The organism is Psychromonas arctica DSM 14288, from assembly GCF_000482725.1.
Classification (GTDB): domain Bacteria; phylum Pseudomonadota; class Gammaproteobacteria; order Enterobacterales; family Psychromonadaceae; genus Psychromonas; species Psychromonas arctica.
In genome coordinates, this window is sequence record NZ_AXWP01000008.1 from 87,273 (window position 1) to 317,958 (window position 230,686).

The following is a 230,686-nucleotide window of genomic DNA, read 5'->3' on the forward strand; positions in this document are numbered from 1 at the left end:
TGCAAATAATATTGTTAATCGCGCAAAAGAACTGTTTAGGTGTTTTTTGAGTGAGATTGTTTAGTAGTAACGGGTTGATTATTAATAATTCGTCGTTTAAATTCAAACCCTAATTTGATCGGCGTCATTGGTGTGGTTTGTTTTTTCGCAACCATGAAATAAACGCTATAGAAAAAAGGTAAATAACGACGTCCAAAGTTTCCTAAATGACTCATGATAGGACCTTTGGGCTGTGCTAATAAACAATCAAAGTACTGTTTTTCTTTTATTTCAAACCCTAAAACATGTAACCAATCGATAACTCGATTAGGTGAAAAGAGGCGCGCGGTATGTTGATCATTAGGAGTTAATAATGTTCGACACCCAAAAAAGCTGTAGGGGTTATAACCACTGATTATCAAGGTACCATCAAGTGTTAAGATACGATCGATTTCTCTTAATAATTGATGAGGATCGCTCGAAAAATCTAATTCGTGCACTAAAATGCACAGGTCGATGGTGGCGTTTTGAAAAGGTAAATGTTGTAAATCGCTTTGTAAACCAATATCTTCTCCATCCTCTGCGCAATTTATTTGATGGCGAATAGGGCAATTATCGGTTTTTAATTGCGTACTTAGATGCCCTAGTTTTAATAAGTGATAACCAAAGCAATGTGAGATGGCATCCTTAACAAGGTCTTGAGTTTGTGCCTGAAGACGTTGCCCGTTACTTAACTGTAACCAGTCCGTAATTGGAGTTAAGATACGTGATGTTTTTGCTGTTTTCATGTGCCTCCACTCCTAAACTTTAAAGTTGAGAAAAATTATGTTTAGTGTTTTAACTATTGCTGCATTTAATGATAACTATATTTGGCTTATTAAAGATAGTCAAAGCCAGCGCTGTGTTGTGGTCGATCCCGGAGACGCAGCGCCTGTTCTTGAAATTTTAGCGGCACAAGAGTTAGTCATTGAAGCAATTATTATTACTCATCATCACCATGACCATATTGGCGGTGTGAAAGATTTATTATCAGACAACCCTAATATTAAAGTGTTTGCTAAGCAACCTCTGTTTGATCAAGTTAATTTAGTAGATGAAGATGCTGAGGTGAGTTTTTTTGATGACAGGTTAACCTTTAAAGTATGGCAAGTGGCTGGACACACCTTGGATCATATCGTTTATTTTAATGATCAAATGCTGTTTTGTGGTGATACTTTATTTTCAGCTGGCTGTGGCCGAGTATTTGAAGGCTCACATCAACAAATGTACAGCGCATTATCGCGTTTAAGCACGTTGAATGATGAGACTAAAGTATATTGTGCTCATGAATATACGCAGAATAATCTTATTTTTGCTCTGCAGGTTGACCCAACCAACAATGATTTGCTCGCTTATATTAAACAAGTAAGTAAATTACGTCAGCAGGGACTGCCTTCTATTCCAACTACGATCAAGTGTGAGAAAGCGATTAATCCTTTTTTACGTACTTCCGATACTGCATTAGTTAATAATCTACAAAACTTACTTGCAAAACCTATTGAGGCTGGATTGCCATGCTTTGCAGCATTACGTATTTACAAAGATAACTTTTGATCGTTTATTAGATTCTAATATTGGCTCAATTTAAAAGTAGGTACGCCTGCATTTGTACCTATCTGGTTTACTTTTTATCAATGGCTCGACTATGAAACTATTTTTTCCTTTATTTTTTATTTTATTATTGAGCGCTTGTCAAAGTACTTCCTTTCAAACCGCCAATTTCCCAGAAGAAACCATCTTCAATCAAGAACGAAATGAATTGGAAGAGCAAGATGATGAAGAAGGATTAACTAATCTTGTTGAAATTGAAAGCAGCCAAGCAATAGAGGGGCTATCAAAAAAGCATTATGATAATTTGTGGCTTAAATTAGCGGAAGGTTTTGATTTTGAAGTGCCTGATAACTCTCGAATAGCAATACAGCGTGATTATTATCTTCGCCACCCTAAATATTTACAACAAGTTTCAAAGCGTGCTGAGCCATTTTTATGGTTGATCGTCGAACAAATTGAAGCCAATAATTTACCATTCGAATTGGCTTTGTTGCCGGTTGTTGAAAGTACTTTTGACCCCTATGCATACTCCTATGCTGGCGCTTCTGGTTTGTGGCAATTTATGCCAATTTCCGGGGCGCGTTTTGGTTTACGTCAGGATTGGTGGTATGACGGACGCCGTGATGTATATGCTTCGACGCGTGGTGCTTTGCGATATATGCAAATTTTACATCGTTATTTAGGTAATGATTGGTTGTATGCTTTTGCGGCTTATAATTCTGGTGAAGGCAGAGTGGAGCGTGCTATTGCCAAAAACAGAAAAGCAGGCATGCCGGTTGATTATTGGAATTTAGATTTACCTAAGGAAACAGAAAAATATGTGCCTAAATTTTTGGCCTTAGTAGATATTCTCAGAAACCATGAAAAATACGATATCGATCTACCTTTTATTCCTAATAAACAGGCATTAACTTATGTTGATATTGGATCACAAATCGACCTTTCCTATGCTGCTGAATTAGCCGAATTAAGTCTTGCAGAGGTTCAACTGTTAAATCCTGCATTCAATCACTGGGCGACCTCACCTGATGGGCCTCATAAATTACTATTGCCAAGTGTTGTGGCAAAAGAGTTTTCTAATAAACTGGCCAAAGTTGATAAAAATAAGCGTATTCGGTGGGATCGTTACCGCGTTAAATCCGGTGATAGCCTGAGTATGATTGCGCAAAGGAATCAAACAACAACGAGTGTATTAAAACAAATCAATGATTTAAACAGCTCTTTTATCAAAATTGGGCAACCTCTTTTAATCCCTATCGCTAGTGCTTCGCAACAACAATATTTATCTTTACAGGCTAAACGTTTACAAGATCAAGAATCGAGTCAACAGCTCACTAAGAAAAAAGTGACTCATAAAGTCATTGAAGGAGATACGCTTTGGGATATCAGCCGTCGATATAAAGTAACCTCTCAGCAAATAGCTAAGTGGAATGGTTTAAAAGTGAAACAAACACTCCGTTTGGGGCAAACGTTAAAGATTTGGAAAGCATCTTCTGTTAATACTTTTGCTAATACTAAAAAAATTACGCGCCATGTTACCTATCATGTACGAACAGGTGATTCTCTAGGCGGGATTGCTAATAAATTCAATGTTAAAACTGCTGATTTGGTACGTTGGAATAATATTAAAAATAGCAGAATGATTAAGCCTGGGCAGAAAATAAAAGTGTATGTTGATGTGAAAAAGTCGGATACCTAATTATTTACAGGGTAATTATCAAGCCTACAATCGCTTGTCATCTCCAGTGCCCGTATTACATTTTAATCGTTGCTGTTTGATATCTTATGGGTAACTACATAGCTACTTAAGTAATTAGTACCTAACATTTAACAAATAAGAACCTGCAAGCCATAAGACGAGCAGGTTTTAGGTATGAGTAGAAGATTAAAAGGGGAGGTTGTAAAACAAACAATTAAACTTTGCTCAACCCGTCAACCGCTTTAGATACCTTTTGCGCTCCGGATTGAACATCATGCATTATTGCTTCCATTGCACTTATTTGAGCTCGATTTTTTTCAACAAACTCTGAAACCGAATGAATACCATCTTGGACATTTTTAGTGACGTCTTGATTATTCGCCACAACATCTGATATTTCTTTCGTTGACTCTGTTGTTCTAGACGCAAGCTGCCTGACCTCATCGGCAACCACTGCAAAACCACGGCCTTGTTCTCCTGCTCGTGCTGCTTCAATAGCCGCATTTAATGCTAATAAATTAGTTTGATCTGCAATACTTTTGATTGTTGATACAATTGCTTGAATGTTATCCGATTGCTCACTGAGTAGGTTAATCTGCTGAGTGGCTTTATCGGTGAGTTCGGAAATATCTGCTGAGGTTTTGACTGATGATATTAACATCGTTGATGCTTTCTCAATCATTTCCATTGTCGCTAAAGAGGTATCATGGGCGATGGTTGACGCTTCTCTTACCGATGCTTCACGCTCAATGTTATGTGTTATATCACTCGCAAATTTGATGACCTTAATTACGTGATTATTATCATCGAGAATAGGATTGTAAGTTGCTTCTAACCATAGGTCATTACCGTACGCATCTTTTCTTAAAAACTGCCCACTTTTAAAGTTATTTTGTTGTAAATCTTCCCAAAAAGTAGGGTTTTCTTTGTAAAATGAGTCTTCACAAAATAGGCGGTGATGTTTGCCTTGAATACTTTTTAGGTCATAACGAACTGCAGATAAAAAATTGTTATTAGCAGTAATAATATGCCCTTCAAGTGTAAATTCTATAATCGCTTGTGATTTATCAAGTGCATTAAATACCGCTTCTTTAGCTAATGAAGCTATTTTCTTTTCAGTAACATCTGCTGCAATTTTCATGACTTTAGTGACTTTTCCATCTTCTGTAATAGGAAAGTAAGTCGCTTCTAACCAGATTATATTGCCACTTTTATGCTTACGCATGAAAGTGCCTTTATTAGAGTGACCTTGTCGAAGTGACTGCCAAAATGAGGCATATTGTTCAGATTTGATATATTCAGGAAGGCACATAACAGAGTGATGCTCGCCAACAATTTCTTCTTTTTGGTATCCAGTTACATTTAAAAATAAAGGGTTAGCATCAATAATTTGGCCATCAGGAGTGAATTCGATGGTTGCTACGCTGTGCTTTATTGAATCTACAATAGAGTTAGCTGTTTTAAGCATCAATTTATGATCGCTTAACTCATTTTTTATATGCTTATTAAACATTTATTTCCATCCTATGGCTTTATCTGAGTATGATTAAACTATTGATGCACTATTGATGCACTATTGATATTAGAGACATTATTGATTATTAAGTGTTATCTGAAGAACTGTAAAAGTAGTCTAAAAAATGAATTAAACAAGATGTTATGTTTAGTATTAGATATGTTTGATATTTTAAAAAATTATATCTGTATTTCAATAGCATAAGAAACTTTGTATTAGTAAATAGCTAGCACTCTTAACGAAGAAGTAAGCAAAAGTCTGCTATGTTCCATTTATTTTAAAACTAGCTTGAGTATATTTAAAAAATAATTAGGTGATTGATAATTAGGGTTACTTCAGGTTGTAATAGGATCTTAATCGCCTGAAATGCTCGTTAGGATATTATATCTTTAGACAGTAGATTATGGATGTCTTTGATATACGTATAAGCAAGGTTTGCTTTCCATTTACCATAAAAGCTATAATTGATTTATTTCAACAATTTAAGACCTATTTTTGATTTAATAGATTTTATTTTACGCATATTTATCAGGGCCAGAGAAGATATAGATGGAACTAAATCTTGTTGTAAGCGATATACATTGGTTGAATAGTAGCGTTGAAATTGCGCTGGCAGTCATTATTTTATTTAAAGTCAAATTGTTAAGAGTGAAACTCAGTCTCTTCGCTTGCGCTGTTGTTTCTGTGATTTGGCATGGCGCAGTTCCTGATACTATTTCTGCAGGTTCCCTATCTTGGGGGTTTTTCTTAATTGAGTCTTTACGATACCTTGCTTGGGTGATTGTATTACTTTATTTATTGATGTTAGCGAGGGGAACAAAACTCCCTAATATATGGGCATATGGCTTGTATGGCACATTGTTAATCACCTTAACGCTGTTCATTTATAACATTAATAATACTGCGCTCTTTCCTTCACCTATTTTAGCGCTTTACTTTAAAATAATGCTGAGTTTATTCGGCTTTGTGGTTTGTGAGCAATTGATTAGAAGCGATCATTCTAGTCGAATGACAAAATTAGTTGCGTTAGTTGCATTTATTATTTTTTCCTACGATATAGTAGTGTTTTCACTGCTGTTACTCGATAGCGACCTTGATCAGTCTTTATGGCAAGCAAGGGCTGTGATTAGCTCTGTCACTTCTTTATTATTAGCCCTCAGTATTATATTTTATGCGGATCAATTAAAGGAAAGTAGTCGTTTCCAGTTGTCAAATAGTGTCATTCTTTTTAATACGAGTTTGACCTTGGTAGGTGTATTTTTAATCTCGATTGCTTTATTTTCTTCGGCACTAGACTACTTTAATATTAGTTGGTTAAGCGCCTCTAAAGTCATGTTATACGTTTTATCTGTCTTTTCTATTGCTGCGCTTTCACTTTCAGAGAAAATACGTGAGGGATTTGTTGTTTGGACAAGTAAACATTTCTTTGCCCATAAATATGATTATAAAAAACAATGGATAAAACTAGACCTTCTGCTTTCTCAGCAACATAAAAGTCAGAATTGTTACGATGTGTCATTACATGCATTAAATCAGTTATTTAATTGTGATGCAGGTGGAATTTGGGTTAAAGGGCAACAATTTTATACTTGTGTTGCTACTGCTAAATTACAATTTAGTGGACGTTTGCCGATAGAGTCTATACATAGCAATTTTATTCAAAAATTAGAGCAAGAAGAATGGGTTTACCAGGCTAACAAATTTGCTAATAAGTACGATGCACAATACAACAATGATTTACCTGACTGGATAGCAACGGTACAAAATACTTGGATAGTGCTACCACTCAATGCAGCATCGGGTTTAGTTGGTTTTGCGGTGCTTTGCAAAACAAAATTAAATGAAAATGAGAAACTAACCTGGGAAGATCTAGATTTATTAAAGCTAACGGGGCGACAAGTTGCCACCTATATTAATCAAGAGCAAGCGGCAGAAAAGTTAGTTCAAAACCAACAATTTGACATGTTTAATAAAGTCTCGGCCTTTGCCATTCATGACATTAAAAACTTAATCGCGCAGCAAGGTCTGGTGGTTAAAAATGCAGAAAAATATAAACATCACCCTGAATTTGTGGATGATGTTATTGCTACAATTGCTAATTCTGTGAAAAAAATGGATCAGTTATTAAAGAAATTAAAAGGCAGTGACGAGTTAAAAACGATTAATTTACATGAGTTATTAGCTCAAGCTGTAGCAATGAATATGAATGACTTCCCACAACCTAAACTAACCAAAACTTGCTTAGATGCAGAGGTTAAAGGGGATAGAGACAAGTTATTGATGGCTATTAACCACCTTATCAAAAACGCTCAGGACGCAACTGAAAATGAGGGGAGTGTAGAATTATTATTAAACTGTAAAGATGATCAAATCTGGTTAGATATTATAGATACTGGTACAGGTATGGACCAAAATTTTATTAAGAATGATTTATTTCAACCTTTTAATAGTACCAAGCAGGATCAAGGGATGGGCATAGGCGCTTATCAAATACGTGAAATCATACATTCATTAAAAGGAGAGTTAATTGTCGAAAGTACACCACAGGTCGGTAGCAAGTTTTCTATCTATTTGCCTATGGCAAGTTAACGGCATTAACATTTTTATAAGATAAATATGATTTGTTTTAAGTAATTAGGGTAATCTCCTAATAACGTAATTGGGTTTAAACTAGCATTTACACTTAAATTAAAAAAGAGAGAAAAATATGAATAAATATCTACTAGCGCTTCTCTGTACTGTGATGATAAGCGGATGTGCAAAAACAGTTGTTTTACATGAAGAACCTTATTCGGATAAAGTTAAATTTTCAGAATATAAAATAGGTAATAATGATCAGTTATTAATCAGTGTTTGGAAAAACCAAGATCTTTCTGTCACTGTTCCTGTTCGCCCTGATGGCAAAATTTCAATGCCTTTAGTGGGTGATGCTCAAGCACAAGGGTTAACACCTGAAGTGTTAGCGTCAGAGCTTGCTGATAAATTAAGTAAATTTATCCGTGCCCCTAACGTAACTGTTATTGTACTCGGTGCTAATAGTGCTTCTTATTCAAGTCGTGTACGTATTACAGGTGCAGTTAACGGCCCATTATCGATTCCTTATTACACGGATTTAAATGTTTTAGATTTAGTGCTGGAAGCTGGTGGTTTAACAGAGTTTGCAAATGCAGATGAAGCAATTTTGTACAGAAACACACCTGATGGCATCAAACCTTACCATGTTAATGTTGATGATATTTTAAACAGAGGCATTTTAGATACTAATTATCTGCTTCGTCCATCTGACATTTTAATAATTCCTGAGAGTGTATTTTAAAGATGGATATTACGGAAATTTTTAAATATGTCGCCGTAACATGGCGAGAGATATGTCAGCGTAAGTTTAAAGTGGCATTTTTAATGACCATTATTAGCTTTGCTATCATGTTTGTAGGCATGTTACGACCGCCGAGTTATTCTAGTTCGATTACTATCTATGCTGATAGCCAAAATATTATCAAACCTTTATTAGGCTCGAAAGCCTCTGTCACAGAGTTAAAACAAAACAGAAGTAACCAGGTACGAGATACTATTTATTCACCGCGTATTTTATCGGAAGTGATCGATAGCGTTTATGGTGAAGATGCGTTCCCAGCTGGCTTAGCAAAAGATATTAAAATAAGTCAAATTAGAGGTAATTTGACTGTAGCAGGTAAGTCAGGTAACTACATTCAAGTTTCCTATAAAGACGATACAGCAAGTAGAACTTTTGAAGTGCTGAATAAAGTGGTATCCGTTTTTATTGAAGATAGTGCAGATACAAAGCGTCAAGAAAGTCGAAGCGCTTATAACTTTATTGACCAACAAACCGCGTCTTATAAGGCTTTACTGTTAAAAGCAGAGGAAAAGCTCAAAAGTTTCCAATCATCTAACTTTGATGGCACAGAGGAAGAAGTCAATTCTCGTATTGCTTCATTGCGCGCTTCAATTGAAGAGATGAACATACAAGTTCAAGAGAGCAACACACGAGTCTGGAACTTGCAAAAACAACTTTCTAGAGAGAATAAGTTAGTTGGTAATAATTATGAATCGTCAGTCTATCAATCTCAATTAAGAGAACTGAAAAAAGAAAAAGCAGCTTTGCTGATCAATTATGAAGATAGTTATCCTGCAATTGTTGATATTAATTATAAAATCAATGATTTAGAGAATACTCTCGCTGACTTGGCGAATGGCGGTCAAGCTAACAAGCCTATTAATTCTGATCTTAACCCATTATATGGCGAGTTACGGAGTTTATTATCTGCTGCAAGAATTGAGCATCAAACCCTGTTAAATCGACTTAAGGCATTTAATGAATTATTAGATGAATCCTATGAGCGACGTAAGCGCATTGCAAATAACAAAGCTGAATTGTCTGAATTAACGCGTGATTACAGTGTATTTCAACAGCAGTATGAAGAAATGCTGACTAAAAAAGAAAAAGCACGTATTTCCATGGTGTTAGATATTCAAGGTCAAGGGGTGAACTATAAACTACAAGAAGCGGCGACTTACCCAAATACGCCTATTGGCGCTCGCTTTATACACTTTTTTGCTGCGGGGCCTATTGTTGCTTTACTTATTATGATTGCTATTTTTGTTATTAAAATCATGCTTGATTCAAAAATTCGATTTACCTCTGAAATAAAAGATTTTGAAGGTGTTAGTTTATTAGCAGGTATTCCACACGCCCTTTGTAATACTGAGAAAAGACGTAATCGAGTCCATAATACTTTTCTCTTACTTTATTATATTGCTTGTTTATCTTGTTATGTCGCTATAGCTGTTGCCTACAAGTACGGTGCATCATTAACAAATATCATTGATTTTGGAGCATTTTAATATGTCTGATTCTTCTTCAAATAATTCTTCAGCTCTGCAAAGCCGTGATACCTTCACGCCTGAGTCGCTGCAACTGAGTAAGATAACGGAGATGGCTGAAACAGCCTTGCTTTCGTCAAAGGAATTGGATGAACGTAAAATTATTTATCCTGGTCTTGATGATTATAAAACGCTAAATGCTTACCGCGAATTGCGTACTAATCTATTAAATAAAATGGACAACAATAACTTTGTGTGCATGGTAACCGGGATCTCTCAAGAATCAGGTACTAGTCATGTAAGCATGAATTTAGCGACGAGTATTGCATTGGATCAAGGTAAAACTGCCTTAGTGATTGATTGTAATATTTATAAACCTCGAATTGCTTCCTATTTGAAAAACGAGCCAACGCTCGGGTTAACTAATTTGTTAGCAAGAGACACTGATGCTATTACAGATATTATTTATCCATCTGGTATTCCTAGAGTTAGGGTGATACCTGTTGGTACGAATATTATTCATGCTGCAGAGCTCTTTTCTTCACTTAATATGCAAAATTTTATTAACTCAGTTAAAAACCGCTATCCAGATCGTTTTATCATTATTGATACACCCCCCATTGGCTTATACGCGGAAACTCAGATATTAGCTTCAATTTGTGATACCGCCATTTTAGTTGTTGGGTATGGTCAATCGAACTCTTCTCAAGTGGAAGCTGGCGTCGATGCAATCGGTAAAGATAAGCTAGCTGGATTGGTTCTTAATAATCAATAGTCGATAGTGTGAATATGAAATTAAAAAAATGTAGTTTTAAATTTATAGAAACGAGCTTAATGGCATTATTGTCAAGCACCGCTATTGCAAGTGATTTGCCTGCCTCTGTGAGTGATCGTTATATCTCATTGGGTATTGAGCATGCACAGAGTGATAACATTAATAAATCGAGTGTTAATAAAGAGTCAGGCTACGAGCAGAGTATCGACCTTGGTTTGGGTTATTTCAATCAAACCGCGACCAATTTGACCGCACTCGATTACACCATTTCTTATTCAACTTATAGCGATGATGAAACTGATGATGAAAGCGATATCTCGGGTAGCTTAAATTTATCGCAGGAGATTTTTAGTAAGAATCTGATGCTTAATTTAAGCCATTTTAGGCGTTCATATTTACTCGACCAATCAAGCAGTGATGTACCTGAAAATAGTGGGGACAGGGATGTATTCACTGTCAATCCTGTCTGGATTATTCCTTATTCAAAACGCGCCGGATTTCAACTTAGTTATAATTATATAGCAACGCGTCTTAGCGATAATGATGACGATGATACAGATCGTAATATTTTTGGATTGGCTTGGTACCATAAATTAAATACTAAAACTCGCTTCGAACTTTCTAGTGATATGAGTGATGTTGAATATCGCAATACAGGGGCCGACTATCAAGAAATTAGTGTTAATGCCTCTATCGAAGGGCAATTGGTTGCTGGTACTTATTTAGTACAATTGGGTTATAGCAAATTAAGCGATGATAACAGTGATGAAACTGGTGCTATTTTCAAATTAGCTTACCAATATCAATTCGCCAAACATAACCTTTCATTGAGCGCAGAAAGAGAGCTAAGCGACTCATCTTTAGGGTTAGGTCTTGATGTGGCAGATAATGAAAGCGAAGACTTTTCCGATAGCCAATTATTATGGATAGACCGGATCCAATTAGATCATAAATTTATTATTACAAGCCGCTTAAACAACAATAACAATATTTTTTATCAACAAGAAAAAGATATAAATACCGATGAAAAAGATCCTCGCTGGGGTTTAAGTACAGGCTTCGACTTCAAAAACACTGAAAAATTAAATTCTTTTGTGTCGTTACAATATAGTGAGTCAACATTGGTTTCAGATTTCGATAAACAAATCACTAATGCCATCATAGGTGCAAAATACTTATTCCGTCCAAGGTTAAGTTTCTCATTGCAAGCTGAGTATGAAAAACAGTCTACAGCTAGTATCTCAAGTTATGATGAAATGCGTTACACAGCTAGAATTGAATTTAGGAATTAAGGAAAGATATTGAAAAATAAAAAAGCTGATACGTTACTGATAGTAGAAGATGATCTTGGCTTACAGACCCAATTGAAATGGCATTTTTCTGATTATAATGTTGTCATTGCCGCCAATCAAAAAGAAGCTATCTCTGCTATTCGTTTGCATGAGCCTAAAGTCATGATCCAAGATTTGGGGCTGCCTCCCGATGAGGATGGTGTGACCGAAGGGTTTGAATTATTGCAGCAGGCGCTTCATTTACATCCTTATATGAAAATTATTGTGATGACCGGCAATGAGGGTAATGAACATGCAATGCAGGCTGTTAAATTAGGCTCCTATGACTTTTATGCCAAACCAGTAGATGCAGATACATTAGATCTTATCGTGCAACGTGCTTTTCATATCTATCATCTAGAAGAGAAAAATCGTCAGCTTAGCAGTCGCAGTCAAAAAGAATCAATGTTAAATGGGTTGATTGCTAGCGATACTAAGATGTTAAAAATATGCTCGATGATAGAAAAAATTGCTCCCACTGATGCGTCTTGTTTATTGATTGGTGAAAGTGGAACGGGTAAAGAAGTTATCGCTAATTCTCTGCATCAACTTAGTTTGCGAAAAGATCATAAGATGATAGCGATAAATTGTGCAGCTATCCCTGAAAACTTGATTGAAAGTGAACTCTTTGGTTATGAAAAAGGTGCATTTACCGGTGCAGTTAAAAGTACTGTCGGTAAAATTGAAATGGCGCATAAAGGGACCTTATTTCTTGATGAAATTGGTGATATGCCATTACACCTGCAAGCTAAATTATTGCGTTTTTTACAAGAGCGAGTAATAGAGCGAGTAGGTGGTCGAACGCAAATTAATATCGATACTCGTATTATATGTGCAACCCATAAAGATTTAGAAAAATTGGTCGCTACAGGTGAGTTTCGTGAAGATCTCTTTTATCGTATTGCAGAAATTCAAATAGATATACCGCCCTTAAGAGATCGTGGTTCAGATAAAATTTTATTGGCTAAATATTTACTTAACAAGTATGTAAAAAAACAGAAATTACAAATTATCGGTTTTTCGGAAGATGCGATAAATGGCATAGAAAATCATACTTGGCCAGGTAATGTGCGAGAGATGGAAAACAAAATAAAACGTGCAGCTATCATGTGCGATTTAAAATACATCAGTGCTTTAGATTTAGGATTAGTGAATGCCGATACGACACCGCTTAACCTAAAAGAAATTAGACGAAATGCAGAAGTAAGTGCGTTGAAGCAAGCATTAATTGCATCTGACCATAATGTAAGCGCGGCCGCAAAATCTTTAGGTATCACGCGACCTACGCTCTATGACCTAATGAAAAAATACGATATGCAATAATTAAAATGAATTTCAACTACCTTTTATAAAAGGGAATACCATGAAAAAACATACGACAGGCATTTTGAGTTCATTTGTATTAGCAAGCTCTTTGCTTATGGTTGGCTGTGATGGAGATACTGAATCAGCTAATGTTGCGGATTTGACTCAATATACTCAGCAAGGCAAAACTTATCTGGATCAGAGCCAATTTAAAGCCGCGATCAACTCTGCCAATAACGCAATTGCAGCGTATCCCAATCATATTGATGGTTATGTTATTTTAGCAAAAACCTATAATAAACTAGGGCAATCTAATCAATCGATTGAGGTTTTAAACGCTTATAAAGGCGATAAAAATGCAGACTATTACTTACTACTGTTAGAGTCTTATCAACGTAGTGGCAAGGTTATTTCTGCAAATAAATTAATTGAGCAGCATGCTGATTTGTTATCTCAAAATCCTAGTCAATTTAAATTGTTAAAAGCAAAAATACTGTTACTTGAAGATAATAGTAAACAAGCATTATTATTATTCAAAGAATTGCAGACGACATCAGGCTTCAAAAGTGAAGGTTTAATTGGTGAAGCACGCATTGCTGCAGCACAGAATAATAAGCAGAATGCTCTTTCATTACTTGATAGTGCATTACAAGTTGATGAAAAAAATATCGAAGGCTTAATGCTTAAAGGCTTTCTATTAATGGGTAAAGGAGAAATAGAAAACGCTGAGAAGACATTGTCTTATGCACTTACTGTGATCCCGTCATCTGATATTTTCACGCCTGAGCGTATTGGTATTCTAAGAGCACTAACAAGTATTCTAACTTCACAAGGGCGTAGCTCTGAAGCTTTATTATACTCACGTATACTAAGTGATGAATTTCCAACAGCAACCACTATTAACGAGCACTATGCCTCTGCACAGGAATATTACAAAAGAAAAGAGATCGCAAAAGCCAAAAAAGAGCTCTATGAAATCTTAAAAATTGATGCAAAAAATAATAAAGCGTCGACCATGTTAGGTGTTATTTTATACACAGAGGGCGATATCAACGGTGCTGAAAAATACCTATCAGGTATGATCGACCCTGAAGTGAATACGCCACAATTAACTCAAATCTATGCAATGACTCAGCTTAAGCTAAATCAGAGTAACGATGTATTAGCGATATTAGATGATGTGATTGGCTATGAAAATCGACTTGATACGTTAACTCTTTATACCATTGCTGCTATTTCAGAAGGTGAGTTTGATAAAGCTGACATTGCGCTTGCTCGAATCGCAAAACTATTTCCAGATTCATCTCAACTACCTTTATTAACAAGTAGTTATATTACTGCTAAAACGCCAGAACAATCACAACAAGTACTAGATGTATTAGCAAAAGGTCTGCAAAAAAATGCTTCGGATTTCCCTTTGCAAACAGCTTATTTAAAAAAATTAGTTGAATTAAAGGAATTAGACAAAGCAGATCAATTTATTACTGAGCTGGCTAAGAGTGAAGGTAGTTCTACACAAACACGCTTATTAGTTGCAAATTATTATCTATACCGTAATCAATTCTTGCTTGCAGAGGATCATTTTAATCGCATTATTGAAGAATCTGATAATGATGTGCAGGCTTATTACGGCTTAGCACAAAGCAAGCAGATTCAACAAGATTGGAAAGCTGCTTTTGAGCAATACGATAAAATAATTACGCTATATCCAGACCAATTAAGAGCTTATTATGGTGCGGTTGTTAGCCTTAAGCAGCAGCAAAAAGATCCTCTAACGGTTGGTACCTATTTATCCAATAAACATAAGGCTAATATTTTAGCGTTAGTGTTGGCTGATTATCAGTATCAAAGTAATAATTTAACCGAAGCAGATCAGCTGGTTAAAACTGCATCGAATTTACCCGTTGAGTTAAAAGATAAAGCCGATCAATTACAACAACAAATAAGTAATGTAAGAATTATTATGGCAATGCAAGAGGGGAATTACCCTGTTGCGAGGGAGTTAACATTAGCGCAATTGCAATTAACGCCTGAACAACCATTGTTCTTAATTAGGCTGGCTACAATTGAGACGCGTTCAGGGCAATATACGGAAGCTGATAAAGTATTGAAGCAAATAGAATCTATGTTGCCGGACAACCCTCAAGTCGTACTTTTACAGGCTCAATTAGCATTAGCACAGAAAGATAAAGTCAAAGCTGAGCAGTTATTAAAAGCTGAATGGAATAAAAGTTCAACAGAGGAAATTGCTCTTGAGTTATATAACTTTTATAAAGTTGAAGATAATGTAAAAGCGCGTGATTTATTAGCTAAATGGAAAGAAAAATCACCTAACAGTGTTTATGCAAATTTAAATGATGGCATGGTATTGCAAGGTGAAGGTAATAATACAGCAGCGATAGCGGCTTATGAGAAAGTTCTATCGGTTGCTCCTAATCAAGTAGCTAGCTTGAATAATGCAGCTTGGTTATATTCATTAAGTGGGGATCCTAAAGCCGAGGTAATGGCTGAAAGGGCTTATAAAGTCGCACCGAATAATGGTGCTGTTTTAGATACTTACGGTTGGATCTTATATCAGGCGGGTAAATATGAACAAGCAAAACCAATACTCAAAAAAGCGTTAGAATTAATGCCAAATGATGCTGAAATTAAAAAGCATTGGTCTTTAGTTTCTGAAAAATAATAAATTAGTTTAAAAAGTAATATTGTAAAAAGCCCCTCAATCGTTATAAACAATGATTGAGGGGCTTTATTTTTACATGAACATGAACATGAATATTTACTTCGTTTGCTTTATTTTTTTAAATGAACCAAGTCTTGAAAGGTCTTGCAGTGCAATTGTTTATTCTTACTCAAAAACAGATCTAGTTTATGTAAAGAGTAAGGAGCAAGGCTTTTGGGATGCCCCATGATATTAAATATCCCCTTAGCATCCCCTTGCTTAAGGTGCCTATGAAAGGCTCTTTGTAGTTGTCCAGATTTCGCGCCATCGATCATAACGGGGCCATAAGTACTCTGTGTTAGCCTTTGAAAGTAATAGTGATTATTCGCTACCATTGCTTGGCCATCACCAAAGGGTTTGAATTGCTTACTTGAGAATTTTTTGTGAAAAGCAAGTTTCCAGAAAAATAAAGGAGAAGTTTTAAAGGCACTGATCGGTAATTCAACAAACTCTCCATATTGCTCTGGTAGCAATGGATCGTTAGAGAAAGTCCAAGAGGGTTGTTGTGGCATATCTTTAAAGTCAAAGTGTCGTGTTGGATCCGATGAATAACCCTGATTAAAGACGGTACTATCTAACCAAATTCCATTATTTAGCAAAGCCTGTTTAATTTTGATAAATGGCTGTAAGCACCAACCTCCAGCTCGATAAGCAAAGATAGGACGATGGCTACAAAGTTGTAATTCAGCTTTGTAAGTACTTACTATCTCTTCTATTTCTTGTTCTGAAAAGTCATGTAAACGATAACGGCTTGTATTAATCTGCCAACCTGCTTGATCATAAATACTATCAAACCAATGTGGGTGAATATGCAGTTGTATATCGTGGCCTGCTTCGGATAGTGATAATAATTGTTTTTGAATCTCGTTATATTGTTCTTTAAGTTCAGAGAACTGATTGGAATACTCTTTTAATTTAACAAGAAAACCCGCATCGACAAATAAGCAAACTTTACTATTGTGTTTATCTAAAATAGTGATTAATTGCTTCGTAGGTTTCAGCATACAATTTTCAACTGAGCCTGGATTTTTACCAAAAAATAATTCGTAATCTAAGCTTATTAAATAGTCTACTGCCTGCATTGTTAGATTCCCTGTTATTTGTAGTGACTTAACGTAATAAAATGAGTATTTTATCTTTATATGCGGAAAAGATGGTATTAAATTGTGTTAATATTTACATCTTAATTTTGACTCCGTTCGATGGAAGTGAAAGCTGTCATTATATCAATAAGTTAAGTTTAAAATATTACCCTGTAGTTAATTTGTGCAGTTCAATAATAACTATTGAACTTATTACTGAATTCAAGAACCAATAACGGGTTATTGGAAAGTAGTTTAAAGCAGATAACTATAGAAGTAGCTATGCTAATTTGCTTATTCAGAGTTGAAGTAATATAAACAATCATTATATTAAAATAATAGTAAAATAATAAAATATAACTGCTAAGGACAGGCTAATGACGGATGATAATTGCGTATTAAATGAACCTTTAAAACGATATAAGGTACAAGCGCCCACTATTAAAATGTTTGGTATCGATATCCATCCATTAGGCATGTCCCAATCCCTAGATGTTATTAACGAATGTATCACTTCTAAACAATCTCTACATATCGGTATGTTAAATGCGGCTAAAGTAGTCAATATGAAGCGTAACCCTGCTCTTGGGGAGGATGTTACTTCATCAAATTTGATTCTTGCTGATGGAAGTGCAGTGGTATTAGCCAGCAAAATCCTCAATAAAAAATTACCAGAGCGAGTCGCTGGCATCGATCTTATGCATGGCATATTAGAACGTGGTAATAAATTAGGTTACCGTGTCTTTTGTTTAGGTGCGACGGAAGAAATATCAGAAGAAATTGAACGTCAAATTCATAAACATTATCCTGGTGTGGTCATTGCTGGTCGCCAAAATGGGTACTTCTCTGATGATCAACAAAGCGAAGTCGCTGAAAATATTGCAGCCGCAAAAGCAGATGTATTATTTGTTGCTATTACCTCACCTAAAAAAGAGCAATTTATGGCTAAATGGGGGGACGTAATGCAAGTGCCTGTAGTGCATGGTGTAGGCGGATCATTTGATGTATTTGCAGGTAAAGTTAAACGCGCACCATTAATCTGGCAGAAACTGGGCATGGAATGGTTATACCGAGTTCTTCAAGAACCAGGTCGTTTATGGAAGCGCTACTTAGTAACTAATACCTTGTTTATCGGTATGTTATTAAAAGAAATAATCACACCTCAAAAATCCTAATGAAGAAAACACATGACGCATAAAAAACAAAAATTAGTTTATCTAGCAGCCGCAAGTCATTCAGGGTCAACCATGACCGCCATGTTATTAGGTGCTCATCCGGATCTTTGTAGTGTTGGAGAACTAAAAGCCATTAATTTGGGTGATAAAAATAGTTATTTATGTTCTTGTAAAAAATTAGTTGGCGATTGTGAGTTTTGGCAAGGTGTCACCACTAAAATGGCGGCAAAAGGTCAAGATTTCTGTATTTCCGATGCAGGAACTGACATTCGCACTGGTGCAACGCCTTATATGCAGAGGTTGCTTAGACCTTTAGTGCGTAACCCATTTATGGAGTTTGTACGTGATTCATTGTTAACACTATCTCCTGTATGGCGAAAGCAACTTCCTCTTCTTCAAAAACGTAATGCTGATTATGCTCGTTCAATAGCTGAGCAAGCTGGTGTAGAGACGGTTATTGACTCTTCAAAAATAGGCATTCGTTTAAAATACTTACTTAAAAACCCTGAATTAGACGTTAAAGTTATTTGGATGGTGCGTGATGGTCGAGGCGTTTCTCTAGCCTATAAAAATCCATCAGAGTTTGCTGATGCCAAGGATCCAAAGCTTCGTGGCGGAGGTGCTGGAGCGACCCAAGAACATAATCGAGGTGTCGAAGTTGGCGCTGAAGAGTGGGTTCGTTGCAATCAAGAAACAGAAGCTGTATTAGCAACCATGCCTAAAGAAAGTTGGATGCAAGTGCACTATGAAGATATATGCAATGATACGGAAAAGACATTAGATAAATTGTTTGAATTTATAGGGGTTGACCCTTCTCTGAAACGGTTAGATTTTAAAACTGTCGAGCATCATGTCGTTGGTAATGGCATGCGTTTAGATGACTCTGAAGTGATTAAGTTGGATGATCGCTGGAAAGCACTACTCAGTAAAAACGAGCTTGCAACATACCATCAAATCACCGGTGAATATCATAAATCGCTCGGTTATACGGAATAAATATCAGTGACTAAAAATATCGATAAAAACAAAAAAGTTGATTTAAGCGGACAAGATCGCTTTACATGGAATTTAATGGTGAGCTGGGCAAGCCAGCTTGTTCTTGTTTTTTCAGGTTTTATAATGCCTCGTTTAGTTGATGAAAAAGTAGGCCAAGTGGCGTTAGGTATTTGGGATTTTGGTTGGTCTTTTGTTAGTTATTTGGCGCTACTTGGATTTGGAATGGGGGCTTGTTTTAACCGTTATATTGCAAAATATCGCTCAGCGGGTGATTTTGTCAAATTGAATGAGGTAGCAAATTCTGCAGTCTTTGTGCAGTTAGTTGTGTCTTCAGCAGTTACACTATGTACTATTTTATTTTACTTTTTACTGCCGGTTTTTTTTAGTGAGTCATTAAAAGAAAATACTGAAATGGCACAATGGGTTGTGCTTTTTTTAGGGTTCAGTTTGTCAGTTGGAATGGCAGCAGGCTCTGCCAAGGGATTATTGACAGGTTATCACCGTTGGGATATTCATAATTCATTGCATGCTGGTGATAGTCTTTTCTCATTGGCACTGATGGTTACGCTACTTTTTTTTACCGATCTTGGCGTGATAGGAATGGCGATAGGTTACTTAATTTCAACAATCGTTTTTGAAACAATTCGGTTTGTTTTTGTGGCTAGACTCTGCAAAGAGTTTCAATTTAATCTAAAAATGGCAAACTGGTCAACCAGCCTAGAAATGTTGATTTTTAGTATAAAAAGCATGTTATCAAACCTTCCTCCGATTCTTTTATTGCAAAGCATTAATATTATATTAGTCAGTGCGATTGGACCAGCTGCCTTAGCTGTCTTTGCAAGGCCGATGGCACTGACTCGGCAAATAAAAACGTTTATGACTAAATTCACATTAATGTTAACCCCGACAACAGGTTCCATGCAGGGGGCGGGTGATGATAAAGCTATTCAGGCTCTTTTTGTTAATACCACCAAACTTAGCTTTGCATTTGCCTTACCGAGTTTAGGTTTCTTATTTATTTATGGTGATGTAGTTTTACGATATTGGATGGGTAATGACTATGCACTATGGCCTTTAATGATGATACTTGCACTAGGGCAATTATTACCCATGGCGCAAGACACTTCTATCCGTATATTAATGGGGCTGAATCAACATGGAAAAATCTCTATATTTGCTTTCATTGCTGTATTCGTTATTTTTGTAATAAGTATTTTGTTTTTAGGTGTTGATAATTGGGAGCTAACTACGGCTGCTTTATTATTTGTCGTCCCTATGAATATTGTTTATGGGTTTATTGTCCCAATTTATACTTGCCGGCAACTGAAGCTGTCATGGCTTGGTTATGTTCAAAGTAGCTTTATTAAGCCATTACTCTATATCATGCCATTTTTAGGCCTACTTGCGTGGTCTCGTCATGCCTATGAATTAAATGATTCCGTTACTGCAATAGCTACTTTGGTTAGTGCTGGCATCGTCACTATTATTATCTATTTTGTCTATTTAGTACCCGTAAAAACACAACAAAAATTGTTTTGTCGATTGAAAATTTCTTCATGATATTTTTTAAATATATTCACCTACCAAGGGGCTATTAAGCATGAGCGTTAGTTTACGAAAATACCCTTACCCATATCATGCGATGCTGGCTATTTGTAGCGATTTAGATGAAACACCTAATAAAGAAATTTATTTTGAAACTGCACGTTACTTAAATACCACGGAAGAAACATCTTTAGGTAAAGGTGTGGGCTTAGAAGTGGGTAATACTATCTATTTTGATATGCCTGAACATAATTTTTCCTATACGAATACAGATGATGACGGACGGCAAAAAATTCATCAACTGATTGACTCCGGTCATATCGATTGTCTGCATTCATTTGGTGATTTTGTTAACGATAGAGCGTTAATTGAAAAACACTGGAATGCTATTCAAGCGGGTAAGAAAAAGATAGAAGTCTGGGTGGATCATGCTCAAGCGACAACTAATCTAGACAATGATATTATGCAAGGGCAAGGGGCAGAAATCGGTAAGCCCGCTTACCATAGTGACTTAACGGTACAATCTGGTATGTTGCCTTTTATTTGGAAAGGGCGCGTAACCAGCTGTGTTGCACAAAATGCTAAAAGAAGTTATCAAGCACTGTTTAATAAAAAGCAAATTAAAGCTTCTCTTAAAACGATTGCGTTAGAGTTCGCTAAAGGTTGGTTTGCAAGATTAGGAAATACAAAGTATGCAATGCATAAAGATAATAAAGTGTTACGCAAATCTAAATTAGTTGATGGCACTGAAGTTAATGAGTTTATGCGTTGTAATCCTGCATGGGGAGGGATTTCCTGCTTTGATCAAGCACGAGGAATACATCATGTCTTAACCAAAGAAGTCTTAGACACTTTAGTCAACAAACAAGGTTGCAGCATCCTTTATAGTCATTTAGGTAAGGTTTATTCAACTTCAGAACCTTTTCATCAATGTACGAGAGAAGCCTTTGAATTATTAGCAAGTTATCATAATAACCATAAGATATTAACCGCCACTACACGACGTTTATTAGGCTACAACCGAACAATTGATGATCTGAGTTTTATAACTAAAGTTGTTGGAGAGGAAATTCACCTCTATCTTTCTACATCATACAGTGGAGAAGACCTTCAAGGTTTAACTTTTTATGTAGAAGAGCCAATGCAGGTAAAGCTATATATCAATAAACTACTATTTGATGAGATAACATACAACCCACCTGATATGACAGGAAACGCAAGTATTTCTATAAAGTGGCGTGCTTTAACTTTCCCTAATATTAAAAATTAAACTAATTCGAGCTTAAGTATGTATAAAATAAAAATATTTTTTGGTAGAACTGTTCTTTTTTCTTTGTATAGTTTAATTCGATTATTCAGCTTATTACCGACAAAAAAATCAAAAGAAACGGGGAATGTTGTTGTATTAACGGGGATTTTTTATTCAAAAAATTGGATTGATGCTCATTTAATTCCTTTGGTTACATGCGCGAGTGTTAAACATGTTTATATTGTATCTAACATTGTTGATTACGAATTAGAAGGTTTGACTATCATTAACCCACCTCCTATTTTAGCTAGTGTAGTAGGTGCAACTTTGGCTAGGTTAAGTACATTTTTTATTTGTACATTAAAAAATCAACCTGATTACATTGGAGGTTTCCATATTCTTTTTAATGCTACATTAGCCATTCTTTTTGCAAAAATTTTTCGCTGTAGGTCAATATATTTTAGTGGTGGTGGAATAACAGAAACACTTGAAAATGGGAAAACAGAGAATGATTTTTTTAAATTTTTAAAGGGAAAAGATGAATTTATAACTGACTATATCTGCAAAATAATTGCTTGCGCATCTCGAGTTATAACAATGGGAAAAGGCGCTAAATTATTTTTTAGTGAAAATGGCACACATAACAATAAAATTCATATTATTTCAGGGTCTATTGATAGAAATCAGTTTTACTTCGATGATTCCATTTGTAAAGAATTTGATATTGTTTTAACTGCTAGATTATCTCAAGTCAAACAAGTCGATTTATATTTGGACATAATAAAAGAAATTAAAGAACGTCAAATTATTTGTAGAGCTTTGGTTATTGGTGATGGTCCTTTGCTCTCTGAGTTAAAAGAATATGCTAAGCAATTATGTATTGAAGATCGAGTCTATTTTGCTGGGCATCAATCTGACGTATTGCCTTGGTTACAAAAGTCGAAATTATACCTGTTAACATCCCAATCAGAAGGACTCTCATTATCTATGTTAGAGGGGCTTAAAGTAGGTTTGCCAGCAATTGTTCCTAATGTTGGCGACCTCTCGGATGTGTTAGTGAATAATTATAATGGTTATTTAATAGAAAACCATGATGTCGAAGAGTTTTCTAAGTCAATTATAAAGTTAATACAGAACCCTGATTTATTATCTGAATATTCAGCTAATGCAATTGAATCCACTCGTCGATTTGATTTAGCTTGCGTGCAGCAACAATGGAATAAACTTTTTACAGCGGAAAGTAATTAAAATGAAAAAAGCATTTTCTAAAAAAAATCTATGGGCTGTAATGCCTACCCCTCTGAAAAAACTAGCTGGTTTATTACTTTCGTTTGTTCCATTGCCTTATTTAATAGGTAAAAAATTTCGAGATACAAGCCGCTTAATTAATTCTGCTGATACCTGGTCAAAAGCTGAAATTGAACAATATCAGCTTAAAAAATTAAAAGAGCAGGTTCTGGTCGCTTATAATAAATGTGCGGCTTACAAAAAATTATACGACGATGTCGGTATTGATATTTCATCGTTACAAACATTGGAAGACTTTAAAATATTACCTTTCATTGATAAGCACTTTATTAATGAAAATATTGAAGAGCTATTGTTAGTGGATAAAAATAGCTCCGAGGTTGATTATATTACGACAGGGGGCACAAGCGGTGTTCCTTTAACATTCTATATTAATGCGGGTCGTTCACAAATAGAATATGCCTATTTAGTCGATGGATGGAAAAAATCAGGTTTTAAATTAGGGGATGTTAAAGCTGTTTTCCGTGGAAGGGTTACAGGAACCAAGGGCGGAGTTAATAGGAGTTATGATCCTATTTTTAGAGAGTATTATTATAGTAGCTTTCATACGAGCGATAATGATATGGCTGAATACGTTAAACACCTCAAATCTTTAAAAAACTGTTTTTTGCATGTTTACCCTTCTTCTGTTTATCAATTAGCAAGATATATTAAAAAAAATAATATATCGATTACAAATGTGCAAGCGATCTTAGCGGAATCAGAAAATGTATATCCAGAACAACGTGATTTCGTTGAATCTGTTTTTGATTGTCGTTATTTTTCATCATATGGACATACTGAAAAACTCATAGCAGCTGGTGAGTGCGAACATTCCTCAAATTATCACGTATGGCCTACTTATGGTTATTTTGAATTAGTTAATGATCAAGGCAATGTAATTACAAAGCAAGGTGAAGTAGGTGAAATAGTCGGAACTGGCTTTATCAACACTGTAATGCCATTTATACGTTATAAGACTGGAGATTATGCTGAATACGTAGCGGATTCTTGCGATAAATGTAACCGTAACCATCTAATTATTAAGAATATTCGAGGCCATAGAATTCAGGAATACTTAGTTACATTAAGTAAAGATTTGATTCCTTGGACTGCTATTAATATGCATGATGATACTTTTGATGATGTACTTAAATATCAGTTTTATCAAGATACGCCAGGTAAAGCGATTATAAAAGTAGTCGTTAATACAGGTTTTTCCGATATTCAAAAGAACAGAATAGAAAAGAATATAGGCCAAAAACTTGATGGAAGAGTGATTGTGAAAGTAGAAATTGTTGAGAATATTGAGCTCACTGAACGCGGTAAATCAGTATTTGTTGATCAAAGAATAAAACTATGAAAATAAATTTAATTTTTATTCGTAATCAAACTTATTACATCATACATGGAGTTTTATCTTGATTAGAATAACGCTGCTAACACTTTTAATTGCTTATTTAAGTGTCTATGCGTGGAAGGATTGGTTTCGTGCAGCTTGTTGGTTGGTTCTTCTGATGGCTATTTTCCAACATCCCGATATGCCAAAAGCAATCGGAGGGGTTCCTGGTTTAAACCACTGGAATTTCTTGTTTGCAAATACAGTCTTATCTTGGTTATCTAATAGGAAAAAAGAGAAATTAATTTGGGAGATGCCGAAATTCATTAACACTTTACTATTTATGTATGCATTTTTCATTACCCTTAGTGTTGTTAGATATTTATATGATCATAGTGGCTTATTAGCATTGTTTGAAGTTACTGGATCACCAGCGCCCCGTATGGTGAGCGATATTAATGAATATTTAATAAATTGCTTTAAATGGGTATTGCCAAGCATGATTATATTTGATGGATGTCGTACCCGTAAGCAATATAATTTTGCTTTAGGAGCATTAGCGTTAATGTATATTTTATTAGCGTTACAAGTGATAAAAGCAATGAAGTTGGGTTCATTAACATTAGGCGGAGATGCGTTACAACATAAAGCACTTAAAATAATATCAAAAAGTGTTGGTTTTCACCGTGTGAATGTATCGATGATGATGAGCGGTGCTTTCTGGCTAGTTTTTTGTTTAAAGGAGTTAGTGAGTACTAAGCATTACTGGTACTTTATTCTGCCTAGTTGCTTTATTATTTTTCTGGCAATGGCATTAACGGGGGGGCGAACTGGGTATGGTACCTGGGCTGTTCTCGGGGGAGTTTATTGTTTATTTAGATGGCGAAAATATATTCTATTAATACCGCTTGTTTATATCACTGTAATTGCTTTCGCGCCTTCTGCTGTTGAGCGTCTTAGCTTTGGTTTTTCATCTGAAGAATCAGCGGAATCACAGCCGATGAACGGAGATCAAGATATTGAGTTTGAAGGAGAAGAGGTTGATCTTTATGAAGTAACTTCTGGTCGAAATTTAGCTTGGCCATTAGTTTGGGAGTCAATTACAGAGGCTCCTTTTTTTGGTTATGGTCGAGAGGCGATGGCTAATATAGGGATAACATTAAGAATGAGAGAGATGTATGGGAAGTTTGATAGCTTTCCTCACCCTCATAATGCTTATTTACAGTGGATTCAAGATAATGGGTTCGTAGGCGCGATTCCTGTCTTTTTATTGTATTTTATTTTTTTAAAGTATTCTTGGAGCCTTTTTCGTGATAGTTCAGAGAAAATTTATATCGTGACAGGAGGAGTTTCATTTGCGTTATTAATGTCATTCTTTATTGCTTCTATTGGTAGTCAAACCTTTTATCCTAGAGAGGGAGCAGTTGGAATATGGGTGGCAATAGGGTTGTTATTAAGAGTCTATATTGAACGGGAAAAAATCTGTAATGGTGTTAAAAGTACCTTACTGAGCGAATAAATTTACCCTATTATATTAAGTTAAATGTAATTTAAAGGAGAAATTGTGGAAAAGCAGGAATATACGGTTCAAAAGTCACGTTTAATTGAGTCCCAAAAGAAAACATTTTTTAGGCAACTTGTATCAAATTTTTTAGTCTATCTGATTATAAGAATATCAAGTCTTATTGCTTTGATTTTTTCAGGTAAGAGCATGAGAAATAGTAATTGTACGAATAAAAAAAAATTTGTTTTTATAGGTCGTTTTGAGTCTAATAATTGGATTGCCGCACATATTAAACCGTTAGCTGAATCGAATGTTTGCCAGCATATTTGGATTGTTGCAGATGAAAAAATGTTAGAAATAGAAAATGTAACTTATGTTACGCCTTCTCCGATTTTTCAAAAAATATTTGGTAGTATTTTTGCACGAACCTATACCGCTTACAAAATTGCAAGAGGCAACAATGTTGATTACGTTGGTGGTTTTCATTTGCTACTAAACGGCATTTTTGCAAACGTTATTGCGAGAATGAATGCAGCTAAATCTATCTATTTCTGTGTTGGTGGTTGGTCTGAAATTATCGGTGGTGGCGTATATAGTGGTACACCTATTTTCAAAGATATTGGTAAGCATGATTACACTTTAGAAGAGCGGTTAATTAATTATATTAAAACAATAGATTTAGTCGTGACAATGGGTAATAAAGCCAAATCATATTTAGAAAACAACGAGGTTGAAAATGTAGTTGTAAACCCAGGAGGAATAGACAAGTCAGTCTTCGAAAACTTGTTGGGGGACAAAAATAATGATCTGATTCTTGTTGCTCGATTAGATCCTGTAAAGAGAGTTGATCGTTTTTTAAAAATAGTGCAACAATTAAAATTAAAATTGCCCGATATTTCAGTCTTGATTGTTGGTGGTGGCAATCGACTTAAAGAATATGAGTTATTATCTCAACAATTGGGACTTAATAACAATGTCAAATTTACCGGGGCAACAGAAGATGTTAAATCATATTTAGTAGCTTCACGCGTTTTTGTGCTTACATCAGACTCTGAAGGTTTACCATTATCATGTATGGAGGCCGCAACGCTAGGTTTACCAATCGTAGCATCAGACATAGGTGATTTATCTGATCTTGTTGAACCAGAGAAAACAGGCTATTTAATCAATAAAGAAGATATATCAGAATTTGTTGATAAACTATATTTGTTATTAACAAATAAAAAACTAGCGAAACGAGTTTCATTAGCTACATTGCATAAATCAGAGAAGTTTACACTTCAGGCCGCCTCAATGATTTGGGAAAAAGTCATAAACTAATCAAGGTTAAATTCATAATGAGTATCCTAAGTAGTAATTGGACGATAAAGTTAGCGGACTATGCTTCAAAATCACCTAAATCGAGCATGTTATTTTTAGGGGATATCGCTCTAGCGAGGGGAGTAGCAAGAACAATAGAGCGGCATGGAAACGATTATAATTTTATGCTTGTAAGGGAGATTTTTGACGAAAAATCAACTGTCATCTTTAATTTGGAATGTTGCTTAACAGAAAGAGGCGAGCCTTGGGAACCCAAGCCTGTTCTTATGAATGGAGTCGAGAGGTATTTGAATGTTTTTCCTCAGAATGTTAATTATGTCGTAAATGTAGCAAATAATCACTTCTTAGACTTAGGAGTTGTCGGAGCTCAAGATACCATTGATGCTGTATACAAAAAAGGAATGGGTTGTTTTGGGGCTATGGGTAGCTACTCTGAAAGTTTTGAACATCAAGTTAATTTGCCAAGCGCAAATGTTTCATTAATTGCTTACTCACCAGCGGCGCATCCATTTCCAACTGATACCGAGATAAATGTTTCTTACAAATCTGTGCGCGAAATGGTAACTGATGTTAAAAAGTTGAAAATGACTGCAGATTTATTGCTTGTGTCTTTGCATCAAGGTGTTGAATTTTGCCGTTATACTGATAAGATTTCAAGAAAAAGAGCGCAGGCATTAATTGATGCAGGAGCCGATTGTGTTATTTGTCACCATACTCATGTTATACAAGGTATTGAAAAATATAAAGGTAAGATTATATTTTATGGGATTGGTAATTTTTTAATTGATATTGATACTAAAGCAATGCCGAGTACCAAATATAGCTTAAGTCTTGAGTTTGTTATTCAAGACAAGGAAATAAAAGAAATTAAAGTTGTACCTTTTTTTATCAATAGCGAGCTACAAGTAGAGTATTTACAAGGTGAGGATAAGTATAGGCTCGAACAGGAAATTAATTGGTTGTCTTCATTTTTTTCCAGTGTTTTTTTTGCTCAAATGAATTATGTATTAGCACGTGCCCTGTGGGTAAAGTTGCACCTAAAATCAGTAGCTAATATGTGCCAAAGAGAAGGGTTAGCAGCAGCGAGCCGCTATTATTTTTCTCGATTTTTTATAAAGTTGTCTAATAAATGATTATAGTTTTGAATTTGTTATCGACACATCAACCACTTGAAAAGTATTCGTTTAATGCTAGTTCGTCATCTAAACCCTTTGATCTTGAGTGTGTACTAAAACAATGGGATAACGTTTTTATTTCGGAAAATAATTAATATGAAGAAAGCATTTTCAAAGAAAAATATATGGGAGGCAATGCCTCCTGTTTTTAAGAAATTGGCTGGCCTTGCGCTTTCAGTTGTTCCTTTAGAGTACCTAATTGGTAGGCAATTTAGAGAAACAACAAAACTTATTTTATCTGCGGCGGATTCAACTCTGAAGTGCATAACGACTAAGCAGCTATAGCTGCCATATGTTCAGCCATTAATTTGGCTGGCGTATTGTAATCTAATTTCTTTCTTGGTCTGTCATTGAGTTTCAATATTACCTCTTTTACTAATGAATTCGATACTTTTTTAAAGTCGGTAGATTTGGGCCAATATTGTCTTAACAAAGCATTTGTATTTTCATTCAAACCCCGTTGCCATGAACAGTATGGGTCTGCAAAATAGACTGCACACTTTAATTTTTTGGTTAACTCTTCGTGATAAGCGAACTCTTTACCGTTATCAGCGGTGATGGTTAAAACTGCATTTTTAAATGGTTTTAATAATGCAAGTGTGGCCGCAGTGACAGTCTTTGCTGATTTATCATCAATACGTGTCGATACTGTAAAACGCGTTTTACGCTCAACAATAGTCACTAATGCGCCGCTGTGCCCTTTACCAATGACTAAATCTATTTCCCAATCACCAACTCGGCTACGTGTATCAACGATATTAGGTCGCTCATCAATACTGACGCGGTTCTTGATAAAACCTCGACCAGCTTGTTTATCTTTATTGCGCGCTTGGTAAGCCTTGCCTTTTCGACGCAGATATTGGAATAATTGACCACCACTCCGCTTATCGGACCAAATATGTTGGTAAATAGTTTCATCGCTAATACTGGTACCATGCTCTTTCTTAAGCCATCCTGAGATTTGGTCAGGACTCCATTTTTCACCTAGTTTTACATTTATTAATGCAATCAGAGTAGATGTCATTTTAATCGCTTTACGCGCTTCAATACGCCTTTTAACTGCAGCTTGTTGGGCCTGGTTAATTCGATAACCTCGCTTACCTGTATTGCGAGAAAGCTCCCTACTAAGCGTTGATTGATTCACATTCAGTTGTTTAGCTATTTTATTTTGACTCATGCCTATTTTCTTTAGCGCATAAATCTGGCATCGTTGTTCGTAGGTCAGTTGTTTATATGTTTTCATTGTTGCATCTCTTGCCGGAGAAAAAGCGATAAGCATATATTCAGCTGACCGTCTTTTCTACCAATTCAAGTTATGCACTTATGATCTGAATCCAAGATAAAAATAACTCCGATGTAGATTATGTAACAACAGGCGGAACAAGTGGTATTCCCCTTGCTTTTTACATTAATGCAAGTCGTTCACAGGTTGAATATGCTTACTTAGTTGATGGTTGGCGTAAAGCAGGGTTTAAACTTGGAGATATAAAAGCCGTGTTAAGAGGGCGCGTTACGGGTTCAAAAGAGGGGGGACCGAAGTTACGATCCTATTTTTAAAGAACATTATTATAGTAATTTTCACATGAACGACAAAGGCATGAGTCATTATATTTCTCATATTAAAACGCTGAAAGATTGCTTCCTGCATGTTTATCCTTCATCAATATATCAATTAGCCAGATTCGCGAAAAAAGAAAATATAACATTTAATAATATTAAAGCTGTTTTAGCTGAATCAGAAAATGTCTATCCAGAGCAACGTACTTTTGTTGAATCAGTATTTAACTGTCGATATTACTCCTCTTATGGGCACAGTGAAAAACTTGTTGCTGCCGGTGAATGTGAACATACAGCCGATTACCATGTTTGGCCGACTTATGGTTATTTGGAGTTATTGGATGAAAATGACAATGTAATTACAGAAAAAGGTCAGGTTGGTGAAATAGTCGGAACTGGCTTTATCAATACTGTAATGCCATTTATTCGTTATAAAACAGGTGATTTTGCTGAGTATGTTGGTGATTATTGTGAGGCTTGTCAGCGCCACCATTTAATCATTAAAAATATCAGAGGACATCGCATTCAAGAAAATTTAGTCGCACGTGATAATAGTTTAATTTCATGGACTGCCGTTAATATGCATGACGATACCTTTGATGATGTATTACAGTATCAATTTTATCAAGACACTCCCGGTGTAGCAGTAATTAAAATCAGAGCGAGTAAAGTCTTTTCGGAGGAAAGCAAACAACGAATTATTAATAATATCAGTAATAAATTGCAGCACCGAATAGAAGTTTCTGTAGCACAAGTTGATGACATTCCATTAACGGAACGCGGTAAGTCAATCTTTGTTGATCAGAAAACCAATATTTCAAGTTAGTTGGAAACTATATTTAATGACTTAAAATATTTTAGGTAATTGTCAGAATATAAAAAGCTAACCAATTAAATTCATTTGCTTGGTTAGCTTTTAGTGGGGTACGTCACTTTATTAATAAAGCTCTGTAATGTTAGTTAATATATTAATGCTAATTTTAGCACTGCCTTATTCCAGTTGAAATAATGTTAACTCTCCTGGTTTTACAGGAATAGTAAAGACTTGTTTAACTCCATATTGTTCAAATGGCCCTATATCAATCGAGTTCCCAAGGTTGCGTTGCTTCTTAAAAATATCTGAATTTATTCCGCTAGTGCTAGGGAATAGGGATTTAAACCGAGTTATTAAAATATCATTGACATTGGTGCCTGCATCTTTAAGTTGTTTAAAGTCCATATCATCAATACTCGTCGCATCCATTATTGAGCTAATATTATTTTGTGTAATAATATTAGTGCCTTGAGCATTACCGCTAGCACCTGCTCTAGCATTTAGGGCTGTTACTGAATAATCCTGTAATTTAAGGCCCGATGCTTTAGTGTACACATACATACCTGCACCAAAATAATTATTTTCAATAATGGCTTTTTCATTCAGCGTTAAATACTCTAACATGATGTGATAGCCCGCAGGTTCGTTTTCATGACCTCCAGTAACATCTAACAAGATATTATTTTTTATCCACATTGATATATTTTGTGTAGATGCTGTTATCCCATTAGGAGCATCAAATATTAAATTATTATAAGCGTAGAATTCATCACCACTCGCTACGTGTATTGCTGCTGATTGCCAAGAAGATGTTGAATCAATAGGCCCAATAGTATCAGCTCCGCCTCGTAAAGGTCTAACATTGTGAATGACATTACCAATAGCATAGATTTTCTTATCCCATGTAGTAGTATCAGTAGAAGCAATGCGTATGCCGTATTCAACACCGCTAATATGGTTATTAATTATCCAATAATTATCGGGTGCATACTGAGCGCCAATCCCTTTGGCTGGAGACCACGTTGGCCCAATAATATCACGCACTCGATTACTAGAAAAAACTACGTTAGAGCCATACTTAACCCATAAGCCACTTTGTTTAACCTTGTAAACTTCGTTGTTACCTGCATATATATTGCTTGTAGTTGCTCTTGCTTTATCCCCAAGAACTTGAAGCCCTGTGCCGTTAGCGTTGTAAAGTTTATTTTCTAGCACCCATACATTTGAAACACCTGCGGTTATCTGAATTAGGGTTTGGTCATCATCAGTTAAAGAATCTATATCACCTAAATCGTGTATTTCACTATTGAATATTACAACATTTTCAGCTCTTGTTGTATTTCCTTTATAACCGCTTATTGCGATATTCCCACCTGTAATATCAAGATTTCGCATTACTACGTTTTCAACGGCTCTACCTTCAGTTGGTGAACCAACTTGCAATTTGGCACCATTAATAAAGTCTAAGTCGGAGATGAATACGTTTGCACCCATCATTATAAACCCTACTTTACTAATTACCCCACCAGTATCTTTTGCTTCAGTAACCCATACTGGACCTGATATACCTGCACTCCAATCCGCATCGGTACCATTAAGCGCATATACCCGATCACCATGGGTTTTAAAACCTTGAGTATATTCCCCTGAAATTTCAATATATGAACCAGCAGATGCAGGATTAGGGAACGATTTACGTGGTGCGTCAGGTGTCCCATAAGTTTGTTTATCGCTACCTATTTGATAATTTATGTAATAGTAACCTGGTTGTTCGATACTCCAGTCACTAGGTCTTGAGGGCATTTCTTGTTGAAAATCTAAAGTGGTATTAGGTATTCCTACAGGCATTGTATATGCTGAAACATTAGTAACTATGGAAAATAACAATACAATAAATGAATATTTCATATACCTTATTGTTTTCATTGACTTGATCATTTTTAGCTCCTTTTTTAAAATTTCTTTTCTATAAAACTTGGATTGGAGTATAGTTTCTTTTAGTTTGTATGCCATTAATCTCTTCGAAAAATTAATTAAAGCACCGTTCCATACCAACCTAAGCTTAAATAGAAAAACAGATCAGTAATAATTAACTATTTTGAATCCTATTCTTTAGGGGGATCTTTAAAAGCTAACTTTACTTTGATTTTTAACAGATGCTAATTTATTGACTTGGCTCTTTTACCTTATCTTTGTATCTCCAAAAAATTCAATTTTCTCATTATTCAAGTACTTTGAATTTGAAAGGGTTATTTGTTGATATACGATGTCAATATTTAGAGAATTATATGTATAATCAACATATGTGAAGAATCTGTTTTCTTTATTTAAATACTATTAAAGGTGATTGGAATTGCAAAAGAAAGTAAACATTGTCCATTATTGGGGAGGAAGCCCCGTCTTCATGACATCAAAATGGCTTAGTTACTTGATGCTAATAAAAAAATGCCATGAAAATGGTTGGACTAATTGGTTGGTTTTATCAAAAAAACCAGATGATGCATCGTTGGTTCAGCCATTTATAGAAGCTGGTTGCAAAATAGTCTATCAACCCAGGTCTAAAGGTAATTTTGATCTCGCTAGTATTTATCGTAATTACAAGTTACTAAAAAAAGTAAAGTGTGATGTTTTTCATTGCTACAATGATCATACTAGTCCATTGATCGCTGCGAAACTTGCCAATGTTAAGATCAGAATTTGGTCTAAACTTGCGATGTCTTCTTATTATGAAAAAGGGACAATTCCTCGTGGGCTACAAAGGTTGATGTTGAGTACATGGATTACATGTTTAATCTCAAACCGAATTTTAGCAATTGCTGACATCGCTGGTAAAGAACTGAGTGAGCAAGTTGGCTTTAAAAATAAAATTGTAACCGTTTATACTCCAGTTTCTTTGGCTAGATTTATTTATGCAGATAGAACAGGTGTTCGTAATCGACTAGAACTTGAAGCATCAGATATTGTCATCACAACAGTTGGTCATTGTGTACCAGTAAAGGGCTGGGATATTGCTATTGAGGCTTTTGCAAAGGTTTGTAAAAAAATCCCACAAGCAAAACTTTTATTTGTAGGGGCAAAAAAATCATCTCTCTATTCTCAAGAGTTATTTACGAAAATCACTGAATATAACTTAGGCAATAAGGTCATTTTTACAGGTATTCGACATGATATCCCTGAAATATTAAGTGCTAGTGATTTGTTTATACTTCCTTCTAGATCAGAAGGAATGCCAGCTGCATTAATCGAAGCGATGGCAACGGGTTTGCCATGTGTTGCTACTCGTTCTGGTGGAATATCTGAGGTAATAGAACATGGTCAAAATGGTCTGTTATTTGATAGAGAAAACGCTGACGATTTAGCAGAAAAAATTATTAGTATCATGTTAAACCCAGATTTAAATTCACAATTTTCACAAATGGCAAAACAAGATTTACAAAAGTATGAAATAAGTACTTACGTAAATATTGTGATTAACCATTATGAAGATTTGCTAGGTAATACTCCTAAAAAATAATTTAATATTATTTCTTTGATTGTTGTAGTTCATTTATTGATTGTCCATATGAAACATTGTTGAGGTTAATTCACGTTTGAAATAGCTTTTTCTTTATGTCCGCAAAAAGGCTTAATTTATGGCTAAAGTTACAATTTTATAAGTCATCGATTTAAATAGTTTATTTTATATACAAGCAACAAGTTTATTTTAATTTTTATCTTGATGGAGTGCCTTTAGTATAATGAGAGTTTTTTTAAAGCAGTCAATCTTAAGTCTTTTATCTAGGCTAGGTATTTTAGATTATATACATAACAAAAACCGGCATAAAATAACTGTATTAACTTTGCATGGGGTTATGGAAAAGCATGGGCAATCCCTTTGGGAACCTCTTCGTCCTCAGTTACAGCAATCAGAACTTGAAAGTACACTGAAAGTCATGTCTAAACATTACAATTTTATAACCACAGAGCAATGTATTGGTATGTTAGAGGGAAAAGTTCCGGTAATTGAACATGCTTTACTACTCACTTTTGATGATGGTTATAGAAATACTATTGATTATGCGTTGCCTATTTGTGAAAAATTTGGCATTAAGCCATTGTTATTTATTGCTACGGGTCACATAGACTCTGGTAAGCCTTTTTGGTTTGATCGTTTAGATTATGCGCTACAACAAAATATGGGGAGTATTATTTCTATTGAGCATGAGGGCGTGGATTATACTTTTGATGCAACCACTCGTGAAACTTTAAAAGTTTGTTATCAACAGTTTCGAGATGATTGTAAAAAATCCTTTAATGATGATATTAAAATGAATCATTTATTTAATGGGCTTTCCCGTAAGCTTGAAATACGTTCCGGTAAAGCTCTGTCTGATATTAGTCACGATGATGATTGGTCTTCCACTGCACCGTGGTTTTTATTAAGGGAAGTTGTTAAAAAAAATCGTATCGATGTAGCAAGCCATACGGTAGATCATTGGCGTTTAAATAGCTTAACTGAAGAACAAATATTATTTCAACTACAGCAATCCAAGATACGTATAGAAAAAGAGTTAGGCATTAAATGTGACTATTTTTGTTATCCGAATGGAAACTATAATACTTTGGCAATAAATCTAGTAAAAAAGAGCGGCTATATTGCAGCTTTTTCAACTGATGCAGGCCTCTGTGATAAGCATGATGATTTAATGACTCTAAAACGCCTTCACTTTCCGTTAAATAAAACTGTAAAAGAAATTTTTTATCAGTTTAACCGTTAAGTTTTAAAAATAGTGCAATCTAATAATTTAAACGAGACTCATTGTATGCATATAATGTAGTGATCTATTAAATACAAATATTTTAGTTAATGAATTAAAGGTTGAATATAATGGTTAATGTTTGTCTTGTTGCTCATTTTGCATATGGAGCTATGAAAGGTGGAAGCGATGGCTCAATTGGCGGTGTTGAAAGACAAACTAGTTTAATGGCTAAATGGCTAGTTGCTAAAGGGCACAAAGTTTCGATATTAACTTGGTCTGAAGGCTCTGATGAAGATGAAATCATAAATGGCGTTAATATCATAAAAATCTGCAGAAAAGATGCAGGTTTACCTGGTCTGCGTTTTTTTACGCCTCGTTGGACTGGGTTAATTAGCGCAATGAAAAGGGCTGATGCAGATGTTTATTATCAAAACTGTGGTGAATATGTTACTGGCCAAGTTGCAATGTGGTGTAAAGCTAATCATAAAAAGTTTTTATATTCATTAGCAAGTGATGCCGATGCCGATGTCTCTCTGCCTGTCATGAAAAAATGGCGAGAGCGTGTTCTTTATCGATATGGTTTAAACAATGCAGATCAAATTATAGCTCAAACTGAGCAGCAAAGAATATTACTGAAAAACGGTTTTTCATTAGACTCCGCTGTTATGCCTATGCCTTGCCCTGATAAAAGTGAAAGCAAATCAGCTCAATTTTCAAATGAGAAGTTTACTGTTTTATGGGCAGCCCGTATTCACGTATGTAAACGCCTCGAATTGTTATTAGAAGTTGCCGCTGAACTTCCTGAAGTAAATTTTGTTGTTGGTGGTAGTCCTGTTATGGAAAATGAGTATTATCAAATGCTCTTTGATAAAATGTCACAATTAACAAATGTTAGCTATTTAGGCATGGTCGCACGTGAAGAAATGCCTGCCTTGTATCGTGCTAGCTCTCTTTTTTGCTGCACATCAGAGTATGAAGGTTACCCAAATACCTTTTTAGAAGCTTGGAGCCATAGCCTACCTATCGTATCTACTTTTGATCCTGATAATTTAATTAAGAATAAAAACCTTGGGATAAGTGCACATTCTAAAAGTGAATTAGTTGACGCAATTAAAGTTTTTCATGACGATCCTGAACTATGGAAAGAACGTTCTGTTAATGCTAGACATTACTATGTTAACAATCATACTGTTGATGAAGTGATGAAACGTTTTGAGATATTATTTACCCAACTATCTACCCAACTATCTACCCAACTATCAGAAACGGGTTAGGCCTTTAATGAAAAAAATAAAACTCGCATTTATTACACAGTTTCCAATTGATATCAGTAGGCCCCATGGTGGGGTCGAAGCGGTCAGCGTGAACCTTATTCCGTCTTTATCTAAATATTCAGAGTTTGATATTCATGTCGTTACTTTATGTGCAAGCACTCAAAAAGCGACTATAACCAATGTTGGCAATGTAACTATTCATCGTTTACCTAAGCCAGCGGGTAGTGAACTTAAAAATGCGCTAGGCGAAGGTAAAAGATTAATTGAAAACAAGGTAACAAACCTTTCTCCTGACTTGATTCATGTACATGATACCTACGGTATTATGGTTAATGAGCTTTTGATACCTAAGGTATTTACCGTGCACGGTTTTATCTATGCTGATACCTTATTAGCGAAAGGGAAATTTAAATTTTTACGCTCTAAAATATGGGAGTTCATTGAGAAAAGAAGTTGGTCAAAGCAACCTAATATTATCTCAATAAGTCCTTATGTTCGGGAAAGATTAAGTGGTGTTACCAAAGCAAATATATTTGATATCGATAATCCTATTTCAGATTCATTTTTTAAATTAAATAGGAAAGAAGTGTCAGGTACTATTTTTACCTCTTCAGTGCTTACTCCTCGCAAAAACCCTATTCAATTAGTTAAAGCCGTTGCCTTGCTAGTTAAAAAGGGTATTAATGTACAGCTTAGGATTGCTGGAAGTGTCGTTGATGAAGAATATGCCAGATTACTTGATACAACCATTAAAGATAATAACTTGCAGGACCAGGTTGTTTTATTAGGCCGAATTAATATCACGCAAATTCAAGACGAATTATGCAAAGCCTCGATATATGCATTAGCCTCTTTAGAAGAAAATTCTCCGATGGGTATTGAAGAAGCGATGGCGGTGGGAGTGCCAGTGGTAACATCAAATCGCTGTGGTATGCCATATATGGTTAAAAATGGAGAAACAGGTTTTTTAATTAATCCATTTGATGAGAAGGATATTGCAGCAAAATGTGAGCGTATTCTGACCAATCCTGAATTAGCGAAAAAAATGCAGGAGAAATCACGACAATTAGCATTAGATTTGTATCACTCAGACCAAGTTGCAGCGAGAACTGTTGCTGTTTATCATGAAATATTAATACATGAATAAAATTTTAAGTCCCTTTGGAGCAACTTCTTTTGTTTAAAAAAAACTCGATTCATACTTTCTTTGTTGTTCCTTTAGCTATTCTTTTATTAGCTAATCTTCCTGCCTTATCTGCTATCTTTGAAGAGTGGAATAGTGATGGCCCTTATAGTCACGGTTTTTTGGGGATATTTGTTGTCATATATGCTTTTTGGACCAAGCGTAAATCGATTAGATTAAGTCAAAATACAACTACCTCCTTTATTATTTGCACTCTTGGGTTGTTAGGTAGTTTATTAGTCAATTTTGTTGCTATGCTCGCTAGTATTCAGCAATTACAATTACTGGCTTTATTTTTTATTATTCTATTTCTATTTAGTGCTCTATATGGCCTTAAGACACTTCAAGCCTGTGCATTACCTTTTATCATGTTGTTTCTTATATTTCCTGTCTGGAATATTTTACAATTTCCACTGCGTGAATTATCTACTGCTGCAGGCCAATGGGGGCCAGAGTTAATTGGTATTCCGGTCGGTCGAGACGGTTACCGCTTATCAACAGCTGGTGGTTTGTTTGATGTTGAGCCTGCTTGTTCTGGTTTGGGCTTTTTCATGGTATCGGCATTATTAGCATTTTTTGTTAGTTTTATTAATAAATTATCGCAGAAAAAAACACTTACTTTTTTAATTATTTGCTTGGTTATTGCCGTGTTAGCCAATTGGTTACGTATCATTATTATTATCGTTGTTGGTACTTACACTGAGATGAATCACTTTATAGTGCATGACCACTTAACCTTTGGTTGGATTGTGTTTGCGCTTTGTTTATTGCCACTTATTTACATTGCACGTACTTACTTCGATGATAGTGCCGTTGTTAATAACAAGGCAGTGGACTCGTTACCTGTAAAACAAGTAGATGTTATTAACAAAACACATGCCCTCACTGCCATTACTTTACTTATTGTATTTATTGCGGCGACTTACTGGATCCCTTCTCGATTTAATGAGAATTACGCATTCACTGTGCCCACTTTAAGCAATTATGAAATGGCCGGTGAAAGCAAAAGCTATAGCCCGAATTGGAAGCCTTATTCGCAGGGCGCAAGTAAAGAGCGTTTCTTTTATTATGTAAAAAAGGATGTGGGCTTTCAGGTCTATCTGGCTGATTATGTTAAGCAAGAACAAGCTAGTGAGATGATCTTTGTGGAGAATTATCTTTACGATGATCAATTTTGGCATGATGTTGAAGATAAAAAATTACCTTTACTCGATAATCAATATTTGCAACAAGCAAACTTGGTTGTGGTTCAGCGTTCACTGGCGCGATACCGTATGATTGCATCTTGGTATGTTATTAACGGTGTGATCACTAGTGACAAAAAGAGAGCTAAACTCGCTGAAGTACAAGCGGCTTTGGTGGGTGAGCCTGGCGCAACACTGGTTGCCGTTGCATTAGATTTCGATGGTCAGGACAGTGTGTTAGCTGAACAACAATTGAGTGAATTTATTCATTCATATCTTAATCCTTAGTATTCATACCTTAACCCTTAGTATTAATAATTAAAGAGTTTAACCATATAAATGCAGCCTATTACTTGGTATATCAAACGAATTAAAATGATGTCAGTTGACGAAGTCACTTGGCGAATAAGTTCTTTAAGTGATGCTTGGATTGAGCGATTACGCGTTCAGTTTAATTGGGTACCTAAAGTTCAATATACTGAGCAATATGACCCTCAGGCTACCTTTAAGCCTGGCTTTAGTGTGTTTGAAGGGCAAGTCGCTGAATATGACGATGCTTGGAAAGCACCTTTATTAGCTAAAGCTGAATCAATTATCGCGCATAAATTAAGTTATTTTGATTTACAAGAACATCACCTTGAATCACCTATTAATTGGCATAAAGATCATAGTGCAGGTATTTACTCAAACCTTGGTCATATTCTTTCCGTTAACTACCGTGATTTTAAAAATAATGGCGATTGTAAGTTAGTTTGGGAGCCTAATCGTCATCATCAAATGGTAGTGTTAGCGCGTGCTTATAAAGTCACTGGTGAACTTAAATATGCACAGGCGGCTGTGCAGCAAATAACCCATTGGTTAGATCAAAATCCTTACGGCAAGGGGATGAACTGGCGTAGTCCGTTAGAGCTATCTATTCGCTTGATTAGTTGGGTATGGACAATTGATTTAATTAAAGACTCTGGATTATTTGTTGGTGATTTTAAAGATCGATTATTAGAAAGTGTTTTTTTACATTGTCGAGATGTAAGTGGTAAGTTTTCTCAAGGTACTTCTGCCAATAATCATTTAGTTGGCGAAGCGGCGGGTGTTTATATTGCTGCACGCTATTTCACTATGCTAAAAGATGCACCGCAATGGCAACAAAAAAGCAAAGCGGTATTAGAAAATGAAATTCAGGCACAAACCTTCAATGACGGCTGTACCAAAGAGCATGCTTTTAGTTATCAATTCTTTGTGTTTCAATTTTATCTGTTTACGGCATTAGCAGGTAAATGGAGTGAAGATGATTTTTCACCTACGTATTGGCAAACGCTTAAGAAATTAAGCCAGTTCATCGCAATTATTGCAGAAGGTGGTGAGCATTATCCAATGTTGGGCGATCAAGATGATGGTTATGTTATTGATTTAGGAGATCATGTTCATAATATTAATGCATTATCTGATATTGTTAGCCATTTTTATGATGATGAAATCTTTGCTCAAGGTAAAAAACAACCGAGTGAATCTGCATTTTGGCTATTTAATAACAGACAACAGTCAACGGCTGAAGAGTTGACTAAAGAACAGGAACTCAGTTCATTTGCGTTTACTGACTCAGGCTATTATTTACTGCAAGCTGGTAAAGTGAGTGAAGGTAATCAAGCAAGTATATTAGTCGATGCTGCCGAGTTAGGTTATACGGCAATTGCCGCTCATGGCCATGCCGATGCACTGAGCTGTGTAGTGCGTATTAATCGAAATGATTTGTTTGTTGATACAGGCACCTATGATTATTTCAGTTTTCCACAATGGCGTAATCATTTCCGTAAAACCCAGGCGCATAATACTGTCGAAATTGACGGCTTAGATCAGTCTGTTATGACCGGGCCTTTTATGTGGGAATCTCATGCCCAAGCTTCTTGTTGTAAGTGGTTGCCTAGCGAATTGGGTGGAGAACTGGTCGCTGAACACAATGGTTATCAACGTTTAGGCTCTCCGGTAACGCATCAACGTAGTATTAAACTGAATGTGTTGGAAAAGCAGATAAATATTACCGACGAGCTTAAAACGCAAGGCCAACACGATGTTGTTATTTATTTTCATTTTTCTGAAGATTGTCAGAATATTGAGATTAATAATGGCGTTTGTCATTTGTTGTTGGGTAATGATCAAATCACCATTAAACTGCCAGAAAGAAGCTCTGTAGAGCTAATTACTGGTGTGGAGAGTGAAGATAAACAGACGCCATCATTGGGCTGGTTAAGTCGTGGTTATCATCAGAAAGTGGCTATTACTACGTTAGCTATATCTGCTCACATTAGTGAAGATAGAGCATTTACAACAAGCATCTCATGGGGTGCTTAACTGTTTTCTATTAATTACTTAATGATTAATTTCATAAGTAGAAACGTTTTTTTAGTTCTCTTGAATTCAAGTGGTAAGTGCTTAAATCCTCATTAATGCCTATTTATAAGGGGTTAAAGTACCTGCCTGTTGGCCAGATAGTCATGACATTAAATATGATGTTTTTGATTGAATTTGGCCAAATCATCAAGTTATGCCCATTGCGTTTTTCAGCGAGCCAGCGTCTTTTATGATCTGTATATTGACCTAGAAAGTCGTAATCTGTAAGCCCTTCTTTTAAACACTGCTGAAAAACATGATAGCGTAAGACTTGTCCTACTCCATTTTGAAACTCAGCGTTAAAACCTTCTTGTAATGCAAAAAACTGTTCTTGATATACATAACCAATCTGCATTGCTTGGGTAATACCTTCACACTCTAATTTAGCTAAACGTAGCCAGCCCTGTTGTAATGCTCTAGGCACAAAATGAGAATAAAAGGCTGCCATTTCAGGCCTTCTTGCAAAGGAACCTTGTAAACCCGCTTTTTGCCAACGTAAATTGTGTAATGTAAATAACTCTTGTAGTTCTTCTTCGAGTTGCGCTGGGTTATCGCAGAAACTCACTTGCCATTGACCTTGTCGGCTTAAATAACCTTGCGTTTGTTTGATATTAGTGCGCAAACTTTTAGATAGAGAAGGGAGGATTTGCTCTGAGATTTTTTCTAGGTCGGTATTTGCAAATTCGACTTCACGTGATTGTTGTTTTAGTTTTTTTGTTTTATTCAAGGCTGCAATTAATGTTTCTCCACCTCTCGTCCAACTCGCAACGTTGCTATACCAAATAATATCCCAATGTGATTTTTTATGGCTTGCCACTAATGCGGACCATAGCTGTTCTTTTAAGGCGATACTATGTTCTTGTTTAACGATGAAATTGGAATACTCCGAGCCTATACCTTGGTCTCCGGCGAAACGTAGTACGTTATAATTGATACATTTGAATAGTCGATACGGTTGAATGTAGAAAGGGGCGATAGCGACAATTTGCTCTGCTTGTTTTAATATTACAAAAAATGGCTTTGTATTGGCTGAACAGGTTTTTTTCCAGCTATCAATCCATTGCCAGGTTAAGAAAATATTATCAGCATCAGATTGATGCAATAAAGTATTCCAACTTTTTTTAAGTTGATCGACTTCTGACCATGAGGTAATAATGTGGGAAGTTATTATTTGCATATCCGTATCAACACCTTAAATCTCATGAGATCAATTAAAAAAACAAAATCCTGTCCTACAGTGTAAAACAAAGCCTGATAATTTATGTATTATTTTTGACTAAATCTGCATTTATCTGGCCTCTATCGCTTAATCACATGATCTATTATTTCGCTATGCTATGATGCTTTTATTATTAATAATGAATGAGAGCAAAATGACTACGCGACAAAATGAAAATATCCACATCCAATCAGAAACAGTTTTAATTACACCAACAGAGCTTAAAGCCTCTTTACCGGCTTCTGATAGTGTTTATCAATTCATTCATGAATCTCGTCAAACTATTTCTAATATTGTGCATAAAAAAGATCCACGCTTCTTAGTGATTTGTGGTCCTTGTTCTATTCACGATGTTGAAGCTGCAAAAGACTATGCAACCCGTTTGAAAGAGTTACATGAACAATATAAAGATACTTTATATATTGTTATGCGTGTTTATTTTGAAAAACCACGTACTACAGTGGGTTGGAAAGGGTTAATTAACGACCCTCATATGGATGATTCATTTGATATTGAAGCCGGCCTGAAAAAAGCGCGTGAATTATTGTTATGGATTTCAGAGTTAGGTTTACCTATCGCGACTGAAGCATTGGATCCAATTAGCCCACAATACATCGGTGATTTATTTAGCTGGTCAGCAATTGGTGCGCGTACTACGGAGTCTCAAACTCACCGTGAAATGGCGAGTGGTCTATCAATGCCAGTTGGCTTTAAAAATGGCACCGATGGTAGTCTTTCTACTGCCGTTAATGCAATGCAATCAGCTTCTGCACCACATCGTTTCATGGGTATTAATCAGTCTGGACAAAGTGCATTATTGCAAACTGCTGGTAATAAAGATGGCCATGTTATTTTACGTGGTGGCGGTGGTAAACCAAATTATGATTCAATCAATGTTGCATTAGCTGAGCAAGCATTAACTAAAGCTAAAATGGAAAATATTTTAATTGTTGATTGTAGCCATGAAAACTCTAGTAAAAATCATGAATTACAGCCATTAGTTGCAAAAAATGTTTTCCAGCAAGTAGTTGGTGGCAATAAATCTATTATAGGTATTATGTTAGAAAGTAATATTAATGCCGGTAATCAACCAGCATCGTTACCTGCTGAGCAGTTACAATACGGTGTATCAGTTACAGATGCGTGTATTGATTGGCAAACTACCTGTGAATTATTAGATGAAGCGGCAGTATTATTGAAAGATACAGTCCAGAACAAATAAGAAGTAAATTATGCCTTTAACTAAATTAAGAGATCAGATTGATGCTGTTGATCAGCAAATCATTGATTTATTAGCAGAGCGTTTACGCCTTGTAGGAGAAGTTGGCGAAGTTAAGACTAAGCATGGCTTGCCTATTTATGTGCCAGAGCGCGAAGCCGCGATGTTAGCTAAACGTCGTGAAGAAGCTGAGCAAAAAGGTGTGCCAGCCAACCTTATTGAAGATATTTTACGCCGTACCATGCGTGAGTCTTATGCTAGTGAAAATGATACTGGCTTTAAAACTGTTAATCCTGATATGAAGCGTATTGTGATCATTGGTGGTAATGGTTTGCTAGGTCAGCGTTTTGTCGAGATGTTTAAACTATCTGGCTATGACGTTGATATTCTAGGCCGTAGTAACTGGGATCAAGCTGAAGCTATTTGTAGCAAAGCGGGACTCGTTATTGTGGGTTCGCCAATTGATGTCACTGTTGATGTGATCAAGCAACTTACTTTCTTGCCTGAAGATTGTATTTTAACCGATATCACCAGTATTAAGGACTCCCCTTTAACTGAGATGTTAGCTGTTCATAAAGGTCCTGTGGTTGGTTTACATCCAATGTTCGGTCCAGATATATCAAGCTTTGCAAAGCAAGTGATTGTGTACTGTGATGGTCGTGACCCAGAGAAGTATCAATGGCTGATTGACCAAATGAAAATTTGGGGCGCGCACTTGTATCCTGTTGCTGCACCAACACACGATCAGTCTATGACTTTGATCCAAGCACTACGTCATTTTACGAGTTTTGTGTACGGTGTACATTTGCAAGAAGTTGATGCTGATTTAGAGCAATTGTTAGACTTAAGCTCGCCTATTTATCGCTTAGAGCTAGCGATGGTCGGACGTTTATTTGCACAAGAGCCTGCTTTATATGCAGATATTATTTTGTCGCAAAAAAGTAACTTAACCATGATCAAGCAATACCATAAACATTTCGCGGATGCGATTGAGTTATTGGAAGCAAACAATCGTGAAGAGTTTATTGACCGCTTTAAATCTGTGACCAATTGGATGGGTGACTATTCTAAGCTGTTCCTTGATGAAAGCAGAGTGATGCTTCAGCAAGTACACGATAATCGTCATTACGAAACTAAGTCATAGTATAAATTAATGTACTAGTTTATTAGGCTTGTTTATTAAGCTTGGTTGTTGGGACAGGCTTTATACTTAGTCATTAGACTTAGCTATTAGATTCAGCTATTAGACCTAGCTTCTTGCTTTAGATGCTAGGTTTAACTTGATGATTGGGCTTAATGTCTAGATTTACGATGGAGCTGGTTATTAGCTTTAGCAGTTAGGTTTAGGACTTAAGTTAGTTTATTCATTGCCAAGATCGAAAAAGGAGGTGTTTAACCTCCTTTTATTTGCTTTTTTAATTATTTTTTAAACTGTTTAAGATTGTTTAAAGCTAGCTACTTTAATCCATCTTGTTGATAACAATTATGCAGCAAACTCTTTATTTAATTTGATTTCAGCATCTGATTCAATTTCAACTTCTGGCTCTTCAATAGGCTCTCCTGAAATTTCTCCGTTACGACATAAGTCTTTACCATTATTCTTGGCACGGTTTGCTTCATCTTTATGGTTATGTTTATTTAGTTGACGTTCAATTTTTTGGAATAATTGATTGATGGCAACATATAAATCATCATGCTCTGCGTGAGCAAAAACTTTACCGTTTGGTACACCAATAGTACCTTCAATTTTCATGCCTTTAGGCTCTTTAGTGATAATAAAATGGGGATTGATAAGAGAAGTTTGTAGTTTTTCTAATTTTTCAAAACGTTCCTCTACTTTTGCGCGCATTGTGTCTGTGATAGTCATTTGTTTGCTAGTAATTTCAATTCTCATATAGGACACCTTTTTGTTGTAACACTTGTTGTGTTCATAAATAGATTAGGCTTTTCACTGTAAATTAAAAGCGACTTAGATCACACTTTATAGCCCTTTTAGATAAACAAAGTAATTCTTTGACCTAACCATATTTTCTTAAAAAAACTTCAACTTTTACTTGTTGAAACCTAAAAGTTAGTCCACTTTGGAGTGAATAAGTTCCGCGATTTACTTCACTGTTTTTTATATCTTCTTTTTTCATTTAAAAACCTTTTATTAAACTAAGTATTTGTTATCTTTACTACTCCTATATTTTTCAACCAGTGTTGGTTTTTCTATTATGATTAATAAGCTTATACGTATCTGCCTATTTTATATGCTATTTAGTGTGAGCATTGGCGCTCAAAGTGCATCATGGAATAATGCGATTAGCATGTATGGCGATCTTAAGTATGACGCTGATTTTGAACACTTTGATTATGCCAACCCGAATGCACCAAAAGGTGGAGTATTCAAGCAAGCTAGTATTGGCAGTTTTGACTCACTAAACCCTTTTATTGTTAAAGGAAATGCTGCCAGCGGCATAACACGTATTTATGATACGTTATTGCAACAATCAACCGATGAACCCTTTAGCTTATACGCTCTAATTGCTTCACAAGTTAAAGTCGCAGATGACTTTAGTTCTGTTAGTTTTTTAATTAACCCTAAAGCTACTTTTCAAGATGGTGAAGCGATCACCGCTAGCGATGTGAAGTTTAGTTTTGACTTATTAGTGAATGAAGGTGCACCGCATTTTAGTTCCTACTATGCAGGTGTTGAAAAAGTAACCGTTGATGCTTTATTACAGGTAACCTTTCACTTTAAAGAGGTGGGTAACCGAGAATTACCGTTAATTATTGGGCAGATCCCAATTCTTCCAGAGCATTTCTGGAAAGATATCGACTTTTCTAAGAGTGGACTGATTGTGCCTGTCGGTTCGGGGCCTTATCAAATAGAAAGTTTTGATGCCGGTAAGCAGGTTGTTTTTCAACGTGTTAAAAATTATTGGGGAAAAGACCTCGCCGTTAATAAAGGGCGTCATAATTTTGACCATATTATCGTTGATTATTATCGTGACGATTCAGTTGCTTTTGAAGCCTTTAAATCTGGCGCCTTTGATTATCGCTTAGAAACCTCTTCAAAACGTTGGTCTACAGGTTATGTGGGCGAGCAATTTAATAAACAGCACATTTTATTAGAAACGATTGCAGATAAAACGCCACAGGGTATGCAAGGTTTTTGGTTTAACTTACGAAGAGATAAGTTTAAAGACCCAAAGGTAAGGGAAGCTATTTCGCTATTATTTGATTTTGAATGGGCGAATAAAACATTATTTTATGATGCGTACACACGTATTGATAGCTTCTACTCTGGTTCAGAGTTGGCAACCCAAAGTGAGATTTCACCTGCAGAGCAAGCTATTTTATTACCTTATAAAGAACAGCTTCCAGCGTCTGTATTTGAGCCAATAAAAGCCAATAAAACATCGGGTAATGGCAATGTTCGACAGCAAATGCGTGAAGCGGTAGCATTATTGGCCGAGGCAGGTTACCAGTTAAAAGATAGCAAAATGCAAAATCAACAAGGCGAACAATTAAGCTTTGAGTTTTTACTATATAGCAAAGACTTTGAACGCATTATTCATCCTTTTCGTCGTAATTTGCAACGTATTGGCATCAAAGCAGATATTCGTTTAGTTGATGTTTCTCAGTTTATTAATCGTTTAAATAGTTTTGAGTTTGATATGTTGTCTTTACGTAAAGGACAATCTATTTCACCTGGCAATGAACAAGCTAGCTTTTGGGGGTGTGATACAGCTAATGATGCGGGAACTTCTAATTGGGCGGGTATTTGTTCTCCCGTGATTGATGCATTAACACAGCAGCTTATTATGGCCACCACGCGCGAACAATTGGTGAATACAACTAAAGCTCTAGACCGTGTTTTATTATTGCAACATATGGTTATTCCGCAATGGTATTTACCGGCTTACAGAATCGCTTATTGGGATAAATTCTCTCGTCCTAAGGTCTCACCCTATTATGACCTCGGACTGGATACGTGGTGGCTAAAAGCTTCCTCTGGTGTGACTACTAGCGAAGGAAGCCAATAATGCATCAATATATATTAAAAAGATTACTACTGATTATTCCAACTTTGATTGGCATTATGACTTTAAACTTTTTTATTGTACAAGTCGCTCCAGGTGGACCCGTTGAACAAGCGATTGCTAAATACCAAGGCATTGATTCCGACGCAACTTCTCGAGTGACTTCCGGCATTAATAGTGAAATAAAACAAGGCTCAAGTGACAGTAAATATCGCGGCGCACAGGGGGTTGATCCTGAATATATTGAAGCGTTAGAAAAGTTATATGGATTTGATAAACCATTGCATGAACGTTATTTTTCAATGCTTTGGCGTTACATTAACTTTGATTTTGGTGATAGTTTTTATCGAGATAAAAGCGTCATTGATTTAATTTATGAGAAAATGCCGGTATCCATCTCTTTAGGTTTATGGACGACATTACTCGCTTATCTTATTTCAATTCCATTAGGCATTAAAAAAGCCACTGCACATGGTAGTCGTTTTGATGTGTGGACAAGTACGATAGTAACCGTCGGTTATGCCATTCCAGCGTTTATATTTGCCATTATGCTGGTGGTTTTATTTGCGGGCGGTTCTTATTATAGCTGGTTCCCTTTACGTGGATTAACGTCCGATAACTTTGAGCAGCTTTCATGGTTTGGGCAAATAAAAGATTATTTCTGGCATTTAACTTTACCTATTTTTGCCAGCGTATTAGCCAGTTTTGCTACGTTAACGATGCTTACCAAAAACTCCTTCCTTGATGAAATTAATAAACAATACGTGATCACAGCGCGCGCTAAAGGCTGTTCTAAAAATCGTGTTCTGTATGGGCACATTTTTCGTAATGCGATGCTGTTAGTATTAGCGGGATTACCGGCTGCTTTAATCGGCATTTTCTTTACTGGTTCAATGCTCATTGAAGTTATTTTTTCTTTAGATGGGTTAGGGTTATTAAGTTTTGAAGCGGTCATTTCACGTGATTACCCAGTTATATTTGGCTCTCTGTATATTTTCACTTTAGTAGGATTAGTGCTTAAGTTAGTCAGCGACGTGACTTATACCTTGATTGATCCACGTATTACATTTGAGGGGCAATAATGTCTTTATTACTCGCTTGGCAACGTATTAAAAAGAATCCGAGTAACCATCAAAGGTGGGCACAATTCAAAGCTAATAAACGCGGTTATTACTCACTGTGGATTTTTAGTTTTTTATTTTTATTAAGTTTAGTCGCAGAAGTGTGGGTGAATGATAAGCCGATCATGGTTTCCTATCAGTCGAATTGGTATTTCCCAATCGTCCAAGATATTCCAGAGCAAGATTTAGGTGGTGATTTTGATATCACTACTGATTATCGCGACCCTTATATGGTGCAACAAATTAATAAAGAAGGGTGGATGATCTGGCCGTTAATTCCTTTCTACTATGATTCAATTAATTATGAGCTAACGAGTGCCGCACCCTCAAAGCCGGATGCTTTAAATTGGTTAGGCACCGATGACCAGGGGCGAGATGTCGTTGCGCGATTGGTTTATGGTTTTCGTATCTCGGTGATCTTTGCTTTATCTTTAACGCTGGTAAGTTCAGTGATCGGCGTTATCGTTGGCGCTATTCAAGGTTATTATGGCGGTAAAATTGATTTAATAGGGCAGCGTTTATTAGAAATTTGGGAAGGTTTGCCAATGTTATTTATGCTGATTATTTTAGCCAGTTTTGTTGAGCCAACCTTTACTTGGTTATTAGGCTTGATGATTTTATTTAGTTGGCCAAGTCTTGTCAGTGTAGTGCGTGCTGAATTTCTACGTGGACGCCATTTAGATTACGTTAAAGCGGCCAAAGCCCTGGGCGTAAAAGACAGTAAAATTATGTTTAAGCATATTCTGCCGAATGCCATGATAGCGACGTTAACGTTTATGCCCTATTTATTTACTGGTGCATTAACCACATTAACATCCTTGGACTTTTTAGGCTTTGGTCTGCCTTTAGGCTCTGCCTCATTGGGTGAAATGATTTCTCAAGGTAAAGAAAACTTACATGCTCCTTGGTTGGCCATTACTGCTTTTATCTCATTATCAAGCATTTTGGTGTTATTAGTCTTTATTGGTGAAGCTGCTCGTGATGCTTTTGACCCGAGGAAAACACTATGAGTAAAGTCGATTATTTATTACAAATTAATGACCTGTCGGTGAGTTTTGCACAGGAGCAGATAGTATCTGGCGTCAGTTTTTGTCTTGAACAAGGTAAAACATTAGCGATTGTTGGCGAAAGTGGCTCCGGTAAGTCATTAACGGCATTATCGGTTTTACAGTTGCTACCTTACCCACATGCACATCATCCAACGGGCGATATTATCTTTCAAGGTCAGTCATTGATGGGTAAATCAGAAAAAGTGCTAGAGGTGGTGCGAGGCAATAAAATTAGCATGATTTTTCAAGAGCCGATGACTTCCTTGAATCCTTTGCACAATATTGAAAAGCAGATTGCAGAAACTTTATTGCTTCATAAGGGACTAACGGGCAAAGCAGCACAATTACGTATTATCGAGTTGTTAGAATTAGTGGGGATCAAAAACCCACAATCACGTTTAAATGCTTACCCACACGAGTTATCAGGTGGGCAGCGACAACGTGTGATGATTGCGATGGCATTAGCTAATGAACCAGACTTATTAATTGCCGATGAGCCTACTACTGCGTTAGATGCAACGATTCAAAAACAAATTTTGAGGTTATTAAAATCACTACAACAACGTTTAAATATGGGGATTTTATTAATTACGCATGATTTGAATATAGTGCGTCAATTCTCTGACCATGTGCTGGTTATGTGTAAAGGCAAGCAAGTAGAGTATCAACAAACAGACAGGTTATTTAAATCACCCGCTGATGCCTATACTAAAAAGCTGTTAAATGCGGTACCTACAGGTCAAATGCCTGAATTAATCGATGCAAAGGTGATTCTTGAAGCGCATGATATTAATGTTAGTTTTGCAATGAAAAAGAATTTTTGGGGCAAAACGGTACAGTCATTGCAGGTGGTTAAAAATGTATCCTTAAAAATACATGAGGGTGAAACACTTGCTTTAGTCGGTGAAAGCGGTTCGGGGAAAAGCACCTTGGCACAGGCGCTATTGCAATTGAATAAAAGTACAGGGCAAGTTGTTTACTTGGGAAAAGATGTTCAGTCTTTAGCTAAAAATGATTTACAGGCTTTGCGTCAGCAATTACAAATCGTATTTCAAGATCCCTATGCGAGTTTAAGCCCAAGGATGTCGGTACAGGATATTATTGCTGAAGGCGTACATGTATTTAATCATCAACAAAAGTTAAGTGATCAAGAAATAAGTCAGCAAGTATCCCAAGTATTAACTAAAGTTGGGTTAGAACAAAGTGCTGCAAGCCGTTATCCACATCAATTTTCAGGTGGACAACGTCAACGTATTGCTATTGCAAGAGCACTGATTCTAAAGCCAAAACTGATTGTGTTAGACGAGCCGACATCGGCATTAGATAGAAGTATTCAAAAACAAATTATTGAGTTATTGAAAGTGCTGCAGCATGAGTTTTCATTAAGCTATCTATTTATTAGTCATGACTTATCGGTGGTGAAAGCCGTTAGTCATCGTGTATTAGTGATGAAAGCAGGTGAAATCGTTGAAGAGGGGCTAACTTCACAGTTATTTGCGCAAGCAAAGCACCCTTATACACAAGAGTTGATATCTTCGACTATTCTATGAAAAGATAGTTAACATTGTGAAAGTAGAGTTAAATTTGTAAAAAGCTTGCTAAGTTCATATACAGCTGACTATGTGTAGATAAAATGTACACATAGTCAGCTCATTTATTGTTTCCATTGAGGTGTTATGAAAAAATTAATTTTAGGTTGTTTGTTGTTTTCTGCATCAAACTTCGCCAGCGCCCTAAGTTTAGATGTTCAGCGTAATATTTTTACTGATACCTTAGACTTACAAGAAAAAAAACAGTGGCAAAAAGCCAATCTGAATATTAATGATATTGCTGATTATCCGCTTGCTTATGTCGCCCAATACAATTATTTGAATGCGAATATGTCGACGGTCAGTGATGCCGATATTATAAACTTTATTAAAACGCATAAAGGTAAAGTGGTCAGTGATGATTTACAGCGCTCATATCTCTTTTATTTAGCGAAACAAAAAAATTGGAAACAGTTTTTAACCGCTTACCCTAAAATGCCGAATAATCGCGTTTTAAAGTGTTATTACCTGCAAGCTTCTATTGCCACCGGACAAAGCGAAAAAGCATGGCCCGATGCACAAAAGTATTGGTTATCTAGTACTTCATTACCGAATGCCTGTGATGATGTTTATGTTTATTATCAAGCGCACAAAAACTTGACACAAGAGGATATCTGGCAGCGATTTAACTTAGCTTTTGTTAAAAATAAACAAGGCTTGATGCGTTTTTTAACTGCAAGAATGGATAAAGACAAAGCTGCCTTAGCGACTCAATTATATGAACTACATAAAGATCCTAAAAGTTTATTAGACAGTGATCTTTTTGCTTCTCGAAAAGTCCAAAGTTATCGTTTTTTAGTGCCGAGTATTAAACGCCTAGCACGAAAAGACTTAGCTAAAGCGATGCTAGCTTATCAGCAGTTTGATAAAAAAATTGCATTTACCGCTACTGAAACCAATGCAATCAAAAAGCAATTTGCGACACTTATTGTACAGCGTGATAAAACTAACTATTTTTCTTGGTTAGACAAAGAGTTGCCGTCATTAAACAACGCGTCTTTAGTTGAGCAGCGTATCCGTTATGCGATTAAACGTAGTGACTGGAAAAATATAGGTTACTGGTTAAGTAAGTTACCAGATGAGCAACGTTATTCATCTGCATGGTTATATTGGCAAGCAAAAGTATTAGAGCAAGCCGGTGAAGCAGATAAAGCAAAGTCTATTTATGAAAAGGTGGCAAAAAATCGTAATTTTCATGGTTTTATGGCATCTCAAAAATTAGGTTTGAATTTTTCTCTTAATGCACAAACTATTGTCGAAGAGAAGGATAGTTTGAACTCTTTAGGTGGCGAACTGGCGGTGATTGATGAGTTATTGTTTCATCAATTGAGGATACAGGCTAAAAGGCAATGGCAACGCCTTTTAAATACACAAAATAAGAAGATTCAACAGAAGCTAGGATTATACGCCTATGATCAAGGCTGGGCACATTTATCCGTACTAGCGAGTATTAACTCTAAAAGTTGGAATGCACTAAATATTCGTTTCCCAACGGCAAAACCAGAAATATTTATAAAAGCGGCTAACAAATATGATTTAGAAGATACTTATATTTATGCCATTACACGTCGTGAAAGTAGTTTTGATGAATATGCAAAATCACCTGTTGGTGCAAGTGGTTATATGCAATTAATGCCTAAAACAGCAAAAGAAACGGCGCGTAAGATTGATCTGACTGAATATAATGAAGTTTCACAACTTAACCAAGGCGCGCTCAACGTACAATTAGGCACCGCTTACTTTAATGGCCTATTAACACGTTATGACGGTAATCGAGTGTTAGCAACAGCTGCCTATAATGCAGGCCCACACCGAGTTGATAGATGGGTAACGCCGAACAAGAAAAATGGCAATATTGGGATTGAAATAGATAGCTGGGTAGACACCATCCCTTATTATGAAACACGTGCCTATGTGCAAAGTGTTTTAGCCTATAACGTTATTTATCAACATGTATTAGGAAAACCATTGAAGTTTTTGAATCAGAAAGAATTTTTAGCTCGTTATTAATGATGACTTAAGAATAAATAGTTGGCCGTTAATTGTCGTTAGCTGTTAACAAGGTCATTAATAAATGTTCTGTAGAGAAAAAGCCTGCAGAACATTATTTACAGGGGCTATTTTTAAATATCTCTAAATAGTAGTTTCTAAGCCTGCCCATTTTAATATTACTTTTCTAGCATTACCTACTAAACATTACCTTCTAGCATTGCCAATTAAACACTACTTTCTAAAAAATACTTCTGCTCCCTGCATATGTAGTACTACAGTGATTGGATTTATATTGTTCATAGTAGTTCACTTGATCTAGAAATTGAATTGAAGGCAGAAATGCTTTTAATTAATCCAGCAAACATTATTTTGCTGGTTACCATCGCTTGTTTTAGTGTTGCTCTGGTCTATATAAAGCGTTCTACAGTCGCTTTCGTCATTGATTTGACTACCTGTGGCTTTTGCTTCGGCTTTTAGCGTGTAGGTGTGTGTAGCGGCGGACACAATACTAAAAGTATAGTATTGATTATTTGAAGGTAGACCCGCAGAGGATGCATTAGATATGTAGGTAGGATGAGTGATGCGAAAACTGCTTTGTTCTATTTGTGCTTTAATCAGTTCACTTTGAGCATCTGCTCGTCGTGTTTTTATAACAAATCCTTGATACGAGGGATAAGCGATAGCTGCTAATAGGCCCAAAATAGCAATCGCTATCAATAGCTCAATGAGTGTAAAAGCGCGCTGCTTTTTTATTTTTAATTTTTTATTATTAACTATCAGCATAATCACCTACCTGTATAGGTTATCGCTCGCTCCCATATTTGTTATTAATTTTTTAGAGATTGAATAAATACTCGAAAAAACGAGGAAGCGGGGAGTATCTTCGCTCGTCATTTTTATCTATAACGATTTAAACTGAATTCGAGTTACTTATTACTTGAGTTATTACTGAGTTCCATATTGATAAAAGACCTAATTTCACTTTAAATCAATAGTGATGGTTGTTTTAATCAAATAGTTTGTGCACTACTGCCAATGTTTCTTCTATTTTTTGCGTATTACTTGGTGCAATGTAGATCGTATCATCGCCGGCTATCGTTCCTAGAATACCTTCTGCTTTACTCATCGAGTCTAATAAACGTGCAATTAATTGTGCTGCGCCTGGACTAGTACGGATAACAATTAAACTGTCATTTCTGTCGATATCAACAACTAAGTTTTTTAGTGGGCTGGTGGTCGTCGGAATGCCCAGTTCTGCAGGTAAACAATATACCATTTCACCCGTTGCATTGCGTGTACGGACCGCGCCTGTCTTACTTAACATACGGGACACTTTAGATTGATTAATGTGAGTGAATCCAGCGCCGATCAATGCATCGACAATCTCACTTTGTGAGCTTAAATGTTCTTTTTTAAGCAAGCCTTTAAAGAAGTCCATTAGTTCAGAGGTCTGTCGCATTTGCTAATTCCATAATTGCATTATAATAAAAGCCATATCTTAATCTAAATGCACCGTAGGTTAATAGATTAAATGTCACTTTTTTTGCATATTTATTCGTTTTTGGCTAAACGGTTCTATTTACATTGAGAGTCTCTACTTTATTGCTGGTACTTCTGCTAAAATTTGCAATAAATTGCCAATATCAAGGATGATTCATTATGATCTCTGTTACTCGCCTATTGGCGCTTATTATGTTTTTCTTTGCTACTGCAATAAGCGCTGAGATCATGCCTCAGATGCAGGTTAAATTTGCTACCGATAGTAATTACTATCCCTTTGAATATTTATCTAAAGATAAAGAGATCAAAGGCTTTGATATTGATATTGCTAAAGCAATTTGCCACGAAGTTAATTTGCAATGCACTTTTGAACATCACCGCTTTGATGGTTTACTATTAACGTTACCTTTTGGTCGATATGATGCCGTTATTGCCGCGTTAGACATTACTGCTGAACGTTTAAAAACCGTCGACTTTAGTGATAGTTATTATAAAGTGCCTCCGGTTTTTATTAGTAAAGAACCGTTGCAAGGGCAGTTTTCACTCTCCGGAAAATTCATCGGCGTACAGGCTAATACTTCAAATCAAAATTACTTGATTAAATACGCGAGAGACAATAGTTACATCGTGCCTTATTTTTCATCTCAAGCAGCATTCGAAGATTTAAAACTACAACGAATAGATGCCGTTTTTGCAGACTTTGCTGTAGTTAATGATTTTTTAAGTAAACAACTTTCAAGCCAACAACTGACAGGCGACTCATTAGTAATTAGCCGCACTGAAGAAGTCTTTATTAAAGAGTTTTCTGAAGGTTACGGTATTGCGGTAAAAAAAGGTAATGATCTGTTACGTGAACGTTTAAATACAGGATTAAAGCTCATAGTTGAGAATGGTACTTATGCCAAAATTTATCAGCAATATTTTCCATAATTAATTTTTAAAGTCCTAATATCAGCATTTTATAGAAAATAAAAGACCTTTCTTTTTTACATTGCTCACAATTACTTAACATATTTCACACTTGCGTATTTATTCACTTTAGAATGACAAGGCTAATCTTATTTCTATTATCATTAGAAATGCAAAATAAAGCATTTTGTTTGGTGATGGCTATACATACTTAAACATTTTATTTCACTGGAGAAAAATATGAAAGTTGCTGTTCTTGGTGCTGCAGGTGGTATCGGTCAAGCGTTGTCATTATTATTAAAAACTCAACTACCAGCTGGTTCTGAGCTAGCATTATACGATGTTGCTCCTGTTGTTCCTGGTGTAGCGGTTGATTTATCACATATCCCAACAGCAGTTAAAGTTGAAGGTTTTGGTGTTGACGCGTTAGGCGCTGCATTAACGGGTGCTGATATTGTAATTATTCCAGCGGGTATGCCACGTAAGCCAGGTATGGACCGTGCTGATTTATTTGCAGTGAATGCTGGTATTATCAAAACGTTAGCTGAAGGCATTGTTGCTAACTGTCCTAAAGCATTAGTTGGTGTTATCACTAACCCTGTAAATGGCACTGTTCCAATCGTTGCTGAAGTTTTCAAAAAAGCAGGTGTTTACGATAAAAACCGTATATTTGGTGTAACGACGCTTGATGTTATTCGTAGTGAAGCATTTGTTGCTGAACTTAAAGGCCTAAACGTTGCTGAAGTTAAAGTTCCAGTAATTGGTGGTCACTCAGGTACAACTATTTTACCACTTCTTTCTCAAGTTGAAGGTGTCACGTTCTCTGAAGAAGAAGTTGCTGCATTAACACCACGTATTCAGAATGCGGGTACTGAAGTTGTAAATGCTAAAGCTGGTGGCGGTTCTGCTACTTTATCTATGGGTGCTGCTGCCGCTCGTTTTTGTTTATCTTTAGTTAAAGGTTTACAAGGCGAAGACGTTGTAGATTACGCATACGTTGATATTGACGGCGGCGATGCTCCTTACTTCGCTCACCCAGTACGCTTAGGTGTTAACGGTGTCGTTGAAATTTTATCATACGGTAAATTATCAGCCTTTGAAGAAAAAGCTAAAAACGATATGTTAGAAACACTTAACAAAGATATCCAAGAAGGTGTTGATTTTATAAACGGCTAATCTTTTTTTAGTTTTTTATACAATATTATTAATAAGGTCAGCGATGCTGGCCTTTTTTGTGCCTATAATTACTTAAGCTTGTAATTGCTTATTAATAGTTACTTAATGAATTAATTTTTAAAAGGATCGCTATATGAAAGTTGCAGAAGCAATGACCGCTCGCGTAGTGACAATCGAAATGGATGATCGTATTCCTGCGATCCAAGAAATATTATCCCAACTAGGGTCTCATCACTTATTGGTAGTTGAAGAGGGGAAATTGTGTGGTGTTATATCTGACCGTGATATTTTGCGAATACTCAGCCCCTATTTGTATACAGAATCAGAGTTAGTACGTGATACTGAAACGATGCAACGTCGCGCTCACCAAGTGATGACGCGCAGTCCTATTACTGTTTCTCCAGAAGTGTCAGTTAAAGAAGCGCTGGCATTGATGTTAACCCATGATATTAGTTGTTTACCGGTACTTGAAGGCGATAATATTGAAGGGATATTTACTATTCACGATGGTGTTCGCGCGCTGATCAAATAATAATTGGGCGTTAATATAAAAACTTACTGCCCTGACTAATAATAACTCCTTAGTTGGGGCTGCTTTATTAGTTTCCTCAGTTAGATTGTGACGATATTTTATAATAACAGTATTCACTACAGAGTTAATTTGATGGTGTAGTCTCTTGGTATATACATAAACGTCATAAATAATGTGCTTTAAATATTTTATATTGTATGAATTATTCTTTATAGTGTGTGTATTGACTAATTACCCCCTGAGATTTACATGGATTATCTCCCTATTTTTACCAAACTTAATAACCGCCATTGCCTTGTTGTGGGTGGTGGTGATATTGCTGCGCGTAAAGTTCACTTATTATTAAAAGCTAATGCTTCTATTACCGTTTGTGCTCCGGAAATCTGTGACTCATTATTAGAAAAAGCTAAAAATAATCAGTTAACGGTTATCAAAGAAGTTTTTTATGATGAGCTTATCACTGATAAATGGTTAGTTATTGCTGCTACTAATCAGCATCATGTGAATGAACATATTGCACAACTTGCTGAGCAAAAACAGATTTTAGTGAATGTAGTCGATGAACCTAATTTATGTAGCTTCATTATGCCGTCTATTGTTGATCGCTCACCTATTGTTGTGGCCATTTCTAGCGGTGGTAAAGCGCCTGTATTAGCACGTTTAATACGCGAACGTTTAGAAGCTTTATTACCCATGCATATTGGCCGTCTAGCAAAGATCTCAGGGGATTTTAGACACCGAGTGAAGCAAGTGATCACCAAGGAGTCTTTACGTCGCCGTTATTGGGAAAAGCTGTTTGGTAATGGAGATTTAGCTAGCTTATTACAAAAAGGCCAAATGGAAAAAGCACAACAGTTGATGGAAGACAACCTCACTGAAGAAGTCGCACAGGGCGACGTGGCTTTAGTTGGTGCAGGACCAGGCGATCCTTCATTGCTAACGCTTAAAGCCTTACAGTTAATGCAGCAAGCGGATGTGGTGTTGTATGATCGATTAGTTTCAAAAGAAATTCTTGATTTAGTACGCCGCGATGCGGATTTAATTTCCGTGGGTAAAGCGGCAGGTAAGCATGAAGTTGAACAGTCTCGCACTAATCAAATGTTAGTGGAACTTGCACAGCAGGGTAAAAAAGTAGTGCGCTTGAAAGGCGGTGACTCTTTTATCTTTGGGCGTGGTGGTGAAGAGTTAGAAGAACTAGTAGAAGCAGGTGTCGCTTTTCAAGTTGTTCCTGGTATTACCTCTGCCTCTGGTTGTAGTGCTTATGCCGGGATCCCTTTAACTCACCGTGATTACGCGCAATCGGTGACGTTTGTAACAGGGCATAGAAAGAAAGATGGACAAGCATTAGACTGGAAAGCACTAGCTATTCCGCACCAAACATTAGTTGTGTATATGGGGCTATTACAAGCGCAAGACATTCAAACTAATTTGTTAGTGAATGGTCGCGATGCTAATACACCGGTTGCATTAATTAACAAAGGAACCAGTAGTGAGCAGCAAGTGATCACAGGGACGTTATCTGAGCTCTCTAAGCTCGGTGGCGGACTTGAAGGGCCGACATTAATGATTATAGGTGAAGTGGTTGAGCTGTCTTCTAAGTTAGCTTGGTTTAATCCAGAAAAAAGTAAAAAGTTATCCCGAGACCCTTTTTTAGTTGATTTGTCATAAACAGCTATTTAATCTGCTAAAAAATTACTGAGCTAATCGTTTACTGATACCCATAAAAAAGCCTGATTCAATATCAGGCTTTTTATTATTTACAGTTTACTCTTTCAGCAATAATACTTTTTTATACTCTCTTCAGTAACAGTAACAGTAACAGTAACTTACTTTACCCATCTGTTCTGTTGACTTATTTTACCAATGCTGGTGTAAGTGTAATGCTCGTTGATATAAGCGTTCATAATGTTTTGCTGAATCTGACCAGTAAAAATGCGATTGCATTGCCTGTGTTTTTAAACGCAACATCTCTTCAGGGTGCTCAATATAAAGCAGTACCACACGGCGTAACAGATTTAATAATTGATCTGGGTTGGCATCATAAAACATAAAGCCATTTGCATGTTCTGAATCTTGGTCATAATCAATAACGGTATCTTTTAAGCCTCCAACTGCACGCACTACAGGTAAAGTGCCGTAGGCTAAACTGTATAATTGGTTTAAACCACAAGGTTCGAATATAGATGGCATTAAAAAGAAATCTGCTCCAGCTTCAACCAAGTGTGACAATTTATTACTGTAAGTATTAACAAACTTAAACTTATCTGAATAATGTTCAGATAAGGCGGTTAAATGGCCCGTAATAGCAGGGTCACCAGAACCTATGATGATCAGTTGCACATTATGTTTTAAAAAACGCTCTAAAATTGGCAGAATTAAACCAAAACCTTTTTGATCCGTTAAGCGACAAACCATACCAAAAATAGGCAAATCAGCTACTTCAAGACCGACTTCTTGTTGTAATGCTTGCTTACATTTTTCTTTCCCAGATAAATCTTCATGGTTAAAGTTAAATGGAATTAGGTTATCTGTTTCAGGACTCCAATCATTATAATCACAGCCGTTTAAAATTCCTTCAAAGTCATGGATACGTTCAATAAAGTGATGTGACATACCATGGGAGCCTAAAGGTGTTAATAGTTCACTCGCATAATTAGGGCTAACGGTATTTACTTTGTCTGCATAAATAACGCCGACTTTTAAGTAGTTAATATAACTGAAGTTTTCTAAAACGCGTTCATCCATACATGAGCTAACTTCTGGGATCAGGTTTAATTGTGACTTTTCAAATATACCTTGGTATGCAGAGTTATGGCTGGTCAGCACAGTTTTGGTGTGTGCAAAATGAGAATGGTCATGGAAACGTGTTTTTAATAGGTAAGGTACTAAACCTGTATGCCAATCATTACAATGAATGATATCAGGAGAGAAGCCTTCAGCTAATGAAGTTAATAGCGATGCTAAGCTGAAAAATGCAAAACGTTCTCCATTATCTTGGTATGCATTATTTTCTTCACCGTAAAAGCCTGCACGGTCAAAATAATGTGCATTATCAATGGCTAAAACTTTAATCCCATCCAGTGATAACTCTTTTACTGTGAACTGTACGTCTGGTCGAGAAGAGTCTGTGTGCAAGGTTAATTGATGCACTTGTTGAGCATGTTCACGGTGTTCAATGGTGCGATAAAATGGTGTAATAATAACCACTTCATGGCCTAAATTGCGAAGTTCAAGCGGTAATGCTTTTGCTACGTCTGCAAGGCCACCTGTTTTAGAAAAACCTTCAACTTCAGACGAAATAAATAAAATTTTTAATTTTTGAGAATCCACTGGGACCTCCTTTGGTATAGGCCATGGATAGCAATAAAAAAGCCACCAGAAATAGTGGCTTTTAAAATCATTGTACTGGTTTAAAAACCGATTCTAGATCCTTTCGGAATAACTACAATACCTTCGTCAGAAACGGTAAAGCGTTTTTTATCATCCTCTAGATTAACACCAATTTCTATTCCATCGGCAATTCTTACGTCTTTATCAATAATTGTTTTGGTAATAACGCAATTTTTACCGATTTTAGTATCACCTAATAATACTGATTGATAAATATCCGTACCTTGACCAACAAAACAGTTAAAACCAAGAACTGATTTTCTGACCGTTGCACCAACAATTAGTGCACCATCGGAAATCAATGAGCGGCGAATACTACAGGTGATATCGCCATCATTTTGGAAATTAGCTGCTGGAAGTGGTGGATAATGTGTATGCATTGGCCACGCTCTATTGTAAAAAGAGATAGGCGGTACGGATTTAATCAAATCCATATTCGCTTCCCAGTATGACTCAATCGTACCCACATCACGCCAGTAAGCTTCCCCTTCTTCATTGGGGATTTTATTAGTTGTAAAGTCATACACAAAAACTTTACCGCTTGGCATTAAATAAGGAATGATATCTTTTCCAAAGTCATGACTTGATTCATCATCTGCTGCATCGCGGATCAATTCATTTTGCAACTCTGCAGATTTAAAAACGTAGTTACCCATTGATGCCAGTACATGGTCTGGGTCGCCAGGGATCGTTTTGGCATCTTCTACAGTTGGTTTTTCTGCAAAACCTATCATACGACCTTCTTCATCGACTTCGATAATACCAAAGTGATAAGCCTGTTCTTTAGGTAGGCGGATCGCGGATACGGTTAATATTGCATCTTTTTGTTTATGAAATTCAAGTTTTTGGCGGATATCCATCTTGTAGATATGGTCACTACCGAATATACAAATGGTATCTGCATCATCTGATTGGATAAATTGTAAGTTTTGATAAATTGCATCAGCTGTACCGCTGTACCAATGCTTACCCTTACGCATTTGCGCAGGAATTGCATCGATAAAAGTGTCAGTAAAGCTGTTTACTTCCCAAGCTTCACGAAGATGATCGTTCAAAGATTGAGATTTAAATTGAGTCAGTACGTAAATACGTAATAAGTCAGAATTTACAAAATTATTAAGTACACAGTCAATTAGACGGTAACTTCCTCCAAAAGGCACAGATGGTTTGGTGCGCGATTGGGTTAAGGGGTACAGGCGTGAACCTTCACCACCTGCTAAAATCATCGAGAGAACTTTTGCCATGAGAAAACCTCATCTAAGTAATATAAAAAATAGTCATTTGTAATCCTATGCCAGTTTAATCAAAACCCACACGGCTACCTTTTGCAATCACAACAATGCCTTTTTCAGAGACAGTAAAGTGCTTGCGATCCTCTTCTAAATTTTCACCTATCACCATGCCAGGAGCTATTTCTACATTCTTATCTAGTATTACATTAGTGAGGCGTGCACCACTACCAACTTTAGCGTTACCTAGGAAAACACAGCCTTTGATTTCTGCATTGGTACATAAATGTGTTCTGAAACCTAAAATAGAATTTTCGATAGTTGCACCATTAATATACGAACCAGCTCCAAGGTGGGATTTAGAAACGTGACTTACTGAGTCACCTTGATCTCGGAATGTTGCTGGTGGTAACGGTGGATGGTAAGTGTGTAAAGGCCAATGCTTGTTATACAAAGAAATAGGTTGATTGTCGCTTAATAAGTCCATGTGCGCTTCCCAATAGGAATCGATGGTACCTACATCACGCCAATATGCATGCTCTGGTTCACCTGGTATTTTATTTTTACTAAAGTCATACACAAAAACTTTACCCTGAGGGAATAGTTTAGGAATAATGTCTTTACCAAAATCATGACTAGAGTCTTCTATTGCAGCATCTTTTTCAAGTTCTTCCACTAGTGTGTCGGCTTTGAAAATGTAGTTACCCATTGAAGCTAATACATGGTCAGGGTCTCCAGGAATTGTTTTTGCATCTTCAACAGAAGGTTTTTCTGCAAATCCAATCATATGGCCTGCTTCATCAATCTCGATGATACCAAAATGGAAAGCTTGTTCTTTTTGCACTCGAATTGCTGCAACTGTTAAGTCTCCTCCCATTTCTTTATGGTAATCAACCATTTGTTGCACATCCATTTTATAGATATGGTCACTACCAAAGATACAAACATGTTCTGCTTCATTTTTGGTGATAAAACGAGAGTTTTGATAGATGGCATCTGCGGTACCTGAATACCAGTTTTTGCTTACACGTTGCTGAGCGGGTATTGCTTCAATAAAACGATCTGAAATACTGGAAAGTCGCCAAGCTCGGCGTAGATGAATATTCAGAGATTGAGATTTGAATTGGGTTAGAACGTAAATTTTCATTAAATCTGCATTTACGAAATTATTTAATGCAAAATCTACTAATCGATAATTGCCGCCAAAAGGCACGGCGGGTTTGGTTCTGTTCTGGGTTAATGGGAAAAGCCGAGAGCCTTCACCCCCAGCAAGAATCATAGCCAAAATACCAGCCATAAAAGCCTCCACATATTTTGTATAATAAAAAGCTATGCCAATACGGCGATAGCGCCTGTCCAATTATTTAATAATTTCAACTTTCTGACATTAGCAATAAAAACAAAGTTATGAAATGCCTGCTTGATGATTATTTGAGACAGCTCAATACTTTAAATTTATTGTTTTGGGCATTTTCAATGAATTTTTTATAAGTAAGGGTTAAAAGTGGCTCATAGCGTAGGAATTTATTAGCAACAATAGTCAATTTTCCTTTCTTTTTCAAAAATTTAATTGACTGATTTATAAATGTTTCTGCTGCGTCATAGTTCGTTTTTTGACCAGAATGAAAGGGAGGGTTCGAAAGCAATACATCATATTCTTTGCTTACGTTGGAAAAAACATCCGATGCAAACACTTTCGCGTGTAAATTATTTTTTTCTAGGGTCAATTTAGCACTAGCAAGTGCGTAAACGTTAACATCAATTAAATCTAAGCTTAATTTGGGATGCTTTTTAAGCAGGTAGCAAGAGAGCACGCCAGCACCACAACCAAAGTCTAAGCCGTCTCCACTTAATTGATCGGGCAAATTATTGAGTAACAGTTCACTACCTTTATCTAATTCACCAAAACTAAATACGCCAGGTAATGAGCGAATGGTAAGAGAGACATCATTAATATTAAGCTGGTAATCTTTTATCCATTGTTGTTGGTCAAAAGTAGCGACGGGTTTAGTTAGCTGCGCATAAATAATGCTGCAATGACGAGCAGAGTCAATGGCGTTGCTATTTTCAGCATAGGGAGTCAACAGAGACGCGACACTTTTTATCCCACACTTTTTCTCTCCAACTAATACAATATCCGCATTTTGCTTTAGGTGAGGAGTCAGGTTTGCCAGTAAATATTCAATTTCTGTTTTTGCTTTAGGGATATAAATCAATAATAGATCGAACTTCTCTTGATCATCTCTGCCTTTATAGTCTGCGGTAAAGTGAACTTCAGAAGATCCTAGTTGGCCTTCTAATTGATGATAATAACGATAATCGTTAAAACAAAAACAACTTGATGATGCTATTGTTTGTAAATGAATGGGGTAATTATCATCAATGTTACCTGCCACTAAAATAGACTTTCCGGAAAATAAAGATTCATTACGCTGTAAAACTTGACTTGGATTTGAATAAATTTGATTAGAGGCCATATAAAAGTCCTATTACAGCTTGTGATTAAAAGTTTGAATGATCATATATCCACGCTACTTCGACCTTACAGCTGGTAATGTATTTGAGCTGTAAGGGTATATATACCTAAAATGCATAAACATGGGCGTTTAAGTCATTAGGTTATAGAGTCTGAGGGCAGTATTATAAGGGTATTTTAACGATTACTCACCTAATCATGGAAAATAGTTTGTCACAGGGATGTTATGAAGTTTACTAATAAATTTACGTTTATTACGAGTGCTATTGTGTTGACTTGTATTGCGTTGGTACTGGCAGGCGGTATGGTTAGTTTACGTGCTTTGTCCTTGAAGTATCATCAGCAACGTATTGATAGCATTATTCAAGTTATTGAGAAGCAAGTAGCGAAGCAAACTACTATCACTCAATTTGATCACTGGTTACCTGATGTGCTGGATGCCTCGGGAGTGGTTCGTTTACGTGTTGAGCGGGATCAGCAAATTGTTTATCAAAATTATTATGAAGGGCGACGCTATTTTCCTTCTCGATTATTATTACGCTATGACTATGATCTAAAGTATTACCCCAGTGTTCGAGTAATAATACACACTCGACAGCCTTTTTCTGATCTCAAATTTACCTTTTGGCCATTATTAGGGATCACCTCAGCAGTTATTTTATGCCTTAGCTTATTATGGTTTGCCATTCGTTGGATGCGACGTTCTTTTTATGGTGCCGAGCTATTAGAACGCCGCGCTCGTTATCTATTACAAAATAATCCCACTGCTCGTTTTGCACAAAAAGGTGAGTGGCCAAAAGCTGCGAGTAAAGCTTTGGATGTGCTATCTGAGCGATTAGAGAACAGCCGTAAAGAGCGAAGTATCTTTGATACACATATTCGCGGAAAAGTATTCTTAGATGAAGATACCGGTTTAGGTAATCGCTTAGCCTTTGAAAATAGGTTAGATGCAGTAGCGATGGATGAAAATTTTTTAGCTAGCACCTTAATGTTAATTAGTTTGACTGAGTTAAGTGCAGTTAAACACCAGTTTGGTGCCGCTGAAGGTGAAAAAATCATTCAGCAGGTTGTTGATTTATTGCACCACTTTTGTGCTCGCTACGACGATAGTTTTTATGGCAGGGTTCAGAAGTCAGAGTTTGTGATCCTATTACCACAGATGTCCTACCAAGAAACCAAAATAGCTGCTAAACAGTTAGCTAAACTGTTGTCTCAACTACTCCTGCCAGATGCCACTTGGACTGATAATTTCTATCACGTTGGTGTAGTTAATTTTCCTTTTGGTGCTAAAACTATGCATATTATCGATGATGTTAATCAATCATTATTAGTCGCAGAGCATCAGAAAATTAGTGGTTGGCACTTGTCAGAGGAAGATAAAAATCAAGCGGTCATAGTCAAAGGAACAGTGCGTTGGCGTGCATTATTAACAGATATTTTAGATAGACAAGCGCTGTTAATGTATCGACAACATCTTATGCATCGCGATGGCATGAGTATTTTATATTGCGAGTTGTGGCCGCGTATTATTGGATACCAAAAAGAAATTATTGCCGCCGGTACTTTTATGCCAATGGCTGAAAAGTGTGGTTTAAGTGATCAAATAGACAAACAAATGCTAGAAAAAGTATTGGCGTTGTTAGTGATGCGTGGTGAGTTGTCTAAGCCTATCGCGGTTAATTTAGGTGCTCACCTTCTGATGAATAAAAAGAATCATCAATGGTTTATGTTTGAGTTGATGCAACAAACTCGGCAAATTCGCCATAATTTAGTGATTGAAGTGTCAGAGCATTTGATTGATAAAGATTATTTTGCACTTCGTTCTGCCTTAAATGCTTTACAAAAAGTGGGTTGTAAGATTGCGGTGGATAATGTCGGTAAGTCAGTGGTCAATACCTCCTATATACTGGATTTTAATATTGATTACTTAAAATTACACGCCAGTTTAATCCGTGATATTCATAATCGTAAAACTAATCAAATCGCAGTACAAAGCTTAATGGCTAGTTGCTTGAATAGTCATGCGAAAGTGATTGCTGTTGGTGTGGAAAGTAAAGAAGAGTGGGAATGTCTGTTGCGACTGGGTATTTATGCCGCGCAAGGATCATTATTTTCGACCCCTCAGGCAATGAGTATTTAGCACTGCTAAGCGTAAATCGTTGCTACTAAGCTGATAGCTCTTTTACTAATCCGCTTGCATTGTTACCAAGCAGGCAGCTTTTTTATAACGTTGATGACTCTTTTTCTGATCCGAGAATCAATAAGCACAGCAACGTTTAAAATTTTTGTTGTGCTTTTAACCCTGCTAGTCCTTGTAACCCTCCGGTATGAACGGCCACTATATGCGTTCCAACAGGAAAAAAACCTTGTTCAATTAATTGCCATAGTGCATAAAACATTTTCCCTGTATAGATAGGTTCTATCGGGATTGTTGTTTGTTGTGTAAATTGATGGCAAAAATTCGCTAAGGATGACGATATCTTACCGTAGCCTCCTTCATGAAAGTCAGTATGTAAATGCCAATTTAACGCGTTTGCTTGAGGTACAAAGTGGGTGACAGTGTTACTTAAATAGTGTGCATTTTTAAGTACTGCAATGCCATGAACTTGTGTTTCGGGAGAGTATTTTAATGTGCCGCTGATTAAACCTGCCAAAGTGCCCGCGCTGCCTGTCGCGGTAAAAACATGATCTATAGGTTGCTCAGATTGCTGCGCTAATTCTATGCATATCTCTTCTACACCGGGAAGGGCTAAATCGTTACTACCACCTTCAGGGATAATATAAGCATCGCTATATTGTGATTGTATTGTTTGTAAATATTCAGCCTGCTCTTTTAAACGGTAGGTTTTTCTATCCACAAATTGTAGCTGCATGCCCCATTGCTGAGCTTGTGACAGTGTAGGGTTAGCTGCATAGTGCGCTTCGCCTCTAATGATGCCGGTGGTCTTTACATTGAAGTGTTTACCCGCTGCTGCCAGAGCATGAATATGGTTAGAAAATGCCCCTCCGAAGCTAAGTATATGTTGCTGATGGTTTTTTTCTGCGTGCAATAGGTTATATTTTAGTTTTCTCCATTTGTTGCCGGATATCTCTGAATGCAATAAATCATCTCGTTTTATTGAGAGCTTTACTCCGTGAGCCGTGAGGAAAGGGAGATTGATTGATTGCAAAGGGCTAGGAGGCAGTTGCTGATATATACTGCTTTCTGTGAATCTCATTTACTTTATTACCTATAACGGAAAATGACAGTTTTTTGTACCTTATACGAGTTAAATTTATCATGATATGCATGATTGAGCGCTTAATTATCTGATCTGATTGTGAAGATGCTTAACTTTTTCTTTTCTGTATTTTCTTTACACCTTCCCTATACTTTGAGGAATACCATGTTTGAATTAAAAACCATTGCGCTTTTTGTGTTGACTGCGATTGCTGAAATTGTGGGTTGTTATCTTCCTTATCTTTGGTTAAAACAGGATAAAAGTATTCTATTATTGTTGCCTGCAGCTTGTAGCCTTGTACTCTTTGCTTGGTTACTTTCTTTGCACCCAGCAGCTTCAGGGCGTGTCTATGCCGCTTATGGTGGCGTTTATATTTTTGTCGCAATAGTCTGGTTATGGGCGGTCGATGGAGTGAAACCAACAGTCTGGGATATGGTGGGGGCTTCAGTCGCATTAACGGGAATGGCTATTATTATGTTTGCACCTAGAGGGACTTAATATTTAGTTGTACATTTATGTGATGATTAGCTACTTGCTGCTCTATTATTGGGTGCTTTAGTTGTTTATTAATAGTACGGAGTAAGATCTTATTAAAAATACGAGGACAAGATCGCATTAAAATGATATCGAGTGCGCTTAAATTACAGAGCAATATTAACCAGCGACGATCAATATTATCCAGCGACATTCAATATTAACCAGTAACGATAAGGCACTTTATTATTAATTATAAACAGTTTAATCAATTTTGTGCTTCGTTACCTGCTACCACCTATGTGCAACAGTGGGGCGGCTCACATGTCTGGAAAGTAGGTGGGAAAGTCTTTGCGATTGGCGGCTGGGAAAAAGATCAAATACCGGCTTTCACTTTTAAAACATCAATATTGAATTTTGGATTTCTAAGTGAAGTTGATGGCTATAAACCAGCTCCTTATTTCGCTAGTCGAGGTATGAAGTGGATCCAACTATATGATGGTGATGCAGGAAAAGATCAAGATTTACATTATTACCTAGGTGAGTCGCATCGATTAGTGTCATTGGGTTTAACTAAAATAAAACAGAAGCAATTAGGCTTAAATCAAGAAACACAATAAGTCATAGTTGCTTACACTTTCATTTATACTGTTGCTAAGTATATGATTAATTTAAGCTGTTAAAATAATCCACTGTCTCAATATTGTCTCCTTACGCCCTTATTTGAATTTCAACTTCACTCTTTACTCTAATACACCATCTTTGTTCTTTTTCTAAAGTAATACCTCCTTTTTTATTGCGCGATCCCTCTTTAATGATCAAAAAATAGATCCTGGTGTGATATGAGCAACAAATTGTTAATTAAAGAGATTCATATTTTTTAGTGCAATGGCACCCTGTTAACAAATAGGTAACATTTAGTTTAATGAAGCTTAATAAATTTACATATTTTTATTGGATTGCTGAATTAAGCAATAATTTCAATTCTAACCTTACATGGAGTTAATAATGCTGAAGACTTTTTATAAAAGTACCTTAATCGCGGCTGTTGTCATGGTGACAAGTGCTAATGCTTTTGCAGCAGATAAAGTATATCGATTGAAACTTGCTGAATCCTGGGGACCTAATTTCCCTGTTTTTGGTGATTCAGTTAAAAATATGGTGAAAATGGCTGAAGAAATGTCCAATGGCCGTTTAAAAATTCGCGTTGACTCTGCTAATAAGCATAAATCAGCATTTGGTGTTTTTGATATGGTTAAAAGTGGTCAATATGACATGGGCCACTCAGCAAGTTATTACTATAAAGGTAAAGTGCCAAACACACTATATTTCACTACTATGCCCTTTGGTATGACTGCGATGGAGCAACATGCTTGGTTCCAATACGGTGGTGGCCAAGAGTTAATGGATCAAGTTTATGGCGATCATAATCTAATGGCTTTCCCTGGCGGTAATACAGGGGTGCAAATGGGAGGTTGGTTCCGTAAAGAAATTAATAGCCTTGACGATCTACAAAACTTAAAAATGCGTATTCCTGGTTTTGCGGGTGAAGTACTGGCTAAATTAGGCGCGACTCCAGTTAATATACCACCTGGTGAGTTATATACATCATTAGAGCGTAATACTATTGATGCGTTAGAGTGGGTAGGTCCATCACTTGATTTACGTATGGGTTTCCATAAAATTGCACCGTTTTATTACATGGGGTGGCATGAGCCAGCAACTGAGTTGATGTTTATTATCAATAAAAAGAAAATGGCTTCATTACCTGCAGACTTACAAGCAATCTTAGAAGTTGCAATGCGTAAAGCAGCTTATGATATGTATGTTCAATCATACGCTTTAAGCGCTGAAAACTGGGAAAAAATGACTTCTGAATTCCCTAACATTCAAGTTAAAACTTTCCCACCTGCGGTATTAAGTGCGATTAAAAATGCCAATGATGAGATCCTTGCTGAAAAAGCAAGTGGCGATGAAATGGCTGCTAAAATCATTAAATCACAGCAGGATTATCTAAAATTAGTACGCGTGTGGACTGATATCTCTGAGTATGGTTACATTAAGAGTACCAAAGAATAACCGTTACACTCCTCATTAAGGCTACTTTATGTAGCCTTTTTTTCACCTATCTGTTTACTTAGAAGGAATTATCTTAAATGGAAGGTTTGCAAAAAGTCTTTGATCGCTTCTCAGATTATATTGGTAAAATTTCTGCAACATTAATGCTATTACTGTTAGCCAACGTTTTTTATGATGTTGTGGCTCGTTATTTTTTTAAATATAGCTCCATTGGTTTACAAGAATTAGAGTGGCATATCTTTGCTTCTATGTTCCTATTAGGTATTGCTTACACACTAAAAGAAGAAGGGCACGTTCGTGTTGATATTCTTTATGAAAAGCTCAGCCTTAAAAATAGAGCTTGGATTAACTCCATAGGTTGTGTGCTGTTCCTGATTCCTTTTTGTGCTCTGGTTATTTGGTACAGCTACGATTTTGCTCTGGAGTCTTATCATTTGAATGAAACCAGTGGCGACCCAGGTGGTTTATCACACCGTTGGTTAATTAAAGCAATGATCCCTCTTTCTACTCTCGCGCTTGTGTTTAGCGCATTAGGTATGTTGGTAAAAAATCTGCGTTGTATTGTTGAGAAAGATATTTAAAAGGGACTTTTTATGATTGGCATTATTATGTTTGGTGTAGCTTTATTGCTACTACTAACTGGTTTCCCCGTTGCATTTGTTTTTGCAGGTGTGGCATTAATCTTTGGTGTTTTTGCCGAGGGTTTTGAGTTATTTGCTTTTATGCCTTATCGCATCATGAGCATCATGGAAAACTCGATTATGATGGCCGTTCCCATGTTTATTTTTATGGGTAACGTATTACAAAAAACCAAATTAGCAGAACAATTACTAGAAGCCATGGGGCAATTATTTGGCCGTATACGTGGTGGTGTTGCGGTTTCAACTATTTTAGTAGGTTGTCTGTTAGCTGCTTCAACAGGTGTTGTAGGTGCTTCTGTAGTGGCGATGGGAGTTATCTCCTTACCTGTTATGCTCAAGTACAATTATGATAAAAAACTTGCGACAGGTGTTATCTGTGCCTCTGGTACGTTAGGGCAAATTATTCCGCCATCTATCATCTTAATTATTCTGGGTGATGTGATGGGAGTACCGGTTGGTGATCTGTTTAGATCTGCGGTATTACCCGGCGCAGTATTGGTCGGGGCGTTTATTCTTTATGTATTGATTTACGCTTTCTTCAAACCAGAGTCTGCACCTGCGCTTCCTGAGTCAGAGTTTGCAGGGCATGGAATGAAACCTTGTTGGACTGCTTTTAAAGCCATTGCTCCTCCTTTAGCGTTAATTTTTTCGGTATTAGGTTCAATATTTTATGGTATTGCAACACCAACTGAGTCTTCTGCTATTGGTGGCGGTGGTGCTATTCTGCTCGCTATTTTGTATCGTCAATGTTCTTGGAAGGTGTTGTGGGAGTCTTCAATTGAGACGGTAAAAGTCACGGCGATGGTATTTGCTATTTTCATTGGTGCAACAGCCTTTTCAATGGTCTTTTCTTACACAGGTGGGGAAGAAATTATTGAAGAGATCATGTTTAGTCTACCAGGTGATAAATGGGGTTTCCTAATCATTTCAATGTTGGTTATTTTGGTATTGGGTTTCTTCATCGATTTTGTTGAAATATCTTTTATTGTAGTGCCAATGTTGTATCCAATTGCTGAAATGATGGGGATAGATTTAACATGGTTTGCTATTTTAATTGCAATGAACCTTCAAACCTCATTCTTGACGCCCCCCTTTGGTTTTAGCTTATTTTACTTAAAAGGTGTGGCACCACCCGAAGTCAAAACTATGGACATCTATAAAGGAGTTATTCCCTTTATTCTCTTACAATTGTTAGTACTAGCTTCGATTGTGGTGTTCCCAGGGTTTTATGGGTTTGATTCATGATCAAAAGGGTCTGACTTTTAGTGGATTAGCGATAAAATTATTGTTATTAAAAACCTCTCTAGTAGAGGTTTTTTTATAGGTTTATTTTATTGATTTCATGAAGAAAATTATATTTTTAATCGTATAAATATTGCTAAGGAGAGTGTCGATTTTGCCAGTTAAACAAAGAAGCCTGCTTTAAAAGGAGGCTTCTTAACAACAGATCATCGTTGCTCATAAATCGTTGTTCATTAATAGTAGTTAAGCGTCATTGATAACAATACTGTAACGCCATAACAGACAATCGCAACATCATTACATCACAACTTTAGCACATTGCCACATTACTAAATCATAACAGTGCAATGCTTAGTCTCTGTTACTTAACTTCTTTACCCGATGCTTGTAGATCCGCATGGTATGAAGAACGAACTAAAGGTCCACAAGCTGCGTGTTCAAACCCTACTGATTTTGCCATTTCACCTAGTGCATCAAACTCTGCTGGTGGCACGTAACGCTCCACAGCAAGATGTTGTAAGCTAGGTTGTAAGTATTGGCCTAAGGTCAGCATAGTCACCCCATGAGCGGCTAAATCTTTAATTACCGTTTCAATTTGCTCATTGGTTTCGCCTAATCCCATCATTACACCTGATTTAGTCGGTACAGTTGGATGCTGCTCTTTGAATTTTTGTAATAACTGAAGAGACCATTTGTAGTCTGCGCCTGGACGAACTTGCTTGTACAAATGAGGTGCCGTTTCTAGGTTGTGGTTAAATACATCAGGCACATCTTTTTCAAAACAAGCCAGTGCTTTGTCCATACGACCTTTGAAGTCTGGCACTAAAATTTCAATTTTTATCGCAGGGTTAAGTAAGCGAATTTCACGAATACAATCAGCAAAATGTTGTGCGCCACCATCTCTTAAGTCATCACGGTCAACGGAGGTGATTACCACATACTTTAGCTTCATATCTTTGATCGTTTCAGCTAATTTCTTTGGTTCATCTTTATCAACAGCCAATGGTTTACCATGGCCTACATCACAGAAAGGGCAGCGACGAGTACAAATGTCACCTAGAATCATGAAGGTCGCTGTACCGTGGTTAAAGCACTCATTTAAGTTCGGGCATGAGGCTTCTTCACAAACAGAGTGTAATTTGTTTTTACGCAGTGCTGCTTTAATTTCATTGACGCGAGTATTATCTGCAGCCAGCTTGATTTTCATCCAAGCAGGTTTTTTTAAGATAGTGCCTTTGTCCGATGGAATAACTTTGATAGGTATATGAGACATTTTATCTGCATCACGCAGTTTGTTGCCCGCGGTTAATTGGCTTGGCTTAGTGTTCATTAATAAAGCTCTCTATCTGTGTGTATTTTAAATTCTGATTTAATTTCTCAATCAATAACGGCGATAATTCAGCGACGGAAGAGGTTAATCCTAAATCGCGACACTGGGTCATTTCTAATCCAGCATAACCACAGGGGTTAATTTGTAAAAAGGGAGTGAGATCCATGTCGACATTCAAGGCAAGGCCATGAAACGAACAGCCTTTACGAATCTTTAATCCTAATGATGCAATTTTTTTACCATCAACATAAACACCTGGTGCATCGGGTTTAGCTACTGCAGTGATATTATGATCAGCAAGTAGATCTATAATGGCTTGTTCAATAATCGTAACTAAGCTACGCACATTAAAATCTTTGCGGCGTATATTAATTAATAAATAAGCGATTAATTGTCCCGGAGCATGGTGTGTTATCTGCCCACCTCGGTCACTTTTAACAACAGGAATATCTGTCTGTGTTAATAAATGTTCTGCTTTTCCAGCTAACCCTTGCGTGAAAACAGGCGTATGTTCAACCAGCCAGATTTCATCGATCGTTTCTTGATCTCGCTGCTCGGTGAAATCACTCATTGCTTGCCAGGTTTGCTGATAGGGTTGAACCCCTAGGTAGCGAATAATTAATTTATCTTGTATTAATGTCATGAGCTTGGCTTATAAATAGACTGGCTTATAAAATAAAGCGAACAAGTTCAAGCTTGTTCAATTCACTATAAATTTCTTCTATATGTTCTTTGCTAGTAACAATCACTGGTACTGCTAAAGAATGATAGTTGCCTTTAGAGCTGGGTTTTATGGTCGGAGAATAGTCACCTGGTGCTATTTGTTGGATAACACTGATCACTTCTGGAACCAATTGAGGATGAGCCATACCCATCACCTTAAATGACAAACTACATGGAAACTCTAATAATTCATCAAATTTAGTATTCAATGCCATGACTAACTCCTGATTGAGAGATTGATTGAAAGTTAAAAGTGAGGACAAGCCTCACTGATAAAGATCCTATTAATGTTATATAGGTAATATAGCTTATATGGGGATCTTTTTAACCAAACCAACCAATAAATAATAATTTAATATAATCGATGATACGGCTGAAAATACCACCTTCTTCAACAGTCTCTAAAGCAATTAGATCATAAGTTGCGATGGCCTCATCTTCCAAGGTGTAATTCACTTGGCCCACTTTGTCACCTTTTTGAATAGGAGCGCGTAGTTCACTATCAATTACAAAGTCTGCTTTTAAATTCTGTGATTGGTTACGTGGAAGTGTTAGTGGTGTATCAACTGCAACACCTAAACGAATGTTTGCTTGTTGACCCATCCAAATACGTTCACTAGCTAATTGATCGTTTGCTTTGTAAGGAGTAATTGTTTCAAAGAAGCGAAAGCCCCAGTTAAGTAGTTTTTTACTTTCTACTTTACGACCTTCATCTGAACGAGCACCCATTACAACACTGATTAAACGCATGCCATCTTTAGTTGCTGAAGAAACTAAGCTGTAACCTGCTGCACTAGTGTGACCTGTTTTAATGCCGTCTACATTTAAGCTTTTATCCCACAATAGGCCATTACGGTTATATTGAACAATGCCGTTAAACTTAAATGATTTTTCACTATAAATGCGGTATTCCGTTGGTACATCTGTAATCAATGCTTTAGCAAGGATTGCCATATCGCGAGCAGTAGTATGGTGGCCGTCCGCATGTAAACCGTGGCTATTAACAAAGTGAGTCTTGTTCATGCCTAGCTGTAATGCCCATGAATTCATTAAATCTGCAAATGCGCCTTCACTGCCAGCAATGTGTTCAGCCATTGCTACACAAGCATCATTACCTGATTGAATAATAATACCGCGATTCAAATCTTCTACAGTGACTTCTTTACCTACTTCGATAAACATTTTTGAAGAATCTGGAAAGTTTTTTGACCATGCATTTTCAGAAATAGTTACTTTGTCATCAAGATTTAAATTACCTGATTTAAGTTCCTGTCCAATGATGTAACTGGTCATCATTTTAGTTAAAGATGCTGGCTCTAGTAATTCTTCACTGTTGTTTTCAGAAAGTACCTTTCCTGAATTGAAATCTATTAATAAGTACCCTTTAGCAGCAATAGACGGTGCTTTAGGAATGATCATAGGAGCGGAGAATACATTAATGCTAAATAAGAAAGTGATAAGCAGCAGGCTTACTTTTTTCATGTTACATACCTTCAAGGTTGTTAAGTCGAAAAATTGTTACGCACTATAGCAGATGAAGCGTTATTTGCTAAGGGGCTAAGATGATTTGTTGAGTAATTATTCTGGCTCCGTGCCTGTTCACCATTAAACCTTATTAATGAGTTTAATAAGGTTTATCTATCCTTATTGTACATTTTTTCACTGCAATCCTCTTAAATTAGTAAGAGGGCAGTTAAGCAAAACATAAGGGTAAGAAGCTTAGTCAAAAAAATAGTAATTAAGTTCGATACAAATATTTATAAATAAAATCCCAGTGTTTCATATTAGTGCAGAGAAAGAATATTAAATGCACCAAGTTGGTGCTAAATGAGTCACTTAAAATTATTGATGTTATTAACTTGTTGTTATTTAAGGTAAATATATTTTGGCACGTTAGTTGTAAATAGAATCATATATGCAAACGTTAAATACACATTAAAGGAATATATGATGAAAATGTTAACCGCAATTATTAAACCATTTAAATTAGATGAAGTGCGTGAAGCCGTAATGGGTATCGGCATTGCTGGTGTTACTGTTTCTGAAGTTAAAGGTTTTGGTCGTCAAAAAGGACATACTGAATTGTATCGTGGCGCTGAATACCAAGTAGATTTTTTACCAAAAGTAAAATTAGAAATTGCAGTGAAAGATGATGATATTGAGCGTTTAGTTGAAGCTATCGTTGGCGCTGCAAATACAGGGAAAGTAGGTGACGGTAAAATATTCATTCAACCGTTAGAGCAAGTTGTTCGTATTCGTACTGGCGAATTAGACGAAGAAGCACTTTAAACCAAATTCATTAAGTTAAGGATTACCATTATGGAAACGACAGTTACAGAACTACGATTTGCGTTAGACACCTTTTATTTTTTAATTTCGGGTGTTCTTGTTATGTGGATGGCAGCAGGTTTTGCCATGTTAGAGGCGGGTTTAGTTCGTTCTAAAAATACCACTGAAATTTTAACTAAAAATATCGTGTTATATGCGATTGCTTGTACGATGTTTTTACTTGTTGGTTACAACATCATGTATGTAGACAATACTGCAGGCGGTTGGTTACCTTCATTTGGTTCACTAATTGGTACTCAGGCAGAAGGTGCTGATCACTCTTTAGAATCCGACTTCTTCTTCCAAGTAGTATTTGTTGCAACTGCAATGTCTATCGTATCGGGTGCTGTTGCTGAACGTATGAAATTATGGGCATTCCTTGTTTTCACCGTATTTTTAACTGGTTTTATCTACCCAATTGAAGGTTTTTGGACTTGGGGTGGCGGTTTCCTAAGCGAAGCTGGTTTCAGTGACTTCGCTGGTTCAGGTATCGTTCACATGGCCGGTGCAGCCGCAGCATTAGCAGCAGTAATATTGCTAGGTGCCCGTCGTGGTAAATACGGTAAGAATGGTAGTATTCACCCAATCCCAGGTTCTAACATGCCACTTGCTACATTAGGTACGTTTATTCTATGGATGGGTTGGTTTGGTTTTAACGGTGGTTCACAACTATTAATCTCTGATGCAGAAAACGCATCTGCAGTAGGCCTTATCTTTTTAAATACAAATGCCGCAGCTGCTACAGGTGCTATTGCAGCACTATTAGTGAGCAAGTTTAAATGGGGTAAAGCAGATTTAACAATGATTCTAAATGGTGCATTAGCTGGTTTAGTTGCGATTACTGCTGACCCACTATCTCCATCACCACTATTTGCAGTCGTGATTGGTGCTATCGCAGGTGTTATCGTTATTTACAGTATTATTACTTTTGATAAATTGAAAATTGATGATCCAGTAGGTGCATTATCAGTACACGGTGTATGTGGTTTATTCGGTCTATTAGTTGTACCAATGTCGAATGACGGTGCATCATTTATGTCTCAATTATACGGCGCAGCGGTTATCTTTGGATTTGTGTTTGTTTCTTCATGGATCGTTTGGTCTATCATCAAAGTAACAATGGGTATTCGCGTTACTGCTGAGCAAGAAGATGCAGGTATGGATTTACACGATTGTGGTGTTGAAGCATACCCTGAGTTTAAAGATTAATTACAGCTGATTATTAACCTGTGAGTATTGTTAATATTTAAGATAATGCGTTAATTAAAATTGAAATCCCTACTTTATTATTTAAAGTGGGGATTTTTTTTATATTAACTTTTGATTATTCAATCTAAACTATGGCATCTAATAACGTATTTTTACCGTTGATTAAGGAATGATTATGTTTAAAAAAATCCATTTATTAAGTTTACCTGCACTGCTTCTGTTAACTGCTTGTTCGAATAACAACCCAACACAAGAAACAGCAATCGGTGAAATACCTAGCTGGATATTAAACCCTCAAACAGAAGATGGCATTGCCGTTTCTGAATGTGTCCTATGGTCTGGTAACATGTCGATTGATAAGCAACAGGCGATGGCGAATGCGCGTGCTTCATTAGCACAACGCATTGATACTCGTGTTAGTGCTATGGACAAAGCTTATAGTGACAAAGTAGACGTAGCTACTGGAATTGAGTCAGGAGTGACTTTTTCAAGCGTTTCTAAACAAGTGACCGAACAAAATTTATCAGGTACCAGCGCATTAAAAACAGATATTGTGAAGATCGCTGAGAAAGATAATTTATGTGTATTAGTGGCAATTGGGCAAGCGTCAACCAAAACTATTTTTGAAGAGTTGGTGAGTGCTTCTAAGCTACCGCTAAACGCAGAGCAAAAAGATGCTCTTTACCAGGAGTTTAAAGCTCAAGATGCGGAGCAGCAACTGGACCAAGAAATACAGAAGTTAAAAGATAATAACACTGATTAATTGTTGATACCGAGGCTTCCTTAAGCTTTTATTTTTTTCGTTATATTTTAAAAAGGCATTAATAATCGTTAATGCCTTTTTTATAGCGCCTAGATTGTCAAAATTACACTATCCTAACAATTGTGCCTTCATCACACAGCTTAACTATAATTACAACATAAGCATTGCAACATTAAGTTTTTCTATGCCAAATTTAAGCTATCGACAAAATATTCAATAGGTAAATATCCATTATAAAGTCAACTGGCATAGTTATTGCTATTTACTATTATCTGTGTCAAAAAAGGCTATTTACAATGAATATTAATGCTGCATCAATGTTTAAAGAGTTACAAACTCAAGGCTTAGAAGCAAAAGGGTTAAGTAACGAATTAAGTACAAAAGCAACTAATCCAGCGTCTGCTGATTTTTCTGCAATGCTTAAGCAAGCAATTGAAAACGTAAATGGCTTGCAACAAAATACATCAGATTTACGTAATAGCTTTGAAATGGGTGATAAAGATGTCAGCTTATCTGATGTTATGATCGCATCTAATAAATCTGGTTTAGCATTTGATGCGACCGTGCAAGTGCGTAACAAAATGGTTGAGGCTTATAAAGAAGTCATGAGCATGCCTGTTTAATCGTTTCACTGCATAAATATAATCGTTAAAAGGAAGCACTGTGTCTAATTCAGCAAGTAATGCTAATTTGTTGCTAGAAGGTAATGGTAACAATGATATACCAGCAGTACCGCAAAAAGGGGCGATTTCTTCGTTTTTCTCTAATGTGGATGTATTGCGTCAAATTAGTATGATCATCGGTTTGTTGATTGTCCTCGCAATTGTAGTGATCATTTGGTCATGGGGCAAAGAAGCTGATTATCGTCCTTTAGGCACTTATCAAACTGACGAGTTAATCAGCACGTTAGACTTTTTAGATCAGCAGAAACTTCCTTATAAATTAGAAGGTAATAATGTTTCTGTTATGTCTGATCAATATCAGAAAATAAAACTGCTAATGACACGAGCGGGTTTAGTCAGTGACAATACAGAAAATGGCGATGATATTTTATTGCAAGACATGGGGTTTGGTGTAAGTCAACGTGTTGAAAAAGAAAGATTAAAATTAAGTCGTGAGCGTCAACTAGCGCTTGCGATTAAAGAAATGAAAAATATTACTAACGCGCAAGTTCTATTAGCAATTCCCAAAGAAAGTGTGTTTGCACGTAAAGAACGCCAAGCCAGTGCTACCGTCGTTATTACCACTTCTCGCTCTTATGCATTATCAGGCCAAGAAGTTGATTCTATTGTTGATTTAGTGGCTTCTGCAGTACAAGGTTTATCTCCAAATAACGTCACCGTGACTGACCAACGAGGTCGCTTATTACATTCAGGTAGTACTTCAGGGGCTTCTGCGCAAACCAGTAAAGAATTTGGTATGCAGCGAGAACGAGAGGAAGAATATAAATCTAAAATTGATGCGATTTTAATTCCGGTATTAGGGATTGCTAACTATGCATCAGAAGTTGATTTAGTAATGGATTTTACTGTCGTTGAAGAAACTAAAAAAACCTTTAATCCTTCTAATCAAGCTGTACGTAGTGAAATGTTAATTGAAGATAGATCATCTTCATCTTCTTTATTAGGTTCTGTACCGGGTGCGCTATCAAACCAACCACCGGCTAATGGAGCAATACCTGAAGAGCTCACCGAAGCTAATGAAGAAGCTAATACTAACGATGGCTCATCACGAACTGAATCGACCCGAAATTATGAAGTTGATACAACCATCACTCATACCAAACACAAAGTAGGTAAAGTCGATCGCCTAGCGGTATCTGTCGCCTTGGATTACACTAAATCAGTAAATGATGCTGGTGAAGCGGTTTATACGGCAAGAACTCCCGAAGAAGTAGAAAATATTCGTCAGTTGTTGCTAGGTGGTTTAGGGATCAATGATGCACGTGGCGATATTTTGGCGCTGGCTTCTGTTAGTTTTAATCGTCCTGATGTTGAGCCTATAGCCGAAGAAGACTTTTGGGAAACTGAAACCTTCCAAGGTTATGTTCGCTTTGGTGGAAGTTTACTTGTCATAATTTTGACCCTATTGTTGATTGTACGTCCAATTATGAAAAAATTATTGTACCCAGAGGCTATTGAGACGGAAGAAGATTACGAATTAGGTGGCGCAATTGGTTCAATCGATAACGACAATCTACAATTATTATCTGATGACAATAATGATAGTGCTGAATTTGGATTAAATAACAGCGGGCAAATAAAATTACCTGATTTACATAAACATGAAGATTTATTAAAAGCAGTGAGAGCTTTAGTGGCGAATGAGCCTGGGTTGTCAGCGCAAGTAATTAGAGAGTGGTTATTAGAAGATGAGTGATAATGATACAAACGAAAAATCAACAAAAGTAGCAGAGTATGATATATCTACTTTAACGGGTGCAGAAAAATCAGCAATCTTAATGCTTAGTTTAACACCTGCTGATGCTGCGCAAATATTTCGAAATCTAGAGCCTAAACAAGTACAGAAGTTGGGGATGCGAATGGCCTCCTTGGAAGACTCTTCACAGGCGAAAGTAAGTGGTGTTCATCGTGCCTTTATTGAAGATATTCAACAATACAGTAATATCGGCTTAGATAGTGAAGACTTTGTGCGTAACTCATTAATCGAGGCCTTGGGTGCCGATAAAGCGGGTAATCTAGTTGACCAAATTATTTTAGGCAGCGGCTCTAAAGGTTTGGATTCCCTTAAATGGATGGATGCTCGACAAGTAGCTAGTATTATTCAAAATGAGCATCCACAGATCCAAACCATTGTTTTATCTTATTTAGACCCAGATCAATCTGCTGAGATCTTAACCCAATTTCCAGAGAAAATTCGTTTAGACTTAATGATGCGTATAGCTGATTTAGAAGAAGTACAACCAGCGGCATTGCAAGAATTGAACGAGATTATGGAGAAACAATTTGCTGGCCAAGCGGGAGCTCAAGCTGCGAAAATGGGGGGGACTAAAGCTGCTGCTGATATCATGAACTACTTAGAAACTGCTATTGAAGGTCCATTAATGGACTCACTACGTGAATCTGATGAAGAGATGAGTCAACAAATTCAAGACCTTATGTTTGTCTTTGATAATCTTATTGATGTAGATGACCGAGGCATTCAAACACTATTGCGAGAAGTGCCACCGGATCAATTGCAATTAGCGCTCAAAGGTGCTGAAGAGCAACTTAAAGATAAAATATTGGCTAATATGTCTAAACGTGCAGCTGAAATGTTAGTTGATGATCTTGAAGCAATGGGACCTATCCGTATTAGTGAAGTTGAAGGTGCGCAGAAAGAAATATTAACAATAGCACGCCGTTTATCCGATGCTGGCGAGTTAATGCTAGGTGGTGGTGGTGGCGAAGAGTTCTTATAATTGAGTGCTCATTAATACCCCTTGTTGTCAGTGTTTATTACTTACCTAATCGGTCACCCTTTTAGGTAAGTAAATACAATCATCCAACTTTAGTCAAATAGCCCTGTTATATCGCTCGTTAATCTAGAACAGTACTATGGTTTACAAATATAGGCTGGTTGTATTGTTTAGTCATATCGTCAGGCAACTCGTTAATTACTAAGTAAGGTAAATGCATGAGCATTGAAAGTGATAAAGATTTTCAAGAGTGGATCTTGCCAGATTTTGAAGTCGAGGAAAGCCTGCAAGAAAATGAAATTGACCTATTTGGTCGACCTGCAAATTGGTATCGTAGCCAGCAAGAAGAAATACCTACTCCACTCAAAGACGAACCTAAACCACTTACTTTAGAAGATATAGAATCAATTCGAGCTTCGGCCTATGAAGATGGCTTCAATGAAGGTAAGGAAGCTGGAATGGTAAAAGGTCTAGAGGAAGGGAAATTACAAGGCTTAGCGGAAGGGCACGAACAAGGTTTAGCGCAAGGCATTGAACAAGGCTTAAGCGAAGGCAAGGTAAAAGTTGATGTGCAAGTGTTACATTGGGAGCAGTTAGTTTCTCGCTTACACCAACCACTTGAAAAATTAGATGACAATGTCGAATTTCAATTGATTAAATTGGCAACTAGTTTAGCTGAACAAATGGTGCGCTGTGAAGTTAGTGTTAATCCTCAAGTTATTCTACAAGCGTTAAAGCAAGGTGTTGAAGCACTCCCAGTTAATGAACAAATGATTGTAATTTCGCTAAATCCTGAAGATCTTGTATTCGTAGAAACTGCATTCTCTGAATCTGAGTGTCAAAAGCGTGGCTGGGATTTACGTTCAGAACCCACCTTGTTAAGAGGTGATTGCCAAATACACACTCAAACTTCCAGTATTGATTATGCTTTCTCGACGCGTATCGAACAAGTATTAAAGCACTTCTTAAAAGAGAATTATGAAAATACCCCTGAAGTAAGTAATGACGGTGATATTAGTCATGATCAGCCTTTAGATTATGAAATGAAAACAGAACAAGATTTATTAGCAGAGGCCAAATCCTCGACTGAATCAACAGAGATTAATGGCACCAACTCCATTAACGATCCCGCAGCTATCACTGGTGCAGATAAAACCTCCAGTGAAACTGATGATAGCTCTGATGTAAATACTGAAGACGCCAATACTAATAATAAGACGCTTAATTAACCATGAAAACATTATCGCAACGCATTACTCAATATCAAGTGGGTGAATCAGTCACTCATCCGGTGGTGGCAGGAAAGCTGGTGCGTGTTGTTGGTCTGACTCTAGAAGCGGTTGGCTGTAGTGCTGCCGTGGGAAGTATGTGTAAAGTAGAAACCAATGACGGTTATATTGATGCCGAGGTTGTTGGCTTCTCAAGTGAGCGATTATTTTTAATGCCCAGCGAACGTTTAACCGGCGTATTACCTGGTGCTAAAGTCATTCCTCAAACAAAAGAAGTTGGTATTCCAGTAGGAATGGAGCTATTAGGGCGTGTTTTAGATGGCATGGGAAATCCTATTGATGGTAAAGGTGAAGTAAAAACCAATACCATGAGTGGTTATAATAATACGCGTATTAATCCTCTTTCTCGTAAAGCGATCAAACAACCTCTTGATACTGGCATTAAAGCAATTAATGCATTATTAACCGTCGGCCAAGGGCAACGAATGGGGTTGTTTGCAGGCTCCGGTGTGGGTAAAAGTGTTTTACTGGGCATGATGACCCGAGGTACTAATGCCGATGTGGTAGTGGTAGGGTTAATTGGTGAGCGTGGTCGAGAAGTAAAAGAGTTTATTGAAGAAATTTTAGGGGAAGAAGGGCGCGCTCGCGCGGTTGTGATTGCTGCACCTGCCGATGCATCGCCATTGATGCGTTTAAAAGGGTGCGAAACTTCGCTAACTATTGCTGAATATTTTCGCGATCAAGGTTTGAATGTTTTATTGTTAATGGATTCATTAACTCGTTTTGCACAGGCCCAGCGTGAAATTGCATTAGCAATTGGTGAGCCGCCGGCTACTAAAGGTTATCCGCCTTCTGTTTTTGCAAAACTACCGGCTTTAGTGGAACGTGCTGGGAATGGCAATGAAAACCAAGGTTCTATTAGTGCGTTCTTTACCGTACTAACAGAGGGTGATGATCTCCAAGATCCTATTGCTGATGCTTCTCGCGCTATCTTAGATGGCCATATTGTATTATCGCGTTCGTTAGCTGACTCTGGGCATTTTCCTGCTATTGATGTGGGAAAATCAATTAGTCGAGTTATGCCAATGGTGACTTCAGATGAGCATCAAACCTTAGCGAGGGTGCTCAAACAGGCTTATTCTTTATACGAAGAAAATAGAGAGTTAATTACTATTGGTGCTTATGCGCGCGGTAGTGATCCTCGAATCGATAAAGCGATCCTGATCAGGCCAAGATTGGATCACTTCTTGCAACAAGGTATGAAAGAAAGTATTAGTTATAACGATTGTTTGACACAGCTTGCAGTATTGACGCAGGAGTTTGTTAAAAGTTAATAGGGAAAAATCATGGCCGTTGATGCATTACAGCTTGTTTATGAACAAAGAGAAAAGCAAGTTGAGAAAGCTTTACAAGCATATCAACAGGCTCAAAAAGCATTATTCGAACAACGTAACCAATTGCAAAACCTACATCAATATCGACGTCAATATACCGCTCAATTAAGTGAAAAAGGCTCGCAAGGTCTCACCATTTCAACATTGGCTAAATACCAACAATTTATTGTACAAATAGATCAAGGCTTAACTAATCAACAATCTTCATTAGTTAAGTTTGAATATGCAGTACGCGAAAAAAAACGACAGTGGACAGATAGCCAGGTTGCACATAAAGCAATGGGCTTATTGCTAGAGAAAAAAGCACGTGAAAAAATAAAACTTGCTGATAAAAAAGAACAACAACTATTGGATGAGTTTGCCACTTTTCAGTTTTTTCGAAAGCAACAAGCGGAACAAGATAAAAATTAATTTTTTACTTAATAATATACTTTTTTGGTCTATTAATTGCTTTATTAAGGTAATAGTCAAATTTCGATAAAAGCGGCAACGAATGACATTAACCTTGTGAGAGATACCGCTAAAAATACACCGTAAGTGAAATAGAGAATACTTTTATGATGCAATCCTTATTAAATGGCACAGTAAGCGCAAAAAGCAATGACCTGAAGGCGCATAAAGAGAGCGATAAAATAGATTCGGCTGCAAATCATTCTTCAAAATCTAAGCTTACGGAAGAGCAAAATAGTTTTTCTAAAGTATTAAAAGACAATATTGAACAAGATAGTGTCGCAATAGATAATAAAGATAATAAAGATAATAAAGATAATAAAGATAATATTGAAGCAGAGCGTGCCTCTGAAGTTGTGAATGATAAAAGTAGCGCTATTAGTGACCAAATTCCTCTACAACAACCCAGTACTAGTAATAATAATTATTCAGTACTTGCTAGACAACAAAATAATGTCGAAGAACTGAATGCTTCTGATGTTCTTGATGTCAAAATGGGAGAGAATGAGGATATTAATAATATACAGAATGAGCAGCTATTATTAGGTATTCAATCAGCTCAGAAAGTAGATACAAAGGTTAATTCTAACAGCAACGAAGCAACAGGTGAGAGTGCCACTGAATTCGACATTAATAATCAATTAATGTATTTAGATGAAAATTTGGCGACTTTAAATACAGCTGAAAAAAATTCAAAAACAGAATCTGCCGATCTGATTGCATTGAAAAATACTTCTCAAGAAAACACGGTTGATACTGTAATTACAGACTCTTTCAACTCCCTAGTTGATGAACAAATTACTACTGACTTGCAAAGTCACCAAGTGATAAATAACAATGCTGATATTCAAGCAGCTAATACAATAGATTCTAGTATGGCTACAAAAAATGTTGAAGGAAATATATCTGCGACTGAAAAAATTGAGCCTGCCATTTCTGCTTTAGCGAAGGATAATGTACAGAAAAACAATAAAATTACTGCAGCTACGGACAGTCAGCCTCAGCCGGTCGGGGCAAGTGTATCAGGCACAACTCCATCAAGCGAGTCTGAACCTGTCAGCATAGAAGCAGAATTGCAAACACTTAAAAAATTAGAACAAGATGACAGTGTAGGCTCTCCCATTAAGCATGAAAGTACAGCTACAGCACAAACTGTTACTGATGTTAACGGCGCCAGACCAAATCAAACTAGTTTAGCACAGTTAGATAAACTAATGGCGGGCAACCAACAGCAGCAAGCAACGAATAATCTATTACAACAACCTTTGGATATTCAATCAAAACAAGCTGCGGCAATGATGGGTGAGCGAGTGATGATGATGATCTCTCAAGGTAAGCAAGAGGTTCAAATTCGTTTAGATCCTGCAGAGTTAGGATCAATGTTTATTAAAGTTCATGTACAACAGGATCAGCTACAATTAAATATTCAGACTCAAGCAGGGTTGAGTAAAGATATTATTGAACAAAATATGCCTCGATTAAGAGAGCAACTTGCACAACAAGGGATTCAACTGGGTGAAGCAAACGTTCAGCAACAATCTCAACAGCAAGGTCAGCAGCAACAAAATAACGGTATGAATGCCATGTCAGGGGGGCAGACTCATAACAATGGAATGGTCGAAGAAGAACAAATAGCGGTATGGATGCCATCAAAAGTAGCGTCTACAGATCAAGGAATTGATTTTTATGCTTAAACAAAGTAATAGTTACTGGCTTACTGAGAAAGAACGATTAAAATCAACTTATTATTTTTGTGTAAAACACATATTCTTGAGAAATTGAGAATAAATCGAGAGGAATAACCAGCAATGGCTGAAGAAAATGATGCATCAATAGATGGTGAAAATGCAGCACCTAAAAGTAAGAAAAAATTAATTATCATCATTGTTGCTGTTGTAGTTTTACTTGCCGCTGGTGGCGGTGGTGCTTTTTTTATGCTCTCTGGAGATGATGCAGCAAGCGATGAAACAGCGGTTGAAGCTACGACTGAAACCACAGAAAAAGGGGCTAATTATGTACCAATGCCAAGGCCTTTTGTGTTCAATGTATTAGAAGGTAAGCGTGATCGCACGGTACAAATTAAAGTACAATTAATGGTCAACACTAAAAGTAGTGAAGCTATTGTTCGTAAGCACATTCCATTATTAGAAAGTACGCTAGTGAGCGTTTTTGGGGCGGCAACGATTGAGCAGTTACGTAGCCCTGAAGGCAAAAGTGAATTACGACAAAAAGCGCTAGAAGAATTAAATGCCGCAACTACTATGGTTGGCGAAAGTGCACTTATCCATACGGTACTATTTACCGGTTTTGTTTTACAGTAATAGATAAGGGCTAAGCATGGATTTATTATCTCAAGACGAAATTGATGCACTATTACATGGTGTGGATGACGTTGATGAGGAAGTGATTGAAAGTGATAGTATGGATGAGAGTAACTCTCATGCTCATTTCGACTTTTCTTCACAAGACCGTATTGTTCGTGGTCGAATGCCAACCTTGGAATTGGTTAATGAGCGTTTCGCTCGTCATCTAAGGATCAGTTTATTTAATATGTTACGCCATACCGCTGAGGTTTCAATCAATGGTGTACAAATGCTGAAATTTGGGGAGTATGTTCACAGCTTATTTGTTCCTACCAGCCTTAACATGGTTCGTTTTAGACCTTTAAAGGGAACAGGGCTGATCACCATGGAGGCGCGACTGGTTTTTATTTTAGTTGAAAACTTTTTTGGTGGCGATGGGCGTTATCACGCCAAAATTGAAGGGCGTGAGTTTACTCCAACAGAGCGTCGTATTATTCAAATGTTATTAAAGATAATTTTTGAAGATTACCATGACGCGTGGTTGCCGGTGATGGATGCTGAATTTGAATATTTAGATTCAGAAGTCAATCCTGCAATGGCAAACATTGTTAGTCCGACTGAAGTGATTGTGGTTAATTCTTTTCATATCGAGTTGGATGGCGGCGGTGGTGATTTCCATATTGCGATGCCTTATTCGATGTTAGAGCCCATCCGTGAATTATTAGATGCGGGTGTGCAAAGTGATAAAGAAGATACTGACCTACGTTGGTCTCAAGCACTTCAAGATGAAATTATGGATGTTGAAGTTGACTTAGGTGCGCGCTTACTAGAAAAGCAAGTTTCACTGCGAGATATGATGCACTGGAAAGCAGGTGATATTATTCCCGTGGACCTACCTGAAAGTTTATTAGTATCAGTGGAAGGTTTACCGACTTATAGGGCAACATTAGGGCAAAGCAATGATAATTATGCATTAAAAATAATTCAAAAAATTGCACGTCCTGAAGTACAAAAAACACAAATTCAATTGCAAGACTTAAAAGAGAAAAAAGCTAAGTCCAGTTAACTTAAATACAGTTAAGCAATAATAAGTAAAGCGAAGTAATTAATCGATAGGATATAAAGCATGAGCACAGAACAAGATATGGCAGATGAATGGGCTGCAGCATTAGAAGAATCTGGAGATGCTGATTCAGGTGCTACAAATATTGATCTTGATGAATTAAAAGATACTGCAGCACCAATGAGTAAAGATGAATTAGCTCGTTTAGATAGCATCTTAGATATTCCTGTGACTATTTCAATGGAAGTAGGTCGTAGTAAAATTAATATTCGTAACCTGTTACAGCTTAATCAAGGTTCAGTAGTTGAATTGGAACGTGTTGCCGGTGAACCACTGGATGTATTAGTTAATGGCACCTTGATCGCACATGGTGAAGTTGTTGTTGTTAATGATAAGTTTGGTATCCGTTTAACCGATGTCATTAGCCAAACTGAACGTATCAAAAAACTAAAATGAGGCAGTTAATTCAAACAGTTTTGTTAACTGTGGTTAGCTTGCCTGTTGTCGCTTTAGAAGAGACGAGTAAGCGCCCAGAGTTAGCGATCGGTACTATGCTTGGATCGTTAATACTGGTACTTGCTTGCATTTTTCTATTTGCTTATTTAATGAAGAAAAGTAATTTTATTCGTCAAGGTGGCAGTAAAAATCCAATTAAAATCATTGCAACTCAACCGCTAACCAATAAAAGCCGTGTGCAAATTGTTGAAGTCTACGGTAAACAATATTTATTAGGGGTTAGTGAGCAATCAATCAACTTATTAGATCAACTAGATATACCGAGTGTCGAACTCCAGGCTGAAACACAAAGCCTACCATCATTTGCGACAGCTTTTGCCAGTGTATTATCTAAAGCAGGAAAAAAGAATAATGAATAAACTGCTGATATTATTATGCTCAGGCCTGTTTTTGTTTGTTCCACATGCCATCGCCGAGCCAGGTGCATTATCGGCAGTCACGGTGACAACAAGTGCCGCTGGCGATCAAGAATACAGTGTAACGTTGCAAGTACTTGCGTTTATGACCGCGCTCAGCTTCTTGCCTGCAATGTTGATTTTAATGACCTCATTCACTCGTATTGTGATTGTAATGTCGATCCTTCGTCAAGCGCTTGGCTTACAACAGACTCCTTCGAATCAAGTGGTTAATGGTATTGCTTTGTTTATGACGTTTTTCATTATGGCCCCTGTTTTTGACCGAGTGAATGAAAGTGCAATACAACCTTATTTAAATGAAGAGATGACCATAGTGCAAGCCCTTGAACAGGGGAAAAAGCCTATGATGCAATTTATGTTGTCACAAACACGCTTGAAAGATTTGGAAACATTTTTAGAAATTGCCAATGTAGAAGTTGATAGCCCTGAGGAAGTGCCGATTACTGTGCTGATCCCAGCTTTTGTGACCAGTGAATTGAAAACTGCTTTCCAAATCGGCTTTATGCTATTTATTCCTTTTTTAATTATTGACTTGGTGGTCGCTAGTATCTTAATGGCCATGGGGATGATGATGTTATCACCGATGATTATTTCATTACCCTTTAAACTCATGTTGTTTGTATTAGTGGATGGCTGGAATTTAGTGATGGGTAGTTTAGCTAATAGTTTCGGGTTGTAAGGAGACTTATGGAACCGGAAGTTTTTGTAAACATATTTAGACAAGCTTTGTGGTTGGTTTTGATCCTCGTATCTGCGGTTATCGTGCCCAGTTTATTGGTGGGATTGGTGGTTGCTGTGTTTCAAGCGGCAACATCAATTAACGAGCAAACCTTAAGTTTTTTACCGCGTTTAATTATGACCTTAGTTGCGTTAGCCTATGGTGCGCATTGGGGATTTGGTAAGTTGATGGAGTTTTTTATCGCCATGATTAATCAAATTCCGGAAGTGGTGGGGTAATGGTTTTTTCGGCTGATATTATTATTGATTTTATCGCCAGTTATTTATGGGCATTTTGCCGCATCGCTGCCATGTTAATGGTGATGGTCGCTGTCGGCTCTAACACAACACCAACACGGATCCGTCTTTTTTATGCGCTAAGCATTACTTTATTAGCCTTACCTTCTCTCCCTCCTGCGCCCGACTACATTGAACTCTTCTCCATGACTAGCTTTATTGTGGTGTTACAACAACTCTTAATTGGCATCGCAATGGGCACTATTTCTGTTTTTGTGGTGCAAACTTTTGTGGTTGCAGGGCAAATTATTGCAATGCAAACCAGCTTAGGTTTTGCTTCTATGGCAGACCCAATGAGTGGGCAAACTTCACCGGTTGTTGGTCAATTTTATGTATTGTTGGTGACTTTACTGTTTTTGGGAATAGATGGGCACCTCCTAATGATAGAGATGATTATTAGGAGTTTTGAAACCTTACCTATTTCTGAAAATGGCTTGTTAGCGGCAGACTATTATAAAATAGCTGAATGGTTCTCGACTATGTTCCATGCTGCACTAGCTTTCTCAATTGCATCGATGGTTGCGATGTTATTGGTTAACTTATCCTTTGGTATTATGACTAAAGCAGCACCGCAGTTAAATATTTTCAGTTTAGGTTTCTCAATCAGCATGGTATTTGGTTTATTTGTATTGTGGATCACATTATTAAATGTGCCATTACATTTTGAAAACCAATGGACAAAAGGTGTCATCACTATGTGTGAAATACTTGATAATCCTTGTACTAAACCGTAATGAGCTACACTCTTATCTATATTATTGTTTATATTGTTAGAGGTTACCTCACCCCACGGTTTATTAAAGGAGTAATTGATGGCTGAAAATGAAAACGGTACCGATAAGTCCGAGGAAGCCACCCCCGACAAAATACGAAAGTCCAAAGAAAAGGGGCAAGTCGCCCGCTCCAAAGAATTAGCGACTGCGTCGGTGTTAATTGCTGCAGCATTATCGGTATTTATTTTTGGAGATCGATTAGCCTACGAATTGTCGATAATGATGAAGCGTTCATTTACTTTTGAACGCGCAGATATATTTGATCCAGAACAGATGTGGCATGCGCTTGTCGATGGTTTTAGCGGTTTAGGCGTGCCGATGTTTGTTATTTTGTTAATGCTGTTTATTATTTCAATTTTAGGCAGTGCGTTATTAGGAGGCATGATTTTTAGTACTAAAGCAATGATGCCTAAATTTAGTCGTATGAGCCCGAAAGCTGGCTTAAAGCGCATGTTAGGTTTACAAGCTTGGGTTGAATTGTTGAAGTCTATTCTAAAAGTAGCCGTGGTGATTGGTGTCGCTTGGGCTATTTTAGGTGCCACCTTTGAAAATATTTTACATTTATCGGTGAGCCAGCTTCCCGGTAGTGCTTTTGAAGCCCTGGATATGCTGAGGTGGATGTTTCTTATATTGTGTTTATCGTTATTAATTATTGTTGCAGTGGATGTTCCTTATCAAATTCACAAGCACAGTGATGAGCTAAAAATGACCAAACAGGAAGTAAAAGACGAATACCGTAATTCGGAAGGTAAACCAGAGGTTAAGCAGCGAATTCGTCAATTACAATATGAGATGTCACAACGTACCATGATGGGGGATGTGCCTGATGCGGATGTTATAGTCACCAATCCAACGCATTATTCAGTGGCTTTGAAGTACGATAAAGATGGAGATAGGCCTCCTTACGTTGTTGCTAAAGGTGTCGATTTCATGGCGCTTAAAATACGTGAAGTAGCACGAGAAAATGAAGTACCGGTTATGCAATCTCCACAATTATGCCGCGCCGTTTACCATACCACTGATATTGGTAAAGATGTGCCAGAAGAGTTATTCATTGCGATTGCCAAAATATTGGCTTATATCTATCAACTAGAGCAGTTTAGAAAGGGCAGATCCGGGCGACCTAAAGCCTTACCGACGGATATTCCTGTGCCCGATGATTTTATTTATCCCAATTAAAAATTCGATCTAGGGTTAACAATAAAAGAATATCTTTGCCTGTTATTTATCTAAACTGGTATTGTTGCAGTGTTATCACTAAAATATAAGCATAAAATTAGTTAATATGTTTGATTAATAAGCATTAATTACTGGTTATGATCAAATTTGTTCAGGCAAGTTTCTATTTTTTAGCTATTATTTATGTCTATGCTCACGAGTTAAATTCGTAAAGCTAATATCTGCTACTTGAGTTTGTTAAAGTAGGCTGAATATAAGACATATTAACACTCGCTAATACATTCATTTTTTAGGTGACGCTATCAACACTGTTTTTTCATCTCTATGGGCTAAACGCGCAATTTTCTTCGGCGGTTTAGGTACTCCAATTTTAGTGTTAGCTGCACTAGGCATGGTTATTTTACCTATGCCTACTTTACTGCTGGATATCCTATTCACTTTTAATATTGCCCTCGCGTTAGTGGTTTTATTAGTTTCAATTTACACCAAGCGGCCACTAGATTTTGCTGCTTTCCCAACTGTTCTATTAATTGCTACCTTACTGCGCTTGGCGTTAAACGTTGCTTCTACCCGAGTGGTATTGTTAGAAGGTCATGAAGGTGGCAATGCTGCTGGTAACGTGATCGAAGCCTTTGGTTCGGTGGTGATTGGCGGTAACTTAGCCGTTGGTTTAATTGTTTTTATCATCTTAATGATAATTAACTTTGTGGTAATTACCAAAGGTGCTGGGCGTATCTCAGAAGTAAGCGCTCGTTTTACCCTGGATGCAATGCCGGGTAAACAAATGGCCATTGATGCGGATTTGAATGCTGGATTAATTAATCAAGAACAAGCTCGAACCCGCCGCGAAGAGGTCACCATGGAAGCTGACTTTTATGGTTCTATGGATGGTGCTAGTAAGTTTGTAAAAGGTGATGCCATCGCAGGTATCATGATCTTGTTTATCAATATCATTGGTGGCTTTATTATTGGTATGGTGCAATATGATCTACCTTTAGCTCAAGCTGCTGAAATTTATACGTTATTAACCATTGGTGATGGGCTTGTTGCACAAATACCGTCATTGTTACTATCGATTGCTGCTGCGATCACAGTTACTCGTGAAAATACTGAAGCAGATATGGGTAATCGAATGTTGGGGCAGATGTTTGATGACCCTAAGGCATTAACGATTACTGCTGGTATATTATTAGTGATGGGCATTGTGCCTGGCATGCCACACCTTGCTTTTTTAACCCTAGGTGGAATTGCAGCAGGTGGTGCATATTGGCAATTAAAGCGTTTGAAAGTTAAGCAGGAAACAGCCTTAGCGATCCAAGAAAATGGTGGACCAATTAGTGATAAACCTGCGGAAGTTAAAGAGTTAGGTTGGGATGACGTGCGCAGTGTCGATACCATTGGTTTAGAAGTCGGTTATCGCCTTATTCCGCTGGTTGATAAATCACAGGGAGGGCAGTTATTAGATCGTATTAAAGGGGTACGTAAAAAACTATCACAACAAATGGGTTTTTTAATTCCTCCTGTGCATATTCGAGATAATTTAGATTTATCGCCAAACAATTATAATATCTCCTTGATGGGTGTAAGCTGTGGTCAAGCAGATATATACCATGATAAAGATATGGCCATTAATCCAGGACAAGTGTTTGGGCCGATTGACGGGATTACCGGAGTTGACCCCGCGTTTGGATTAGAAGCGGTTTGGATTGATGAAGTGCAGCGTGAACAAGCACAAGCATTAGGTTACACAGTAGTCGATACCGCAACCGTTGTTGCAACGCATCTTAGTCAAATATTAAGTAATCATGCCGCGCAGTTATTAGGGCATGAAGAAGCCCAAAATTTATTAGATATGCTGGCTAAGAAGCAGCCGAAATTAGTGGAAGGATTAGTACCTGAGGTATTGTCGTTAAGTACAGTTGTTAAAGTGTTACAAAGTTTATTAAACGAGAACGTTGCGATTAGAGATATTCGCTCTATTGTACAAACGTTAGTAGATTATGGGCCGCGTAGCCAAGATGCCGAAGTTTTGACGGCGGCGTGTCGAATTTCATTAAAACGTATGATTGTACAAGAAATTATCGGTAATGAGCCTGAAATCCCAGTGATAACGCTGTCTTCAGAGTTGGAGCAAATATTGCATAAGTCTATACAGGCTGGTGGATCAGATGGTGCGGGTATTGAGCCTGGGTTGGCAGAGCGTATTCAAAATTCATTAATTGAAGCGTCGCAGCAACAAGAATTGATAGGTCAACCTGCGGTATTATTAACATCAGGTGTATTACGCGGTACCTTGGCCCGATTTGTTAAAAATACAATACCGAGTCTACACATACTGTCTTATCAAGAAATTCCCGATGATAAACAGATTAAAATAATAAGCTCAATTGGGCAATAATGGTTGTAATCAATGAAAATTAAACGATTTTTTGCAAAAGATATGCGCACGGCTATGGTTGAGGTCAAAGAAGTCTTAGGCCCAGATGCTGTGATCATGTCTAATAAAAAAGTAGTAGGCGGCATTGAGATTGTGGCCGCAGTTGATTATCAATCACAAACCTCGGTTGATGTAAAAGCAGATCAAGGCGATGCACTCTCACAGTTAAAAGAAGATAGCGTGCAACTATCGTCGAAAAGCGCTGAAAAAGTACCAAAAATTAAATTACCTAATAGTATTCGTAGTAATCGTAAAGAAAACGGAGATGACTTTGCTAAATCGTTAAACTCGTTTTTTGGTAAAGTAAATGCACAGCAAAACAAGAAACCACAGCCTAAAAAACGTGATGATTTGCCTGCTTTTTCATTTCAGGAAAAAGATGAAAGAACTTCTAGCTCTTATTCATCGTCTCAACCGGCTACTTTAGCAGAGCAGCAAAATTGGAATAATCGACAAGAAGCGAGTGCACCTTTAACAAGAAATTCAGCACCCACAAATCGTGCGAGTGATAATAAAGAGATTGCCAAAATCAGTGAAGAGGTTGCTTCACTACGTAAGTTGCTAGAGCATCAGGTTTCAGGATTAATGTGGCAAGAAATTGAACGTAAAGAACCTGTTCGAGCGATGATCATTAAGTGGTTAAACAGCGCTGGTTTTTCCGATGAAATCGCAGATCACTTAGCAAGTTATGTTCCTGAAGATGCCTCTTCAAGTGAAGTACAGCACTACATTCAAGCATTATTGCAAGATAAAATATCCATAGGTCAAAATGAAATATTAGTGCAAGGCGGTGCCATTGCGCTGTTAGGGCCAACAGGAGTAGGTAAAACCACGACCATTGCAAAATTGGCTGCACAATTTGCGATTAAGTATGGCCCTGAACAAGTTGCATTAATAACAACAGATACCTATCGAATTGGCGCTCATGAACAACTGGCAACCTACGGTAAAATAATGGGCTGTGCAGTACGTGTGGCCAAAGATGCCGATGAGTTGTCACAAATTTTATACCAGTTTAGAGAAAAACGATTAGTGTTGATCGATACTGCCGGCATGGGACAGCGAGATGTGCGTCTTTCTGAACAGTTAGAAACCTTAATGAGTAGTAGCCGTGTTAATATTAAAAGTTATTTAGTGGTGCCTTCCACTGCGCAACGTAGAGTGGTAGAAGAAGCGTTACAACACTTTAAGCGTATCCCGTTATCGGGCTGTATTCTAACTAAAATAGATGAAAGTATTGGTCTAGGAGAAGTGTTAAGTGTAACCATGAAGCATGCATTGCCGATTAGTTATATCACTACTGGACAGCGTGTTCCTGAAGATATTGAAATTGCTAAAGTAGAAAATTTAATTAGCGGCACTTTATCGATGATGGAAACACAACAACAACAAGACAAACATCAATGGTATAGCAGCACTGAAGATTAATTCAAACATGGTTTTGTGTACTATATTGGTTTAACTAATTTAAAAATGATGAGTAACAATGATGATGGCAGATCAAGCAAGCGGTTTAAGAAGAATGAGAAATCAGCAGGTTAAAGTGATTGCTGTCACTGGCGGTAAAGGCGGTGTGGGTAAAACTAACGTGACACTTAATATGGCCGTGTCACTTGCTAAAATGGGTAAGCGAGTGATGGTACTCGATGCCGATTTAGGGCTCGCTAATGTCGATGTATTATTAGGGATCCGTGTTCTTAAAAATTTATCACATGTGTTGTCCGGTGAATGTACTTTAGATGAAGTGATTGTAAAAGGGCCGGAAGGCGTGATGATCATTCCTGCAACCTCTGGTACGCAATCGATGGTTGAATTAACGGATGTTGAGCATGCGGGATTGATTCAGGCTTTTAGTTCATTGCAAACCCCGATCGATGTTTTGTTAATTGATACCGCTGCAGGTATTTCCAACATGGTGGTGAGTTTTGCTCAAGCTGCTCAAGATGTATTGATGGTGGTATGTGATGAGCCGACTTCGATTACCGATGCCTATGCGTTAATTAAAATATTAAGTAAGCAAAATGGTGTTTATCGCTTTAAAATCGTCGCAAACATGGTGAGAAGCTTACGTGAAGGGCAAGACTTATTTACAAAATTAACACGTGTAACGGATCGATTCTTGGATGCTTCATTAGAGTTAGTGGCTTGTATCCCATTTGACGGCAATGTACGTCAAGCGGTAAGAAAACAAAAAACCGTGGTCGATGCCTTTCCAAAAACACCCGCTTCTCTTGCTTTTAAAGCGTTAGCAAATAGAGCTTGTGATTGGCCTGTCCCTCATCAACCCGGTGGACATCTAGAGTTTTTCATTGAAAAGCTTTTGCTTAATGATAAAGACGATACTTTGAAAGAGCTGTTATAAGTGATTAAAGCGCAGGGATACCAAACCGACACATCAGAGCTGATTGGACGACATTCAGATCTGGTGCAAAAAATTGCTTATCATTTGATGGCTAGGTTACCTGCGAGTGTACTAGTCGATGATTTAGTACAATCCGGCATGATCGGGCTATTAGAAGCTGCGCGTAATTTTGATGCCACTAAAGGCGCAAGCTTTGAAACGTTTGCGGGTATTCGTATTCGTGGTGCGATGTTAGATGAAATGCGGAAAGGTGATTGGGTTCCTCGGTCAGTGCATAAAAACAGTAGAACTATCGCCAGTGCTATTGATGCTGTTGAAAAACAAACTGGGGAAGACGCTAAAGAGATCGATGTCGCTAAGTATCTGCAAATACCATTACTTGACTATCAACAAATGTTGCAGGATGTTAATTGTGCAAGGTTGGTCGCCTATGAAGATTTAGCCAATCCAGATGATATGTTTACCCAGCCAAGTTCTTCCTTTGATAGTACTTTTGATGCTGTTGCAGATAATCAATTCACTGCTCAATTAGCGCAAATGATTGAACAGCTTCCACAACGAGAAGCATTAGTGTTATCGCTTTATTATGATGAAGAATTGAATTTAAAAGAAATAGGCTTAATTCTTGAAGTCAGTGAATCACGTGTTAGCCAAATTCTTAGCCAAGCCGTACATCGACTGAAATCTAAAGTTAATCCTGATATAATGTAACTAATAAGGGGTAATTCCATGGAGTTGCTCACACTGTAAGTACCAAGCTAAAAAATAATGTAGAAATATAATGTTTTTTTCCAATTTTTATCTACTTTTATTGTAGCTAATAATAATAGGTAGATTGAAATACCAACAGGCAGATTTAAATAACAATAAGTAGATTTTTGACTTAGGGGAATGTTTTGAAAAAAGATATGAAAGTCTTGATTGTTGATGATTTTTCAACAATGAGAAGAATAATTAAAAATTTGTTAAGAGACTTGGGTTTTACCAATACCTATGAAGCCGATGACGGTCATACAGCCCTACCTATGTTAAAAAGTGGTAACTTTGATTTTGTGGTCACTGACTGGAATATGCCAATCATGCAAGGTATTGATCTTTTAAAAGAGATCCGTAAAGACCCTCAATTAAAACACCTTCCTGTTTTAATGGTAACCGCTGAAGCAAAACGAGAACAAATTATTGAAGCTGCTCAAGCTGGTGTGAATGGATATATTGTTAAACCATTTACAGCGGGTACGCTGAAAGAGAAATTAGATAAAGTATTTGAGCGTTTAGGTTAACTTTGGGGGGTTGCAGTATGGCAAATCCAATTATGCCACACATATCGCTCTCTCAAGCTAAGGCGCTTGTAGCACACTTAGAAGCTGAACAAATCACTGAAGCTAATAAGATTGTAGAGAGTATTGATTTTTCAGTTACATCCGATCAGATTATATTTGAACAAATTGGCGAACTTACGCGTGATTTGCATGAAGCTTTACTCAGTTTTAATAACGACACGCGTTTAGTTGATTTAGCAGGGCAAGATTTGCCGGATGCAAAAAACCGTCTAAATTATGTTATTGAGATGACTGATAAAGCGGCAAATACTACCATGGATGCCGTAGACTACTGTTTGCCTATTGCAGATAAATTAATTAACGATTTAGAGGCTATCACACCAAGCTGGCAAGGGTTAATGACACGTAACTTAGAATTAGGTGATTTTAAGAGGCTATGTCATTCTCTCGATGAAATTTTTGCTCATTCTAAAGTCAGTGCCGTTGATTTACGTAATAAATTAACAGAAATTTTAATGGCACAAGAGTTCCAGGATTTAACTGGGCAAATGATTAATCGAGTGATTGATTTAGTACAAGAAGTTGAATCTAAGCTGGTTGTCATATTGACTGTTTGTAGTAAAGAAAACGAATTAGCTAACTGCACAAAAACACAACATAATAACATTGAGCCTGAAGGTCCTATTATGAACGCTGAAACGCGTGAAGACGTTGTTAATGGACAAGATGACGTTGATGATTTACTTTCAAGTTTAGGATTTTAAAGGAACCGGGAAATGACATTTGAAGTAGATGAAGAGATCTTGCAAGACTTTTTAGTTGAAGCTGGGGAAATTTTAGAATTGTTATCCGAACAACTCGTTGAGTTAGAAAATAACCCCAATGATACCGAGCTGTTAAATGCTATTTTCCGAGGTTTCCACACCGTAAAAGGTGGTGCTGGCTTTCTTTCACTGACGGAGCTAGTGGAGACTTGTCACGGCGCAGAAAATGTTTTTGATGGCTTACGTCAAGGAAACCGTCAAGTTGATTCTGAATTGATGGATACAATCTTAGGCGCGTTAGATATTATTAATGACCAATTTTCTGCCGTGCAAAATGGCGAACAAATGGAAAAAGCCTCAGCATCACTTTTAGATGCATTACATCGATTAAGCAAAGCTGCTGCTACGACTGAAGTTGAGCAAGTTGCCGTTGCTTCGCCAGAAGCGATCATAGAGCCAATTCTTACAACGTCAGATAATATTAGTGATATTGATGAATTTGAGTTTGATGCACTACTAGATGAATTACACACCCAATCAGGTTCCAATGTAGAAGCTCAACCCGTCAAAAAAGAAAATGCGGATATTACTGAAGATGAGTTTGAAAATTTATTAGATGAATTGCATTCAAAACCGAACACAAATAATGAAGCACCTAAACAAGATGCTGGCGACGATTCAGATATTAGTGATGACGAATTCGAATCATTGTTAGATGAGTTGCATGGGGTAGGCAAGCATTCATTATCTGCAGCTACTGTTGAGAGTGATAGCGATGAAATTAGTGATGATGAATTCGAAAATTTACTCGATGAATTGCATGGCAAAGGCGCGCATGGTGGTATAGCTGCAATTGATAAGGATGCTTCAGACGAGATCACTGATGATGAGTTTGAATCATTACTTGATGAGCTACACGGCTCAGTAAAAAGTACTGCGACTGAGTCAACACCGCCTGAAACAATACAGTCCACAGTCAAAGCCACACCCCAAACGCCTATTGCTAAATCTGAGCCATTAAAAAGTGAAGCTGTAAAACCGACTATAGCTAAAGAAAAAGCAGTAGCTGCAAAAGCGCCTGCCAATAAAGTAGCGCAAGCTGAGCCTACAGTGCGGGTTGATACTAGTACACTAGATGAAATCATGAATATGGTCGGTGAGCTGGTGTTAGTACGTAACCGCTTGGTGAGTTTAGAGTCAACATCCGACAATGAAGAGATGTCACGTGCGATTGCTAATTTAGCGATAGTCACCGGCGATTTACAAGGTTCAGTGATGAAGACGCGTATGCAGCCTATCAAGAAAGTATTTGGTAAATTTCCTCGCGTGGTACGAGATCTTGCTCGTCAATTAGGTAAAAATATCCACTTAGAATTAGTGGGTGAAGAAACAGACCTTGATAAAAATTTAGTAGAAGCTTTGGCCGATCCTTTGGTGCATTTGGTGCGTAATTCCGTAGACCACGGTATTGAAATGCCAGATGTACGTATGCAGTCAGGCAAAGAAACACAGGGAAGAATTTTATTATCAGCCGCCCAAGAAGGCGATCATATCTTATTAGTTATCGAAGATGATGGCGCAGGAATGGATGCTGAAAGATTAAAACAGATAGCGATCAATAAAGGCATCTTAGATCAAGATGGTGCGGATCGCATGACCGATAAAGAAGCGTATTCTTTGATTTTTGCACCTGGCTTTTCAACAAAAGCTGAAATTTCAGACATTTCTGGACGTGGTGTAGGGATGGATGTAGTTAAAACCAGTATCAGTCGCTTGAATGGAACAATTTCTATAGATTCTGCGATTGGTAAGGGGACTCGTTTAGAAATTAAAGTACCGCTCACGTTAGCTATTTTACCTACTTTGATGATAGTCATTGCGGAACAAACATTTGCTTTACCATTAACTAATGTTAATGAAATATTCCATCTCGATTTAGCTAAAACCAATGTCGTGAATGGCCAACTGACTATCGTGATTCGAGACCGTGCTATTCCTTTATTTTACTTGCGAGATTGGTTAGCGCCTAAAGCACCACGTGCTGAAAAAGGTAAAGGTTTAGGTCATGTTGTGATTGTGCAGCTTGGTACTCAATTGGTGGCTTTTGTAGTGGACGGATTGTTAGGGCAAGAAGAGGTGGTTATCAAAGCCTTAGATAAATTGTTGTCAGGTACGCCAGGTATGGCGGGTGCAACCATTACAAGTGATGGTGGAATAGCTTTAATCTTAGACTTGCCAAGTTTACTAAAGCACTACACGTAAAGGAAAGTTAATGACGATTAAAGTATTAGTAGTTGATGATTCAAGTTTTTTTCGTCGACGAGTTAGTGAAATTATTAATGCATCGCCTGCATTAGAAGTGATTGCGACAGCGAATAATGGCCAAGAAGCCATCGAGATGGTGATTAAATATAAACCTGATGTTGTTACCATGGATATTGAAATGCCAGTAATGAATGGCATCACGGCAGTGCAAAAAATTATGGCATCGACACCGGTGCCTATTTTGATGTTTTCATCATTAACACACCAAGGTGCAAGTGCAACGCTAGACGCATTAGAAGCGGGTGCTTGTGATTTTCTGCCGAAAAAATTTGAAGATATTGCCAGAGATAAAGAAGAAGCAACCACATTATTACAACAACGTATTCAAACGATAGCCAGAAGAAGGGTTTATCGAGTGGCAGAGAAAACGGCTGAAGCTACGCATAGTTCTGTCTCCCATAGTGTCAATAAACCTAGTATTGTTAGTAAACCTATTACTGCAGGGGCTGCTTCACCTTCGTTAACGGCATTACAAAGAGCAAATGAGCGTCAGCAGATCTCCGCCAAAAGTGCGTCAAATTCAAATCTGTCAAGCGCGACAGTGGCGGCAGCAAAACCTATGCGTACTAAAGCATCGGGTAAGTCATACAAGGTGTTGGCTATTGGTACTTCAACGGGGGGGCCTGTTGCATTACAAAAAATACTAACTGCATTACCTAGTGATTTTAAATTACCGATTGTGTTAATACAGCATATGCCAGGTACATTCACAAAAGCATTTGCAGAACGTTTAAATAGTAACTGTCGGATTGCGGTGAAGGAAGCTGAAAATGGTGACATATTAAGAGCAGGCTGTGCTTATTTAGCACCCGGTGGTAAACAAATGATGGTTGGGCCAAATGGGCAAATAAAAATATTAGATGGTAGTCCTGCGCTTAACTATAAACCGAGTGTTGATATTACTTTTGCTTCTTTATCAAAATCATACGCAGATAAAGTACTGGCAATTGTGTTGACCGGTATGGGCGCAGATGGGCGAGATGGGGCACGTTTATTAAAAGATAAAGGTGCTGAAATTTGGGCTCAAGATGAAGCAAGTTGTGTTGTCTATGGCATGCCACAAGCGGTTACCAAGGCGGGAATAGCCACGGAGTCAATTGCATTGGAGCAAGTGGCCAAACGAATTTTAGTGGAATTAAAGCATGAATAGAATAGGTATTGTTGGCTTCATTGTCATCGTATCTAGTGTGTTATTTGCACAGCTTTATCATAATGCACCGTTGAGTGGATTATTTGATCTCGCTGCTTTTTTAATTGTGTTTGGTGGTACCGTTGGCACTATTTTAATTCAATCATCTTCAAAACAATTAAAAGATGCTAGTACACAGTTATTCACCTTATTTACACCTCCTCGTTATTCTCTAGATGAGCAAATACAAAAACTCAAGCATTGGTCTGTGTTATCTCGGCAGGAAGGGTTTTTAAGCCTCGAAAAGGAAAACCTAGAACAAAACGATAGTTTTACTCAGATTGGTATTGCTATGTTAGTGGATGGCTGTGATAAGGCTGCATTACAAGAGGTTTTGCAACAAGAAATTGAATTAGAGATGGATCAGCACGAGCGGAGTGCACAGGTTTTTGATGCGATGGGTGGATACAGTCCTACCATCGGTATTATTGGTGCAGTACTAGGCTTGATTCAAGCAATGGCATTTCTAGATCAGCCTGAATTATTGGGACAAGGCATCGCAGTTGCTTTTGTCGCAACTATTTATGGGGTTGCTTTCGCTAATTTTATGTTCCTGCCTATTGCCAATAAAATCCGTTTAAACTATCAACATCGAGCATTATTTCAAGAGATGTCGATGGTGGGATTAATTGCGATTGCCGATGGTGAAAATAGCTTATTATTAGAACGTCGATTACATGGGTATATCGCTAGAGCTGCTTACTAATGTCTAGACGCAGACCTCGTTTACATCAAAAGCAAAATAATCATATCCACCGTTGGACCGTCTCTTACGCAGATTATATGACCTTGATGTTTGCTTTATTTGTAGTGTTGTATGCGGTTTCGTTGAATAAAGAAGAAAAATACCAAGAAATTATTAGTGTAATTCAAAGTGCCAGTAAGTTTGTTCAACCTACCAATAGTGGATCTAATGCGACAGGCATATTAACTAAAAATAGTAACGATATTAAAGATAATACCGGCCCTGCATTAATTAGTGATGGTGATAATTATGCTCAGGGTTATGTTAGCGATTTGCCTTTTGAGCAACTTTCTATACAACAAATACCGGCTGAGCAGCTATCAACGCCACATGGTTATTATACTGGCAATGCCTTAAGCGAGTTACAGTTATCATTACAAGCTGAATTAGAGACAGAGTTAGAAGCAGGCGATCTAAGTGTTGATTTAAATGGTGATTGGCTAACCATTGAAATGAAAGGTCCGTTATTATTTGCAGCTGAAAGCCATACCATTTTAAATGCAGCTGAGCAGAAAATTGGACGCATTGCTGCTGTTTTAGCGCCGGCGACTAATATGATTCGATTACGTGGTTATACTGATTTAACTAACGTTTCCAACGAATTATACCAGTCAAACTGGGAGTTATCGGCATTACGTGCGATCAGTGTGTTACATGCTTTTAATGAGCGTGGTATCGTTGGAGAAAGAATGGTGATTGAAGGTTATGGAAAATTTCAGCCGATCACTGATAGTAACGGAAAAGTAGACCCATTAAACAGTCGTCGAGTGGTTATTGCAATCTCAAAATTTGCATTATATACAGATAATTCCTTTGGCAAAGACAATATGAAATCAACGGATAAAGAACAACAAAAAATATTACGCACACCTAAACCAGATAGTGAAGAAATGCGCGAGGTTTACCTTCCTAATGGACGACTAATTATTACCACAAGGCAGGAATAACGGTGAAAGTTTGGACGATTGCAAATCAAAAAGGTGGGGTCGGAAAAACCACAACCGTCACATCCCTTGCAGGGATCTTGGTGGATCGTGGATTTCGTGTTTTATTGATTGATACGGATCCACATGCATCATTAACCAGTTACTTACAATATGATTCAGACCAATTACCGGTAAGTTTATATGATTTGTTTCAAGATCCCGCGACTACCAAGGCGGAATTAGAAAAATTAATATTGCCTACAGCAATTGATAATTTATCCTTAATTCCAGCATCAATGTCGTTAGCCACCTTAGATCGTGTATTGGGAAACCAACAAGGTATGGGACTATTTCTCTATAAACAGCTTAAATTAGTCGAAGATGATTACGATTTTGTGCTTATTGACTGCCCGCCGGTATTAGGTGTGATGATGGTCAATGCATTAGCGGCGTGTGAACGGATCTTGATCCCTGTACAAACTGAGTTCTTAGCATCGAAAGGACTACAACGTATGGTACAAACCTTAGGCATCATGCAGCAGTCGAGAGGCAAAGATTTTAACTATTGCATTATCCCTACTATGTTTGACAGGCGTACCAGTGCTTCAATCAAAACTTTAGATGAACTAAAAAAGACCTATCAAGATAAAGTATGGAATGGTGTTATTCCTATTGATACTAAATTTAGGGATGCAAGTTTAGCTCACTTGCCTATTTCACATTTTATAAAAAGTAGCCGCGGTTCTTTTGCTTATGAAACTTTATTAAATTACTTGCTACAAACTGAGCATAACTAAATGAAAAACAACAATGACGAAGCCATGAAAAACTATTTTGATTCTATGCTTCATAATGAAAAAACGACGCCAGCCCCAGAAAAATCAGATAAATCAGAAAAAAAGGCCTCGACTGAATTTGCAGAGTTACCAGGATTACCTGAAGAATTAGTGTTTTCACATGCAAGTACTAAAGAGCAACTGGATTTACAAGTATCAGAAGAAGCTGTGATACAAAAACAACCCGCAGCTGCGGATGAATGGAAAAATATTGACGTAGATAATGAGTTTCAAGCATTATTTTTTGAGCTTAATCATGTTACGTTTGCAGTGCCTTTAACTGATTTAGGTGGTATCTATCACCTTGATAAAGAACTTAATTTTTTGATGGGTAAACCTGCTTGGTTTTCTGGTGTCACAAAACATAATAATAAACTCTATAATATCGTCGATACATCATTATGGTTGCAGCTTGGTTGCAGCGCTAAGGATCTTAAGTATAGTCATTATATTCTATTGGGTAGTACCGCTTGGGGATTATCCTGTGAGAAGTTATTAGGCACTGAAAATATTAACAAAGATCAAGTGAGGTGGCGCGATAAAAAAGGATCTCGTCCTTGGTTAGCGGGTATGGTGAAGAATAAAATGTGCGCTTTGATCCATGTACAAGAATTAATTAAGCTATTGAATCAAGGAATGGACATTCGAGGCTAGGTTAGCATGGAAATTTAAATATTTGCTACTAAACTAAATTAAAATTAATAACATTTAAGCAGAGGCAAAATGAATATAGAATCTAAAATGTCTGATAAATCATCAGAAGATGAAATTTTTCAACGTGTAACGTTTCTTTTAGACAACGAAACATATGGTATCAATGTAATGCAGGTGCAAGAAATTTTGCGTTACAGCGAAATTGCAGCAGTGCCGGGGGCCCCCGATTATGTAGTAGGGATTATCAACTTGCGCGGTAATGTGGTTACTGTTATTGATACTCGCTCTCGCTTTGGGTTAATGCCTGCAGAGATCACTGATAATAGCCGTATTGTTATTATTGAAGCAGAAAAGCAAGTGATTGGTATTTTAGTAGACAGTGTTGCTGAAGTCGTTTATTTGAAAAAATCAGAGATGGAACCAGCTCCTCATGTTGGTACTGAAGAAAGCTCTCAATTTATTCAAGGAGTTTGTAACCGCGACAATGGTTTGTTAATTTTAGTTGATTTAAACAAATTACTCAGTGATGATGAGTGGGACGAGTTAAACCTACTTTAATGACCTGTATCGAGTAACACATGTTTTTACAATATATTCCTTGGCTAGCACTTTTGTTAGCCATTATTTTTTTTATTACTATGCTTTTTTTATTTAAAAAAATGAGTAAAAAAACGCACTCTTTAGAAGTATTAGTGAAGTCTTTACTTGCACAGCAAGAAGCCCATAAAAAACAATTTATAGAGATTCATTCTGGTGCGGTAGGAATGGGGAAGAAGCTGCAGCAGTTAGATGTAGTAGTGAGAAAAACCCAAGAAAACCAAGTTAACTTAGTAGCTTCTGCACCTGAAAATAGACTTTATACACGAGCCATGAAAATGGTTGAGCTTGGAGCAAGTGTTGAAGAGTTAATGACAGATTGTGAATTGCCTCGAGCTGAAGCTGAGTTGTTAGTTAATCTACACCGCAAATAACTTGGGCCAATTAAGTTGAGCAACATAATTTTAACGACATAAGCATTGTTAGTCATAAGGAAAACATTGCTAGTCATAAAAAATTGCTAGTCATAATAAAAGCACAGGAGCACTACCTTAATGAAACTCAAAATGCGAGTGCCGCCTGTTCTGACTTGAAGTTAAAAGCCTTGATGATTATTTATTGACGCTGAGAGTGGGTTTGAGTCGCAACATAAGGTCATTACTTTTTGTTTTTCAATCAATATTGACACATTTCAATACTGTCACCCATCAATTCATTAATCTACATATCATTAACTTATATATCATTAACCTATATAGGGACTAAAAAAGAGGTGAATACCCTCCATTCTTAAAATAATAGATTATTCATCTTAACTTCCCCATTTTTTCTTATTTTACCTGATCTCCGATAGTTACTCGCCTGCTTTTTCTATGTTAGGATCCGCTAACATTTTAATATGACATTAAATGGCATATTATGACGATTGTACTTTTTAAAGTATCACTTTTTGGTCATACTCTTGAGCGCATTATTGTTAAAGTAAAAATAATGAAATTCATTATGTTATCGCGATGAATGTTATAGCAAATATGTAAGACAGCTATGTAAGCAAGGTTAGTTTGATAAGGCGATACAGAAAAACAAGAAATGCAGCTAAATAAGGCAGATCACTTAATTATTAAGATTGCTATAAGGGTAAGTTAGAATGTTTCAGTGTAAAAACTTAACTTGTGTGCGTGAAGAGCGAGTTTTGTTCAATAATCTAAATTTTACCCTAGCTCCCGGCGAAATATTACAGGTCGAGGGACCTAATGGCGTGGGAAAAACCAGCTTATTCCGTTTACTGGTGGGGTTATCGACTCCCTATTCAGGAGAAGTGCACTGGCAACAGCAAAATATAATGTTAGATCGTGATTCTTATTATCAAAATATGCTTTATCTCGGTCATAAGTCGGGCGTGAAACCTGAATTAACCGCACTTGAAAATCTACATTATTTCCATCACTTATTTAATCCCAAGGTTAAATTCGATGCATGGGAAATTTTGACCTTAGTAGGTTTAGCGGGATATGAGAATGTACCAACGGCACAACTATCAGCCGGTCAGCAGCGTCGTGTGGCATTAGCCAGAATGTGGTTTAGTGATTGCCCGTTATGGATTTTAGATGAACCGTTTACGGCAATCGATAAAAATGGCGTACAAGTGATTGAAAAATTATTAATTAAACATGCTGAAAAGGGTGGCATGGTGATATTAACGACTCACCAAGATTTATTGTTACCACCACAATTATATAAGAAATTAACCTTACAAAAGCCAGCGGCAGGAGAGCAATATGTTTAATGCTTTTTTGCAGATTGTACGTAAAGAATTATTAGGGGCTTTCCGCCAACAAAGTGATATTTTAAATCCGATTTGGTTTTTTGTTATTGTGGTTACGTTATTTCCACTAGGGATTGGCACCGACCCGGCTTTATTAGCTCGTATTGCACCTGGGATTATCTGGGTTGCAGCCTTGCTAGCTGCGTTACTATCCTTTGAGCGTTTATTTAAAGATGATTTCATTGACGGTTCTCTAGAGCAAATGATGTTAGCACCACAACCTTTAACCTGGTTAGTCAGTGCCAAAGTGTTTGCACACTGGCTACTAACCGGGTTGCCGATCTTATTAGTTTCTCCTTTATTGGCAGTGTTTTTATCACTACAGGAAAATACTTTCTGGGCGTTGTTTTTAACCTTGCTGATCGGCACGCCAATTTTGAGTTTACTGGGTTCAATTGGCGTTGCGTTAACTATTGGCTTACGCAAAGGCGGTGTGTTGTTAAGTTTGATTATGCTGCCTTTGAGTATTCCTATTTTAATTTTTTCAACGATGGCGATTGATGCTGCAACATTTGGGCAATCGTATATTGGTTTATTAGCGTTATTAGGTGCCATGTTAGTTGCAGCAATGACATTAGCTCCTTTTGCTATTGCTGCTTCATTAAGGGTTAGCGTTAGTTAATCTATTTGCTAAGTGTCAGCGTATAGACTGTTGTGTTTGTTAATGATCAATACTGATAACTCAATATCAGGTATTATTTAAACTTTTTTATTAATGTAAAGATCAATATAGAGATTCGATTATGTGGAAATGGTTACACCCCTATGCAAAAGCGGAAAAAAGTTATACATTATCAGGTAAGTTAATGCCGTGGTTTTTGGCCGTTGCATTGCCTACTTTTATAGTGGGTATGATCTGGGGCTTGGCATTTGCGCCAGCAGATTATCAACAGGGGGATAGCTTTAGAATTATCTACATACATGTACCCGCAGCGATGATGGCGATGGGCGCATACTCGACGATGGCGATTGCCGCTTTTATTGGCTTAGTATGGCAAATTCGTTTAGCCGAAATGACTGTTGCAGCGACCGCTCCGATTGGCGCTGTTTATACTTTTATCGCTTTATTTACTGGTGCTGCATGGGGTAAACCGATGTGGGGTGCTTGGTGGGTTTGGGATGCACGATTAACTTCAGAGTTGATTTTATTATTTGTATATCTAGGCATTATTGCTTTATACAACGCTTTTTCAGACAAAGTATTAGCTGGGCGTGCAGCCTCTATTTTAACCTTAGTTGGCGTGATTAATTTACCTATTATTCATTTCTCGGTGGTCTGGTGGAATACCTTGCATCAAGGGGCAACTATCACTAAGTTTGATCAGCCTTCGATGGCAACCGACATGTTAATTCCACTATTGATCATGATTGTCAGCTTTGCCGCTTTTTTAGGGTTTATGGTGTTATACCGTTTTCGTAACGAAATCTTGCAAAGAGAAAGTCATCGCCCATGGGTGATCGCATTAGTACAACAATCCAGTTCTTCAGTTAATAAACGAGGTTAATATGGCATTTGCATCCTGGTCCGACTTTATCGCCATGGGCGGTTATAGTTTTTATGTTTGGTTAGCTTATGGCGTGTCACTATTCAGTGTTTTGTTGTTAGTTATCAGCACAGTGGCCAAGCGTAAAAAAATATTCAAGCATGTTGAACAACGCCTACTGCGTGAACAACGTATTAAAGCAGCTGAAAATAGAGAAGGCACCCTATGAATCCAAGACGTAAAAAGCGCTTATTAATCACCTCTTCATTAATTGTCGGGTTGTCTGTCGCAATTGGTTTGACGTTATTTGCACTACAGCAAAATATTGATCTGTTTTATACACCCGATGAAATCATTAATGGTAAAAACGAAACAGGTATAAAACCAGAAGTCGGCCAGCGCTTACGCGTTGGTGGTATGGTTTTAAATGGTTCTGTACAACGTGATCCAGAAAGCTTGAAAGTGAGTTTTGATCTGATTGATAATAAAGCAGGTCAAGTCACTGTTTATTTTGATGGTATTTTACCGGATCTTTTCCGTGAAGGTCAGGGGATCGTGGCACAGGGAGTGTTAAAATCACGTAATGCTATTGATGCTTTTGAAGTCTTAGCTAAGCACGATGAGGAATACATGCCACCAGAAGTTGCTGATGCGCTGAAGGGTATGGATCATTTAAAAACACAACAATCAAACTAAAGGGTTAGATTAATGCTTCCTGAAATTGGCCAATTTTCCTTAATCTTGGCATGTATACTGTCATTGCTACAAACTGTGTATCCACTTTACGGTGTTCATACGGGGCACCAAGGTGCTATTCGTAGTGCTAAAATATTTACTATTTTACAATTTGTGGCCGTCGCTACTTCCTTTGTTATTTTAAGTTACTCTTTTTTAATCAATGATTTTACCATTGGTTATATTGCGACTAACTCTAATTCCGCATTACCTTGGTATTACCGTTTATCTGCTGTGTGGGGCGCACATGAAGGCTCTTTATTACTGTGGGTCTTTTTACTATCGACTTGGAGCATTGCGGTTGCTTTAATGAGTAAACGTTTGCCGATTGAGTCGGTGGCGCGAGTGTTAGCGGTATTAGGTTTATTAGCCTTTGGTTTTTATTTGTTTGTTATTTTAACCTCGAATCCTTTTGATCGAACCTTGCCTTATTTCCCTATCGATGGTCGTGATTTAAATCCCTTATTACAGGATTTTGGCTTAGTCATACATCCACCTATGCTTTATATGGGTTATGTGGGTTTTTCTGTTGCCTTTGCTTTTGCTATTGCTGCTTTGTTAGAAGGGCGCTTAGATAGTGCTTGGGCTAAATGGTCTCGTCCTTGGACGATGGCTGCGTGGATGTTTTTAACCGTTGGTATCGCATTAGGCAGCTGGTGGGCTTATTACGAACTAGGTTGGGGCGGCTGGTGGTTTTGGGATCCAGTAGAAAACGCATCATTTATGCCATGGTTAGCCGGTACAGCCTTGATCCATTCTCTCGCGGTTAGTGAAAAACGTGGAGTGTTCAAATCATGGACTGTATTATTAGCCCTAAGTGCATTCTCTTTAAGTTTATTAGGCACATTTTTAGTACGTTCTGGTGTGTTGGTCTCAGTGCATGCTTTTGCTAGTGATCCTACACGTGGTCTATTTATTTTAGGCTTCTTAGTGTTAGTGATTGGCGGCTCGTTATTATTGTATGCAATTCAAGCATCAAAAGTGAAAAGCCGTGGCCGTTACCAGTTAGTGTCGCGTGAAAGTGTATTGTTGATTAATAACATACTATTAATCGCTGCTTTAATTGTAGTGTTATTAGGTACCTTGTTACCTTTAGTACATAAAGAAATTGGGCTTGGTAGTATCTCTATCGGCGAACCTTTCTTTAATCGCATGTTCACCATTCTTATTGTACCTTTTGCTTTATTTGTGGGTGTCGGTTCATTATTCCGTTGGAAACGTCAGCAACTTAATGATCTGAAAAAACCGTTAACGATGATCCTTATTCTAAGTACATTATCGACCGTTATATTCTTATTTACCTTTGCACCTTCGTTAACTTGGTTAGCGGTAATGGGTACGTTTTTAGGGTTCTGGATCATCGTTGGTGTGATCTATGAAATTTATTTGCGTTCAACACATCGTCATCGCTTTAGTAAAGGAGTCATGAAGTTAGGCAATAGTCATTGGGCGATGAGTTTTGGGCATTTTGGTTTAGCGGTGATGATTATCGGTATTACCATGACACAAAATTATTCAATCGAAAAAGATGTCAAATTAGCCGTGGGTCAACATATTGCCTTTGAGCATTATGATTTTCATTTTGATCAAGTTAAACCACATAATGGGCAAAACTATACTGCCACTATGGGGGTGTTTACGGTGAAAAAAGATCAACAAGAGATTGCCGTGATGGAAGCGGAAAAACGCATTTATACGGTGCAGCGTATGCCAATGACGGAAGCCGCAATTAATGCAGGTTTCACGCGTGATTTATATATCGCCATGGGTGAACAGTTACCCGATGGCGCATGGGCTGTACGTATCTATTATAAACCTTTTATCCGTTGGATCTGGTTAGGCCCATTGTTGATGGCATTCGGTGGTTTGTTAATGCTCTGTGACCGTCGTTACCGTAGTAAAAAAGACAACATTGAAAATAGTGAAAATAAACCAGCACCTGTAGGAGGCACCGATGCTTAATAAACGTCGTGTATTAACCTTATTAGTGCCCTTTATTATATTTATCATTGGCGCTATTTTTTTAGCAACACCGTTATTAAAAGGTAGTGACCCCAGTAAATTGGACTCTGCTTTAATCGGGCAAGCTGTACCTGAGTTTACGTTGCAAGATATCTATGATGCAGATAAGCAATATGATGCGAGTATCTTCAAAGGTCAGAAAATGTTGCTTAATGTCTGGGCTACATGGTGCCCTACTTGTTATGCGGAGCACACCTATCTTAATAAATTAGCCAAACAAGGATTGTATATTGTCGGGATGAATTATAAAGATGACCGTAAAAAAGCGATTCGTTGGTTAAAAGACTTAAATGACCCTTACAAAATAAGCCTGTTTGATAAAAGTGGCATGTTAGGCATGGACTTGGGCGTTTATGGCGCACCTGAAACCTTTTTTATCGATAGCAATGGCATCATTCAATATCGTCATGTGGGCGATTTAAACAATAAAGTTTGGAATGATAAACTGCTGGCTATTTATGAGGATATGCAATGATTCAATTAAATAAAGTAAACAAATTACTGCCTTTGTTGCTCGCTGCCTGCATGATCTTATTCTCTCATGCCAGTCAAGCGGCTATTGATACCTTTGAGTTTGAAAATGCGCAGCAAGAAAAAACCTTTCATGAATTAACTAAATTGTTACGTTGTCCTAAGTGTCAAAATCAAAACATTGCCGATTCCAATGCTGAGTTAGCAAAAGATTTACGCAATAAAACCTATGAGTTAGTGAAACAAGGGCAAAGCAAAGATCAAGTTGTGGACTATATGGTAGCGCGATTTGGTAATTTTGTGCGTTATGATCCGCCAGTTACGCCAGCGACAATATTTCTTTGGTTAGGCCCTCTGTTGTTTATTATATTTGGCTTATTAGTATTAATTAGACAAATTAAAAAACAACCAGCAAAAGCAAATAACTTAGATGACCAAGAACAGCAAAAGTTACAGCAGCTATTAAAACAGCATGCTAAGGATACAAAATCATGATTTTACAGTTTGTTATTGCCGCATTGTTATTATTGCTGGTATTTAGTGTGGTGATGGTAACCCATTTTATACGTGATAAAGCACAGCAGGGGCGAAATGAGGATCGCCGTAATCAGCTTAACCATGAGCTTTACGATATTCGATTGAAAGAAGTTGAAGACGACCTTAGCCAAGGTGTGGTGGTTGATAAAGAGGCAATGGTTGCTGAACTGCAATACAACCTGCTTGATGATATTGATGAAGGTAAGCAAAGTAAGCAAAATAACGCACAACATATCTGGGTACCTGGGGTTGTATTTCTGGTTTTAGCCACGGTTGCTTTGTATTGGTCAGTAGGTGCATTTCAAGAAGTGAATAACTGGCAACAAACGTTACAGCGCTATCCTGAAATACATAAAAAATTATTCGAAGAAAATGATGCACGACCTAATGAGCAAGAATTACAAGACTTAATGTTAGGGCTGCGCACACATTTAGCTAATCAACCTAATGATGCTGAAGGTTGGGTGCTATACAGCCGTTTAGGCCGTGTTTTTAAGGATAAAGAATTAGCGTTGGATGCCATTAAAAAGGCTGTAGACGTTGCACCAGAAAAGCCAGAGATAGAATTAGAATACATTGAATTAAAAATGAAAATTGGTGATGAGTATTCGCAAGCAACGGCACCTTTAATGCTTAAAAACTTCTTACAAAGATACCCTGATAATTATGATGCATGGTCAATGTACGGCTTTATGGCACTGCAACAGGAAAACTTTGCAGGAGCTGTTGAGCGTTGGCAAAAAATGTTGGGGTTAGTTGACCCTAAAAGTGAAAAAGCGATCATGCTGAGTAACAGTATTGATTATGCTAAAAAGCAATTAGCGCAGCAGCAATTATCACAGCAAGCAGAGGGTGTTGAGAGTGAGCTGCAACTGAGCGCAAATCAAGCGACGGCAGAGGCACAAGCTTCGCCTGCTGTAGTAGGTGCTGCTTACCAAGTTAATATTACTGTTGCACAACAAGTTAGCTATACTAAAAACAGTACTTTATTTGTTTATGCACAAGCTGTGAATGGTCCTGCTATGCCGATTGCGGCTGTTAAATTACCGATTAACGAATTTCCTGTGAAAGTTGTTTTATCCGATGCTAATGCCATGATGCAAGGTATTAAATTAAGTGACCATAAACAGTTTATTATAAAAGCCCGTATTTCAGCTGATGGCACCGTGAATAAAACCAACGGACAATGGTCTGGTGTAAGTCAGGTCATAAAAGCAGGTCAGAAGGCGACGGTTAATATCGAGATCAATCAACAATCTTGATTGCTTACATTAACCCAACTTTAATATCTGACATTTTAATAACTGGCACTTTAATAATTGTGTAAAATAAACTCCATTACATTAAGTATATGATCAGCTACTTAGCGGAATGGGCACAATTAACATCAACAGATAACAGTATCGATGCATACTGTTATCTGTTCACTACTCAAACGATTTAACTTTTAGCCTCAATAAAGTGGGCACTTAAGTTATATCAATTATATTAAATAAGTGTGATTGGTATTTTTTCTTACAATAATTTATCTCTTACTTAATTTGTCGCAAGGTACAGCATATGCTTAAACGTTCATTTCTACTTTCTTTGTTGTTTTTGGCTAACAGCACTGTGTATGCGCAAAGTGTGCAGGGCGACAAAGAAACTTATATGAGTGACCCAATCGAACCAGTTAATCGCTTGGTGTGGGATTTTAACTATTATGTTTTAGATGGTTACATTTACAGACCGGTTACTGAAACCTATGTTGATTGGGTGCCCGACGGAGGCAGAACGGCACTTAATAACATGGTGCTTAATTTAGACGAACCTTCAAATATTGTGAATAACTTATTGCAGTTAGAGTTTAAACAAGCCACCAATGCTTTTTTTCGTTTTACTTTTAATTCAACGTTTGGCCTGTTGGGTTTATTTGATATCGCCAAATACGGTGGCATCGAACGTCGTAGAGAAAGTTTCGGCAATGTATTAGGGCATTGGTCTGTGCCGCATGGTCCTTACCTTATGGTGCCTGTGATTGGGCCACGTAGTACCAGAATATTAGTGGGTAATGTGGTGGATGGTTTGTACTTTCCTATGAGTTATTTGAACTTGTGGCAATCAGGCGTGGTATGGGGATTAAATGGCTTAGACGTACGTGAAGGTTTATTAGGTCAAGAAGCGTTAATCGACCAATCCCTAGATCCTTATACTTTTGTAAAAGAAGCTTATATACAATACGAAGCCTTTAAATTTTATTCGCAGGGAGCGAGCTCGGATGAGTTTATTAAACTGCAACAGCAAAAATCACAACGTTCACAAAAACAAACAGAACAAGAGCTGAATGATTTCTTAGATGAAATTGATTAATAGCCATGCCGTTAAATAGCAGCAGATGTTTGTTGGTTAAAATGAATTGCTTCATTATTCCTGTCAACATTTGCTCAAACACTAAAATGAGTTACTGCTACAAAACAGCCAAAAAAGCACCACATAAATGCTAGCAATATAAATATAAAAATAAAACGAAAAACTAATTTAATCAAAGACTCGGGGTTGATATGTCAGTTGCAAATTTAATTACCATTGATGGGCCAAGTGGTTCAGGTAAAGGTACCGTATGTCACATTCTAGCGAAAAAGTTAGGATGGCATTTATTAGACAGTGGCGCGCTTTATCGTATTTTAGCTTACGCCGCATTACAACAAAAAGTCGCATTAAACGACGCGCAAGGATTAGCGGATTTAGCATTAACATTAGAAGTTTCATTTGTCTCTAATGGTAGCGGTGTAGATACCTTATTAAGCGCTGAAAATGTCGGTGATAAGTTACGCACTGAAGTGGTTGCACAAGCTGCATCCGAGGTCGCTTCTATTGAGCTGGTACGATCAGCCCTGCTGGCACGTCAAAAAGCATTCTTACAGCAACCTGGTTTAATCGCCGATGGCCGAGACATGGGCACAGTGGTATTTCCGGAGGCTGAGGTCAAGATATTCTTAGATGCAAGCGCCGAGGAGCGAGCCCAACGCCGTTTTAATCAGTTGCAAGATAAGGGCTTTAATGTTAGCATCGCGCAAATTTTAAGCGAGATTAAAGAGCGTGATTATCGTGATCGTAACCGAGCTATTGCTCCATTACGACCTGCTGATGATGCATTAGTTATTGACTCAACGACATTAACGATTGATCAAGTTGTAGACAAAATATTAACCTTAACTGAACTTAAATTAAAAATTTCAACTGAATAATCAGTTGTTTACTAATACTACTTTATGGATGAAGTGGTAACTCTCTTGCCTCCCGTACGAATGGATTGTATGTGGTTGTATAAAATAAGTGTGAATAAATAGATGATGGAATCTTTTGCTGAACTATTTGAAGAATCTCTTCAACAAGTAGAAACTCGCCCAGGTACAATTGTTAAAGGTACAATCGTACGTATTAGCAACAACTTAGTATTCGTTGACGCTGGACTTAAATCTGAAGCTGCTATCCCAGTTGAAGAATTCAAGAACGCTGCTGGCGAAATTGAAGTTGAAGTTGGCGATGTTTGTGATGTAGCTCTAGACGCTGTAGAAGATGGTTTCGGTGAAACTAAACTTTCTCGCGAAAAAGCGAAACGTCACGAAGCTTGGATCCAATTAGAGAAAGCGTACGAAGACCAAGAAACTGTTATCGGTGTTATCAACGGTAAAGTTAAAGGTGGTTTCACTGTTGAATTAAACGGTATCCGTGCTTTCCTTCCTGGTTCATTAGTTGACGTACGTCCGGTACGTGACACTGCTCACCTTGAAAACAAAGATATTGAATTCAAAGTGATCAAGCTAGACCAAAAACGCAACAATGTTGTTGTATCTCGTCGTGCTGTTATCGAAACTGAAAACAGTGTTGAACGTGATGAACTTCTTGAGAACCTTCAAGAAGGTCAAGAAGTTAAAGGTATCGTTAAGAACCTTACTGACTACGGTGCATTCGTAGACTTAGGCGGCGTTGACGGCCTACTACATATCACTGATATGGCTTGGAAACGTGTTAAACACCCAAGCGAAATCGTAACTGTTGGTGAAGAAATCAACGTTAAAATCCTTAAGTTTGACCGTGAGCGTACTCGTGTATCACTAGGTCTTAAGCAATTAGGTGAAGATCCATGGGTTGCAATCGCTAAGCGTTACCCTGAATCAACTCGTCTAACTGGTAAAGTAACAAACTTAACTGATTACGGTTGTTTCGTAGAAATTGAAGAAGGCGTAGAAGGTCTTGTTCACGTTTCTGAAATGGATTGGACTAATAAAAACATCCACCCATCTAAAGTTGTTAACTTAGGCGATATGGCTGAAGTTATGGTTCTAGACATCGACGAAGAACGTCGTCGTATTTCTCTAGGCCTTAAACAATGTAAAGCTAACCCGTGGGAAGAGTTCTCTTCAACACACGATAAAGGACAAAAAGTTTCTGGTAAGATTAAATCTATCACTGACTTCGGTATCTTCATCGGTCTTGACGGCAACATCGACGGTCTAGTTCACCTTTCTGACATTAGCTGGGAAGTTGAAGGCGAAAAAGCAGTACTTGACTACAAAAAAGGCGACGAAATCGAAGCTGTTGTATTACAAGTTGACCCAGAGCGCGAACGTATCTCTCTTGGTATCAAACAAATTGCTGCTGACCCATTCAACAATTACTTAGCAGAATTCAAGAAAGGAACTATTGTTACTGGTACTATTTCTGAAGTTGATGCTAAGGGTGCAACAGTTACTCTTACTGAAGGCGTTGAAGGTTACATCCGTGTTGCAGATATCTCACGTGATCGTATCGAAGATGCATCTACAGTATTAAAAGCTGGTGAGCCTGTTGAAGCTAAATACGTAGGTGTTGATCGTAAAAACCGCGTAATCAGCTTGTCTATCAAAGCTAAAGATGAAGCAGATGAGAAAGATGCTATCGATAGCTTGAAGCAACAAGATGAAGCAAGCATGGGTAATGCAATGCTTGACGCGTTTAACGCTGCTAAAGGCAAATAATTAAAAGTGGCTGGTAACAGCCACCTTTAATAGCATTAACTGGTGTCTTTTTTAATTTGTATTCACATAATACGAGGTAAGTTATGACTAAGTCTGATTTGATCGAAAGGCTAACCAGCAAACACTTTCAATTGTCGGTTAAAGAAGTTGAAGATAGTGTTAAAGAAACATTAATGTTAATGACCAATTCACTTGCATCAGGCGAGCGTATTGAAGTCAGAGGCTTTGGTAGTTTTTCTTTACATTACCGTGCCCCACGCATTGGCCGTAACCCTAAAACAGGCGACAAGGTTGAACTAGGTGGAAAGTATGTTCCTCACTTCAAACCGGGTAAAGCATTGAGAGAACGTGTTAATGCAATAAATGCCTAAATAAAAATGGTGCTGAAAAGCACCATTTTTTTATCTATTATTTCTTCGTCATTTCTTTCAATCTTTTTTAAAGTCTACTTCTGCAGCCATTTCATCGCTAATAGTATTAATCTGATCAATATCCTAGAGGATAATAGCAAAGGAATCATATCAATGATTTATTCCCTGCTTGATTTATAATACACTCATCACTTCTTATTCTTGTGTAGGTATCAGTATGAAACGCTTTCTAACTATATTAATCACAGTGGTATTTTTTATTATTGTGATTGTAATAGGTTTAAAAAACCAACAGCTCGTCACCTTAAATTATCTCATTGCGCAAAATGAATTACGCTTATCAACATTATTAGCGATTGTTTTTTCAGTGGGTTTTTCAACGGCGATATTTATTGCTAGCTACTTTTATTTAGCATTAAAAATGAAGGCTCGTCAGCTGCGTAAATTAACCGTTAAACAACGTAGAGAGCTGAATGATTTACGCGCCAACATTGAAAAAGATTAATTCTTAGTGCAAGAAGTCTTCTTTCTCTTACTGCCTGTGGCTGCCTTTTATGGTTGGTACATGGGCGTGCGCAGCGTTTATCAGAAAAAACAGCAAAAAGGTAATAAATTAAGCCGTGATTATGTTCAAGGGTTAAATTTTTTATTAAATGAACAACCCGATAAAGCCGTTGATCATTTTATTGCATTGTTAGATGTTGATGATGAAACCATTGAAACACACCTCGCTTTAGGCAATCTATTTCGTCAAAATGGCGAAGTCGACCGTGCGATCCGTATTCATCAAAACTTAATTGCACGTCCTAACTTAACACTTGAGCAACGCGACCTTGCTATGTTGCAATTGGGTAAAGATTTCTATCAATCGGGGTTATTTGACCGCAGTGAAGAAACCTTTATTCAACTTAAGGAATCACCTGAGTACAGACAAGTTGCGCTAGAAAACCTATTACTTATCTACCAACAACTAAAAGATTGGCAAGAGGCGATTAATTGTACCGAACAGTTAAATAAAATGGGTCAAGATAAAGCCAAACCAAGAACCTTATCTTACCTGTATTGCAGCTTAGCGGACCAATTGAAAAAACCTGATCAACAAAAGCAAGCCATCAAGTTATATCAAAAAGCATTAGTGACTTACCCTAAGTGTATACGCGCTTGTATCGCTATCGCCGATTATTACGATCAAGTGCGACAGCAGAAAAAAGCGTTAGAAGTATTACAACGTGTACCAGAGTTAGATATCGACTTTACCGAAGTAATATTAGAAAAGTTATATGCCCTACACAAAGAGCTACATACAGAACAAGCGTTAATGGATTATTTGTACCATATTGTGGGTTTAGGGGGAGGCGCAAGTGCGGTTATCCTACTAGCTAGTTTGATTGCTGAATTTAAAAGCGTTGAAGAAGCCCAAGCATTTATGTTGCAAGAGCTAAGACGTAATCCGACCATGAAAGGTTTTAATCATTTAATGACCTATCATTTACGCTTAGCACAATCAGATAATGAGAAAGAAAGTTTAGTCTTTCTACATACCTTGGTGAGTGAGCAAATTAAATCTCGATCTCAATATCGCTGTCAAAAATGTGGCTATTCCACTAAAAAACTATTCTGGCAGTGCCCATCTTGTAAAAGTTGGGGACGCATTAAACCGATTCGTGGTTTAGATGGCGAATAGTCGATTGTGCATTTACAATCAGGTCACTTTGATACACGATCACACTTAAATTAACAATCACGCATTATAAGTAACTAATTATACGTTTGATATAGGAATAAAAATGACTCAGCTTACCGACCCTAAAGTTGTAATTGCACTCGATTATGACAACAAGCAACAAGCATTGGCTTTTATTGAGCAGCTAGATCCTAGTACTTGCCGTTTAAAAATTGGTAAAGAAATGTTTACTCACTTTGGTCCTGAATTTGTAAAATTAGTGGTTGCTAAAGGTTTTGATGTTTTCCTAGATTTGAAGTTTCATGATATTCCTAACACCGTAGCAAAAGCAGTGAAAGCAGCCGCTGACTTAGGGGTTTGGATGGTTAACGTACATGCCAGTGGCGGTCGTCGTATGATGGAAGCTGCCAAAGCTATTTTAGAACCTTACGGTGATAAAGCGCCATTACTGATAGCCGTGACGGTATTAACTAGCATGGATCAAAATGACCTCACCGAATTAGGCATTGACCTGACACCTGCAGAACAAGTAAAGCGTTTAGCGACATTAACTAAATCATCTGGGTTAGATGGCGTGGTTTGTTCATCACATGAAGTGCAGGAGTTAAAAGCTTTGCTAGGGGAGTCATTTAAGCTGATCACGCCAGGTATTCGACCAGCAGGCTCCGATGCTGGTGATCAACGCCGTATTAAAACACCAAAACAAGCGCTTGAAAGTGGATCGGATTATTTAGTAATTGGACGCCCGATTACTCAAGCAGAAGATCCTGTTGCCGTGTTAAATGAAATTAACGCATCGCTAGGTTAATTAAGCTCCGTTAAGGGATCGTCATTTTTTATGAAAAAAATTGATATTACTAAATACAAAGCAGATTTTATGCAAAAAATTGCATTTGATTTCAAACAATGGATGTCACCGGCAATACGCGATTATTATTCATTATTCTTGAAGAATGCACATCAAAATCGTGAACAACTTCTGTCATGGGTAAAGGAATATTCAGTATTAGAAAATGGTCGCTCGGTTAAAGTTGCACAAAAACCGATTCAAGTTTCTTCGGAAGCCCGTGAATTGTTTTTATGTTTACAAACTAGAATCGGTGAAGAAGTTCATGTAGGTGAGTGGTTGACGATCACACAAGATCGTGTGGATCAGTTTGCACATGTGACTGAAGATCATCAATGGTTACATAATGATGTTGAACGTGCTGAAAAAGAATCCCCCTTTAAAACCACCATTGCTCACGGTTTTTTGACGTTATCGTTACTGCCTCATTTAACCGATAGCGTAGATGCCAGTCGTCCTGCTTACCCTAATGCAAAAATGACAGTGAATTACGGACTTAATCAAGTACGTTTTCCTTATCCTGTTAAAACGGGCAGTGTGATCCGTGCACACAGTCGCTTAATTAAAGTATCACCGATAAAACGCGGTTTAGAGATCGAAAAAGAGATCTCTGTGGAAATACAAGGCACACGCCGCCCAGGTTGCGTGGCCGTTTCCGTGGTCAGGGTCTATTTCTAATTGGTGTTCTAAGATCTAGTAAACTTGAGTGGTTACAATAAATTGACACTGTATTGTAACCCTTATCAATGCTGTTGATCGCAGCCTTAATAAGAATTTCTTAAAAATGGATCATTAAAGAAAGCTATTACCGGTTAAAGTTATTCTATAAAGTTATCAATTAAAGCGACCGCCAAAAATGCGGCTTAAAATTGCCACCCAAAAAAGACGGTCCACGATCTTGCCTCTATTTTCTATTCTTTATTTATTTGCTCCCTTAATCACCTTACAACCTAGCATCTGTTGGCCTCAGCACTTGTTGCTACCTGTCGCTTTAATAGTGACGCGATGGTAAGGATCCATTGATGATCCTATATTGTTATTTTTAATCTATCGCTCAATCCTTGCTATTAAACCCTATCAAGGTGCTTTTTTATCCCTTACCTGTAGCGCGTCATTTTTTAGTGGCTGTATTTAAACCCGACCTCGATTTCTTGTTTTATAGCAAAATTCTTCTTTTAACAGGTAAGCCTTCAAATTTTTCAATGATTAATTTTTAGATTAAGTTATTGATATAAAATATTTTTATTTAATTTTTTTTAATCAGATTAGTAATATTAAAAGTTGGCATAAAACTCGCATTATTAACTCCGAGAGTAAAAATTGACGGCAAAACAAACAAATATTGCCGGTTTTTCCCAACATGGGATAGAAACAAACAAAGGAGTTAATCATGGCACAGGTTATTAACACAAATATCATGTCGTTGAATGCACAACGTCAACTCAACAAGAGTCAAAATGTCCAAAACGAAGCAATGTCTCGTTTATCTTCAGGCTTGCGTATTAATAGTGCAAAAGATGATGCGGCAGGTCTTGCTATTGCAACGGGAATGGAATCACAAATTCGTGGTATCAACCAAGCGGTACGTAATGCGAATGATGGTATCTCAATGTCACAAACAGCTGAAGGTGCTATGGATGAGATGACCAACATATTACAACGTATGCGTGAACTTTCAATTCAGGCTGCCAATGATACTAACTCTTCATCAAATAGGGCATCAATTCAAGAGGAAGTCGATCAACTATATGAAGAGCTTGACAGAATTTCAAGCGTGACACAGTTTAACGGTGTCAATGTACTTGATGGCAGTGGCGGAAGTACCACATTACAAATAGGTGCTAACTCAGGTGAAAGTTTAACTTTTACTATTGATTCGGTAACAACAACTGACCTCAACCTCAATGCCGTATCTGGCCTAGGGGACCTCAATGGTGGACGTGTAGCCGGTGGTGCAGGTCCATTAGCAGACAATTTGGTTGCTATTAATGGTGTTGATATAGGGGCAACTGCTAGTTCTGGCGCAGCTGATCAAATTGCGACGGCTATTAATGCTAAGCAAGGGTTAACCGGCGTGACAGCTTCCGCTTATAATGTTGTCGAAGGTACTGCCGGAATTGACGGTTCAACTGACGGAACACTTAAGATAGGTGTTGATGGAGGAGCAGTAGTTGATATTGCAGCCACCTCTAGTCCACAGGACTTAGTAGATACCATTAACCGTGATGTTGGTGGGGTAACAGCTTCTCTTAATAGTAATGGAGGGTTAGTGCTAAGTAACGACACTGGTAAAGCAATTGAAGTTCAAGGAGGGGAACAAGTTGGTTTGGTTTCTGATACTTATGCTGGTTACGTTTCTTTAACCAGCTCCGATGGTGAACCCGTCGAGGTGAGTGCTGGCTCTGATGCAGCTGCTGCTGTTGCTGATGTGCAAGCTTTTGGTTTTAATGTATCAACCGGATCTGATAATATTACAGGTGGTGCGGTAACTTCTGGTGAAATTGATGAGAATGATGGTATTCAAATTAATGGTATTGATTTAGGCGCTGTATCGGGAACCTCTGCTAGTGACAAAGCCTTTGCAATTAATGCTATTTCAGATCAAACCGGTGTCAGTGCTTCGGCCAAAACTGAGGTTGAATATTCAGTAGATGTTGCAAAGATGGCTGCAGAGGGGGCTACTAACTTTTCTATTAACGGCGCTTCTATTGATATGAGCGGTGTCACAAGCTTAGATCAGGTTGTGACTAACATTAATGATTCAGGCATTCAAGGTGTGGTAGCTACTGCGGATAATGAAACCGGACGCTTAATATTAAGCTCGCAGTCGGGTAATGATATTGCTGTTAAGACGAATGCGGGTGATGTATTTGATGTTGATACTTCAACAGCTGTAACAACTCGCGGTGAAATTACTTTAACAGGGGATGATGGTGCAGACGTTACTATCACCAGTAATGCAAGCGCTCAAAGTGATCAGGCAGCCGCTTTTGCAAAATTGGGTTTAACTGACATGGGGGGCAACTCTGGCGCCGTCGGTAAAGGATTAAGTGTGAATACCGCCGCTAATGCTGCAAACTCTATTGACCGAATTGATGATGCATTAGAAAAAATATCTGATTCACGTGCAAATCTAGGTGCGATCCAGAACCGTTTAGGGTCAACTATTTCGAACCTTGAAAATGTATCGCAGAACTTATCAGGTGCAAAATCGCGTATTTATGATGCAGATTTTGCCGCTGAAACATCGAAGATGAGTAAAGCGCAGATATTACAACAAGCAGGTACCTCTATGTTGTCACAGGCTAATGCTAGTTCACAAAACGTACTGTCATTATTACAAGGATAGATTAAGGCATTAAGTGCTTTGTTGGCGGCAATAATTTGCCAGTTAGGTATAACGTCTTTTTTATAAGTAAAATGGGTGAATGTTTTGTAGGTTTTTACTCTCATTTTCTCCTCTGTACCCACCCATTTTAAGGCAGCCTAGGCTGCCTTTTTCTATTCTAGTTACCACCAAAGTCGTTAACCATTAATCAAGAAAACCTTTAAACAGATTAAAAAACCTTAAAGGGTTAAAAATAAATAAAGTGTTTTAAGATTTTGACCTTAAAACCACAAAACCTATGAACCACGAAGCCGCTGCGCTGCACAGAGGGCACGAAGAAAACCCTTAGAAAATTAAAAAATTAAAAACGTTAAAGGGTTAAAAATCAATAAAGTGTTTTAGGTTTTTGACCTTACTTCTTTACCCTTCGTGCCTTCGTGGTTAATTGCTTTTGACCTTGAAACCGAAAACCCGTTAACCACGAAGCCGCTGCGCTGTACAGAGGGCATGAAGAAAACCCTTAAAAATTAAAAAACTTAATGAAGTTAAAAAATAAAAAAAGGGATACCTTCGTGGTTAATTAGTTTTTGACCTTGACCTGGCTTTTACACGTAAAATTTTGGGGGTTAATGCTTTTGATTTTCACCCCAGAAACCCTCTGTGGTTAAGGGCTTTAGATCTTTTTTCAAAATAAAAACGATCTTTTTTCAATCTACCCCTAAAGTAATTTTTTTGTCGGTCGATAAAGTTATTAAGTCCGAACATCGACTGTTTTGAAAATGAACCGTTTAGCTAGGAAAACTTTTAATTAAACAAAAACATTAAAGTTATTTTTTAAGCGGTCGATAAAAGAACATACACAAAATAACCTAATTCTAAAGTTAGAAAAACTAAGGAGCACATCATGGCTGCAGTAGTAAATACCAATGTAATGTCTTTAAACGCACAGCGTCAATTAGGCAAATCACAAGCAACAAGTAATGAAGCAATGGAACGTTTATCTTCTGGCTTACGTATCAACAGTGCTAAAGATGATGCTGCTGGTCTTGCCATTTCAACGGGTATGCAATCACAAATTACAGGTATCAACCAAGGCGTTCGTAACGCTAATGATGGTGTGTCAATGACACAAACCGCAGAGGGTTCAATGGATGAAATGACCAACATTCTACAACGTATGCGTGAATTGTCTGTACAAGCAGCCAATGATACTAACTCTTCTTCAAACAGAGCATCAATCCAAAAAGAGGTCGATCAACTTTACTCTGAATTAGACCGTATCGCAGAAACAACTCAGTTTAACGGAATCAATTTATTAGATGGTTCAAATAAATCAACCACTTTACAAATTGGCGCAAACTCAGGTGAAACGTTATCTTTCTCTATTGATGCAGTAACGACTAAAGATTTAAACCTTAACGCTGTTTCTAGTACAGGGGATTTGAATGGTGGACGTGTAGCTGCAACGGGGGCTACTGGCGCAAATGAAGTTGCAATCAATGGAGTAGACATTGGTGCCACAGCCGCTGGTACTGCAGATGAAGTTGCAGAAGCAATTAATGCAAAACAAGGTTTAACAGGTGTAACTGCAGAAGCATATAATGTCGTAGAAGGTACGTCTGGTGCATCTGGTGTGACAAGTGGTTTAAGTATTGCAGTAGGCGGAGGCACGGCTGTGACCTTAGATTCGACTACAGATATGAATGATTTAGTTGAGAAAATAAATCGTGATGTTGGTGGTGTAACTGCTTCTGTTAATAGTGATGGTGGACTAGTCTTAAGTAATGATACAGGTAAAACAATTACCATTGGAGAAACTGCCGCTGGAGATGCTGCTGGTTCAGGTTTAACTGTCGATGCATCTGGATATGAAGGTTATGTATCGTTAACAAGTGCAGATGGAACCGCTATTTCTATTGGTGCTGGTAGTGCGGCAGTAGCTGGCGCGAATGAAACACAAGAGTTTGGCTTTAATGTTTCGACTGGTTCTGACTCTATTACCGGTGGTGAAATTGACAACACATTAGCGAAAATATCTGCCTCTGACGGAATTAAAATTAACGGTGTTGATTTAGGGGCTGTAACTGGTACATCTGCTGCAGATAAAGCGTTTGCTATCAATGAGATTTCTGCTGAAACAGGCGTAACAGCTTCTGCTACAACTCAAGTAAAATACTCTGCTGATGTTGCTCTTTTAAAAGCTGGTGCTGATGCCGATGCCGATCTAGTGATAAATGGAGCTGCAGTTGATGTTACTGGCGCTGATACAATGGATGATGTTGTTACTGCAATAAATGGCGCTGGTTTACAAGGGGTTGTAGCAACAACAGACGAAGAGACCGGTGAACTTGTACTTACATCTCAATCTGGTTCAGATATAAATGTCGAATCTGCTACAACTGGTCTAGGTGGTGCTGTTAACGCCGCTGGTGGTGATACTACAGGTGGTAAATTGACACTAACAGGCGAAGATGGAAAAGACGTTATCGTAACTAGTAGCGCCAGTACAGAAACATTAAAAGCTGGTGCAATGGACAAACTTGGACTAACTGATGCTGGTGGTAGCTCAGCTTCTGTAGGTGTTGGTCTTAGTGTAACAAGCGCAGCAAACGCTTCAAACAGTATCGACCGTATCGATGATGCATTGAATAAAATCACTGAATCTCGTGCAAACTTAGGTGCGATTCAAAACCGTTTAGGCTCTACCATTTCTAACTTAGAAAATGTATCGCAAAATATCTCTGCGGCTAACTCACGAATTCAAGATGCAGACTTTGCTTCTGAAACGTCTAAAATGAGTAAAGCGCAAATATTACAACAAGCGGGTACATCAATGTTAGCGCAAGCTAATGCATCATCACAAAGTGTACTATCAATGCTTGGTTAATTCTTGGCTGGGTAGCATTGTTAAATGGCACTATAATAGCTCCCTTATTCAGGGGGCTTTTTTGCCATAAAAAGAACTAAAAATAGATGATTTGGAGGCGTTATGTCAGATTTTAATATAGCAATATCTTCAACTGGGGCAGTGGAGCATGATAAACCCCTGATTAACAATGACAATAAAAAAGTTAATGATGTTTCATCAATGCAGGCTGTGGCTTCAGAGTCTGAAACGACGATAGCTAAAGAGGTCACGCCTAAACAGCTAGCAGATGAAGATGTACAAGGTGCCTTAGAAGAAATGAATGCCTTTGTGCAAAGTATGCAGCGTAATCTATCCTTTCGTATCGATGAAGAGCTTGGGCAAGAAGTTATTTCTATAACCGATGCTGAAACGCAGGAAGTGATCCGCCAAATACCTTCTGAAGAACTGGTGGTACTGCGTAAAAAAATGGACGATGTAGTTGGTATTTTATTTGATAGCAAAGTATAAAAAACAGAACTGCGTATGCATAGCTACAATTGCGGCTATCGTTACTATAGAGAGGTTTTGACTTTTTTATATTCTTAATAGAATAGCGCAATGCAAAGTTTTATTTAATTAAACTGCCTTTATCAGTTTTTGGTCTGATTATTGCTTTTGTATTAGAGATTAAATATTAGTTGTCTTCATTATTAATTAGCAGGGAGTACTTATGTCTTCAATTACCTCAACCGGCCTCGGCTCTGGTTTGGATATCAATTCTATTGTTACTGCCATCGTAGGGGCTGAAAAAGATCCTGCACTTGCTAAAATGACACAATCAGCGGCAAAAGCCACTGCTCAAATTTCCGCTTTTGGCACACTGAATAGTGAACTCTCTGCATTTAAATCTTCTTATTCCGACCTTGGGCGAAGTTCTTCATTTTCTGCGGCGACTTACACGAGTAGTGATAGTGATATTTTAGATGCGAGTTTAGGCATAGGCGCAGAAACTGGAAGCTGGGAGTTTGAAGTAAAGCAACGTGCTCAAGCGCACACTATTGTTTCTTCATCTGCAAATTCTTTCTCCAGTGTTAATGAGCCCGTTGGTACCGGTACTGTGTCCTTTAGCTTTGGTAGTTATAGCGGTGTTGATAATTCAGCTTTTGCCATCGATGCTAACAAACCCATTGAAACACTTACTATTGATGCCTCTAACAATTCATTGTCAGGTATGCGGGATGCAATAAATGACGGTGATTATAGTGTTACCGCGTCAATAATTAATGATGGAACAAATTATCGTTTATTAATCACCAGTAAAGATACCGGCGAGCAGAGTGCAATTAAATTAACGGTTAGCGATGATGACGGTAACAATACCGATACCGATGGGCTTTCTCGTTTTACCTATAGTGAAACAACTAAAAACTTAGATCAAACTTCTGTCGCACAGGATGCCGAGATAGTGATGAATGGTATTACCATTACTCGTGATACTAACGAAATAAGTAGTGTGATAGAAGGAGTTACCTTAAATCTCAATGGCAGTACTGAAGTTGGAAAAACGGTTAAGTTAACGATTAATAAAGATACCAGTAAAGTTGAAGAACAAATTCAAGCTTTTGTCGATAACTACAATAGCACCATTCAAAAAATGAACGAGTTAACTGTATATAATGGCGCAGATGCTGAAAATGGCATATTAAATGGCGATGCTACTGTGCGAAATATCCAAAGTTTAATGCGTGGTGTATTAAATACTTCAATTGAACATATTGAAGGCACGGTACATAGTTTTGCTGACCTTGGATTGTTAACTGCGCGTGATGGTACGCTTGAATTAGACAGTACAAAATTTGCTGAAGTACTTAAGAATGATATACAAGGTATTGCAGATTTCTTTACTGCATCTGGCACCGCAAGTGATAGTTTTATTTCCTTTGATAGCAATAATAGCCTGACTGAAGATGGCACCTATGGAGTTGAGATAACGCAAATAGCTACTCAGGGCATACTCACTGGCATTGATATTAGTAGCGGCTTCCCTTTAACTATTGATAGTAATAATGACACTTTTAAAATGCGTGTTGATGGTTCAATTTCTAATGATATTTCATTAATGCAGGGGACTTATAACTCCATCGATGACTTGATGACAGAGTTTCAATCCAAGATAAACTCAGACAGTAATTTTATAGATAAAACGATAGGTGTCACTGTTATTGAAGACGCTGGACAAATATCAATTACTTCAAATAAGTATGGATCAACCTCAAACGTTGCTTTTACTGAAATTAGCAGTAATTTTTTAGCCTCATTTGGTTTTGGCGTAGAGTCAGGTACCAGCGGAGTCAATGTAGAAGGTAAAATTGATGGGGTTGAGGCGTTGGGTGATGGGCAATACTTGCTTTCTGAAAGTGGCGACTCATCTGGTATTAAGTTATTGATTGAAGGTGGATTACTTGGCGACCGTGGCGATGTCACCTTTTCCGAAGGTATGACGGTGGTGATGAACAACCTTTTAACGAATATTATCGATAAAAGTATCACATCAAGTAGTGGTGATGTTGATCTCAGTGAGGGAGTCGTCGATAGTAAAATTGATTCGTTATATAAGAAAATCACTGACCTACAGCGTCAAGAAGAGGATTTGACTTATCGGACGGATAAACTTGAAGCACGTTTATATAAAGAGTTTAATGCGATGGATATCGCTGTTTCATCACTCGGTAATACGATGAGTTATCTTACCAGCGCGTTAGATGCTTTACCGGGTTATACAAGGGACGGTTAATTTTTCATAGCTTTTATTTATAGGCATTTATTTTACTTTTATTACGCTGTAGCGATAAAGACTTATTTTTTAAGGAAAGGTAACAAGCATCGGCTTGTTGCTGCAATAATTGCACTTTATTTTGAAGCATTTTTAGTTCTTTAATGACGTTATTCAGTTCATTTTCAGAGTGCTTGGAGAGAAGATCTTTTATTTGGTCAGAAAAAAGATCTTGTTGTTGTTTAAACGTTTCATATTCTTCTTCTGCTAATAAAATCGTAAGCTTTTTTTCAAATTCAAATAACACTTCAAGTTTGGCATGGATATTAGTCATTTTCGGCTCTTTTATGCATGTTGGTAGCGATTATATCGTTGGCTATTGTCTTGTTGGCGAATAGTATTATTAGCGATTGTTGTTATAAATTGTTGTTATAAATTATTATTAGCGATTATATTGCTGGCGAATATCTTGTGGAATACCATCCCAACCCGATTTTATTTCTGCGATTAGCATCGTCACTTCAGTGAGGGGATCGGTAGTGTTTTTTAAGTTTGCTTGGTTTACTTGACGTATCATATAACCATATAGGTCATACAAGTTAGTGGATAGCTCTCCGCCTTTTTCCATATCTAAACTATTTTGTAACTCACCAATTAAACCAATGACTTTTGTTAGCATTTTATTTTTGCCTTCTATCTCTTTACGGTCGATAGCGCCTTTGGCAGCGGCTAAGTTTCCCAATATATGCTGCATTATTAATGAAATAAGGGCATGAGGGTCTGCTTGCTCGATGTTGTTCATCGTTGAGTTTTGGTATTGTTGGACTGAGCGGCGCATATTGATTCCTTGCTGAAAATATTTAATCTATCGTAAGCAGTGTACTTCTAGTTTCTATAATTACACTGCTATTTATATTGTTTATTTATAATGTTGTGTAGATTCTCAGTGTATTTTACCATTTAAGCCAGTTTGTATACTGCATAACCAATCTACAACTAGGTGCACTAAAGCAACATATAATGAAAGCACAAGCAAAATATATACCATTTTTCTTGTTTCTGGTTGTTTTCAATTATTTTACTTATGACAGCAGCATAAATATCATTATTTATACTACCTCTAAAGGTTTATTGTGTCATTTTACAGTCATTGTCATCTTTTTGACGATTTTTCAATGCAAATAGTAAAAATTGTTCTATCATAACCTTCACATCTTGGTTTCTTTGATATGAGTACTGATTATGCCACAACGCCCGCCGATTTATTTAGTCGATACAACGGCTCAACAAGTAGAGATATTACAAACTGTTTTACATTTTGTTGGTGAAGCTTATCAAACGGTTGCTGTTGAACAATTAGCGCAACAGGTAGAGCAACAAGCGCCTTTGTGCGTTATTTATGGTAATCAACATCAGCAATTGGATGCACTACTAAATAGCTTTGCTAAAACTCCTTTTATTAGTATCTCTGGGCAAGTGGCAAGTGTGGACAGTAATCATATCGGTGTGCTTCATTTACCTATCGTCTATTCAGAGTTGACGCAGTTATTACATTATTGCCAAACCTATTCGAATCCAAATCATAAATTAAGTAAAGCCAATAAATATTTAATTACCTCTTTGGTGGGCAAAGGGTTACGTATTCAAGAAATTCGTTATTTAGTAGAGCAAGTAGCTGAAAGTAATGCCAATGTGTTGATTCTAGGCGAGTCTGGGACGGGAAAGGAGGTGGTTGCGCGCGCTATCCATGAGGTGTCTGGCCGAAATAGAGGGCCTTTTGTCCCGGTGAACTGTGGTGCAATCCCGGCTGAATTATTAGAAAGTGAATTATTTGGGCATGAGAAAGGTGCCTTTACTGGTGCTTTTTCTGCGCGTAAGGGACGTTTTGAGTTGGCTGAAGGCGGTACGCTATTTTTAGATGAAATTGGCGATATGCCAATGCCGATGCAAGTTAAATTATTACGTGTGTTACAGGAGAGAACCTTTGAAAGAGTCGGAGGTAATAAATCTTTGCAGGCGGATGTGCGTATTATTGCGGCAACACATCGTAACTTAGAAGAGATGATTATTGCTGGCTCATTTCGAGAAGATCTGTTTTATCGTTTAAATGTATTTCCAATTGAAAAGCCGGCGCTTCGAGATCGCCAAGAAGATATTCCGCTGCTTTTACAAGAGTTGCTGTCAAGGTTAGAAACTGAACATAAAGCCACATTACGTTTTACTCAACGTGCTTTAGATTCATTAATGAAACATGCTTGGCCGGGTAATGTTCGTGAGTTATCTAACTTGTTAGAACGTTTATTAATATTACACAGCAATAAAATCATTGATGTCACTGAATTACCGGTTAAATATCGTTACTTAGATGAACAAGGTGAGGCAGTAGAACACATTCACTATAACCCAGAAGAAGAAGCGCTGATGGAACGTGAAGCGTTATCGGGTATGTTTGGTGATGCGCCTATTTTGTCCGATGAAAGTGAAATGCACGATGAATCACTTGGCTTTTTGGGGCATTTACCAGCAGAAGGCATGAATTTAAAGGATAAGCTGGTGGAATTTGAAATTGAGATGATCCGTCAAGCTATTGACTCTCAGGATGGTGTGGTGTCACATGCTGCTGAGTTATTATCGATGCGCCGAACCACCTTAGTAGAAAAAATGAAAAAATACGGGTTAAATAAAGAAGGCTAAGCTAGCCATTAAGCTAATCATCAAACTAATCATTAAAAGGTAACATCAAAAAGTAATATCAAAAGGTAAGCCGAGTATTTAGCGATACTTTTGCATCAGAAATCGTGCTTTTAATAGTGCGGTTTTTTGTTTTTAGGACTGTCATTTTTATGGCTATTTGCTTTTATCTTACTGTAAAGTAATTGGTTTATTTGGTTGGCATAATAACTGCTTAGTAGGGATATCTATCTTTATTTTTAGGTGTTGCTATGACAACTTCACAATCAACAAATAATACGCCATTACAAACTGAACGTTATGTCGGTGAGTTACAGCAGTTACGTGCTCAAGCGAACTACATGGAGCAGTTGTATAAAGAATTACCTTCTGGGTTGATTGTTATTAATGGTAATGGGATTGTGGAACAAGCAAACCGTGTCGCCGTGCAGTTGTTAGGTGAACCCTTAGAGAATATGCTTTGGGGTGATGTGATCAAACGCTCTTTTAGTCCTAAAAATGATGATGGCCATGAAATATCATTAAAGAATGGTCGCCGTATTCAGTTATCTATCTCTTCTTTACAAGGCCAGCCTGGGCAGTTAATTCTACTCACAGATCTTACCCATACTCGCCAACTACAAGAGCATGTTGCCACATTAAAGCGTTTATCCTCATTGGGTAAAATGGTGGCGTCATTAGCGCATCAAATCCGCACTCCATTATCGGCGGCTATGTTATACGGTGCCAACCTTGCCAATAAAACATTAAATGAAAGCTCTCGTGCTCGCTTTCAAGGCAAGTTAATGAACCGCCTGCAAGATTTAGAAACGCAAGTGAACGATATGTTGTTGTTTGCCCGTAGTGGTGAGCAGAAGATTGTAGAGGAAGTTTCCGTTGCAACATTATTAGAAGAAGTGCAAGAAGCCAGTGATGCTATGTTATTAAGTGTTAATGGCCATTTGCAGTGTCGCTTACCCAATCCTGATTTATTTATTCTGGCCAATAAAAATGCATTAACCAGTGCCATGACCAACCTTATTTCCAATGCCATTGAAGCTACCGGTGAAGGGGCGCAATTATATATTAGTGCTGTGCAACGAGGTGCTTCGCATTTAGAAATCTCAGTAATGGATAATGGGCCTGGTATTGAAAAACAACGTTTAGCACAAGTAATGGAAGCTTTTTATACCACTAAATCTCAAGGTACAGGTCTTGGCCTTGCGGTAGTGCAAAGTGTTGCTCAGGCACATAGCGGCACGGTGGAAGTTAAGTCGGAAGTCGGCAAGGGGAGCTGTTTTACTTTAGTGCTGCCCTTGCATCGTATTGCTGAGTTTAGAGAAGACAATAATACACTGAGTAATGTACAGAGCAATGCGCTGAGCAAGGTAATAGGAGCTTAATTATGTCGCATAATCAATCACAGGGTAGGTTATTAGTCGTAGAAGATGATGCTGGATTACGTGAAGCGTTAATTGATACTTTGTTATTAGCTGGTTATGACTGTCAAGAAGTCGACAGTGGCGAAGCTGCGTTGGTTGAGCTTAATAAATCGGCGCTTGATAAATCACGTTACGACTTGGTAATCAGTGATATTCAAATGGGCGGAATGAGTGGTTTAACCTTATTGCAAAATATTAAAAGCCTTCACCCTGAAATACCAGTTTTATTGATGACGGCCTACGCAACGATTGATGATGCGGTTAAAGCTATTCGCGATGGTGCCATTGATTATTTAGCAAAACCCTTTTCACCTGAGGTGTTATTGAATCAAGTAAGTCGCTATGCGCCTGTGCATAAAGTGCCTTCGTGTACGCCTATTTTTGGCGACCCTAATACTGCGGCTTTGTTTAAAATGGCTGAAAAAGTGGCGGCTTCCGATGCGTCGGTGATGATCACTGGTCCAAGTGGTTCAGGTAAAGAAGTGTTATCGCGTTATTTACATGATAAATCATCGCGTAAAGATCAAGCTTTTGTGGCGATTAACTGTGCGGCTATTCCAGATACCATGCTTGAATCTACCTTATTTGGTTATGAGAAAGGGGCCTTTACTGGCGCTGTTCAAGCCTGTCCTGGTAAGTTTGAACAAGCACAAAATGGCACTATTTTATTAGACGAAATTAGCGAAATGCCCTTGGAGTTACAAGTTAAGCTGCTCCGTGTTTTACAAGAAAGAGAAGTGGAACGTTTAGGCTCTCGTAAAACTATTAAATTAAATATTCGTGTATTAGCCACCAGTAATCGTGATATTAAACAAGCTGTAGAAGCAGGGACTTTCCGTGAAGATCTGTATTACCGTTTGAATGTTTTTCCATTACAGTGGTTACCGTTAAAACAGCGTAAAGGCGATATCATCCCACTTGCTGAGCATTTATTAGCGCGTCATGCTAAAGATCAGTCTTCTGCGATCCCTTCATTATCGGAAGCGGCTAAGCAATGTTTATTTGCTTATTCATGGCCAGGCAATGTGCGTGAATTAGACAATGTAATGCAACGCGCCTTGATTTTAGGTAATGATGATGTGATTGACTGTGATGCGCTAATTTTAGAAGATCAACAGTTTGAGCATATGCAACAACCGCTTATTTCTAAGGCCACAGTGCAAGATCAATCACCAGCAATAGAGGCTGGCGATGTTGATTCTCGCTCTGAGGGGCAGTTGTATAGTAATAATCGTATTAATAGTGGCTTTGATAATGATCTACACAAAAATCTTGTTAGTGACTTTGGTAATGCAACTATAAGTAGCACTCCAGCAACGATAGCTGAATCCGATGGAGCATCTGTAACTGAAGAACCTGAAGCTTTGGGGCAAGGTCTCAAACAACAAGAGCAAAAAATTATATTAGAAGCGTTACAAACCTGTCGCGGTAAACGTAAAGATGTAGCAGAGTTGCTTGGTATTAGCCCTCGCACATTGCGTTATAAAATTGCTCGTATGAAAGAGCAAGGCATTGCCTTACCTGCATAAAAATAACGATCTTTGAAATAATATGACACCTTTTACGCATTATTTGTGCAATTACACTTGTAAATAAGAATTGTTATCATTAGAATGCCGTTCTATTGATCATCACGCTTATTTATGGGAAACAATATGTCTATTAAAAAAAGTTTAACAGTTTTGTTAGCAGGTACATCGGCACTTGCGAGTTCAATGTCTTTTGCTGCTGAAGAAGTGAACGTATATTCGTATCGCCAACCGTTTTTAATTGAGCCGATGATGAAAGAATTCACCGCTGAAACGGGCGTTAAAGTGAATATTCTATTTGCTAAAAAAGGCTTGATTGAGCGTATTAAGCGTGAAGGTAAATTATCTACAGCAGATCTTATGTTAACGTCTGATTTTAGCCGCCTAACTATGTTTACGGAAGAAGGTCTAGCACAACCCGTTGATAGCGATATTCTAAATAAAAATATTCCGAGTCAATTTCATGGCGCTGAAAAACAGTGGTATGCATTAACTAGCCGTGCGCGTAATATTTATTCTTCAGTAGAACGTGTAGGTCCTGCTCCTACCATTACTTACCAAGATTTAGCGACACCTGCTTTTAAAGGCAAAGTATGTATGCGCTCTGGTAAACACCCTTACAATGTTTCTTTGTTAGCGTCTATTATTGCTCATGAAGGCGAAGCAAAGGCAAAAACTTGGTTAGAAGGTTTAAAAGCAAACTTAGCACGTAAACCACAGGGTAATGACCGTGCACAAGTTAAAGCCGTTAAAGAAGGTTTATGTGATTACGCTTTAACCAACAGTTACTACTTAGGTAAAATGTTAAACGATCCAAAGCAAGTTGCTTGGGCTGAATCGGTTCATATTAACTTCCCTAATCAAGCAACAACGGGTACACATGTTAACGTGAGTGGTATTGCACTGACTAAGTATGCACCTAATAAAAACAATGCGATCAAATTGATGGAATTCCTATCGGGTGATGTTGCACAACAGATGTATGCTGAAATCAATTACGAATATCCTGTAAAAGAAGATGTACAACCTTCTAAATTGGTTGCATCATGGGGCAAGTTTAAAGCAGACGATATCAAACTATCTGATATTGCTGCACAACATCAAGCCGCCATTAAGTTACTGGATGAAGTGAAATTTGATCTCTAAGTCGTTCAACCTGTACAAGTTACTGCCTTGGGTAGTAACTTGTATTTTGTTATCTCCTGTTCTTGCTATATTTTTCAGCGCTTTCTCTACCGATGAAAGTGGTAGTTTTCAACACCTTATTGATACCGTTTTATCAACGTATATTAGTAACTCTCTCTTAGTTATTGTGTATGTTGTTCTATTAAGTATTCTGTTTGCTTTGCCCTGCGCTTGGTTTGTAGCCTGTTGCGAGTTTCCTACTCGTGAGAAGTTACAGTGGATGCTGATGTTACCCCTCGCTATGCCGCCCTATATTATCGCGATTGTTTATACCGATTTATTAGACTTTGCTGGCCCCGTACAGTTAACGATACGGGCTTTGTTTGATTGGCAACCGAGTGATTATTATTTCCCTGAAGTGCGCACCTTATTTGGTGCTTCTGTTATTTTAGCCTTATCACTTTTCCCTTATTTATATCTGTTATTACGTGGCGCTTTTTTAACTCAGTCTGCAGGGTTATTTCATGCGGCAAGAACCTTAGGTGTACCACCTTTACGTGCTTTTTGGCGAGTCAGTATCCCTTTATCTCGTTCTGCTATGGCTGTAGGTGTTTCATTAATCGCCATGGAAACATTAGGTGATTTTGCGACGGTCAACTATTTTGCTGTGCATACGTTAACTACGGCTATCTATGATACTTGGTTAGAATTAGGTAGTTTGACGACCGCCGCCAAAATATCGTCTTTAATGTTGTTAGCGATTGTGATTTTAATATCGTTAGAAAGTTATAGTCGTCGTAAACAACAAGTTTATCAACGTAATGGCAGTGGTAATACCGAGCTGCGTTTTGTATTAACGGGGTGGCAAAAGTGGGGCGTATTAGCGTTCACTTGGTCGTTATTAGCCTTCTCTTTATTTATACCGATTGCGACGCTTTTATATTATGCAGTTAACTATTTTAATGCTTCGTTAAACAATGACTTAATGCAATACACCTTAAATAGTCTGTGGTTAGCCTTTTTAGTCGCTATATTATCTATCTTGGTTGCGCTATTAGTTAATTTTTATCAACGTTTAAGCCCAGGGTTAGGTGCTAAATCTAGCATTCGTTTATCTTCACTTGGTTATGCTGTACCGGGCACTGTGGTTGCGATTGGTGTGCTGATCCCGCTTACTAGTATCGATTTATGGTTAAATGATGTGTTGTTAGGCTTAGACCTTAAGCCTGTTGGCTTGCTGTTATCTGGCTCATTAGTTATTTTGGTATTAGGCTATTTAGTACGTTTTAGTGCTATTGCCGTGGGCAGTATCGATAGTAACTTAGTGCAGGTTTCACCTTCGTTAGATTTCGCGTCTAGAACCTTAGGTAATGGGCCTGTTAAAACACTTTGGCGAGTTAATATTCCGTTAATTAGAAAAGGTATGCTCACGGCATTTATTTTAGTTTTTATTGAATCTATGAAAGAATTACCTGCCGCGCTATTATTGCGACCTTTTAATTTTGAAACATTAGCCACTTACGTTTATCAATTTGTATCCGATGAGATGATAGAGCTAGCTGCATTGCCTGCGCTAATGATTATTGGATTAGGCTTAGTTCCTTTTATTGTGGTAAATCGTCTGTTGGAGAAAAAAACTTAATGAGTGCGTTAAATATCCAAAACTTAAGCTGTTCTTATCAAAAAACAGCGGTATTAGAAAACTTGGATCTGAGCTTACATGATAATGAAATTGTGTGCTTATTAGGTGAAAGTGGCTGTGGTAAAACAACCTTATTAAGAGCGGTTGCCGGTTTGCAAACAGAATTAACCGGACAAATTAGTATTCGTCAAAAAGTATTAAATGATCCACAAACCTATATTCCACCCGAGTTGAGAAAAATTGGTCTTATTTTTCAAGATTATGCGCTTTTCCCACATTTAAATGTTTTTGATAATGTCGCTTTTTCACTAACCAAAATGACTAAGCAAGAAAAACAACAACGTGTGCAGGAAGTATTGGCACTAGTGCAATTAAGCGACCTTAGTGCACGTTTCCCGCATCAATTATCTGGAGGACAACAACAGCGTATTGCTATTGCACGTGCTTTAGCTTATCAGCCAGATTTAATGCTGTTAGATGAACCTTTTTCTAATTTAGACCAGCATGTGCGTTTTCAATTGATCCATGAAATCCGTCAATTATTTAAACAGCGTCAAATGAGTGCTTTATTTGTGACTCACTCTAAAGAAGAAGGGTTTGCTTTTGCTGACCGTATTGCATTGATGCAAGCGGGGAAAATTGTACAAATCGATACGGCTCAAAAACTGTATCGTAAACCTAACTCGCCCTATGTTGCTAATTTTATGGGGCAAGCTAACTATATTGATGTACAAGTGGTAGACAAATATAGTTACCAGAGTTGTTTTGGTTTATTAGGCAGTAATAGCGTGATTGAACAAACGATTGGTAAACAGCTACGCTTATTATTGCGCCCTGAACATATTGAGATAACCCCAGACCTAAAAGGTGAAGCTTTGGTCAAACAGGTCGATTTTCAAGGTGCATTACAACAAATTAGTGTGCAGTTTGCTGGGCAAGAGTTCACCGTGAGATACAGTAATAGTAGCAGTGAATGTTTAGCGTTTAGTGTTGGAGATAGGGTTTCTTTGACTATATCGAATCATGAATTTGTAACCTTTGAGAACTGTTAGTCTCCTCTGATGTGAAACTCTGAAACTCTGAAACTCTGAAGTGCTAAGTTAGTGAATGACTAGGTTGCAGGTTTAGATTAGTGAATTAGTTTAGATTACTAAGTTAATCAATAGTTAGCATCATAAAAAAGCCAGCGCTGTAATGCATCGCTGGCTTTTTGTTTTTAAAGCGAACACTTTTTAAGTGCACTTTTTTTAGTGTGGCATAGGTTGTGAAAACTAAAGCTGCAGGAGTGCTAAGTACTTGGACTTAGTTCATACATTAAACTCGCTTTTAAGCTTTCCTCTTGCTCTTTTGTCAGTGAATCCCCATCAGCAGTGGAGACAATAAATAAATCTTCTGCGCGTTCGCCTATGGTGGAGATTTTAGCGGTATCAAGCATTAAACCATGGTCTACAAATACGGTTCCTATGTTAGCCAGAATACCAGGCGCATCGAATGCTACCACTTCAATCTGAGTACGTTTCCGGCGTGTTGGTAGAAACGTTATTTTAGGCTCGAATTTAAAGGGACGCTTAACTCGCTCCAGTCTAATGATGTTGGAGTTAACTACGTCTGGTTTTAATAAAGTATCTGTGATCGCTTCTCGTAGACGTTGAATTTTATCGTCATCAATATGTTCACCATCTTCCTCTAATACGGTGAAGGTACTAAGTGAATAATTATCTCGGCTAGAGAGAATTTTTGCATCGTGTACACTTAGTTTCTTATTATCTATTTCAGTCACAACGGAAGAAAATAACAGTGGCATATCTTTATGATAAACAAATATTTCACTGCCTCCGCGTGCATTATTGGTACTGATCAAGACCAAAGGTTTAGTATGGTCTTGGTGATGCAATAAGTTTTGCGTGTGCCAGCAAATCTGTGCTGAGGTATAACGGAAAAAGTAATTGAGCCTAAAACGTTTCCATAGTGGCTTCACTTTTTCTTCACTAATCCCTAGTTCAGCTAAAATACCCAATGCTTTTAATTGACGATCTCGAATACGATCGCGAATATCCGGTGGATTCTCTAAACCACGACGTAACATGGTCAAGGTTTTGTAATAGAGGTCACGTAATAAAGTACCTTTCCAACTATTCCATGTTTCCTCATTGGTTGCGCAAATATCAGCCACGGTTAAGCAATACAATAGGTTAAGGTACTTTTCATCGCGCACGGTTTTGGCGAAGGTAATAATAACATTAGGATCGCTGATATCACGACGTTGAGCGGTGACAGACATGGTTAAATGTTGTTCTACTAACCAAGCAACTACTTTTCCTTCATGGCGAGTAAGCCCATGCAATTCACAAAAAGCTAAGGCATCCACTGCGCCTAATGTAGAGTGATCACCTTGTTGGCCCTTCGCAATATCATGGAAAATAGTGGCTAAGAATAACAGCTCTGGTTTCTCTAACTTTTTATATATTTCGTGGGCAAGTGGATGCTCGGCTTTGCTTTTTGGATAGTTATAGATAAATTTAGCGAGCTTATGCGTATGTGCATCTACTGTATAAGCATGAAACAGATCAAACTGCATTTGCCCAACGATACGGCTCCATTGTGGAATATAAGCCGCTAACACGCCATATTCATACATTAAGGTAAAAGGAATGCCCATGCCGCGAGGGTGCCTAATAATTTGCATAAATACAGCGCGACATTCTGGAATATTTTGCAGCCAATGGGTCAAGCAGCGTCTTGCCTCACGCAGTTCGCGTAGCGTGCTTGAATAAATACCTTTAATACGTGAGTCATCGGCAATATGCACAAACAGTTGTAATATCGCTTCAGGGTTATCCTGAAAGTAACCAGAGGTGGTTAGTTCGATTTTATTACCACGGATTCGGAAATTGTCATCAATATCATGAAATTCAGTGGTCGTTACATTGCCTAAAATTGCTTCATCAAAATATTGCAATAACATTTCATTAAGCTCTTTTACACGGCGAATGGTTTGGTAGAACATCTTCATCATCTGTTCTACGGCTTCATTACGCTGACCTGTGTAACCTAAGAGCTTTGCTACTTCACTTTGGAAATCAAATAGTAAGCGGTTATCTGGACGATTGGTGACAGTATGTAATGCAAAACGAATGGTCCAAAGCTGCGACTGACAATCACTAACTTCGTGGTATTCACCCTGCGTAATATATCCGTAAGTGGTTAGTTCTAATAAGCTATGGGCATCAAAGTGACGTTTCGAAACCCAGGCAATAGTTTGAATATCACGTAAACCACCACACCCGTTTTTGATATCTGGCTCTAGGTTATATCCATCACCTCGGCAGTTCTTATGGCGTCCAAACTGTTCTTCTTTTTTAACCGTAAAAAATTCGTCCGATGGCCAAAAGTCATCTTTACTAATCAGCTCTTGTAGTTTTTCAAAGGTGCTTTCATTACCTTTAATCAAGCGAGATTCAATCATGCTGGTGGCAACAGTAATATCTGCTTTACCCTGTTCTAAACAATCTTTTAAGGTGCGAACGCTATTACCTACATCCAGCTTTAAATCCCAGAGTAGGGTGATTAATTGGCCTATTTTTTCTTCAGATTGTTTACTAAAACCATGGTCTGACAGTATTAGTAAGTCGATATCAGATTTGGGGTGTAGTTCACCACGGCCATACCCACCTACAGCTAAAAGACTTAAATCATAGCTCTCATCTAACCCGACTAAATCCCATAAACGACTTAAAAGCTCATCAATATAACGTGCACGTAACGACACAATTTTATTAATATTTTTTTTTGCTTTGAATTGTTCAAGTTGCCAGTCAGAAAATTGTTGCAGATGTTTTTTGATGAAAGGAATAGTTAGATCTTGTGGTTGAATTTGTAGCGGGGAATACTGTTCAAAGTCCATTTAATGCCTCGATGTTATGCCTTAACGTAACGCCTTAACGTAATGCATCAACGTTGTGCCTCAACGAGATGCTTCGATATTAACAGCCCAATATTAGCGCCTTGATAATAGCCAGTACGTTATTGACAACGTACTGGCTATTTACGTTCATTTTTTAAATACTACTTACGCTGGGTTAATGATTCGGTCAATAGTTTCTTCTGGGCGCAATGTTAAAATTTCAACACCCGTTTCAGTTACCAAGAGCGTGTGTTCCCATTGTGCCGAAAGTTTTTTATCTTTAGTCACAACAGTCCATTCATCACGTAATACTTTACAATCACGTTTACCCGCATTAAGCATAGGTTCAATGGTAAAACATTGCCCTGCTTTTAATACTTCACCAGTGCCTTTTTTACCGTAATGCAGTACTTGTGGTTCTTCATGGAAACCTGCACCAATACCGTGTCCGCAATATTCACGAACGATTGAGTAGTTGTGGTTTTCTGCGTGTTTTTGAATTGCAGCGCCGATATCACCTAAACGCGCACCGGGTTTAACCATATTAATTCCGATGTATAAACATTCTTGTGTTACACGTGCTAAACGCTCAGCCAAAATAGATGGTTTTCCAACCATGAACATTTTAGATGTGTCACCGTGATATCCATCTTTAATCACTGTGATATCTATATTTAATACATCACCGTCCTTTAGTGGTTTATCGTTAGGAATACCGTGGCATACAACATAGTTTAATGACGTACAGATAGACTTAGGAAAACCATGGTAGTTCAACGGAGCTGGAATGCCCCCTTGTTCATTAACGATAAAATCATGACAAAGCTGATTTAGTTCATTAGTAGTAACCCCTTTCTTAACATGAGGTTCAATCATGGTTAATACGTCAGCAGCTTGTTGTCCTGCAATGCGCATTTTTTCTATTTCTTGAGCAGTTTTAATGAGTCCAGACATGTTATATCTCTATACTTTGAATAAATTATTATAAGACAACTATAAAGAATTTTAGGCGTTGGTGCTAGATAAAATCCATTTCAGAAAGCCTTACAATGGACAAGGGAATAGGGGGGACGAAAGGAATCAAAAAATACGTTAATTAATACGCTATTTATTGAGCTAATTAGCTAACTGTGGTATAAAGCGCACCGAGATTGATAGATTAATTTTTTAATCGCTTTCTTAAATAATCAATATAATCCATTCAAAACATATAATGTATTGAATAATAAGGATTATTACTTAAACAACACACACGCATCGACACGTCACTCGGGGTGCCTTTTTCTGTATAAGAAATTAATGGTCGAGTGTATGGGATGTGTGGAGGCCTAACCCCCTAAAAGGAAATTCAAATGGCAACAGTATCAATGCGCGATATGCTACAAGCAGGCGTTCACTTCGGTCACCAAACTCGTTACTGGAACCCAAAAATGAAACCATTCATTTTTGGTGCTCGTAATAAAGTTCATATCATCAACCTTGAAAAAACAGTTCCAATGTTTAACCAAGCGCTTAACTTCCTAGAAGCTAAAGCATCTAAAAAAGGTAAAGTCCTTTTTGTTGGTACTAAACGTGCTGCATCAGAAGCGGTTAAAGAAGCAGCGATTGCTTGTGACCAATTCTATGTTGATCACCGTTGGTTAGGTGGTATGTTGACTAACTGGAAAACAGTTCGTCAATCGATCAAACGTTTGAAAGATCTTGAAGTTCAAAGCCAAGACGGTACTTTTGACAAGTTAACTAAGAAAGAAGCGCTTATGCGTACTCGTGAATTAGAGAAGCTTGAAAAAACACTTGGTGGTATCAAAAACATGGGTGGTATCCCAGATGTAATCTTCGTAATCGATGCTGATCACGAGCACATTGCAATTAAAGAAGCGAATAACCTAGGTATTCCAGTTATCGCTGTTGTAGATACTAACTCTTGCCCAGATAACATCGATTACATCGTTCCTGGTAATGATGATGCTATCCGTGCAGTTAAGCTTTACTTAAGTGCAGCTGCTACAGCTGTTAAAGAAGGCCGTACTGCAGAAGTAGTAGTAGCTGAAGGTTTTGTTGAAGAAGAATCAGCTGAGAAATAAGTTCTTCTACTAATAGAAGCTCTTATTAACCAATCATTGGTTGGTTATCAGGGGTCTATATGACCCCTTTTTTATAGAATCAAAATAGGAATTCGAACAATGGCTATTACAGCTCAGCAAGTTAAAGAACTTCGTGACCGCACTGCTGCGGGTATGATGGATTGTAAAAAAGCATTAGTTGAAGCAGATGGCGACATCGAGCTTGCAATTGAAAACATGCGTAAATCAGGTGCAATCAAAGCCGCTAAAAAAGCAGGCCGTATTGCTGCTGAAGGCGCTATCTTTGCAAAAACTAACGGTACTACTGCATTAATCATCGAAGTTAACTGTGAAACAGACTTCGTTGCAATGGATAAAAGCTTCTTAGCATTTGCTGAGAAAGTAGCTGATATCGCGCTTGAAAATAAAGTAGACAGCGTTGAAGCATTAAACGCACTAGCATATGACGATTCTACCGTTGAAGAAGCGCGTGAATTGTTAGTTGCTAAAATCGGCGAAAACATCTCTGTACGTCGTTTACAAATCGTAGAAGGTGAAAACCTTGGCGCTTACGTACACAGCCGTAAAATCGGTGTTATCTCTGTGCTAACAGGCGGTGATGCTGACCTAGCTAAAGATATCGCGATGCACGTTGCTGCAGCCGCTCCTCAGTTTGTTAAACCTGAAGATGTACCTGCTGACGTTGTTGCTAAAGAGAAAGAAATCCAGTTACAAATTGCAATCGAAAGCGGTAAACCTGCTGAAATCGCAGAAAAAATGGTTTCTGGTCGTATGGCTAAATTTACTGGTGAAGTAAGCTTAACTGGTCAAGCATTCATTAAAGATCCATCAATGAGTGTTGCTAAACTTCTTAAAGGTGCAAGTGCAGACGTAGTCTCTTTTGTTCGTTTAGAAGTTGGTGAAGGTATTGAGAAAAAAGTAGAAGATTTCGCTGCTGAAGTTGCTGCAACTATGGCTGCTTCTAAGTAATCTACTTTAAAAACAATAGGTAATGTTTTTTAGCATTGTTCCGTTGTAAAAAAGAACCGCGGCATGCCTGCGGTTCTTTTATATTCAGAAGAAAGTGAATATGCCTGCTTAATAAACGAATTTGAGACCTATTTTTTAAAATATCTTGTATGATTTTTTAAAAAATCGGTATTATTTCAACTTAAGGAATGAAATTATGAGCACTAACCCTAAATCAGCATATCGTCGTATTTTATTAAAACTGAGCGGTGAAGCCCTCGTTGGTGAAGAAGGGTTTGGTATTGATCCTAAGGTATTGGATCGTATGGCCTTAGAGATTAAATCTTTGATTGAGTCTGGTGTACAAGTTGGTTTAGTGATTGGTGGTGGTAATATTTTCCGTGGTGCGGGCCTTGCTCAAGCGGGAATGAATCGTGTGGTAGGCGACCATATGGGAATGTTAGCGACAGTAATGAATGGCTTAGCAATGCGTGATGCATTACACCGTTCACACGTTAATTCTCGTTTAATGTCTGCTATTCCTCTAAATGGCGTATGTGATGATTACAACTGGGCCGAAGCGATTAAATATTTAAAATTAGGCACTGTAGTTATTTTTGCTGCGGGTACAGGTAATCCGTTCTTTACGACTGATTCTGCTGCTTGTTTACGTGGTATCGAAATTGAAGCCGATGCCGTACTTAAAGGTACTAAAGTTGATGGTGTTTACGATGCAGACCCAGTAAAAAATCCGGATGCAAAATTATACAGTGTATTAGATTACCAAACGGTACTAGAAAAAGAGCTACAAGTGATGGATTTAGCTGCATTTACCTTAGCACGTGACCATAGTCTGCCAATTCGTGTCTTCAATATGAATAAACCAGGTGCATTAAGTCGTGTTGTTTTAGGCGGTGATGAAGGTACAACTATCACCCATGCACAGGAAAATATTTAATTGTTTATTTAACGATTACAATGCTGAAAACAGTTGTGATCTTTAAAAAAGTGACTATTTCTAAAGCAATATTAGTGAAAAATTGCATCAGTTAAAAAATAGTTGCCAATATAGATAACAAAATTTGATAATGAACTAATAAGTTAGGAACTAAATATGATTAACGAAATCAAAGATGATGCTCAAACTCGAATGAATAAAAGCATTGAATCGTTTAAAAGCCAATTAGCTAAAGTACGTACAGGTCGTGCACACCCTAGTTTACTTGATGGCATTATGGTGCCTTATTACGGCTCTAACACACCGTTACGTCAAGTGGGTAACGTATCAACTGAAGATTCACGTACATTAACAGTAACTGTATTTGATGCGACTTTAATTGCAGCAGTAGAAAAAGCGATTATGGGCTCTAACTTAGGGTTAAATCCTATGTCTGCAGGTACCGTTATTCGCATTCCTTTACCACCATTAACAGAAGAGCGTCGTAAAGACTTAATTAAAGTGGTTCGTGGTGAAGCTGAAAATACACGTGTTGCTATTCGTAATATTCGCCGTGATGCAAATGGTGACTTTAAAGATCTAGAAAAAGAAAAAGAAATTAGCGAAGATCAACAACGTCAAGGTGAAGAGCTAGTACAAAAAGTAACTAATGAAAGCATCAAAAAAGTAGATGAAGTATTGGCGGTTAAAGAAGCTGAATTGTTAGAAGTATAAAACTAACAAGTGTTCAAAAAAATGCACCCTCTAGTGACTAGTCGGTGCATTTAATTGTTAATAAAGGATTATTGTGAGATCAGAAACACTTAAAAGTAATTTCCCTAAACATGTTGCCATCATAATGGATGGAAATGGCCGCTGGTCAGAACAAAAAGGAAAACACCGAGTTTTTGGTCATAAACACGGCGTAAAAGCGCTGCGTAAGAGCATTGCTTTTGCCGCTGAAAAAAATATTGAAGCATTAACCATTTTTGCTTTTAGTAGTGAGAATTGGAAACGTCCTGAACAGGAAGTGAATATGCTAATGGAGCTGTTTTTTACTGTGCTTGGTAGCGAAGTAAAAAAACTCCATAAAAATAATATTAAACTAACTATTGTTGGTGATATCTCTGGTTTTAGTGATCGCCTGCAAAAAAAAGTACATGCAGCACAGTTATTAACTGCAAATAATACCGGTTTAGCATTAAATGTAGCTGCGAACTATGGCGGTCGTTGGGATATTGTTAGTGCAACCCAAAAAATAGCGCAACAAGTAAAAGAAGGTGTCTTAGAAGTTGATAATATCAATGAGCAATTATTGACTAACACACTGTCTTTAGGTGAATTACCTGATGTTGATTTGATGATCCGAACGGGAGGAGATTACAGAATTAGTAACTTCTTGCTGTGGCAACTTGCTTATGCGGAGTTATATTTTACCGATATATTATGGCCTGATTTTGATGCCAAAGCCTTTCAATTAGCTCTAGATGTGTTCTCAGGTAAAGAGCGACGTTTTGGACAAACCAGTGCACAAGTAAATAACTAATTTTTACCCAACAGATATAACGGGATTTCTCTGTGAAGCAACGAATTATTACCGCGCTTATATTAGCGCCACTAGCCATTGCGGCTATTTTCTTTTTACCTCTTCAATTTTTTATGCTATTTGCTGCTGGTATTTTTTTACTCGCTAGTAAAGAGTGGGCCGGCTTTGTCAGTAAACAACCGTCTTCAGCGACTCTTTATATATTTGGTTTGATACTCGGTATTACGTTGATGTTGATGCCGATCGGCTTAATTTGGGGCCCAGAGCTACCTCATCATTATATAATTACTGGATTGACTGTCGCTGTAACTTGGTGGTGTGTAGCTTTAGTCATGGTTATTCGTTATCCGACTTCGGCGACACTTTGGCGAAACAGTAAATTCCTAAAAAGCATTTTCGGATTGCTTACTTTGATTCCTTTTTTCTGGGGATTAGTGGTACTACGTTCAGTGAATATGCATCACGACTTCTATTTTGGTGCTGAATTATTAATGTATGTGTTTTTATTGGTGTGGGCTGCCGATTCTGGTGCCTATTTCGCGGGCAGACAATTTGGTAAACATAAATTAGCTCCCAACGTAAGTCCGGGTAAAACCATCGAAGGGTTACTAGGCGGCTTAATGAGTGCTGTTATCGTTGCTTATTTCGCGAGTCATTTCTTTGCTATTCCGGCTGAAAAATTAGGATTGTTTTTTGCTGCTTCAGTGATCACTACCTTAGTTTCTGCTTTAGGTGATTTAACGGAAAGTATTTTTAAACGAGAAGCAGGCTTAAAAGACAGTAGTAATTTATTACCTGGGCATGGTGGCATCTTAGATCGTATTGATAGTTTGACCGCTGCTGTTCCGGTGTTTGCCCTTATTTATATTTATTGGCTCGTTTAATGATGACCAACAATGCAACCAAAAACACTACACTAAAGCAATCAGTGGCTAAAAACTTAGCTGTATTAGGTGCAACGGGGTCTATCGGAGACAGCACTTTGAGTGTCTGTCGTCATAACCCTGAATTGTATAATGTACAGTTTTTGTATGCGGCAAGTAATGTTGAAAAAATGCTGGCACTTTGTATTGAATTTAAACCTGCTTATGTTGCATTAGCAAACCCACAGGCTGGATTGCAACTAAAAGAATTATTGCAACAAAATAATCTCAACTGTCATATGTTACCTGAATCTGAAGTGCTGGCGTTATTAGGTAGTGCTGAAATTGACTCTGTGATGGCTGCCATTGTTGGTGCGGCTGGTTTAAAAACAACGCTAGCGGCTGTACATGCGGGGAAAGAAATTTTCTTAGCAAACAAAGAATCGTTAGTTATGTCCGGTGCTTTGTTTATTGATGCAGTAAAAAAATCAGGTGCGACGTTGTGGCCTGTTGATAGTGAACATAACGCTATATTTCAATCAATGTCGCCGAATTTACAACAAACCATCGGCCATTGTGATTTAGCTGCCGCTGGTGTTTCTAAGATTTTATTAACGGGCTCTGGCGGACCTTTTTTAACCAAACCGTTGCACGAATTTTCAAGCATTACGCCTGATGTGGCAATTAAACATCCAAATTGGAGCATGGGCCCTAAAATCTCTATAGATTCGGCAACCATGATGAACAAAGGTCTTGAGTACATTGAAGCAAGGTGGTTATTCAATACTAATAAAGATCAGTTACAGGTGATTATTCACCCGCAATCAGTGATCCATTCTATGGTGCAGTATCAAGATGGTAGTGTCATTTCGCAAATGGGTAATCCAGATATGCGTATACCTATTGCACATGTGATGGGGGGGGATAAACGCATTAAAAGTGGTGCTGCGGGGTTTGATTTTTTTAACTCGGCTAACTTTACCTTCGTAGAACCTGATTATGACCGTTACCCTTGTTTGAAATTAGCGATACAGGCTTGTTATGAAGGACAGCATGCAACGACGTCACTAAATGCGGCGAATGAAATCGCGGTGCAAGCCTTTTTAGATCAACGTATCAAGTTTACGGATATTCCACGTATTGTGGATAGTGTTTTAAATACATTACAGCATCAACATGTCTCGTCAATTGAACAGCTATTAGAAATAGATAAGCAGGCTAGAGACAATGCGAGCAAATTGATTAATCGAGGTGGGGTTTGTTAGATTTTATATGGAATACAGCCGCATTCATTATTGCGTTAAGTATTCTAGTTGCCATTCATGAGTATGGCCATTTTTGGGTTGCTCGTCGCTGCCAAGTAAAGGTACATCGTTTTTCTATTGGTTTTGGCAAAGTTCTTTTTAAAAAACTGGATAAGCACGGTACTGAGTTTGTGATCGCTGCAATTCCATTGGGCGGCTATGTAAAAATGCTTGATGGTCGGGTTGAAGAAGTGCCTGAAGCATTATCTGAATTCTCTTTTGATAAAAAGTCAGTATGGCAACGTATTGCCATTGTTGCAGCTGGGCCTATAGCCAATTTTCTATTGGCTATTATTGCCTTCTTTTTAATGTACATGATTGGAGTAGGAAGTGCTAAACCGGTTGTTAATGGTGTACTTGAGAATTCGCCGGTTAGTGTGATCACAACTCAAGTCCCGTTTCAGGTGAGTGCGGTTAATGGCCGAGTGGTTAATGACTGGGAAGCACTCAATCTTGCTCTAGTTGCACAGATTGGTGAGCCTAGTGTAGAGCTCAGCGTCACGCCTGTTAATTTGTTTGACCTGAGTTCAAACTCTCAATCAACACTGACCGAGAGCAGGGAACCAAGTCAAACTTATACAGTCTCATTAGCTAATTGGAAGTTTGACCCTAAAAAAGAGTCGATTATTAGTAGCTTAGGGCTTATTCCTTATTCTCCAAAAGTACATTTAAGTGCTGCAAGTGTTGCCGAAAATAGTGCTGCACAACGCAGTGGAATAGAAGTTGATGACAAATTAATAGCTATTAATGGCGTCCAGTTAGATAATTGGCAACAATTTGTGAAGTTGATCCAAACAAATGCTAATCAACCGTTACGGCTAGCGATTGAAAGGGGGGCTATCAAGCACTCGCTCACACTCATCCCCGACGCTCGTGAAAGTGCAGATGGTACATTACAAGGTTATATTGGTGTTGCACCAAAGGTTGACCCTTACCCTGAACAGTTTAGAGTAAGCTTGAAATATGGTCCGATTGACTCTTTCTTAAAAGGAGTTGATAAAACTTGGCAGCTCAGTGAGTTAACTTTTTCAACATTAGTTAAATTAGTGACTGGTGATTTATCGGTAAAAAATCTTAGTGGACCTGTTGGTATTGCTAAAGGTGCTGGGATGAGTGCTGATTATGGATTTGCGTATTTTTTAGGATTTATTGCTTTAATTAGCGTTAATTTAGGTATTATGAATTTAATACCTCTACCTGTTTTAGATGGTGGTCATTTGATGTATTACTTTGTCGAAGTGATTACAGGTAAACCGGTCCCTGAAAGAGTCCAAGAATTTGGCTTTAAAATAGGAGCGGCAGTTTTATTCACATTTATGTCAATTGCTGTGCTTAACGACTTTAATTTATTGTAAAAGAAACACTAAAATTTATTATAGAATATAAACAATGAGATAGTGCTACTTTCTAACACGATTTGAAAGTAAGATTCACTCCCCATTGACCTGGATATTTAAATTGTTTTGCACTGAGGTGCAGTAAAGGATTTTGTAGATAATGTTTAAGAAATATTTGTTAGCATTGACATTTACTGTCACCAGCTGTTTTTCTAACCTTGCTTTAGCTGAAAAATTTACCGTCTCCGACCTACAGTTCGAAGGACTTCAACGAGTAACACTGGGTGCGGCACTATTGAGTCTACCAATTCGTGAAGGTGATGTGGTTGATGAATATGATCTATCGCAGGCAATTAAAAAAATGTATAGCAGTAGCTACTTCGAATCGATTCAGTTATTCAAAAATGAGTCTGTGCTTATTTTTAAAGTGAAAGAGCGCCCAACGATCAGTGCTATTGAATTAACAGGTAATGATAAACTCACTGAAGAGCAAATCTTTGATTCATTAAAATCTTCTTCTATCCAAGTTGGTGATGCGCTAGATAGAACCGTTCTGACCAGTATTGAAAAGAGCTTAGAAGATTTCTATCACAGCGTGGGCAAGTACAGCGCACAAGTAGAAACGATTGTGACACCTTTACCTAGAAACCGTGTTTCTATTCAATTTGTATTTCGTGAAGGATTGACTGCAAAAATTGAACAGATCAACATCGTTGGTAATAATGTTTATTCTGATGAAGACTTGTTAAAGCGATTAACGCTAAGTGACTCTGCAGGTTGGTGGGATCTTTTTGCCGACGATAACTACCAAAAACAAAAATTAGCCGGTGATTTAGAAGTTATCAAAAGTTATTACTTAGATCGTGGTTATATTCGTTTTAAAATTGATGAAACGCAAGTCGCGCTTAGACCTAATAAAAAAGGGGTTTATGTTACGGTTAATGTTAATGAAGGTAATATTTATAAAGTTTCAGATGTAACCTTTATTGGTGACCTATTAGGACATGACGAAGAAGTAAAAAGCTTAGTCGCGTTTGCCAATGGAGATATCTATGCTGCATCGGATGTCGCTGCCTCGGAACAAAGTATTCGCAAATACTTTGGCCGTTTAGGCTACGCATTCCCTGAAATTAATACTTATCCTGAAATTGATGATGCAACTAATACTGTTGTTGTTAATTTCTCTGTTGCCCCAGGACAACGTGGTTATGTGAGACATATTAATATTTCAGGTAATACAACTACCAAAGATGTTGTATTACGTCGAGAAATGCGTCAAATGGAAGGTGGATGGCTATCTAGTGAAGCGATCGAAACATCTCGCGCGCGTTTAAACCGTTTAGGGTTTTTCTCAACCGTTGATATTAATACTGAACGTGTTAGCGATGATTTAGTTGACGTGAGTGTTAACGTGGCGGAACAAGCGTCAGGTAGCTTCAATGCCGGCATTGGTTTTGGTACGGAATCAGGGATCAGCCTAAGTGGTGGTATTCAGCAGAATAACTTCCTAGGTAGTGGTGATAAGATTGGTTTCCAAACTAAGTTTAATGACTACAGTGTGAGTGCTGACATCAGCTACGATACCCCTTACTTAACCAAAGATGGTGTGAGTGGTGGAGCTCGAATTTATTACGATAAATTTGAAGCGGGCGATGCGAATATTGTCGATTACACCAATACGACTTATGGTTTACGTTTCAGTACTGGTTTTCCTGTTAATGAAATAAACCGTTTAGGGTTCAGTGTTGGCTGGGAAAATAACGGTATTTCTCAGCTCAAGAGTTACGAGCAATTAAGTACGTTTTGGGATATCTATGGTTCATTGCAAGATGATGATGGTGGTGCTGACTTTAGAAACTTTGATATTACCACTACTTGGTCACGTAATAGCTTAGACCGAGGCCAACTCGCTACACAAGGGATGTCGCATACTTTACGTGGTAAAATAACCATCCCTGGCTCAGATCTACAATACTTTAAACTTAACTTTGATATTCGTAATTACCAACGTATTACTGAAGACGGTGATTGGACTACCCTGTTACGTGGTAGTTTAGGTTACGGTAATGGTTACGGAAAATTTGAAGGGAACGACCAAATCTTACCGTTCTTTGAAAACTATTACGTGGGTGGTTACCGCACTATTCGTGGATTCTCTAGTAATACGGTAGGGCCACGCGCACTTTATACTGGCGAGCAGAACGGTAATAGCAACGCTACTTATACCAATAGTGCAGTGGGCGGTAATGCAAAATATACATTAAGTGCGGAACTTATTTTCCCTGTGCCGTTCTTAGATGAAGCCTATGCACGTCAAGTGCGTAGCAGTTTGTTCGTTGATGCGGGTGAAGCGTGGGATACTGAGTTTGATTATGATGCGTACAAAGACAAATGTGCGTTCAATTGTGATTACGCTGGCGACTACTCGAAACCTGGACGTATACGTGCATCGATCGGTACTCAGTTAACTTGGGTTTCACCAATGGGACCGTTAATCTTTACACTGGCTGTTCCATTAAAAGATTATGCGGGCGATAAAACCGAAGTGTTCTCATTTAACATCGGTGATGTTTTCTAAATATAGTTAATGGATGTTTGAATAACACCATTGTATCGACATTAAAATGTGCACGCAGTGCACGATTTCTTTTTTTATTTTATTACAGATTTATTAATACGGAGTTATAGCATGAAAACCATGAAGACCTTTTTTAAAGTAATTACCTTAGCCGCTGCAATGGTATCTGTGTCAGCAGTTCAAGCAGCAGACACATCAAAAATTGGTGTTGTATTCCCATCAAAAGTGATGAAAGAGTCTCCGCAACGTGCGCGTATTATTAAACAGTTGGAAGGTGAGTTTAAAGGTCGTTACGAAGAGTTACAGAGTTTAGAAAAAAGCATTAAAAGTATTGAAACTAAAATTAAGAAAGATGGCGAGTTATTAAATAAAAGTGAAGTCACTTCGTTACAACGTGATATCGAAGGCAAAATTTCTGAGTACAAATTAAAACGTAAAGCCTTTGAAGAAGATAACCGTCGCCGCCAAGGTGAAGAGAATCAAAAAGTATTAAGCATCGTTAGCAAAGTGATTAATGAAGTGGCAAAAGAAGGTGGATACGATTTGATCTTAAACGGCGAACAAATTGTTTTCTCAAAACCTGCTTTAGATATTTCAGACAAAGTTATTCAAAAAATTAGCACTAAGTAGGTTTAGATTATTATGGCTTATTCATTAGCAGATTTAGCACTTCAACTTTCAGCGCAATTAAGTGGTGATGAAAATCTACAAATATTACGTTTAGCCACGTTTGAAGCCGCTGAACAAGGTGATATTACCTTTGTGTCAGACATTAAACTACTGACTCGCTTAGATGAATGTAAGGCGAGTGCGATTGTCTTGCCTTCATCAATGCAGGCGACTTATCAAGGTAATGCGTTATTTATGGATAACCCTTATGTAGGTTATGCATTATTAGCGCGTTTGTTTGATACCACACCCAACTTACCTGTGCTTATTGCTGAGTCAGCTAAAATTCATGAAACTGCGGTGATCGGCAATAATGTAGCTATTGCAGACAATGTGGTGATTGGGGCCGGTGTTACGATTGGAGATAATACGCAGTTATTTGCGAATTCTGTGATTGGAGAAGGCTGTCAATTAGGTGCTGGCTGTAAAGTTTATCCGAATGTGTCTATTTACCATGCTTGTGAAATTGGCAAAAATGTCATTATTCATGCGAATAGCGTTATTGGATCCGATGGGTTTGGTAATGCGCCTTACCAAGGCACTTGGGTTAAGATCCCACAAATTGGTAAAGTCATTATTGGTGATAATGCTGAAATTGGCTCGAATACATCAATTGATAGAGGGGCGTTATCAGATACCATTATTGGTGATGGCGTTAAGATTGATAACCAGTGTCAAATTGCCCATAACGTGCAAATTGGCGAGCATTCTGCTGTGGCTGGTGGTACCAGTATCGCGGGTAGTACCACAATAGGAAAGAACTGTATCGTAGGTGGTAGTGTTGCGATGAATGGCCATATTAGCATTGCTGATAATGTTATTATTACTGGTGACAGTATGGTTATGCGTAGTATTAAAAAAGCAGGTGTTTATTCATCTGGTGTACCCGCTCAAGAAAATAAAGCATGGCGTAAAACAACTGCTTATACATTCAAAATTGAAGAATTATTCAAGCGCGTTAAGCAACTTGAAAAACAAATTGAAGATAAAAACTAAGGAAAATCATCGTGTCTAACGAATTAAACAGTCTTGATATAAAGGAGATCATGGATCTTCTACCGCATCGTTACCCATTTTTATTAATCGATCGTGTAGTTGATTATGTACCTGGAAAAACGCTAACAGGTTACAAAAATGTCTCTTTTAATGAACCACAGTTCACAGGACACTTTCCTGGCACGCCTGTTTTCCCTGGAGTGATGATTTTAGAAGCATTAGCGCAAGCAACAGGTGTATTAGCTTTTGCAACTTACGGCAAACCTGCAGAAAATGAACTATATTTCTTAGCGTCTATTGACCAAGTTCGTTTTCGTAAACCGGTTGTACCTGGTGATAAATTAGACTTAGAAGTTATTTATCTTAAAGAGCGTCGCGGTATGGGGAAATTTGAGTGTATCGCTAAAGTTGACGGCGAAGTCGCTTGTCAGGCAATGATTATGTGTGCAAGAAGAGAAATTTAATGATTGATTCTACAGCAAAAATTCATCCAACAGCGATAATTCATGAAAATGCAATTATTGGTAAAAACGTAGAGGTCGGTCCCTATAGCATCATCGGCGACAATGTTGAAATTGGTGATGATTGCTGGGTCGGTCCGCATGTTGTGGTCAAAGGCCACACTAAAATGGGTAAAAACAATAAAATTTTCCAATTTGCTTCGGTCGGCGAAGATTGCCAAGATTTAAAATATAATGGTGAAGTTACCTATCTTGAAATCGGTGATAATAATGTTTTCCGAGAAAGCTGTACTATTCATCGTGGCACAGCACAAGATGAAAGCGTCACTAAGATTGGTAATAATTGTTTATTAATGGCGTATGTACATGTCGCACATGACTGTATACTGGGCAATAATATTATTCTGTCAAATAACGCAACATTAGCAGGGCACAGTAAACTGGCTAATAATGTGATTATCGGTGGTTTAACTGCCTTGCATCAATTCACCCGTGTTGGTGAATACGCAATGATCGGCGGTTGTTCTGCAGTTAATAAAGATATTCCGCCTTACTTTATGGCGTCGGGTAATTACGTTCAAGCGCAAGGGATTAATTCCGTTGGCTTAAAGCGTCATGGTTTTAGTAGTGCGACAATTATGCAAATTAAACGTGCTTATAAATCACTATGTCGTAACGGTAATACATTGGCGCAAGCTAGAGCTGAAATAGCAGAAAATGTTGCAGATTGTCCAGAATTAAAAACGCTTTTAGATTTCATTTCAGATGAAAATCGCGGTATTGTTAGATAAGCCATTTTCTTCAAATATCGTAAAAAAAGGCTCTTTTGGAGCCTTTTTTTTTAACTTCATTATATAAGAGTAGAGCATGACTAAACCATTGCGTATTGGATTGATAGCCGGTGAAACATCTGGCGATATCTTAGGTGAAGGGTTAATTAAAGCCCTAAAAAAACAATACCCGAATGCTATTTTTGAAGGTATTGCCGGTCCTCGAATGATCGCTCAAGGGTGCACTGCTTTGCATCCTTTAGAGGCTTTGTCAGTAATGGGGTTTGTTGAGGTATTAGGTAAATTACGCAGTATTTTACGTATTCGAAAATCAATTATTGAACATTTTATCAATAATCCCCCTGATATTTTTATTGGCATTGATGCCCCCGACTTTAATTTAACGGTTGAATTAAAACTGAAGCAACATGGCATTAAAACGATTCATTATGTGAGTCCGTCGGTTTGGGCTTGGAAGCAATGGCGTATCCATAAAATTGCCAAAGCAACGGATCTTGTTTTAGCCTTTCTACCTTTTGAAAAAGCCTTTTACGATAAGTTTAATGTACCATGCCAATTTGTGGGACATACTTTAGCGGATCAATTACCGTTACAGCGCGATAAATCAACTGCGCGCGGCCAATTAAATATTAATCCTGATGAAAAAATATTGGCCTTATTACCGGGTAGTCGTAAGGCTGAAGTAGAGATGCTTGGACCGATCTTTTTACAAGTAGCGCAAGTTATCCATCAAAAATATCCCGACTATCGATTTATTGTGCCGATGGTTAATGACCGTCGCAAACAGCAATTCCAACTGCAAATAGAGGCGCTACCTGAGACGCTTCCGATTACTTTGATTAATGGTCAATCAAGTGCTGTTTTGCAGTCTGCAGATACTGTGTTGTTAGCATCTGGTACTGCAGCTTTAGAAGCTATGTTAGCTAAAGCACCGATGGTTGTTGCCTATAAAGTTTCACCGATCACTTACCTTATAGCTAAAGCTTTAATAAAAGTTAAATATACTTCACTGCCCAATTTAATTGCAGATAGGGAAGTGGTTAAAGAACTAAGTCAAGATGATTGTACCGTAGATAAAATAGTGGCGGAGCTAGAACGTTTAATCGCACATGATGGGCAAGCTATGGTCGAGACCTTTACCGAGTTACATAAACTTATTCGATGTGATGCGGATACTCAGGCTGCTAATGCGGTGGTTGAGTTATTAAATAGAGATAATAAATAATGGTCGCTAAAAATATACTATATCCAGAAGTTATTTATCCAGATGTTGCTTTTATTGCAGGGGTCGATGAAGTTGGGCGTGGCCCTTTAGTAGGGGACGTTGTCACTGCTGCTGTTATTTTAGACCCTAAAAAGCCAATAGCAGGGTTAGCAGATTCTAAGAAATTAAGTGAAAAAAAATTAGCTTTATTATTTGAACAGATAAATGCCAATGCTTTGGCTGTGAGTATTGGTAGAGCCTCACCGGCTGAAATCGATGAGCTAAATATATTGCATGCGACTATGTTAGCGATGCAACGTGCGGTACAAGGTTTATCAATAACACCTGAATTTGTTTTTATTGATGGTAACCGTTGTCCTTCATTAGCAATGCCTAGTGAAGCAGTTGTGAAAGGTGATTCCCGTGTTGCTGAAATTAGTGCAGCATCGATCATTGCTAAAGTTACCCGTGATAGAGAAATGGTCGAGTTAGATAAACGCTATCCAGATTATGGTTTTGCTCAGCATAAAGGTTATCCTACTAAAGCACACTTTGTAGCCTTAGAAGCGCACGGTGTGATTGCTGAATATCGACAAAGTTTTAAACCTGTTAAAGCTATTTTAGCTTTAACTTCAAAATAGGTTCTTGAAAGTATAATGTTATGTCTGAAATGAGTACCGAAACATCTGAGTTATTACCTATGGAAGCACCTTTAACAGCCCCTAAGTTTGTGCATTTACGTGTGCACAGTGATTTTTCAATGGTTGATGGTTTAACTAAAATAAAGCCACTAGTTGCTAAGACTGCTGCATTAAAAATGCCAGCGCTGGCGATCACTGATCAAACTAACTTTTGTGGTTTAGTTAAATTTTATACGGCGGCACATGGTGCGGGTATTAAGCCTATTGTGGGCGCTGATTTTTGGGTTAAAAGTGAGTTATTAGGCGATCAACAGTTTCGTTTAACGGCACTAGCGATGGATGCAGTTGGTTACAAAAATATTACTGAGCTTATTTCAAAAGCATATTTACGAGGTCATGTTAAAGGTCGTGCGGTATTAGAACAATCTTGGTTAGTAGAACATCAACAGGGGGTTATTTTATTATCGGGAGCCAAAGACGGTGACCTAGGTAAAATGCTTTTAAAGGGGAATACTGCGGCGGCTGTTGAGATCACCGAATTCTATAAAAGGTATTTTCCAAACCGATATTATATCGAGCTAATTCGTACTAATCGTGTTGCTGAAGAAGATTATTTACATCTCGCCATTGATTGGGCTGCTCAATACCAGCTCCCGGTTGTTGCAACTAATGAAGTGGTGTTTGCAGACCGTTCATTATTTGATGCCCATGACATTCGTGTCTGTATTAACCAAGGGTATGCACTTGGTGATGAAAAACGCCCCAAAGATTATAGTCCTGAGCAGTATTTACGAAGTGAAGAGGAGATGTGTGAACTCTTTTCTGATATTCCCGAAGCGTTACAAAACAGTGTTGAAATAGCAAAACGATGTAATGTGACGTTACGTTTGGGTGAATACTTTCTGCCTGACTTTCCAACCGGTGATTTAGAGATCGATGAGTTTTTTTGTAAAGTATCTCGTGAAGGGTTAGAAGCTCGCTTAGATTTCTTGTTTGATAAAAATAGTAAAGATTTTGCTGAAATAAGAAAACCCTATGATGAACGCTTAGAAATAGAGCTGTCAGTTATTAACAAAATGGGTTTCCCAGGTTACTTCCTGATCGTAATGGAATTTATTCAATGGAGTAAAGATAACAATATTCCAGTTGGACCTGGCCGTGGTTCTGGTGCTGGATCGTTAGTGGCTTATGCCTTAAAAATAACCGATCTCGATCCATTAGAATTAGAGCTACTGTTTGAGCGATTTTTGAATCCTGAACGTGTCTCTATGCCCGATTTTGATATCGACTTTTGTATGGATAGACGTGATGAGGTGATCGACCACGTTGCGCAGTTATATGGGCGTGATGCGGTATCGCAGATCATTACTTTTGGTACCATGGCGGCAAAAGCGGTTATTCGCGATGTGGGCCGAGTATTAGGTCATGCCTATGGCTTTGTTGATGGTATTTCAAAGTTAGTTCCACCGACACCGGGTATGACGCTAAGTAAAGCTTTTGAAGAGGAACCTCGTTTACAAGAACGCTATAATGCGAGTGAAGACGTACGCGCATTAATTGATATGTGCCGTACCTTAGAAGGCACCATTCGTAATGCAGGTAAGCATGCCGGTGGCGTTGTTATCTCACCAACTACTATTACCGATTTTGCACCTTTGTACTGTGATGATGAAGGCCATAACCCAGTAACACAATTCGATAAAAATGACGTAGAAACAGCTGGTTTAGTTAAATTCGACTTTTTAGGATTACGTACTTTAACGATTGTGCAATGGGCTTTGGATATGGCCAATGCACATAAACATGAGCGTGGTGAAGAACCTATTTTTATTGAAAAAATAGATCTAACAGAGCCTGCTTGTTTCGAACTGTTAAAACGTTATGAAACTACTGCTGTATTCCAATTAGAGTCACGCGGTATGAAAGATTTGATCCGCCGATTACAGCCAGACTGTTTTGAAGATATGATCGCCTTGGTGGCATTATTCCGGCCAGGTCCACTGCAATCGGGAATGGTAGATAACTTTATCGAACGTAAGCATGGCCGAGAGGTGGTTTCCTATCCAGATGAAAAGTGGCAGCATGAATCCTTAAAAGAGATCCTTGCACCGACCTACGGTATTATTTTATATCAAGAGCAGGTGATGCAGATTGCACAGGTCTTGTCAGGTTATACGCTTGGTGGTGCCGATATGTTACGTCGCGCAATGGGTAAGAAAAAACCAGAAGAAATGGCTAAACAACGTGCAACTTTTGAATCTGGTGCGATTGAAAATGGGATTGATGGCGAGCTAGCCATGAAGATCTTTGATCTGGTAGAAAAGTTTGCTGGTTATGGGTTTAATAAATCCCATTCCGCGGCTTATGCGTTGGTGTCATATCAAACCTTATGGATGAAAACATTTTATCCATCTTACTTCATGGCGGCAGTAATGTCTGCGGATATGGATAACACCGATAAGGTTGTGATCCTAGTGGATGAATGTCAGAACATGGGGTTAACTCTATGCCCTCCGGATGTGAATGAAGGTTTATTTAAGTTTAACGTCGACAAAGACCTGCGTATTATTTATGGAATCGGTGCGATCAAAGGTGTTGGCGAGGGGCCCATTGATGCGATTATCGAAGCGAGAACTGAAGGCGGTAAATTCAAAGATTTATTTGATTTTTGTACACGGGTTGATTTAAAACGTTGTGGTAAACGTATTATTGAGAAGCTAATTTTAGCCGGTGCATTGGATAATTTGGGGCCACATCGTGCGGCGTTGATGGCTAATTTAAGTGATGCATTAACAGCAGCTTCGCAGTATAAGAAAGCGGAGTCATCAGGCCAAGCCGATTTATTTGGTGTATTAACCACTGACCACGATGAAATCGAACATAAGTTTTCCGTGGTTGACAAATGGCCTGAAAAACAATGGCTGAAAGGTGAAAAAGATACCCTAGGATTGTATTTGACTGGGCACCCTATTAACCAATATGAACCACATCTGCGTGCCATTAACTGTGTCAAGCTAGGTGCATTAACGGTTAATGGGCGAGGTCAAAATAGCCGAGTTTGTGGCTTAGTATTAGCAATGCGTGTGATGGTCACCAAGGCGGGTAAACGCATGGGTATTTTGACCTTGGATGATAAAAGTGCGCGTATGGATGTGACGGTTTTTGCTGACTTACTGGATCAGCATGAAGCGTTATTATTCACTGATAATATTGTGGTTTTACAAGGTCAGGTAAGTGAAGATTATTTCAATGGCGGTTTGAAAATGAATGCTCGCGAAATAATGAGCATTGACCATGCGCGTGAACGCTTTGCCAGTAAATTACGCTTAACAATTACTTCTAATGTTCTGCAACAGCAATCATTGCCGCAATTTCAATCTCGTTTAAATGAAATATTAGCGCCCGCTTCAGGTGGTTTATGTCCGGTTTTTATTAACTACCAAAATCACCAAGCACAAGTTGAAATTGAACTTGGCATTGAATGGTCTATTACCCCAAGTGATGATTTGTTATTTGAGTTGGGGCGATGGTTAGGTGAAGACAATGTGACTTTGCATTTTGATCAAGGTTGATGTTAGCAATGCAGGTAGATTTATTTACAAGTTTTGAAAAGCATTTTAGTGAGTTATTAGCTACGCTAACCGTTACTTTAGCTGAAAGTATTAATAATGATACTGAGCACATTAGCTTAGGTTCTCTTAAGCCGCGTATCGTAGTGGCGTTAAGTGGTGGTGTCGATTCCGTTGTGTTACTGCATTTATTGTTCCGTTTTCGACAGGGCGGTGTTCAACAAAGCAGTGACTATTTAACGCTGATTGCACACAATGTTAATCATGGTTTGAGTGACAATGCTGATCATTGGGCTGCTTTTTGTACTGCCTATTGTCAGCAGTTGGATGTTAAAATAATTTGCTCTCAAGTTGATATCGAAAGAAAAAGTAGAACTAGCTTAGAAGCACTGGCTAGAGATGCTCGTTATCAATGTTTTCAAGAAAAAATGCAAGAGCATGATGTGGTTGTTACTGGTCATCATCAAGATGATCAACTTGAAACATTATTATTAGCTTTAAAAAGAGGATCCGGTAGTACAGGTTTACAAGGGATCCGCCTTTTTCAAACTTTTTTTAACGGTTATTTATTACGACCTTTATTAAATTTTTCTCGACAGCAATTGATGGATTATGCTCGTCATCACCACCTGCAATGGGTTGAGGATGAAAGTAACCTAAATATCGACTTTGATCGTAACTTTATACGCCAACAAATATCACCCCTGCTAAATGCGCGTTGGCCTGCTATTGCACAGTCAGTATCGCGAACTGCTCAGTTATGTCAAGAGCAGCAAAGTTTATTAGATGAAATGGCAGAACAAGACCTAAGCCTTTGTATGGAAGAGCGTTTTACACAGCAAACATTAACTATTGCGGCTCTATCGAAATTTAGTGAAGCAAGACGAAATAATATATTACGCTATTGGCTTAAAAGTAATGGCTTACAATACCCAAGTAGCAAGCAGTTAATGGTTTTATGGGACCAAGTTGCATTGGCTCAGAGTGATAAACAACCAAAATTACAGATGCCGACGGTGGCTATTTGCCGTTATCAAGGCCAGTTATATATTGTACCTAATCAAGCCCTAAGCTTGCCAGTGCAACCTATACTGTGGTCCGGTGAGTCTATATTATGGTTGCAAGCGGGTTATTTGGGGGTCAATTTTTCGCAGGTAGATAGCTCTCTGTCAAAGCGTTACAAAGTGCAGTGCTGCTTAAGATCTCATTTGAATGCGCAGTTAACTTGCTTACCTGAAGGGCGAGATAAAAAAAGAAGTATTAAAAAATTATTACACGAATACCATGTGCCGCCTTGGTTACGTGATCAAGTGGTCTTTATTGTTGTCGATGGTCAACTGCTGGAAGCGCTAGGTTTGTGGCGATGCCAAGTGAAAGACATACCACAAATGCAGATATCACAGCGCTTTTGTTGATGCTTTATGCTGGTATAAGTTTTGATCTGCTGACTCAAATAACTGCATTGAACTGGTGCCAATTTCCCAATGGCTATGTCCTAAGCTAAATGTACAGCCTATCTCTTTTAAAATTGTATTGTTAAGTATCGCTTGATTGATACGCCTATGCACTTTAGCAACAGAGCAGTTTTCAGAGGGTTGTAATATGATCGCAAACTCATCCCCACCTAAACGAAATGGCATATCCGAAGCACGCACACTCTGTGTTAATATTCGTGCAAACTCTTTTAATACTTGGTCACCTTTGAGATGGCCGTAAGTGTCATTAATAGGCTTAAAATCATTAATATCCAATATCATTAATGACAGGCCTAGATGAGTTCGGTTACTTTGTTCAATGGCATACTGAATAGAGCTATCATAATAGGCTCGGTTACCAATATTGGTTAGATGATCCTGATAAACCATTGTATTTAACTCAGAGAACTTGAGAGCATGTTTTAAACTGGGCAATAATAATTGGTGTAACTCGGTTAATAATTTATCTTCGTCTAAGGTTAATGCAACTTCACTCTGATAAGTGATAGTGCCTAATCGAGTTGATTGTCCCATTGAGCCTAAATTAAAACTTTTGCTATAACTGTTACGTTGCATTTGCACTAAACTAAAGAAACCATGAGCAGATTGAAAACGAATATTAAAAGGGCGGATAAAGCCTGCCACCAAAGCGGCAAAATTGTTCATCATCTCTTTTAAGTCTAAGTTTTGTTGCAGTGACTCTAAACTTACGAGTTTATCTTCAATACTTAGTAAAGGTTCATTGGAAAATACAGTAAACAGCGGCGCAGTATGTTCGAAAGTACTGTGGTTTATGTTTGGTATGGTTTCCATGCGAGCTTCCTTATCTATGTCACAACTAGTATCTTGCTAAATCTGTAACAAAAACTTGTGTTACCTTTTAGCCCCTACTTTTATTTTATTACTACTATATGAATAGTATTTGAACAATTATATGCAGTATTTATGCCAACTTTGTTTGTTTGATAATTGTGCAAATAAAAAAGATCTTAAGTTGATCTTTAATAGTTTCTAATTAAAAGTTATCAAACTTAGGCTCGCATAATAAGTTGTTGTTATTTATTTTAATTACATTAAAACAAAGGTTTAAATGTTTATTTTAGTTGGATGATGGCAGGTGTTTTTTTATATGACGGCTTCATTGCAGTTATAGATCGAATGCTCAAGAATTATAGTGATATTTTTTAGCGTAATAATAAATAACATTTATTTATTATCTATCATTGTATCGTCGTGAAATTGACACCCTATAAGTCATAGTGTGTCAATCGCAAGCTGTAGGTGAATAAACGAATAGGGGGCTGATTAAACTTGAGATTGAATATGTCATTGCTATCGATTCATTATTTGTATAAATAAAATCAACCGATTAAGTCTGCATAGAAAGTACTTATTCGAGATGAGTTTACTAGAACGCTAACTAGAATTGTTGCGTTTTGTCATGGTTGGCAATTATTAACATGTTATTCTAAGTCCACAGCACTCGGTTTTATTGGGCGCCAGTAGATTACAGTAAACTCTGTTTGAGTGTAATGCGGATTATTTTTGTGAACTTTTGCTTTGAATTATTTTCAAATAAGTTGATGCCGCATTATCACAAGCTCTATATTAAGTCTGCTAGCTCGTTTATTGAAATATTTTAAACTCCGTTATTTAATGAGAAATTTATGTCTGAGAATTTATCTGAAGTCTTATTTTCTGAAAAGTTTAATGTGCAAGAAACCTCTACCTTGATAGGCAATAGTGGTTCTAAGAAAAATAAAAAATTGTATAACTCAACCATGGACGGTGAGGAAAAGGTGGGGTGGTATCGACTGCTTAAATTACTGCAATGGGCTTGGCAGGGGGTAGATATTATTGACTGCTATGAAGTGCTTGCCAAAATAAGTGCTTCTACTAATAAACGCAGTGATCCCGATTTATTAGATACCGTGGTTGGATTCCGTTCGGGTAATTGGAGCTATGAGTGGTCAAAAAAAGCCATGCAATTTCAAAAGCAGGCTAATGAACTCGTACAATACGGTCAAAAAGAACAAGCTAAAAATGCTTATTATCTCGCTTCTCAATATTATAGTGTGGCAAGTTATCCGCATCTTAAGGGGGATGAAAGCAGTATTCAGGCGCAAACGTTAGCATTCAGTAATTATCGTAAAGCTTTTGAACAGGATGAGAACGCCTTATTAAAAGAGATTGAGGTTCCCTTTAAAGGTAAAACAGTACGTTGTTATTTACATTTACCGCACGATCAAACTATCCACCCAGTGGTGATTGTGAGCGGTGGTATTGATACCTTGCAGTGTGATTTATTGCCTTTATTCGAAAAGCAGTTAAAACCCGCTGGTATTGCAATGTTAACTGTCGACATGCCAGGGGTTGGTTTCTCCAATTATATTAAATTAGAGCAAGATACTTCTAATTTACACCAAGCGGTGTTGCACCATATGGATAATGTGCCATGGGTAGATCAGTCTCGAGTTGCTTTAATGGGGATGCGTATGGGCGGTAATGCACTAAATCGCTTGGCTTATGTCGAGCCGAAACGAGTACGTTCAGTGGTGAGTGTTGGTGCCGCCGTGGGTAGTGTTTTTGATAGCTTTGATAACTTTTCAAAATTACCTCCAATGACCTTAGATTGCCTTGCTAGTCGTATGCAAATGAGCCATTCCGATGTAGCAAGTTTATATCAACTTTGTGTTCCTTTTTCACTAATTAAACAGGGATTGTTAGGGCGTAAACGTATTAATACGCCGATGCTGAGTATTGGCCATTCACAGGATATTATGTGTAATGAGCAGGACTTAAAATTAATTGCGCGGGCAAGCTATGGGAGTGAGTCTAAGATTATTGACAAACCTCCCATTTTTGACTCTTATTTGAGATCTTTAGAGTACTCTGCACAATGGTTAACAAAACATTTACAAGAGTAAGTGATATATTGAAGATATTATTGATAGCTATTAAATTATACAAGGAAGCCTCTTAACATGTCAGATACTCTCATAAAGGGACCATCACGTGGGCGATTATTCAAGTTATTTACTGATTTTGGACCTTATTTTCGTAAATTAAAGTCAGACGAAAAAACGTTCTTTTTTGATTGTTTAGAAATATGTGTTAATGATAAAAAGGAGCCAGAGGAAAGAATATTTTTAGGTTGGTGGGCTGAATTAACACGTAGTGGTAATACATTTACTTATCAGCGCTATAACGGGCTGTATGATATTGAAGGCAATTGGGTTAGCAGTAAAATAACTAAAAAAGAAATGCTACAAATTGATCAGTCATTTAATACCTTTATTGAAAATTTAACTGAAATGATTGATGTCGAAGTGGGTTATGAATTAACAGAGCAGAATAGTTAGCTATCTTTATAAGTTTTAAGCTCTCTATATTTTTGCCCCTTTAATGGGTGCAATAATGATATACTGATCAACAGCAGCTATTTAAGTTGCTGTTTTTTTTGAGCTCAATGACGGTTATTATTGGTAGATCACCTCATGTAAATTGAGCTTTTTTATTTTTCTGAAATGAAGCATAAATAAATGAACGCGAATAAAAAAACAATTGTAGTTAAATTGGGTACCAGCGTATTAACCAGCGGAACCACTAAGCTAGACCGCGCACAAATGGTTGAAATAGTTCGCCAGTGTGCGATATTGCATCAACAAGGCCACCCTATTATTGTGGTCACCTCAGGCGCCATTGCCGCAGGTAAAGAGCATTTAAATATGCCTAATATTGAGCCCACTATTGCGAATAAACAAATGTTAGCCGCAGTAGGTCAAGGGCAACTTGTTCGAGAATGGGAAAACCTTTTTAAAATATACGGGTTACATGTCGGGCAAATGTTGCTAACACGTGCAGATCTCGATGATAAAGGTCGTTTTCTTAATGCGCGTGACACACTCAATACATTATTAAAACACCGTATTATTCCATTAGTGAATGAGAATGACGCAGTGGCTACACGTGAAATAAAAGTAGGCGATAACGATAATTTGTCTGCATTAGTTGCTTTATTAGCGGATGCTGATCAGTTGATATTATTAACCGATCAACAAGGGTTATTTACTGCTGATCCGCGCAGTAATCCCGATGCAAAATTAATTACAGAAGTGACTGAAATAACAGAAGCTATTCATAACCTTGCAGGCGGAAGTGTTGGTGGGTTAGGGACTGGCGGTATGGCTACAAAAATTGAGTCTGCTACTGTTGCTAATCGAGCGGGTATTGAAGTCGTGATAGCATCAGGCCAGCGTAAAAATGTTATTTTAGATGCCGCAAATGGTCTACCAGTGGGCACAAAATTTGTGTCTGCAAATAACCGTTTAGAAGCAAGAAAAAATTGGATCTTTGCGGGCTCACGCCCTGCAGGAAAGATTGTTGTTGACCAAGGTGCAGAGCAAGCCATCGTTCATGGTGGTAGTAGTTTACTAGCAAAAGGTATTCGCTCTGTACAGTCGCACTTTTTACGTGGTTACGTTGTTTCAGTTTGTAACCATAAAGGTAAAGAGATTGCCCGCGGTATCGTGCGTTATAAAAGCGCCGACATAGAGCGGATAAAGGGTCAACACTCAGATCAAATTGAAAAAATATTAGGTTATGAACACGGTCGGGTTGTATTACACCGAGATGATCTAGTTATTTTATAATCAAGGCTCCCTTATTTTGGAGCCTGTTGAAAGGAGTAGAAATGAATTTACAACAAATAGGTCAACAAGCGAAAGAAGCAAGTTACGAGTTGGCAATCACTGATACGACTACAAAAAATGCAGCGCTTGAAGCGATTGCAGTTGAATTAGAGGCAAATGTTGCAGAAATAGTCGCAGCAAATAAAAAAGATATTGAAGCAGGTAAAGCGGCAGGACTAACCGATGCTTTATTAGATCGTTTGTTATTAGATGAAACACGCTTAGCGGGTGTTATTGGTGACTTACGCAGTGTGATTGGACTTTCTGACCCGGTGGGGGAAGAATTTGATAGTAAGTTATTAGAAAATGGTTTGAAGCTTTGTAAACGTCGCGTACCGGTTGGAGTACTAGGGGTTATTTATGAAGCGCGTCCAAATGTAACCATTGATATTGCCGCATTGAGCTTAAAAACAGGTAACGCGAGTATTTTACGTGGTGGTAAAGAAACCATTAACTCTAACTTAGTGTTAGTTAAATTTATTCAAAGTGCGTTAGAGAAAGTCGGTTTGCCAAAAACGTCAGTACAATATATAGAAAATACAGACCGTTCATTAGTAGGTGAGTTATTAAAATTAGATAAGTATGTGGATATGATCATTCCACGTGGTAACGCAGGTCTGCAAAAATTCTGTAAAGAAAACAGTACTATTCCAGTGATTATTGGTGGTATTGGTATTTGTCATTTATTTGCAGAAAAAACAGTGAATGTTGAAAAAGCATTAGCGATTATCGAAAATGCTAAAGTGCAACGTCCAAGTGTGTGTAATGCATTAGATACATTATTAGTTGAAGCTGATATTGCTGAGTCTTTCTTACCTAAACTAGCCGCACATTTATTACCGCTAGGCGTCACGTTAGTGGCGGAAGAAAAAGCGAAAGCTATTTTAGGTGATGATGCACAGCTTGCTCAAGAAGGCGACTTTTCACGTGAATGGTTATCTTTAAACTTAGGCGTTAAAGTGGTGGCTAACTTACATGAAGCTTTGATGCATATACGTGAGCATAGTTCAGAGCATTCCGATGGTATATTGACGAATGACTTTACGGTGGCGAATAAATTTATCAATGCGGTTAACTCGGCGGCGGTTTATGTTAATACCAGTACGCGTTTCACCGATGGTAGCCAATTTGGCTTAGGGGCGGAAGTGGCGGTATCAACACAGAAACTACACGCACGTGGTCCAATGGGCTTACCTGAGTTAACTACCTATAAATGGATTGGTATTAGCGATAACTTAATCCGTTCTTAGGGATGTAATACGAAGCTAAATTTTTAGCTGAAATAACTAAAAAGGGCTTGATACAATTTGTATCAAGCCCTTTTTGTTTTGTAACTACTCAGGCCGTCGCTATTTAAGCCTATTTCTTCGTTGAAAAATGCTCATTTAAACCACTAAACTGCGCTTTTTCGCCTTGAACTAAGCATAAATAGCTTAGCCCTGAGCATTTACGTTTTTATTTTGGTAAAAAGCACTCAGTTTTAATGAGTGCTGAGTAGTTACTTTGCTTTTTATTAATTAATACATTTACTTAGACTGTAACAAACAAACAAACAAACAAACAAACAAACAAACAAACATATAATTACATGCTTAGATCAGGACAGTTTTAAAATAACTACAACTAAATAACTTGTGCTTTAAACTGCCCTTTATCAAGGGTCACCTCAACTGTTTCACCAACTTTGAGTTTTGCAGGATCAGTGCTTACTTTGCCTTTTTCATCTTTAACTATTGCATAACCACGGGCTAAGGTAGCTAGTGGGCTGAAGGCATTTAGTTGTTGTATTTGATGATGTAAGTGTTGTTCAGCATTATTTAATTTTGCCGCCATCGCTTGTGTTAATTGACGTTTTAATTGTTGTTGCTTTTGCAGTTCAATATTAATGTGATGCGCAGGGCTAGCTTGCTGTAATCGATTTTTTAACTGTGAATTTAGGTGTTGTTGCTGTTGCATTTTTTGTTGCATAGCATGTTGTAAACGCAGGCTTAATTCATCTAAATTTTGTGTCTGCTGTTGTAATTTATGTTTAGGATCGTGCTGTAATAAGGTTTGTTTTAATACACTTAGCTGGTGGGTCTTATGTTGCATTCTATTCTGCATGGATTGCTTAAGACGGGCGACTAAGTTATTGAGTTGAGTAGAAACAAATGTTTTATGTTGGCTTACTAACTCCGCTGCTGCCGATGGTGTCGCAGCTCTAAGATCGGCAACAAAATCACTAATGGTGACATCTATTTCATGACCTACGGCACTGATCACTGGGAGCTGGCTATTATAAATAGCGTAAGCAACATCGGGTTCATTAAAACACCATAAATCTTCTAAAGAGCCGCCGCCACGACCGACGATTAACACATCACATTCATTACGAATATTTGCTAACGCAATTTGTGCCGCTACCGAGAACGCACTACCTTGCCCCTGTACTTGAGTTGGATAAATAACCACCTGTAAGCGCGGGTCTCTACGTTGTAATACACTCAGTATGTCATGTAAAGCTGCACCGGTTGATGAGGTAATAATTCCGACACGTTTGATAATCTCAGGTAAAGGCTTTTTTATCGCTTCAGAAAATAAACCCTGAGCTGCTAATTGGCATTTTAATGCTTCAAATTGTTGTTTTAATAATCCATCACCTTCTGGTGCCATGGTTTCTGCAATTAGCTGATAATCACCACGCGCTTCATATAAGCTTAATTTTCCGCGTACGAGTACTTGTTGTCCATGCTTGGGTGTAAAACCGGCACGGCTGTTATTACCTCTAAACATGGCGCATTTTATTTGTGCACTATGGTCTTTCAAGGTGAAATACCAATGCCCTGATACAGCGATCGTAAGATTAGAAATCTCTCCGGATAACCAAATAACCCCTAACCCTGTTTCTAACAAGGATTTCGCGGCTTTATTAAGTGAGCTTACACTGTAGATATTGCTGTTCTTTATCGCCATAACAAAAATTTTTACCAATTAAATCAGGAGCTAAATATTAACACAGTAAAAACTGTGTATAAAAACATAAATTGTATTGTACTTATCATTGTTTACGATTAAAATCCCACCGCAATATCATACCCAAGCAATTTTGGGTATATCTAAAATGCTCCCAACTATAAGTGAGATATTGCAATGCTAAGAATAGCAAAAGACGCGTTAACATTTGACGATGTATTATTAGTGCCAGCCCACTCGACTGTACTGCCAAACACTGCCGATCTAAGAACCCAATTAACTCAAAATATTTCGTTAAATATACCGGTTGTTTCTGCGGCGATGGATACGGTAACAGAGGCACGCTTCGCTATTGCTTTGGCTCAAGAAGGCGGCATGGGTTTTATCCATAAAAATATGTCTATCGAAGTACAAGCTGAGCAAGTTCGTTTAGTAAAAATTCATGAAAGCGGTGTTGTTGCAACGCCTATTACTGTTTCTCCCTCTACAACGTTAGGTGAGATCAAGGAGCTAACTGAAAAACATGGCTTTGCTGGATACCCAGTAGTTGAAGATTCAGGTGAACTAGTCGGTATTATTACTGGTCGTGATGTATTATTTGAAACGGACTTAACAAAACTTGTTTCTGCAGTAATGACCAGAAAAGCAGAGCTAGTGACTGCTAAATCAAATACTCCTCGTGATGAAATTGAAGCATTAATGCATAAACATCGTATCGAAAAAGTATTATTAACTGATGATAACTTTAAACTTAAAGGCATGATCACGGTTAAAGATTTCCGTAAAGCGGAACAAAAACCAAATGCATGTAAAGACGAATTAGGTCGTTTACGTGTAGGTGCGGCTGTTGGCGCTGGCGCAGGTAATGAAGAGCGTGTTGATGCACTAGTAGAAGCGGGTGTTGATGTGTTATTAATTGATTCATCACACGGCCACTCTCAAGGTGTATTAGAGCGTATTAAAGCAACACGTGCTGCTTATCCTAATTTAGAAATTATTGGTGGTAATGTTGCTACTGGTGATGGTGCTAAAGCATTAGTAGCAGCTGGTTGTAGTGCGGTTAAAGTAGGTATCGGCCCAGGCTCAATCTGTACTACACGTATTGTTACAGGCGTAGGTGTACCGCAAATTACTGCTATTTCAGATGCAGTTGATGCATTAGAAGGTACTGGTATTCCTGTGATTGCCGATGGTGGTATCCGTTTTTCTGGTGATATTGCTAAAGCGTTAGCTGCTGGCGCATCATGTGTGATGATGGGCAGTATGTTTGCTGGTACAGAAGAATCGCCAGGTGAAATTATTTTATTCCAAGGTCGTTCGTACAAATCATACCGTGGTATGGGATCTTTAGGGGCAATGTCTCAAGGTTCATCGGATCGTTACTTCCAATCTGATAATGCTGCAGACAAGCTGGTACCAGAAGGTATTGAAGGTCGTGTTGCTTATAAAGGTAAAGTAAAAGAAATTATTCATCAGCAAATGGGTGGCGTACGTTCATCGATGGGGCTGACCGGTTGTGCAACCATCAAAGAAATGAATACAAAAGCAATGTTTGTGAAAATCACAAGTGCAGGTATGGGCGAAAGCCATGTACATGACGTTGCTATTACTAAAGAAGCACCTAACTACCGTAGTGGTAGCTAAGTAAAGAAACGAGTTTAATGTGCAAATAGACATATAACTATTTATTAAAAACAAAAGGTTTTATTGATAAACCTTTTTGTAAATAAGCACTTAGCTCAGCTTCCTTAAGTTATAAATTAAAAGACGATATATATCGTCTTTTATTATTTTTAGAAACTGAATAAAGAAAATTAAAGGACAATATAATGAGTAAGAACATTCATGAACAGCGTATTCTAATATTAGATTTTGGTTCTCAATACACTCAATTAATCGCGCGTCGTATCCGTGAAATTGGTGTTTACTGTGAACTTTGGAGCTGGGATGTTAATGAAGAGGACATCAAAGAGTTTAATCCTAACGGTATTGTTCTTGCTGGTGGCCCTGAAAGCGTTATTGCCGAAGGATCTCCTCGTGCGCCTGAATATGTATTTACAGCTGGTGTGCCCGTGTTGGGGATTTGTTACGGTATGCAAACAATGTCTCACCAATTAGGTGGTGCGGTGATTAAAGGTGAAGGAGAAGGCGAGTTTGGTTATGCCAAAGTTGAAGTACAAGCTGAATCGGCATTCCTTAACGGTATTCAAGATGCATTATCTGCAGATGGAAAAGCATTATTAGATGTATGGATGAGCCATGGCGATAAAGTGTCTGCTATCCCTGCTGACTTCACTACGGTTGCTAATACCGCAACGTGTCAATTTGCTGTCATTGCTAATGAAGAAAAACGCTTTTATGGTGTTCAATTCCACCCAGAAGTAACGCATACCGCGCAAGGCGAAGGTATGTTACGCAACTTCGTGGTGGATATTTGTGGTTGTGAAACATTATGGACACCTGCATCAATTATTGATGATGCTGTTGCTCGAATGAAAGAGCAAGTAGGTGATGATGAAGTTATTCTTGGTTTATCTGGCGGTGTAGATTCATCTGTTGTAGCGATGTTATTACAACGTGCTATTGGTGATAAGTTAACGTGTGTATTTGTTGATAACGGTTTATTGCGTTTGAACGAAGGCGCACAAGTAATGGAAATGTTTGGTGATAAATTTGGATTAAATATCGTCCATGTTAATGCTGAACACCGTTTTCTTGAGCAAATGGCTGGCGAAAACGATCCAGAAACGAAACGTAAAATAATTGGTCGTGTTTTTGTTGAAATCTTCGATGAAGAATCTAAAAAATTAGCCAATGCAAAATGGTTAGCACAGGGCACTATTTATCCTGATGTGATTGAGTCTGCTGCTTCTAAAAATGGTAAAGCACATGTGATTAAATCTCACCATAATGTAGGTGGCTTACCTGATGATATGGAAATGGGATTAGTTGAACCTTTACGTGAACTCTTTAAAGATGAAGTACGTAAAATTGGTTTAGAACTTGGTTTGCCATATAACATGTTATACCGTCACCCGTTTCCTGGACCTGGTTTAGGTGTTCGTGTATTAGGTGAAGTGAAGAAAGAGTACTGTGATTTATTACGTCGTGCTGATGCTATCTTTATTGAAGAGTTACATAAAGCTGATTTATACCATAAAGTAAGCCAAGCGTTTGTTGTGTTCTTACCTGTACGCTCTGTGGGTGTAATGGGGGATTGTCGCAAATATGATTGGGTTGTTTCGCTTCGTTGTGTTGAAACGATTGACTTTATGACGGCTCGTTGGTCTCACTTACCGTACGAGTTAATCGGTCACGTTTCTAACCGTATCATCAATGAAATTGATGGTATCTCACGTGTTGTGTACGATGTATCAGGTAAACCACCTGCTACTATTGAATGGGAATAATCATCAATAGATAATGACTGTTTAAACTAAAGCAGTGGTTTAATATAAAAAGGTGGCTTATTAGCCGCCTTTTTTGTTTTCAACTTATTTAAGCTTTAATAAGGAAATATAATGATCGATACATTTGGTTTGTTATGCAGTGCAACCTTTATTAAAAGTCCCTTTTATAATCAACGGCCTGATCAGGCTGAAATTAGTTTACTGGTGATCCATTGTATTAGCTTGCCAGAAGGGCAGTTTGCAACAGAGCATATTAAAAACTTATTCACAGGGTGTTTAGATTGTTCCGCCGACCCTAGCTTTGTTGACCTTCAAGGTTTAGAGGTATCTGCACATTGTGTTATTCGCCGAGATGGTGCAATAGAGCAGTATGTTCCTTTTGAGCAACGTGCATGGCATGCAGGTGTTTCAAGTTTTGAGGGGATAGCTGGATGTAATGACTTTTCTATTGGTATTGAATTAGAAGGCACGGATTGCAGTCCTTATACTGAATTACAATATCAAGCCTTAGCGGAAGTGACACGACAGATACAACAACAGTATCCTTTAATTACTAACAAACGTATTGTTGGCCATAGCGACATTGCACCGGGTCGTAAAACCGACCCTGGTAGTGAATTTAATTGGCCATACTTTTTTCAATTATTAGCGTAAATAACTCCTATTAATAACTCCTATTAATACTTTTTATTAGTAATCAGTGTTAAGCCCAGACTGTCTTTTTTGAATGCTAGAGATCATAGTTAAAGTGACCAGAGCTAAGGGGATATCAAGTACATTAGAGACTTGCGAAAGTAAATTAAGATTGACTAATTCAGTAAAGCATTTGAATTGAAAGTGACTATGCAATGGGGGAGTTCATTGAAACTTCACCAATCAGAAGCAGGTTATTGCGAATTACATCTAGATAAAGACACTAGGACATTATATTTAGACAGAAGCAACACCTTGATGCGTGAAGGTGATAGCGTAAGAGAACTGTCTCTTATGGATTCTGAATCGGTATAAGTGCATATACTTTCAGACAATTCCTCTCTAGAGTTGTACATCAATAATGGTTCTGCTGTAATGTCTGCGCGTATTTTTACACCGATAACAGCCACATTATTGAGCCGCTCAGGTCAGGTTGATATTGACGTTTGTTGGATGTTAAATAAAGCGGCATCTCCTTTTGCTAACTGATTAAACGTCTCTGACAATAACAAGATTACCTTTTTATTGATAATATTTTTTAACGCTGTATTAGTGATGATTTGTCAATATTGAATTTGATTTATTTTTCATTTTTTATGGCGCGAAATATCCCGCTATTATAATACGCTTATCAAAAGCAATAATAATCCCAGATCCCCTTTTTTATTGGTTATTTTTGGCTTATATGATGTAAGTCAATAGGCTGTTTATTACTTTTAATTTAAGCTTGATTGTTTGCCTAATTAAGCGCTAAATGATCTATATTTGATATAGAAAGTGACATCTGTTTAGCACCTAAATTAAGGGAGGGAGTATGTTAAATAACGATCAACGATATATCAGCAATTTGAGTAAAGATACCTATGCCATTATTTTAGCTGGAGGACGCGGTAGTCGTTTATTTGAGCTCACTGATCGCCGTGCTAAACCCGCCGTTTATTTTGGTGGCACATTTCGTATCATCGACTTTCCTCTTTCTAATTGTTTAAATTCAGGTATTGGGCGTGTGGGTGTGGCAACACAATATAAATCACACTCTTTAATTAGTCATATACATCGTGGATGGGGGACTTTCAAGGCTGATTTATCGGAGTTTGTTGAGGTATTACCTGCATCACAACATAAAATGAATGATTGGTACTCAGGTACTGCTGATGCGGTATATCAAAATATAGAGATTATTCGCACTCACAACCCTAAGTACGTCTTAATTTTATCGGGTGACCATGTTTACCGAATGGATTATGGTAAGTTATTGATGCAGCATGTGAATAATAAGGCGGATATGACGGTGTGCTGTATTGAGGCAAGCATTGAAGACGCCGCTGGCAGCTTTGGTGTGATGACTGTCGATGAAACAGGGAAAGTGAGCGCATTTAATGAAAAGCCAAATACGCCAAATGAAATACCCGGTAAACCAGGCTTCTGTTTAGCATCAATGGGAAATTATGTTTTTAATACTGATTTCCTATTTGAGCATTTAAATAAAGATGCGTGTGATCCTAACTCAAGTCACGATTTTGGTTTAGATGTTATTCCTTCTATTATTAAAGATTACGATATATTTGCTTATCCTATTGAAGATCCAGATGCTGACAAGCAAGCTTATTGGCGAGATGTAGGCACAATAGATTCACTTTGGGAAGCCAATATGGAGTTAATAGAGCCAGAGCCGCAATTCGACCTTTATGATAGATCATGGCCTATCTTTACTTATCAAAGTCAGTTGCCTCCAGCTAAATTTATCTTTGACAATGATATTCGTCGAGGTACCGCACTCGACTCTACCGTTGCTAGTGGTTGTATTATTTCTGGCTCAACTATTCGTAAATCAATATTATATTCAAGTGTGCATACTCATTCTCACTGTTTAATCGAACAATCGGTATTAATGCCTGAGTGCGATATTGGCGAGAACTGTAAATTGTTTAGAGTCATTGTTGATGCTAATTGTCATATTCCAGCTGGATTAATTATTGGCTACGACAAAGAGCAAGATATTGCGAGAGGATTTCGTGTATCGGACAAAGGTATTACTTTGGTCACTAGTACGATGATTCACAAACTAGCGGAAGCAGAAACAAAGCATAAAGCAGAAACAAAGCATAAAGCAGAAACAAAGCATAAAGCAGAAACAAAGCATAAAGTAGAAACAAAGCATAAAGTAGAAACAAAGCATAAAGTAGAAACAAAGCATAAAGTAGAGACGACTCGTTTATCAAAGGTTTGATATTCTGCTATAGAATCTTGTTCTGTTATAAGTCATCATCATTGACGACGGTGATGACTGTTTTTTATTGGTGTTGCTTTCGTAAATTAGCTCATACAGAGTTTGTTAATGTTGGATTCATTAATGTCTCTGATCCATCCTAAATTGCTATATTTCTTAATGCTAGATTGCTTGATAGTGAGCTGGTTGTCCTGACAATTATGTATTATCCACTTACCTTTTAATGCGGTAGCTAGAATATTTATATTAGAAACATCTCACGATTCTGAACGTTACTCAATTTTTTTCCTTTATCTAATACTATTTACAATATAATAAGTTACTGGTTTTTTATTAAAATAATCCATTTCTTGATTGTAAGTTTTATAAAATAAGTACTACCTGCGATCTTCGGCGCTTTAATGACGGTGGTCTTAAGCTTTTCTCATTTAATCTCATTTAATCTCATTTAAATTTTGATCTAACTTTCTTACAGCGTTAACCATATTATGTTCCTTCGGATTGATTAACGTTGAATATGGGTGAGAGCAGGTGAATAGTAATAAATATTACTTAGGTGGCAGATGTCAAAACTGCTGCGGATATTTTTGCTACGTGGATTAAGTTAATTTTCGCTAATTAAAGTTAACTTAGAAGTAACTTATGTAAATCAATAGGTTTGATAAATCGATCAAGCAAGCTGACCCTCAATATTTTTCTTGTCATATTAATAGCTATTTAAACTGCCACTTCAATGCATATTTAAAGTTGATTTTTTTTATGAAAACTTGCTTTTAAAAGTTGGATTTGCGTAAGTCAATTCAACTGTTCAAGCATTGATTCGTATTTGCGGCATAGCTCTCAAAATGAACCGTGTAACAAGAGCTAACTCACAAAATGAACCGTGGTTTCTTTCGATTATATAATACTACAATAGTATTATATTAAATCTAAACAGAAGGAATTTGACGTGATATCGCATAAGCAGTTAGCAATTGATGCAGTTGAGTTAGTGACTCCTGCAATAGAACGTCTTTTTGATCGAACTAATCGAAAAGAGCTTCATATTGTCATTATGGATCCGACTATAAAACCGTGGGAGTCACGTTTTGAAGATGCCATTCTGTATCAATCTTCTCTGGGTAACCCTGAGCAATGGGCTATTCCATTTGATCAACTGGCTAGAAAAAAAGCACATCAAGCATGGCGAGAGGGTTGTGCAAATATGAATCTTCAAACATTGCATCCAACGTCGTTGCACCATGGTGACGTACTTTTTTATGGGTCCTTTGTATATGGCAACATTGTAGTTGCTTGCAGTGGGGTAGAGCAGTGGTTTGATATGTTAGTAAGTGGTTGGATTGCAGTGGCCATCGAACAGTTAGCAATACATGACTATCAAACTACAAAAGTAAAAAATCCAACTCAAACTTATAGAGATTAATTAATACAATTTATTTAATAGAAAGGGAATATAAAATGAAAAAGTTATTGAAAACAGCCTTGATTAGCGCCGGTTTATTAATGTCAGCAAGTTCTTTTGCTGCTGACTATCCTTCAAAAAATATACGCTTAATTGTGCCATTTGGCGCAGGTGGTGGTACTGATGCGGTAGGGCGTACATTAGCCAATAGCGCTAAAGATATTCTAGGTACAAGTATTTCAGTTATGAATCGTACCGGTGGTGCAGGAGCAGTAGGGATGAGCTTTGGTGCTCGCCAACGTGGGGATGGTTATACGTTAACAGTAGTAACTCGTGAAATAGCATCTTTGCCGCAAATGGGATTGATGCAAAACACTGCCGATGATTTTAAATTAATTCGTATGGTTAACTTAGATCCTGCGGTTATTTTAGTACCTGCCGATAGCCCATTCAACACGGTCAATGACTTAGTGGCTGAAGCTAAAAAAATGCCAGGTAAAGTTAAGTTTGCATCAACCGCTGCACCAAACTTCTACTTAATGGCTTTAGAGCAATCACAAGATATTAAACTTAATGCCGTTCCTTACAATGGTTCGTCGGAAGCAATTCCTTCTGTATTAGGTCACCACACACAAGTCACTATGGTAACGCCAGGTGAAGCGATCGCTCAATTACGCTCTGGTCAGCTTAAAGCATTAGGTGTGATGTCAGAAGAACGTATTTCTTATATTCCTGATGTAGCAACATTAAAAGAGCAAGGTATCGATGCGACCACGGGTACATGGCGCGGTATCGGTGCACCGAAAGATACACCAGATGAAATCATTGAAATCTTAGGTAATGCCTTTGACCAAGCAATGGCGTCGGCTGAATTTAAAGACTTTATGGCAAAAGGTGCAATGACAATTCACCCACTTAAAGCACAAGAGTTTACTGATTTTGTAAAACAAGATGAGAAAGTGTTAAGTCAATTTATTAAATAACCCCTACTACAAAAACCAAGGAATAGGCCTTGGTTTTTGTTTCTCATGACTGAGCGCAATAGCGTTTATTAGCGAGTTTATTATGCTTAATCGTAATATTTTTTTTCCCAGTTTAGTTATTTTATTGAGTCTGATCTTCTTAGTGTTCATCTCTCAATTTCCTGAGCCTCGATACCAAGATGCACCCGTGGGAGCTGGCTTTTTTCCTGCGGTAATAGCTGTCCTTCAAATCATTATTTGCAGTGTGTTAATTTTTCAATATAAGCAAAAACAAAACAATCAAAATAAGCCTAAACAGCAAGAGACAAAAGAGATCCCACTAGTCTCTAAGCATTCTATTTTTGGTTTTACGTTGCTGATTGGTTATGCAGCGCTGATCACCCTAGTTGGCTATCTACCTGCTAGTTTGGTTGGTTTTACTTATTACTTGATCTATTACCGCGTTAAAAAGCCCCTTTATTATGTAATTGCGTGGATATTTGTATTCACTATCTATTTTCTGTTTGGTGAAGTTTTTGTTATTTCACTGCCAGAAGGTTTACTTTTTTTCTAGGTTATTATTATGACAGAATATTTATTAAGCGGGTTTGCTTCTGCGTTTAGTATGGCGGTTTTCCCTGTTTTAGTGTTTGGAGTATTGGGCGGCGTGATATTAGGTGCCTTACCCGGTTTAACTGCAACCATGGGGGTAGCTATATTACTGCCTTTTACTTTTGGTATGGACGCAACACCGGCATTAGTGATGCTGATTGGTGTTTACATCGGCGGTATTTACGGCGGTTCGATTGCTGCTATTTTATTAAAAACCCCTGGTACGCCAGCTTCAGCTGCGACCGTGCTTGATGGCCATACGATGGCGATTAAAGGTTTAGCTGCAAAAGCATTAAGTATTGCCGCTGTGGCTTCTTTTATTGGTGGGTTAATCAGTACCGTAGTATTAATTGCGGTAGCGCCTGTTCTCGCTGACTTTGCGCTACGTTTTAATGCACCTGAATATTTTGCATTAGCCTTATTTGGTTTAACCATTATTGCCAGTGTTTCCGCTAAAAATATTATGAAAGGGTTATTAGCAGGGACCATTGGATTGTTGGTCTCAATGGTGGGATTAGACCCCATTAGTAGTGTGCCTCGCTTCACTTTTGGTGTGATGGATTTATACAGTGGTATTAATATTATTCCGGTGTTAATTGGCTTATTTGCAATCGCAGAAGGGTTAAATCAGCTTGAGAAAATGTCTAGTGATAAACAAGAGATGCCCCCTAAATTTAGTTACAAATTACTTAGCTTTGCTGATTTCAAAAAGATATTACCGACCAGTATTAAAAGTGGCTTAATTGGTACTTCAATTGGTTCAGTTCCTGGAGCCGGTGCAGATATTTCAGCCTTTGCTTGTTATAACGAAGCGAAGCGTGTGGCGAAAAACCCAGAAGAGTTTGGTAATGGGTCAATGCATGGACTAGCGGCTGCAGAGTCAGGTAATAATGGTGTTACTGGTGGTTCTTTAGTACCGCTACTCACTTTAGGTGTGCCAGGTGATGCGGTATCAGCTGTATTATTAGGCGCGCTAATTGTACAAGGGTTAACACCCGGCCCGTTACTGTTTACACAAAATCCTGAAATTGTTTATGGTATTTTTAGCTCAATGATTGTGGCAAATATTGTGATGCTGATTATCGGCTTTCTGGGTATCCGCTTCTTTTGTCGAATCATTGAAGTGCCAAAAATCCTGATGATCCCGATTATTATCTTTTTGTCTGTGATTGGTGCCTACGCTATCAATAACTCTATGTTTGATGTGGGTATTGCTATTACTTTTGGTTTATTAGGCTTCCTATTAAACAAATTAGACATTCCTTCATCGCCTATTCTATTAGCGATTATTTTAGGGCCGATGGCAGAAACAAATTTACGTAAATCATTAATTATGTACGAAGGCAGTTGGTCATTCTTATATGACCGCCCGATTGCTTTAGCGTTTATTTTGTTTGCTATCTTCTCAGTTTATTCAACTATTAAGCTTAAAAAGAAAGAGCGTTTAGCAGAGAAAAATGAGTGATCCATAAGCTCACTTTTTGATACAAAAAAGGCCCAGTAAAAGATTGCTGGGCCTTTTATTATTAAGGGTAGGCGTTATCTTTGTATTGATTATTTAGCGCATAAAGCTGGCTAAAAAACATGTTAATTTAACGCTTTATTTATTTTATAAACGTGATCTTATTTTTTCTTTTTTTTGTCATTTATTTAAATGGTCTTACCAATTGTTTATTTTTGAACAGTTTCTATGTGTAGCTGGCTTCATTCATCATTTAACTTTGATTTGGATCATAAAATTCTAGACATAAATTGTTAATTTTGTTAATTTCTATGTGCAATTATTAATTGGTAATACCATTTTACATTTTGATGTTACCAACGCGTCACAATAACCTGTGCGATTAACTGATTTAGGGCTTTCATGACTTACGCAAAAATTAAACAACCTAAGCTTGCAGATGTGATTGAATCACAACTAGAAAGCATGATTCTAGAGGGGAGTTTAGAGCTAGGTGAGAAGTTACTACCCGAGCGTGAGTTGGCTAAACAGTTTGACGTGTCTCGTCCTTCATTACGTGAAGCTATTCAACGTTTAGAATCCAAAGGATTGTTAACACGTCGTCAAGGCGGTGGCACTTATGTTAAAGAAGAGCTGCGAGCACAATTAACGGATCCACTATTTGAATTATTAAATACCCACCCTGAATCAAAGTATGACCTATTAGAATTCCGTCATGCAATTGAAGGGTTTTCTGCTTATTATGCTGCTTTACGTGGTACTTCTGATGACTTTAATAAAATAAAAACAAGTTTCACTGCTATTGATATCGCTAATGCTGCTGGTAACATCGAACAAGAAATTGCTTCGGTTGCGCAGTTTTATCTTGCGGTTATTGAAGCATCACATAATGTGGTATTTTTACATCTAGCGCGTGGCATCAATCCATTATTACATCGTAATATCTCGGATAATGTTAAACAGTTGTATTTATACCCTGAAGTGGCTAAAAAAATTCATCAGCATCGTTTACAGTTAGTGGATGCTATTTTATCAAAGCAACCGATGAAAGCGAAAGAAGCATCAGATCAACATCTGAATTATATTGAAGAAACACGTTTAGTTATGTTACGTGAAGAGAGTGCTTTTAAACGCGAGTTAGGCGGCTTTTGAAACAAACTGCCGTTTTATAGTATGACGGGCACAGTTTTACTGTGAAAATATACTTATATAAATAACTATTTAGATTACTTATTGCCGAAATGGCATACAAACGTGCTGTGAAGCAGGTAGTGGTTAATGTAAATAATTATAAAACAACGCTTGGCTTTCGGGCTGAGATTATCTAGTGATATAGAAGGAAAGTGTCATGACTGACATCCTAAAAGATATTGATGCGCAAGAAACTTCTGAATGGCTTGAAGCATTAGCAACCATTCTTGAAGATGAGGGCTCAGAACGTGCTCAATTTATTCTTGAGCAAGTGATGGATAAAGCACGTAAAGAAGGTGTTAATTTGCCACACGGCATCAACACTAATTATGTGAATACTATCCCATCTGACCAACAACCTGCTTACCCAGGAGATCTAAAAATAGAACAACGTATTCGTTCAATCATTCGCTGGAACGCGATCATGATTGTTATGCGTGCTTCTAAAAAAGACTTAGATCTTGGTGGACACATGGCTTCTTATCAGTCAGCTGCTGCATTTTACGAAGTATGTTTTAACCACTTTTTCCGTGCACCAAATGAAACAGATGGCGGTGATTTAGTTTATTACCAAGGTCATATTTCTCCTGGTATTTATGCACGTGCATTTCTTGAAGGTCGTCTAACTGCTGAACAGTTAGATAACTTCCGTCAAGAAGTAGATGGTAAAGGTTTACCTTCTTACCCGCACCCAAAACTACTTCCTGAATTTTGGCAGTTCCCAACGGTATCGATGGGTCTTGGTCCGATTGCAGCTATCTACCAAGCGCGTTTCTTAAAATACCTTGACGGTCGTGGTTTAAAACCGACGTCTGCACAACGTGTTTATGCGTTCTTAGGTGATGGTGAAATGGATGAGCCAGAATCTCGTGGTTCACTATCATTTGCTTCTCGTGAAAAATTAGATAACTTATGTTTCTTAATTAACTGTAACTTACAACGTTTAGATGGCCCTGTAATGGGTAACGGTAGTATCATTCAAGAGCTAGAAGGCCTATTTACAGGTGCTGGTTGGAATGTTGTTAAAGTTATTTGGGGCGGTAACTGGGATGCCTTAATTGCTAAGGATACGTCTGGTAAATTATTACAATTAATGGAAGAAACTGTTGATGGTGATTACCAAACATTTAAATCTAAAGATGGTGCTTATGTTCGTGAGCATTTCTTCGGTAAATACCCTGAAACGGCTGCACTAGTTGCAGATATGACTGACAAAGAAATCTTCGCACTTAAACGTGGTGGTCATGATTCATCTAAACTGTACGCTGCATTTAAAAACGCAGAAGATACAGCGGGTAAACCAACAGTAATTTTAGCTAAAACAGTTAAAGGTTACGGTATGGGCGCAGCGGCTGAGGGCAAAAATATTGCTCACGGCGTGAAGAAAATGACTGAAGAGCACATCGAAACGTTACGTGATCGTTTAGGTCTACAAGACTTATTAAGTGATGAGCAAGCGGCAACACTACCTTACTTAACACTTGAAGAAGGCTCTGAAGAGTACAACTACTTACACGGTAAACGTGAAGCATTATTAGGTTACACACCTAAGCGTCTTCCTAAGTTTACTGAAAAACTAGCTGTGCCTGAATTAGATAAATTCTCTGCATTATTAGGTGAGCAAAAACGTGAAATTTCAACAACAATGGCTTACGTACGTATCCTAAATGTGTTGTTGAAAGATAAAGGTATTGGTAAAAACATCGTACCAATCATTGCCGATGAAGCACGTACATTTGGTATGGAAGGTCTATTCCGTCAAGTTGGTATTTACAACCCACACGGTCAAGAATACACACCAGAAGATCGTGGCGTCGTTTCTTACTACAAAGAAGCAACATCTGGTCAAGTATTACAAGAAGGTATCAATGAACTTGGTTCTATGTCTTCTTGGGTTGCTGCTGCAACGTCATACAGTACTAATGACTTACCAATGATTCCATTCTACATCTACTACTCTATGTTTGGTTTCCAACGTATTGGTGATATGGCATGGATGGCAGGTGATCAACAAGCACGTGGTTTCTTATTAGGTGCTACTGCTGGTCGTACTACGCTAAATGGTGAAGGTCTACAGCATGAAGATGGCCACAGTCACATTCAAGCAAATACTATCCCTAACTGTATCTCATATGACCCAACATTTGCTTACGAGCTAGCAGTTATCGTTCAAAACGGTATTGAGCGTATGTACGGTGAGAAACAAGAAAATGTTTTCTATTACTTAACAGTAATGAATGAAAACTATGCAATGCCAGCAATGCCTGAAGGGGCTGAAGAAGGTATCCGTAAAGGTATTTACAAGTTTGCTTCATTGCCTGGTAAGAGCAAAGTACAACTACTAAGTTCAGGTACCATCATGAACGAAGTACGTGCTGCTGCAACTATTCTAAGTGAAGAGTATGGCGTTGCTTCTGATATCTTCTCTGTGACTTCATTCAATGAATTAACACGTGACGGTCAAGACGTTGAACGTTTTAACATGTTAAATCCTGAAGCTGAGCAAAAAGTACCTTACATCACATCTGTATTAGGTGATGAACCAACGATTGCTGCAACGGATTACATGAAGAACTATGCAGAGCAAGTACGTGCATTTATCCCTGCTGATTCATACAAAGTACTAGGTACTGATGGTTTCGGCCGTAGTGATAGCCGTGAAAACTTACGTCGTCACTTTGAAGTTAATGCCGGTTACGTTGTTGTAGCTGCGTTAACTGAGTTAGCAAAACGTGGTGATGTTGAGCGTAAAGTCGTTACTGAAGCGATTGCTAAGTTTGATATCGATGTAAACAAAATCAACCCATTATTTGCATAAATCAGTCTCGGTGTTAGTCAAACCTAACACCGACTTTTATTGATTAGGAAAATTATTATGTCTGAATTAAAAGAATTTTTACTACCTGATATTGGTGCTGACGCGGCTGATATTACTGATATCTTAGTTGCAGTTGGCGACACCATTGCTGAAGACCAAGATGTATTAACGATTGAAGGCGATAAAGCGTCAATGGACGTACCTTCATCAGTTGCTGGTGTAGTTAAAGAAATTAAAGTAAACGTTGGTGACAGCGTTTCTGAAGGTAACCTAGTGTTAATCGTTGAAGTTGCTGGTTCTGCAGCTGCTGAAGTACCTGCGGCCGCTGAAACTCCAGCACCCGCGGAAGAAGCTGCACCTGCAGCAGCTACTGCTGTTAAAGAATTATGTGTTCCTGATATCGGTGGTGATGAAGTTGAGGTGACTGATATCCTTGTTGCTGTTGGCGATACGATCACTGAAGACCAAGATGTTATTACTGTTGAAGGTGATAAAGCATCAATGGACGTTCCTGCGCCATTTGGTGGTGTAGTAAAAGAAATTAAAATCGCAACGGGTGATAAAGTATCTGAAGGGTCTTTAATTCTATTAATTGAAGCTGAAGGCGATGCGCCTGCTGCGACACCAGCTACTGCCTCTGCACCAGTTGAAGCGCCTAAAGCTGCGGCTCCAGCTACTCCTGCAAAAGTTGAAGTTGCACCTGTTAGTGCTGCGATCAAGGCTTCTCCATCGGTACGCCGTATTGCACGTGAGTTCGATTTAGACTTAAATGCAATCGCTGCTTCTGGCCCTAAAGGCCGTACAACTAAAGAAGACGTACAAAAATTCGTTAAAGCACAATTACAAGCTGCTAAAAACGGTGGCGGTGCTGGCGCTGGTGGTTTAGCTGTTGCTGCTTCACCTAAAGTAGATTTTGCTAAATTTGGTGAAGTGGAAGTTAAAGAACTTTCTCGTATCCAAAAAATATCTGGTCCTGCTCTACATCGTAACTGGGTAACTATTCCACATGTTACACAGTTTGATGAAGCTGATATCACAGATTTAGAAGTGTTCCGTAAAGAGCAAAATGCAATTGCTGCAAAACAAGATCTTGGCGTTAAAATTAGCCCATTAGTATTCATGATGAAAGCAGTCGCTAAAGCGTTAGCGTTATACCCTAACTTTAACTCTTCTTTATCTGAAGATGGTCAAAGCTTGATCCTTAAAAAATATTACAACATTGGTATTGCAGTAGACACGCCAAATGGTCTAGTTGTACCGGTTGTTAAAGATGTATTAAACAAAGGTATTTACGACATTTGTCGTGAAATTGGTGAGATTTCTAAGAAAGCACGTGCAGGTAAATTAACATCTAAAGATATGCAAGGTGGTAGCATGACTATCTCTAGCCTTGGCGGTATCGGTGGTACGCAATTTACACCTATTGTTAATGCACCTGAAGTGGCTATTTTAGGTGTTTCTAAATCTGCTATGAAACCACTGTGGAATGGTAAAGAGTTTGAACCTCGTTTAATGGTTCCACTTGCGCTTTCTTATGACCATCGTGTAATTGATGGTGCTGACGGTGCACGCTTTATTACTGCTGTTAACAACTACTTATCTGATCTACGTACCCTGATCTTATAATCTTTGTTAACTAGGTCGGCATTTGTGCCGACCATTCATTTTACATTCATATAACATTTGAATAGACTATAAACCCTATTTTGAGTGTTCGTTTATTGAGGTCAACATGAGTAAAGAAATTAAAGCACAAGTTGTTGTATTAGGTTCTGGCCCTGCGGGATACTCTGCAGCATTCCGTGCCGCAGATCTAGGTCTAGAAACTGTATTAATAGAAAAATATGAAACGCTTGGCGGTGTTTGTTTAAACGTTGGTTGTATTCCTTCTAAAGCATTACTACATGTGTCTAAAGTAATTGAAGAAGCAAAAGCATTATCTGAACATGGTGTACTATTTGGTGAACCATCAACAGATATCGATAAAATTCGAATTTGGAAAGAAAAAGTAGTTTCACAGCTAACTGGCGGCCTACAAGGCATGGCTAAAATGCGTAAAGTAACCACGGTTAACGGTTGGGGACGCTTTACTGGCGCGAATACTATCGAAGCTACAAACCGTGAAGGTGAAGTAACAACAATCACTTTTGATAACGCAATTATTGCTGCTGGTTCTCGCCCTGTTAAACTTCCGTTTATTCCACATGATGACCCACGTGTTTGGGATTCTACTGATGCATTAGAGCTTAAATCAGTACCAAAACGTTTACTTATTTTAGGCGGTGGTATCATCGGTCTTGAAATGGGGACTGTTTACAAATCATTAGGTTCAGACGTTGATGTTGTTGAATTTGCAGACCAATTAGTACCTGCTGCCGATAAAGATATTGTGCAAGTTTATACTAAGAAAGTTAAAAATAAATTCAATATTATGCTTTCAACTAAAGTAACTGCTGTTGATGCAAAAGAAGATGCGTTATACGTTTCTTTTGAAGGTAAAAAAGCTCCTGCTGAAGCAAAACCTTATGATGCTGTATTAGTCGCTGTGGGGCGTGTACCTAATGGTCTTACTGTTGATGCTGAAAAAGCTGGCATTAAAGTGACAGAGCGTGGTTTTATTGAAGTTGATAAGCAAATGCGTACTAATGTAGCGCATATCCACGCTATCGGTGATATTGTTGGTCAACCAATGTTGGCTCATAAAGGTGTGCATGAAGGTCATGTTGCTGCTGAAGTTATTGCTGGCAAAAAACATTACTTTGATCCTAAAACAATTCCTTCAATTGCCTACACAGAGCCTGAAATGGCATGGGTTGGTGTTACTGAAAAAGAAGCAAAAGAGCAAGGTCTTAACTACGAAAAATCAGTATTTCCTTGGGCGGCTTCAGGTCGTGCAATCGCATCTGATTGTTCAGATGGTATGACTAAGCTTATCTTTGATAAAGATACGCACCGTATTATTGGTGGTTCTGTTGTTGGTACTAATGCTGGTGAATTACTAGGTGAAATTGGCCTAGCAATTGAAATGGGTTGTGATGCTGAAGATATTGCATTAACAATTCATGCACATCCAACATTACATGAATCAGTTGGTTTAGCAGCAGAAATTTATGAAGGTTCAATTACTGACCTTCCAAATGCTAAAGCAGTAAAACGTAAATAATACTCGTTTTATTTCTAGCATATTAAAAAGCTTGTTGCCTTAGGGTAGCAAGCTTTTTTTATGGGAGAAGGTTTTTCAGCGCTTTATATCATATGGTTTATGCATTCCTGTTTTCATTGATACTGCTTTCATTGGTACAGATAGATGTTGTAGTGATCGATATTGTAATGGCTGATAGTGCCTTGAACGAAATATTTCAATAAGTTAGTAAAATCGATTGCTAGAATCAGAAGCTAATAGGCGCAATATAAGCAACCTTCGTAACGGTTTAATACAATGTGGTTAGCAAGCTTATGATACGGGCTTGGCTTGCATTAACGGGGCTTGAACTGGTGTGGTGATATGGCGGTGGGAAAATATGAACTAAAGCGGAGAGAGTGTTATTACTGTTACAAAAAAGGGCTACTTATTATAGTTGATTATAAGATTTCTCTTACTCAACCAAAATAAATAACCCATATCTACTTTAAGTATCTAAGTGACTATTCAAGTTACTATTCAGTTACTCTATAACACTTAATCTTAATACGTTACAACATTCTAACTGCGACAGGTTTACCTGTGTATTTAGTGCTCATCTCTTGAGTCGGAGGAACAAAGTCAGTCAGGTTAATACCTTCTACTGCTGCTTTGTACTCTTCGATTGAAGGGAAGCGGCCAAGTACAGCTGAAAGCACAACTAAAGGTGTTGAACCAAGTAATGATTCACCTTTCTTCTCTGCTGAGTCCGCTACTACACGACCTTGGAATAAACGCGTTGAAGTGGCGATAACCGTATCACCAGGTTCTGCTTTCTCTTGGTTACCCATGCATAAGTTACAACCTGGGCGTTCTAAATACATAATATTTTCGTATTTAGTACGTGCCACACCTTTAGGGTTTACATCATCAAACTCGAAACCAGAGTATTTTTGTAAAATTTCCCAGTCACCTTCAGCTTTAAGCTCATCAACAATATTGTACGTTGGTGGTGCAATCACTAAAGGTGCTTTAAATGATACGCTGCCATTTTGTTTTTCAATATTACGTAACATTTGAGCAATAATTTGCATATCACCTTTATGTACCATGCAAGAACCAACAAATGCTAGGTCAACAGGTTTAGACTTGTAGAACGAAACAGGACGAATAACATCATGCGTATAACGTTTAGAAACGTCTTCATTATTTACATCAGGGTCAGCAACCATCGGCTCGTCGATAGCATCTAAATCAACAATCACTTCAGCGTAGTATTTAGCGTTATCATCTGGTGATAAAGCAGGGTTAGTACCTGATTTTATTTCTTCGATACGTTTGTCAGCTAAAGCAATTAAACCTTGTAGTGTCTTCGCTTTATTATCCATTCCCTTGTTGATCATTATCTGGATACGGCTTTTAGACAATTCAAGAGACCCAACTAATGTATCATCCTGAGAAATACAGATAGAAGCTTTCGCTTTCATTTCTGCTGTCCAGTCAGTGAATGTAAATGCTTGGTCAGCTAATAACGTACCAATATGCACTTCAATTACACGACCTTGGAAAACGTTATCGCCAAATTGCTTAAGCATTTGAGCTTGTGTTGCATGCACAACATCACGGAAATCCATATAAGGTTTCATATCACCTTTAAAGGTAACCTTAACTGATTCTGGAATTGGCATTGTTGCTTCACCTGTTGCAAGTGCTAATGCAACTGTTCCTGAATCGGCACCGAATGCGACACCTTTAGACATACGGGTATGTGAGTCACCACCAATAATGATTGCTTGATCATCAACAGTAATATCATTCAATACCTTATGAATAACGTCTGTCATCGCTGGGTATAAACCTTCAGGATCTCGTGCAGTGATCAGACCAAACTTGTTCATGAAACTCATCAACTTGGGAATATTAGCTTGCGCTTTACTATCCCATACCGATGCCGTGTGACAACCGGATTGGTAAGCGCCGTCAACCGTTGGGGATATAACCATCGCAGCCATAGACTCTAATTCTTGAGAAGTCATTAAACCCGTTGTGTCTTGAGAACCAACGATATTAACGGTAACACGTACGTCAGAACCTGCGTGCAGATTTGATTCAGAAGCAACACCGACTGCATTTTTATTGAATATTTTTTCAACTGCTGTAAGACCTTGGCCTTCATGTGAGATTTCTTTAGATGGTGCATAAACAGGCTGTAATGGAACACCTAAAGTTTCAGCTGCAAAGTTTTGTAGTTTTTTACCAAAAACGATTGCGTAAGAACCACCGGCTTTCATGAATTCAACTGACTGCGGTGTGAAAGCTGAAGAAACGTCCACAAGCTCTTTGTCACCGTTGTATAGTTTTTTCGTTTTAGTATTAATCGTCAGTACTGTGCCTGTTTCTACAGAATAGACTTGCTCTAATACTGGGTCACCATTTTCATTAAGCACTGTTTTGCCATCTGCATCGGTCTTTTTAACCCAGTTTTTAAGGTCTAAACCAATACCGCCAGTTACACCAACAGTTGTTAAAAATATTGGAGAGATACCATTCGTGCCAGCTACAACGGGAGCAAAGTTTACAAAAGGAATGTAAGGACTTGCTTGTTCACCTGCCCATAAAGCCACGTTGTTAACGCCAGACATACGAGAAGAACCCACGCCCATAGTTCCTTTTTCAGCAATTAACATTACTTTTTTGCCTGGATATTGCTTTTGTAGTGCTTGAATATCTGCTTGTGCTTCTGGAGAAATTAAGCATTTTCCGTGTAGCTCACGGTCTGAACGTGAATGTGCTTGATTACCTGGTGATAATAAGTCAGTAGAAATATCACCTTCACCAGCGATGTAGGTAACCACTTCTATTTTTTCAGCTATTTCAGGGAGTTTGGTGTAAAAGTCTGCTCTGGCATAACTTTCAAGAATGTCTTTAGCGACCGTATTACCTGCTTTGAAGGCTTCCTCTAAGCGGCTTGTGTCTGCTTCATACAAAAATACTTGTGTTTTTAATACTTCAGCGGCGGGGGGTGCAACTGATAAATCGTCAGATAATGCTAAATCAAGAAGAACTTGAATTGAAGGTCCACCTTTCATGTGTGACAACAACTCAAAAGCAAATGTAGGGGAAATTTCCTCTACTACAGACTGGCCTAAAATAATTTCTTTTAAAAACTCAGACTTAACACCTGCAGCGCTTGTTGTGCCCGGTAAAGTGTTATAGATGAAAAAATGCAGTGAATCTTTACGGTACTCATTATTTACATCTTTAATTTGAGCAATTATTTCAGATAATAATTCAGCACCATCAATCGGCAGAGGAGCCAATCCAAGATCCTTTTTACGACTTTCAATTTCCTTGATGTACTCTATATATAGATTCATTTAAAACTCTCTCTAGCTATAATGTGCTAACAATATTGTCATCATTAGCAAGGACAAAATTCAGCAGTAGTTTACCTTATTTTTCTACCACTAAGAATCATTTGCTTAATTTAACATTAAATTAACATTAATCTTGTGATTTATGCCTGATAGAATAAACACTTATATTAATCTTATTAAATTATTACTCATTCCGTTAACGCTTTGCCTTGCTCTCTCCTGTGTATATTTATTTTTTGGCTATGAATGATAACGGCCATACATAATTAAAATTTAATGCCTAAGAAAGGTAGGATTTTACTATAAAAATGATTCTGTTTAATGATAACTGTGCCGCTTATTTTCTTTTATTACGAACTATTAATTGTTATAAATATGATTATTTCTTGGTCATACAATAAGCATTTAAACAAACACTATCGTGAGACGGTTTATAGCAATATTTTTTTTAAATATTAGAGAAATGATTTACTTGGTAAGTAGGATAAAAGGAGCGCAAGTCAAAAGCTGATTTGCTAAAGCTAAGGCTGTACTAGTGGCTTGAAAGATTGAGTTTTTACTATGAAACTTATACTGTTTTTAGAACAATTAAAGCTGCTTTAAGCAACTTATTAGATTTTTTATTTGCATGATATAAAACTTACCCTATAGTAAATGTTTATGATAAAATTATTACAAAATTATGATGATCATGAAATACGTTTGTGTTTTTATGTTAATTTGATAATATGTTTGAGATTATATAAGAGATTGCTCAAGCAGTCCGAAAATTAAAATAAAAAATAGTCAAATCCACAGAGATTGGCATTTATATAAAACAAAAAATGGGTACTATTATTATGTTAGAAAAAAGTTTAATTGTGGGTGAATTCCACATTGATACAAGCCAAAACAGTTTAATTCACGGAAGTCGAAAAGTTTATTTAGGTCCATTACGTACATCACTATTACATTTTCTATGTAAAAACGTAAACACTGTGGTTACTCGCGAAGATCTAGCTCAACATGTATGGGGACGTCTAGTGACAGACCATACTATCAATCAACATATTTCTCAACTACGCAAAAGTGTAGGTACTTTGAGTCTTCATGGTTTAAATATTTCTACTATTCCTAAGCGTGGCTACATTGCACGAATGGAAGGGTTAGCTGTTTCTGAAAGTACAGTATCTCCAATGGCTCAAGGCGATTTAACTGCAAATGCTATTACGAATATGAAAGTATTAGTCGTTGAAGGTGAAGCGGAAGGTCGTATTCAACTAATTGAACAACTTGAAGCATTAAATGTTTCTTATGTTGAAGGTGTTGCTACTAGTGTAGAAGCTGAACGTTCAATTGCGCTACAGGATTTCGATTTAATCATTGTTGATGCATTATTAGCGGATTGCTCTGGTATCGAGTTAATTAAGTCAATTCGTACTGGTAAAACATCTGCATCTGCTGATATTAGTATTCTAAACTCTCATCATGATGTACAGCGTGAGTTATTAGGCTTAAATAGCCTATTGGACGTTCAAGGTTTATTATTAAAACCATTTGAATCGAACCGTTTGAAGCAAATGCTAATGGTAGCAAGTAAATCTAATGTGTTATTAAAACCACAAGCAGCTTATGAACTAATACCAACTAATGTTGTTGCGACTGCTCAACTAAAAGTAGCAGTTAATTCTTAGTCGTTAACTTTTAGTAGTTAACTAACGTGTAGATAAAACAAAGCCTTTGCATCAGCAGAGGTTTTTTTTGCCTAAAATATCATTGACACTCATTAACTACTGCACTTCGCACTATTACTCATCAAAACTATTAATTCATGGTTTCACATAAATTTCCATGCAGCTATTCTAAAACTGTTTATACTTCTGCTATTAAATAAATGAAAAGAGATTAACGTAATGGAATTTGACTTCAAAAAAGACTATTTCAGTGATAAAGCGACAGTGAAACTGTCTATGGGTCATGAAGCATTTGGAACATGGTTAGAGCAAGAAGGTCAAAAAAAAGGCTGGGTAGAAGCATTAATAACTGTGATTGAACAATTGCAGCAACGTGAAATAACAGAGTATAAATTAATAGGTAGTGAATTTTGTTTATACTTAAATGCAGAAGAGGCAAGTATTATCAATCATAGCTTACATCATTCAGAGTCTGATTTAGAGGATGCAAACGATTTGAGTTTTTATGATCAAGAAATCCAAGCTGAATGTGGATTGGAGGATTTTTTGAATTTAGTGGAGTCTTGGTTAGACTTTATCTGAGCCTGAGATTGCTAAAAATGATCACAAATAGATAACCGCTTATTTTAACCATTCACTTTAATTAAAAAAGTAAATGGTGGTGTATTTAAGCTGAAGTTCAAATTTTGAAGGTGTATCGGTTATATAAAAACAGGATCAGTGTCGTAATACTAATGTAGCCATACCTAAGAATGAGAATAGACCAATGACGTCAGTTACGGTTGTTAATGCCATACCACCCGCTAATGCAGGATCAATTTTATATTTATGCATCAATAGCGGGATACATACGCCCGCAACACCTGCAATTGACAGATTGATGAACATCGCGCCAGCAATAATATAACCGACTTGCATATCACCTTTCCAGAGAACAACTGCAGTAGCTACTAATACCGCCCAAATCATACCATTTAATAGCCCTATGGCGGCCTCTTTACCAATTAACCAACGCGTATTACTGCTACTAATATGTCCAACAGCGATACCTCGAATAACTAAGGCTAATGTTTGATTACCCGCAATACCGCCCATACTAGGAACAATGGTCATTAATACAGCAAGCGTTGCTACTTGCTCTAAAGTGGCTTCAAACATATTGGAAACAGAAGCGGCAATAAAAGCGGCAATTAAGTTAACTGATAACCATACCGTACGACGCTTAGCGCTTGGTAAAATGGGAGCAAAGGTATCTTCGTCATCATCCATACCCGCCATACCCATCATTGAGTGCTCCGCATTTTCACGTATAATATCAACGACATCATCGATGGTAATACGTCCTAGCAGTTGTTTATTCTTGTCGATAACAGGGGCAGAAATCCAATCATGTCGTTCAAATAGCTTTGCTATTTCATTTTCTTCCATTAAGACTTGTAGTGGTTCAGTGTCATGATTCATCACTTCACTAATAATAGAGGTAGGCTCTACAGTTAATAAAGTAGATAAGGAAACATCGCCAAGCAGTTTGTTATCAGTATCAACAACGTATAAAGCATCAGTAGTATCGGGCAATGAACCTTTTAAACGTAAATAGCGCAAAACCACTTCGATAGTGACATCGGGACGAACGGTTACCGTATCGGTATTCATCATTGAACCGGCGGTATCTTCTGGAAAGGCGAGAGCTAATTCGACGCGTTGTCTATCTTGTGCATCCATTTGTTCTAATACAGCACGATAAACTGTATCGGGAATACCACGAAGGACATAGGCCAAACCGTCGGTTTCCATGCCTTCAGTCGCTGCGACTAAATTATCAGTGCCCATTAAATTAATGATGCCATCTTTTGCATCTTCGTTTAATTCTTCGAGGATTTCCCCGTGTTGATCATGGTCAGTTAAATTCCATAATACTTTACGGTTAGCTGGAGGAGAAGACTCTAATAGAAAGGCAACATCACAGGCTGGCATTTTGTCCAAAATACTGCGTGCTCGGACAAACATTCCACTATCGAGTGCTTTATTAACTTCTTGAAGTCGTAGCTGGGTATTATCAACCTTAGTGTTTTCCAGCATACGAGCTCCTTTTTATTATTCTTCTTCTAAGAACTTATTTTCTATGAGTTCTGTGACGGCTTGCATCGCTTGTTTTGCTTCTGGGCCTTTGGCTTCAATTTCAATTTCTTGACCAAAACACGTTTCTAATACTAACAACCCTAGAACACTGCCTGCATCCGCTTGTTTACCATTATGAGTGATGATAATTTGCGCATCAAAAGCATTGACGAGTTCAACTAATTTGATGGTTGCTCGTGTGTGTAGCCCTAGTTTATTTTGTATTGTAATTGTTTGCTTAATGATATCCAACAGGAATTACTCCTTTAAACATTTGTGTTCAATTTGTACTTGGTATTTGTGTTTGAAACGTGCTGCTATTTGCTCTGTAACATAAACTGAACGATGTCTACCACCGGTACAACCGATAGCAATCGTGACATAGTTTCTATTGTTTTGTTCTAAATGCGGTAACCAAGTAAGGAACAGATTTTCGATATTAGTGATTGTTTCTTTGACTAAAGGGAATGTATTCAAATAATCTTGGATCAGCTTATCCTTGCCAGAATATTGTTTTAAATTCTTTTCCCAGTAAGGATTTGGCAGAAAACGTACATCAAAAATATAATCAGCATCTTCGGGATGTAAGTGTTTAAATCCAAAAGATTGAAAAATAACTAATACATTGCTTTTACTAGACCCTTGCAAGTAAATCTTAAGGTGTTCGTTTAAGTTGTGAACGGAGAGCGAGGTGGTATCAATTGAAAAAGCAGCCAATGCTTTCAAAGGAGCAAGCATTTCGTTTTCTAATTCTAAGGCCTGAGATAGTGATAACTTTTGTTTGGACAGCGGGTGTAAACGTCGAGTTTCGCTATAACGTCTAATTAACTCACTGGTTAATGCGTCGATATAGATAATTTCTAATTCGACTTTTTGTTGCAGTGATTCAATCAGCTTTTTTATCGCATCAACGTCAGAGGGCATGTTGCGGATGTCTAAACTGACTGCTACTTTGTTATCTTTAGGATCTACCGTATCAACCAATTGTTCTAATAATTGATATGGGACCCCGTCAATGCAGTTGTAGCCTAAATCTTCTAGGACATGGAGGGCAATTGTTTTTCCTGAGCCTGATCGACCACTAATAACAATTAACTTCATATGCGCTCCTAAATTTTATAGGGTTAATAACTCAAATAGCTTTTCATTCGTCTTTGCGCTGCGCAATTGACGCAGAAATTGCTTATCTAACAGTTTTTGGCTTATTTCTGACAACGCAGCAAGGTATTCTTTACACAGATCCTCAGGAACAAATATAGCAAATAATATATCTACTTTGTTACCGTCATATGAATCATAATCGATACCTGATTCGCATTGTAAAAATACCGCTGTCGCAGGGGAGTCGCTAGATATTTTAACATGAGGAAGCGCAATGCCAGAGCCTACACCTGTAGAACCGATCTTTTCGCGGGCAATTAAACTTTCGAATAATTCCTGTGCATCTAAATTTAACTGCTCTGCAGCAATAATACTGATTTTTTCTAATGCACCTTTTTTACTGGTGCATGCCGTTTGGCAGAAGACGGAATCTTTATTTAATAAAGTAGATATTTTCATAATATATTTAACTGTATTCAACGAACGCGCGAGTTTAGCAGGTTAGTATTAAATGACTATAGTTAATCTCATTTTTATTTGCACTGCTCACTATTTAAAGTAATTGTTTACGTTGGTTAGAAGGCGGAATACCTAAAGATTCACGATATTTTGCAATAGTGCGTCGTGCAACCTGAATACCTTTTTCTTCTAATAATTGTGTTATCTTATTATCACTTAAGGGTTTATTTGTCGGCTCTGCCGCGACTAATTTTTTAATTAATGCACGAATCGCTGTTGATGAGCATTCACCGCCGCCATCCGTTGCAACATGACTTGAAAAGAAAAATTTTAATTCATAAATACCACGTGGAGTATGCATAAATTTTTGTGTTGTCACTCGGGATATGGTCGATTCATGCATTTCTACTTCAAAGGCAACATCATTTAATACCATCGGTTTCATGGATTCATCGCCATATTCGAAAAAGGCTTGTTGCTGTTGAACAATACAGTTAGATACTTTTAATAAAGTTTCATTACGACTTTCTAAGCTTTTAATAAACCATTTGGCTTCTTGCAAGTGACCTTTAATAAATTGTGAGTCAGTTTTGCTGATATTACCTTTACATAGACTAGCATATTGCTCGTTTATAGATAAGTTAGGATCACAATCTTGATTTAATGAAACACGCCATTGTCCGTTTATTTTTTTAACGTAAACATCAGGTACGATATATTGCGTTTCACTGGTTTCAATACTGTTACCAGGCCTTGGTTCTAAGCTCTGAATTAAACGCATTATTTCAGATAATTGGCTTTCTTTGAATTTGCTTTTTCTGGCTAATGTTCGATAGTCTCGATTACCGAGTAACTCCATATATTGCTCAAGAATTAAAATAGCTTCTTCGCGCCAAGGAGTGCTATCAGGTAATTGGCGTAGTTGAATTTGTAAGCATTCTTGAGTTGAACGTGCGGCAACGCCTAACGGATCAAAATGTTGAATACGTTTTAATACTACTTCAACTTCATCTAACTCTAAGCCTTCAAGATCAGCTTCTAAACTTTCTAGAATGCTTTCACAGCTTGTTGTTAAATAACCAGACTCATCAATTGAATCAATGATTGCCATGGCAATAACTTGATCGGTTTCAGTAAAAGGAGTGAGTTGCATTTGCCATAACAAGTGATCCTGTAATGAAGTCGAGGACTCACCTTGATAAACGGAATCTTCGCCGTCATAAGCTACAGCATTAGAGCTAGTACCTGTGATAGGTGTCGATGTGTATGACTCTTCCCACTCTTTTTCTGCCGGTAAATCATCGGAAAATTCTTGTTGTGAGATAGCCTCAGAAGTATCAAGTTGGCTACTGTCAGATTCTTTAACTGTTTCTTCTGAACCCGTTTGATCATCTTGTTCTAAGAGAGGATTGGAATCTAGCGCGTTTTGAATCTCTTGTTGTAGATCGAGTGTTGAAAGCTGCAACAATTTTATTGCTTGTTGTAATTGAGGAGTCATCGCTAATTGCTGACCCATTTTCAATTGTAAACCTTGTTTCATCAAAACATATATTCCTAGAACTTATTGCTCAATTAAAAATAACTATACCTTAAAGTTTAAATTCTTCACCTAGATAAACGCGTTTTACATGATCGTTTGCTAATATTTCGTCTTGCGTCCCAATAGCTATAATTTCTCCGTGACTTACGATATAAGAGTGCTCACACACGTCCAAGGTTTCACGGACATTATGGTCAGTAATTAATACACCTAATCCACGGTCTCGCAACTGTTGGATGATATTCTTAATATCGATAACCGAAATAGGGTCGACACCAGCAAAGGGTTCGTCAAGTAAAATAAATTTAGGTTCAGTCGCCAAGGCGCGCGCAATTTCAACTCGGCGGCGCTCGCCACCTGATAAACTCATGCCTTTATTATCTCGAATATGTGTAATATGAAACTCTTCGAGTAGCGTATTCAATTTTTCGTCTCGCTGTGCCTGCGTTAATTCTTTACGAGTTTGCAGAATACCCATGATATTTTCTGTCACAGTTAAGCGACGAAAAATAGAAGCTTCCTGTGGTAAGTAACCAATACCTTTTTGCGCTCGAATATGCATGGGATCACTGGATATATCTTGATCATCAATGATAATAGAGCCTTGATCTTGTTTAACTAAGCCAACAACCATATAAAATGAGGTGGTCTTACCTGCACCGTTAGGCCCTAATAAACCGACGATTTCACCTGTTTTAACTGTTAACCCTACACCATTAACAACAGTTCGGCCTTTATAGCTTTTTACTAATCCTGTCGCACGTAATTCAGCCATCTTTATTTTTCCTCTTTTATTGTTTTTGGTGTAGAGGAATTAGATGACTTTTTAGTTTTATCTTTTTCAAATTGAGCGGGTAAAAAAACCGTCTTAACACGTTCCTGCTTTGCTTTATCGGTGCTGACATTAAGCTCTTGAGACTCTAGGAAGTAGACAATTTTAGCGCCATTAATCTGGCTATCTAATTGTTTTATTTGCGCATTTTTGGTTAACGTTATTGTACCTTTTGCGACGTCATAAAGAATATGTTTTGCCTGTGCATCTAACGGTTTACCATCATCTTGAGTTTGATAGAAAGTAGCCAAATTACCTTCTGCTATCATCGTCTCATGGTTAGCTTGTTTACCACGTACAACAGTAAGTTTATCGGCTGTAATTTTAATTGAGCCTTGGGTGAGCAATACTTCATCGGTAAAGATGATGGTATTACTTTTCATGTTAGCATGTTGTTTTACCGATGAAACGTGAATAGGTTGATCAAAGTCAGACTCAATTGCAAGTGCACTTGCACTGAACAATGTGAAAGAAATAAGTGAAACTGCTAATTTATTTAGATTCATTAAAATATACCGCTTTTGTATTCGAATTAAGTGTCATTTCTTCTGTTTCCATCGATGCCCACATACCAACTCCTTGCTGACGCATTTGTGGTCCAGTCCAATTGACTTGTAATGGTGTGGTGATAATTTTGCTATCTAGCATCACCGTGGCTTCATCAGTAGACATTGTTTGTACGATCTGATCTTTACTTAAGTTTTCAATCAATACTTTACCTGAAAGTATCAATTTATATTTATCCGTTAACGTACCGTTTAAGCTAGTTAATTGCCATGTGGAAACGACACCGGTTTGTCTATTTTTGTTATAAACGATGACTTTAGGCGACTCAAAGTGAGTTGACTCATCTTCCGAATAGTTAGTCATTTTATCTGCAAAAACACGATAATCATTAAACCCCAGTTGATCATAATGCTGGCTTGTCACATCATCGGCGATATAACTTGGATGGTGCTCTGGTAATGAGGGCACCTCTGTTTCTGGTTTAATATACACCCAAAATACAAAGGCGACGATTAAAGCAATAAAAGGAATGCTTTGACGTTTATTCATTTATTCACTTTTACCTTGCGTCATAGATAGTTGACCATGGCATTGTAGGAATAGGTCACATATTTCACGTACCGCACCAAATCCACCTTTGGTTGTTGTCACTAAATCTGCCTGCTGAATCACCAACGGATGAGCATCATTAACAGCGACACCTAATCCAGAAAGCATCATGGCAGGTAAATCTACAACGTCATCACCGATATAGGCCGTTTGTTCTGGCGTTAATTGTAATTGCTCAAGTAATGAATGATAAACCGTTAACTTGTCATCTTTACCTTGAAAAATATGTTTAATACCTAATGCACTCATTCTATTTTTTACGATATTAGATTCTCTACCTGTAATAATCGCAACATCAATACCTTGTTGCATGATCGCTTTTAATCCAAAACCGTCTTTTGTATGAAATGCTTTTAATTCTTCACCATTATTTCCCATATAAATTCGACCATCTGAAAAAACACCATCAACATCACATACAAAAAGTTTTATTTTTTGTGCTCGTTGAAAATTAGTTGTGCTGATTTTTCCATAGGGTGTATCGATCATTTATAGGCTCTTTTTTAAATAGGTGGTGATTTTAGGGTAAAAATATCAAAATGTGTACATTAAGGCGAGCATTGTTTACTTGAGTATTTAACTGTCATCATAACAAGACTGCTTATTTTTAAATAGCGTAAACAAGACTAATACCTAGATTATTTAATTAATTCACTGACTAATCGATTAATGAACAACCTATATTAATTGAAAATAACCGCTATTCTCTGACTAATTTTTGCTTTTTTAGAACTTTATGGGGTAAATTCGCTCTAAATTGATACTTTACTGACTTTATCGTCGATTATTAATTGCCTTTCTTGTCTGAATTATTAGACTGAGCTTTCGTTTCCTTAGAGAAAATGTATTCATGCCAACATCACACATTGTTATCAATCAACTTAGTTTCTCGCGCCAGCAAAAGAAAATATTTGATAACCTCGATATGCAATTTGAACGAGGTAAAATTACTGCCGTGCTTGGGCCAAGTGGAATAGGTAAAACTACCTTATTAAAATTAATCGGTGGACAGATCCCCGCGGACAGTGGCGAAGTTATTTTTAATGGCACATCTATTCACCAATGTTCACAAAAAGCGCTTTATGAAGTTAGAAAAAAAATGGGGATGTTATTTCAAAGCGGTGCTTTATTTAATGATCTGACTGTATTTGAAAATGTCGCCTTTCCGCTACGAGAACATACTCAGTTAGATGAAAAGCTCTTAACAACATTAGTGTTAATGAAACTCAATGCCGTCGGTTTACGTGGTGCAAAGGACCTGCATCCCTCACAATTGTCAGGGGGGATGGCGAGGCGTATTGCGTTAGCACGTGCGATTGCGCTAGATCCTGAAGTGATCATGTATGATGAACCTTTTACTGGTCAAGATCCTATTTCAATGAATGTATTATTAAAACTAGTAAAACAACTTAATGATACCTTAGGCTTGACCTCCATCATTGTTTCTCATGATGTCAATGAGGTGCTATCGATTGCTGACAACGTGTATGTATTTGCAGAGAAAAAAATCATCGCTGAAGGCTCTGTTGAGGAAGTGTTAGCGCAAAAAGATAATGCATTATTACAACAATTTTTAGCTGGTGCAGTGCAAGGTCCTGTTCCATTTCATATGCCTGCTGATGACTATCAAGCAGACTTAGAAAAGGCGAATCTATAATGCAACAAGGGGGACTGCAATTGTTACAAAATATTGGTGCATTTACGTTACAACAAATCGGAGGTGCTGGGAAATCGGCGTTGATGTTTTATCGTACGTTATTTACTAAGCCTCACCCTAAATTATTTAGTTTGTGTATTAATCAACTATATCATTTAGGTATTTTATCCTTACCTATTATTGTCACTGCCGGCCTGTTTATTGGTATGGTGCTGAGTTTACAAGGTTATTATGTCTTAGTGGATTATGCGGCGGAAGAAAGTTTAGGTAGCATGGTTGCGCTATCATTATTACGCGAACTAGGGCCTGTTGTCGCAGCCTTGCTATTTGCTGGAAGAGCCGGCTCGGCATTAACCGCTGAAATTGGTTTAATGCAAAGTACTGAGCAAATTGCGAGTATGGAAATGATGGCGGTTTCTCCATTAAAACGAGTTATTGCACCACGCCTCATTGCAGGTATTGTTGCATTACCTTTATTAACACTTATTTTTAATGTTGTGGCTATCTGGGGCGGTTATTTAATTGGTGTGAGCTGGATGGGGATTGATGGTGGTGCTTTCTGGTCGGTTATGGAAGGCAGCGTTAATTTCGGTCCTGATGTGCTCAATGGTATAATCAAAAGTCTTATCTTTGCTGTTATTGTTACTTGGGTTGCTTTATTTAATGGTTTTCACGTTATCCCTAATGCACAAGGCATTAGTAGAGCAACCACAAAAACCGTGGTGTTAGCTTCATTACTCGTTTTAGGAATGGATTTTTTACTAACTGTTATTATGTTTGGAGGCTAAAATGCCACAGAAAAAATTAGAAATATGGGTTGGATTATTTGTTGTTGCAGCGATAGCCTCTTTTGTCGTGTTAGCATTTAGTGTCGCAGGATTATCGTTTAAAGGTGAAGGTAATAGTTATACGTTACAAGCTAATTTTAATAATGTCGGTGGATTAAAACCACGTGCACCGGTTAAGTTAGGAGGGGTTGTTGTTGGACGTGTTGAATCAATTTCTTTAGACAAAGAATCTTATACACCGCTAGTGACACTTTCAATGTTTGAAAAACAAGGTTTTTATCCTGAAACTTCTTCACTTGCTATTTTAACTTCTGGTTTATTAGGTGAGCAATATGTTGGTATTAAACCTGGTTTTATCGATGACGGTATTGAAATGTTAGCAAACGGCGACATGATTGAAGATACTAAGTCTGCATTGGTGCTTGAAGATCTAATTGGGCAGTTTATTTACTCTATTAATAATAAGGACGACTAATGCGTTTATTTATTTATGTTTTTGCATTTTTATATTCTCTATCATTTTCACTGATCGCAAGTGAGAGTGACATTACCAACCCTAATCAAGTACTACATTCAGTATCAACGACTACTTTTAAGCGCTTAAACGATGAAAAAAGCCGCTTACAGAGTGAACCTGAATATATTAAGGTGATCATCAAAGAGGAACTTATTCCTTTCTTTGATTACAAATACACTGCCTATAGTGTGGTAGGGCCTAATCTAAAAAATACAACGCCTGAGCAGCGCGAACAGTTTGTCGATGCTTTTCTTGCATACTTAATCAATGCTTATGGACACATATTAGGTAAATACGATCAACAATCACTGTTGATACTTGATATTAATAACTTTAAGGGTAAGAAAATTGTCAGTATTCCTGTTAGAATGACCGACAATAATGGACAAGTAACGCAATTAGATTTTAAATTGCGTAACAATTCAAAAACAGGTGAATGGAAAGTTTTTGATGTGATTGCGGAAGGTGTCAGCATGTTAGATACCAAAAAATCTGAATTACGACCATTGATCCAAAAACAAGGGATTGATGAAGTGATCAAACTACTATTAGAGAAAAATAGTGAGTTTGTATCATGAGCAACGACCTGTTGCTTAGTCTAGATTTATTGCTCGCTAATTTAAGTGAGCAAACATACCCTGCGATAGAGACTTACCAAGCGGTTAATAATGTCGATTTATCTCAAATAACTAAAATTGATTCTGCTGGTGTCGCTTACTTAGTGCAAATTAAAACCAAATACCCTGCGCTGAAGTTGATTAATGCTTCGGACAAATTACGCATTCTCGCTGAGCTTTATGGTGTAGAAAACCTTTTTGAAAAATAGTGGTTTATTATGAATACAGAAAAAATTAAAGAGAAGTTGGAGCAAGCTCTAACATTAGATGTTTGTATTGTTAAAGGTGACAGTGGCACTTTTCAAGTGATCGCAGTCAGTGACATGTTTATTGACATGAGTCGTGTTAAAAAACAACAAACAATTTATGCTCATTTAGCGGATGATATTGCTACCAATGCAATCCATGCGTTAACCATTAAAGCATTAACGCCAGATGAGTGGCAAAAACAAAAACATTTTATTTAGTAGGTTAATAAGGATTTTCATGGGTCAATTTATTATTCAAGGTGGCTGCCAGTTAAATGGCGAGGTAACTATTTCTGGGGCAAAAAATGCCGCATTACCAATCCTATTTGCTACTTTATTATCTGAAGGTGATATTACATTAAGTAATGTACCTCTTTTAAAAGATATCTCTACAACGCTTGAGTTGTTGCAAGAACTCGGTGCAACCACACATCAAGATAAGCATACAGTAAAAATTAATGCTAAAGGTGTTAAAAACTATACCGCTTCGTATGAGTTAGTAAGAAGTATGCGAGCTTCTATTTTAGCATTAGGGCCTTTGGTTGCTCGTTTTGGTGAAGCTGACATTTCGCTACCAGGTGGTTGTGCGATTGGGGCTCGTCCAGTGAATCTTCATATTCACGGTTTAGAGCAAATGGGCGCAACGATTAAAGTTGAAGATGGCTTTATTAAAGCGCGTGTTGACGGACGTTTAAAGGGCTGTCATCTATACATGGATCTAGTGAGCGTAACAGGCACGGGTAATTTAATGATGGCAGCTGCGCTAGCCGAAGGTGTTACTACCATTGAAAATGCAGCGAAAGAGCCAGAAATTGTTGATCTTGCTAATTTCATTAACGGTATGGGTGGTAAAATATCAGGTGCTGGTACTGATACCATTACTATTGAAGGTGTTGAAACCCTAGGTGACTGTACTTACCAAGTACAACCTGATCGCATTGAAACCGGTACATTTTTAGTGGCTGGCGTTGTGAGTGGCGGTAAAGTACGTTGTCTCAAAACTGATCCTCAGCTCTTAACCGCTGTTCTGTCTAAGCTTGAAGAAGCTGGAGCGTTAGTGACAACTGGTGATGACTGGATTGAAGTTGATATGACTGGCCGCACTTTAAAATCAGTTAATATTACCACAGCTCCACATCCTGCATTCCCTACGGATATGCAAGCACAATTTACAGTACTTAATACGGTTGCGCCAGGCACTGGACGAATCAAAGAAAATATCTTTGAAAACCGTTTTATGCACGTACCTGAGCTAATTCGTATGGGTGCTAACATCGAGTTAGATGGCAATTTAGCTATTTGTGGTGATAACGATAAGTTAAGCGGCGCAATCGTCATGGCAACTGATTTACGAGCATCTGCTAGCCTTGTTATTGCTGGTTTAATTGCACAGGGCGAAACAATTGTTGATGAAATTTATCATATCGACCGTGGCTATGAAGCGATTGAAGATAAATTGATTCCATTGGGTGCAAAAATGCGTCGTGTAGAGTCTTAATTGATATAGCGTATTTTTGATATTGATGAGAAAGATAAAAAGAAAGCTAAGGCTTTCTTTTTTATTATCTAATTTTTAAGAATAATCGATTGTGCTGTGCTTTATTAACAGTATGAGGTAGTTGATTTGGCTGCTTCAGTTACTGAAGTTGTCACAGCTGCTTATGCCAGATCTAAAATCAAACATATCATTGATAGCTTTTATTGTTGTAATTCACCAATCATGACATCAAGGACTTGTTCTTTACCCTCTCTTAAAATTGTTATTTTTGTTGCAGAACCAGGTTTGATTTTAGCTATTTTATCCATGGTTACAATTAAGTTAATTGCATCTTTATCATCAATTTTTAGAATAATGTCATTCTTTTGCATACCGGCTTTTTGTGCTGGTCCGTTGTCGACTATTTTTTTAACTATAATACTATTTTTCGCCTCTAGCCCCCATAAGCGAGCCAGTAAGGGATCTAAATTCTCCGCTTCAATACCTAATGAGCCACGAATTACTCGTCCATCTTGAATTAGACTCTGCATGACAAATTTTACTAGACGGTAGGGGATGGCAAAACTAATGCCGTAAGTCACGTTACGTGTACCTGTGTAAAATTCTGACGTGTTAATCCCAACAAGTTCTCCGTAACTATTGATCAACGCACCGCCGGAATTACCTTCATTAATAGCTGCATCGGTTTGAATAAAGTCTTGTCGTCCTGTGCTGCTCATCCCGCTGCGACCAGTTGCACTGATCACGCCTTGAGTAATGGTTTGACCAAGATTGTAAGGGTTGCCAATAGCTAATACTAGATCTCCGATTTCTGCAATATAATCAGAGTTTTGTGGGATCACTGGAAGGTTGTTTGCTTCGATTTGTAATACTGCAAGGTCAGTGATCACATCACTACCAATTACATTAGCAGTGAATAAACGACCGTCCTGTAAAGCAATTAAGATTTGGTCTGCTTCAGAGATAACATGGTGATTAGTGACAATATAACCTCTCTTATCAAGGATGATACCAGAGCCTAAACCCGTAGGTTGTAACTGTTGTTTAGAACCCACGCTAGAGTCTATATATTGCTGAGAATAAATGTTAACAACTGATGGTGCTGCTCTTTTTACTGCATCAGAGTAACTAATAAGTGCTGGTTTATAACTACGATCATTTTCTAAGCTCTTATATATTTTTGGCCCATAAATAATCAGCGCGGCAAGGAACAATCCCCACAGAACAGGTTTAACTAGATAATTAACGTATTGTATTAGCTTCATATTTTTGACTAATGGGTAATGAATACAAAAAATGGAAGCTTAGTATATAGAAAACTATGCACAGACGGAAAATTAGTTTTTAATTAATGGGAATTTGCACAAAAAAAAACATCGCCCTGAAGCGATGTTTGATTAATTTATTTTCTTATTTTAATCGCTCAAAGAGCGACTAATCATTAAGAAATAACGTGTACAGAAGAAGTATTAGTTGTACCAGAAGAAACTAGTGCACCCGTTACCATCACGACTTTATCGCCTGTAACCACTAAACCTTGCTCTTTAGCTAAATCCATACCTAATTTGTAGAACTCTTCCATTGTTGCTTGTTGCTCGATAACTTTTGCAGAAACACCTTTAGTTAATGCTAATTGTTGACGAGTTTTAGCATTACTAGTTAATGCTAAAATAGGCATTGATGGGAAATATTTACGAATTGAACGTGCTGATTTACCTGCACCTGTCGCAACAATAATTAATTTCGCACCTAGCTGCTCTGCGTTTTTAACTGCACCGCTACATACTGCTTCAGTTATACGAAGGTCCGCATCTTTTTCTTCTACTACTGGATGAAGTACGCTGTCAGTACGTGCACAGATAGAAGCCATTATTTCCACTGCTTCAGCAGGGTATTTACCTTTAGCTGACTCCCCTGAAAGCATTACTGCATCTGTACCATCGATAATGGCATTCGCAACATCGCCAGCTTCAGCACGTGTTGGACGTGGGTTTTTGATCATGGAATCAAGCATTTGTGTTGCTGTAATAACAGGCTTACGTGCTTTGTTCGCTTTCTCAATCATCATTTTTTGTGCAAAGATCACTTCTTCAACAGGTATCTCAACACCTAAATCACCACGAGCAACCATGATTGCGTCAGAAACCGCTAGGATCTCATCAAAATTATCAACGCCTTCTTGGTTTTCAATTTTAGAGATGATTTGAATATTTTCGCCGCCGTTTGCTTTTAATAGCTCACGGATTTCTAATACATCTTCTTTTTTACGAATAAATGAAGCTGCAATAAAGTCTACATTTTGCTCACAACCAAAAATCAAATCGCCTTTATCTTTTTTAGACAATGCAGGTAGTTGAACTTTAACACCAGGCAGATTAACACCCTTGTTTTCGCCTAACTCACCCGTATTCATTACTGTACAGATAACGTTAGTATCAGTGATGCTTTTTACTGTCATTTCAATTAGACCATCGTCTAACAATACAGTGTTTCCAATAACAAGATCTTTTGTTAAGTTTTCGTAAGTTACTGCAACGATAGTGTTATCACCAACGATTGTTTGGTCTGTAGAAAGCGTGAATTCTTGACCTGCAGTTAATAATACGTCATTACCGTTTTCTAATTTGACAGTACGGATTTCCGGGCCTTTAGTATCTAAAAGAACAGCAACATTTTTACCAGTTTCTTCACACACTTCGCGGATACGTGTAATTCGAGTACCATGTTCGATGAAGTCACCGTGTGAAAAGTTAAGACGCATTACATTCATGCCGTTCTCAACTAGTTTTGTTAACATTTCTTTAGATTCTGATTTTGGACCTATCGTACATACAATTTTAGTTTTTCTCACCGTCTTTTCTCCAAGAGTGATTGTGCTTTTATTACTTATATTATTTACAGTTTTCTTTAATTTTCTTTTTTATTCTTTAGGGCGCGTATTTTACAAGAAATTTTTCAATAAAAAATGATTTATGATCAATAAATCTCCGTTATGTAGATATATATCTAAATTAAGCAGATATATATCCAAATTTTCTGTAAATTTATTACATTTTCTAGTTGAGCCTAGTCCAAAATAATATAAATGAGTCTGTTATTACGCATTATATTTAATGCTCTCATATTTTTAGCCTGCTCCAGTGCAGAAATAAGTTCCGCTTGATTACTGATAGCAGTCTTATTGACCGCTATTATTTTATCGTTTTCAAGTAAACCTATACGGCTTGCCATTGAATTTGGTTTTACTTCTACTACATTGACGCCAGCAACTGATTGCCCGGGTGCTATATCTTTTAAGATCGCACCTTCAAAAATAACCGGTAGAATAGGCGTTAATTTTGCTTTTGCAGTTGTTGTGTTGCCGCCTAATATAACGTTAATATTTTTATATTTATTGTCTTGAATCACGCTTAGGCTTACTTTTTTTCCTGAACTTAAAGTTCCTATTTTTGCACGTAATGCTGCAAATGACTTTATAGCTGTTCCATTGATTGCGGTAATCACATCTCCTGCTTTTAAACCGGCTTTATCGGCAGCTGAATCAGGAGTGACTTGATAGATAAACGCACCTTTTGTTACATCTAATGAAAAGCTTTTAGCTAAATCTGGTGTTACTTCGCCACCCTTAATACCCAAAATACCTCGGCGAATTTCGCCAAACTCAAGTAATTGTTGTGTGAGGTTTTTAACCATGTTCGATGGAATTGCAAAAGCGATACCAATGTTGCCGCCATTAGGGCCCAATATAGCAGTATTAATACCAATTAATTCGCCATTTAAGTTAAGTAGTGCACCACCAGAGTTACCGCTATTAATAGCTGCATCTGTTTGAATATAATTTTCTAGGTTTTGTAAATTAAGACCACTACGCCCTAATGCACTGACAATACCCGAGGTAACCGTTTGCCCTAAACCAAAGGGGTTGCCGATGGCAATGGTAAAGTCACCGACCTGTAATTGGTCCGAATTTGCAAATGTGATCGCAACTAAAGGTTGCTTACTTTTTATTTGCAATAAAGCAATATCACTTTGTGGATCTTGACCAATGACAGTGGCTTTATATTGATGCCCTGAAGTTAAGCTGATAACGATATCATCTGCATTTTCAATCACATGGTAATTGGTGATGATATATCCTTGCTGTGCATCAATAATCACGCCGGATCCTAATCCTGAAAATTGTTGTGGAGGACGTTGAGGCTGTAAAAACTCTAATAATTCATTAGGTACTCCCGGAGTTGCTGTACTTTCACCAAATACTGAAATATCAACCACGGCGGGACTTACTTTTTTAATCAGAGGGGCTAATGTGGGTAATGCTTTACCATTGATGTTATTAGGTAAGGCGGCAATGGAGTTAAAGCTAGTGATTATTAAAATCACCAATAAAAGGGAATGTTTAAAAACACGCATTGGGGCTCCTTGTAAATGATGATCAAAGCATCTGTTATTTGTTCATTATAAAAGATAATGATGATGATTAATGACATTTCAACTGTTTAAATAATGTTACTACTAACCTTTATTAAGTTGTTAACCATTGCATCAGTATTTCGAGAGATAAACCGCAAAACCTATTTCCGATCGCCTTTGGTACTATTTAAATAGTGCTAAAATATGTTATATAAAGATTAACTTACTGAATTATTAAGACATTAATGTGACGCCACTTTCTTTATATCAAGCCGACTTATTAAAACCCAACTTTTTTGCAGATCCTGCTCAATTGCAAGCCGTTACTATGTTGCAACGGTTATATGATGATTTATTACAAAATCAGACTAAGCCCGTACAAAAAAGTTCACTATTACAGCGACTGTTTAAGACCACTAACTCGTCTAAATCTGAGATCAAAGGTCTGTACTTTTACGGTGGGGTAGGGCGCGGTAAAACTTACCTTGTAGATTTATTTTTTCATGGCCTTAAAACAGAGCGTAAGCAACGTTTACATTTTCATCATTTCATGCTGCAAGTCCATAAACAGTTAACCTTATTGCAAGGGCAGTCAGACCCATTAAAAGAAATTGCTAAGCAGTTTGCGAGTAAAACAGACATTATCTGTTTTGATGAATTTTATGTAGAAGATATTACCGATGCGATGATATTAGCAGGTATGTTTGAAGCATTATTTGCACAAGGTGTGGTATTAGTTGCAACTTCTAATATACATCCCAACAATTTGTATCGAAATGGCTTGCAACGGGCACGATTTTTACCTGCAATTGAGTTAATTAATCAGCACTGTGAAATATTTAATCTAGATGGTGGAAAAGATTATCGATTAGGACGATTAATCGAAGCTGAAATTTATCATTATCCGTTAGATAAAAATGCAGCAATTCAAATCAAAAATAGTTTTGAAACCTTTGCTGCCGCTGATAAAGAGTATCAACAGGCGATAGTTATTAATGACCGTTCGTTAAATACAATCGCCTTTAGTAACGATACATTAAGCATTGAATTTAGCGAGCTGTGTGATGGCCCTCGCAGTGTGCATGACTATATCGAACTAGCTATTTTATATCGAACAGTATTGGTGTCGAATATTCCTAAAATGGATGACCAACATAACGATCTAACACGCCGTTTTATTGCCATGGTTGATGAATTTTACGATCGCAACGTGGTCCTTATTATTTCCGCAGAAGTGGACGTGTTGGAATTGTATCATGGCACTCGCCTTGCTTTTGAATTCCAACGCTGTGTTTCTCGGTTATTAGAAATGCAGAGTAAAGCCTACCTAAGTAAAGCCCATCATCTTGATTTATAAGCATTACTTTATAAACTTTGAGTTCTATTTTTATTAAAAAGTAGAACTCAAATCATGTGTTTGTATGGGGAATGGTTATAGGCATTTTAGGTCTGCAATGAAGCTTTTATAATAGTAAATCCTTGCCTGTTAAAAACTTGTACATAAATATGTAATAAACAGGTGATCTCTGTTGTAGTTTTCTATACAATATGGCCGCCCACGTTATCCACCTCCCCAATTGTAATGGTGGATCTGTTTACGCTAGACGTATTCGAAGGGATACGGAAAGGCGAAAAATACATTTTTGACTGCAATTATGCTGTCATATTTTTTTAAATCATTAATTTGGGTATAACTTAATGAAAACTTTTGTTGCAAAACCAGCTGAAGTAAAACGCGACTGGTTCGTAGTTGACGCTGAAGGTAAAACACTAGGTCGTTTAGCTACTGAAATCGCTTTACGTTTACGCGGTAAACATAAAGCTGAATACACTCCTCACGTTGATACTGGCGATTACATTATCGTTATCAATGCTGAGAAAGTTACTGTAACTGGTAACAAAGCTAAAGGTAAAATTTACTACCACCACACAGGTTTCATCGGTGGCATTAAAGCAATTAGCTTTGAAGACTTAATCGTACGTGCTCCTGAGCGTGTTATTGAAAAAGCTGTAAATGGTATGTTACCACGTGGTCCTTTAGGCCGCGCAATGTACCGTAAATTGAAAGTTTATGCTGGTTCTGAGCATCAACATTCTGCACAGCAACCACAAGTTTTAGACATCTAATAGGAATATAAAACAATGGCAAATCAATACTACGGCACAGGTCGTCGCAAAAGCTCTACAGCTCGTGTGTTTATGAAAGCAGGTAGTGGTCAAATCACTATCAACAAACGTAACTTAGATGAATACTTTGGTCGTGAAACTGCATGTATGGTTGTTCGTCAACCATTAGTGTTAGTAGACTCTGCTGAAAAATTCGACCTAAACATCACTGTTAAAGGTGGTGGTACAACTGGTCAATCTGGTGCAATCCGTTTAGGTATCACTCGCGCATTAATGCAGTTTGATGAAACACTACGTTCTGAATTACGTGGTGCAGGATTTGTAACTCGTGATGCTCGTAAAGTTGAACGTAAGAAAGTCGGCTTACATAAAGCACGTAAACGTCCACAATTCTCTAAACGTTAATTTCGTTTTTACGAATTGCAAAAAAGCCCAGTTTATACTGGGCTTTTTTTTGCTTGTTTTTTAATGGTATGAGCCTTAAGGTTAGGCAATAAATAATAAGAGGAGAAAATAATGCTGAACGTGGCGATGGTTGAAAAGTTGAATGAGCAAATTAACCTAGAGTTCTACTCTTCAAACTTGTACTTACAAATGAGTGCTTGGTGTGAAGATAAAGGTTATGAAGGTGCTGCGGAAATGTTGCGTAAGCATGCAACAGAAGAGATGGAGCATATGAACCGCTTATTTACTTACGTTAGTGAAACAGGTGCGTTACCTATTTTAGGCTCAATTGATGCACCCCCTGTTGGTTTTAAATCTTTGAAAGAAGTATTTGAAGAAACCTATGAGCATGAATGTTTGATCACCAGAAAGATAAATGAATTAACACATGTTGCTTTCACTACTCATGACTACTCAACATTTAATTTTTTACAGTGGTATGTTGCTGAGCAGCACGAAGAAGAGAAATTATTTAAAGGCATTCTAGATAAAATCGATTTAGTTGGAGAAGATGGTAAAGCCTTGTATTGGATCGATAAAGATCTTGCTGAAATTGCAAAATCGGGTGCGACTTCAATTATGGATAATGCTGTTTAAGCTGATAAAATTGAGTCGTTTCTTGCTTATAGAGCAAATCTAATGAGAGCATGGTCAATTAAGCCATGCTTTTTTGTATTTCCCCCTCAAAAGTAATGTTAATGGCTTGTAAATGGCAAGCGACTTCTTTAAAATTCAGCGAGTTTTTATGCAAACATTCGTAATTCATAATTCAACGGATTGATGTATACCCCCCAGTTTTGTAATTTTTGAACTGCTTTTTTAGTAGCTCACAATGGAGATGGTTAAATGAGCAATGCGCCTGTTAATTCTGGTCGTCGCAAGTTTCTGACACTAACAACAGGAGTTGTTGGTGGAATAGGGGCTGCTGCAGTGGCAGTACCTTTTGTGAAATCTTGGAGTCCAAGTGAAAAAGCTAAAGCTGCTGGTGCGCCAGTTAGTGTAGATATTAGCAAAATCCAGCCAGGTCAGTTAATTCGTGTCGAATGGCGTGGTAAACCGGTATGGGTAGTTTCTCGTACACAAAAAGTCATTGATGAACTCGCGACATTAGATAGTAAATTACGAGATCCTCAATCAGCAGAACCACAACAGCCTGAATATGTTAGTAAATCTGGGCGTTCTTTGAAGCCTGATTTATTTGTTGCTGTGGGTATCTGTACTCACCTTGGGTGTTCTCCAACTTACTTACCAGATTCATTTGGTGAGCAAGTTGAGGGTGTAGAATCTGGTTTTTTCTGCCCTTGTCATGGTTCAAAATTTGATATGGCAGGACGCGTATTCCAAAATGTACCTGCACCATTAAACCTCGTTATACCACCACATTATTATGTATCTGATACAACGATTCTTATTGGCTTAGACAAAGGAGATGCCTAATGCTTAAAAAATTAGCGATGGGCGGCATTGACTGGATTGATGCACGTATTCCGATGACGGATACGTGGAACAAACATCTAGCGCAATACCCTACACCAGTAAACTTTAACTTCTGGTATTTTTTTGGTTCATTAGCAATGTTAGTGCTAGTTAACCAAATTCTAACTGGTATCTGGTTAACAATGCACTATAACCCTTCTGCTGAAGGTGCGTTTGCATCAATCGAATACATTATGCGTGATGTACCTTACGGTTGGTTATTACGTTACATGCATTCAACCGGTGCATCTGCTTTCTTCGTGGTTATCTATTTACATATGTTCCGTGGCTTAATTTACGGTTCATACCAAAAGCCGCGTGAATTAATTTGGATCTTCGGTATGTTGATCTTCTTAGTGTTGATGGCTGAAGCATTCATGGGTTACTTATTACCTTGGGGACAAATGTCTTTCTGGGGTGCTCAAGTAATTATTTCATTATTCGGTGCGATCCCTGTTATTGGTGATGACCTAACACTTTGGATCCGAGGTGATTACGTTATTTCTGGTGCAACGCTTAATCGTTTCTTTGCGTTACATGTAGTTGCATTACCATTAGCCTTAGTGGCTTTGGTATTCCTACATATTGTTGCGCTACATGAAGTGGGTTCAAATAACCCTGATGGTGTAGAGATTAAACAGAAGAAAGGTTCTGCCTCTGAAGAAGCTAAAGGTAAGTTCACGTTCCACAAGCAATACAGTGGTAAAAAAGATATTATTGATGCGATTCCTTTCCACCCATATTTTACGGTGAAAGATATCATGGGCGTGTCGGCATTTTTAATCTGTTTTGCGGCAGTGATCTTCTTTATTCCAGAGGGCGGCGGTTTCTTTCTTGAGCCACCTAACTTTGAAGCTGCAAATGGTTTGAAAACACCAGCACACATTGCACCAGTTTGGTATTACACGCCGTATTACGCCATTCTACGTGCGATACCTGATAAATTGATTGGTGTTGTGTTCTTTGGTGGTTCAATTGCGATCCTATTCTTATTACCGTGGTTAGATCGCTGTAAAGTTAAATCAATACGTTACCGTAGTTGGATTCATAAACTAAATATTACACAGTTCATTATCTGTTTCATCGTATTAGGTGTACTAGGTGCATTAGCCGCAACACCGTTATATACGCTTATTGCACAGATTGCATCTGTCGGATATTTTGGATTCTTTATTGCACTGTTCTTGTACAGTAAAAATGAAAAAACCAAACCATTACCAACGAGGTTGACACACTAATGAAAAAATTATTGATCGCCTTAGTGGCACTTTTACCGAGTTTAGTATTTGCAGCAGGTACAGCGGTTCATTTAGATAAAGCTAACTATGATTTAACGGATAAAGCATCATTGCAAAACGGTGCAAAATTATTCATGAACTACTGTTCTGCTTGTCACTCAACTGCGCATCAACGCTACCAACGTGTTGCGACTGATTTAGGGATCCCAGATCAGTTAATGAAAGACAACCTAATTTTTACAAATAGTAAAATTGGGGAGTTAATGACAAACAGCATGGATAAAAAAGATGCGGCTAAATGGTTTGGTAATGCACCATTAGATTTAACCTTGGAAGCACGTTTACGTGGACCAGATTGGATTTATACTTACCTACGTTCTTTTTATAAAGATCCTGCTCGCCCATTTGGTGTGAACAATGTTGTCTTTAAAGATGTGGGTATGCCGCATGTATTGGAAGAGTTACAGGGGATTCCAACTGCCGTTTTCGAAACTACTGTTGATGAAAAAGGCGTTGAACACCACCAAGTTGTGGCACTGGAAAGTGTCGAGTCGGGTGAGATGTCATCCGATGAGTATGACCGAGCGGTGTTAGATCTGGTAAACTTCCTAGTCTATTCAGGTGAGCCGAATAAACTAGAGCGTCAAAGCTTAGGTTTTTGGGTAATTGGTTTCCTAATTATCTTATTTGTACTGAGTTACTTATTGAAGAAAGAGTACTGGCGCGATATTCACTAATCGCCGACACACTTTCTCTATTATCTTATCGGCAATGGTGTCACTATGACGTCATTGCCGTTTGTGTTTTTTAAACACTTAATTTTTTAACTACTAGGGGTATTCCATGGCCGTAGCTGTAAATAAACGTTCAGTAATGACGTTGTTCTCAGGACCATCTGACTTATATAGTCATCAAACTCGCATCGTATTAGCTGAAAAAGGTGTCAATGTTGACATCACAACAGTAGACGAAGAGAACCCATCTGAGGAGTTAGCTGAGTTAACACCAAATAGTGATGTACCAACATTAGTTGACCGTGAATTAGTTTTATATAACTCACGTATCATTATGGAATATTTAGATGAGCGTTTCCCACATCCACCATTAATGCCTGTATACCCAGTTGAACGAGCTAAAAGCCGTCTACTGATGCAACGTATTGAAAGTGAATGGTATCCTTTAGTAGCACTCATCATGTCAGGTAATGAAACTAAAGCTGAACCTGCTCGTGTAAAATTACGTGCTAAAATTCTTGAAGTTGCACCTGTATTTGAACATTTTGCTTATTTCATGTCTGAAGAGTTTACGATTGTTGATTGTTACATGGCTCCTTTACTATGGCGTCTACCTGAGTTAAAAATTGACTTAGGTTACGACAACGTAACGGGCTTGAAGAGTTACATGGTTAAAGTATTCGAACGTGAATCATTCCAAGCATCAATGACTGAAACTGAACGCGAAATTCGTATCGGTGCTTAATTCTTAATTTTGTAGGTATTTTATATGTCGGAAATGTTAGTACAACGTCCTTATTTAATGCGTGCTTTCTATGACTGGATAGTTGATAGTGAATGCACGCCTAATGTAATTGTCGATGCGACCAAACCACATGTTGATGTACCATTACAATTTGTAGAAAATGGTAAAATCGTATTAAATATTGCGCCGCGCTCTGTGGTTGATTTTTCATTAGATGATAATGCGTTATCCTTTAATGCTCGATTCTCAGGCATACCAACACAAGTTTATGTGCCTATGTATGCTATTGAGGGGATTTATGCGCGTGAGAATGGCGCAGGTACTATTTTCCCCGATGAGCCAGCATATGATGAATCTGATGTGCCTATGCAAGTCGTTGAAGATAAGAAACAAGTACAACAGGATACAAAAGGTGCTAACACAAAAGGTAATAACAAAAAATCGTTCCTTACTGTCGTTAAGTAACTAAATAGTATTTACAGCATATAAAACATTTAGTTATACCTTTTTAAAAACCGAGCTTGCTCGGTTTTTTTATGCCTTTTGTTTTTAACGTCGTAATACAATTCAGCTAAATAGCGAGTCATTGTTGTTGGTTAAAATAGATCACTCTGGGTTAGATATTTTGCAAAGAGAACAATTATTTGACGCAATTTTTGCTTTAAGTGGATGTGTTTTTCCTTGGCAATAATTGGTCCTATACTTATACCATTAACTCCGCTAGCTAACTGATCAATCTTACTGGTTAAAAGGAGCTATTTTCGCGTTAAAAACTGTGTAAAGGAAGCAACCGTTTACGGAAATTTTACCTTAAACTAGCTCCTTTTTCCTACGTAATATTTGATCATTAAATTAACGGAATTAATGATATTAGTGACATTAATGGTATAACTGGCCATCTAATCTGGTTATGTGGATTTAGGTATTAAACAAGAAATGATTAAAGACTAGTTTATGAAAGCAAAAAGCCGATAATAGGTTATGTTATCGGCTTTATTGTATGTATTGAGTCAGGCCTTAAAAAGGCTACCAACTTAACCTTTAATTATCATCACTGTGTTTCTATTAAAGGTGTTTCTGCAAAATGCTTTTTAGAAAAAGCAACGCGTTCTTCCACGGTCATTTTGTCTGCATCCTTTAAGCTTTCGACTAATTTAAGGCGAGGTAAGATACCTGTACCATTAGCAATTTGAATAGCCAATCCTGGGCGTGCATTGAGTTCTAATAGCATCGGGCCGATATCGCGATCTAATACCATATCCGTCCCTAGGTATCCCATTCCTGTCATCTCGTAACAACTTGCTGCTAAGTAAATCAAACGCTCCCAACTAGGCACTACAAGTAACTTTAGCTCTTTATCCGTGTCTGGGTGACGTTCAACTGGCAAGTCGAACTGAACTGCATTAATAGCCTTTCCTGTGGCGATATCAATACCAACACCGACAGCACCTTGATGTAAATTTGCTTTACCATCGGAAGCGGCCGTTGAAAGGCGCATCATTGCCATCACAGGAAAACCTTTAAATACAATAACGCGTACATCAGGTACACCTTCAAAGCTAAAACCATCAAATGCACTATCGAATTGAATTAAACCTTCGATTACAGCAACATCTGCGCTACCACCTAAGCTGAATAAGCCCGCTAAGATATCAGTCACATGGCGTTTGATCTCTGAAAGACTTTCTTCATTACCATTGGATTTGTAATAGCGACCATTTTTAACTTTGGTAACAACAAGAATCCCCTTACCACCACTGCCTTTAGCAGGTTTTATTACAAACCCAGGAGTATTGGTAATAAACTGTTCGACGGTTTCTACTTCCGCTTGCATGGTAATCACACCTAAAAGGGCTGGTGTGGTGACATTTGCATCACGTGCAATAATTTTAGTTTTTAATTTATTATCCACTAAAGGATATAAACGTCTAGGGTTGTAACGGCCTATATATCGGCTGTTACGTTCATTCATCCCCATTATGCCTTTTTTCTTTAACTTAAAAGGGCTACAGAAAAACATGCGCTACCCCTTATCCACTAATGGCTTGAAGCGGCGTAATTCTAGTAAGCGGTATCCAGTATAACTGCCTAGTAAAAGCACTAGTGCCATAACCACAAATTGCAGTCCAATAAAGTTAAACATCAGGTGTCTAGTGACATCATTACTCATTACGAAGTAAGCAAATACAGCTACGATCAAACTACCACCACCTTGCTTGAATACTTCTTTAGCACCTTCCTCTTCCCATAATACTGACATACGCTCAATGGTCCAAGACAAGATAATCATTGGGAAGAAGGTGATTTTAAGGCCTTCAGTTAATCCAAGTTTGTAAGACAAAACACCAAACATCGCAATCAATAGAATAACCATAATAATCACGGTGGAAATACGCGACACCAGTAATAAATTTAGGTGCGAAAGGTAGGAGCGAATAAATAAACCGACAGCAACTAACATCACAAAGCCGACAATGCCTGTGATCAAACTAGTTTGAATGAACGCCATTGCGATCAACACCGGCATGAAAGTACCAGATGTTTTTAAACCAATCAAAACACGCATCATAACCACGATCAGCACACCTAATGGAATCATTAAAATGCCTTTAAACAAAGACTGATCTTCAATCGGTAAACTATGGATCGAGAAATTGAATAAATGCTCATTATCATTTTTTTGCAAAATAGCTGCTAATGCTGGTTGGTCTTGCTGAATCATTGAGAAACTAACTTTAGAATTTACTCCTCCGGTTAATTCTAATAATGCTTTACCACTTTGATCCCACAATAATAGATCTTTACGAGCTACTTCTTGAAGGCTTGATGCATCAAATAAGCGAGACTCAATTTTTCCATTTTTTTCTTGAAAAACTTCAATCAAGGGCTGCAAATGCTGACGGCGACGACCATCTTCTAAAACTAACGCTCCGACTTTTTTAGTGGGAATCTTCGCTTCGTTAAGTAATCCAACCAGAATGTTTGTTTTAGAGTTTTTAGAAGCAAGTACCAATCTAATACTTTGATTAGGTTGTTCTGCATTTAATTGTTTTAAAATTTCACGAGTAAAACTAAAAGCATCAGCACTGGTTTTAAAGGCATCTTTAATAATATCAGTACCAGCAGCTAGGCCAGCAGCACCATATTCAGGATCAAATAGCTCAGGCATTTTAGTGATAGGTTGATCTACACTCTCGCTATCGACTAGTAGCTGAATATTGTAATAAAGTGTTTGAGGGCCTGTCGCTTGGCGAATTGTCCACTGTGCTTGTGGTTTATTATCTTCATATAAAAAAGATAAACCGTAACCCGGAGAAGCTGCATTTTGACTAATTTGCGTATAGCCCGCTTGGCTATTTGGTGTGCTCAATGAGGCGAGCACAGGTTTTCCGGTCGCTTCAAATTCAATCTTGGCATCAATATTCCAGACTGACCGTGTTTCACCTGGCATCCAAGGGATATCAAAAGCCAAATGGCGCTGTACTGTTTGAAACACACCCAGTAAAAAAAGTCCTGCTACCAAGGTGAAAAAGAAAATACGAGCATTCATTAGGAGTCCTATTTATTATTTTCAGCTTGATACTTAGGGTGAATATAATCTTGGCTAACATCAACAATCATGACGTCTTGTATAAAGCTACGACCAATGAGTACTGCATAGTCCATGTGTTGACGGTCGGTTAAGGTAAATTCAGATTGCTGAGTAATATTACCAACACGTACATTAAGCTTGATCACTGGGCGGCGATCTTTTTCACCTGGTTCGCTAGATTGTAATATTTTTACGTAACGATCGATTTTTGCTTCAATGATTTTTGCTTCTGCATCTTTATCGTGTGCCATGTTAAAACGAACCCAATTTTTACCATCACGTTCAAAATGTTGAATATTCACTGCATTAATTGACGAGGTAGCGGCACCAGTATCTACACGTGCTCTGAAACTTCTCTTCGCTTTATTGATATATAGCCATTCGGTTTGACCCAATACCGTTTTATCTAGGTAAATATCGCGTTTACTCACTTTGCTAACAACAACATTGCTTCTTTTGGGAGTTGCTGCCGCAGCTTTTTGGATTGCTATTTGTTGTGCTAATTGTTGATTAAGTGTTTGCGCTTCTTTTTGTGTTTTTTCCAAATCAGTTTTCACGGCTTCTAATGAGCTTTTTTTTTGTTCAATATCTGCTTTGGAAGTCGCTAATTCAGTTTCTAACTCTGTAATTTTTGTCGCTTGTTCGGTGAGTGTTTGCTGAATTTTTTGTTCAGTTTCAGTGGTAGAAATAGAGATACATCCAACGGTCAAAAATAGTGAAGTAAGTGTTATAATGGCCGTTTTTTTTAAAAACATGCGATTTCCTTAGCGTTAGTTAAAAATCAAAAAAATATGGTATCAGTTTGCGCTATAAATAGCAGTGATAAATTGCTTATGAAGCCCTTTATCGTTTAGGTTTAAGTAGGTAATACATTCCTAAGCCAGTGTTTTTTGTGTACTCGGTGAATGACTAATATTACTTTTATTAACTCCTCAGATAGCGTGACAATATAAGCTTCTACTAAACTGAAATTATAATAAGTGACTGCAATAAAAGTCAGTGGAATACCAACACACCACATGCAAAATATATCCATAAATGTACTGTAATTGATATCGCCGCCACTGCGTAGTACGCCAATAATCCCAATAAAGTTCACTACCCGGATAAATAGCGCGCAAGCAAGTACTAACAATACCTGTGATGCACTTGCGTTAGCCGATGTAGAGAGTGTTGGAAATAACGATAATACCGGCTCTCTAAAATAGATGATCAGCGGTATAAATATAAATGCTAAAACCGGCACAAATAAAATAAATGTCCAAGCTTGTTGCCAAGCTCTATCGAATGCTTTTGCTCCTAGCTCATGACCAATCATGGTGCCACTAGCAATTGCTACACCAATAAATAAGGCGAATATCGTTTGTTCTATCGTGGACACCATACTCATTACAGCTAACTCTTGTACACCAATCATGGCAAAGATTAGGGTATAAACAAAAACGCCTAAAGCCCATCCGCTATCATGTAATATCATTGGAATCGCAAGTTTCAAGTAACGTTTGATGTCTAACAGCGATAAAGCAGTCTTTACCTCTGCTAAACTGGCTAAGATAAAAGGCCTTTTTTTAGCAATAAATACTATCAATAATAGCATTTGAATAGCGCGAGCTAAAAAAGTTCCCCAAGCACTGCCTTCTACTCCCATTGCTGGAAAACCAGCATGCCCAAATATTAAAATATAGTTAAAAAAAGCGTTCAGTGGCAGCACTAAAAAGCTAATATTCATGGCCGTTTTAGTATCGCCAGCAGAGCGTAGTGCGGTCTCTAATGGCAACACGACTGCGATAAACATAAAGCTGTAGGCTGTGATTTTTAAATATTGGTTAGCGAAAATAAGCAACACAGGATCATCACTGGCTAAACCTGTGACAGAGCTTGGCGAGAGTACATAAAATGCAACAAAAGGTAAGGTGACAACAAAACTAATTAATAAAGAGGTGATTAAACTACGACGTAAGCCTGAAAGCTCTTTCGCACCAAAATATTGAGCAGCAAGCACACCGCCTGCATGGCTGGCACCAACCATCATTAGCAAGTTAAAGAAAAATACTTTATTACCTAAACCGACGGCTGCAATTTCAGTTTCACCGAGTTGACTCACCATCAGGATATCGACTAACCCAAGAAATGAATAAAGCAGAGATTGTAGAGTGATAGGTAACGCTAAGGTCCACAGTTTTTTTTGAAAGCCTTTATCGCGAAACGTAAGAATTTTATTTTTCATAACACACCTTAATCAACTTCTGAGCGAGCAGTTTAGGAAATAGTTTTAGTTTTTGTGTAGCTGCTGATGATTAAACTGCTTGTCTTTTTTTTAAAATAAACGCTGATAATAAAGCAAAAAAACAAAAGATAAATAATGGTATTTGCCCTATTTGTTGATAAGGGGTTTGTCCATAGGCGGGTTGTACTGAACGTCTTAATACCGCGGCTGTATTTGATGGTAATCGACCTAACTCATCACCGACACTGTTATAAATTGCTGTTATACCATTATTCGTACTGCGTAATAGCGGTCGTCCGAACTCAATAGCACGCATTCTCGCTATCTCTAAATGTTGATCGGGGCCAATAGAGTGACCAAACCAAGCATCATTACTTAATGTGATAATCAACCCTGTTTGTTGATGAACATTCTTTCGTAATAATTCCGGAAAAGCAATTTCATAACATAGCGCTGGCGCTAAAGTTGTTTGATCAAATCTCAAGTTATTTTGTACTTGTTGGCCTCGATTAAAGCTCGACATTGGCAAGTTAAAATAAGGTGCAAGAGGGCGTAAAAGATCTTCAAAGGGAACAAATTCACCGATCGGTAATAAGTGATGTTTATTGTATCTATTGGGACTTATCGGGGAATAGCCTTGTCCTTCTGGCAGTTTTCCGAGCATGATAATGCTATTAAAATATTCATTTTTTCTAATATTATAATTAATAATACCCGTTAATAGTGTTTTACCTTGATTTGCTAATTCCTTTGATAAAGGTTGTAGGAAACGCTGCATATCAATTTCAAGGCCTGCAACTGCTGACTCTGGCCAAATGATTAACTCATTTTTATTGGTTTGTTGCTGGCTTTTTAAATTAGTTTGTTCGGCATCTGCTTTAGTTGTTTTATTAGCTTTAATTTTTGTTTCACTTTGAGCGTTGATAAGTGGCTCTGAAAAAGGTGGCACGCGAGGTTTTGACAAGTCTAAATATTTAAACAAAGAAGGATACAGTTGATCCGCTTTCCATTTTTCATTTTGGTCAATATTACCTTGTACTAATGCCACATTGATTGCTGGCTGTAATTTGGTGAAGGTAAGTTGTTGTAAGCCGTAACCGCTAGACACTAAAAATATAATCAATAGGAAAGATAGCTTTTGTACTGATTTAGATACGGGTTGTATTGATTTCGAGACTTGTTTAGATATCTTTTTAGATAGCGATTGTAATTGTTGAGAGACCAACAACGTTAATGCTGAGCAAATAAGAATAATAGCTAAGGTAACGCCTTGCACACCAAAAATCGGTGCAAATCCAACTAAGGGGGTGTCTGCATGACTGTAACCAAGGTAAGCCCAAGGCATACCTGTTAATACCCAGCCACGTAACCAGTCCGTGATTAACCATAAACTCGGTAAAATAAGCAGCAATCTGATCGCAGAAACTGATGGAGGGAGCTTAATTTTATAAGTTAACCATAGCGCGATGGTGGGAAACAAGGCCAAATAAGCACACAATACAACAATTAATAGGCCACTAACAATACTCGGCATTCCGCCAAAAAGATCCATGCTGACATAGATCCAGTGCATAGTGGCAACGAACATTGAGAGGTTAAAACTAAAGCAGATTAAGAATAGTTTTTTGTTGGGTAATTGCGTATGTTGCAGTAATAACAATAAACCAACAAACGAAGGGTACAAAACCCACCATTGTTGGAAAGGTGCAAAAGCAAAGACTTGTATCGCGCCTAACAACGCTGCAATCATTATTTTCCCGAACTGAGTAGAAGCGATTCTACTCAGTGATTTGCTTAAGCTTTTGTTCAATCTCTTTTAAGCTCTTTTTTTAGTTCTTTTGGAACACGTACTTGTAATTGTACTAAGCGACGATTGTCTGCATTTGTCACTTTAAACTTATGCTCATTAATGGCTATCTTTTCGCCACGGCTAGGTAAATGGCCTAGTTCATGCAAAATTAATCCACCAATTGTATCTTGGATTTCAATATTATAATCGGTTTCAAAGAACTCATTAAAATCAGCCAGTGTGGTGAGCGCACTTACTGTGTAAGTACGTTTGCCTATTTGACGAATTTCATCTTCTTCTTCGTAATCAAATTCATCTTCAATTTCACCGACAATCACTTCTAAAATATCTTCAATAGTGACCAATCCTGAAACACCGCCGTATTCATCGACAACGATTGCCATATGATAACGTTGGCTTCGGAATTCTTTTAAAAGGGTATCTAAGCGTTTACTTTCAGGAACCACAACGGCTTCTCTGAGAATGTCTTCTATTTTAAACTCATCAGGATCTGAGCTGAAGCCATATTGAATAAGATCTTTGGCTAATAACAAACCAACAACGTGGTCTTTATCTTCAGTGATCACAGGGAAGCGGGAGTGGGCAGAGTTGATGATCTCTGGTAATAATTCTTCAACTGGTTGATGTAAACCCAATGTCACCATTTGTGAACGTGGGATCATGATGTCTCGAACGCGCATCTTAGACACGTCGATCACACCTTTTATCATTTCTTTGGTTTTTTGATCGATAACTTGGCGCTGTTTAGCACTATCAATCACATCTAATAGCTCATCTTGACTTTTTGGCTCGCCTTGGAAAAGGTTGCCTATTTTATCGAGCAGACCTTCTTTAGGCTGCTCGTTGCTAGAATGGTAATCTTCCGACATTAATTTTATTTACTCTTTTTCGCTTAAATAAGGGTCACCGAAACCTAACTCAATCATGAGTTTAGTTTCAATGCTTTCCATTTCTTCTGCTTCATCATCATCAATATGGTCGTAACCTAATAAATGCAGCGTACCATGTATTAACATATGTGCCCAATGTGAGACCAACGTTTTCTGTTGCTCTGCTGCTTCTTTTTCAACCACCTGTTTACAGATTACTAGATCCCCTAATAAGGGTAAAGTGATCCCAGGCGGGTTTTGAAAAGGAAAAGATAAAACATTCGTTGGTTTATCTTTTTCTCTATATTGGTGGTTTAACTGCTGACTTTCTTCACTGTCTACAATACGCACCGTCAATTCAGCATCATCGCGTATTATATCACTAGCTGCAAGGATGGTGGCACTTATCCATTTTTCTAATTGTGCCAAGTCAGGCAATGCTTGTTGGTTTTCACTCGCAAGCTGTAAATCCACATAAAGTTCCATTACGCGTTTCTCGCTTCACTTTCTGCTATTTCTTTCTTTCTATCAAAGGCATCGTAAGCTTTAACAATACGTGCAACAACAGGATGTCGAACAACATCATCTGCTAAGAAAAAGTTAAAGCTGATACCTTCATCGACTTCACCTAATACTTCAATTGCATGGCGTAAACCAGATTTTTGATGGCGAGGTAAATCGATTTGTGTAATGTCACCGGTAATCACCGCAGTAGAATTAAAGCCAATACGTGTTAAGAACATTTTCATTTGTTCTGTTGTTGTATTTTGGCTTTCATCTAAAATAACAAATGCATCATTTAACGTGCGTCCGCGCATATAAGCCAGAGGTGCAATTTCAATAATGTTTTTCTCAATCAGTTTTTCAACTTTTTCGAAACCTAACATTTCAAATAATGCATCGTATAAAGGGCGCAAATAAGGATCTACTTTTTGTGATAAATCACCTGGTAGAAAACCTAGCTTTTCACCTGCTTCAACAGCTGGGCGGGTTAATAGAATACGACGAACTTCTTGGCGCTCTAACGCTTCTACGGCACAAGCTACGGCTAAGTAAGTTTTACCTGTTCCGGCAGGGCCGACACCAAAGGTAATATCATTACGAAGAATATTACTTACGTACTTAGTTTGGTTTTCACCACGCGGTTTAATAACACCGCGTTTAGTTTTAATGGTTAAACTCTTAAAACCAACCTCTTCTGATGCCGGCTTTACTTCTAGTAAACGGTGTTCACTGATTAAGTTTTGTAAGGCTAAATGTACATCTTCATCTGATAAACGAGGCGCTTTGCCTTTAATTGGTTGCGTCTCAATATATAAGTCATTCAATAAGTCACTGCAGGCTTGAGCGTAACGGTGCTCACCAACCACTTGAAAATGTGCATCTTTATAGATTACTTCAACACCTAAACGGCGTTCAATTTGCTTAATATTATCGTCAAATGAACCGCATAAAACCGCTAAACGGTCTTTGTCTGCGGGGATTAATTCAAGGTGTACTGTCGTTAATTTTGTGGTCAAATTGTAACGCCTTCTTTTGCTGAGCTAAAAGTGATAAAAATAAAGTTAAGCTGGTATAAAAGTTTCAACACCAAGCTTGTTCGCTTTTTTATTCACAATATCACTTGGTCGAATTGATTCTCGTAGATTCATTTCTGATTCTCCACGCACAAACTTACCACGAATTGAGTTGGTATGTACTTCAGTAATTTCAACATCAACAAAACCACCGATTGAGCGATGATCGCCTTCGAAGTTTACAATACGGTTGTTTTCGGTACGGCCGCATAATTCCATGATGTTTTTACGTGACGGACCTTCTACTAAAATACGTTGTATTGATCCTACCATACGGCGACCAATCAATTGAGAGTGCTGATGGATTCGATCTTGTAAGATAGCTAAACGCTTTTTCTTGGTGTCTAACGTAACATCATCTGGCATATCTGCCGCTGGTGTACCAGGACGTTGGCTATAAATAAAGCTGTAGCTAGTGTCAAAACCAATGTAGTTGATAAGATCCATGGTTTGTTGGAAGTCTTCATCGGTTTCATTTGGGAAACCAACGATGAAGTCTGAACTGATCGTTAAATTAGGACGCACTTCTTTTAATGCGGCAATCTTTTCTTTATATTGAGCAACCGTGTGGCCACGTTTCATTAAGTTTAAAATACGATCCGCGCCTGCTTGTACTGGCAGATGTAAAAAGTCCACCAATTCAGGAGTATCACGGTAAACATCAATGATTTCATCAGTAAAATCGATTGGATTACTGGTGGTATAACGTAAACGGTCAATACCATCAATTGAAGCAACATAACGCAATAATTCAGAAAAACTACATTCTTCACCATCGTGCATTGCACCAATGTAAGAATTTACGTTTTGGCCTAATAAATTGATTTCACGAACGCCTTGCTCTGCCAGTTGTGCAACTTCTAATAGGATATCGTCTAACGGGCGACTAACTTCTTCGCCACGTGTGTAAGGTACAACACAGAAAGTACAATATTTAGAACAACCTTCCATGATTGAAACAAATGCCGTTGCACCTTCTGCTTTAGGCTCTGGCATTGAATCAAACTTTTCAATTTCAGGAAAACTGACATCAACCACGTTACCTTTGTTTTCTTTTACATCTTGAATCATTTTTGGCAAACGGTGTAACGTTTGTGGGCCAAAAACAATATCTACATAAGGCGCTCGACGGCGGATCGCTTTACCTTCCTGTGAAGCAACACAACCTCCAACACCAATAATGATGCTAGGATTTTTTTCTTTTAGTTTTCTCCAACGACCAAGTTGGTGGAATACTTTTTCCTGCGCTTTCTCTCGAATAGAACAGGTATTGAGTAGGATCACGTCAGCATCTTCTGCTTCATCAACAGAAACATATCCGTTGCTCGCATTTAAAAGGTCCGCCATCTTAGATGAATCGTACTCATTCATCTGACAACCCCAGGTTTTAACGTGTAATTTCATGCTCATATTCACTGCCTACTATGCTGACTAATTAGTGTGTTTCTTAAAACGAGGTCGCATTTTACGCACATCAAGGCAATCATGCTACTTTTTGTTTGCATGCTTTTCATTCGTTTTTCTATTTCTCTTGATAACTCTCTGTATCTTGATTTTAAGCAATTAAAAAATCAGGTTAATTTTCCCAAGGGGCATTCTTTTACGTACAATAACCTATTAAATATCAATTCAAAAATTGAGGGTGTAATGGCAAACAGAGAAATTATTATTGTTGGCGGTGGAATGGTCGGTGCTTTATCTGCATTGCTACTGGCTAAACATGGCGATACATTACACCTTATTGAAAAGTCACCGGTGCTAATGCCTGAGCAAGGTGAGCCTTTTGACCTGCGTGTTTCAGCGTTTAGCGCTCAAAGTAAACACTTACTTGAACAAGCTGGAGTTTGGGATGATATACCGCTTGACCGCTTATGTGCTTATCAAGGTTTAGAA

General features: G+C 37.7%; 201 protein-coding genes (1 of these 201 running past the window's edge). 155 read left to right on the forward strand and 46 right to left on the reverse strand.

Annotated elements, in window-relative coordinates:
• Positions 1 to 35 precede the first annotated feature (35 nt).
• Positions 36 to 767, reverse strand: coding sequence for a methyltransferase domain-containing protein (locus H592_RS0102410; RefSeq protein WP_028867339.1), 732 nt, complete (start codon positions 765 to 767; stop codon positions 36 to 38).
• 37 nt (positions 768 to 804) lie between these two features.
• Here H592_RS0102410 and gloB point away from each other — a divergent pair, with 37 nt between their 5' ends.
• Both gloB and H592_RS0102420 read left to right on the forward strand, forming a co-directional pair.
• Positions 805 to 1,572, forward strand: a complete 768-nt coding sequence (gene gloB, locus H592_RS0102415) for a hydroxyacylglutathione hydrolase (RefSeq protein ID WP_028867340.1) — start codon at positions 805 to 807, stop codon at positions 1,570 to 1,572.
• A 91-nt stretch (positions 1,573 to 1,663) separates the two neighbouring features.
• Positions 1,664 to 3,268 (forward strand): LysM peptidoglycan-binding domain-containing protein, encoded by a 1,605-nt coding sequence (locus H592_RS0102420; RefSeq protein WP_028867341.1) that lies wholly within the window; start codon positions 1,664 to 1,666, stop codon positions 3,266 to 3,268.
• 214 nt (positions 3,269 to 3,482) lie between these two features.
• Here the strand turns inward: H592_RS0102420 and H592_RS0102425 are convergent, their stop codons facing one another.
• Positions 3,483 to 4,781, reverse strand: a complete 1,299-nt coding sequence (locus tag H592_RS0102425) for a methyl-accepting chemotaxis protein (protein ID WP_028867342.1) — start codon at positions 4,779 to 4,781, stop codon at positions 3,483 to 3,485.
• 552 nt (positions 4,782 to 5,333) lie between these two features.
• Between H592_RS0102425 and prsK the strand changes: the two genes are divergently transcribed.
• The 7 genes from prsK (at position 5,334) to H592_RS0102460 (ending at position 15,720) form a co-directional block, all read left to right on the forward strand.
• Entirely contained in the window at positions 5,334 to 7,373 is a 2,040-nt protein-coding gene (gene prsK / locus H592_RS0102430; protein ID WP_028867343.1) for an XrtA/PEP-CTERM system histidine kinase PrsK, read from the forward strand.
• 118 nt (positions 7,374 to 7,491) lie between these two features.
• Positions 7,492 to 8,100, forward strand: coding sequence for an XrtA/PEP-CTERM system exopolysaccharide export protein (locus H592_RS0102435; RefSeq protein WP_028867344.1), 609 nt, complete (start codon positions 7,492 to 7,494; stop codon positions 8,098 to 8,100).
• 2 nt (positions 8,101 to 8,102) lie between these two features.
• Positions 8,103 to 9,647, forward strand: a complete 1,545-nt coding sequence (locus tag H592_RS0102440; protein ID WP_028867345.1) for an XrtA system polysaccharide chain length determinant — start codon at positions 8,103 to 8,105, stop codon at positions 9,645 to 9,647.
• A 1-nt stretch (position 9,648) separates the two neighbouring features.
• Positions 9,649 to 10,401 carry an AAA family ATPase gene (locus tag H592_RS0102445; RefSeq protein WP_028867346.1) on the forward strand — a complete coding sequence of 251 codons (753 nt, stop codon included), beginning with the start codon at positions 9,649 to 9,651 and terminating at the stop codon, positions 10,399 to 10,401.
• A 14-nt stretch (positions 10,402 to 10,415) separates the two neighbouring features.
• Positions 10,416 to 11,693, forward strand: a complete 1,278-nt coding sequence (locus H592_RS0102450) for a hypothetical protein (RefSeq protein ID WP_028867347.1) — start codon at positions 10,416 to 10,418, stop codon at positions 11,691 to 11,693.
• A gap of 9 nt (positions 11,694 to 11,702) precedes the next feature.
• The gene (gene prsR, locus H592_RS0102455; protein WP_028867348.1) at positions 11,703 to 13,055 is read left to right on the forward strand and encodes a PEP-CTERM-box response regulator transcription factor; all 1,353 of its coding nucleotides are present in this window, start codon (positions 11,703 to 11,705) and stop codon (positions 13,053 to 13,055) included.
• Positions 13,056 to 13,095: 40 nt separating this feature from the next.
• Positions 13,096 to 15,720 carry a tetratricopeptide repeat protein gene (locus H592_RS0102460; RefSeq protein ID WP_028867349.1) on the forward strand — a complete coding sequence of 875 codons (2,625 nt, stop codon included), beginning with the start codon at positions 13,096 to 13,098 and terminating at the stop codon, positions 15,718 to 15,720.
• A gap of 110 nt (positions 15,721 to 15,830) precedes the next feature.
• Here H592_RS0102460 and H592_RS0102465 read toward each other — a convergent pair whose 3' ends face one another.
• On the reverse strand, positions 15,831 to 16,841 hold the full coding sequence (locus H592_RS0102465; RefSeq protein WP_028867350.1) for a polysaccharide deacetylase family protein: 1,011 nt from the start codon (positions 16,839 to 16,841) through the stop codon (positions 15,831 to 15,833).
• A 377-nt stretch (positions 16,842 to 17,218) separates the two neighbouring features.
• Between H592_RS0102465 and H592_RS0102470 the strand changes: the two genes are divergently transcribed.
• The 9 genes from H592_RS0102470 to H592_RS0102510 are packed head-to-tail and all read left to right on the forward strand — an operon-like array spanning position 17,219 to position 28,389.
• Complete coding sequence (locus H592_RS0102470) at positions 17,219 to 18,016, forward strand: WecB/TagA/CpsF family glycosyltransferase (protein WP_028867351.1); 798 nt, start codon at positions 17,219 to 17,221, stop codon at positions 18,014 to 18,016.
• Between the two features lie 12 nt (positions 18,017 to 18,028).
• Positions 18,029 to 19,012 (forward strand): sulfotransferase, encoded by a 984-nt coding sequence (locus H592_RS0102475; protein ID WP_028867352.1) that lies wholly within the window; start codon positions 18,029 to 18,031, stop codon positions 19,010 to 19,012.
• 6 nt (positions 19,013 to 19,018) lie between these two features.
• Positions 19,019 to 20,572: a lipopolysaccharide biosynthesis protein gene (locus H592_RS0102480; protein ID WP_037070778.1), complete on the forward strand. Its 1,554-nt coding sequence runs from the start codon at positions 19,019 to 19,021 to the stop codon at positions 20,570 to 20,572.
• A 40-nt stretch (positions 20,573 to 20,612) separates the two neighbouring features.
• Positions 20,613 to 21,827: a hypothetical protein gene (locus tag H592_RS0102485; protein WP_028867354.1), complete on the forward strand. Its 1,215-nt coding sequence runs from the start codon at positions 20,613 to 20,615 to the stop codon at positions 21,825 to 21,827.
• 18 nt (positions 21,828 to 21,845) lie between these two features.
• A complete protein-coding gene (locus tag H592_RS0102490) occupies positions 21,846 to 23,054 on the forward strand; it encodes a glycosyltransferase (protein ID WP_028867355.1) in 1,209 nt (402 codons plus the stop codon).
• A 1-nt stretch (position 23,055) separates the two neighbouring features.
• On the forward strand, positions 23,056 to 24,456 hold the full coding sequence (locus H592_RS0102495) for a phenylacetate--CoA ligase family protein (protein WP_028867356.1): 1,401 nt from the start codon (positions 23,056 to 23,058) through the stop codon (positions 24,454 to 24,456).
• Between the two features lie 58 nt (positions 24,457 to 24,514).
• Positions 24,515 to 25,951 (forward strand): O-antigen ligase family protein, encoded by a 1,437-nt coding sequence (locus H592_RS0102500; RefSeq protein WP_028867357.1) that lies wholly within the window; start codon positions 24,515 to 24,517, stop codon positions 25,949 to 25,951.
• A gap of 45 nt (positions 25,952 to 25,996) precedes the next feature.
• Positions 25,997 to 27,256, forward strand: a complete 1,260-nt coding sequence (locus tag H592_RS23140; protein ID WP_156916059.1) for a glycosyltransferase family 4 protein — start codon at positions 25,997 to 25,999, stop codon at positions 27,254 to 27,256.
• Between the two features lie 17 nt (positions 27,257 to 27,273).
• Positions 27,274 to 28,389 carry a CapA family protein gene (locus H592_RS0102510; protein WP_028867359.1) on the forward strand — a complete coding sequence of 372 codons (1,116 nt, stop codon included), beginning with the start codon at positions 27,274 to 27,276 and terminating at the stop codon, positions 28,387 to 28,389.
• A gap of 313 nt (positions 28,390 to 28,702) precedes the next feature.
• On the opposite strand, the gene H592_RS0102520 is transcribed toward H592_RS0102510, so the two are convergent.
• Positions 28,703 to 29,674, reverse strand: a complete 972-nt coding sequence (locus H592_RS0102520; protein WP_028867361.1) for an IS30 family transposase — start codon at positions 29,672 to 29,674, stop codon at positions 28,703 to 28,705.
• A gap of 354 nt (positions 29,675 to 30,028) precedes the next feature.
• Here H592_RS0102520 and H592_RS21370 point away from each other — a divergent pair, with 354 nt between their 5' ends.
• On the forward strand, positions 30,029 to 30,814 hold the full coding sequence (locus H592_RS21370; RefSeq protein ID WP_245600353.1) for a phenylacetate--CoA ligase family protein: 786 nt from the start codon (positions 30,029 to 30,031) through the stop codon (positions 30,812 to 30,814).
• 165 nt (positions 30,815 to 30,979) lie between these two features.
• Here the strand turns inward: H592_RS21370 and H592_RS0102530 are convergent, their stop codons facing one another.
• On the reverse strand, positions 30,980 to 32,815 hold the full coding sequence (locus tag H592_RS0102530; protein WP_084296182.1) for a right-handed parallel beta-helix repeat-containing protein: 1,836 nt from the start codon (positions 32,813 to 32,815) through the stop codon (positions 30,980 to 30,982).
• Positions 32,816 to 33,155: 340 nt separating this feature from the next.
• Here H592_RS0102530 and H592_RS0102535 point away from each other — a divergent pair, with 340 nt between their 5' ends.
• From H592_RS0102535 to H592_RS0102560, 6 genes are all read left to right on the forward strand, one after another.
• The gene (locus H592_RS0102535) at positions 33,156 to 34,316 is read left to right on the forward strand and encodes a glycosyltransferase (protein WP_156916060.1); all 1,161 of its coding nucleotides are present in this window, start codon (positions 33,156 to 33,158) and stop codon (positions 34,314 to 34,316) included.
• Between the two features lie 223 nt (positions 34,317 to 34,539).
• Entirely contained in the window at positions 34,540 to 35,559 is a 1,020-nt protein-coding gene (locus H592_RS0102540) for a polysaccharide deacetylase family protein (protein ID WP_028867364.1), read from the forward strand.
• Positions 35,560 to 35,669: 110 nt separating this feature from the next.
• Positions 35,670 to 36,815, forward strand: coding sequence for a glycosyltransferase family 4 protein (locus H592_RS21375; RefSeq protein ID WP_051368912.1), 1,146 nt, complete (start codon positions 35,670 to 35,672; stop codon positions 36,813 to 36,815).
• Between the two features lie 7 nt (positions 36,816 to 36,822).
• Positions 36,823 to 37,962, forward strand: coding sequence for a glycosyltransferase family 4 protein (locus tag H592_RS0102550; RefSeq protein WP_028867365.1), 1,140 nt, complete (start codon positions 36,823 to 36,825; stop codon positions 37,960 to 37,962).
• A 29-nt stretch (positions 37,963 to 37,991) separates the two neighbouring features.
• Positions 37,992 to 39,470: an exosortase C-terminal domain/associated protein EpsI gene (locus H592_RS0102555; RefSeq protein ID WP_037070781.1), complete on the forward strand. Its 1,479-nt coding sequence runs from the start codon at positions 37,992 to 37,994 to the stop codon at positions 39,468 to 39,470.
• Positions 39,471 to 39,557: 87 nt separating this feature from the next.
• Entirely contained in the window at positions 39,558 to 41,528 is a 1,971-nt protein-coding gene (locus tag H592_RS0102560) for an alginate lyase family protein (RefSeq protein WP_245600354.1), read from the forward strand.
• Positions 41,529 to 41,631: 103 nt separating this feature from the next.
• Here H592_RS0102560 and H592_RS0102565 read toward each other — a convergent pair whose 3' ends face one another.
• On the reverse strand, positions 41,632 to 42,744 hold the full coding sequence (locus tag H592_RS0102565) for a GNAT family N-acetyltransferase (protein WP_028867368.1): 1,113 nt from the start codon (positions 42,742 to 42,744) through the stop codon (positions 41,632 to 41,634).
• Between the two features lie 196 nt (positions 42,745 to 42,940).
• Between H592_RS0102565 and H592_RS0102570 the strand changes: the two genes are divergently transcribed.
• Both H592_RS0102570 and tyrA read left to right on the forward strand, forming a co-directional pair.
• Positions 42,941 to 44,008 (forward strand): 3-deoxy-7-phosphoheptulonate synthase, encoded by a 1,068-nt coding sequence (locus H592_RS0102570; RefSeq protein WP_028867369.1) that lies wholly within the window; start codon positions 42,941 to 42,943, stop codon positions 44,006 to 44,008.
• A 10-nt stretch (positions 44,009 to 44,018) separates the two neighbouring features.
• Entirely contained in the window at positions 44,019 to 45,149 is a 1,131-nt protein-coding gene (tyrA, locus tag H592_RS0102575) for a bifunctional chorismate mutase/prephenate dehydrogenase (RefSeq protein ID WP_028867370.1), read from the forward strand.
• A 339-nt stretch (positions 45,150 to 45,488) separates the two neighbouring features.
• Here tyrA and hpf read toward each other — a convergent pair whose 3' ends face one another.
• The gene (gene hpf, locus H592_RS0102580) at positions 45,489 to 45,899 is read right to left on the reverse strand and encodes a ribosome hibernation-promoting factor, HPF/YfiA family (RefSeq protein ID WP_028867371.1); all 411 of its coding nucleotides are present in this window, start codon (positions 45,897 to 45,899) and stop codon (positions 45,489 to 45,491) included.
• A gap of 322 nt (positions 45,900 to 46,221) precedes the next feature.
• Between hpf and H592_RS0102590 the strand changes: the two genes are divergently transcribed.
• The 5 genes from H592_RS0102590 to H592_RS0102610 all read left to right on the forward strand — a co-directional run bounded on the left by H592_RS0102590 (position 46,222) and on the right by H592_RS0102610 (position 53,802).
• Positions 46,222 to 48,036: an extracellular solute-binding protein gene (locus tag H592_RS0102590; RefSeq protein WP_084296183.1), complete on the forward strand. Its 1,815-nt coding sequence runs from the start codon at positions 46,222 to 46,224 to the stop codon at positions 48,034 to 48,036.
• Positions 48,036 to 49,115: a microcin C ABC transporter permease YejB gene (locus tag H592_RS0102595; protein ID WP_028867373.1), complete on the forward strand. Its 1,080-nt coding sequence runs from the start codon at positions 48,036 to 48,038 to the stop codon at positions 49,113 to 49,115. Before H592_RS0102590 ends, H592_RS0102595 begins: the two co-directional genes overlap by 1 nt.
• Positions 49,115 to 50,164: an ABC transporter permease gene (locus tag H592_RS0102600; protein ID WP_037070784.1), complete on the forward strand. Its 1,050-nt coding sequence runs from the start codon at positions 49,115 to 49,117 to the stop codon at positions 50,162 to 50,164. Before H592_RS0102595 ends, H592_RS0102600 begins: the two co-directional genes overlap by 1 nt.
• A complete protein-coding gene (locus tag H592_RS0102605) occupies positions 50,161 to 51,753 on the forward strand; it encodes an ABC transporter ATP-binding protein (protein ID WP_028867375.1) in 1,593 nt (530 codons plus the stop codon). Before H592_RS0102600 ends, H592_RS0102605 begins: the two co-directional genes overlap by 4 nt.
• 126 nt (positions 51,754 to 51,879) lie before the next feature.
• Positions 51,880 to 53,802: a transglycosylase SLT domain-containing protein gene (locus H592_RS0102610; protein WP_028867376.1), complete on the forward strand. Its 1,923-nt coding sequence runs from the start codon at positions 51,880 to 51,882 to the stop codon at positions 53,800 to 53,802.
• Positions 53,803 to 54,129: 327 nt separating this feature from the next.
• On the opposite strand, the gene H592_RS0102615 is transcribed toward H592_RS0102610, so the two are convergent.
• Complete coding sequence (locus H592_RS0102615) at positions 54,130 to 54,567, reverse strand: type IV pilin protein (protein WP_281170591.1); 438 nt, start codon at positions 54,565 to 54,567, stop codon at positions 54,130 to 54,132.
• 223 nt (positions 54,568 to 54,790) lie between these two features.
• Positions 54,791 to 55,243: a transcriptional regulator ArgR gene (gene argR, locus H592_RS0102620; protein ID WP_028867378.1), complete on the reverse strand. Its 453-nt coding sequence runs from the start codon at positions 55,241 to 55,243 to the stop codon at positions 54,791 to 54,793.
• 200 nt (positions 55,244 to 55,443) lie between these two features.
• Between argR and H592_RS0102625 the strand changes: the two genes are divergently transcribed.
• The 4 genes from H592_RS0102625 (at position 55,444) to cysG (ending at position 59,569) form a co-directional block, all read left to right on the forward strand.
• Positions 55,444 to 56,214, forward strand: coding sequence for a transporter substrate-binding domain-containing protein (locus H592_RS0102625; RefSeq protein WP_051368915.1), 771 nt, complete (start codon positions 55,444 to 55,446; stop codon positions 56,212 to 56,214).
• Positions 56,215 to 56,433: 219 nt separating this feature from the next.
• On the forward strand, positions 56,434 to 57,369 hold the full coding sequence (mdh, locus tag H592_RS0102630; protein WP_028867380.1) for a malate dehydrogenase: 936 nt from the start codon (positions 56,434 to 56,436) through the stop codon (positions 57,367 to 57,369).
• A gap of 133 nt (positions 57,370 to 57,502) precedes the next feature.
• Entirely contained in the window at positions 57,503 to 57,901 is a 399-nt protein-coding gene (locus H592_RS0102635; protein WP_028867381.1) for a CBS domain-containing protein, read from the forward strand.
• Between the two features lie 249 nt (positions 57,902 to 58,150).
• Positions 58,151 to 59,569 carry a siroheme synthase CysG gene (gene cysG, locus H592_RS0102640; RefSeq protein WP_028867382.1) on the forward strand — a complete coding sequence of 473 codons (1,419 nt, stop codon included), beginning with the start codon at positions 58,151 to 58,153 and terminating at the stop codon, positions 59,567 to 59,569.
• Positions 59,570 to 59,758: 189 nt separating this feature from the next.
• Here cysG and glgA read toward each other — a convergent pair whose 3' ends face one another.
• From glgA to rsmC, 4 genes are all read right to left on the reverse strand, one after another.
• Positions 59,759 to 61,231 (reverse strand): glycogen synthase GlgA, encoded by a 1,473-nt coding sequence (gene glgA / locus H592_RS0102645; RefSeq protein ID WP_037070788.1) that lies wholly within the window; start codon positions 61,229 to 61,231, stop codon positions 59,759 to 59,761.
• Between the two features lie 80 nt (positions 61,232 to 61,311).
• Positions 61,312 to 62,535, reverse strand: coding sequence for a glucose-1-phosphate adenylyltransferase (gene glgC, locus H592_RS0102650; protein WP_028867384.1), 1,224 nt, complete (start codon positions 62,533 to 62,535; stop codon positions 61,312 to 61,314).
• Positions 62,536 to 62,590: 55 nt separating this feature from the next.
• Positions 62,591 to 63,829: a glucose-1-phosphate adenylyltransferase gene (gene glgC / locus H592_RS0102655; protein WP_281170592.1), complete on the reverse strand. Its 1,239-nt coding sequence runs from the start codon at positions 63,827 to 63,829 to the stop codon at positions 62,591 to 62,593.
• A 118-nt stretch (positions 63,830 to 63,947) separates the two neighbouring features.
• Positions 63,948 to 64,997: a 16S rRNA (guanine(1207)-N(2))-methyltransferase RsmC gene (gene rsmC, locus H592_RS0102660; protein ID WP_028867386.1), complete on the reverse strand. Its 1,050-nt coding sequence runs from the start codon at positions 64,995 to 64,997 to the stop codon at positions 63,948 to 63,950.
• 225 nt (positions 64,998 to 65,222) lie between these two features.
• Here rsmC and H592_RS0102665 point away from each other — a divergent pair, with 225 nt between their 5' ends.
• A complete protein-coding gene (locus tag H592_RS0102665) occupies positions 65,223 to 67,136 on the forward strand; it encodes an EAL domain-containing protein (protein ID WP_028867387.1) in 1,914 nt (637 codons plus the stop codon).
• Between the two features lie 136 nt (positions 67,137 to 67,272).
• On the opposite strand, the gene H592_RS0102670 is transcribed toward H592_RS0102665, so the two are convergent.
• Positions 67,273 to 68,214 (reverse strand): 1-aminocyclopropane-1-carboxylate deaminase/D-cysteine desulfhydrase, encoded by a 942-nt coding sequence (locus H592_RS0102670; RefSeq protein WP_051368917.1) that lies wholly within the window; start codon positions 68,212 to 68,214, stop codon positions 67,273 to 67,275.
• Between the two features lie 168 nt (positions 68,215 to 68,382).
• On the opposite strand from H592_RS0102670, the gene H592_RS0102675 reads away from it, so the two are divergent.
• The 5 genes from H592_RS0102675 (at position 68,383) to H592_RS0102695 (ending at position 72,656) form a co-directional block, all read left to right on the forward strand.
• Positions 68,383 to 68,715, forward strand: a complete 333-nt coding sequence (locus H592_RS0102675; protein ID WP_028867389.1) for a YnfA family protein — start codon at positions 68,383 to 68,385, stop codon at positions 68,713 to 68,715.
• A gap of 224 nt (positions 68,716 to 68,939) precedes the next feature.
• On the forward strand, positions 68,940 to 69,311 hold the full coding sequence (locus H592_RS0102680) for an MmcQ/YjbR family DNA-binding protein (protein WP_028867390.1): 372 nt from the start codon (positions 68,940 to 68,942) through the stop codon (positions 69,309 to 69,311).
• Between the two features lie 388 nt (positions 69,312 to 69,699).
• Positions 69,700 to 70,770: a TRAP transporter substrate-binding protein gene (locus H592_RS0102685; RefSeq protein WP_037070790.1), complete on the forward strand. Its 1,071-nt coding sequence runs from the start codon at positions 69,700 to 69,702 to the stop codon at positions 70,768 to 70,770.
• 77 nt (positions 70,771 to 70,847) lie between these two features.
• A complete protein-coding gene (locus H592_RS0102690; RefSeq protein ID WP_028867392.1) occupies positions 70,848 to 71,351 on the forward strand; it encodes a TRAP transporter small permease subunit in 504 nt (167 codons plus the stop codon).
• Positions 71,352 to 71,363: 12 nt separating this feature from the next.
• A complete protein-coding gene (locus tag H592_RS0102695) occupies positions 71,364 to 72,656 on the forward strand; it encodes a TRAP transporter large permease (RefSeq protein ID WP_028867393.1) in 1,293 nt (430 codons plus the stop codon).
• A 358-nt stretch (positions 72,657 to 73,014) separates the two neighbouring features.
• Here the strand turns inward: H592_RS0102695 and lipA are convergent, their stop codons facing one another.
• The 4 genes from lipA to H592_RS0102715 form a co-directional block, all read right to left on the reverse strand.
• The gene (gene lipA / locus H592_RS0102700; protein ID WP_028867394.1) at positions 73,015 to 73,983 is read right to left on the reverse strand and encodes a lipoyl synthase; all 969 of its coding nucleotides are present in this window, start codon (positions 73,981 to 73,983) and stop codon (positions 73,015 to 73,017) included.
• A complete protein-coding gene (lipB, locus tag H592_RS0102705; RefSeq protein ID WP_037070793.1) occupies positions 73,973 to 74,626 on the reverse strand; it encodes a lipoyl(octanoyl) transferase LipB in 654 nt (217 codons plus the stop codon). Before lipB ends, lipA begins: the two co-directional genes overlap by 11 nt.
• Before the next feature lie 25 nt (positions 74,627 to 74,651).
• The gene (gene ybeD / locus H592_RS0102710; RefSeq protein WP_028867396.1) at positions 74,652 to 74,915 is read right to left on the reverse strand and encodes a DUF493 family protein YbeD; all 264 of its coding nucleotides are present in this window, start codon (positions 74,913 to 74,915) and stop codon (positions 74,652 to 74,654) included.
• Between the two features lie 115 nt (positions 74,916 to 75,030).
• Positions 75,031 to 76,188 (reverse strand): D-alanyl-D-alanine carboxypeptidase family protein, encoded by a 1,158-nt coding sequence (locus H592_RS0102715; protein ID WP_028867397.1) that lies wholly within the window; start codon positions 76,186 to 76,188, stop codon positions 75,031 to 75,033.
• Positions 76,189 to 76,656: 468 nt separating this feature from the next.
• On the opposite strand from H592_RS0102715, the gene H592_RS0102720 reads away from it, so the two are divergent.
• The 53 genes from H592_RS0102720 (at position 76,657) to fliD (ending at position 130,762) form a co-directional block, all read left to right on the forward strand.
• Entirely contained in the window at positions 76,657 to 76,995 is a 339-nt protein-coding gene (locus tag H592_RS0102720) for a P-II family nitrogen regulator (RefSeq protein WP_028867398.1), read from the forward strand.
• Positions 76,996 to 77,025: 30 nt separating this feature from the next.
• Positions 77,026 to 78,243: an ammonium transporter gene (locus tag H592_RS0102725; RefSeq protein ID WP_028867399.1), complete on the forward strand. Its 1,218-nt coding sequence runs from the start codon at positions 77,026 to 77,028 to the stop codon at positions 78,241 to 78,243.
• A gap of 175 nt (positions 78,244 to 78,418) precedes the next feature.
• On the forward strand, positions 78,419 to 79,006 hold the full coding sequence (locus tag H592_RS0102730; protein WP_028867400.1) for an LPP20 family lipoprotein: 588 nt from the start codon (positions 78,419 to 78,421) through the stop codon (positions 79,004 to 79,006).
• Between the two features lie 296 nt (positions 79,007 to 79,302).
• On the forward strand, positions 79,303 to 79,629 hold the full coding sequence (gene fliE / locus H592_RS0102735; RefSeq protein ID WP_028867401.1) for a flagellar hook-basal body complex protein FliE: 327 nt from the start codon (positions 79,303 to 79,305) through the stop codon (positions 79,627 to 79,629).
• 40 nt (positions 79,630 to 79,669) lie between these two features.
• Entirely contained in the window at positions 79,670 to 81,385 is a 1,716-nt protein-coding gene (gene fliF, locus H592_RS0102740; RefSeq protein ID WP_028867402.1) for a flagellar basal-body MS-ring/collar protein FliF, read from the forward strand.
• Complete coding sequence (gene fliG, locus H592_RS0102745; RefSeq protein ID WP_028867403.1) at positions 81,378 to 82,427, forward strand: flagellar motor switch protein FliG; 1,050 nt, start codon at positions 81,378 to 81,380, stop codon at positions 82,425 to 82,427. The genes fliF and fliG overlap by 8 nt, the downstream gene beginning before the upstream one ends.
• A 215-nt stretch (positions 82,428 to 82,642) precedes the next feature.
• Complete coding sequence (gene fliH, locus H592_RS21380; RefSeq protein ID WP_051368919.1) at positions 82,643 to 83,653, forward strand: flagellar assembly protein FliH; 1,011 nt, start codon at positions 82,643 to 82,645, stop codon at positions 83,651 to 83,653.
• 2 nt (positions 83,654 to 83,655) lie between these two features.
• The gene (gene fliI / locus H592_RS0102755; RefSeq protein ID WP_028867404.1) at positions 83,656 to 84,987 is read left to right on the forward strand and encodes a flagellar protein export ATPase FliI; all 1,332 of its coding nucleotides are present in this window, start codon (positions 83,656 to 83,658) and stop codon (positions 84,985 to 84,987) included.
• A gap of 12 nt (positions 84,988 to 84,999) precedes the next feature.
• Positions 85,000 to 85,458 carry a flagellar export protein FliJ gene (fliJ, locus tag H592_RS0102760; RefSeq protein WP_028867405.1) on the forward strand — a complete coding sequence of 153 codons (459 nt, stop codon included), beginning with the start codon at positions 85,000 to 85,002 and terminating at the stop codon, positions 85,456 to 85,458.
• 146 nt (positions 85,459 to 85,604) lie between these two features.
• A complete protein-coding gene (locus H592_RS0102765) occupies positions 85,605 to 87,191 on the forward strand; it encodes a flagellar hook-length control protein FliK (protein ID WP_028867406.1) in 1,587 nt (528 codons plus the stop codon).
• A 114-nt stretch (positions 87,192 to 87,305) separates the two neighbouring features.
• Entirely contained in the window at positions 87,306 to 87,818 is a 513-nt protein-coding gene (gene fliL / locus H592_RS0102770; RefSeq protein ID WP_028867407.1) for a flagellar basal body-associated protein FliL, read from the forward strand.
• Positions 87,819 to 87,834: 16 nt separating this feature from the next.
• On the forward strand, positions 87,835 to 88,866 hold the full coding sequence (fliM, locus tag H592_RS0102775) for a flagellar motor switch protein FliM (RefSeq protein WP_028867408.1): 1,032 nt from the start codon (positions 87,835 to 87,837) through the stop codon (positions 88,864 to 88,866).
• A gap of 60 nt (positions 88,867 to 88,926) precedes the next feature.
• Positions 88,927 to 89,319 carry a flagellar motor switch protein FliN gene (gene fliN / locus H592_RS0102780; protein ID WP_028867409.1) on the forward strand — a complete coding sequence of 131 codons (393 nt, stop codon included), beginning with the start codon at positions 88,927 to 88,929 and terminating at the stop codon, positions 89,317 to 89,319.
• Positions 89,316 to 89,738: a flagellar biosynthetic protein FliO gene (gene fliO / locus H592_RS0102785; protein WP_028867410.1), complete on the forward strand. Its 423-nt coding sequence runs from the start codon at positions 89,316 to 89,318 to the stop codon at positions 89,736 to 89,738. The genes fliN and fliO overlap by 4 nt, the downstream gene beginning before the upstream one ends.
• Positions 89,731 to 90,474: a flagellar type III secretion system pore protein FliP gene (gene fliP, locus H592_RS0102790; RefSeq protein WP_156916061.1), complete on the forward strand. Its 744-nt coding sequence runs from the start codon at positions 89,731 to 89,733 to the stop codon at positions 90,472 to 90,474. The genes fliO and fliP overlap by 8 nt, the downstream gene beginning before the upstream one ends.
• A gap of 8 nt (positions 90,475 to 90,482) precedes the next feature.
• Entirely contained in the window at positions 90,483 to 90,752 is a 270-nt protein-coding gene (gene fliQ / locus H592_RS0102795) for a flagellar biosynthesis protein FliQ (protein ID WP_028867412.1), read from the forward strand.
• Complete coding sequence (fliR, locus tag H592_RS0102800; protein WP_028867413.1) at positions 90,752 to 91,543, forward strand: flagellar biosynthetic protein FliR; 792 nt, start codon at positions 90,752 to 90,754, stop codon at positions 91,541 to 91,543. Before fliQ ends, fliR begins: the two co-directional genes overlap by 1 nt.
• Before the next feature lie 78 nt (positions 91,544 to 91,621).
• Positions 91,622 to 92,761, forward strand: coding sequence for a flagellar biosynthesis protein FlhB (flhB, locus tag H592_RS0102805; RefSeq protein ID WP_028867414.1), 1,140 nt, complete (start codon positions 91,622 to 91,624; stop codon positions 92,759 to 92,761).
• Positions 92,762 to 93,062: 301 nt separating this feature from the next.
• Positions 93,063 to 95,159 (forward strand): flagellar biosynthesis protein FlhA, encoded by a 2,097-nt coding sequence (flhA, locus tag H592_RS0102810; RefSeq protein ID WP_051368922.1) that lies wholly within the window; start codon positions 93,063 to 93,065, stop codon positions 95,157 to 95,159.
• A 12-nt stretch (positions 95,160 to 95,171) separates the two neighbouring features.
• Positions 95,172 to 96,626, forward strand: a complete 1,455-nt coding sequence (flhF, locus tag H592_RS0102815; RefSeq protein WP_028867416.1) for a flagellar biosynthesis GTPase FlhF — start codon at positions 95,172 to 95,174, stop codon at positions 96,624 to 96,626.
• A gap of 61 nt (positions 96,627 to 96,687) precedes the next feature.
• Positions 96,688 to 97,560, forward strand: a complete 873-nt coding sequence (locus H592_RS21385; RefSeq protein ID WP_037070847.1) for a MinD/ParA family protein — start codon at positions 96,688 to 96,690, stop codon at positions 97,558 to 97,560.
• The gene (locus H592_RS0102825) at positions 97,561 to 98,271 is read left to right on the forward strand and encodes an RNA polymerase sigma factor FliA (protein WP_028867417.1); all 711 of its coding nucleotides are present in this window, start codon (positions 97,561 to 97,563) and stop codon (positions 98,269 to 98,271) included. It abuts the gene before it with no gap.
• A 185-nt stretch (positions 98,272 to 98,456) separates the two neighbouring features.
• A complete protein-coding gene (cheY, locus tag H592_RS0102830) occupies positions 98,457 to 98,840 on the forward strand; it encodes a chemotaxis response regulator CheY (protein ID WP_028867418.1) in 384 nt (127 codons plus the stop codon).
• A gap of 17 nt (positions 98,841 to 98,857) precedes the next feature.
• Complete coding sequence (locus tag H592_RS0102835) at positions 98,858 to 99,604, forward strand: protein phosphatase CheZ (protein WP_028867419.1); 747 nt, start codon at positions 98,858 to 98,860, stop codon at positions 99,602 to 99,604.
• Between the two features lie 12 nt (positions 99,605 to 99,616).
• Positions 99,617 to 101,866 (forward strand): chemotaxis protein CheA, encoded by a 2,250-nt coding sequence (locus tag H592_RS0102840; protein WP_028867420.1) that lies wholly within the window; start codon positions 99,617 to 99,619, stop codon positions 101,864 to 101,866.
• 10 nt (positions 101,867 to 101,876) lie between these two features.
• The gene (locus tag H592_RS0102845) at positions 101,877 to 103,079 is read left to right on the forward strand and encodes a protein-glutamate methylesterase/protein-glutamine glutaminase (RefSeq protein WP_028867421.1); all 1,203 of its coding nucleotides are present in this window, start codon (positions 101,877 to 101,879) and stop codon (positions 103,077 to 103,079) included.
• Positions 103,072 to 103,824: a flagellar motor protein gene (locus H592_RS0102850; RefSeq protein ID WP_084296184.1), complete on the forward strand. Its 753-nt coding sequence runs from the start codon at positions 103,072 to 103,074 to the stop codon at positions 103,822 to 103,824. Before H592_RS0102845 ends, H592_RS0102850 begins: the two co-directional genes overlap by 8 nt.
• A complete protein-coding gene (locus H592_RS21390; RefSeq protein WP_051368925.1) occupies positions 103,824 to 104,810 on the forward strand; it encodes a flagellar motor protein MotB in 987 nt (328 codons plus the stop codon). Before H592_RS0102850 ends, H592_RS21390 begins: the two co-directional genes overlap by 1 nt.
• Before the next feature lie 2 nt (positions 104,811 to 104,812).
• Positions 104,813 to 105,586, forward strand: a complete 774-nt coding sequence (locus H592_RS0102860; RefSeq protein ID WP_028867423.1) for a ParA family protein — start codon at positions 104,813 to 104,815, stop codon at positions 105,584 to 105,586.
• Positions 105,587 to 106,279 carry a chemotaxis protein CheW gene (locus H592_RS0102865; protein WP_028867424.1) on the forward strand — a complete coding sequence of 231 codons (693 nt, stop codon included), beginning with the start codon at positions 105,587 to 105,589 and terminating at the stop codon, positions 106,277 to 106,279.
• A gap of 69 nt (positions 106,280 to 106,348) precedes the next feature.
• A complete protein-coding gene (locus H592_RS0102870; RefSeq protein ID WP_028867425.1) occupies positions 106,349 to 106,837 on the forward strand; it encodes a chemotaxis protein CheW in 489 nt (162 codons plus the stop codon).
• Positions 106,838 to 106,857: 20 nt separating this feature from the next.
• Entirely contained in the window at positions 106,858 to 107,250 is a 393-nt protein-coding gene (locus H592_RS0102875; RefSeq protein WP_028867426.1) for a DUF2802 domain-containing protein, read from the forward strand.
• Positions 107,251 to 107,963: 713 nt separating this feature from the next.
• Positions 107,964 to 108,602 (forward strand): cytochrome c biogenesis heme-transporting ATPase CcmA, encoded by a 639-nt coding sequence (gene ccmA, locus H592_RS0102880; protein WP_028867427.1) that lies wholly within the window; start codon positions 107,964 to 107,966, stop codon positions 108,600 to 108,602.
• Positions 108,595 to 109,263: a heme exporter protein CcmB gene (gene ccmB, locus H592_RS0102885; RefSeq protein ID WP_028867428.1), complete on the forward strand. Its 669-nt coding sequence runs from the start codon at positions 108,595 to 108,597 to the stop codon at positions 109,261 to 109,263. Before ccmA ends, ccmB begins: the two co-directional genes overlap by 8 nt.
• A gap of 121 nt (positions 109,264 to 109,384) precedes the next feature.
• The gene (locus tag H592_RS0102890) at positions 109,385 to 110,146 is read left to right on the forward strand and encodes a heme ABC transporter permease (RefSeq protein WP_028867429.1); all 762 of its coding nucleotides are present in this window, start codon (positions 109,385 to 109,387) and stop codon (positions 110,144 to 110,146) included.
• A 1-nt stretch (position 110,147) separates the two neighbouring features.
• On the forward strand, positions 110,148 to 110,354 hold the full coding sequence (ccmD, locus tag H592_RS0102895) for a heme exporter protein CcmD (RefSeq protein WP_028867430.1): 207 nt from the start codon (positions 110,148 to 110,150) through the stop codon (positions 110,352 to 110,354).
• On the forward strand, positions 110,351 to 110,821 hold the full coding sequence (gene ccmE / locus H592_RS0102900; protein WP_028867431.1) for a cytochrome c maturation protein CcmE: 471 nt from the start codon (positions 110,351 to 110,353) through the stop codon (positions 110,819 to 110,821). Before ccmD ends, ccmE begins: the two co-directional genes overlap by 4 nt.
• A gap of 12 nt (positions 110,822 to 110,833) precedes the next feature.
• A complete protein-coding gene (locus H592_RS21395; RefSeq protein WP_051368927.1) occupies positions 110,834 to 112,822 on the forward strand; it encodes a heme lyase CcmF/NrfE family subunit in 1,989 nt (662 codons plus the stop codon).
• Entirely contained in the window at positions 112,815 to 113,357 is a 543-nt protein-coding gene (locus tag H592_RS0102910) for a DsbE family thiol:disulfide interchange protein (protein WP_028867432.1), read from the forward strand. Before H592_RS21395 ends, H592_RS0102910 begins: the two co-directional genes overlap by 8 nt.
• Positions 113,354 to 113,848, forward strand: a complete 495-nt coding sequence (locus tag H592_RS0102915; RefSeq protein ID WP_037070795.1) for a cytochrome c-type biogenesis protein — start codon at positions 113,354 to 113,356, stop codon at positions 113,846 to 113,848. Before H592_RS0102910 ends, H592_RS0102915 begins: the two co-directional genes overlap by 4 nt.
• On the forward strand, positions 113,845 to 115,152 hold the full coding sequence (gene ccmI / locus H592_RS0102920) for a c-type cytochrome biogenesis protein CcmI (protein ID WP_028867434.1): 1,308 nt from the start codon (positions 113,845 to 113,847) through the stop codon (positions 115,150 to 115,152). Before H592_RS0102915 ends, ccmI begins: the two co-directional genes overlap by 4 nt.
• Positions 115,153 to 115,450: 298 nt before the next feature.
• Entirely contained in the window at positions 115,451 to 116,239 is a 789-nt protein-coding gene (locus tag H592_RS0102925; protein WP_028867435.1) for an MlaA family lipoprotein, read from the forward strand.
• 191 nt (positions 116,240 to 116,430) lie between these two features.
• Positions 116,431 to 117,117, forward strand: coding sequence for a (d)CMP kinase (cmk, locus tag H592_RS0102930; RefSeq protein WP_028867436.1), 687 nt, complete (start codon positions 116,431 to 116,433; stop codon positions 117,115 to 117,117).
• A 102-nt stretch (positions 117,118 to 117,219) separates the two neighbouring features.
• Positions 117,220 to 118,890, forward strand: coding sequence for a 30S ribosomal protein S1 (rpsA, locus tag H592_RS0102935; RefSeq protein WP_028867437.1), 1,671 nt, complete (start codon positions 117,220 to 117,222; stop codon positions 118,888 to 118,890).
• A gap of 83 nt (positions 118,891 to 118,973) precedes the next feature.
• On the forward strand, positions 118,974 to 119,261 hold the full coding sequence (gene ihfB, locus H592_RS0102940; RefSeq protein ID WP_028867438.1) for an integration host factor subunit beta: 288 nt from the start codon (positions 118,974 to 118,976) through the stop codon (positions 119,259 to 119,261).
• A gap of 217 nt (positions 119,262 to 119,478) precedes the next feature.
• Positions 119,479 to 119,766, forward strand: a complete 288-nt coding sequence (locus tag H592_RS0102945; protein ID WP_028867439.1) for a LapA family protein — start codon at positions 119,479 to 119,481, stop codon at positions 119,764 to 119,766.
• Between the two features lie 6 nt (positions 119,767 to 119,772).
• Positions 119,773 to 120,945: a lipopolysaccharide assembly protein LapB gene (lapB, locus tag H592_RS0102950; RefSeq protein ID WP_028867440.1), complete on the forward strand. Its 1,173-nt coding sequence runs from the start codon at positions 119,773 to 119,775 to the stop codon at positions 120,943 to 120,945.
• Positions 120,946 to 121,048: 103 nt separating this feature from the next.
• Entirely contained in the window at positions 121,049 to 121,753 is a 705-nt protein-coding gene (gene pyrF / locus H592_RS0102955) for an orotidine-5'-phosphate decarboxylase (RefSeq protein WP_028867441.1), read from the forward strand.
• Positions 121,754 to 121,783: 30 nt separating this feature from the next.
• Positions 121,784 to 122,470, forward strand: a complete 687-nt coding sequence (locus tag H592_RS0102960; RefSeq protein ID WP_028867442.1) for a MaoC family dehydratase — start codon at positions 121,784 to 121,786, stop codon at positions 122,468 to 122,470.
• Positions 122,471 to 123,182: 712 nt separating this feature from the next.
• Positions 123,183 to 125,141 carry a flagellin N-terminal helical domain-containing protein gene (locus H592_RS0102965; RefSeq protein ID WP_028867443.1) on the forward strand — a complete coding sequence of 653 codons (1,959 nt, stop codon included), beginning with the start codon at positions 123,183 to 123,185 and terminating at the stop codon, positions 125,139 to 125,141.
• Between the two features lie 883 nt (positions 125,142 to 126,024).
• Entirely contained in the window at positions 126,025 to 128,007 is a 1,983-nt protein-coding gene (locus H592_RS0102970; RefSeq protein ID WP_028867444.1) for a flagellin N-terminal helical domain-containing protein, read from the forward strand.
• 102 nt (positions 128,008 to 128,109) lie between these two features.
• The gene (locus H592_RS23145) at positions 128,110 to 128,496 is read left to right on the forward strand and encodes a flagellar protein FlaG (protein ID WP_051368928.1); all 387 of its coding nucleotides are present in this window, start codon (positions 128,110 to 128,112) and stop codon (positions 128,494 to 128,496) included.
• A gap of 202 nt (positions 128,497 to 128,698) precedes the next feature.
• Positions 128,699 to 130,762 carry a flagellar filament capping protein FliD gene (fliD, locus tag H592_RS0102980; RefSeq protein ID WP_028867445.1) on the forward strand — a complete coding sequence of 688 codons (2,064 nt, stop codon included), beginning with the start codon at positions 128,699 to 128,701 and terminating at the stop codon, positions 130,760 to 130,762.
• Between the two features lie 13 nt (positions 130,763 to 130,775).
• Here fliD and H592_RS0102985 read toward each other — a convergent pair whose 3' ends face one another.
• Together H592_RS0102985 and fliS are read right to left on the reverse strand one after the other, a co-directional pair.
• Positions 130,776 to 131,075 (reverse strand): hypothetical protein, encoded by a 300-nt coding sequence (locus tag H592_RS0102985; RefSeq protein ID WP_028867446.1) that lies wholly within the window; start codon positions 131,073 to 131,075, stop codon positions 130,776 to 130,778.
• A gap of 108 nt (positions 131,076 to 131,183) precedes the next feature.
• Complete coding sequence (fliS, locus tag H592_RS0102990) at positions 131,184 to 131,579, reverse strand: flagellar export chaperone FliS (protein WP_028867447.1); 396 nt, start codon at positions 131,577 to 131,579, stop codon at positions 131,184 to 131,186.
• A gap of 404 nt (positions 131,580 to 131,983) precedes the next feature.
• On the opposite strand from fliS, the gene H592_RS0102995 reads away from it, so the two are divergent.
• The 6 genes from H592_RS0102995 to H592_RS0103020 all read left to right on the forward strand — a co-directional run bounded on the left by H592_RS0102995 (position 131,984) and on the right by H592_RS0103020 (position 140,201).
• The gene (locus tag H592_RS0102995) at positions 131,984 to 133,435 is read left to right on the forward strand and encodes a sigma-54 dependent transcriptional regulator (protein WP_028867448.1); all 1,452 of its coding nucleotides are present in this window, start codon (positions 131,984 to 131,986) and stop codon (positions 133,433 to 133,435) included.
• Positions 133,436 to 133,683: 248 nt separating this feature from the next.
• Entirely contained in the window at positions 133,684 to 134,814 is a 1,131-nt protein-coding gene (locus H592_RS0103000) for a sensor histidine kinase (protein ID WP_028867449.1), read from the forward strand.
• A gap of 2 nt (positions 134,815 to 134,816) precedes the next feature.
• On the forward strand, positions 134,817 to 136,382 hold the full coding sequence (locus H592_RS0103005; RefSeq protein WP_028867450.1) for a sigma-54-dependent transcriptional regulator: 1,566 nt from the start codon (positions 134,817 to 134,819) through the stop codon (positions 136,380 to 136,382).
• A gap of 132 nt (positions 136,383 to 136,514) precedes the next feature.
• Positions 136,515 to 137,528 (forward strand): Fe(3+) ABC transporter substrate-binding protein, encoded by a 1,014-nt coding sequence (locus H592_RS0103010; protein ID WP_028867451.1) that lies wholly within the window; start codon positions 136,515 to 136,517, stop codon positions 137,526 to 137,528.
• On the forward strand, positions 137,518 to 139,149 hold the full coding sequence (locus tag H592_RS0103015; protein WP_156916062.1) for an ABC transporter permease: 1,632 nt from the start codon (positions 137,518 to 137,520) through the stop codon (positions 139,147 to 139,149). The genes H592_RS0103010 and H592_RS0103015 overlap by 11 nt, the downstream gene beginning before the upstream one ends.
• Positions 139,149 to 140,201, forward strand: coding sequence for an ABC transporter ATP-binding protein (locus H592_RS0103020; protein WP_028867453.1), 1,053 nt, complete (start codon positions 139,149 to 139,151; stop codon positions 140,199 to 140,201). The genes H592_RS0103015 and H592_RS0103020 overlap by 1 nt, the downstream gene beginning before the upstream one ends.
• A gap of 236 nt (positions 140,202 to 140,437) precedes the next feature.
• On the opposite strand, the gene glnD is transcribed toward H592_RS0103020, so the two are convergent.
• Together glnD and map are read right to left on the reverse strand one after the other, a co-directional pair.
• Positions 140,438 to 143,053, reverse strand: a complete 2,616-nt coding sequence (gene glnD, locus H592_RS0103025; protein ID WP_028867454.1) for a [protein-PII] uridylyltransferase — start codon at positions 143,051 to 143,053, stop codon at positions 140,438 to 140,440.
• A gap of 165 nt (positions 143,054 to 143,218) precedes the next feature.
• Complete coding sequence (map, locus tag H592_RS0103030) at positions 143,219 to 144,007, reverse strand: type I methionyl aminopeptidase (RefSeq protein ID WP_028867455.1); 789 nt, start codon at positions 144,005 to 144,007, stop codon at positions 143,219 to 143,221.
• Between the two features lie 398 nt (positions 144,008 to 144,405).
• Here map and rpsB point away from each other — a divergent pair, with 398 nt between their 5' ends.
• The 17 genes from rpsB (at position 144,406) to tilS (ending at position 164,396) form a co-directional block, all read left to right on the forward strand.
• A complete protein-coding gene (rpsB, locus tag H592_RS0103035; RefSeq protein ID WP_028867456.1) occupies positions 144,406 to 145,137 on the forward strand; it encodes a 30S ribosomal protein S2 in 732 nt (243 codons plus the stop codon).
• Between the two features lie 99 nt (positions 145,138 to 145,236).
• Positions 145,237 to 146,106: a translation elongation factor Ts gene (tsf, locus tag H592_RS0103040; RefSeq protein ID WP_028867457.1), complete on the forward strand. Its 870-nt coding sequence runs from the start codon at positions 145,237 to 145,239 to the stop codon at positions 146,104 to 146,106.
• A 196-nt stretch (positions 146,107 to 146,302) separates the two neighbouring features.
• The gene (gene pyrH / locus H592_RS0103045; RefSeq protein WP_028867458.1) at positions 146,303 to 147,043 is read left to right on the forward strand and encodes a UMP kinase; all 741 of its coding nucleotides are present in this window, start codon (positions 146,303 to 146,305) and stop codon (positions 147,041 to 147,043) included.
• A gap of 156 nt (positions 147,044 to 147,199) precedes the next feature.
• Positions 147,200 to 147,757 carry a ribosome recycling factor gene (gene frr, locus H592_RS0103050; RefSeq protein WP_028867459.1) on the forward strand — a complete coding sequence of 186 codons (558 nt, stop codon included), beginning with the start codon at positions 147,200 to 147,202 and terminating at the stop codon, positions 147,755 to 147,757.
• Positions 147,758 to 147,824: 67 nt separating this feature from the next.
• Complete coding sequence (gene uppS / locus H592_RS0103055; RefSeq protein WP_028867460.1) at positions 147,825 to 148,568, forward strand: polyprenyl diphosphate synthase; 744 nt, start codon at positions 147,825 to 147,827, stop codon at positions 148,566 to 148,568.
• A 32-nt stretch (positions 148,569 to 148,600) separates the two neighbouring features.
• On the forward strand, positions 148,601 to 149,452 hold the full coding sequence (locus H592_RS0103060; protein ID WP_037070799.1) for a phosphatidate cytidylyltransferase: 852 nt from the start codon (positions 148,601 to 148,603) through the stop codon (positions 149,450 to 149,452).
• Positions 149,453 to 149,454: 2 nt separating this feature from the next.
• Positions 149,455 to 150,696: a 1-deoxy-D-xylulose-5-phosphate reductoisomerase gene (gene ispC, locus H592_RS0103065; protein ID WP_051368955.1), complete on the forward strand. Its 1,242-nt coding sequence runs from the start codon at positions 149,455 to 149,457 to the stop codon at positions 150,694 to 150,696.
• Positions 150,690 to 152,090 carry a sigma E protease regulator RseP gene (gene rseP / locus H592_RS0103070; RefSeq protein WP_028867463.1) on the forward strand — a complete coding sequence of 467 codons (1,401 nt, stop codon included), beginning with the start codon at positions 150,690 to 150,692 and terminating at the stop codon, positions 152,088 to 152,090. Before ispC ends, rseP begins: the two co-directional genes overlap by 7 nt.
• A gap of 142 nt (positions 152,091 to 152,232) precedes the next feature.
• Complete coding sequence (gene bamA / locus H592_RS0103075; protein WP_028867464.1) at positions 152,233 to 154,650, forward strand: outer membrane protein assembly factor BamA; 2,418 nt, start codon at positions 152,233 to 152,235, stop codon at positions 154,648 to 154,650.
• A gap of 111 nt (positions 154,651 to 154,761) precedes the next feature.
• A complete protein-coding gene (locus tag H592_RS0103080) occupies positions 154,762 to 155,280 on the forward strand; it encodes an OmpH/Skp family outer membrane protein (RefSeq protein WP_245600355.1) in 519 nt (172 codons plus the stop codon).
• 12 nt (positions 155,281 to 155,292) lie between these two features.
• Positions 155,293 to 156,315, forward strand: coding sequence for a UDP-3-O-(3-hydroxymyristoyl)glucosamine N-acyltransferase (lpxD, locus tag H592_RS0103085; RefSeq protein ID WP_211235609.1), 1,023 nt, complete (start codon positions 155,293 to 155,295; stop codon positions 156,313 to 156,315).
• A gap of 11 nt (positions 156,316 to 156,326) precedes the next feature.
• Positions 156,327 to 156,779 carry a 3-hydroxyacyl-ACP dehydratase FabZ gene (gene fabZ / locus H592_RS0103090; protein ID WP_028867467.1) on the forward strand — a complete coding sequence of 151 codons (453 nt, stop codon included), beginning with the start codon at positions 156,327 to 156,329 and terminating at the stop codon, positions 156,777 to 156,779.
• Positions 156,779 to 157,567: an acyl-ACP--UDP-N-acetylglucosamine O-acyltransferase gene (gene lpxA, locus H592_RS0103095; protein WP_028867468.1), complete on the forward strand. Its 789-nt coding sequence runs from the start codon at positions 156,779 to 156,781 to the stop codon at positions 157,565 to 157,567. The genes fabZ and lpxA overlap by 1 nt, the downstream gene beginning before the upstream one ends.
• Positions 157,568 to 157,643: 76 nt before the next feature.
• On the forward strand, positions 157,644 to 158,792 hold the full coding sequence (gene lpxB, locus H592_RS0103100) for a lipid-A-disaccharide synthase (protein WP_028867469.1): 1,149 nt from the start codon (positions 157,644 to 157,646) through the stop codon (positions 158,790 to 158,792).
• A complete protein-coding gene (gene rnhB, locus H592_RS0103105) occupies positions 158,792 to 159,412 on the forward strand; it encodes a ribonuclease HII (protein WP_028867470.1) in 621 nt (206 codons plus the stop codon). Before lpxB ends, rnhB begins: the two co-directional genes overlap by 1 nt.
• A gap of 20 nt (positions 159,413 to 159,432) precedes the next feature.
• On the forward strand, positions 159,433 to 162,984 hold the full coding sequence (dnaE, locus tag H592_RS0103110) for a DNA polymerase III subunit alpha (protein WP_425414380.1): 3,552 nt from the start codon (positions 159,433 to 159,435) through the stop codon (positions 162,982 to 162,984).
• 8 nt (positions 162,985 to 162,992) lie between these two features.
• A complete protein-coding gene (tilS, locus tag H592_RS21405) occupies positions 162,993 to 164,396 on the forward strand; it encodes a tRNA lysidine(34) synthetase TilS (RefSeq protein WP_169727635.1) in 1,404 nt (467 codons plus the stop codon).
• On the opposite strand, the gene H592_RS0103120 is transcribed toward tilS, so the two are convergent.
• Positions 164,379 to 165,269, reverse strand: a complete 891-nt coding sequence (locus H592_RS0103120) for a GGDEF domain-containing protein (RefSeq protein ID WP_028867472.1) — start codon at positions 165,267 to 165,269, stop codon at positions 164,379 to 164,381. The two genes, tilS and H592_RS0103120, sit on opposite strands and share 18 nt — an antisense overlap.
• A gap of 854 nt (positions 165,270 to 166,123) precedes the next feature.
• Between H592_RS0103120 and frsA the strand changes: the two genes are divergently transcribed.
• The 4 genes from frsA (at position 166,124) to H592_RS0103140 (ending at position 170,397) form a co-directional block, all read left to right on the forward strand.
• Complete coding sequence (frsA, locus tag H592_RS0103125) at positions 166,124 to 167,383, forward strand: esterase FrsA (protein ID WP_028867473.1); 1,260 nt, start codon at positions 166,124 to 166,126, stop codon at positions 167,381 to 167,383.
• A gap of 57 nt (positions 167,384 to 167,440) precedes the next feature.
• Complete coding sequence (crl, locus tag H592_RS0103130; RefSeq protein WP_028867474.1) at positions 167,441 to 167,818, forward strand: sigma factor-binding protein Crl; 378 nt, start codon at positions 167,441 to 167,443, stop codon at positions 167,816 to 167,818.
• Between the two features lie 180 nt (positions 167,819 to 167,998).
• Entirely contained in the window at positions 167,999 to 169,108 is a 1,110-nt protein-coding gene (proB, locus tag H592_RS0103135) for a glutamate 5-kinase (RefSeq protein ID WP_028867475.1), read from the forward strand.
• Between the two features lie 41 nt (positions 169,109 to 169,149).
• The gene (locus H592_RS0103140) at positions 169,150 to 170,397 is read left to right on the forward strand and encodes a glutamate-5-semialdehyde dehydrogenase (protein WP_028867476.1); all 1,248 of its coding nucleotides are present in this window, start codon (positions 169,150 to 169,152) and stop codon (positions 170,395 to 170,397) included.
• A 373-nt stretch (positions 170,398 to 170,770) separates the two neighbouring features.
• Here the strand turns inward: H592_RS0103140 and xseA are convergent, their stop codons facing one another.
• On the reverse strand, positions 170,771 to 172,099 hold the full coding sequence (gene xseA, locus H592_RS0103145) for an exodeoxyribonuclease VII large subunit (RefSeq protein WP_028867477.1): 1,329 nt from the start codon (positions 172,097 to 172,099) through the stop codon (positions 170,771 to 170,773).
• 177 nt (positions 172,100 to 172,276) lie between these two features.
• On the opposite strand from xseA, the gene guaB reads away from it, so the two are divergent.
• The 14 genes from guaB to lpdA all read left to right on the forward strand — a co-directional run bounded on the left by guaB (position 172,277) and on the right by lpdA (position 190,042).
• Entirely contained in the window at positions 172,277 to 173,743 is a 1,467-nt protein-coding gene (gene guaB, locus H592_RS0103150; protein ID WP_028867478.1) for an IMP dehydrogenase, read from the forward strand.
• 185 nt (positions 173,744 to 173,928) lie between these two features.
• The gene (gene guaA, locus H592_RS0103155) at positions 173,929 to 175,509 is read left to right on the forward strand and encodes a glutamine-hydrolyzing GMP synthase (protein WP_028867479.1); all 1,581 of its coding nucleotides are present in this window, start codon (positions 173,929 to 173,931) and stop codon (positions 175,507 to 175,509) included.
• A 111-nt stretch (positions 175,510 to 175,620) separates the two neighbouring features.
• A complete protein-coding gene (gene ampD, locus H592_RS0103160; protein ID WP_051368933.1) occupies positions 175,621 to 176,163 on the forward strand; it encodes a 1,6-anhydro-N-acetylmuramyl-L-alanine amidase AmpD in 543 nt (180 codons plus the stop codon).
• Between the two features lie 207 nt (positions 176,164 to 176,370).
• Positions 176,371 to 176,517 carry a hypothetical protein gene (locus H592_RS24530; protein WP_156916063.1) on the forward strand — a complete coding sequence of 49 codons (147 nt, stop codon included), beginning with the start codon at positions 176,371 to 176,373 and terminating at the stop codon, positions 176,515 to 176,517.
• The gene (locus tag H592_RS24535) at positions 176,518 to 176,691 is read left to right on the forward strand and encodes a GH32 C-terminal domain-containing protein (RefSeq protein ID WP_245600356.1); all 174 of its coding nucleotides are present in this window, start codon (positions 176,518 to 176,520) and stop codon (positions 176,689 to 176,691) included. It abuts the gene before it with no gap.
• Positions 176,692 to 177,016: 325 nt separating this feature from the next.
• On the forward strand, positions 177,017 to 178,432 hold the full coding sequence (glgC, locus tag H592_RS21410; RefSeq protein ID WP_084296185.1) for a glucose-1-phosphate adenylyltransferase: 1,416 nt from the start codon (positions 177,017 to 177,019) through the stop codon (positions 178,430 to 178,432).
• 949 nt (positions 178,433 to 179,381) lie between these two features.
• Positions 179,382 to 179,855 carry a hypothetical protein gene (locus H592_RS0103175; RefSeq protein WP_028867481.1) on the forward strand — a complete coding sequence of 158 codons (474 nt, stop codon included), beginning with the start codon at positions 179,382 to 179,384 and terminating at the stop codon, positions 179,853 to 179,855.
• A 35-nt stretch (positions 179,856 to 179,890) separates the two neighbouring features.
• Positions 179,891 to 180,817, forward strand: a complete 927-nt coding sequence (locus tag H592_RS0103180) for a tripartite tricarboxylate transporter substrate binding protein (protein WP_028867482.1) — start codon at positions 179,891 to 179,893, stop codon at positions 180,815 to 180,817.
• Between the two features lie 82 nt (positions 180,818 to 180,899).
• Positions 180,900 to 181,370, forward strand: a complete 471-nt coding sequence (locus tag H592_RS0103185; RefSeq protein ID WP_028867483.1) for a tripartite tricarboxylate transporter TctB family protein — start codon at positions 180,900 to 180,902, stop codon at positions 181,368 to 181,370.
• A 9-nt stretch (positions 181,371 to 181,379) separates the two neighbouring features.
• On the forward strand, positions 181,380 to 182,873 hold the full coding sequence (locus H592_RS0103190) for a tripartite tricarboxylate transporter permease (RefSeq protein WP_028867484.1): 1,494 nt from the start codon (positions 181,380 to 181,382) through the stop codon (positions 182,871 to 182,873).
• Positions 182,874 to 183,272: 399 nt separating this feature from the next.
• Positions 183,273 to 184,022, forward strand: coding sequence for a pyruvate dehydrogenase complex transcriptional repressor PdhR (gene pdhR / locus H592_RS0103195; protein ID WP_028867485.1), 750 nt, complete (start codon positions 183,273 to 183,275; stop codon positions 184,020 to 184,022).
• Positions 184,023 to 184,218: 196 nt separating this feature from the next.
• Positions 184,219 to 186,879 carry a pyruvate dehydrogenase (acetyl-transferring), homodimeric type gene (gene aceE / locus H592_RS0103200; protein ID WP_028867486.1) on the forward strand — a complete coding sequence of 887 codons (2,661 nt, stop codon included), beginning with the start codon at positions 184,219 to 184,221 and terminating at the stop codon, positions 186,877 to 186,879.
• Positions 186,880 to 186,936: 57 nt separating this feature from the next.
• The gene (aceF, locus tag H592_RS21415) at positions 186,937 to 188,505 is read left to right on the forward strand and encodes a dihydrolipoyllysine-residue acetyltransferase (protein ID WP_051368935.1); all 1,569 of its coding nucleotides are present in this window, start codon (positions 186,937 to 186,939) and stop codon (positions 188,503 to 188,505) included.
• A gap of 106 nt (positions 188,506 to 188,611) precedes the next feature.
• Positions 188,612 to 190,042 (forward strand): dihydrolipoyl dehydrogenase, encoded by a 1,431-nt coding sequence (gene lpdA / locus H592_RS0103210; protein ID WP_028867487.1) that lies wholly within the window; start codon positions 188,612 to 188,614, stop codon positions 190,040 to 190,042.
• A 530-nt stretch (positions 190,043 to 190,572) separates the two neighbouring features.
• Here the strand turns inward: lpdA and H592_RS0103215 are convergent.
• Positions 190,573 to 193,377 (reverse strand): bifunctional aconitate hydratase 2/2-methylisocitrate dehydratase, encoded by a 2,805-nt coding sequence (locus tag H592_RS0103215; protein ID WP_028867488.1) that lies wholly within the window; start codon positions 193,375 to 193,377, stop codon positions 190,573 to 190,575.
• 839 nt (positions 193,378 to 194,216) lie between these two features.
• Between H592_RS0103215 and H592_RS0103220 the strand changes: the two genes are divergently transcribed.
• Positions 194,217 to 195,050 carry a winged helix-turn-helix domain-containing protein gene (locus H592_RS0103220; RefSeq protein WP_028867489.1) on the forward strand — a complete coding sequence of 278 codons (834 nt, stop codon included), beginning with the start codon at positions 194,217 to 194,219 and terminating at the stop codon, positions 195,048 to 195,050.
• A 219-nt stretch (positions 195,051 to 195,269) separates the two neighbouring features.
• On the forward strand, positions 195,270 to 195,632 hold the full coding sequence (locus tag H592_RS0103225) for a YacL family protein (RefSeq protein ID WP_028867490.1): 363 nt from the start codon (positions 195,270 to 195,272) through the stop codon (positions 195,630 to 195,632).
• A 135-nt stretch (positions 195,633 to 195,767) separates the two neighbouring features.
• On the opposite strand, the gene mgtE is transcribed toward H592_RS0103225, so the two are convergent.
• The 9 genes from mgtE to kdsC form a co-directional block, all read right to left on the reverse strand.
• Positions 195,768 to 197,129: a magnesium transporter gene (gene mgtE / locus H592_RS0103230; RefSeq protein WP_028867491.1), complete on the reverse strand. Its 1,362-nt coding sequence runs from the start codon at positions 197,127 to 197,129 to the stop codon at positions 195,768 to 195,770.
• 15 nt (positions 197,130 to 197,144) lie between these two features.
• Positions 197,145 to 197,420, reverse strand: a complete 276-nt coding sequence (locus H592_RS0103235) for an HPr family phosphocarrier protein (protein ID WP_028867492.1) — start codon at positions 197,418 to 197,420, stop codon at positions 197,145 to 197,147.
• Positions 197,421 to 197,426: 6 nt separating this feature from the next.
• Entirely contained in the window at positions 197,427 to 198,269 is an 843-nt protein-coding gene (gene rapZ, locus H592_RS0103240) for an RNase adapter RapZ (RefSeq protein ID WP_028867493.1), read from the reverse strand.
• 15 nt (positions 198,270 to 198,284) lie between these two features.
• Positions 198,285 to 198,728 carry a PTS IIA-like nitrogen regulatory protein PtsN gene (gene ptsN / locus H592_RS0103245; protein WP_028867494.1) on the reverse strand — a complete coding sequence of 148 codons (444 nt, stop codon included), beginning with the start codon at positions 198,726 to 198,728 and terminating at the stop codon, positions 198,285 to 198,287.
• A 94-nt stretch (positions 198,729 to 198,822) separates the two neighbouring features.
• Positions 198,823 to 200,268, reverse strand: a complete 1,446-nt coding sequence (locus tag H592_RS0103250) for an RNA polymerase factor sigma-54 (protein WP_028867495.1) — start codon at positions 200,266 to 200,268, stop codon at positions 198,823 to 198,825.
• A 49-nt stretch (positions 200,269 to 200,317) separates the two neighbouring features.
• A complete protein-coding gene (gene lptB / locus H592_RS0103255) occupies positions 200,318 to 201,043 on the reverse strand; it encodes an LPS export ABC transporter ATP-binding protein (RefSeq protein WP_028867496.1) in 726 nt (241 codons plus the stop codon).
• Between the two features lie 2 nt (positions 201,044 to 201,045).
• The gene (lptA, locus tag H592_RS21420; RefSeq protein WP_051368937.1) at positions 201,046 to 201,606 is read right to left on the reverse strand and encodes a lipopolysaccharide transport periplasmic protein LptA; all 561 of its coding nucleotides are present in this window, start codon (positions 201,604 to 201,606) and stop codon (positions 201,046 to 201,048) included.
• A complete protein-coding gene (lptC, locus tag H592_RS0103265; protein WP_028867497.1) occupies positions 201,593 to 202,156 on the reverse strand; it encodes an LPS export ABC transporter periplasmic protein LptC in 564 nt (187 codons plus the stop codon). Before lptC ends, lptA begins: the two co-directional genes overlap by 14 nt.
• Entirely contained in the window at positions 202,157 to 202,705 is a 549-nt protein-coding gene (kdsC, locus tag H592_RS0103270) for a 3-deoxy-manno-octulosonate-8-phosphatase KdsC (protein WP_028867498.1), read from the reverse strand. It abuts the gene before it with no gap.
• A 361-nt stretch (positions 202,706 to 203,066) separates the two neighbouring features.
• On the opposite strand from kdsC, the gene H592_RS0103275 reads away from it, so the two are divergent.
• From H592_RS0103275 to murA, 7 genes are read left to right on the forward strand one after another with little or no spacing between them, the layout of a single operon-like run.
• Positions 203,067 to 203,873 carry an ATP-binding cassette domain-containing protein gene (locus H592_RS0103275; protein WP_028867499.1) on the forward strand — a complete coding sequence of 269 codons (807 nt, stop codon included), beginning with the start codon at positions 203,067 to 203,069 and terminating at the stop codon, positions 203,871 to 203,873.
• The gene (gene mlaE / locus H592_RS0103280; protein WP_037070800.1) at positions 203,873 to 204,661 is read left to right on the forward strand and encodes a lipid asymmetry maintenance ABC transporter permease subunit MlaE; all 789 of its coding nucleotides are present in this window, start codon (positions 203,873 to 203,875) and stop codon (positions 204,659 to 204,661) included. The genes H592_RS0103275 and mlaE overlap by 1 nt, the downstream gene beginning before the upstream one ends.
• Position 204,662: 1 nt before the next feature.
• On the forward strand, positions 204,663 to 205,136 hold the full coding sequence (mlaD, locus tag H592_RS0103285) for an outer membrane lipid asymmetry maintenance protein MlaD (RefSeq protein WP_028867501.1): 474 nt from the start codon (positions 204,663 to 204,665) through the stop codon (positions 205,134 to 205,136).
• Positions 205,136 to 205,756, forward strand: coding sequence for an MlaC/ttg2D family ABC transporter substrate-binding protein (locus H592_RS0103290; protein WP_028867502.1), 621 nt, complete (start codon positions 205,136 to 205,138; stop codon positions 205,754 to 205,756). Before mlaD ends, H592_RS0103290 begins: the two co-directional genes overlap by 1 nt.
• Positions 205,753 to 206,004 (forward strand): STAS domain-containing protein, encoded by a 252-nt coding sequence (locus H592_RS0103295; protein WP_037070801.1) that lies wholly within the window; start codon positions 205,753 to 205,755, stop codon positions 206,002 to 206,004. Before H592_RS0103290 ends, H592_RS0103295 begins: the two co-directional genes overlap by 4 nt.
• Positions 206,005 to 206,013: 9 nt before the next feature.
• Complete coding sequence (locus tag H592_RS0103300) at positions 206,014 to 206,262, forward strand: BolA family protein (RefSeq protein WP_028867504.1); 249 nt, start codon at positions 206,014 to 206,016, stop codon at positions 206,260 to 206,262.
• 19 nt (positions 206,263 to 206,281) lie between these two features.
• The gene (murA, locus tag H592_RS0103305; protein ID WP_028867505.1) at positions 206,282 to 207,541 is read left to right on the forward strand and encodes a UDP-N-acetylglucosamine 1-carboxyvinyltransferase; all 1,260 of its coding nucleotides are present in this window, start codon (positions 206,282 to 206,284) and stop codon (positions 207,539 to 207,541) included.
• Positions 207,542 to 207,741: 200 nt separating this feature from the next.
• Here murA and degS read toward each other — a convergent pair whose 3' ends face one another.
• From degS to H592_RS0103320, 3 genes are all read right to left on the reverse strand, one after another.
• The gene (gene degS / locus H592_RS0103310; protein WP_028867506.1) at positions 207,742 to 208,806 is read right to left on the reverse strand and encodes an outer membrane-stress sensor serine endopeptidase DegS; all 1,065 of its coding nucleotides are present in this window, start codon (positions 208,804 to 208,806) and stop codon (positions 207,742 to 207,744) included.
• Between the two features lie 176 nt (positions 208,807 to 208,982).
• Complete coding sequence (pykF, locus tag H592_RS0103315) at positions 208,983 to 210,392, reverse strand: pyruvate kinase PykF (protein ID WP_028867507.1); 1,410 nt, start codon at positions 210,390 to 210,392, stop codon at positions 208,983 to 208,985.
• 215 nt (positions 210,393 to 210,607) lie between these two features.
• Positions 210,608 to 211,954 carry a DegQ family serine endoprotease gene (locus tag H592_RS0103320; RefSeq protein ID WP_028867508.1) on the reverse strand — a complete coding sequence of 449 codons (1,347 nt, stop codon included), beginning with the start codon at positions 211,952 to 211,954 and terminating at the stop codon, positions 210,608 to 210,610.
• 247 nt (positions 211,955 to 212,201) lie between these two features.
• Between H592_RS0103320 and zapE the strand changes: the two genes are divergently transcribed.
• From zapE to H592_RS0103365, 9 genes are all read left to right on the forward strand, one after another.
• Positions 212,202 to 213,311: a cell division protein ZapE gene (gene zapE, locus H592_RS0103325; protein WP_028867509.1), complete on the forward strand. Its 1,110-nt coding sequence runs from the start codon at positions 212,202 to 212,204 to the stop codon at positions 213,309 to 213,311.
• Between the two features lie 341 nt (positions 213,312 to 213,652).
• A complete protein-coding gene (rplM, locus tag H592_RS0103330; RefSeq protein ID WP_028867510.1) occupies positions 213,653 to 214,081 on the forward strand; it encodes a 50S ribosomal protein L13 in 429 nt (142 codons plus the stop codon).
• A gap of 15 nt (positions 214,082 to 214,096) precedes the next feature.
• A complete protein-coding gene (rpsI, locus tag H592_RS0103335) occupies positions 214,097 to 214,486 on the forward strand; it encodes a 30S ribosomal protein S9 (protein WP_025565144.1) in 390 nt (129 codons plus the stop codon).
• Between the two features lie 111 nt (positions 214,487 to 214,597).
• The gene (gene ftnA, locus H592_RS0103340; protein WP_028867511.1) at positions 214,598 to 215,122 is read left to right on the forward strand and encodes a non-heme ferritin; all 525 of its coding nucleotides are present in this window, start codon (positions 214,598 to 214,600) and stop codon (positions 215,120 to 215,122) included.
• A 249-nt stretch (positions 215,123 to 215,371) separates the two neighbouring features.
• Complete coding sequence (gene petA / locus H592_RS0103345) at positions 215,372 to 215,962, forward strand: ubiquinol-cytochrome c reductase iron-sulfur subunit (RefSeq protein WP_028867512.1); 591 nt, start codon at positions 215,372 to 215,374, stop codon at positions 215,960 to 215,962.
• Positions 215,962 to 217,239: a cytochrome b gene (locus H592_RS0103350; protein WP_028867513.1), complete on the forward strand. Its 1,278-nt coding sequence runs from the start codon at positions 215,962 to 215,964 to the stop codon at positions 217,237 to 217,239. The genes petA and H592_RS0103350 overlap by 1 nt, the downstream gene beginning before the upstream one ends.
• Positions 217,239 to 217,976 carry a cytochrome c1 gene (locus H592_RS0103355; RefSeq protein WP_028867514.1) on the forward strand — a complete coding sequence of 246 codons (738 nt, stop codon included), beginning with the start codon at positions 217,239 to 217,241 and terminating at the stop codon, positions 217,974 to 217,976. Before H592_RS0103350 ends, H592_RS0103355 begins: the two co-directional genes overlap by 1 nt.
• A 106-nt stretch (positions 217,977 to 218,082) precedes the next feature.
• Positions 218,083 to 218,718 carry a stringent starvation protein SspA gene (gene sspA / locus H592_RS0103360; protein ID WP_028867515.1) on the forward strand — a complete coding sequence of 212 codons (636 nt, stop codon included), beginning with the start codon at positions 218,083 to 218,085 and terminating at the stop codon, positions 218,716 to 218,718.
• A 33-nt stretch (positions 218,719 to 218,751) separates the two neighbouring features.
• Positions 218,752 to 219,183 (forward strand): ClpXP protease specificity-enhancing factor, encoded by a 432-nt coding sequence (locus H592_RS0103365; RefSeq protein WP_156916065.1) that lies wholly within the window; start codon positions 218,752 to 218,754, stop codon positions 219,181 to 219,183.
• 586 nt (positions 219,184 to 219,769) lie between these two features.
• Here H592_RS0103365 and H592_RS0103370 read toward each other — a convergent pair.
• The 9 genes from H592_RS0103370 to miaB form a co-directional block, all read right to left on the reverse strand.
• Complete coding sequence (locus H592_RS0103370; protein WP_028867517.1) at positions 219,770 to 220,738, reverse strand: alpha-L-glutamate ligase-like protein; 969 nt, start codon at positions 220,736 to 220,738, stop codon at positions 219,770 to 219,772.
• Positions 220,739 to 220,741: 3 nt separating this feature from the next.
• Positions 220,742 to 222,268, reverse strand: coding sequence for an inactive transglutaminase family protein (locus tag H592_RS0103375; RefSeq protein WP_028867518.1), 1,527 nt, complete (start codon positions 222,266 to 222,268; stop codon positions 220,742 to 220,744).
• 8 nt (positions 222,269 to 222,276) lie between these two features.
• Entirely contained in the window at positions 222,277 to 223,065 is a 789-nt protein-coding gene (locus H592_RS0103380) for an ATP-dependent zinc protease family protein (RefSeq protein ID WP_051368939.1), read from the reverse strand.
• A gap of 101 nt (positions 223,066 to 223,166) precedes the next feature.
• Positions 223,167 to 224,537 carry an MATE family efflux transporter gene (locus tag H592_RS0103385; RefSeq protein ID WP_028867520.1) on the reverse strand — a complete coding sequence of 457 codons (1,371 nt, stop codon included), beginning with the start codon at positions 224,535 to 224,537 and terminating at the stop codon, positions 223,167 to 223,169.
• A gap of 70 nt (positions 224,538 to 224,607) precedes the next feature.
• Positions 224,608 to 226,287 (reverse strand): apolipoprotein N-acyltransferase, encoded by a 1,680-nt coding sequence (lnt, locus tag H592_RS0103390; RefSeq protein ID WP_051368942.1) that lies wholly within the window; start codon positions 226,285 to 226,287, stop codon positions 224,608 to 224,610.
• 56 nt (positions 226,288 to 226,343) lie between these two features.
• Positions 226,344 to 227,216: a CNNM family magnesium/cobalt transport protein CorC gene (corC, locus tag H592_RS0103395; protein ID WP_028867522.1), complete on the reverse strand. Its 873-nt coding sequence runs from the start codon at positions 227,214 to 227,216 to the stop codon at positions 226,344 to 226,346.
• Positions 227,217 to 227,225: 9 nt separating this feature from the next.
• Positions 227,226 to 227,702 (reverse strand): rRNA maturation RNase YbeY, encoded by a 477-nt coding sequence (gene ybeY / locus H592_RS0103400; protein WP_028867523.1) that lies wholly within the window; start codon positions 227,700 to 227,702, stop codon positions 227,226 to 227,228.
• Positions 227,702 to 228,736, reverse strand: coding sequence for a PhoH family protein (locus H592_RS21425; RefSeq protein ID WP_037070806.1), 1,035 nt, complete (start codon positions 228,734 to 228,736; stop codon positions 227,702 to 227,704). The genes ybeY and H592_RS21425 overlap by 1 nt, the downstream gene beginning before the upstream one ends.
• Before the next feature lie 45 nt (positions 228,737 to 228,781).
• Positions 228,782 to 230,203, reverse strand: a complete 1,422-nt coding sequence (gene miaB, locus H592_RS0103410; protein ID WP_028867524.1) for a tRNA (N6-isopentenyl adenosine(37)-C2)-methylthiotransferase MiaB — start codon at positions 230,201 to 230,203, stop codon at positions 228,782 to 228,784.
• Positions 230,204 to 230,440: 237 nt separating this feature from the next.
• On the opposite strand from miaB, the gene H592_RS0103415 reads away from it, so the two are divergent.
• Positions 230,441 to 230,686: the start of an FAD-dependent monooxygenase gene (locus tag H592_RS0103415; protein WP_028867525.1), read on the forward strand. Its footprint extends 939 nt past the window's final position; 246 of the gene's 1,185 nt are visible here — the first part of the coding sequence; it begins with the start codon at positions 230,441 to 230,443; the stop codon falls past the right edge of the window.

Bases quoted from the DNA above. Each gene is read 5' to 3' on its own strand.
- H592_RS0102410 (WP_028867339.1), bottom strand. From the start codon at position 767: ATGAAAACAGCAAAAACATCACGTATCTTAACTCCAATTACGGACTGG.
- gloB (WP_028867340.1), top strand. From the start codon at position 805: ATGTTTAGTGTTTTAACTATTGCTGCATTTAATGATAACTATATTTGG.
- H592_RS0102420 (WP_028867341.1), top strand. From the start codon at position 1,664: ATGAAACTATTTTTTCCTTTATTTTTTATTTTATTATTGAGCGCTTGT.
- H592_RS0102425 (WP_028867342.1), bottom strand. From the start codon at position 4,781: ATGTTTAATAAGCATATAAAAAATGAGTTAAGCGATCATAAATTGATG.
- prsK (WP_028867343.1), top strand. From the start codon at position 5,334: ATGGAACTAAATCTTGTTGTAAGCGATATACATTGGTTGAATAGTAGC.
- H592_RS0102435 (WP_028867344.1), top strand. From the start codon at position 7,492: ATGAATAAATATCTACTAGCGCTTCTCTGTACTGTGATGATAAGCGGA.
- H592_RS0102440 (WP_028867345.1), top strand. From the start codon at position 8,103: ATGGATATTACGGAAATTTTTAAATATGTCGCCGTAACATGGCGAGAG.
- H592_RS0102445 (WP_028867346.1), top strand. From the start codon at position 9,649: ATGTCTGATTCTTCTTCAAATAATTCTTCAGCTCTGCAAAGCCGTGAT.
- H592_RS0102450 (WP_028867347.1), top strand. From the start codon at position 10,416: ATGAAATTAAAAAAATGTAGTTTTAAATTTATAGAAACGAGCTTAATG.
- H592_RS0102460 (WP_028867349.1), top strand. From the start codon at position 13,096: ATGAAAAAACATACGACAGGCATTTTGAGTTCATTTGTATTAGCAAGC.
- H592_RS0102465 (WP_028867350.1), bottom strand. From the start codon at position 16,841: ATGCAGGCAGTAGACTATTTAATAAGCTTAGATTACGAATTATTTTTT.
- H592_RS0102470 (WP_028867351.1), top strand. From the start codon at position 17,219: ATGACGGATGATAATTGCGTATTAAATGAACCTTTAAAACGATATAAG.
- H592_RS0102475 (WP_028867352.1), top strand. From the start codon at position 18,029: ATGACGCATAAAAAACAAAAATTAGTTTATCTAGCAGCCGCAAGTCAT.
- H592_RS0102485 (WP_028867354.1), top strand. From the start codon at position 20,613: ATGAGCGTTAGTTTACGAAAATACCCTTACCCATATCATGCGATGCTG.
- H592_RS0102490 (WP_028867355.1), top strand. From the start codon at position 21,846: ATGTATAAAATAAAAATATTTTTTGGTAGAACTGTTCTTTTTTCTTTG.
- H592_RS0102495 (WP_028867356.1), top strand. From the start codon at position 23,056: ATGAAAAAAGCATTTTCTAAAAAAAATCTATGGGCTGTAATGCCTACC.
- H592_RS0102510 (WP_028867359.1), top strand. From the start codon at position 27,274: ATGAGTATCCTAAGTAGTAATTGGACGATAAAGTTAGCGGACTATGCT.
- H592_RS0102520 (WP_028867361.1), bottom strand. From the start codon at position 29,674: ATGAAAACATATAAACAACTGACCTACGAACAACGATGCCAGATTTAT.
- H592_RS21370 (WP_245600353.1), top strand. From the start codon at position 30,029: ATGAGTCATTATATTTCTCATATTAAAACGCTGAAAGATTGCTTCCTG.
- H592_RS0102530 (WP_084296182.1), bottom strand. From the start codon at position 32,815: ATGGCATACAAACTAAAAGAAACTATACTCCAATCCAAGTTTTATAGA.
- H592_RS0102540 (WP_028867364.1), top strand. From the start codon at position 34,540: ATGAGAGTTTTTTTAAAGCAGTCAATCTTAAGTCTTTTATCTAGGCTA.
- H592_RS21375 (WP_051368912.1), top strand. From the start codon at position 35,670: ATGGTTAATGTTTGTCTTGTTGCTCATTTTGCATATGGAGCTATGAAA.
- H592_RS0102550 (WP_028867365.1), top strand. From the start codon at position 36,823: ATGAAAAAAATAAAACTCGCATTTATTACACAGTTTCCAATTGATATC.
- H592_RS0102560 (WP_245600354.1), top strand. From the start codon at position 39,558: ATGATGTCAGTTGACGAAGTCACTTGGCGAATAAGTTCTTTAAGTGAT.
- H592_RS0102565 (WP_028867368.1), bottom strand. From the start codon at position 42,744: ATGCAAATAATAACTTCCCACATTATTACCTCATGGTCAGAAGTCGAT.
- H592_RS0102570 (WP_028867369.1), top strand. From the start codon at position 42,941: ATGACTACGCGACAAAATGAAAATATCCACATCCAATCAGAAACAGTT.
- tyrA (WP_028867370.1), top strand. From the start codon at position 44,019: ATGCCTTTAACTAAATTAAGAGATCAGATTGATGCTGTTGATCAGCAA.
- hpf (WP_028867371.1), bottom strand. From the start codon at position 45,899: ATGAGAATTGAAATTACTAGCAAACAAATGACTATCACAGACACAATG.
- H592_RS0102590 (WP_084296183.1), top strand. From the start codon at position 46,222: ATGATTAATAAGCTTATACGTATCTGCCTATTTTATATGCTATTTAGT.
- H592_RS0102595 (WP_028867373.1), top strand. From the start codon at position 48,036: ATGCATCAATATATATTAAAAAGATTACTACTGATTATTCCAACTTTG.
- H592_RS0102600 (WP_037070784.1), top strand. From the start codon at position 49,115: ATGTCTTTATTACTCGCTTGGCAACGTATTAAAAAGAATCCGAGTAAC.
- H592_RS0102605 (WP_028867375.1), top strand. From the start codon at position 50,161: ATGAGTAAAGTCGATTATTTATTACAAATTAATGACCTGTCGGTGAGT.
- H592_RS0102610 (WP_028867376.1), top strand. From the start codon at position 51,880: ATGAAAAAATTAATTTTAGGTTGTTTGTTGTTTTCTGCATCAAACTTC.
- H592_RS0102615 (WP_281170591.1), bottom strand. From the start codon at position 54,567: ATGCTGATAGTTAATAATAAAAAATTAAAAATAAAAAAGCAGCGCGCT.
- argR (WP_028867378.1), bottom strand. From the start codon at position 55,243: ATGCGACAGACCTCTGAACTAATGGACTTCTTTAAAGGCTTGCTTAAA.
- H592_RS0102625 (WP_051368915.1), top strand. From the start codon at position 55,444: ATGATCTCTGTTACTCGCCTATTGGCGCTTATTATGTTTTTCTTTGCT.
- mdh (WP_028867380.1), top strand. From the start codon at position 56,434: ATGAAAGTTGCTGTTCTTGGTGCTGCAGGTGGTATCGGTCAAGCGTTG.
- H592_RS0102635 (WP_028867381.1), top strand. From the start codon at position 57,503: ATGAAAGTTGCAGAAGCAATGACCGCTCGCGTAGTGACAATCGAAATG.
- cysG (WP_028867382.1), top strand. From the start codon at position 58,151: ATGGATTATCTCCCTATTTTTACCAAACTTAATAACCGCCATTGCCTT.
- glgC (WP_028867384.1), bottom strand. From the start codon at position 62,535: ATGGCAAAAGTTCTCTCGATGATTTTAGCAGGTGGTGAAGGTTCACGC.
- rsmC (WP_028867386.1), bottom strand. From the start codon at position 64,997: ATGGCCTCTAATCAAATTTATTCAAATCCAAGTCAAGTTTTACAGCGT.
- H592_RS0102665 (WP_028867387.1), top strand. From the start codon at position 65,223: ATGAAGTTTACTAATAAATTTACGTTTATTACGAGTGCTATTGTGTTG.
- H592_RS0102670 (WP_051368917.1), bottom strand. From the start codon at position 68,214: ATGAGATTCACAGAAAGCAGTATATATCAGCAACTGCCTCCTAGCCCT.
- H592_RS0102675 (WP_028867389.1), top strand. From the start codon at position 68,383: ATGTTTGAATTAAAAACCATTGCGCTTTTTGTGTTGACTGCGATTGCT.
- H592_RS0102685 (WP_037070790.1), top strand. From the start codon at position 69,700: ATGCTGAAGACTTTTTATAAAAGTACCTTAATCGCGGCTGTTGTCATG.
- H592_RS0102690 (WP_028867392.1), top strand. From the start codon at position 70,848: ATGGAAGGTTTGCAAAAAGTCTTTGATCGCTTCTCAGATTATATTGGT.
- H592_RS0102695 (WP_028867393.1), top strand. From the start codon at position 71,364: ATGATTGGCATTATTATGTTTGGTGTAGCTTTATTGCTACTACTAACT.
- lipA (WP_028867394.1), bottom strand. From the start codon at position 73,983: ATGAACACTAAGCCAAGCCAATTAACCGCGGGCAACAAACTGCGTGAT.
- lipB (WP_037070793.1), bottom strand. From the start codon at position 74,626: ATGACATTAATACAAGATAAATTAATTATTCGCTACCTAGGGGTTCAA.
- H592_RS0102715 (WP_028867397.1), bottom strand. From the start codon at position 76,188: ATGAAAAAAGTAAGCCTGCTGCTTATCACTTTCTTATTTAGCATTAAT.
- H592_RS0102720 (WP_028867398.1), top strand. From the start codon at position 76,657: ATGAAAATGTTAACCGCAATTATTAAACCATTTAAATTAGATGAAGTG.
- H592_RS0102725 (WP_028867399.1), top strand. From the start codon at position 77,026: ATGGAAACGACAGTTACAGAACTACGATTTGCGTTAGACACCTTTTAT.
- H592_RS0102730 (WP_028867400.1), top strand. From the start codon at position 78,419: ATGTTTAAAAAAATCCATTTATTAAGTTTACCTGCACTGCTTCTGTTA.
- fliE (WP_028867401.1), top strand. From the start codon at position 79,303: ATGAATATTAATGCTGCATCAATGTTTAAAGAGTTACAAACTCAAGGC.
- fliG (WP_028867403.1), top strand. From the start codon at position 81,378: ATGAGTGATAATGATACAAACGAAAAATCAACAAAAGTAGCAGAGTAT.
- fliH (WP_051368919.1), top strand. From the start codon at position 82,643: ATGAGCATTGAAAGTGATAAAGATTTTCAAGAGTGGATCTTGCCAGAT.
- fliI (WP_028867404.1), top strand. From the start codon at position 83,656: ATGAAAACATTATCGCAACGCATTACTCAATATCAAGTGGGTGAATCA.
- fliJ (WP_028867405.1), top strand. From the start codon at position 85,000: ATGGCCGTTGATGCATTACAGCTTGTTTATGAACAAAGAGAAAAGCAA.
- H592_RS0102765 (WP_028867406.1), top strand. From the start codon at position 85,605: ATGATGCAATCCTTATTAAATGGCACAGTAAGCGCAAAAAGCAATGAC.
- fliL (WP_028867407.1), top strand. From the start codon at position 87,306: ATGGCTGAAGAAAATGATGCATCAATAGATGGTGAAAATGCAGCACCT.
- fliM (WP_028867408.1), top strand. From the start codon at position 87,835: ATGGATTTATTATCTCAAGACGAAATTGATGCACTATTACATGGTGTG.
- fliN (WP_028867409.1), top strand. From the start codon at position 88,927: ATGAGCACAGAACAAGATATGGCAGATGAATGGGCTGCAGCATTAGAA.
- fliO (WP_028867410.1), top strand. From the start codon at position 89,316: ATGAGGCAGTTAATTCAAACAGTTTTGTTAACTGTGGTTAGCTTGCCT.
- fliP (WP_156916061.1), top strand. From the start codon at position 89,731: ATGAATAAACTGCTGATATTATTATGCTCAGGCCTGTTTTTGTTTGTT.
- fliQ (WP_028867412.1), top strand. From the start codon at position 90,483: ATGGAACCGGAAGTTTTTGTAAACATATTTAGACAAGCTTTGTGGTTG.
- fliR (WP_028867413.1), top strand. From the start codon at position 90,752: ATGGTTTTTTCGGCTGATATTATTATTGATTTTATCGCCAGTTATTTA.
- flhB (WP_028867414.1), top strand. From the start codon at position 91,622: ATGGCTGAAAATGAAAACGGTACCGATAAGTCCGAGGAAGCCACCCCC.
- flhF (WP_028867416.1), top strand. From the start codon at position 95,172: ATGAAAATTAAACGATTTTTTGCAAAAGATATGCGCACGGCTATGGTT.
- H592_RS21385 (WP_037070847.1), top strand. From the start codon at position 96,688: ATGATGGCAGATCAAGCAAGCGGTTTAAGAAGAATGAGAAATCAGCAG.
- H592_RS0102835 (WP_028867419.1), top strand. From the start codon at position 98,858: ATGGCAAATCCAATTATGCCACACATATCGCTCTCTCAAGCTAAGGCG.
- H592_RS0102840 (WP_028867420.1), top strand. From the start codon at position 99,617: ATGACATTTGAAGTAGATGAAGAGATCTTGCAAGACTTTTTAGTTGAA.
- H592_RS0102845 (WP_028867421.1), top strand. From the start codon at position 101,877: ATGACGATTAAAGTATTAGTAGTTGATGATTCAAGTTTTTTTCGTCGA.
- H592_RS0102850 (WP_084296184.1), top strand. From the start codon at position 103,072: ATGAATAGAATAGGTATTGTTGGCTTCATTGTCATCGTATCTAGTGTG.
- H592_RS21390 (WP_051368925.1), top strand. From the start codon at position 103,824: ATGTCTAGACGCAGACCTCGTTTACATCAAAAGCAAAATAATCATATC.
- H592_RS0102865 (WP_028867424.1), top strand. From the start codon at position 105,587: ATGAAAAACAACAATGACGAAGCCATGAAAAACTATTTTGATTCTATG.
- H592_RS0102870 (WP_028867425.1), top strand. From the start codon at position 106,349: ATGAATATAGAATCTAAAATGTCTGATAAATCATCAGAAGATGAAATT.
- H592_RS0102875 (WP_028867426.1), top strand. From the start codon at position 106,858: ATGTTTTTACAATATATTCCTTGGCTAGCACTTTTGTTAGCCATTATT.
- ccmA (WP_028867427.1), top strand. From the start codon at position 107,964: ATGTTTCAGTGTAAAAACTTAACTTGTGTGCGTGAAGAGCGAGTTTTG.
- ccmB (WP_028867428.1), top strand. From the start codon at position 108,595: ATGTTTAATGCTTTTTTGCAGATTGTACGTAAAGAATTATTAGGGGCT.
- H592_RS0102890 (WP_028867429.1), top strand. From the start codon at position 109,385: ATGTGGAAATGGTTACACCCCTATGCAAAAGCGGAAAAAAGTTATACA.
- ccmD (WP_028867430.1), top strand. From the start codon at position 110,148: ATGGCATTTGCATCCTGGTCCGACTTTATCGCCATGGGCGGTTATAGT.
- ccmE (WP_028867431.1), top strand. From the start codon at position 110,351: ATGAATCCAAGACGTAAAAAGCGCTTATTAATCACCTCTTCATTAATT.
- H592_RS21395 (WP_051368927.1), top strand. From the start codon at position 110,834: ATGCTTCCTGAAATTGGCCAATTTTCCTTAATCTTGGCATGTATACTG.
- H592_RS0102910 (WP_028867432.1), top strand. From the start codon at position 112,815: ATGCTTAATAAACGTCGTGTATTAACCTTATTAGTGCCCTTTATTATA.
- H592_RS0102915 (WP_037070795.1), top strand. From the start codon at position 113,354: ATGATTCAATTAAATAAAGTAAACAAATTACTGCCTTTGTTGCTCGCT.
- ccmI (WP_028867434.1), top strand. From the start codon at position 113,845: ATGATTTTACAGTTTGTTATTGCCGCATTGTTATTATTGCTGGTATTT.
- H592_RS0102925 (WP_028867435.1), top strand. From the start codon at position 115,451: ATGCTTAAACGTTCATTTCTACTTTCTTTGTTGTTTTTGGCTAACAGC.
- cmk (WP_028867436.1), top strand. From the start codon at position 116,431: ATGTCAGTTGCAAATTTAATTACCATTGATGGGCCAAGTGGTTCAGGT.
- rpsA (WP_028867437.1), top strand. From the start codon at position 117,220: ATGATGGAATCTTTTGCTGAACTATTTGAAGAATCTCTTCAACAAGTA.
- ihfB (WP_028867438.1), top strand. From the start codon at position 118,974: ATGACTAAGTCTGATTTGATCGAAAGGCTAACCAGCAAACACTTTCAA.
- H592_RS0102945 (WP_028867439.1), top strand. From the start codon at position 119,479: ATGAAACGCTTTCTAACTATATTAATCACAGTGGTATTTTTTATTATT.
- pyrF (WP_028867441.1), top strand. From the start codon at position 121,049: ATGACTCAGCTTACCGACCCTAAAGTTGTAATTGCACTCGATTATGAC.
- H592_RS0102960 (WP_028867442.1), top strand. From the start codon at position 121,784: ATGAAAAAAATTGATATTACTAAATACAAAGCAGATTTTATGCAAAAA.
- H592_RS0102965 (WP_028867443.1), top strand. From the start codon at position 123,183: ATGGCACAGGTTATTAACACAAATATCATGTCGTTGAATGCACAACGT.
- H592_RS0102970 (WP_028867444.1), top strand. From the start codon at position 126,025: ATGGCTGCAGTAGTAAATACCAATGTAATGTCTTTAAACGCACAGCGT.
- H592_RS23145 (WP_051368928.1), top strand. From the start codon at position 128,110: ATGTCAGATTTTAATATAGCAATATCTTCAACTGGGGCAGTGGAGCAT.
- fliD (WP_028867445.1), top strand. From the start codon at position 128,699: ATGTCTTCAATTACCTCAACCGGCCTCGGCTCTGGTTTGGATATCAAT.
- H592_RS0102985 (WP_028867446.1), bottom strand. From the start codon at position 131,075: ATGACTAATATCCATGCCAAACTTGAAGTGTTATTTGAATTTGAAAAA.
- fliS (WP_028867447.1), bottom strand. From the start codon at position 131,579: ATGCGCCGCTCAGTCCAACAATACCAAAACTCAACGATGAACAACATC.
- H592_RS0102995 (WP_028867448.1), top strand. From the start codon at position 131,984: ATGCCACAACGCCCGCCGATTTATTTAGTCGATACAACGGCTCAACAA.
- H592_RS0103000 (WP_028867449.1), top strand. From the start codon at position 133,684: ATGACAACTTCACAATCAACAAATAATACGCCATTACAAACTGAACGT.
- H592_RS0103005 (WP_028867450.1), top strand. From the start codon at position 134,817: ATGTCGCATAATCAATCACAGGGTAGGTTATTAGTCGTAGAAGATGAT.
- H592_RS0103020 (WP_028867453.1), top strand. From the start codon at position 139,149: ATGAGTGCGTTAAATATCCAAAACTTAAGCTGTTCTTATCAAAAAACA.
- glnD (WP_028867454.1), bottom strand. From the start codon at position 143,053: ATGGACTTTGAACAGTATTCCCCGCTACAAATTCAACCACAAGATCTA.
- map (WP_028867455.1), bottom strand. From the start codon at position 144,007: ATGTCTGGACTCATTAAAACTGCTCAAGAAATAGAAAAAATGCGCATT.
- rpsB (WP_028867456.1), top strand. From the start codon at position 144,406: ATGGCAACAGTATCAATGCGCGATATGCTACAAGCAGGCGTTCACTTC.
- tsf (WP_028867457.1), top strand. From the start codon at position 145,237: ATGGCTATTACAGCTCAGCAAGTTAAAGAACTTCGTGACCGCACTGCT.
- pyrH (WP_028867458.1), top strand. From the start codon at position 146,303: ATGAGCACTAACCCTAAATCAGCATATCGTCGTATTTTATTAAAACTG.
- frr (WP_028867459.1), top strand. From the start codon at position 147,200: ATGATTAACGAAATCAAAGATGATGCTCAAACTCGAATGAATAAAAGC.
- ispC (WP_051368955.1), top strand. From the start codon at position 149,455: ATGACCAACAATGCAACCAAAAACACTACACTAAAGCAATCAGTGGCT.
- bamA (WP_028867464.1), top strand. From the start codon at position 152,233: ATGTTTAAGAAATATTTGTTAGCATTGACATTTACTGTCACCAGCTGT.
- H592_RS0103080 (WP_245600355.1), top strand. From the start codon at position 154,762: ATGAAAACCATGAAGACCTTTTTTAAAGTAATTACCTTAGCCGCTGCA.
- lpxD (WP_211235609.1), top strand. From the start codon at position 155,293: ATGGCTTATTCATTAGCAGATTTAGCACTTCAACTTTCAGCGCAATTA.
- lpxA (WP_028867468.1), top strand. From the start codon at position 156,779: ATGATTGATTCTACAGCAAAAATTCATCCAACAGCGATAATTCATGAA.
- lpxB (WP_028867469.1), top strand. From the start codon at position 157,644: ATGACTAAACCATTGCGTATTGGATTGATAGCCGGTGAAACATCTGGC.
- rnhB (WP_028867470.1), top strand. From the start codon at position 158,792: ATGGTCGCTAAAAATATACTATATCCAGAAGTTATTTATCCAGATGTT.
- dnaE (WP_425414380.1), top strand. From the start codon at position 159,433: ATGTCTGAAATGAGTACCGAAACATCTGAGTTATTACCTATGGAAGCA.
- tilS (WP_169727635.1), top strand. From the start codon at position 162,993: ATGCAGGTAGATTTATTTACAAGTTTTGAAAAGCATTTTAGTGAGTTA.
- H592_RS0103120 (WP_028867472.1), bottom strand. From the start codon at position 165,269: ATGGAAACCATACCAAACATAAACCACAGTACTTTCGAACATACTGCG.
- frsA (WP_028867473.1), top strand. From the start codon at position 166,124: ATGTCTGAGAATTTATCTGAAGTCTTATTTTCTGAAAAGTTTAATGTG.
- crl (WP_028867474.1), top strand. From the start codon at position 167,441: ATGTCAGATACTCTCATAAAGGGACCATCACGTGGGCGATTATTCAAG.
- proB (WP_028867475.1), top strand. From the start codon at position 167,999: ATGAACGCGAATAAAAAAACAATTGTAGTTAAATTGGGTACCAGCGTA.
- H592_RS0103140 (WP_028867476.1), top strand. From the start codon at position 169,150: ATGAATTTACAACAAATAGGTCAACAAGCGAAAGAAGCAAGTTACGAG.
- xseA (WP_028867477.1), bottom strand. From the start codon at position 172,099: ATGGCGATAAAGAACAGCAATATCTACAGTGTAAGCTCACTTAATAAA.
- guaB (WP_028867478.1), top strand. From the start codon at position 172,277: ATGCTAAGAATAGCAAAAGACGCGTTAACATTTGACGATGTATTATTA.
- guaA (WP_028867479.1), top strand. From the start codon at position 173,929: ATGAGTAAGAACATTCATGAACAGCGTATTCTAATATTAGATTTTGGT.
- ampD (WP_051368933.1), top strand. From the start codon at position 175,621: ATGATCGATACATTTGGTTTGTTATGCAGTGCAACCTTTATTAAAAGT.
- glgC (WP_084296185.1), top strand. From the start codon at position 177,017: ATGTTAAATAACGATCAACGATATATCAGCAATTTGAGTAAAGATACC.
- H592_RS0103180 (WP_028867482.1), top strand. From the start codon at position 179,891: ATGAAAAAGTTATTGAAAACAGCCTTGATTAGCGCCGGTTTATTAATG.
- H592_RS0103185 (WP_028867483.1), top strand. From the start codon at position 180,900: ATGCTTAATCGTAATATTTTTTTTCCCAGTTTAGTTATTTTATTGAGT.
- H592_RS0103190 (WP_028867484.1), top strand. From the start codon at position 181,380: ATGACAGAATATTTATTAAGCGGGTTTGCTTCTGCGTTTAGTATGGCG.
- pdhR (WP_028867485.1), top strand. From the start codon at position 183,273: ATGACTTACGCAAAAATTAAACAACCTAAGCTTGCAGATGTGATTGAA.
- aceE (WP_028867486.1), top strand. From the start codon at position 184,219: ATGACTGACATCCTAAAAGATATTGATGCGCAAGAAACTTCTGAATGG.
- aceF (WP_051368935.1), top strand. From the start codon at position 186,937: ATGTCTGAATTAAAAGAATTTTTACTACCTGATATTGGTGCTGACGCG.
- lpdA (WP_028867487.1), top strand. From the start codon at position 188,612: ATGAGTAAAGAAATTAAAGCACAAGTTGTTGTATTAGGTTCTGGCCCT.
- H592_RS0103215 (WP_028867488.1), bottom strand. From the start codon at position 193,377: ATGAATCTATATATAGAGTACATCAAGGAAATTGAAAGTCGTAAAAAG.
- H592_RS0103220 (WP_028867489.1), top strand. From the start codon at position 194,217: ATGTTAGAAAAAAGTTTAATTGTGGGTGAATTCCACATTGATACAAGC.
- H592_RS0103225 (WP_028867490.1), top strand. From the start codon at position 195,270: ATGGAATTTGACTTCAAAAAAGACTATTTCAGTGATAAAGCGACAGTG.
- mgtE (WP_028867491.1), bottom strand. From the start codon at position 197,129: ATGCTGGAAAACACTAAGGTTGATAATACCCAGCTACGACTTCAAGAA.
- rapZ (WP_028867493.1), bottom strand. From the start codon at position 198,269: ATGAAGTTAATTGTTATTAGTGGTCGATCAGGCTCAGGAAAAACAATT.
- ptsN (WP_028867494.1), bottom strand. From the start codon at position 198,728: ATGAAAATATCTACTTTATTAAATAAAGATTCCGTCTTCTGCCAAACG.
- H592_RS0103250 (WP_028867495.1), bottom strand. From the start codon at position 200,268: ATGAAACAAGGTTTACAATTGAAAATGGGTCAGCAATTAGCGATGACT.
- lptB (WP_028867496.1), bottom strand. From the start codon at position 201,043: ATGGCTGAATTACGTGCGACAGGATTAGTAAAAAGCTATAAAGGCCGA.
- lptA (WP_051368937.1), bottom strand. From the start codon at position 201,606: ATGAATCTAAATAAATTAGCAGTTTCACTTATTTCTTTCACATTGTTC.
- lptC (WP_028867497.1), bottom strand. From the start codon at position 202,156: ATGAATAAACGTCAAAGCATTCCTTTTATTGCTTTAATCGTCGCCTTT.
- kdsC (WP_028867498.1), bottom strand. From the start codon at position 202,705: ATGATCGATACACCCTATGGAAAAATCAGCACAACTAATTTTCAACGA.
- H592_RS0103275 (WP_028867499.1), top strand. From the start codon at position 203,067: ATGCCAACATCACACATTGTTATCAATCAACTTAGTTTCTCGCGCCAG.
- mlaE (WP_037070800.1), top strand. From the start codon at position 203,873: ATGCAACAAGGGGGACTGCAATTGTTACAAAATATTGGTGCATTTACG.
- mlaD (WP_028867501.1), top strand. From the start codon at position 204,663: ATGCCACAGAAAAAATTAGAAATATGGGTTGGATTATTTGTTGTTGCA.
- H592_RS0103290 (WP_028867502.1), top strand. From the start codon at position 205,136: ATGCGTTTATTTATTTATGTTTTTGCATTTTTATATTCTCTATCATTT.
- H592_RS0103295 (WP_037070801.1), top strand. From the start codon at position 205,753: ATGAGCAACGACCTGTTGCTTAGTCTAGATTTATTGCTCGCTAATTTA.
- H592_RS0103300 (WP_028867504.1), top strand. From the start codon at position 206,014: ATGAATACAGAAAAAATTAAAGAGAAGTTGGAGCAAGCTCTAACATTA.
- murA (WP_028867505.1), top strand. From the start codon at position 206,282: ATGGGTCAATTTATTATTCAAGGTGGCTGCCAGTTAAATGGCGAGGTA.
- degS (WP_028867506.1), bottom strand. From the start codon at position 208,806: ATGAAGCTAATACAATACGTTAATTATCTAGTTAAACCTGTTCTGTGG.
- H592_RS0103320 (WP_028867508.1), bottom strand. From the start codon at position 211,954: ATGCGTGTTTTTAAACATTCCCTTTTATTGGTGATTTTAATAATCACT.
- rplM (WP_028867510.1), top strand. From the start codon at position 213,653: ATGAAAACTTTTGTTGCAAAACCAGCTGAAGTAAAACGCGACTGGTTC.
- rpsI (WP_025565144.1), top strand. From the start codon at position 214,097: ATGGCAAATCAATACTACGGCACAGGTCGTCGCAAAAGCTCTACAGCT.
- ftnA (WP_028867511.1), top strand. From the start codon at position 214,598: ATGCTGAACGTGGCGATGGTTGAAAAGTTGAATGAGCAAATTAACCTA.
- petA (WP_028867512.1), top strand. From the start codon at position 215,372: ATGAGCAATGCGCCTGTTAATTCTGGTCGTCGCAAGTTTCTGACACTA.
- H592_RS0103350 (WP_028867513.1), top strand. From the start codon at position 215,962: ATGCTTAAAAAATTAGCGATGGGCGGCATTGACTGGATTGATGCACGT.
- H592_RS0103355 (WP_028867514.1), top strand. From the start codon at position 217,239: ATGAAAAAATTATTGATCGCCTTAGTGGCACTTTTACCGAGTTTAGTA.
- sspA (WP_028867515.1), top strand. From the start codon at position 218,083: ATGGCCGTAGCTGTAAATAAACGTTCAGTAATGACGTTGTTCTCAGGA.
- H592_RS0103365 (WP_156916065.1), top strand. From the start codon at position 218,752: ATGTTAGTACAACGTCCTTATTTAATGCGTGCTTTCTATGACTGGATA.
- H592_RS0103370 (WP_028867517.1), bottom strand. From the start codon at position 220,738: ATGTTTTTCTGTAGCCCTTTTAAGTTAAAGAAAAAAGGCATAATGGGG.
- H592_RS0103375 (WP_028867518.1), bottom strand. From the start codon at position 222,268: ATGAATGCTCGTATTTTCTTTTTCACCTTGGTAGCAGGACTTTTTTTA.
- H592_RS0103380 (WP_051368939.1), bottom strand. From the start codon at position 223,065: ATGTTTTTAAAAAAAACGGCCATTATAACACTTACTTCACTATTTTTG.
- H592_RS0103385 (WP_028867520.1), bottom strand. From the start codon at position 224,537: ATGAAAAATAAAATTCTTACGTTTCGCGATAAAGGCTTTCAAAAAAAA.
- lnt (WP_051368942.1), bottom strand. From the start codon at position 226,287: ATGATTGCAGCGTTGTTAGGCGCGATACAAGTCTTTGCTTTTGCACCT.
- corC (WP_028867522.1), bottom strand. From the start codon at position 227,216: ATGTCGGAAGATTACCATTCTAGCAACGAGCAGCCTAAAGAAGGTCTG.
- ybeY (WP_028867523.1), bottom strand. From the start codon at position 227,702: ATGGAACTTTATGTGGATTTACAGCTTGCGAGTGAAAACCAACAAGCA.
- miaB (WP_028867524.1), bottom strand. From the start codon at position 230,203: ATGAGCATGAAATTACACGTTAAAACCTGGGGTTGTCAGATGAATGAG.